The sequence below is a fragment of the Polymorphobacter sp. PAMC 29334 genome, from assembly GCF_019431245.1.
Taxonomy (GTDB): Bacteria; Pseudomonadota; Alphaproteobacteria; order Sphingomonadales; family Sphingomonadaceae; genus Polymorphobacter_B; species Polymorphobacter_B megasporae.
The window spans coordinates 1,068,093-1,293,906 of record NZ_CP080243.1 but is presented as its reverse complement, the minus strand read 5'-3'; the positions used below and the strand labels follow the sequence as shown (position 1 = coordinate 1,293,906).

Below are 225,814 nucleotides of genomic sequence, written 5' to 3'. Positions count from 1 at the left end.
CTGGGCACCCTGTCGGTCTGCAACCTCACCGCCCGCTCCAACCTGAAAGGAAGACTCGTCATGCTCAAGCAACGCCCCTCACCCAAAGGCCGTGTGATCCTCGGCGGGAGCGCGGTCGCCCTCCTCGCCGCAGCCGCGCTGACCGCGACGGTCTCGGCAACCGGCGCGCCCGCAACGGGCCGCCAGGCGGTGACGATCGGGGTCAAGCCCGACGGCGCGGGCGGCTATGCCTTGATCGTCGGCGGCAAACTTGTCGCGGCGGGCGCGCCTTTGCCCGGCGGCGCGACGCTGCCGTCCGACTTCGACCCGGCAGGCGGCTGCGACCTCAAGCCCGCCGCCAAGCCGCAGGCGATGGTGCTCAAGGGCGTCAACGGCAACACGACCTATTCGATCATGTGCGCGAACGCTGCGCCGGCGTCGGTCCGGACGACGCTCGGCGAGGGCCTCGCCAGCCTCAAGACGATGCGCGCCTCGATCGCGACGCAGCCGGCGTCGGCGGCGTTCCCCGAGACCGAGCGGACACTCGCGCTCGCCGCAGTCGACCGGTCGATCCACGAGGTCGAGGGCACGCTCGCCAAGGCGGGCTGATCATCCCGCTGTGTCGGTGCGGTCAGCCGTAACTGCTGACCGCGCCGAACATCGCCGTCAGCGCCGCGCGCTCGCCCGCCGTCAACTCGGGCCGCCACACCTCGAACAGCAGGATCGCGCGGGGCTCGTCGCTATCGTTCCACGCCTCATGCTCGATCGAGTCGTCGAAGATCAGCGGCACCCCCGCCTCGACGGTGCGGACCTCGTTGCCGACACGAAGGCGGCAGCCGGGGGGGACGATCAGCGGGATGTGGACGATCAGCCGGGTGTTGAGCATCCCGTTGTGCGCCGGGATGTGGGTGCCGCCCGCAAGGATCGAGAACAACGCCATCGGCCCGCGACCCGGGATGTGCGGGATCGGCGCGGTTTCGACCGCGGCGACGGTGCGTGGGCACGCGGCGTGGTGCGCGGCGACGGGCTCGCCGTTCTTCCACAGATGGTACGCGCTCCACCGTGCGTCGCCGAGCAGCGAATGCTCCTTCGACGGGCGGTTCTCGGGCGCTTCGACGTACGGCGCGAGACCCGACTGCGCGGCGATCACCGCCTCGACCTCGGCGCGCATCGCCGGGGCCTGCGCCGCGATCGCCGCCACCCAGGGGAAGTCCGCCGGATCGTGGAACGGGATCGCGGCAAGGCGCGGATAGTAAAAGCTCGTCGGGGCCTGCGGATACGGCGCCGCGACGCCGGTGGTGATCGCCATCGCCTCGGCAAAGCGCGGGTGGACCGTCGCCGCATCGACTCCCGATGCGGCGAGTTCGGACCGGAGGTGCGCGTCGAACTTCGCCGAGGCAGCGGCGCACGCGGCCTTCGCCCGGTCGAGCGCGGCGATCGTCACCGGGGCCAGCCCGGCGACACCGTCCGCCGTCCGCAGTGCCGCTTCGAACCATGATGTCGCGGCGCGGGTCTCGCCGTGGCGGTCGAGGAGTTCGCCGCGCATGACCATGCCGTCGAGGTTGGCGCGGTCGACCGCGAGGAGCTCGTCGAGCGCGGCGTGGGCCTGCTTGCGGTCGTCGAGCTGGAAGTTCGCCTGTGCGAGCAGCAGCCACAGTTGCGGCGTCGCGCGCCCGGCAGCGACGACGGTTTCGAAGGCGGTGCGGGCGGCCGTGGCGTCACCCCGGCTCAGCGCGGCGACCCCCTGCCCGGCGGCGGCGGCGAGGTCGGTCATTCGGCACCCCGCGGCGGCGGATTGAGCTGGCCGCGGCGGAACGCGCCTTGGTTGGCGGTCATCCAGCCGGGATATTCGGGCGGCAGCGCACTCGCCGTGCCGAGCGCGGCGAGATCATCGGGGGTCAGCACGATCGTGCACGCGCCAATGTTGTCGCTGAGCTGGTCGGGCCGTTTGGCGCCGACGATGACGCTCGTGACGACCGGCTGGTGGAGCAGCCACGCGATCGCGACCTGCGCCACGCTCGCCCCATGCGCCTCGGCGATCGGCCGCATCGCATCGATCACCGCATCTGCGCGCGCCTTCGGCACCGGCAGGCCCGGGCCGTCGCCCTTGAGCCGCCCGTCTTCCGGCGCGCCGTCGCGGTATTTGCCCGACAACAACCCCCCGGCGAGCGGCGACCAGACCATTAGCCCGACGCCCTCGGCCTTGAGCAGCGGCACGATCTCGCGTTCGAGATCGCGGGTCGCAAGCGTGTAGAACGCTTGGAGCGAGGCGAAGCGCGCAAGGCCGTGCCGCTCGCTCAGCCCCAACGCCTTCATCACCTGCCACGCCGCCCAGTTCGACACGCCGACATAGCGGACGCGGCCCGAGGCGACGATCGCGTCGAGGCCGCGAAGCTGTTCCTCGATCGGCGTCGCGGCGTCGAAGCCGTGGATCTGGTACAGGTCGATGTGATAGAGGCCGAGGCGCTTCAGGCTCGCGTCGACCGCATTCATCAGGTGATAGCGCGACGTCCCGCGCCCGTTCGGGTTGCCGGTCATCTGGCCGAACGCCTTGGTCGCGACGACGATCTCCTCGCGCCGGATGCCGAGGTTCTTGAGCGCCGCGCCGGTGATCTCCTCCGACTTGCCGTTCGCATAGACGTCGGCGGTGTCGATGAAGTTGATGCCCGAATCGATCGCGGTTTTGACCATCGCATCGGCATCGCTCTGGCCGAGCCCGCCCATGTTTTTCCACATCCCCTCGGTCCCGCCGAAGGTCATCGTCCCGAGCGCGAGTTCGGACACGAACAGGCCGGTCCGGCCAAGGGGATTATATCGCATGATCGGGAACTCCGCGCGCGCCGATGTGGCGTTGCGTGCGGTTTGCCCCTATCTGCGCTGCATGTCACCCCGCTTCGACCAGCTCACGAACCGGCGCGCGATCATCGATCGACGTGTCGTGGGCGACGCCCTTGCCGCCGCCGCCGAAGCCGGGCGGGCGAGCGAGGCGCGCCGCGACGCCGCCGCTGCGATCCTCAAGGCCGCGCTCGCCGAGGGCCGTGCCGAGATCCGCCGCCGCCTCCACGAACACCCTTCGCGCGGGCTCGACAGTGCGGCATCGGGGGCGTTCCTGACCGACCAGCTGCTGCGGCTGATCTTCGACTTCACCACGACCGCGCTTTATCCCAAGCCGAACCCGACCGCCGCCGAACGGCTGACGCTGATCGCGGTCGGCGGCTACGGGCGCGGCGAGATGGCGCCCTTCTCCGACGTCGACATCATGTTCCTGACGCCGTGGAAGCAGACCGGGTGGGGCGAGCAGGTGATCGAGACGATCCTCTACCTGCTGTGGGATCTCGGCATGAAGGTCGGCCACTCGACGCGGTCGCTCGACGACATGATCCGCATGGCCAAGTCCGACCTGACGATCCGCACCGCGCTGCTCGAGGCGCGCTACGTCTGGGGCGACCAGCCGCTGTACGACGAGGCGGCGGCGCGCTTCAAAAAAGAGATCGTCACCGGCACCGCGCGCGCCTTCATCGCCGACAAGCTCGCCGAGCGCGATGCGCGGCATCACCGCATGGGCGACAGCCGCTACGTCGTCGAGCCCAATTTGAAGGAGGGCAAGGGGGGCCTGCGCGATCTCCATACGCTCTTCTGGATCGGCAAATACGCGTATCAGGTCCAGTCGGTCGCCGAGCTCGTCGGCAAGGGGCTGCTGACCGCGACCGAGCTGCGCCAGTTCCTCAAGGCCGAGAATTTCCTGTGGGCGGTGCGGTGCAATCTCCACGACATCGCCGGTCGCGCCGAGGAGCGCCTGACTTTCGACGTCCAGCGCGAGCTGAGCACCCGGCTGCGCTATACCGAGCGCGCCGGCATGTCGTCGATCGAGCGCTTCATGCGCCACTATTTCCTCGTCGCGCGGCAGGTCGGCGACCTGACCGGGCTGTTCCTCGCACACCTCAACGACAGCTTCGGCAAGGGCGCGTGGTTCCCCAAGCTCGTCCGGCGGCCGCGCAAGCTGAACGGCTTCACCACGCGGTCGGGGCGGATCGGGGTGCCGAACGATACCTTCTTCCGCGACGACCCGGTCCGGTTGATCGAGATGTTCGCGCTGGCGAACAGCGCGGGTCTTGAAATCTACCCGCTGGCGATGCGCCAGGCCGGGCGCGACGCCGGGCTGATCACCGAGAAGATCCGCCGCGATCCGCGCGCCAACGCGCTGTTCATGGACGTGCTGACCAGCCACATCGACCCCGAGACGACGCTCCGCTGGATGAGCGAAGCGGGAGTCTTTGGGCGCTTCATTCCCGACTTCGGGCGTGTCGTCGCGCAGATGCAGTACGACATGTACCACCACTATACCGTCGACGAGCACACCATCCGCGCGATCGGGCTCGTCGCGAAGATCGAGAACGGCGAGCTCCAGGCCGACCATCCGCAGTCGGTCAAGGTCATCCGCCAGCTTGTCTCGCGCCGCGTCCTGTACGTCGCGGTCATGCTCCACGATATCGCCAAGGGGCGTGGCGGCGACCACAGCGAGCTCGGCGCCGACATCGCGTTGCATCTGTGCCCGCGGCTCGGACTGTCGCCCGCCGAGACAGAGACGGTGGCGTGGCTCGTCCGCTACCACCTGCTGATGTCGTCGACCGCGTTCAAGCGCGACCTGTCGGACTATAAGACGATCGTCGACTTTACCGACATCGTCGCCTCGCCCGAGCGCCTGAGGCTGCTGCTCATCCTGACCGTCGTCGATATTCGCGCGGTCGGGCCGAACGTCTGGAACAACTGGAAGGGCCAGCTCCTCCGCGACCTCTACGACGCCGCCGAGGAGGTCCTCCGCCTCGGCCACAAGCAGAACGGCCGCGCCGAACGCATCGCGGCAAAGCAGGCGGCGCTGGCGAAGGAGCTCGAATGGCCTGCCGCCGAGTTCGCCGCGTACGCCAAGCGCCATGCCGACCCGTACTGGGTCGCTGAATCGCCCGAAGTCCTGTTCCGCAACGCCTGCCTCGTCGAACGGTCAGACGCCGCCAAGGCCCCGCTGTCGATTGCGATGGAGGTCGACGCCGCGATGGGGACGACGCTCGTCACCGTCTATGCCGCCGACCATCCCGGGCTGTTCTACCGCATCGCCGGGGCAATTTCGCTCGGTGGGGCGAACATCCTCGACGCGCGGATCCACACCACCCGCGACGGCCAGGCACTCGACAACTTCGTCGTCGCCGACCCGTTGGGGCGGCCGTTCGCCGAGCCCGAGCAGCTTGCGCGGCTCAAGCGCTCGATCGAGGACGTGCTGCTCGGCAAGATCCGCCTCGCCGACCGCCTGGCCGCCCGCCCCCTCGCCCGCCGCCGCGCCGAGGCGTTCCGCGTCGAGCCGAACGTCTTGATCGATAATCGCGCGTCGAACCGCTACACCGTGCTCGAAGTCAACGCGCTCGACCGCCCGGCGCTTTTGTGGTCGCTGACGCATGCGCTGTTCTCGGCGCGGCTGGCAATCCAGTCGGCGCACATCGCGACCTACGGCGAACGCGCGGTCGACGTGTTCTATTTGACCGATCTGACCGGCGAGAAGATCGACAATGCAGCACGGCTCAAGACGCTGGAGAAGCGGTTGCTCGAACTGGCGTCGGGTGACACTGCGCCGGCGATGATCGCGGCGGAGTGAGGGGCTGACCAAGCCGTTCCAGATAGGGCGCTAGGCTGGCCATCGCCCAAGCGCTCCATCGACTGCCGCGCGTCAAGAGCCTGAAAAGATAGATAAAATGTCATCTCGGCGGGATGACACCGTGTTGGAATCGAGCTTATCACGCCAACCCCGGTCCCGCGGCAACCCGATGCTAAGTTCAAAATAAGTTCACACAAAAGCGTGTGTTTTTGCGCTCTCTTCCCGGCTGAATTTCCAAATCGCCTGACAATGAGAAAGAGTGCGCCCCACCGCCCGGTGGCGACTCGATAGCGGCGACGCTAGGCGCAATGCCCGAGTGTAGGACAGCGCGAAATTTGTCGGCGATGGGACTCGATCGAACCCGGGCTGTCGACCCGGCGCTATGGACTCTACGGCCCCGACGCCTCGTCGATGGCGGTCTCGCGTCAGGGTTTCGCTGCGAGCTTGGTTCCGAGCAGGACCAGCCGGTCGCCGGTGATGCCGAACCAGTGCGGGACGCCCGCCGGGATGAGAATGACGTCTCCGGGCGCGAGCGGACGCGTGGTGCCGCCGACGATCCGCGAACCCTCGATCAGGTCGGGCTTGACCGTGACCGGCTGCTCGAGCGTTCCGCCCGAGACGAGCGTGCCGGCACCGGCGATGACGGTCGCATACTCCGCCTGATCGGGATGGACCGCCGGTCGCCCTGGCTTTCGCCAGATCTCGATCGCCGCCACCGTCGCGCCGCTGCTCAGCAAAGGCTTCCAGGCAAACCCCTGCCCCGGCGTCATTGCCCGCGTCATTTCCGCGACCTGCGCGGTGACGTCGGCCGCGGCCGCAAATCCCGCCGGATCGGCGGGGGTTTGCGCCGACGCTTCTGGGGCCAGCGCGAACGCCGCGAGAAGGCCTGCACCGAGCCAGCGTATCATGCGCGACCGTCCAGCCGGATCGTCCGCCCCTCGCGTGCCGAGCGATAGATTGCCGCGATGATCCGCATGTCGCGCAGGCCTTCCTCTCCCGACACGATCGGTTCAGCGCCCGAGCGGACGCACTGCGCGAGATGATCGAGTTGACCGGCGAACTGGGTCTTTCCCGAACCCGGCGGCGGCATGATCTCGCGCTCGCGGCCATCCTTGCCGAGCCACATGTGGTTGCCGTCGTAGCGGGTCGCCGGCTCGAGCTCGATCCGTCCCTGGTCGCCCATCAACAGGACGTGGTTCTGGTTGGCGCTATACATCGACTGGCAACCGGCGATCGCGCCCGACGGGAATTCGAGCGTCCACTCGATGATGTCCTCGACCTCGGTGAAGCGCGGGTCGCGACGGTCGGTCGACTCGCGCGCCGTCACCGCGACCGGCTCCTCGCCGGTCATGTAGCGCGCCGCCTGCAGGCTGTAGATGCCCATGTCCATCAGCGAACCGCCCCCGGCGAGCGCGCGCTTGAGCCGCCACACCGACGGGTCGCGCTGGACGAAGCCGTGTTCGGAGCGAACGTAGCGGATCTTGCCGGCGGCACCGGTCCGCGCCAGCCGCATCGCCTCGAGGTTGAACGGCTCGAAGTGACAGCGGTAGCCGATCATCAGCTTGCGTCCTGCCGCCTTGCACGCCGCGATCATCGTCTCGCACTCGGCGACCGACACCGCCATCGGCTTCTCGCACATCACGTGCTTGCCCGCGCGCGCCGCCCGGACGGTGTATTCGACGTGCATCGAGTTCGGCAGGCAGACATAGACGATGTCGACGTCGGGGTTGTCGCGGATCGAATCGAAGGTCGCATACGAATAGACCGATCGGTCGGGCAGCCCGTGCTCGGCGGCCACGCGCTTGGCCTTGGCCGCATCGCCGCTGACGACGGCAGCCAGCCTCGAATGCGTGCAATTGGCGAACTGCGGAATGATCACGCCGAGGCCGTACGTCCCGAGCCCGACGATCGCGTAGCCCAATGGGCGGTCGGTTGCCGCACGCGCGACGGTGCTCGATCCGGCAACCACCGCCGCAGCCGACAGCAGCAGGTCGCGTCGTCCCAGATCCATGCCTTCCCCCCGATTTCGCTTTATGCGCCGACTATGCGCGCATTCCGCCGACGGTCAATCGGCGTCAATTCTCGCAATAATGTATGAATTCGGTCGACCGGAGCGCGAAGCTTAGTCGCGGAACCGCCCGAAATCGACGCAGCGGACCATCGCCACTTCGTCGAGCACAAAGGCATGATTCCATGCGCCGTACACCGTCGACGCCTCGGCCATCGGGCCGCGGACGCGGAGTTCGATAATGTCGGGAATGATCCAGCCGTTGCGCAGGTGGACGTCGACGCATTCGATCGTGCCGCGCAGCAGCCGTTCCCACCCGGTCATCAACAGCGCGCGCCCTGCGGCCATCTCGGGGGTGTCGACCAGCGGATGTGCGTCGTCGAGGTACGTTCGCAGCACCGGGTAGCGCAGCGCTCGCAGCGCCGGCTGCATCGTGTCGAGATCGCGAACTTCGCTCACACATACCCCTGTGACGTTATATCAGTCTGAACGCGTACCGAACGGATGGTCAAGCGATAACGCTTCGGTTTTCGCATAACCCTTGTGTAATGAGGCGTCGGAGGCACGGTATGACGGGTTCGATCGACGATTGGGCGAAGCTGGCGGCGAAGGAGGTCAAGGGGCGCGACCTCGACTGGCCGACGCCCGAGGGCATCACCGTCAAGCCGCTCTACACTGCCGACGACGTCGCCGGCATCGACCCCGGCCTGCCGGGGTTCGCGCCATACACCCGCGGGGTCAAGGCGACGATGTACGCCGGGCGGCCGTGGACGATCCGCCAATACGCGGGTTTCTCGACTGCCAAGGCGTCGAACGCGTTCTACCGCCGCAACCTCGCCGCCGGACAAAAGGGCCTGTCGGTCGCGTTCGATCTTGCGACGCACCGCGGCTACGACAGCGATCACCCGCGCGTGTCGGGCGACGTCGGCAAGGCCGGGGTCGCAATCGACAGCGTCGAGGACATGAAAATCCTGTTCGACGGCATCCCGCTCGACAAGATGAGCGTGTCGATGACGATGAACGGCGCGGTGATCCCGTGCCTCGCCTTCTTCATCGTCGCGGCGGAGGAGCAGGGCGTCGCGCCGGAACTGCTCGAGGGGACGATCCAGAACGACGTCCTCAAGGAGTTCATGGTCCGCAACACCTATGTCTACCCGCCCGCGCCGTCGATGCGGATCGTCGCCGACATCATCGCCTATACGGCGGCGACCATGCCGCGGTTCAATTCGATCTCGATCTCGGGCTATCACATGCAGGAAGCCGGGGCGACGCAGCTCCAGGAGCTCGCCTTCACCCTCGCCGACGGGATGGAATATGTCCGCGCGGCGCAGGCCCGCGGGCTCGACGTCGATGCCTTCGCCCCGCGGCTGAGCTTCTTCTTCGCCATCGGCATGAACTTCTTCATGGAGGTCGCGAAGCTGCGCGCTGCGCGGACCATGTGGTCGAAGATCATGACGAACTTCGGGGCGAAGGACCCGAAGTCGCTGATGCTGCGGACGCATTGCCAGACGAGCGGCGTCTCGCTGACCGAGCGCGATCCATACAACAACGTCATCCGCACCACCGTCGAGGCGATGGCGGCGGTGTTCGGCGGCACCCAGTCGCTCCACACCAATGCGCTCGACGAGGCAATCGCGCTGCCGACCGACTTCTCTGCCCGGATCGCGCGCAACACCCAGCTGGTGCTTGCCGAGGAGACCGGCATCACTCGCGTCGTCGACCCCCTCGGCGGGTCGTATTACGTCGAGGCGCTGACCGCCGAACTCGCCGACAAGGCGTGGGCGATGATCGAGGACATCGAGAAGATGGGCGGCATGACCGTTGCCGTCGCCAGCGGCTACCCCAAGCTCCAGATCGAGGAGGCCGCCGCCGCCGCCCAGTCGCGCGTCGATCGCGGCGAGACGGTGGTCGTCGGGGTCAATAAATATGCCCCCGCGACCGACGACGCGATCGACATTCTCGACGTCGATTCGGACAGCGTTCGCGAAGGCCAGATCGCGCTCCTCGCCCACGTCCGCGCGACCCGCGATCCCGTCCGTGCCGAGGCCGCGCTCGACGCGATCCGCGACGGCGCCGGCGGCGACGGCAACCTCCTCGCGCTCGCGGTCGAGGCGGCGCGGGCACGGTGTACGCTCGGCGAGATCAGCAGCGCGATGGAGGACGTCTTCGGGCGCCACGCCGCCGTCGTCCGCATGGTCAGCGGCGTCTATGGCGCGGCGTACGGCGGCGACCCCGGCTACCGTCGCGTCCAGGACGGCATCGCCGCGTTCGAACAGCGCAAGGGCCGCCGCCCGCGGGTGATGATCGCCAAGATGGGGCAGGACGGCCACGACCGCGGGGCGAAGGTCGTCGCGAGCGCCTTCGCCGACCTCGGCTTCGAAGTGACGATGGGGCCGTTGTTCCAGACCCCGACCGAAGCCGCCGCGCTCGCGGTCGCCGAGGATGTCGACATCGTCGGCGCATCGAGCCTCGCCGCCGGACACAAGAGCCTGATCCCCGAACTCATCGCCGCGTTGAAAGGCGCCGGCCGCGGCGACATCCGCGTCATCGCCGGGGGTGTCATCCCGGCGCAGGACTACGACTTCCTCCGCGCCGCCGGCACCGCCGCGATCTTCGGCCCGGGGACGAACATCGTCGCGAGCGCGGCGGAGCTGCTGCGCCTGCTCGGGCATAATTTGCCGCCGGAGGGGCTGGACGAGGCGGCGGAGTAGCGGCTCGCTTACGCACGGATCGCCCGTATGGTATTACTCTCAGGGAAACGGAGCGTAAGATGCCGGCACTCAAGATCATGGCGGTCGGCAACGCGGCGGCTGTGATCCTGCCCGAGGACGATCTCGCCGACTGGTTCCGCAACAACACGGTGTCCGCATGACCGTCACCCAAGTCCTCCACGGCAATACCCGCGATCTCGGCGGGTTCAGTGTCAGCCGCGTCCTGCCGCAGGCGGCTTTGCGCAACGTCGGGCCGTTCGTCTTCTTCGACCACCTCGGTCCGGCGGTCTTTGCCCCCGGCACCGGGATGGACGTCCGGCCGCATCCGCATATCGGGCTGGCGACGGTGACGTATCTGTTCGACGGCGCGATCGGCCACCGCGACAGCCTCGGCACCGTCGTCGACGTCGAGCCCGGCGCAGTCAACTGGATGACCGCCGGCTGCGGCATCACCCATAGCGAGCGGACCCCCGCCGCCGCACGCGCCAGCGGCCAGCGGATGCACGGCATCCAGTCGTGGGTCGCGCTGCCGAGCGACCATGCCGAGGACGCTCCCGCCTTCGCCCACCACCCGGCGGCGACGCTGCCGACGGTCGTCTTCGGCGGCGCGAAACGGACGCTGATCGCCGGAACCGCGTTCCACGCCGCCTCCCCCGTCGCCGCGCTTTCCCCAATGTTCTACATCGACATCGATGCCGAGGCCGGCGCGTCGGTCGCCCTTCCCGCCGAGCATGAAGAGCGCGCGGTCTATATTGTCTCGGGCGCGATCAACTTCGACGGCACCCGCTACGACGCCGGGGCGATGGTCGTCCTCGCGCCCGGCGGCGAGGTTGCGTGGACCGCGCTCGAACCGACCCGGGCGATGCTCCTCGGCGGCGCAAAGCTCGATGCCCCGCGCCACATCGAGTGGAACTTCGTCAGCGCCTCGCAGGACCGGATCGAGCAGGCGAAGGCCGACTGGCGCGCCGGCCGCTTCCCGACCGTCCCCGGCGACGACGAGTTCATCCCGCTGCCCGGCAGTCCCGCCGCGGTCGCCCAAGGCGGAGCAACCAGCTGATGATCGCACGAGTCTGGCACGGCTGGACGACCCCGGCGAACGCCGCCGCGTACCAGCACCTCCTGTTGACCGAGGTGATCCCCGGCATCGAGCACCGTTGCATCGCCGGCTTCCTCCAGATCGACGTCCTCCGCCGGGATGATGGTGACGCGGTCGAGTTCACCACCGTCATGGCATTCGACACGATCGAGGCGATCGAGCGCTTCATCGGCCCCGATACGACGCTCGCGCATATCCCGGCGGCGGCGCGCGCGCTGCTCCTCCACTGCGACGAACGCGCGGTCCATCACGACATGCTCGAACGCCGGATCCAGGTCGAACCATCGCGCGGACGGACATAGGCCGCGCGCCGACGACCCATAGCGCCGCCTTCGCCGGGGCGCTAAAAGACGTCTCATGTTCATCCGCCTCACCGAAGCTGTCTCCGTCGCCGGGCAGATCGCCCCCGACGACCTCGCCGCCGCTGCCGCCGCGGGGTTCACCCACGTCGTCAACAATCGCCCCGACGGCGAGGAGTACGGCCAGCCCGCATCGGCCGAGATGCACGCCGCGGCGACGGCGGCAGGGCTCGGCTACACCGCGATCCCGGTCGACCACCGCGGCTTCGACATGGGGCAGGTCGCGGCGATGGCGGCGGCGCTCGATGCCTCCGCCGGCCCGGTCCTCGCCTTCTGCCGCTCGGGAACGCGATCGGCGAACCTGTGGGCGCTCGCCGAGGCCAAGCGCGGCGGCAACCCCGACGCGATCATCGCCGCCGCAGCGAGCGGGCGTTACGACGTCTCGGGCCTCCGCGCGACGCTGGTCAGCCTGTCCGGCGCATGATCTTCGTCTCGATCCTCGGCATCCTGACGCTGGTCATGTTCGCCCGGGCGATCGGCTTCGCGCGCAACCCGCTGCTGACCGATGCCGCCGAGGCGCGCCGCATCGCCGAGGCGCAGATGCCCGGCTTCCGCGGAGTCGATGCCGCGATCGACGACAATGGCCGCAGCGCCCTCGTCCGCGGCAGCGACGGCCGGACCGCGCGGGTTCGCGGCCACGGCGACCGCTGGGTGGTCGAGGTCGAACGATGAGCCACTGGCCCGACCCGATCGAGATGGCGACCCCGGCATTCATCGTGCTGGTCCTGATCGAGATGCTCGCGATCCGTTTCGGCGCGCGCGGCGACTATGACTGGCGCGACACCTTCACATCGCTGACGATGGGGCTCGGCAGCACGATGGCGGCGGTCGTCTTCGGCGCGACGATCGTCGCGACCTACACCGCCGCAAGCCATTGGCACCTATTCGCGATTCCCGTGACATGGTGGGCGGGGGTGTTGTGCTTCGTCCTCGACGACCTGCTCTATTACGCCTTCCACCGCAGCGCGCACCGCGTCCGCTGGTTCTGGGCGAGCCACGTCATCCATCATTCGAGCCAGCATTATAACCTGACGACGGCGCTGCGGCAGACGTGGACCGGCTTCCTATCGCTCAGCTTCGCCTTCCGCCTGCCGCTGCTGCTGATCGGTTTCGACGTCCGGCTCGTCCTGTTCGTCGCCGCAATCAACCTGATCTACCAGTTCTGGGTCCATACCGAGTCGGTCCGACGGCTGCCGTTCGGGCTCGAGTACGTCCTCAACTCGCCGTCGCATCACCGCGTGCACCATGGCAGCAACCCGCGCTACCTCGACCGTAACTATGCCGGGGTGTTCATCGTCTGGGACCGGATGTTCGGCACCTTCGAGGCCGAGCACGACGACGAGCCGGTCCGCTACGGCCTCGTCCACAACATCGCCACCTTCAACCCGCTGCGGACGGCAACCCACGAATGGATCGCGATCGCCCGCGACCTGCGCGCGGCGAAGACGTGGCGCGGGCGGTGGATGACGGTCGCCGGGCCGCCGGGCTGGACCGAGACCGGCGAAGGCAGCACCGCCGATACGATCCGCGCCGCTTGGGAAGCACGGAGTGCGCCGGCGGAGTAAGCAGCGGGACGGGCCGCGGACTTAACCGGCTTGGCTCTTTCCGCGTCAAAGGTTACATAAGTCCACGCAACGACCGGGTTTTCGCGGTATTCGTCGCCGACCCCCGCGAGCCGAAATCCACGAAGTCCACACGATGGCGGCGCCTTTCGCAGGTCGACCAAGCGGAAGTTTACGCGCTCGAGAGCGAGGTCGTCATCCCCGCGAAGGCGGGGACCCATCACCACGAACAGTTGGGGTGATGGGTCCCCGCCTACGCGGGGATGACGAGTTGTAAATGCAGCCGTCTCGGGACGACCGACGCAACTCTCGCGGTTCGGAAGGTTACACAAGTCCACATAACGACCAGCTTTTTTGCGGAAACGTCCGCCCTTCCCGCGTGAATGTCCACGAAGTCCACACGTCGTGGGCATTACGGCGCGGCCAGTTTCTCGGCGAGTATCCAGCAATGAGAAAGAGCGTGTCGCGGCAAAATACACGCCGACTCGACGCCGCGATCATAGCCGATCCCCTGCCCTGTAGGACAGCCGGCCGTTCGGCGACCGAGACCGGGACGCTGGGTAACAGCACCCCGGTCGCTTCGCCCCTACGGCTTGCGGAAGCGCAGTGTGAACTGGTCGGTATGTCCACGGATCGACGGATCGAACACCGCCTTCATGTGATCGTCGGCCGGGTTGACCAGCGCCTTGCTCTCGCCGTCGAGGACGAAGCCGGCGGCAATGACCTCGGCCTTGACCACCGCGGGGTCGATCCGGTGGAGCGTCTTGGTCACGTCGGGGGCCGCCCCGGCAGCGGCGGCGTGGTCGATGATGACATAATAGCCGCCCGGCTTGAGCGCGGCGAACACCGCCTTGTTCGCCCCGGCGACGATCTCGGGCGGGGCGTTGTGGAGGTCGTGATAATTCTGTGCGGTCCAGACGACATCGGCGCCCTGCACCGCCGGGTCGAGCAAACCCGCGACCATCGTCACGTCGCCATAGGCGGGCTCGGCGACGATCGACTGCATGTTGGCGACGGTCGCGGGGTCACGGTCGGCGACCTGTTTCGGAATGATCGCGACGACGCTGCCGCCGGGCTTGACCGCAACCGCGAATAGCCGCGTGAAATAGCCCTTGCCCGCGATGAAATCGACGACCTTCTTGCCGTGGTCGACCTTCGCGAACTCGAGCATCTCGACCGGCTTGCGGTCGGCGTCGCGCGCGACGTCGGCGGCGGGACGGTGCGCGTCCTTGACCGCCATTTCGGGGTGCGCCGTCGCGGCAGTTGTGCCGAGCAACAAGGCGGCAATTAGGTACGTCGTCGCGCGCATGTCGAAACCTCCCAAGTTCTTCGCCTGTCGATACCCGATCGTAACGCCGCCGCGAAGGGCTCAACCGGATTTTGGCTTCGCCTCGGCGGCCGTTGCCTCGGGTTCGGGCTCGGCCGCGGGCTTGGGCAGCTGCGCCGCAAAGCGCGCGTCGACCGCCGCCTGGAGGTCGTCCCCGGCGCGCCGGACCAGCGACACGCCCTCGATCGCGACCGCGTCGGAGCGAAGCAGGCGTTCGTGGAGTGTATAGCCGATGTCGTAGACCGCGCGGTCGGTCCGCGTCGCGTCGCCGGCGACATAGCTCGTCTCGATCCCGACCGCGAGCCGGTGCCGCCCGGCGTGGAGCTTGGTCCCCTTGAGCGCGGCGCGAAGCCCGCTTTCGAACCACGCCGCCTCGATCCGCGCGTTGCCGGTGGTGTCGACCGCGTCGGCGCGGACGCTCGTGGGGAAGTGGATCGTCTGGGTCTGGATGACGTCGTCGGCCGACGCCGGGTGGAGGTCGATCCGGTCGTGGGCGTCGGACAGCGTACCGGTCATGACGAGCGGCTTTTCCTTCGCCGGCGCGGCGGTGGGCGGCTTCGGCGGCGCGACCCGCTCCTCATGCGCATCCCAATAGCTCAGCCCCGAGATCACCAGCGCGGCGATCCCGATAATCTCCCCCATCGTGATCCAGCGGCGACGGGTGCGGGCTTCGGGGGTCTCGGTCATGCGCGGTGTTGTAGCGGACCGACACGGGCCGGGGCCACAGGAAATGCGCGATCACAGCTTGGCATGCGCGCCGATCACGCGGGAAAAGCCAGATGCAGCTCGATCAGAGATCGGCGGCTGGGCGGCCAGCGACTTTTGCGGGGCGCGACAGCGTGGCACCGATGAGTTTCTCATAGGCCTCCTCCGGCGCGCCGTAGCTGTCCGACGCGAGGTCGCGCAGCCCGCCGAGGTCGCGCAACGTGACGAAGCCGCGTCGCGTCGCGATCAATCCGGCCCCCGACAGCGAGGCCAAGGCCTCGGTCACGCCCGAACGCCGGACGTTGAGCATCAACGACAGGAATTCGTGGGTCAGGGCGACCTCGTCGCCGTCGATCCGGTCGAAACACATCAGCAGCCACCGCGCGAGCCGCTCCTCGACGCTGTGTGCGGCGTTGGACAAGGCCGTGTGCGCGACCTGGACGATGAACGCCTGGACATAGCGCAACAGCAATTGGTTGAGCGTCGGGCTGGCCGCGATCGCCTGCTGCAGGACCAGTGTCGGGATCGAAAAGCCGGTTCCGGCAACCTGGATATAGCATTGAATCGTCGCGGCCGTGCTGCCGAGCAGGGTCGCAATGTCGACGAAGCCGCATCGCCCGATAAAGCCCGACTCACTCTGATGACCGTCGGGCGACATCGCCACGACCGACGCAATCGCGGTTTCGAAGAACCAGTTCGTGGCGATGTCCACGTTCGGCTCGCTCAACGGCTTCTTCGCCGGGAGGTCGACTATCGTCAGATGCGGCGCGAGCAACGCAAAGTCACCTGGCGACATCGTCCGCAGCAAAAGATTCCGCACGCGCGACTGGTCCGGTGGAATACTCACTGTCATCGCCCCTTGGGGCGAAGGTCGATCGTCGCCGATCGATTCGCCCGGTGCCAGGCGAGTGAACTCTCACGCGGTGGAGCCTCTATAACACTTCCGCAACAAACCAACGTACGGCAACGAACAGATCGGAATGCCGCCGTCAGACCTCATTAACCGCGGCAGCCTTCGCCGGCAGACACACGAGACTGCTTACCTTCACGCGGCGAGCAGGCGGCGGTTGCTGCGCAATGTCATGGATTGTCCGTGTGGCAACGCGCATCGGGCGCGTCGGGCGCGGGGTGATAGTCGCCGTTGCTGACGCGTGCGACGGCGGCAGGCACGCGCTGCTCGATCATCCGACGCCAGCCGCCCTTGAGGATCGTGCTCACCATCAACCCGCGCGGCCCGCGGAAGCCGGTCTGCTCCATGACCATCCGGGTGCTGCTGCCGTGCGGCGCGAGGTCGAACGTCACCACCGTGTCGATGCCGCCGCCGGCCCAGCTGAACGCCAGGCGGCGCGGCGGATCGAGTTCGAGCACCTCGCAGTCGACGATCCCGCTGAAACCGGGGGCGGGCTTCGTCCGAAACTGGAAACGATGGCCGATGACCGGTTCGAAGTCGTTCGGCATCAGCCATTCGCCGAGCGCGACCGGGTCGGTCAGGACCACCCAGACCTGCTCGGGCAGAAATGGATAGGTCGCCTCGAATCTAATCTTGCGTGCCATGTTTCCCCCTCAATACCGAGCCCAACCGGTCGAGCCGCTCCTCCCAGAAGCGTTCGTACGCCGCGATCCAGTCGCGCGCGGGCTGGAGCGTCTCCGGCCGCAGGCGGTAGACGCGGTGCCGCCCCGCGCGGCGCTCCTCGACCAGCGCCGCGCCGCGCAACACCCGCAGATGCTGCGAGACCGCGGACTGCGTCATCGTCGCGTCGGCCATCAGCTCGGTTACGGTCGCTTCGCCCTCGGCCAGATGATCGAGGATGCGGCGGCGCGTGCCATCGGCGAGCGCGCGGAACACCTGATCGTGCGACTCCTGATCCATGCGGATACATTAGAGTTTGCTTATGCGTTGAGTCAAGCACCGCGTTGGAGGCCGGCGCGCGATGATCCCGAGCCATGCACTCACCGCCAAAAAAAGGGCCGGATGGTTGCCCATCCGGCCCAGTCTGGTTTCCTTGGGGAGGAACTGGTCAATAATTGTAGGCGCGCTCTCCGTGCGAGGTGATGTCGAGGCCTTCGCGCTCGGCTTCCTCGGAGGGACGCAGCCCCATCGTCTTGTCGATGATGAAGTAGAGGATGGCGGAGCCGATGCCCGACCACAGCAGGGTCAGAACGACCGCCTTCACCTGGATGAACAGCTGCGACACGATGCTGTAGTCCTCGGGCTTGATCGCGGCGTAGGGGAACACAGTGTAGTCGATCGTGCCCTGCCCGCCGAGCATCGGCGCGGCGACGACCGCGGTTGCCAGTGCGCCGACGATCCCGCCGATGCAGTGGACCCCGAAGACGTCGAGCGTGTCGTCGTACTTGAACTTCGACTTCACGGTCGAGACGAAGAAGAAGCAGATCGGCGAGACGACGAAGCCGAGGACGATCGACGTCATCGGCGCGGCGAACCCGCTGGCAGGGGTGATCGCCACCAGTCCGGCGACGGCTCCCGAGGCAGCGCCGAGCATCGACGGCTTGCCATGGACGATCTGGTCGACGAGCGCCCAGCTGATCGCGGCGGCGGCGGTGGCGACGAAGGTGTTGATGAACGCCGTCGCGGTGACACCGTTCGCCTCGAGGTTCGACCCTGCGTTGAAGCCGAACCAGCCGACCCACAGCAGGCTGGCGCCGATCATTGTCATCGTCAGCGAATGCGGCGGGGTCGATTCCTTGCCATAGCCGAGGCGCTTGCCGATCATGATGCAGCCGACGAGGCCCGCGATACCGGCATTGATGTGGACGACGGTGCCACCGGCGAAGTCGAGCGCGCCCATGTTGAACAGGAAGCCCGCGTCGGTCTTGGCATCGGGCAGGAAGTCCGGTCCGGCGAAGTACCAGACCATATGCGCGATCGGGAAGTAGACGATCGTCATCCACAGCACGACGAAGACCATCAGCGAGGAGAACTTTACCCGCTCGGCGAACGCCCCGACGATCAGCGCCGGGGTGATGCACGCGAAGGTCATCTGGAAGACGACGTACGCATATTCAGGGATGTAGACGTTGTTCGAGAAGGTCGCGGCGTAGGTCGACGACGACACGCCCATCAGCATCGCCTTGGACAGGCCGCCGAAGAACTGCGTCGGCCCTGACGTAAAGGCCTCCGAATAGCCCCAGCAGCACCAGATCACCGCGACGATCGAGACGATCATGAACACCTGCATCAGCACGCTGAGCATGTTCTTGGTCCGCACGAGGCCGCCATAGAACAGCGCCAGGCCCGGCACCGACATCATCAGCACGAGCAGCGTCGAGACGAGCATCCACGACGTGTCGCCCTTGTTCGACATGTCGGCCTGCTGGAGCGCGGTCGGCGCCTTGATCAGCGCCGCGGCGGCCCAGGCGGGCGTCGCCAGCGTGATCGCCGTGACGGCGGCAACCCCCGGCGCGATAAGGTTCTTCAGACTGAGTTTCATGGTTGCCTGCACCCCCTTAAAGCGCGGTTTCGTTGGTTTCGCCGGTGCGGATCCGCACGGCGCTGGCGATATCGGCAACGAAGATCTTGCCATCGCCGATGCTGCCGGTGTGCGCGGTCTGCTGGATCGTCTCGACGACGCTGGCGACCTGCTCGTCGGTGACGACGACCTCGATCTTGATCTTGGGGACCATGTTCGTCGTGTATTCGGCGCCGCGGTAGATTTCGGTCTGCCCCTTCTGGCGGCCGAAGCCCTTGACCTCCGACACCGTCATGCCCTGCACCCCGGCGGCGGTCAGCGCCTCGCGAACCTCGTCGAGCTTGAACGGTTTGATGATCGCGATGACGAGTTTCACTGCTGCCCTCCCGGCCCCTTGAACCCGACGCGATGCAAGGGCCGTGCCAAAAGCGTTAACGCTGTTGCAACGCAGCAATGGCGAGCGGGAGCGGTAACAATGCGGTGATGAAAAATGTGGCAGCCGGGGCCGGATGCCCGATTATCAGGCGTCGAGCGCGACGATCTCCGGCCACGCTTCGGCAACAGCGGCGGCACCGATGTCGATCAACTCGTTCGCCTTGGTGAAGTTGCGGACGTGGAAATGCCCGACCGGCAGCGCGAGTTCGAGATCGGGCGGGTCGAGCAGCAGCGACTTCCGTGCGAGCTCGGCCAGCAGCAAACTGATCCCGGCGCGGCCGACGCGCATCGGCGTCAGGATGCGCAGTCGCGCGGGCAGCCCCTTCTCGGCGCGGCGCAAATAGTCGCCCTGGAGGTTGATTGCGATGACCGGTGCGGTGCTCAGCGCGCGGACGGCGCGGACCGGGACGGGCGTGACGACGCCGCCGTCGACGAGGACTTGCCCGCCGCGGCGGAGCGGCGGGAAGATACCGGGGATTGCGATCGATGCGCGGACCGCCTCGACGACCGAGCCACGCGTCATCACGACTTCGTGGCCGGTGATGAGATCGGCGGCGACAACGGCGCACGGGATGAACAGGTCCTGCAGCTCGGCGTGGCCGAAATGGCGGAGGAGTTCGCGTGCGACCGCGCGCCCGCCGAGCAGCGAGCCGCGGCGCAAATCGACGTCGATGTAGCGCATCACCTGCCGCCCGCCGGTCGACCGCGCTAGGTCCTCGAGGACGCCGAGGCGGTCGGCAGCGAGGCAGACCGCAGCGATCGCGCCGATCGAGGTTCCCGCGATCGCATCGATCGTCACGCCACGCGCAGTCAGTTCGCGCAGCACCCCGATATGCGCCCAGCCGAGCCCCGCTCCGCCGCCGAGCGCCAATGCGCGTTTCACGGTGCGGCGTCGTCCGCGACTGCGGCACCAGACGCCTCTGCAGCAGCTTCGAGGTCGTCGAGCAGGGCGCGGGCGGCGGGCTCGTCGGCCTCGTCGACCATCAGCCGGACCCCCGACAGCCCGCTGCCGATGACCGACGCGATGCCGCCGTCGAACAGCACGGCTTCGATCCCGGCGGTCTCGAGCCGGGCGCGGGCGATCTCGCCCGCCATCCGGTCGAACAGCGTTTCGACGATGACGAGCGCCATCAGGCGGGCACCTCCGACGGCGGGCGGGTCGGCAGGCCGTCGATGCTCCGCGTCCGCGTCTCCCACTTCGCGAGATTCTCGGCGGGGGTCGTCGTTGCATAATGTTTGCGCAGCGTTTGGCGTTCGCGGTCGAAGGTCATCAGCGGCACGGCGTACCCGCACGACGACTGGATCGAGTCGATAGTGATGTCGAATATCTGTCGGACCCCGGTCTCGATCGTGAACAGGCCGGCAAGCTCGGCCCAGTCGGCGTCCTGCGGCAGCACCGCCCGGCCCCGGCCGTACAACCGCACGATCAGCGCCGAACGGTCGAAGGCGCAGAACATTAGCGTGATCCGGCCGTCGTCGAGCAAATGCGCGTTGGTCTCGTTGCCCGATCCGCCCCAATCGAGATAGGCGACGCGGTTCGGCCCGAGCACGCGGAAGCTGTCCATCCCCTTAGGGCTGAGATTGATCCGCGCGTCCGGGGCGGCGGTCGCGACGAAGAACACCGGCTGCTTCTCGACAAAGGCGCGGAGCTTGGCGTCGAGCTGGTCGAAAAACTTCACCGCGCCGCTACGCCGCCGTGCCGCCGACCGTCAGGCCCTCGATCAGCAGCGTCGGCTGGCCGACCCCGGCGGGGACGCTCTGCCCGGCCTTGCCGCACGTGCCGACGCCCTCGTCGAGCATCAGGTCGTTGCCGATCGCCTTGACCCGCGTCAGCACGTCGGGGCCGTTGCCGATCAGCGTCGCGCCCTTGATCGGCGCGCCGATGCGGCCATTCTCGATGCGGTACGCTTCCGTACAACTAAACACGAACTTGCCGCTGGTGATGTCGACCTGCCCGCCGCCGAACGACTTGGCATAGATGCCCGATTTCGCGCGGCTGAGGATTTCGCCCGGATCGTCGCGCCCGCCGAGCATGAAGGTGTTGGTCATCCGCGGCATCGGCGCATGGGCATAGCTTTCGCGGCGGCCGTTGCCGGTCGGCGCGACCCCCATCAGCCGGGCGTTGAGCCGGTCCTGCATATATCCCTTGAGAATGCCGTCCTCGATCAGAACGGTCCGCTCGGTCGGCGTCCCCTCGTCGTCGATCGTCAGCGAGCCGCGGCGCATGTCCATCGCGCCGTCGTCGACGACGGTGACACCCGGAGCGGCGACGCGCTGGCCGATCAGCCCGGCGAACGCGCTGGTACCCTTGCGGTTGAAATCGCCCTCGAGGCCGTGGCCGATCGCCTCGTGGAGAAGGATGCCGGGCCAGCCGGGCCCAAGGACGACGGTCATCTCGCCCGCGGGGGCATCGACCGCGTCGAGGTTGACGAGCGCCTGATGCAGCGCGGAATCGATCGCCGCGTTCCATGTCTCGGGCTTCATCAAATCGTCGTAAAGATAGCGTCCGCCGAGGCCGTGGAAGCCGGTTTCGCGGCGGTCGCCGTTGGCGACGACGATCGAAACGTTGAGCCGCACGAGCGGCCGCACATCACGCGCTCGCAGCCCGTCCGCCCGAACGATCTCGACGACACTCCACGACCCGAGGAGCGAGGCGGAAACCTGGACGACGCGCGGGTCGCGGGCGCGCGCGGCGGCGTCGATCTGCTGGAGAAGCGCGACCTTTGCGGCGAACGGGATCGCCGACAGCGGATCGGAGTCGGTGTATAGCTGGCGGTTGGTCCGCGGCGGGCGGTCGAGGCTCGCGGTGCCGCCGAAGCCCGAACGGACGACCTTGACGGTGTCGGCGGCACGGCGGATCGCGGCGTCGGACAGCTCGTTGGCGTGGGCGAAGCCGGTTGTCTCGCCCGACACCCCGCGCAGGCCGAAGCCCTGCGTCGTGTCGAAGGTCGCCGCCTTCAGCCGTCCATCGTCGAAGCTGAACGACTCGCTGTTCGCATACTGAAGGTACAGCTCGCCATCGTCGCAGCCGTCGAGCGCCTGCGCGACAAGACGTTCGGTGCGGACCGGGTCGAGATCGGTGTCGCGGTAGAAGATCGTGGCGGGATCGGGCATGGTCATAGAGTGAGATATAGGGCGGCAACCGGGGGAGGGAAGCCATGAGTTTCATTGTCGAGGCGATCGGCCGCGTCGAAGGCGGGCGCATCGAGGCCGAGGACGATGCGTGGGATGCGGTCGCGGCGACGATCATCCTCGACCCGGCTATGGTCGGCAACGACGCGCTGACCGGGCTCGATGCCTTCAGCCACGTCGAGATCGTCTATTTGTTCGACCAGTTGCCCGAGAGCGCGATCGTAACCGGCGCGCGGCGGCCGCGCGGCAACCCCGACTGGCCGATGGTCGGCATCCTTGCGCAGCGCGGGCGTAACCGGCCCAACCGCATCGCGGTGTCGGTCTGCCGGATCGTCACGGTCGACGGCTTGCGGCTATCGGTCACCGGGCTCGATGCGATCGACGGCACCCCGGTGCTCGACGTCAAGCCGGTCCTGCGCGGCTTCATCCCGCGCGGCGACGTTCGCGAGCCCGCCTGGGCGCGCGAGATCATGGCCGATTACTGGTAACCCCGGCGAAGTTGCACGTTAGCGCCCAGCGCTCGCCCGGGCGGTCGAGCTCGATCCGGCTGCAGTGATCAAGGACGTCGCGGCCGATCAGAATCCACGGCGGCTGCTGCTTCTTCTTCGTCGCGGTGACGGTGATCGCGTCGTCGTCCTGGTCGGCGCTGCTCGTCCCCGCCTTGGCGCGCGCGTCGAGCTCCTTCGCGTGCGCCTCGGTGATCCGCGCGGCGGGAGCGACCAGCGGCAGGCCGAGCAATGTTGCGCCCGGCGTCGGGATGACGTGTTCGAACGGCAGCGCGCTGCCGGGGAACGGGTGCCACAGCCCGACCCGGCCGGTCCGCTTGAACATCCCCGCGCTCTCGAGCAGCTGCGCCGCGCGACCGTTGAACAACGTCTCGGGCGAGCGGACATCGAGGATGACGTGGACCTTCTCGCCGCCGATCGAGGCGATCATCGCCGCGTCGCCCTTGCCGGCGCGGCTGATGCCATACACCAGCCCGCCCTTCGGCGCGTTTGGCTGGATGATCGTGACATGCTCGGCGGGGAGCGCGAGGAGCGAGATCACCCCGTCGCTGTCGTCGGCGAGCTCCTTGTCGAACCAAATCGTCGGCACCGAGGTTTCGGGCAGGCCGTCGATCGCGATGTCGTAGAGATTGCCGCGGATCAGCGCGCTGCCGCCGGGCATCAGGTTCGACTTGAAGGTCTGCTTGCCGATCAGAGGAAACGCCTTGAGCCGCGCCTTCGTCGCCGCCGGCAGGTTGAGCAGCAGCGCCTTGTCGAAACCGAGCGCGACGCGGACGTTGAGGTCGGTGTGCTTGACCCGCAACCGCGCCATCGGCTGGACCCCGGAGACGATCTCGAAATGGTCGGCTTGGGCAGCCGCAACCGGAGCAGCCCCCAACGCCAAAGCTGTCATCCCGGCGAACGCGGGGAGCCAGTGTCGCAATGCGGTGACTTTGGGTCCCCGCGTTCGCGGGGATGACACTTTGTCAGTCACGTCAGCGTAAATCGGCTGGGCCTCCGGTGAGGATGAAGCGGCGGTCGCAATAGCCGCAGTCGGCGAACCCGCTCGGCCCCATCTGCAAATAGACCAATGGATGGCCGTTCGGGCCGCCCGCCTCGTCGCCGTCGCAGGCGACGCGGGTCGACGTCGTGTAAAACACCTCGGGCGGGGGGATCGTGTCCATGCTCCGCGCTTAGCAAGTCACCGGTTGCGGCGAAAGGGCGCGCTCGAAGCTGTCATCCGATTGTCACCGGCGCGTCACTTCGATGCTGCACCTGCACACGCAACAAGGGGTAACAATCATGAAGTATCATCTGCTCGCTACCGTCGCCATGCTCGCGGCACCGGTCCTGACCGCATCGGCCTTTGCCGCTGAAATACCCGCCGCATCGGTCGATACCGCAGCCAGCGCGAGCGCCGACGCCGCCGACATCGGCAGCGACATCGTCGTCACCGCGCAAAAGCGGGCGGAGAAGATCTCGAACGTGCCGATCACGATCACCGCCTATTCGGGCAGCAAGCTGCGCGAGATCGGCGTCACCCAGTTCGACCAGCTGTCGGCGTATGTCCCCGGATTGAACGTCCAGGAGCAGAGCCCGAACAACCCCGGCTTCGTCATCCGCGGCATCACCTCGGACTCGGGATCGTCGCAGGGCTCGCCCGCAGTTACGATCTATCTCAACGGCGTCGACGTCAGCCGCTCGCGCGGGTCGTACTTCGACCTGTACGACCTCGAGCGCGTCGAGGTGGTCAAGGGGCCGCAGGCGACCCTGTTCGGCACCGCCGCCGCGATCGGCGCGGTCAGCGTCATCACCAACAAGCCGACGAGCGAGTTCGGCGGCGAGCTTCGCGCGGCGTACGGCAACTATAACCAGCGCAAGGTCGACGGCTTCATCAACACCGGCGGCGACGTCCTCAGCGCGCGCCTCGCCTTCGCGGTCAAATTGCGCGACGGCATCGTCCCGAACATCGCCGGCAGCGCCAATTCGCAGACACCGAACGGCCCGAAGAAGGACGCGCTCAACGGCCAGGGCCAGTACGGCGCGCGCGCGTCGGTGCGCTATCACAAGGGCGACCTGCTCATCGATGCGGTCGCGACCTACGACGGCCAGCGCGCGCCCGGAACCGCGTTCAAGTCGGGCACCTATGCCCCGACCAACGGCACGACGTCGCCGTTCAGCTACGCCGAAGTCGCCGGTTCGCCGGTCAGCGCGGCGGTGCTCGGCTATGACGAGCCGCACCTGACGCGCAACGTCTACGACGGCAACATCACTGCGAAATACACCCCCGACGGCCCGTTCAGCTTCACCCAGATCGTCGGCTACCGGAAGTTCGATTCGAACGAAGTATTCGACGCCGACGGCAGCCAGGCCTGGTATCTCGAATTCGCCGAAGACGAGCACGGCGAGCAGGTCAGCAGCGAGAGCCGGATCAACTACGACACCGCGAAATTCCGCGGGTTCGCCGGCTTCACCTTCTTCCACGAGACCGTGTCGCAGCGCGTGCCCTTCTCGACCGAGGAAGGCACCTACCTCCAGTGCGCCGCGAACGTCATCAAGGGCCTCGGCTGCGTCAGCCCGACCGGCGTCGTCACCGCGAGCCAGGCCACCTCGATCCTGACCGGCGGCAAGGCGACGGTCATTCCGTACACCTCGACCTTCGAGAACTTCGGCAAAAGCGACACCTATTCGGCGTTCGCCGACGGGACCTATATCCCGATCCCGCAGATCGAACTGACGCTCGGCGCGCGGCTGCTGATCGAGCGGCGCGAGAGCGGCTTCACCGCGTCGGTGCCGAATTCGGTGCTGACCAAGGCGCCGCTGATCCCCGGCCAGGTCGATACCAAGGGGCAGACCTTCCACGCCGAGGGCGATTACGAGGCGTTCCTGCCGCGCGCCAACGTCCTGTACAAGGCAACCGACTGGGCGAACCTGTACCTGACCTATTCGCGCGGCCGCCGCTCGCCGGTGGTCAACCTCGATGCCGGCCCCGGCGGCGTCGCCCGGATCAACAACATCGACCAGGAAAAGGTGACGAACTACGAAGGCGGCATCAAGGTCGCCTACGGCAAGGTCAACGCCAGCATCGGCTATTATTACGAGAAGTATCGCAACTTCCAGGTCTCGGTCATCCAGACGAACGGAACATCGCTGACCCAGTCGGCCGGCTCGGCGACCAACCAGGGGGTCGAGGCCGAGATCGCGACGAGCTTCGGCCGCATGCTCTCGCTGTTCGCCAACGGCGCGTACATCAATGCCAAGGTCGACAATAATCCGCTGTACCCGACCTTCTCGGGCAACCAGTTCCGCCTCCAGCCGAAGGTCCAGGCATCGGGCGGCGGCACGCTGACGGTCCCGCTGACCGAGAGCTTCGAACTGTTCGCCACGCCGACGGTTACGTACCGGAGCCACATCTTCTTCGAGATCCCGAACAAGTCGAACATCGCGCAGGGGCCGGTGACGTTGGTCAACCTCCGCGCCGGGATCCAGAACCCGCGCGCGAAGTGGCAGCTCACTGCCTATGCGACCAACCTGCTCAACCGGAATTACCTGATCGACGCGGGCAACACCGGCGGCGCGTTCGGCGACCCGACCTTCATCCGCGCCCAGCCGCGGCTGTTCGGTATCGAGGGCGTGTATCGCTTCTAATAGGTCGCGTTTGATGCCGCAGCGGGGAGCGGCAGGCTTGCCGCTCCCCGCCCCCGGGCCTATCCCACGCCCATGACCAATTCCGCCATTTCGATCGTCGACCTCGAGAAGACCTATGCCGGGGGCAAGCGTGCGCTCGACAAGGTCAGCCTCGAAATTCCGCGCGGCAGCATCTTCGGGCTGCTCGGCCCGAATGGCGCGGGCAAGTCGACGATGATCAACATTCTCGCGGGCCTCGTCCGCAAGAGTGGCGGCAGCGCGAATATCTGGGGGTTCGACATCGATCAACACCCGCGCAACGCCAAGGCGTCGATCGGCATCGTCCCGCAGGAAATCCTGTTCGACGCCTTCTTCACCCCGTTCGAGACGCTCGAACTCCAGGCCGGGCTGTACGGCGTGCCCAAGTCGAAGCGCCGGACGATGGAACTGCTCCGCGCGGTCCGCCTCGACGACAAGGCGCACGCGTATTCGCGGACGCTGTCGGGGGGCATGAAGCGGCGGCTGCTGGTGGCGAAGGCGCTCGTCCACACCCCGCCGGTCCTCGTCCTCGACGAGCCGACCGCCGGGGTCGACATCGAACTCCGCGCGCAACTGTGGGAATATGTCCGCGAGCTCAACGCCGGGGGCACGACGGTGGTGCTGACGACGCATTACCTCGAAGAGGCCGAGGCGCTGTGCGACCGCATCGCGATCGTCAACGGCGGGCAGATCGTCGCCAACGACCTGACCTCGACCCTGCTCGCGACCGCGCAGGACAAGATCCTGATCGTCACTACCGACGCCGACCTCGGCCCGCTGCCCGCCGGACTCGGCGAGCGCGCGGTGGCGAAGAACGCACGGACGCTGTCGATCACCTACGACAAGCGCGAGGCGCAGGCGGGGGATATCCTCCATAAACTGACCGAGGCGGGCATCGGCATCGTCGACGTCTCGACCCGCGAGGCCGATCTGGAGGATGTATTCCTCAAGCTGACTCGGCAGGCGGCGTAACATGGCCAAGGGCGAATACGACGTCGTCATCGTCGGCTCCGGCGCGGCGGGGCTGACGACCGCGCTCAACCTCGCCGACCGTTTCCGCGTCGTCGTCTTGTCGAAGGGCGATGTGTCGAGCGGGTCGACGGCGTGGGCGCAGGGCGGAATCGCCGCGGTGCTCGAACCCGGCGACACGATCGAGAGCCACGTCGAGGACACGATGATCGCCGGCGGCGGGCTCAACGACCGCGCCACGGTGACCTATGTCGCCGAACACGCAGCGGTCGCGATCGACCGGCTCGCCGCGATCGGCGTCCCGTTCAACGTCGGCGAGAACGGGACCGAGCGCTTCCACCTCACTCGCGAGGGCGGGCATAGCCACCGCCGGATCGCGCACGTCGACGATGCCACCGGCTGGGCGGTGCAGGAGGCGTTGTCGAAGGCCGCCGCCGCGCACCCGAACATCACGCTGGCGACCAACCTCGCCGTCGTCGACCTGATCAGCGAGCGCCACGTCGAGACGCTGCGCTTCGTCAACCGCCATTGCTACGGCGTCTATGCATTCAACGACGCGACGAAGAAGGTCGAGCGGTTCACCGCGCGCGCAGTCGTGCTTGCAACCGGCGGCGCGAGCCGGGTCTATCAATATTCCACTAACCCCGACGGCTCGACCGGCGACGGCATCGCGATGGCGTGGCGCGCCGGGTGCCGCGTATCGAACATGGAATTCAATCAGTTCCACCCGACCTGCCTGTACCACCCCAAGGTCAAGAACTTCCTGATTACCGAGGCGGTGCGCGGCGAGGGCGGGCGGCTGCTGCTGCCCGACGGCACGCGCTTCATGGCGGACTATGACGAGCGGATGGAGCTCGCCCCGCGCGACGTCGTGGCGCGCGCGATCGATTCGGAGATCAAGCGCCTCGGGCTGAGCCACGTCCGGCTCGACATGACTCACCTCGGGGCGGCGTTCATCACCCACCACTTCCCGATGATCCATGCCCGGCTGCTCGAGCTCGGCATCGATTGCACGACGCAGTCGATCCCGGTGGTGCCGGCGGCGCACTACACCTGCGGCGGCGTCCTCGTCGACATCCACGGCCGCACCGACCTGCCGGGCCTGTACGCGGTTGGCGAGGTGTCGCAGTCGGGTCTCCACGGCGCGAACCGGCTGGCGTCGAACTCGATCCTCGAGTGTCTCGTTTTCGGGGTCGCGGTCGCCGACGATATCGCCGCGCACTGGGACACGCTGCCGACGCCGCCGGTCACTCGGCCGTGGGACGAAAGCCGCGTCACCGATTCGGACGAGGAGGTCGTCGTCAGCCACAATTGGGACGAGCTGCGCCGCTTCATGTGGGACTATGTCGGCATCGTCCGCTCGACCAAGCGCCTCGAGCGCGCTGCGCACCGGATCAAGAACCTGCGCAAGGAAGTGCATGATTATTACAGCGACTTCCGCGTCACCCCCGACCTGATCGAACTCCGCAACCTCGTCCAGGTCGCCGACCTGATCGTGCGCTCGGCGCGGCGGCGGCACGAGAGCCGCGGGCTGCATTACAGCCTCGACTATCCGCAGACCGATCCGGTGCCGCGCGACACGATTCTCGACCCTTGGTCGCGGGATTGAGGGTGGCCTTGACCGATCTGCGGCCCTAGGGTCCGGCGCTTCGTGAACGCGGGGCGCAAGACATGGCCGTCGTCGGCATCATCATGGGCAGCACGTCGGACTGGGCGACGATGCGCGCCGCCGCCGAGACGCTCGACGCGCTCGGCGTCGCGCACGAAACGCGTGTCGTGTCGGCCCACCGCACCCCCGACCGGATGTACAATTACGCCTCGACCGCCGTCGCGCGCGGCCTGCGCGCGATTATCGCCGGAGCCGGCGGCGCGGCGCACCTGCCGGGGATGGTCGCGTCGCTAACCCGGCTGCCGGTGTTCGGCGTTCCGGTCGAATCGAAAGCGCTGTCGGGGATGGATAGCCTGTTGTCGATCGTCCAGATGCCCGCCGGAATCCCGGTCGGCTGCCTCGCGATCGGACGCGCCGGCGCGGTCAACGCCGCGCTGATCGTCGCGGCGCAGCTCGCGACGACCGACGATGCGCTCGCGACCCGGCTCGATGCGTGGCGCGCAGCGCAGACCGCCCGCGTTGCCGAGACCCCCGAAGACGCGCCCGAGCACACGCCATCGTGACTCCTCCCGGTTCGACGATCGGCATTCTCGGCGGCGGCCAGCTCGGGCGGATGCTCGCGCTCGCGGCGGCGGGGATGGGCTACCGCGTCCACATCTTCGCCCCCGAGGACGAGCTGCCGGCGGGCGATGTCGCGGCGGAGGTGACCCGCGCCGCATACGACGATAATGCCGCGCTCGATGCCTTCGCCGGCGTGGTCGACGTCGTCACGTACGAGTTCGAAAATGTCCCCGTCGCCGCGATCGAACGGTTGGCGCGCCGCGTTCCCGTCCGCCCCGGCGGCAACGCGCTCGACATCGCGCAGGACCGGCTGAGCGAGAAACGCTTCATCGAAAGCCTCGGCGGGCACCCTGCCCCGTATCGCACCGTCGACACCCTCGCCGACCTGACCGCCGCGTTGGTTGAGATCGGCCCGCGCGCGGTGCTGAAGACCCGGCGGATGGGCTATGACGGCAAGGGCCAGGCGCGGATCGGACCCGGCGACGACCCGGCGGCGGCATGGGCGGCGATCGGCGAGCGCGCGGCGATCGTCGAGGGCCTCGTCGCGTTCGACGGCGAGTTTTCGGTCATCCTCGCGCGGAGCCACGACGGCGCGACTGTCGTCTACGACGTGCCGCACAATCGGCACGAGGGCGGCATCCTCGACGTCAGCGCGGTCCCGGCCCCCGATTTCATCGCGCGTCACGCAGCCGAAGCGGTCGCGCTCACCCGCACGGTGGCGCAAGCGCTCGACTATGTCGGGGTGCTGACGATAGAGTTCTTCGCGACCCCCGCCGGCCCGGTGTTCAACGAGATGGCGTCGCGGGTCCACAACAGCGGCCACTGGACGATCGAGGGGGCGCGCGTCAGCCAGTTCGAGAACCACATCCGTGCAGTCTGCGGCCTGCCGCTCGGCCCGACGACGCTGACTGCGCCCAAGGTCCGCATGCAGAACCTGCTTGGCGACGCGGTCCACGATTGGGCCGCAGTTCTCGCCGACCCGGGGGCGCATCTGCATCTTTACGGCAAGTCGGAGGTTAAGCCCGGACGCAAGATGGGCCACGTGACGTGGCTTTGAAAACGCAAACCACGAGGGCGTAATGGCGACCAACCGCGAGACGCTCGAACGCCAGATGCGCGAGGCGGCGGCGGCGGGAAAGTTCGAGCTTGCCGCGAAGCTGCGCGACGACCTCAAAGCGCTCGCCGACGTCGATACCGCGCGCGAGACCGGCGACCTGTACCGCCAGCAGCCCGGCGCGATGGGGCTCGGCAGCAGCCGCCAAGCGGTCGAGCCGCCCCCCGGCTGGGTCCCGCCGAAGCGCCCCGACCCGATGACAGCGAACCGGAGCAAGCGGCGACGGTAACGCTTCGGTAACGACTGTAAGAATTTCCGACACTTTTCCGTACCGTTCTGCGGAGGCTGATTACTGTCGAACTTCGGCAGACAATTAACTCTTTGTTTTCCATTGCCCCGCGTTGTGTCAACCATCTGGCACGGCTTTTGCTAATTGATTGTTAGCAATCGTCACAAAAGGGGAAGACCAATGCGCCTCAAATCTGTCGTCGCCGTCGCGGCTTTCGCGGCCGCTGCCGCTGCCTCCGCTGCCCCCAACCTCGTCACCAACGGCGGGTTCGAGACCGGCTATATCCACTCGGTCCAGTTCAACCCGGCATTCCACCCGACCGAAGGCCCGACCGGTTGGGCGACGACCTCGGGCGACCAGGCGTAAAACCTGTATGTCGATTCAGCGACGGTGACGACGCAGGAGACGATTACCCAGTCGAGCGAGGCCGGGCAGTATTTGCCGCCGACCTTCGTCGCGAGCCCCGATGGCGGCAAGTTCGTCATCCTCGACGGCGATCCGAGCTACTCGGGCCCGCTGAGCCAGACGCTCAACGGTCTCGTCGCCGGCAAGCGATACGCGGTCAACTTCTACTGGGGCGCCTCGGAACTGATGAGCCGCGCCGGGCCGACGACCGATTACCTCCAGGTCTCGCTCGGCAGCGCGTCGCAGAACACAGTGACGCTCAGCACGCCGACGCACGGCTTCGAGGGCTGGTTCGCGCAGAAGTTCGTCTACACCGCGACCGCGACGAGCGAGGCGCTGACCTTCCTGTCGCACGGCACCCCGGGCGGCCTGCCGCCGGTCGCCGTCCTCGACGGCGTATCGGTCACCGCGGTCCCCGAGCCCGCGATGTGGGGCCTGATGGTCGCGGGCTTCGGCCTCGTCGGCGTTGTCGCCCGCCGCCGTCGCCCGGTCGTCGTCGCAGCATAACTGTCTAAGCCGGGCGCGATCGAACGATCGGTCGCGCCCGCACACGACGATCAAGTGCTTTCGTCTTTTCCCGCGAACAGCAAGCCTTGTTAGACTTGCGGTGTTCGTGACGGGCAAGCAACCTGCCCGTAAGCGACTCGCTTGCGGGGGCCGGCATGAGATCAAGCACAAGACGAGGCGTATTCGCCGCCGCAATTCTCGGGGCGACCGCCGTTTTCGCCCAAGCCTTGCCGCCCAACCGCTGGGGCTATGACTTCGCATCGAGCTACGACGCCGAGGTCGCCGCACCCGCGGTTCATCGCGTCCACTATGCGGACGATCACATCATGCTGATGGAGGTCGGCAATCCGCCCGGCTACGCTATGCAGATGCATGGGCACCCGTACCCGTCGATCTTCGCGCGGTCGTCGGGCCGGACTAACCTCGGCGGCGGCGGCCCGGGCGACCAATATCTCGAACCCGCCGGCGGCCGCAACGGCGAACACTGGCACAGCGCGCTCGCACCGAAGGGGACGCCGTCACTCGAATGCACCGCCGCCGATCCGCAGGCACCGCACCGCCCGGTCAACCACGGCGTCGCGCCACAGCATTTCTACCGCATCGAATATAAGCGGATCGACGACGACGGACCGATGGCTCCGAAGGGCCGATCCGCCCCCGTCGACCGCAAAATATACGAAGACGACGCGATTCGTCTGTTCGAGGTCTCGGTGCCAGCGGGAGGCTCCGGCAACACGACCCCGACACTCTATCCCGCGGTCCTCGCGATCGATTCGGCACGCGCATTCGACGCCCTCGACGCGGTGGCAGGCGCGGGCGCGGGGCGCTCGTTGCCTCCCACCGGCCTGTCGATGCCGCGGTGCATGACGGTCGACGCCGGGACGCCGCTCGCGGTCCGCAACACCGGCGATCGCCCGATCCATTACTACCGGATCGAGTTCAAGCGGATCGAAGGCGACGCGCTCAAGGACCATTGGCGCGAATGGTATCCGGCAATGGCCGCGATGCAGTGACTGCGGCGACCCGCCTCACGCCGCGCGACTGAAGTCCGGGGCGCGCTTTTCGTAGAAAGCCGCAATCGCCTCGCGGCATTCGGCAGACTTGAGTTGCGCCGCGAAATGCACCCCCTCGGCGTCCATCCGCGCGAGGACCGGGGCGAGGTCGCCCTTGAGCAACGCCTTCGCCAGTCGCACCGCCGTCGGTGCCTTTGCCGCAAGCGTCGTCGCCATCGCGCGGGCGACGGTCTCGACCTCGCCATCGGGGACGACGCGGTTGACCAGCCCCGCTGCGAGCGCGGTCGCCGCATCGAGCGCTTCGCCGAGGAGCACCATCGCACTCGCCCGGGCATGCCCGACGACGCGCGGGAGGAGGAGCGAGCTCGCCGCCTCGGGGACCAGCCCGAGATTGACGAACGGCACCTGCAGCCGCGCGGTCTCGCTCGCGACGACGAGGTCGCAGTGGAGCAGCATCGTCGTGCCGACCCCAACGGCATTGCCGCGCACCGCGGCGATCAGCGGCTTCGGCGCGGTGGCGATCGCGCGGAGGAAGCCGGTCACCGCCTGTTCGCCCAAAGAACTATCCGGCCGGGGTGCCATGAAGTCGGCGAGGTCGTTGCCCGCAGTGAAGCTGTCGCCAGCGGCGGTGAACAGGATGACGCGGACGCTGTCCTCGACAGCGCAGCCGAGCAGGCCATCGCGCATCGCCGCGTACATCGCTGCAGTGATCGCGTTCTTCTTTTCGGGCCGCGCGAAGCGGATTTCGGCGATCCCGCCATCGATCGTCACGGCGATATGGTCGGTCATGGCGGCGCTCCCCCGATCGCCAGTCATGCGCCGGCGATGCCGTGACGGTGTCGTCGATCCCGCCGCTTTGTTCAATCCATCATGCCGCCAGAGGTTACCCGAGCATAGTTACGGATCGGCAACGTCAATTAACGATCAATTTTCTTTTCTTGAGATTTCGTTATCACTAAGTCATCAAGCGACGGTACTGCGGTGCCGAACGGGAGTTGGTTGCATATGCGTAATGTTCTTAAAGTGTTGGTTGCGACGGGCGTCGCCTTGGCGGCAACGCAGGTGTCCGCTGCAACAAACCTCGTGCAGAATGGCGACTTCGAGTCAGGCTACACTCACAACACCGAGTTCAACACTTGGTACAATCCTGAAAGTGGCCCGACCGGCTGGGTTTCGCAGACGTACGAGGCGTTCAATCTGTACTTCTCGCCGGCCACGGCGACGACCGTCAGCGCCGAGACGCAGTACGGGTCAGACCGTCAGATGCTCGCGCCGAGCTTCGTTGCCAGCCCGACCGGCGGCAACTTCGTCGCCCTCGACGGCGACCCGACCAATCACGGTTATCTCACCCAGCAGATTTCCGGCCTGACGCCCGGCAAGGAATATGTCGTCTCGTTCGACTGGGGCGCGTCGCAGCTGCAGAACCGCCAGGGGCCGACGACCGAGCAGCTTGCTGTCGGCTTCGGCAACGCGACGCAGACGACCGCGATCGTCGCGAACTCGTCGCAGGGCTTCTCCGGCTGGATGCACGAGAGCTTCACCTTCCACGCGAAGTCGACCAGCCAGGTCCTGTCGTTCCTGTCGAATGGCACGCCGGTCGGCCTGCCGCCGATCGCGGTTCTCGACGGCGTCTCGGTTGCCGCGGTGCCCGAGCCGGCGATGTGGGGGCTGATGCTCGTCGGGTTCGGCCTTGTCGGCACGGCGGTTCGCCGCCGCCGCCCGAGCGCCGTCCTCGCCTAAAACGCCGCTAGACGGACGACTGCGCTTCGGCGCGAAGGAAAATCGGCTCGGCGGGATCGAACGGGGTCCCGTCGGCGTTGAAGATGTCGTGGAACCAGGCCCCTGCCGGACGATCGACGTAGGGGCTGTCCCACGAGTCCCATGGCAGGTTGGTTTGAGTGTCGCCGCGCACCAACCCCCAGTTGAACGCCCCGACCCCGGCCGCCTTCGCGACCGGCAGGATCGCCTGGAACGTGCTGCCGCGCGGCCGCGCGAGATATTCGGTGCACAGGATCGGGCGCTCGAACGCTTCGAGATACGCAACGCGCCGCGCGAACTCCTCGGCCTTGTCGTAGTTGTGGAACGAGACGACGTCGGACGACGTGACCTGGAGCTGCTGGATCGGCGTCATCCGGTCGAGCTTCGACCAGTCGCCCGACCAGATCGCGCTCGTCAGCGGCTGTGACGGCCCCGCCGCGCGCGCCCAGTCGAATGCGTCGGCGAGCAGCGGCTTGACCAGCGCCGCCTTCGCCGCGAGCGTCGCCGCGTCGCGCTGCGCCACCTCGGGCCCGTTGTCGGGCTCATTCCAGATGTCCCAGGCAAGGACGCGCCGGTCGTTGGCGAAGCGCCCGACCACCCCGCGGACATAGGCTTCGAGCCGAGGCCGCGACGACGGATCTTCGAGCGCTGCCATGCCAGGCGACTGGACCCACGCCGAATTATGCACCCCCGGCCGCGGCAGCGGCTGCGGCCCGCTGACCGGCGCGGGGTTCCAGCACGAATCGAAGAACACCGGCATCGTCGCGATGCCGTGCTTGTCGGCGAGTCCGAGCACGGTCTCGATTCGGTCGAGCAGGCCGTCGGGGTCGTCGCGCCACAGCAGGTCGTGGAGGAAAATGCGCACCGCGTTCATGCCCACCCCGGCGGCAAAGCCGAGCTCGCGGTCGATCGTCGCCGGATCGAAGGTCTCCGCCTGCCACATCTCGAGCTGGTTGACCGCGGTCGAGGGAATGAAGTTGCACCCGAACGGCCACGCCCGCGCGGCGTACCACGTCTTCGCCGCCTCGACCGTCCAGCGGCTCATCCCGCCATCGCCGCGCCCATGCGGCGGATTGCGGCGACCTTTGCGGTGAACGCGCTCAAGTCGTCGGCGGCGGCGATGCGCTCCCAGATCGCCTCGATCTCGCCGATCGGCAGGCCGCATGGCGCGACGTCGGACCAATACGGGTGGTCGCGCGGCGCAGCGGGCGCGTAGTCGCCAACCCCTTTGACGAAAGCATCGAATTCAGGACCGTCGTATCCGGGTGCGCGTCGCTTGCCGCCGCGCCAGTCGAACCAGAACTTGTCGAGGCCGGTGCGGGTCGCTTCGAGCGTCGTCACCAGTGTCTCGGCGAGCGCGCGGTCGCTCGCCGGGTCGCGCGGCACGACGCCAAGCCGCTTGAGCAATGCCGCCGTCAGCGCGGTGGTGTAGCGCTCGCCATAGGTTTCGAGCGCAGGCTTGAGCGATTCGAGCGGCGCCACCACCCGCAACGCGCCCGCGAGCTGGAAGACATTCCACTGCAGCGCCTCCGGCTGGCGGCCGAAGCTGTAGAGGCCGTGATGGTCGAAATACGCCGCAGTGAAATCACGGTCCCACGTCTGCGCGAAGCGATACGGCCCGTAATCGAAGCTTTCGCCGGTGATGTTGATGTTGTCGGTGTTGAGGACGCCGTGGACGAACCCTGCCGCCATCATCGCCGCCGCCTGCCGCGCGGCATTGGTCACCGCATGATCGATCAGCGCGGCATACGGGTCGGGCGCGTCGACGGTGCCGAAGTAATTCGCCAGTACATAGGTAGTCAGCCGCGCCAGCCCGGCGCTGTCGCCGAGCGCCGCGAGCCGCTGGAAGCTGCCGTAGCGGACATGGCCGTGGCTGAGCCGGACGAGCACCGCGCTCCGCGTCGGAGACGGCTCGTCGCCGCGGTCGAGTTCCTCGCCGGTCTCGACCACCGACAGCGTCCGCGACGTATCGACCCCGAGCGCCTCGAGCATCTCGGTCGCAAGCACCTCGCGCATCGCGCCCTTCAGTGTCAGCCGGCCGTCACCCGCGCGGCTCCACGGCGTCGTCCCCGACCCCTTGGTGCCGAGGTCCATCAGCCGCCCGCGATCGTCGGCAAGTTGCGCGAACAGGAAGCCGCGCCCGTCACCGAGGTCAGGATTATACGCGCGGAACTGGTGCCCGTGATACCGCAGCGCGAGCGGCGTCTCGAGGCTTCCTTCGAGCGGTGCGAAGCGGCCGAAGTGAGCGACCCACTCCGCGTCGCTTAAGCCATCAAGGCCGATGCTTTCAGCAGCACGGTCGTTCCTGAAACGGAGGATCGTCTGCGGAAAATCGGCGGCGGCGACCGGATCGTAGAAGCTGGAGCCGAGGTCGAGGATCGTCCGTCGCGGGGCGAAATTCACGCGCTCTTGTAGCCGCAGGCGGCGCGAATGAAGCGCACCGTCTCATCCATTACCGCACGCCGCCGGTCGGGGTCATCGGTGCTCAGCACCGCCTCGATCGTCTCGCCGACGACCGCGTAGGTCAGCGACGCCGCGACCGGGATATTGACTCCGGTGATGCCCTGCTTCGCCATCCGCGCGGTCATCTGTTCGGCGACCCATGCGACAGTCACTTCACGCGAGGCGTGGTAGAATGGCTCGGCCTCGGCGGCCATCATCGTCTTGGGCTTGCCCTCGCAGCAGGATTCGCCGGTCAGCGCTTCCCATTCCTTGTGCTCGACGCAGAACTCGATGCACCGCGAGACCATCATTCCCGGATCGAGATCCTCGAGCGCATCGTCGCCCTGCATCACCGCGATCATCCGCTCGCCGTACATCTTGCCGATGTCGACCAGCAGGTTCTTCTTCGACCCGAAATGGTAGAAGATCGATCCTTCCGAGACATCCGCCGCACGGGCGATGTCGGCGGTCCCGGTGCAGGCATAACCCTTGGTCGAAAACAACAGGTTAGCCGCCTCGAGCACACGCTGGCGCGTTTCCGCCGGGTCGTAACGGCGGGCACGGGTGTCGAGGGCTCGGGTGGCCACGGTCATCCTCATCAGCAAGCCAGAGCAAAAACTATGGCGTCAATCTGAGCCATAGTCAAAAGCATATGACCGGTGGCTGAACGCGGCGGATACCGAGTTATACCGCCTTGGTCACGGCGTATTTCTTCATCGCTTTCTTGACGACGTAGCCACCAAGCGCCGCGACGATCATTCCCTGCGGACCCATCCGCCGCAACACCGTCGGTAGCAGGACACCGATCGCCGCGCCCGCCGGTCCCGACGCGGCACCCCCGATCGTCCGCGCAATGCTGCGCCCCGCGATCATCGACACTAACCGACCAAGCATGACTGATCTCCACTAACCGATGCGGAAATGCCTATCGCGGGGTGTTGGTTCAATAGTCGCGCTTGAGCCGCAGGTTGACGCTCGTCCCGCCGAGCGTCGCGACGTCCGACAGGATCGACAGCGACCGCGTCAGCGCGACCTCGATTGCGCTCGCCGAATAGCCCTGCGCGTCGGTCGACAGCTCGACGTACAGCCGCCGCCCGATGTACTCGCCCGCCGCGATCGACGTCTTGCGCCCGGTTGCAATGTCGGCGGGCAGCACCCGCAGCCGGTCGATCCGCAGCGTTTTGCGCACCGCATTGAACGGATCAAGCTTGCCGCCCTTGCCGCCACGCAACGACGCGAGCGCCCCCGCAAGCTGGACCGCCTCGGGGGCCGAGAGCGTCGTGATCGACGTCCCGAACAGCACCCGCGACAGCACCTCGTCCTCGGGCAGCGCCGGGGTCGAGCTGAACTTGATGTCGGGGTGAAGCGCGGTGCCGGTCAGGCTGAGCTGCGCGGTGAACCCCGAACTCGTGTTCTCGGCGGCGAGGTCGATCACCGGGTCGGGAGGATTCTTGCCGTCGAAGCGGACATCGCCGCGGGTCAGGTTGAAGCGCTTGCCGGCGAAGTCATAGTCGCCGCGCACCATCTTCACGACGCCGGAGAATTCGGGCGCGGTCGCGCGGCCCTTGAGCTTGAGGTCGCCGCGCCACGTCGAGGTCAGGCCGAGCCCGGCGACATCGACGTTGTCGCGCGCCGAGGCGGCGATATCGAGCGACCACAAGGTCGGCTTGACGACGCGCGGCGGGGCGCGGCCGAGGAGTTCGACGTTGCGTTCGGTGACCGCGACGACGGGGATATCGCTCGTCGTGCCGCCGCGCCCGAAGCGGTAGCGCGCGCGGACGATATCGAGCGACCCCGAAATCTTGCCGCCGCTCTCGTCGCTGTGGAGCCGCAGCGTTCCGCTCGCGGTCGCGCGCAAGTCGTCGCGATTGAGGATCTGGGCGTTGTCGAGCTTCGTCGTGACTTCGACCGGGAAGCCGCGTTCGGCCGACAGGTCGACCCCGCCGCTCCCCGAAATCCTGCCGTCCTTGCCGACCGTTCCCGAGAATGCGGCGAGGTCGAGCCGGGAGCCGGTGAAGCGCCCGTCGAGCTTGACGTTGTCGATCACCGTGCCGAGCGCGACGTTCTCGACCCGCCCGCCCGTTACCGCGATCGACCCCGTCAGCCGGGGATCGCCGAGCCGCCCGCCCGCGTCGACCGCCGCGGTGATCGGCCCGCGAACGTCGAGCGCCTCGACTCCGCTGAGTAGCCATACCGCCTCGGCCGGACCCGCGAAGCGCGCCTGCGCGAACAGCGGTGCGGCGAAGAGGCGGTCGCGCAGGTTTGGCTCATTGCCGAGGGTCAGTTCGGCCTGCGCGCGGCCGAGCGTCGCGCCGCTGCGGACGACGACCGCGCGCGCGCTAGCCGACGTTGCCGACAGCGCGGCGTTGACCGCGAGATCGACCGGTTGCGATGAGGATGCCAGTCCGGCGCGGCTTAACCCGGCGATGCGGAGCGCGAGCGACCCCGTCGGTGCAGCGGTGGCGGGCGCGGCGAAGGCGATCGTCCCCGAAGCGTGCCCGGCGAAGTTGTAGCCGGGGTCGAACAATGTCAGCAGCGATAGGCCAAGGTTGTCGAGGCGAACCGACCCGCTGACCCCGCCGCCGTAACTCCCGGCGAGTTCGACGCGGCCATCGGGAGTCTGGACGACGACCGGAGCGAGCCGCCACGCCGCTCCGGCGCGGTCGACCTGCGCGCGGTGGTCGAGCGTCAGCTTGCGCCCGTCGACCGTCGCCGCCGCGCCGATATCGAGGTGGTCGGCCGATCCTCGTGCGTCGATGGTGGCGTTGAACGGGACCCCGGCGACCCCGGCGAGCGCGAGCGTCGCAGTGCCGCGCCCGGTGGCGTCGGCGATCGTCCCGGACAGCGTCGCCAGCGTCGTGCCCGATGTGCGGACATCGCCGAGCGTGAACTTGGCGTCGATCGACGGGTCGCCCGCACCGGCGATGATCCGCGCGGTGAGGTTGCCACGCCCGATCGCGACGCTGCCGAGCCGAGCATTGGCGGCGGCGAGGACGACGTCGCCGCGCTGCGCCGATCCGGCGGGCGCGAGGACGACGCTCCCGTTCAACCCCGCGCCGCCGACCGCGAGCCGCCCGGCGACGAGCGCATCGGCATCGGGCACCAGCGTTCCGCGCAGGGTCACACCGGCAGCGGCGGCATCGACGTCGATCGCGGCTCCGCTGGTCCGGATCAATGCGTTCGCCGTCGCCGGACCGATCGCCGAGCCGCCGCGCGTCGCGATCCGCCAGCCGTCGGGGGCTTCGACCGCGTGCGCGGTAACAGCGGTGAGGCCGAAGCCCGGCGCGGCGAGGGCGACGTCGACCACCGGCGAGTCGAGTTGCCCCGCGAGGTCGATCGTCGTCGCGCCATAGGTCCGAGATACGCCGCGGGTGACGAGATGGACGCTGCCGTCGGTGGCGCGCGTGCCGCTGCCCGTCTGCTCGAACCCGGGCGCCACGAGATGCAGGCCGGTGAAGCGCATCGACAGGTCGGGGGCGACGTCGATGGCGGTCGTCACCACCGGCAGCCCGGCGAAGATGCTGCGGAAGAAGCCGCCGTCGATCTGGGTCGCGGCGGCGCGGACGGTCCCGGCGATGCGTGTCCCGCCGGTCGCATCGGGGGCGGCGCGGACCTGCGCGGCGATGTCGGCGACGCCGATCTCGCCGATCCGGAATCGCGGCAGCCGCCCGTCGAAGCCGACCGCATAGTCACCGTCGGCGAGGCCGAGCCGCAGCGTCATCGTCCCCGCGATCCGCGCGCTCTGCACCGCAAGTGCGGGCGACGTGACCTGCCCGTTCTCGACCACCAAGGCCCCTGTTATCCGTAGGTTAGCCAGCAGCGGTGCAACGTCCGGCCCCACGTTCTCGACCCGCGCGGCGGTCGCGACGATCGGGATACTGTGCCCGGTTGTACGCCCGGTCGCGCGGAAACCGACGAAGCCGGTCGGCCCCCACGCGAACGCCGGACTGGTCAGCACATAGGCGATCGCCGGGCTCGCGAAAGTCCCGCCGACGGTCGCGTTCAAGGCAATATCGCGCCCGCTGAGGCGCGGCAGGAACGCGGCCGGCTTGAGCAGGCGCGCCTCGACCCGGAGCCGGTCGAAGGTCTCGTTGCCGAAGTCGGCGCTGCCGCTCGCGGTCGCCGTGATGACCGGCGAGGCGGCGGCGAGGGTGCCGCTAAGCACGCGCTCGGACAGGCGCACATCGGCCCGCACACGCACGATCGGTGACGTTACACGGGCTAACCCACCGCCGAACATCGACGACGGCGCCGTCGTCCCCGTCACGACGAAACGTCCCGCGTTCGCTGACAGCACGAGGTCGGCGAGGCGCACCCGACCGAGCCGCGCGGTCGCACTGCCGTGCCAGTCTTGCCACGTCCCCTTCCCGCCGACCGTCAACTCAAACGGCGCAGCGAACCCCGCCAGCCGCGCGATCGTACCGTGCGCCGGGGCGGCGATCGTCGCGGCGAGGTCGAGCGCATCGCGGTCGGGGACGGCATCGAGATGGACGCGGACGGTATCGCCGCCAGTTGCGCTGGTCGCGGCGGCGTCGACCTGCGCGCGCCCCTTGCGAATGTCGGCCGAGCCGCCGAGCGCGATCGTCTCGGCGATGCCGGTAACCGGCGTGGCGAGGACCAGCCGGTCGATCCGCAGCCGGTCGACGACGATATCGATCCCGGGCAGCACGCGCTTGTCGGCGCTGGGGCGAAGCCTTGGCCGGCGCAGGACGATCGCCTCGCCCGCCACCGCCGACCGCACGCTGAGCCGGTTGTCGATCAGCGCGAGCGGCCGCCAGTCGAGGTCGAGCAGCGGAACTTGCGCGAACACGCCGTCCGGGTCGGCCAGCGTCAGGTCGTGGAGCCGCGCATGGCCGAAGATATCGCCCTCGATCCGCCCGACGCCGACGCGCAAGCCCGACTTGGGCGCGTACAGCCCGAGCATCCGCCCCACGGCGCCGCGCCCCGACTCGCTCGCAAGATACAGCCGCCCGCCCCAGACCAGCCCCGCCAGCGCGAGCGCGACGACCATGATCCAGGTGACGAGGCGGACGTGGCGCTTGACCCAGCCGGTCGGCTTGCGCGCCATCAGAACGCCTGCCCGATCGAGACGTAGAACTGGACGCGGGCGTCGCCCTTCTGCGGGTTGATCGGCGTCGCGACGTCGATCCGGACCGGGCCGAAGCTCGTATAATATCGTGCGCCGATACCCGCGCCGTAGCGGACGTCGCGGAAGCGCGGGATCGTCGCGGTGTCGATCTCGCCCGCGTCGAAGAACGGCACGATGCCGAAGTCGCCGAGGCGGAAGCGCGCCTCGACGCTCGCCTCGGCGATCGAGTCACCGCCACGTGGGCTCCCGTCGGCGTCCTTCGGCCCGACCGCCTGATAGCCGTAGCCACGGACCGACCCGCCGCCGCCGGCGTAGAAGCGCCGCGACGGCGCGATGTCACCTTTCGACGCCCCGGCGATCGTCCCGAAATGACCGCGCGCGGCGAAGGTGATGCGGTCGGTGAGCGGAACGTACTTGGTCGCCTCGACCTGGAGCTTGACGTAGGGGAACGTGCTGCTGGCGAACGACAGTTCGGGCGACGCGCGCCCGGTCAGGCGGAAGCCGCGCGTCGGATCGAGCAGGTTGTTCGACCCGTCGTAAGTCAGGCTCGCCGGGGTCGCGGCGATATAATAGGTCTTGAGCGGGTTGCCGGGCGCGCTCTTGTCGCGCTCGATCGAGATCAGTGCCTGCGTGCCGAGCGAATAATACCACTGCTTCTGCCAGATCAGGTTGGTCTCGCGCTCGATCGTCGCGCCGACCTGGATCGTCCGCGCATTGAACGCGTCCTGCGTCGCCGAATCGCCGAAGATGTCGAAGACCAATGTCGTGTCGCGCGACCGCCAGTTCTGGCGGCGCAGCTCGGCTCCGAGCAGCTGCTCGTGTTCGGCGGCGATCGCGCGGAAGGTCACCGCGCCGTTCGGCGGCAGCAGGTTGCGATGCTCCCAGCTCGCTTCGAGCCGTGCTCCCTGCGAGGTCGAATAGCCCCCCGTCGCGGCGACGGTGCGGAGCGGCGCGGTGTCGGTATGGACGACGACGTCGATCGTCTCGCCGCCGCCGGGCGCCGGCCCCGCGGCTATGGGCGCGAGCGTCACTCCGCCGACAAGGCCGGTCGCGATCAAGGCGCGGCGGAGATCGTCGAGATCGGTGGCGGTGTACGGGTCGCCGGGGTGCCAGCGCGCGAGACGCTCGATGCCGGCTTGGCCGACGACCGACTTACCGTCGACGCGGATCCGCCCGAAGCGCCCCGCGGCACCGGGATCGACGTGCTGCGTCAGCGTCGCGGTGCGGGTGGCGTGGTCGACCTCGATCTCGGGCGGATCGATCGTCGCGAACGGGTGGCCGCGGACGCTGAGATACGCCTTGAGCCCGTCCTGCCCCGCCGCGATCGCCGCCGCGCCGAGCGGATCGCCCGCCTTGACCCCGATCCCGCCCTCGACCAACCCGGCTGGGGTATTCGGCGGCAACGTCAGCCTGATCTCGGCGACATGATAGAGCGGGCCGGGATCGACCGTGAGCGTCACCGCAACCGGCGTTCCCGGCGCATTCCCCTGCACGATCGTCGTCACCGTCCGCCCGCCATAATAGCCGAGACTACGGAGGAGCAGGTCGATCAGGTCGCGGTCGTCGGCAGCGCGGCGGTTGATCTGAGCGAGGTTGGCCACCGCGCCGCGCCCCTTGAACAGCGCCGACTCGGTCCGGAAGCGCGGTGCGAGGCGATCGTCGAGCCCGGTCAGCGCGACGGTGTAGCGGACATCGCCGCTGGTCACGGCCTCGGGGGCGGCGGCTCCGGGTGCGGCGGCGGCGTCGGGCCACGGCACGGTGATCCCCGGGCGTGGCGCGAGCATGTCGGGTGGGCCGATCTGGGCCGCGGTCCCCTGCGTTACCGTGCCCTGCGCGACGGCCCCCTGCGCGACGACGACGCTCGCCCAGCCCAGTCCCGCCCAGCACCCTCCCACTGCAAGCGCAGCGCGGACGCCGGCGGAACAAACGATCATGCCGCAAGGTCTAACCCGCCGCGCCGGGGAGCGCAAAGCAGCGGTGGCGCGGGTGGCCGCCCTGACGGCACGAATGGCCGCATGGCTTGCGCTGGCGCGCGATCCCCGCGATGAGACCACCATGCAAAAAGGCGGCGGCATCATCCTTGCGATCTCCCTGCTCGTCGGAGCAGGCGTCGGGGTCAAGCTCGGCGAGGGATCGCTCGGCATCGTCATCGGGCTCGGCGTCGGCCTGCTCGCGGTCGTGGTCCTCGGCTGGTTGGACAGCCGCCGGAAGCGCTGAGCTTGGGCGGCGGACACCACGAGCTGCGTTTGAGCGGTGCGCGACCAGAGCTGTGGCTGATCGGCGGACCATCTAAGTCGTCATTCCCGCGAAGGCGGGAACCCATCACCCCAACCGTTCGTGGTGATGGGTTCCCGCCTTCGCGGGAATGACGGCGTTGCGCGCGCCCGCATGAACACCGAAACCGTCGCCGCCGACACCGCCGGGATCGCGCGCGCAGTCGCCCTTCTCGCTCTAGGACATGTCGTCGCGCTGCCGACCGAGACGGTCTACGGCCTAGCGGGGGATGCGACCAACTCTGCCGCCGTCGCGGCGATCTACACCGCGAAGGGCCGCCCGGGGTTCAACCCGCTGATCGTCCATGTCGCCGACCTCGCCGCCGTCGAGCGCGTGGTCGAGGTTGATGATATCGCACGGGCGCTAGCAGACCGCTTTTGGCCGGGGCCGCTGACGCTTGTCCTCCCGGCGCGGCCCGGCAACGGCATCGCGCCCGACGTCACGGCAGGGCTGGCGACGCTCGCGGTCCGTGTTCCGGCGCACCCGGTGATGCGTGCGGTCCTGACCGCGTTCGGCCGCCCGCTCGCAGCTCCGTCGGCGAACGCGAGCGGGACGATCAGCCCGACCACCGCCGCGCACGTCGCCGCGAGCCTTGGCGGGCGCATCCCGCTGATCGTCGACGGCGGGGCGACCCCGGGGGGCCTCGAAAGCGCGATCGTCCGGGTCGACGGCGGCCGCGTCTCGCTCCTCCGCCCGGGCGGAATCGACGCCGCGCTGCTCGGCATCACCGCCGCGGCCGGATTGGACATCGTCGCGCCGGGCCAACTCGCGAGCCACTATGCGCCGACCCAGCCGCTTCGCCTCGACGCCACCAGCGCCGAAGCGGGCGAGTTCCTGATAGGCTTCGGAGCCGTCGCGGGCGACATCACTCTGTCGGCGACTGGCAATATCGAGGAAGCTGCGGCGGCGCTGTTCGCGGGGCTCCACACTGCACAAGCCAGCGGCGCGGCGCGGATCGCCGTTGCTCCGATCCCCGACACCGGCGTCGGTGCCGCGATCAACGACCGGCTCCGGCGAGCAGCAGCCCCGCGCGGCTGACTTCAAAATCGTTCTTGCAATTCATTCTCAATAGCGGTCAGATGCGCTCGAGTGATGGAGCGCCGCACATGCTGATCGACCACGATGCCTTTCGCCGCGAGCCGAGCGTATGGACCGATCTTCCCGGTGACGAGGGGCTGATCCTGTGGTCGCTGCGGCGGATGGTCGTCGCATGGCCGCGCTGCCATACCGTCCAAGTCGCGCTCCACGTCCGCTACGGCGACGAGGGGCTGGCGATCGAGCATCTGCTGCGCTGCTGGCTGCTCGGGCTGTCGAACCACGCGCGCCGCCGCCTCGTCATCGGCGATCCGAATTGCGCGATGCTGCTCGCCGACGAGGGCGTGCTGCTGTTCGTCCTGCGCCCGGCGACCCCCGAGGGTGCAGCCGGTCAGGCGCTGATCGACCTGACCGGTAATCCGTGCGCCGCCTGCCTGCTGCCGCTGGCGCAGTCGCTCGCCTTCACCGCTCAGTTGTAGCCGAGCTGGCGTCCAGCGAGGTCGAGCATGATCTCCTCGCTGCCGCCGCCGATCGCGTTGACGCGGACCTCGCGGTAGATGCGCTCGACCTTGCTGCCCTTGAGGTAGCTCGCGCCGCCCAAGACCTGCGCCGCCTCGCGCGCGACGCTTTCGAGCATCCGCGTCGCCTGGACCTTGAGCATTGCGAAGTCGGCGGGGAGGCCCTTGCCGGTCTTGACCTGCCACGCGCAGAGGTCGACCCACGCCTGCGTCGCATTGATCTGCCGCGCCATGTCGGCGAGCTTGATCCTGATTGACTGGTGCTGCGCGAGGCGCTTGCCGAAGGTCTCGCGCGTCGTCGCCCACTCGACCGCTTCCTTGAGACACACCCGGGCGAAGGCGCAGCACGAATGCGCCATGCCGAGCCGCTCGCCGTTGAAGTTACGCATGATCCCGGCGAAACCGGCGTTTTCGGGCCCGATCATGTTTTCGGGTGGCACCTCGACATTGTCGAAATACAGCGCGGCGGTGTCAGAGCAGTGCCAACCCATTTTCTCGAGCGGGGTGCGGGTAAAACCCGGCATGCCGGCTTCGATCAGCATCAGCGAGATGCCGCCCATCCCGGGACCGCCGGTGCGGACCGCGACGGTGACATAGTCGGCGCGCATTCCGCTCGTGATGAACATCTTGCCGCCGTTGACGACGTATTTGTTGCCGACTTTCTCCGCGCGTGTCATCAGCGCGGCGACGTCGGACCCGCCGCCCGCCTCGGTGATGCCGAGCGCGATGATCTTGTCGCCGCTGAGCACCGCCGGGGCGATGCGCCGCTTCATCTCGTCCGACCCGAGCGCGAGGATCGGCGGGAGGCCGATGCCATGCGTCATCAGCGACGCGGTCAGCCCGCCCGCGCCGACGCTCGCGAGTTCCTCCGACTGCGTCAGCGAATGGAAGATATCGAAGCCGTCGCTGTGCCCGCCGAACTCCTCGGGATAGCCGAGCCCGAGAATGCCCGCCGCAGCGGCCTTGCGGTGGAGGTCGCGCGGCAGCGACCGCGCATCCTCCCACGCGTCGATGTTCGGCGCGACCTCGGCGGCGACGAAGCGGCGGACCGAGTCGGCGACGGCGGTGTGCGTCTCGTCGTAGAACGGCGAACGCGCCCGCCAGTCGTCGAACATCGTCATGGCGCGTCCCCCCAATCTCTCCCTGTCATCCCCGCGAAAGCGGGGAGCCAAGGTCACCACCCTCAGCGACCTTGGCTCCCCGCTTTCGCGGGGATGACATAATTAGGAGCGAGCCTACGCCGCCTTCAGCCGCGCCGCATAGCCCTTGCGGAACTTCGCCATCTTCGGCCCGACGACCGCGGCGCAGTAGCCTGCATTCGGATTGTTCGCGTAATATTGCTGATGGTATTGCTCGGCCTTGTACCACGGCGCGAGCGGCTCGATCGTGGTGACGATCGGCTGGTCCCAGTCGGCCTGGTTCCGCTCGATCGCCTCCTCGGCCTCGGCCCGCTGCTCGGGCGAATGCGGGAAGATCGCCGAGCGATACTGCGTCCCGGCGTCGGCACCCTGACGGTTGAGCGTCGTCGGGTCGTGGGTGTGGAAGAAGATGTCAAGCAGGTCGGCATAGCTGATCTGCGCCTCGTCGAAGGTGATCCGCACCGCCTCGGCGTGCCCGGTCCGGCCGGTGCAGACCGCCGCATACGACGGGTCGGTGACGTGGCCGCCGATATACCCCGACTCCACCGCCTGGACGCCGGTCAGCGAGTCGAATACCGCCTCGGTGCACCAGAAACAGCCCCCGGCGATCGTCGCAACTTCGGTCATCATCGTCTCCTCGATCTACCCCGCGAATGTGGGCATGAAACGTGACGGTGCAACTAGCGCGACTTTGCGAAATGCGCCTCGATCGCGCGGGCGATGCCTTCGCCGATCCGCTTCTGTCCCGCGACCGATTCAAGCAGCCGCGCGTCGCCATCGTTCGATAGATAGCCGGTCTCGAGGAGCACCGATGGCACGTCGGCGGCCTTGAGCACGCGAAACCCGGCGAAGTGGTGGAACTCGCCGCGAAAGCCGATGCGGTCGCCGAGGCTCGTTCCTAAGGTCTCGGCGAACCCGACCGAGACGTTCATCGTCGACCGCTGGACGAGGTCGATCATGATGTCGCCGACCTCGGGGGCGTCGGCGCGGAGGTCGACCCCGGCGATGACGTCGGCCTGGTTCTCGCGCGCCGCCAGCCGCGCCGCGACGACGTCGGACGCGGTTTCTGACAACGTGTAGACGCTCGCGCCGTGCGCCTCAGGGTTGGGCGCGCTGTCGGCATGGACCGAGACGAACAGGTCGGCCTTCTCGCGCCGGGCGATGGCGACGCGCTCGCCCAAGGGAATGAACGTGTCGTCGTCACGGGTCATCTTCACCCGGACCTGTCCGTCGCGTCGCAGTACGTCGGCAGCGGCGAGCGCGATGGCGAGGACGACGTTCTTTTCGTACCCGCCGAGACTGCTAATCGTCCCCGAATCCTTGCCCCCATGGCCCGGATCGATGACGACGAGCGCGCGCTTGCCGGGGCGTTTCGGCGGCGGCGGCGGCGCGGCGGCATCGCCCCCCATGACGTCGTCGCCGAGGTTGAAATCGACCGCGAGCATCGTCGTCGAGACCGGATGCCTGCCGCGCGCAACCTCCCGGGCGAACCCGGCGGCGTCGACCGGCGACAGGCGGAGGACGAGCGCATGCCCGTCGATCGCCGCCGCGCCGAGCCCCATCGGTCGCGGCAGGTCGATCACCAACCGCGCGGTGTCGGCATCGAATGGCCCGATCCGCGCCCGCGTCGATGTCGTCGACCCCGGAACCCCCGACGTCGCGATCCGCCGCGCGGCGTCGGCCCCGCCGATATCGACGACGAGCCGCGGCGGCGTGTCGAGCGCGAACAGCTTGACCGTTTCGACCGGCCCGTCGATCTCGACCGTCACCGTCGCCGGATCGCCCGTCACGCTCAGCCCGGTGACGCGCGCGGCGAAGGCTGGAGCCGCCAGCAAGGCAATCGACAGGACAGGGACGAGTGCTCGCATCGGCCGCAGGGATACCGGCGCCCCGTCGCCCCGGCAATCGCTCGCATTTTCCTTAACCTTACTCACCCGCCAACTGGCGAAGCCGGGTTCGAGCGGCGAGGCGGGGAAGCCAGCGGCAGTAAAGCCCGCAGTTGTAGCGCCGCCGTTCCGGTGCTACTCCTACCCAGACGGTTTGCGAGGCAGGGGTTTGTCCCGGTTCGCGCCGCCACGAATATGCCGCATCGATGCCCGGGCGACGTTCCGGGCGCGTATGCCGGTCAAAGTTAGGGTCGCATGACGTCGAAGCAGCAGCGTATAGCCGGAGCCGCCCTTTGGGTCGGCCCGGTGCTGCGCCCGACGCCCCCAATTACTATCCATCCCATCCCGGGCCGGTCGCCGCTGCGTCGCGCGACCGCCCTTTTTTCGCGTGCCGCCGGCCTGTCCGCATCATCTGCCGAAGGTCGCCCGCGCGCGCAGGAGCATCTGAATGTCCCAGCGCATGCTGATCGACGCCCGCCACCCGGAGGAGACCCGGGTCGCCGTCGTCAACGGGAATCGCATCGAGGAATTTGATTTCGAGGCCGCCGAGCGCAAGCAGCTCAAGGGCAACATCTATCTCGCCAAGGTCACCCGGGTCGAACCGTCGCTCCAGGCGGCGTTCATCGATTACGGCGGCAACCGCCACGGTTTCCTCGCCTTCAGCGAAATTCATCCCGACTATTACCAGATTCCCAAGGAGGACCGCGACGCGCTTCTCCGCGAGGAAGCCGAGCTAACGCTCGACGAGCATCACGACGAACCCCATGAGGGCGAGGACGGCGAGGAAGTCGCTGTTACCGGCGGGGCCGACGATGCGGGTTCCGACGTGCTGCGCCGCCAGCGCCAGGCGCTGCGCCGCCGCTACAAGATCCAGGAGGTCATCCGCCGCCGCCAGGTCCTGCTCGTCCAGGTCGTCAAGGAGGAGCGCGGCAACAAGGGCGCGGCGATGACGACGTACCTGTCGCTCGCCGGGCGCTTCTGCGTCCTGATGCCCAACACCGCGCACGGCGGCGGGATCAGCCGCAAGATTTCGAACCTCGGCGACCGCAAGCGGCTGAAGTCGATCATGGCCGACCTCCAGCTTCCCGCCGGAATGGGCGCGATCGTCCGTACCGCCGGGCTCAAGCGGACCAAGGTCGAGATCAAGCGCGACTTCGATTACCTGACGCGGCTGTGGGACGAAATCCGCGAGACGACGCTGAGCAGCGTCGCGCCGTGCCTCGTCCATCAGGACAGTGACCTGATCAAGCGCGCGATCCGCGACATCTACAGCCGCGAGATCGAGCAGGTTCTCGTCGACGGGCCCGATGGCTACGCCGCCGCATCGACTTTCATGCAGCTGTTGATGCCGAACCACGTCGCCAAGGTCGTCGAATATGCCGACCCGGTGCCGCTGTTCCAGCGCTTCGGGGTCGAGGCGAGCCTTGCCGGCATGTACCAGCCGGTCGTTCAGTTGAAATCGGGCGGCTATATCGTCATCAACCCGACCGAGGCGCTCGTCTCGATCGACGTCAACTCGGGCCGCTCGACGCGTGAGCACGGCATCGAGGAGACCGCGTACAAGACCAACCTCGAAGCCGCCGACGAGATCGGCCGCCAGCTTCGCCTGCGCGACATGGCCGGGCTCGTCGTCATCGACTTCATCGACATGGAGGTCGGCGGCAATAATCGCCGCGTCGAGCGCGCGATGAAGGAGGCGATGAAGAACGATCGCGCCCGCATCCAGATCGGCCGGATCAGCTCGTTCGGGCTGATGGAAATGAGCCGCCAGCGCCTTCGCACCGGCGTCCTCGAAGCATCGACCCACGTCTGCCCGATGTGCGACGGGTCGGGTTATGTCCGCTCGGTCGCGTCGGCTGCGCTTGCTGCACTCCGCGCGCTCGAGGCCGAAGCGATCAAGGGCCGGGCGACCGAGTTCTCGCTCCGCGCGGGCCTCGAAGTCGCGATGTACATCCTCAACCGCAAGCGCGCCGATGTCGTCGAGCTCGAGGAGCGCTACGGCATCGCCGTCGAGACCATCCCCGACGAGACGTTGATGGGCCCGAACTTCGTCCTCGACGCGGGCGGACCCGCGCCGCTCCACCCGGTTGTCATGTCGCTGCTGCCGCCGCCGGTGAAGATCGACGACGACGACGAGATTCCCGACACGGCGGAGGAGCATGGCTTCGACGACGAGGAAGACGAGGAAGCCGAGCGTCCCGCGCGCCGCGAAGGCCGTGGCCGCGGACGCGGACGCTCGGCTCCCGCCGATGACGCCGGTGAAGGCGACACCGCCGAAACCGCGAGCGACGCCGAGGGCGACGATGGCGAGGAGGGGGCTGAGCGCCCCGCCCGCGCCGAGGGTGCCGCCGATGGTGGCCGCGACAGCGAACGCGGTGGTCGTGGCCGCCGTCGCCGCCGCCGTGGTGGCGGCCGCGACCGCAAGCCCGAGGGCGATGCCGCCGAGGGCGTCGAGCCGGTCGCCGATATCGCGTCGAACGCCGACGTCTCGGTCACCGGCGAGGATGCCGCAGAGGTCGTGGCAGGCGACGGCGTCGCGCCGCTCGTTACCGCCGAAAGCGCGGGCGAAGGCGAAGCCCGTCGCCGCCGTCGCGGGCGTCGTGGCGGTCGCCGCCGCGAGGGCGGCCCGGCTGCGAGCGAGGTCGGCGTCGACAACGACACCGTGACCGAGAGCGCCGAGAGCCTCGACGATACCGGACTCTCCGGCGGGCCGATCAAGGCCGCGGTCGAAGCGCAGGTCGAGGTCGCTGCGGCGACCGCCGAAGCGATCGACCCGGTCGACGCTCCGGTCGAAGCCGTCCCGGCGAAGAAGCCGCGCCGGTCGCGCGCCAAGAAGCCGGTCGAGGCCGCCGAAGCTGCGGTCGAGGAGGCGCCGGCTCCCGAGCCGGTCGCCGAGCCCGCTGCCGAACTGGCTCTCGAACCCGCTGCCGAAGCTGTCGCCGCCGCCCCCAAGCCGCGCCGTTCGCGGCGCAAGGCGGTCGCCGCGGCTCCCGAAGCTGCGGAAGCCGCGCCCGAGCCCGCTGTCGTTGCCGAGCCCGACGCGTTTGTCGACAGTGCGAAGATTGTCGAGCCCGAGCCGGTTACGCCCCAAGCGAACGACGCTGCCCCCGAGGCGTCACCCGCAGGCGACGAACCCGCCGCCCCGCGCAAGGGCGGCTGGTGGCAGCGGACCTTCGGCAACTAACCTGCCCGACCCCGGGGCGGCGGCGATGCCTGTCGCCCCGGGATCTCGCACGGATGACGCGCTCAGCTTCGAGCGTACCCTAACGTAACATTGTCATCCCGGCGAAGGCCGGGACCCATGGTCAAGACCGGCAGTGATCATGAATCCCGGCCTTCGCCGGGATGACAATGACAGTTGTTATAGGCCTCCGGCGCGGAGGATCACGCGCCCCCCTCGCCTTAACCCCGGGTTCAGCGTATCCCCGCAAAATGCCCGGCATGCCCGCCCGCCTGATCGCCCGTGCCGCGCTGACTCTCGGCGCGGTGGCGATGCTGCTCGGCACCAGCGCCCCCGCCGCCGCGCAGTCGGTCCTCCGCGATGCCGAGACCGAGTCGTTATTCCGTGACGTCGCGCGCCCGCTGATCATCGCCGCGGGCCTCACCCCGGCGTCGGTCCAGATCGTCCTTGTCGGCGATCCCGAGATCAACGCCTTCGTCTCGGGCGGGCAGAACATCTTCGTCTTCTCGGGACTGATCGAGAACGCCGACAACGTTAACCAGCTCCAGGGCGTCCTCGCGCACGAACTCGGCCACATCGCCGGGGGGCATAATGTCCGCTCGAACGAGGGCATCGGCCCGGCGACGCACATCTCGATCCTGTCGCTCGTCGCCGCGGTCGCGCTGGTCGCAGTCGGCGCGGGCGATGCCGGGATCGCCGCGCTCGGGCTCGGCACCGCAACTGCGCAGAGCCAGTATCTCGCGTTCAGCCGCGACCAGGAGAGCCGCGCCGACCAGGCCGGCGCGGTCTTCCTTGGCAAGGCGGGGGAGTCGGGGCGCGGCAGCCTCGAATTCTTCAACAAGCTGCTCGGGCAGGAGTATCGGCTCGGGCTCAAGCAGGACAATGCGTATAACCGTACTCACCCGCTCGACGGTCAGCGGATCGCGTACCTCGAAGCGGTCTACAAAGCGTCCCCGGCCTGGAATACACCGCCCGACCCCAAGCTCGATGCGCGGTTCCAGCGGGTCAAGGCGAAACTCGCCGGCTTCATCGAGGAGCCGCAGCGCACCTTCCAGATGTACCCCGAGGGGCTCAAGACCGAGCCCGCGCGCTACGCCCACGCGTATGCCTATCACAAGTCGGCATATCCCGACGCCGCCGTTGCCGAGGTCGATGCACTGCTCGCGTTGCACCCGGCCGATCCATATTACCTCGAGCTCAAGGGGCAAATCCTGCTCGAATCAGGCAAGATCGCGGAGTCGCTGCCGATCCTTCGCGCTGCCGTCGCCGCCGCCCCGACTGAGCCGCTGATCGCGACGCTGCTCGGCCATGCACTCGTCAGCACCGAGAACGCCGCCGACTTCGCCGAGGCCAAGCCGCTGCTACGCAAGGCCGTCGTTCGCGACCGCGAGAACCCCGATGCGTGGTACCAGCTCGGCGTGATCTACGACCGCGAGGGCGATACCGCGCGCGCTGCGCTCGCTACTGCCGAGCGGTTCGACCTTCAGGGCGAACCCAGGCAGGCGGCGGCGAACGCCAAGATCGCGCTCAGGGGCCTATCGCCCGGCACGACCGACTGGCTTCGCGCCGACGATATCGCGCAAGTCGCGCAGAACGATTTAGTCAAGAAGAAGCACAGATGATCAACGGCTTACGGATTTCGACGGCGCTCGCTTTGGTGCTCGTCGCGAGTTGCGGCGCGGGCGACCCGGCCGAGCGGATTGACACCAAGGACCGCGCCGCAATCGAGGCGATCGTCCGCGACTACATCCTCAAGCATCCCGAGATCATCCCTGAGGCGATCAACGGGATGCAGGCCCGTGATGTGTCGAAGCTGCTTAGCAGCAACCGCAGCGAGATCGAGACCGCCTTTCCCGGCGCGGTCGCGGGCAACCCCAAGGGCGACGTCACCCTCGTCGAGTTCTTCGACTATGCCTGCCCGTATTGCCGCGCGGGCCACGCCGACGTCCGCAAGCTGATCGCCGACGACCCCAAGCTCCGCGTCGTCTACCGCGACTTCCCGGTCCTGTCCGAAGCCTCGGGCGAGGCGGCGATGGCGGCGTTGTCGGCGGCCAGCCAAGGCAAGTATCTCGCCTTCCACGACCGCATGTTCGAGACCCCGGGCAAGGTCGACCGCGAGCGGACGATCGCGGTCGTCCGCTCGGCCGGGCTCAACGAGGTGCGGACCGCGAAGGACCTGACCAGCCCGGCGCTCAAGGCGGAGATCGCCAAGAACCTCGACCTCGGCCGCGCGCTCGGGCTGACCGGCACCCCCACTTATATCGTCGGCGACCGCATCCTCAGTGGCGCGGTCGGTTATGCCAAGCTCGCCGAGGCGATCGCGGCGGCGCGAGCGGCCAAGGCTGCATGATGCTCCCCGCCGAGGCTACGCGCCTCGACGTCGCCCTCGCGTTCCAGCGGATCGGCACGGTGTTCTGGCATGACTTCGCCGCAATCATCGTCCTTGGCTTCGTCATGGTCACGCTGCCGGGGGTCGTCCTCGCGCTGGCGGGGACACATGCCGGGTCGACGATCGTCGCGACCTTCGGCGGCATGCTTCGCGTACTCTATGTCGTCATCGTCACCCACGGCGTGCTGGCGCGGCTCGACGGTCGTCCGCAGGGTCCGCGCGCGTTCGTGCGCGCCGGGATCGCCGCATCGCCGCGGGCATTGAATGTCGCTCTGCTGATCGGCGTCATGACGGTATTGGCGATGGTCGGCCTGCTGCTCGCCGGGCTGGCGGGGCCGTCGGCACTGGCGATCCGCGCCGCGATCGTCGCGGCGGGGTTTGCGGGGGCGGTGCTGCTGGTCGCGGCTGTGCCGGTGGCGCTGGTCGAGCGGCGTGCTCCCTTCGGCGCGCTGGGCCGGGCGACGGCGCTGACGCGTGGAAATCGCGGACGGGTCGCTGTGGTGCTCGCGGGGTTTGCTTTGACTGTGGTGCCGGCTCGGCTGGTCTTGGCGGCGACCGTCTATGGGACGGGAGCGAGTGCGCAGCACGTCGCGGCGGTCGATGCGGCGATGACGGTCTTGAGCCCCGGACTGTGGCTGATTGCGCTGTTCGACCTGCTCGCATGGGGGGTCGGGGCGGTAATTCCGGGAGCGATTTATGCGGGGCTTACCCGCGACTAAAGCCGCCGCCATCCCAATGCGGGATAGCGGCGGCGATAGGAATTAACGCGAATAGAATTCCACGACCAAGTTGGGCTCCATCCGCACCGCGTACGGCACTTCGTCGAGCGTCGGAACGCGGACGTAGGTCGCCTTGGCGCCGTCGACCTGGACGTACTCGGGAGTCTCGCGCTCGGCGAGGCCCATCGCTTCGAGGACCAGCGCCATTTCCTTGGCCTTGGTGCCGAGTTCGATCACGTCGCCCGGCTTGACCTTCGCCGAGGCGATGTTGCAGCGGCGGCCGTTGACGAGGATGTGGCCGTGGTTGACGATCTGGCGCGCGGCGAAGATCGTCGGGGCGAACTTGGCGCGGAAGATGACCATGTCGAGACGCTGCTCGAGCAGGCCGATCAGGTTCTGCGAGGTGTCGCCCTTCATGCGGACGGCCTCGGCGTAGGTCGCGCGGAACTGGCGCTCGGTGACGTCGCCGTAATAGCCCTTGAGCTTCTGCTTGGCGCGAAGCTGGATGCCGAAGTCCGAAACCTTGCCCTTGCGGCGCTGGCCGTGCTGGCCGGGACCGTATTCGCGCTTGTTGACCGGCGACTTCGGGCGGCCCCAGATATTCTCGCCCATCCGGCGATCGAGCTTGTATTTCGCGTTAGCGCGCTTCGACATAGTATCCCGTTCAATTTGCTGTTGGCACCGCTGTTTTCAGAGGCGACCCGGATTCGCACCACCCAGCCAAGTCTGCTGGACGCGGCCACCGCTTCACCGGGCGTGCGGGGCCAATTGCGAAGCGGGTCCGTTAGGGGAAACGTGGGCCGGGGTCAAGGTCGGGGCTAGGCCGGCCGAGCGGTCAAATCAGCTTAATGAAGCCGATGATGATGCCGGAGAAGGTCACGAGCATCCCGAACATCCAAATCAGCGTTTTGTTCTGGGTCGTGGCGATAAGTTCGCGGAGGACTGCATTCCCGGAATCGATTTTAGCCTCAAGCTTTGCTTCGAGCTTGGCCAGAGACGTTTCGACCTTGGCGAGATCAGTCCGAAGCGACGTTTCGACCTTGGCAAGATCAGTCCGTGTCGATGACCCAAGCTCGGTAAGGTCAGCCTTCGTCGCGAGATCGGCTCGATAAACCGCAGCAGAGTCGGCAATCGCCTTGCTGATTGCCCGTGCAGCTTTCGCATCGAGGCCCGACGCGGCGATGGCATCATACGTCGCGAGGGTGTCGATTGCGGTGGCCATATCTCGCTATAGCCTATCGGCCACCCAGCGCGAAGGGCTGGATGCGCCCGTCACGGACCGTCATTTCCTTGACCTCGAGCCCCCTCCCCTGCTAAGCGCTCGCGTTTACCGCATAACCTGAGAGTTTGCCCGATGGCGCGTGTCACAGTCGAAGATTGCGTCGACAAGATCCCCAACCGCTTCGAGCTCGTGCTGATGGCGGGAACCCGTGCGCGCCAGATTTCGAGCGGGGCGGAAATCCTGCTCGACCGCGACCGCGACAAGAACCCCGTCGTCGCCCTGCGCGAGATCGCCGAGCAGAAGGTCGTTCCCGCTGTGCTACAGGAGGCGCTGGTGTCGTCGATGCAGCGCGTCATCCAGGGCGAAGACGATGCCCCCGACGCAGTCGGTTCGCTGTCGGCATCGGCGGAGGCGCTGCGCCTGACCGCTGCCCAGCCGCCGCGGAACCAGAATTTGGGTCCGGATTACGAGTGAGCGCGGCCGGCGCATAGCGAAGCGAACGCTTCTTTGCGTTCGTCAGCAGTTCGCGGACTCGCGCTAACGATCGGCCGGCGGGTCGGGTGGCTATACCGCCCGAACCCGTCCGACGGCGCGGCTTTGCCGCGGCCCTCTTCCCTTTAGGGCGCACACCCCCCAATATCAGTTCATGTTGCGCCAGTACGAACTTGTCGATCGCGTCCTCGCGTACGATCCCGATGCCGACGAGGATCTGCTCAACCGGGCCTATGTCTTCTCGATCCAGGCGCACGGGTCGCAACTGCGCGCAAGCGGCGACCCGTACTTCAGCCATCCGATCGAAGTCGCAGGCATCCTGACCGAGTTGAAGCTCGATGCCGAGACGATCGCCACCGGCATCCTCCACGACACGATCGAGGATACCGTCGCCACCACTGAGCAGATCGAGCGGCTGTTCGGGGCGAACGTCGCGCGGCTGGTCGATGGCGTCACCAAGCTGTCGAAGATCGAGGCGCAGACCGAAAACGAGCGCGCTGCCGAGAACCTGCGCAAGTTCCTGCTGGCGATGTCCGACGACATCCGCGTCCTGTTGGTCAAGCTCGCCGACCGGCTCCACAACATGCGGACGCTCCATTTCATCAAGTCCGACGAGAAGCGCCGCCGGATCGCGCGCGAGACGATGGACATCTACGCGCCGCTCGCCGAGCGTATCGGCCTGTACGGCTTCATGGACGAACTCCAGGCGCTGAGCTTCAAGCATCTCGAGCCCGAGGGCTACGATTCGATCGTCAAGCGCCTCGAACTGTTACGGGCCGGCGGCGGCGACATGGTCGCGCGGATCACCAGCGGCATTAAACTGCTGCTCGGCCAGAGCGGGATCGAGGCCGACGTCCGCGGCCGCGAGAAGCGCCCGTTCTCGATCTGGAAGAAGATGCAGGACCGCCGCATGGCGTTTGAGAACCTGCCCGACGTCATGGCATTTCGCGTCGTCGTCCCCGACACTGCGGGGGCGTATCGCGCGCTCGGCATCATCCACCAGCGCTGGCCGGCGGTGCCGGGGCGGTTCAAGGACTTCATCTCGACCCCGAAGCGCAACGGCTATCGCTCGCTCCATACGACGGTGATGCACAGCGAGCGGGTGCGGATCGAGATTCAGATTCGCACCGCCGAAATGGACCGCGAGGCCGAATTCGGGCTGGCGGCGCACTGGGCGTACAAGCAGGGCGACGACGGCGCCCCGGCGCGGCACGCGTATCCGTGGCTGCGCGACCTGCTCGAAATCCTCGAACAGGCGGCGACGCCCGAGGAGCTGCTCGAACACACCCGCCTCGCGATGTTCCAAGACCAGGTCTTCGCCTTCACCCCGAAGGGCGAGCTGATCCAGCTGCCTGCGGGGGCGTGCCCGGTCGACTTTGCCTACGCCGTCCACACCGACCTCGGCGACACCTGCGTCGGGTCGAAGGTCAACGGCCGCGTCGTGCCGCTGCGGACGCCGCTGGCGAACGGCGACCAGGTCGAGATTTTGCGGTCGAAGGCGCAGCATCCTGACCCGCTGTGGGAGGGGTTCGTCGTCTCGGTCAAGGCGCGCTCGGCGGTCCGCCGCTTCGTCCGCCAGCAGCAGCGCAGCCAGCAGCTCAAGATGGGGCGGACGCTGTACGACGAGGTCGTTGCGCGGTTGAAGCTGCCGCTGTCCGACGACGCCGTTACCGCCGGCCTCGCGCGGCTCAAGCTCGCCGACCGCAATGCGCTGTATCTCGCGCTGGCGCGGGCGACGGTCAGCGACACCGCGGTGCTCGAGGCAGTGCTGCCGGGGTCGACCGCCAATCTCAAGACGAAGAAGCGCGGCAAGGCGGGGCCCCGCGCGCCGATCTCGATCCGCGGACTGACTCCCGGCGTGGCGTTCCAACTCGCCGATTGCTGCCACCCGATCCCCGGCGATCGCATCGTCGGCGTCGCTTGCCCGGGGACGGGCATCGAAGTCCACGGCATCGACTGCGCCAACCTCGCCGATCCCGGCGAGGGCGAGTGGCTCGACCTCCACTGGGGCGAAGAGACCGAAAGCGCGGTCGCCCGGCTGTTCGCCGTTGTCCACAACCAGCCCGGCAGCCTCGCCGCACTGACCGCGATCCTCGCGCATCACGGCGCGAACATCGTCAACCTGACGTTGAAGGAGCGCGACCGCGCGTTTCACGGCTTCGTCGTCGATATCGAGGTCGACGACCTTGCGCATTTGACCAACATCATCGCAGCGTTGCGTGCGACGCAGGCGGTGGTCAGCGTCGAGCGGGTCAAGGCGTAGAACCCCTCTCCCATTTTAGGAGAGGGGCGTCAGCCGGTGGTTTACCGCGCGACCTCGATCGCAGCCTCGGCGACCCAGCCCTTGGTGCCGAGTTCGTCTTCGACCTCCCAGAAGCCGTCCTGCTTGGTCCCGGTCGGATAGAGCAGCGCGCCCGGATCGAGCGACTTCAGTACCTTCGACTTGAGCGATGCCGCCGCGTACATCCGGCCGGGGCGCTTCATCGAGACGGCCTTCGCCGCCTGCTGCTGGCTCGCGAATTGCCCGAGCTGGCCGCCGAGTTCGCCGATCATCTTGGTGTAGGCGTCGAGATAGGCGAGCGCGATGACCTGCCCGATCTCGGTATTGTCGTAGCCCGACGCACCGCCCGCCGCGAGGCCGCCGCCGCCGAAGATGCCACCCGCTCCGCCCCAGCCGAGATCGGTCTTCTTCGACTGGCCCTCGGCGACGAATTCCTCCGACGACTTGTTGTTGACGATGTTGAGGACGACGTTCGCCGAGCGCTTCTTGACGTTGATCCCGCCGATCAGCCCGCCGACCGACCCGCCGAGCATACCGCCGATCAGGCCGCCGACGTTGAGGCCACCTTTGTTGCCATTGCCGGTGACGATGTCGGGAATGACGGTGAAGTCGGCTTCGACCATCTGGCCCTTGCCGATCGTCCCGCCGCGCCGCATCTCGCCGCCGGCATTGAGCGCGCGCTCGCGCTCCATCGCCGCCATGCCGGCCTGGCTGCGGTTGACCAGCCGGAAGCAGTGCGACTTCTGGATGTAGACACGGATCAGTGCTTCGGGCGAGCCGAGGCCGAGGCCGCCCCACCATTTCGTCTCGGGCTCCGACACCGCGATCGTGCCAAGCGGCTTGGCGCAGACGGGCAATTCGTTGGTCGCGCGGGCGCGCGTCGCCTCCGCCGTTTCGCTTTGCGTCGATTTGATCTGAGCAAGCGCCGGAGATGCCAGCGCGACGAGCAACGCCCCCGCCACCGCGCGCGCGGCTACCGTCGAAACCATGTGTATTTCCCCCTTTAACCCCGCGTCGGCATAGCGCAATCAAGCACCGCTTTCCACAACCTATCGACCGGTGTTAGCAGCAGGGCATGACCGACGCCGATATCATCGCCGAATTCCGCGCCGCCGACGCGCTCCTTGAGGGGCATTTCATCCTGTCGTCGGGGTTGCGCTCGGCGCGCTATCTCCAGTGCGCGCGGGTGCTGATGGACCCAGCGCGAGCGGCGCGGCTGTGCGCCGCGCTCGTCGCCAAGCTGCCGACGGCGGTGCGCGAAAGCGTCACTGCGGTGGTGTCGCCAGCGATGGGCGGGGTGATCGTCGGATATGAGGTCGCGCGCCAGCTCGGGGTCGCCTCGATGTTCGTCGAGCGGCCGACGGGAACGTTCGAACTGCGCCGCGGCTTTGCGCTGACGCCGGGAGAAAAGGTGCTGATGGTCGAGGACGTCGTGACGACCGGGCTGAGCTCGCGCGAGGCGATTGTCGCCATCACCGCGGCCGGGGGCGAGGTCGTCCACGCCGCGTGCCTCGTCGATCGCAGCGACGGGGCTGCCGACGTCGGCGTGCCGCTGACCGCGTTGCTCGGGCTCGCGGTGCCGAGCTACGCCGCCGACGCGCTGCCCCCCGAACTCGCCGCGATCCCAGCGGTCAAGCCGGGCAGCCGCGCGGCATGAGGCTGTTCCTTCTCGCCGCGCTCGTCGCCAGCGGCGCCGGAGCCAAGCCGCCGATTCCCGTCCCGCCCGGCGATGCGCTGCTCGACCGCTGCGCCGCGATCGAGTCGGTCGCAGGCGCGCTCAAGATCAGCGGGCAATATCTGCTCAGCGATACTATCGACGACTGCGGCAACCTCCTCGGACCGCAGGAATACCGCACGTCGGAGACCCCGTGGCGCTGGGCGTCGGTGACCAAGCAGATCGTCGCGGTCGCGGTGCTGCAGCAGGTCGAGCGCGGCAAGCTCGCCCTCGACACGCCGATCGCGGCGTATGTCCCGAAGCTCAAGGTCGCCAATGCCGACCGGATCACGCTGCGGATGCTGCTCCAGCACACCAGCGGGCTCCCGAATGTCGAGGAAGGCCCGGCCGATCCGCGCAAGGAAACCCTCGTCCAGTATCGCTACGACGCCCCCGCCCCGCCGCCGGGGATCAGCCCGATCTGCCTCGGCAAGGCAAAGGCCGAGCCCGGCGTGCGCTTCGACTATAATAATTGCGACACCGAAGTCGTCGGCGCGGTGCTCGAAGCCGTCACGGGGATGCCGCTCGCCAAGCTGCTCGACGCCGAGATTTTGGCCAAGGCTGGAATGACCGCGACAGTCCTCGTCGCACCCGGAGAGAAGCCGTCGGGACGCGTCGGCTATTTCCCCGACGGACGCGACGACGCATTCATCGACGTCGGCCGCTTCGGCGCGGCGGGCGCCGTCCGCGGGCCGCCGCGTGACCTCGCTAAATTCGATCGCGCGCTGATGACCGGCCAGCTCCTCAAGCCCGACAGCCGCGCCGAAATGGAGCGCGGCAATCCCAAGCTTGGTTACGCCGCGCTCGGCGTCTGGTCGTACACCGTCCCGCTCAAGGGCTGCGCGACGCCGCAAAAGCTCGTCGAGCGGCGCGGCGAGAACGGCGGCGTCCAGGTTCGCAACATCATCGCTCCCGAAAGGAACCTCGCCCTGATCGTCTTCACCGACCGCCCGTTCGACTTTGGCGAACCGTGGCAGGGCAAGGGCGGAACGTACGATTTGCTGTCAGCCGCGTTGTGCCCGGCATGACCGCTCGCGTCCGCCTCGGCGTCAATATCGACCATGTCGCGACCATCCGCAACGCGCGCGGCGGGCCGCACCCCGACCCGGTGCGGGCCGCGCAGCTCGCGGTCGCGGCGGGGGCGGATGGGATCACCGCGCACCTGCGCGAGGACCGGCGGCACATCTCCGACGACGATATCGTCCGCCTCGTGGCAGCGCTGACCGTCCCGCTCAACCTCGAGATGGCGGCGACCGCCGAGATGCTTCAGATCGCGCTCGCGCACGGCCCGCATGCGGTCTGCATCGTCCCCGAAAAGCGCGCCGAGCGGACCACCGAGGGCGGCCTCGACGTCCTCGGCAACCAGGCCGGCCTCCGCGCCTTCGTCGACCGGCTGACCGCGCGCGGCTCGCGCGTCAGCCTGTTCGTCGAGCCCGATCCCGACCAGATCGAAGCATCGGCGGCGATCGGCGCGGCGGTCGTCGAATTGCACACCGGGCGTTATTGCTACCTGACCGGCGACGACCAGACCGCCGAACTCGCGCGGCTGGCGAAGGCGGCGGCGTTGGCGACCGCGCGCGGACTCGAGGTCCACGCCGGCCACGGCCTGACCTTCGCCAACGTCGGCCCGGTCGCGGCGATCCCGCAAGTCGCCGAACTCAACATCGGCCACTTCCTGATGGGCGAGGCGGTGTTCGTCGGGCTCGACTTCGCGATCCGCGAGATGCGAACGGCGATCGACGATGCCCGCCCCCCCTCTCCTGCATGCTAGTCCTCGGTCTCGGCAACGACCTGACCAACATCGACCGGATCGCGGCGTCGATCGAGCGCTTCGGCGACCGCTTCATCAACCGCATCTTCACCCCCGTGGAAATCGCCAAGGCCGACCGCCGCCCGATGACCCGCGCGGGCACCTTTGCCAAGCGCTGGGCGGCGAAGGAGGCGTGCGCCAAGGCGTTAGGCACCGGGATTCGCGGCGGGGTATTCTTCAGCAACATGGGGGTCGTAAACCTGCCGAGCGGCGCACCGACTCTGGTGCTTACCGGGGGGGCGGCGGAAAGGCTGGCCAAATTGACCCCGGCGGGGCATAGCGCGGAAATTCATCTGACGATCACCGACGATCATCCCTGGGCGCAGGCGATCGTCCTGATCACCGCGAGGCCCGAATGAGCGAGACCCAAGTGACCGGCATCGGGACGGCGACTCAGCCGAAGAAGAAGGTCGATTGGGCGAGTGAAATCCGCCAGCTGATCGTCCTCGCCATCGCCGTCCTCGCGGTCCACAGCCTCATCGCCAAGCCGTTCTTCATCCCGTCGGAATCGATGCTGCCGACGCTGCTGACCGGCGACCGGCTGATCGTGTCGAAATACCCGTATGGCTATTCGTATCTGTCGCCGTCGCTGCCGATCCTGCCCGAAATGAAGGGCCGCCTGTTCGGCCGTTATCCCGAGCGCGGCGACATCGCCATCGTCAAGTCGCCGCGCGATCACGACGACTGGATCAAGCGCGTCATCGGCCTGCCCGGCGACACGGTGCAGATGAGGAACGGCGTGTTGTGGCTGAACGGCGTCGCGGTGCCCAAGGTGGCCGAGACCCCCGCCGACATCCGCGAATCTGCGAACACGACGTGTTCCGCGCCGCAGGTGATCCAGTATCGCTTCACCCGCCCGGACGGCGTCACCATCTGCCGCTACCCGCGCTTCCGCGAGACGCTGCCGAGCGGGCGCAGCTACGACGTCCTCGACCTTGGCGACACGCCGCAGGACAATACGCCGGCGATGATCGTTCCCGAAGGACATCTGTTCCTGATGGGCGACAACCGCGACAACAGCGAGGACAGCCGCTTCTCGAACCTCGTCGGCGGGCTCGACATGCTCCCGATCGAAAATCTCGTCGGGCGTGCCGAGTTCCTGACCTTCTCGCTCGACGGTTCGACGACACTTAACCCGCTGACATGGTTCGGCGCGTTCCGCCCCGGCCGCGCCTTCGTCTCGCTCCACCCGAAGGCCGGCCCGGTTCCCGTCGCCGCTCCCGCTCCGTGAGCGGCGGGATGAGGGGCCAAGTGAGTCTGGCCGTATGAGCGAAGACACCCAGGTTCCGCCGAGCCCGATCGAGCTGTCCGACCGCGGCCGCAGCGCACTGCGCGATGCCGCCATCTGGCTCGGCGTCGCCAGCGCGCTGTTCCTCGCGTGGCACCTCGCCTCGTCGCTGCTGTTGATCCTCGCCGGCTTCGTTTTCGCCGCCGGGCTGCAGGGCGGCGAGCACCTGCTTGGCCGCGTGATGCCGGGTCCTCGCGGGCTCCGTTTGGCGATCGTCGTCCTGGTCTTCGTCGCGGCCCTGTTCGGCTTCCTCTATTTTGCCGGCACCCAGCTCGCCGCGCAGTTTTCCGAGCTGCAGACGACGCTGATGCGCCAGAGCGACCGCCTGTCGACGCTCGCCAGCGAGTACGGCCTGAGCAGCGGCACCGGCGGCGATCCGATCGCGCAGCTGAAGGCACAGATCGGCGGCTCGATGGGGCGGATCATGACCTTCATCGGCGGCGCCGCGGGGGCGCTTGGCAGCCTCGTCCTGATCGTTACCTTCGGCATCTTCATCGCCATCGACCCGCGGCTGTACGAGCGTGGGGTCGAATGGCTCACCCCCGAAGCCAAGCGTCCGCAACTGCGGACTACAGTCGAGGCGATGGGCAAGATGTTGCGCCGCTGGGTTGCCGGACGGCTCGCACTCATGCTGTTCGAAGGCACGCTGATCTTTCTTGGCCTCTCGGTCGTCGGCGCGCCGCTGCCGTTGCTGCTCGGACTTGTCGCGGGCCTGTTCGCATTCATCCCGAACCTCGGTGCGATCGCGTCGGGGATCCTGATCGTGACGATCGGCTTTTCGGCGGGAACGACGATCGGGCTCGAGACCGTCGGCGTGTATCTCGTCGTCCAGGTTGCCGACAATTTCATCAACCCGCTGATCGAGAAGCGGGCGGTCGACCTCGCCCCCGCCGTCGTCCTCGGCGCGCAGCTGTTGTTCGGCGTCCTGTTCGGCATCCTCGGCGTGACGCTCGCCGACCCGATCATCGCGCTGATCAAGGTCGCCCTCGCCCAACGTCCAGTTGCCCCGGCGGAGCCCACGCGCTAGGTCGCCCCCGGGTCGCCAGGGGATCATCGATGCGCTTCATGACTGCCACTGTGCTGGCGGCGCTGGCCCTTGTGCCGAGCGTTGCGAACGCGCAGGCCGCTGGATCCGGGACCGCTCCGACGACCGAACCGGGTGCCGCCGACAAGCCCGCCGACGTTGCCGCCGACGCCGTGCCCGAACGCTTCGCGGTCCATGCCCAGTCGACCGTCGTCGGCCAGTACAACACCCCGTTCCGCTCGCCGTACGAAGGGCCGAACAGCTTGTCAGGCGGCGGCCAGTTCCGCGAGACCTTCGACCTGACGGGCTACGTCGGCGCTAGCCCATGGCACGGTGCCGAGATCTGGGCGAACGGCGAGGTCGACCAGGGCTTCGGGCTGCGCAACACGCTCGGTGCGGCGGGCTTTCCCTCAGCCGAAGCGTACAAAGTCGGTAAGGGAACGCCGTATTTCCGGCTGCAGCGCGCATTCGTCCGCCAGACGATCGACCTTGGCGGAGAAGCGGCGGCGACCACTCCCGACCTCAATGTCCTCGGGGCAACCCACACCGCCAACCGGCTGACGCTGACGATCGGCAAGTTCAGCGTCGCCGACGTCTTCGACCAGAATAAATACGCCCACGACCCGCGCGGCGACTTCCTCAACTGGACCACGGTCGACCTCGGCACGTTCGACTACGCCGCCGACGCGTGGGGCTATACCTACGGCGGAACGGCGGAACTCGCGGTCGGTAACTGGACCGGGCGCGCCGGGCTGTTCAACCTGTCGAAGATCCCGAACAGCGTCGATCTCGAGACAGACTTTCGCCAGTTCCAGGTGATCGGTGAAATCGAGCGGCGGGTGACGATCGGCGGCCATCCGGGCGCAGTCCGCCTCAACGGCTGGCTGAGCCACGGCAACTTTGCCAGCCTCGCCGACGCCATCGCTTACGGCGCAGCACACGGCACCGCCCCCGATCCGGTCCCAGTCCGCAAATTCCGCGACCGCACCGGCATCGGCATCAACGTCGAGCAGGAGGTCAGCGACACCGTTGGCGTCTTCCTCCGCGCCGGGCTTGGCGACGGCAGCAGCGAGGCGGTCGAGTTCACCGACATCGACCGCAGCGTGTCGGGCGGCGTGTCGATCAAGGGGTCGGGCTGGGGGCGCGACCACGACCGCGTCGGCGTGGCGCTGATCGCCAACGACATTTCGGGCGAGCGACGGCGGTATCTCGCGGCGGGGGGACTGGGGATTTTGATCGGTGACGGTAGGCTGGTGAATGCCGGGCCGGAGCTGATCGGCGAGACCTATTACGACGTCGCCGTGATCGGGCCGCTGCACTTTACGGCGGACGGGCAGCTGATCGTCAATCCGGCGTATAACCGCGACCGCGGGCCGGTGCCGGTGTTCGCGATGCGGGCGCACGCGCAGTTCTGAGGGCGCCGGGTTTCGGGTATCGCGGCAATCTACCCGCTAGTCGTCACCCCGGCGCAGGCCGGGGCCCAACTAACCGCACAACGCGAACTTCGGGGCTTGCACCACGATGGGCCCCGGCCTGCGCCGGGGTGACGGCCTACGCCAGTGACGGCCAAAGGTGCGGAGCGTCACGTCAGGGGGCAGCATCGCGCTAGCCGACCCAGAGAAGGATCGGCTTCCGCAAACCCCGCGCCCGACTACTTCCCCTGGACGCCCAGCAGTTCGATCCGGAACAACAGCACCGCGTTCGGGGGAATAACCCCGCCCGCACCCTGCGCGCCGTAGCCCAGCTCGGGCGGGATCGTGAAGTTGTAGACCGACCCGACCTTCATCAGCTGGACGCCTTCGGTCCAGCCGGGGATGACGCGGTTCAGCGGAAAAACCGCCGGCTGGCCGCGTGCGATCGACGAGTCGAACACGGTGCCGTCGAGCAATTTGCCCTCGTAATGGACCGCGACGGTGTCGGCGGCGGTCGGGGTCGGGCCGGTGCCCTCGGTTACGATTTCGTACTGGAGGCCGGATGCAGTGGTCTTCACGCCGGGTTTTCCCTTGTGTGCGCTGAGATAGGCGAGGTCGGCGGGACGCGCCGAATCGACCGCGCGCTGCGTCCCCGCCCAGACGAGGACGGCGACGACAAGCGCGAGAACGAGGGCGAAGCCGACCCACTTGCCGGCACCAGTGCCGGCAGCGGTCGCGGTCATTGTCTTACCGGACGCCGTCACGCTCGGCGCGCTTGCGCTCGAGCTTGCGGGCGCGACGGACGGCTGCGGCCTTTTCACGGGCGCGCTTTTCCGACGGCTTTTCGTAGTGGCGACGCAGCTTCATCTCGCGGTAGACGCCTTCGCGCTGCAGCTTCTTCTTGAGCGCGCGCAGCGCCTGGTCGACATTATTGTCGCGAACGATGATCTGCAAAGCCGGTCTCTCCATTCACGCCACAGACCTCAGCATGGCCCGGACTTGTCATAGGTTAGGGTTCGCCAGCGGACAGCCCACCGACGCGAGGCAGTGCGCTTAGCAGAAGCGCCGCCACCGGACAAGCGCGTACGGGCCGCATCGCCTTTCGCCGTGCCACGCGGTATCACGGTGCCATGACCGACGAAATCGCGCGCCCTGACGAAACCCTCGACGAGATCCGCCCGCGGCTGATCGCGGCGATGATCCCGCACGTCGCCTTCGACGGCTGGACCGCCGTTAGCGTCGCCGCTGGAGCAGCAGATGCGGGGATCGACCCTGACGTCGCGCACCTCGTCTTCCCGCGCGGCGCGGCGCAGATGGTCGACGCCTACACCGCGTATGCCAATACGCGGATGACCGCCGCGCTGACCGGCATCGGTAACATGAAGGTCCGCGAACGCATTGTCTTCGCCGTCCGCACCCGCTTCGAACAGGCCGAGGGCGAGCGCGAGACGGTCCGCCGCGCTGTCGCGATCTTCGCGCTTCATCCTGCCCTCAGCGCGAAGTCGACGTGGCGCACCGCCGACGCGATCTGGCACGCGTGCGGCGACACCGCGACCGACTTCAACCATTATTCGAAGCGCGCGATCCTCGGCGGCGTCTATGCCGCGACGTTGTTATACTGGCTCGCCGACGAGAGCGACGGTCGCGCCGACACGTGGGGCTTCCTCGACCGCCGCATCGCCGGGATCATGAGCTTCGAGAAGACCAAGGCGCGGCTAACGTCGGGGAGCGGCAACCGCCCAAGCATCGCGCAAATTCTCGGACGGCTGCGCTACCCCGCGGTCTAGCGCCTATTGCACCCCCGGCTCGCCGAGGTGCGCCGCCTTCCACTCCATCGACATGTGGATCCGCGTCCGCCCCGACGGGTGGTCGAAGAACACCGCCTCCTCGAACGGAGTCGGCTCGAGCTTGCGATACTGGCCAAGGCGGAGCGCCATCCGGGCGAAGCCGTCGGGCGCGCGTGACGCATTAATCCCGAAATAATCCGCCTGCGATTCGTGGAAGCGCGTCAGTGAATTGGTCACCGGGGTCAGGACGAGGAAGAACAATGCCAGCACGACGACGGCGACTGCGACCGCCGCCGGATCGGTGATCCCCCGCACGCCCCAGCCGGGATTGCGCGCAATCAGCGCCGGCACCACCGCCTGGACGGTGGCGAAGCCGATGACGATGATAACCCCGAAGCCGACCATCAGCGAGATCGAGTGGTTGAGGACATAGTGCCCGGTCTCGTGCCCCATCACCGACAGCGTCCCGGCGTCGTCGTGGAGGTTGAGCAGGTTGTCGTTGAGCGCGACCCGCGTCGTCGGGCCGAAGCCGGCGACGTTCGCCGACACCCGCTTAGTCTGTCGCGACGCATCGACGACGAGCACCTGCGTCACCGGCACACCGTTACCCTGAGCAAGCTTGAGGATCGACGTCCGCAGCGGCGAGTCGGCCATCGGCGTGTATTTGTTGAACAGCGGCTCGATGACGACCGGCAAGATCGTCAGCACGACCGCCATGACCACCAGCGTGAAGCCACCGGCATAAAGCCACCAGCGCTGCGGCGACCGGCGCACACCGGCCATGATCCCCATGACGATGAGCGCAGTGACCGGCACGCTGATCGCGAAATCCTTCGCCCAGTCGCCGAACCACTGGCCGAAATTCTGGTTCGACATGCCGTACTGATGTTCGCGCGCGAAGTCGGTGTAGATCGTCCACGGCAGTGTCGCCAGCGACGTCGCGGCGAGGAAGACAAGCGCCCAGACCAATGTCGCCAGCCAGCGCCGCCCGCCGGTGACGGTGCTGCTCCACCCCGACAGCCGCGCCGCCCAGCCGAGCCGGAGGAACGCCCACGCCACCCCCGCCCCGACGACCGCATTCCACAGGACCAGCCAGTAGCCGCCCTCGAAATACGCGTCGGACCGCGCCCGCGCCGCGCCGTTGAATGTCGCGAGATACGCGCGGGTAGCGGCGTCGGCGTCAAATGCCGGAGTGCCGACGGCGACGGCATCCAGAACAGCGGCGATCAGCATGCGTATTCCCCCGTAGTGTTCTGTGTTGCTAACACAGTCCATCTGCGGCGCAAACCCTACAGCCGGTAATGCGCGCCAACCGACAGCGTATAGCGTGGCGTCAGCTGGTAGCCGCCGACGCGCTGGTAAACCGGGACCTGGACGATCGTGTAGAGCGCCGCGCGCCGTCCGACCGCGACCGTCGCGCCGGGCGCGATCGAAACGAACTCGCCGCCGCTGTTCTCACGGTCGGAATTGACGCCGTGGTCGCGCTCGGCGAGGCGGGCGTTGACCTGGACCTGCGGCGTGATCCCGCGCCACCCGGTGAAGTGGAGCCCCGCCGACGCGGTCCCGGCGATCCCGGGCCGATACAGGTCGCGGTTGTCGAGCGGCAGCGTCGCCTGCGCCTGGAGGACGAAGTCGAACCCGCGCGCGAGCTGGCCGAAGTGATACGCACCGATCGTCGCGTCGATCGTGCCGGTACCCGGCTGGAGGCCGCGGTCGGTCGCCTCGCCGGTCGACGACCCGGCGATGAACTCCTCGCGGAAATTGCCGGTTGGAAGCTTGAGTCCGAACTGGATACCGGTGATGCCGGGGCCGCCGAATCCCTGCCACCGCCCGGTGACGCGGATGTCGCCGAGGCCGCCGGTGCGCGACGCGCTCGGCTCGGTGTCACCCGGCGAGACGGTCAGGTGGGGGCGGTAGACGAACGGAACCTGGACATCGACGCCCCAGACCGGGTCGAACTGGCGGTCGAGGATCGCGGTGACATAATGGTTGTAGGTGTAGCGCTCGATCTCGCGGTCGGCGGGCAGCGCGATCGTCTTGCCGTCGAGGACGCTGCGGCCGGCGCGGAGCTGCGTTTGCGGCACGTCGTCGTAGCGCAGGTCGAATGAGGTGCCGGGCTGGACGACGAGGCCCTGGCTCAACCATTCGGAGGTCAGGTTGCAGCCGCAACTCGAACAGGCGAGCGCGGGCGCGGCGGCGGCGAGACACAGCAGGGCGAGCCCGGCGGCGGGAGATTTGATCATAGGTCTGCTTTCGCTCACGGCGATGGCCCCGCGTGATCGCGGGCGGGCGCACCGTCGAATGTCGGGGGCACGGCCGGGGCCGCGCGGGGGTCTAGGCGGAAGCGAGCGCCGGGGGCCCGCGCGGCGGCGGACGGAGATGGTGGACGCGGAGGAGCGGCAGCGGCGCAAGCTCGATCGGCTCGACCGCCACGACCTGCTCCGGCGGCGCGACGAGCAAATGCGGCGCGGCAGCGTCGATCGCGACGGCAACGCCGCTGAAACCGCACGGTGCTTCGGACTTGCCCTCGGGCTTGGGCGCATGGCCGGGCGCGGCGACGCTGACCGCGCCGTGGCCGGTGCAGATGGTGAAGACGGTGCGGCCGCCGTCGCGGACCGGCATGAAGCCCGGCGGCACGAGGATCTGGACGCCGAGCGCGACCAGCGCGACCACGAGCGTCAGCCACGCCTGCGCGCGCAAGAGGGATCGGACCCGATTCACGCGGCGGGCGTATCGCCTGCGCCGCGCGGTGTCGAGCGTGACACTTGCGCCGAACGGCGGCGGCTGACCCTTCCCAAGCGTTGCGCTTACCGCTAATCATTCGCAATTGCGGATAGCGACGACAGGCGACGCCATGATCCAACGCCGAGCGACCCAGCGAACGACACGCTGCCAATGACTTCACGTCTTCACATCGAAGACCTTCGTCGCGGTGAGATCGCAACGATCGTCGCGATCGACCGCGACCGGGTCGACCCGGAAAATGCGCGCCAGCTCCACGAGATGGGCTTCGACGAAGGTGTCGATGTCGAGCTCCTCCACCGGGCCCCGTTCGGCGGCGACCCGATCGCCCTCCGCGTCGGCAATATGAGCGTCGCGCTGCGCAAGCGGCTCGCGCGGATGGTTGTCGTCGAACGCGCGATCGCCGCCGAGTGAACGCGCCCGTCCTCGACGCTTCCTTCGACACGCGCCCCGACGCGCCCCTCGCAGCGACGCGGACGCCGATGGTCGCGCTCGTCGGCAACCCAAACGCGGGCAAGACCAGCCTGTTCAACGCCTTGACCGGGTCGCGGCAGAAGGTCGGCAACTATCCGGGCGTCACCGTCGAGCGCAAGGCGGGCAAGCTCGCGCTCCCCGATGGGCGCAGCGTCGACCTGATCGACCTGCCCGGTACCTACAGCCTCAGCCCGCGTTCGCCCGACGAGGAAGTCACACGCAAGGTCGTGATGGGTGCGCAGGCGGGCGAGCGCCGCCCCGATGCGATCGTCGCGGTGATCGATGCGACCAACCTCCGCAACCACCTCCGCTTCGTTCTCGAACTCCGCCGCCTCGGCCTGCCGATGGTCGTCGCACTCAACATGGTCGACCTTGCCGAGCGCGACGGCACCGCGATCGACGTCGCGCAACTCAGCAAGATCCTCGGCATGCCGGTCGTCGCGACCGTCGCAGTCCGGCGGCGCGGCCTCGGCGATATCGCCGCCGCGCTCGCCCCGCTCCTTAACGGTACGACCCCGCCCGCCGCCGATACGCCGGGCGACCTCGTCCTGCTCCAGCGTGAAGCGCGCGCAATTGCTGGCACCGTGACCACCCAGCGCGGAACGGCGCGGCGCTGGTCGCAGCGGCTCGACGCGATCACCCTCCACCCGGTGTTCGGCCCGATCCTGCTCGCGGCGCTATTGTTCCTGATGTTCCAGGCGGTCTTCGCCTGGGCGCAGGCACCGATGGACATGCTGTCGAGCGGGGTCGACTGGCTCCAGAAGGCCGCCACCGCCGCGCTGCCGCCGGGTGACCTGCGGTCATTGCTCGTCGACGGCATCCTCCACGGGGTCGGCTCGGTCGTGGTGTTCCTCCCGCAGATCCTGATCCTGTTCTTCTTCATCATCGTCCTCGAACAGTCGGGCTACATGACCCGCGCGGCGTTCCTGATGGACCGGCTGATGGCGCGGGTCGGGTTGAACGGCCGCGCCTTCATCCCGCTGATCTCGAGCTTTGCCTGCGCGATCCCCGGCATCATGGCGGCCCGCACGATCGCCGAGCCACGCGACCGGCTGACGACGATCCTGATCGCGCCGCTGATGACGTGCTCGGCGCGGCTACCGGTCTATGCCGTCATCATCGCCGCGTTCATCCCCGACCGCCCGGTCCTCGGCATCCTCGGCCTGCAGGGGCTGGTGATGTTCGGCCTGTATGGCTTCGGCGTCGTCGGCGCGCTGGCGGCGGCGTGGGTGCTGCGCCGGACAGTGACGAAGGGGCCGACCCCGACGTTCCTGATGGAGATGCCGAAGTACCAATGGCCCGCGCCGCGCGACATCGGCATCGGGCTGTACCAGAAGGCGTGGGCGTTCCTCGCGCGCGCCGGCGGCATCATCCTCGTCTCGACGGTTGCGTTGTGGGCGCTGGCAACATGGCCGAAGCCCCCCGCGAATGCGACGCTGCCGGCGATCGACTATTCGGTCGCGGGGCACATCGGCGCGGCGCTCGAGCCGATCTTCCGCCCGATCGGCTTCAACCAGGAAATTGCGCTCGCGCTTGTCCCCGGCATGGCGGCGCGCGAGGTTGCGATCAGCGCGCTCGGCACGGTCTATTCGCTCGATGCCGACGCCGAGCATCCGCAGGGCCTCGTCCAACGCCTCCGTGGCGCGTGGACCCTGCCGACCGCGCTCGCCTTCCTCGCGTGGTACGTCTTCGCGCCGCAATGCCTGTCGACCCTCGCGGTGACACGGCGCGAGACCGGCGGGTGGAAGTGGCCCGGGTTCATGTTCGCCTACACGTTTGCAATGGCATACGTCGGCGCGGGGGCGACCTACTGGCTGGCGCGGGCTTTGCTCTAGTCCGCCAGCCCGATCACGACGATCAGCGCGGCGAACATCCCGAGCGTGATCATGGAGGCGACCGATAGCACGAACGTGCGCCACAACGCGCCGAACCAGCCGAGACGATACGCGCCCTTTAGCTGCACAAACATGTGGACGGGTGCGGCAAGAATGAGCGTGCCGGCGAGACCGCCCGAGAAGCCCTTATGCCCGTCGCTGTAATCCCCGCCGCTGGTCGGGTCGAACTTCGCCAGCAGCGCGATGACGATGAACAGCAGCGACATGAACGACAGTGAGTAAAGCGCGAAGACGACGTGGTCGTAGGTGTGGACGTCGCGGCGGAAGACGAACAGCAGCCACAGCGTCGGCAGCGACAGCGGAATCAGCAGGAAGCTAAGTTTGTACGCCTTCTGCTCGATCCGATAGAGCGCGAAGTCGGGGTTGAGCAGCGCCTCGCGGATTCGTGAATCGATCGTCGCGTTGCCGGTGTTGGGCTTGATCTTGCCCGACCGGACACCGTCGGCGAGCTGTTCTTGCCAGCTGCCAACCGCCTTGTCGGCCGGAGCCGGGATCGCCTGCACGGTCGCCAGTGCCCCCCGTGCCGTCGCCAGCGCCGCCTCGTTCGCCGCCAATGTTGCGCTCAGCGTCTTGATCTGCGCCGGCGTCGTGTCACTGTCGAACTTGGCATGACCGATCTCCCGCCGTGCATCGGCGACGTTGCGCTTGGCATCAGCGACATTGGTGCGGGCATCGGCGACGGGCTTGCCCCCCGCCGAGTTGATTGCGCCGTTGATGTCGGGGCCGCCGAGCATCCCAAAAACGAAGAACATCAGGAAGATCGAGAACAGGAATAACGCCAGCGGGGCGATGTAGCCCGCGCGCTTGCCGTAGACATAGTCGCGCGTCAGCCGCCCCGGCGCGAACACCAGCCGCGGCAGCGTCCGCCACGCCTTGCTGTCGAAATGCCAGATGCCGTGGAGAAATTCCTCGAAGATATGGCCGACGCTGCGATGGACGTGCGCCGATTGCCCGCAGGCCGCGCAGAAATTGCCGGTCAGCGTCGTGCCGCAATTGGCGCAAGCGCCGTGGGCGAGGTCGTGCTCGTCGCGGTGGAGCGGCGGTGGTGCGCCCCCGATCGGCCGGGCAGCGGCACCGCGCTCTGCCGGGTGTGACCCGGGGCCGTCGAGCGTCGACGCCGCCAGCCCCGCGGTCGCCATCGCCCCCACTGCCTCGATCTCGCCCGCCATCGATCCTCCGCTTGCGCTGCTGCTCGCCCCGCTGCCCGCGCCAACCGTCATGCTGGCGTAAGACAGTTGCATTTTCAAGCACGGATGGCCCTGGACCCGGGTGTTCAGCGTCTCCCTGCCTATGGCCAAGCGCGGAGGCCGGACGTATCCCGCGAGCATGGCATCTTCGATCACGATCCGCGCGGAGCGGCCGGGCGACGCCGCAACGATCACGGACATCGTCCGGCGTGCCTACGCCGACGTGCCCTACAGTGACCACCGCGAGCACCTCATGATCGACCGCCTGCGCGAGACCGATGCGTATCTGCCATCACTCTCGCTGCTCGCCGAAATCGGCGGCGAGCCAGTTGGTCACATCCTCCTGACAAAGGCCGCTGTCGTGGGCGACGGCAGGGTCGTGACGACGCTGGCACTGGCACCGCTGTCGGTCGTGCCTGAATTTCAGCGCCGGGGCGTCGGCACGCAGTTGGTCGGCGCGGTCCACGAACGCGCTGCGGCGCTCGGCTTCGAGAGCGTGCTGCTCGTCGGTATTCCCAATTATTATGCGCAATTCGGCTACGAGCCGCTGCGCTGTTACCCGATCGCCCTGCCGTTCGAGGCACCCGCCGAAAACTGCATGATCTTCGAGCTCTGGCCCGGCGCACTCGATGGCGTCGCGGGCAGGGTGCGGTACGCCGACGGGTGGCTCGACCATTGACCGGCCGCTTTGCAACGCTCGTCCCGGCCGTTCCCCAGCCGCAATATATCGACTAGATTTCGGACTCGACGAGTCGCAGCGGACGCATTAGTCGTTCGCTATACGTTCTATTGGATCGCAAGGAAAAGCATATGGCCGGTGTCAACAAAGTCATTCTCGTCGGACGCCTCGGCAAGGACCCCGAAACCAAGGAATTCGGCAACGGCGGGCGGGTCGTCAAGTTCAGCCTCGCGACGTCCGAGAACTGGCGTGACAAGGGGTCGGGCGAGCGCAAGGAAAAGACCGAGTGGCATAACATTGTGATCTTCAACGAGAATATTGGCAAGATCGCCAGCCAGTATCTGAAAAAGGGCAGCGAGGTGTATCTCGAAGGCTCGCTGCAGACGCGCAAATGGCAGGACCAGTCGGGGGTCGAGAAATACACCACCGAAGTCGTGCTGCAGAATTTCAACGGCAATCTTACCTTGCTCGGCGGGCGCGACAGCGGTGCCGGTGAGGGTGGCGGCGGCGCGCGTGAAGGCGGCGGCGGCGGCTACGGCGGCGGACGCGAGCAGGGCGGCGGTGGCTTTGGCGGCGGGGCTTCCCCGGCGGCGAAAAAGCCCGCTTATCCGGGCGGCGGCAGCTTCAGCGACGATCTCGACGACGACGTCCCGTTCTGATCGGAGCTGTGACCTCGGCAACGACGGTCTTCATCGCGCTCCTCCGTGCCGTCAACGTCGGCGGCACGGGCAAGCTCGCGATGAACGATCTTAAGGCGATCTGCGACGGACTCGGCTTCATCGGGGCGCGGACGTACATCGCCAGCGGCAATGTCGTCTTCCGTTCGGCAGCAGGTGAGGCCGAGGTCAAGGCGGCGCTCGAGGCGAAACTTCAGGCGCACACCGGCAAGCCGGTGGGGGTCGTGGTGAGGACTGGTATTGAGCTGGCAGCGGTGCTCGCGGCCACCCCGTTCGCGGATCTCGCCGCCAACCGGACGGTTGCGATCTTTCTCGATGCCGCACCACCCGCCGATGCCATCGATCGCGTCACCGGACGTGCAGGCGAGCAGATCGTCGCGGGCGCTCGCGAACTCTACGTCCATTACGGCGATGGCATGCCCTACACCAAGCTGGTTATCCCGGCGGCGCGGGCCGGGACCGCGCGCAACATGAATACGGTCGCGAAGCTCGTGGCGATGGCTGCTGCCGCCTGACGGAGCGGGCGACTGCGCGCGGGCCAAATGCTCCGAAAGTGCGTGGATTCAGTGATTTATTGGCCAGACGGGGATTTTCGTGGGCTCGAAAGGTCACACTAAGTTCAGGCGTTTGGACATTGATTTCGCGGCGCGCATTTGAACTTCAATCTCGCGAGACGCTGTTGCAGCCCGAGCCGTGCCCAATTGTGAAACGATGGAATATCCGGAGGACACTTCAGCGCGATCGTGTCGCCGGATTGCGCGAGCATTTTTGCGAAACGCTTGGCTAACGATGAGAAAGAGCGCGGCTTGCCGCCCGGTGGCGACTCCCGGCGACGCTACGCGCGCCGCGAGGGTGTAGGACAGCACTTTCTCACAGCGCCGCGCGTCATTTCACTGCCCCGCCGACTGTCAGTAGATCCCCTGTATCTCGAGCGGCAGGCGCGGCGCGGGCGGGTGGAGCAGGATGCTGCGGTCGGGGTCGCCGGCTTCCTGTGCGCGGAGGCGATCGTACTTGACCTTCGCCGCCGCCACCACGGACGCGCGGTCGCGCAGGATCGTCGGGCGCAGGAAGACGAACAGCGTCCGCTTGGTCTGGGTTTGCTGGCGCGACTTGAACAGATTGCCGAGCACCGGGATGTCGCCGAGGACCGGCACCTGGCTGCGGGTATTAGTCCGGTCGTCGGTGATCAGCCCGCCGAGGACGATCGTGTCGCCATTGTCGGCGAGCACCGTCGTCTGGATGCTGCGCCGGTTGGTGATCAGGTCGGCCGCCCCGGTGACGCTGCCGACGAGCGACGACACCTCCTGGCTGACCTCGAGGCGGATGCTGTCGCCCTCGTGGATGCGCGGGACGATGCGCAGCGTGATGCCGACGTCCTGCCGCTCGATCGTCGTGAAGGGCGTCAGCGTATTGCCCGTCGTGCTGAAGCTGCCGGTGCGGAACGGGACGTTCTGGCCAACGACGATCTCGGCGGGTTCGTTGTCGAGGGTCGTGATCGACGGCGTCGACAGCAGGTTCGACTTGGTCGAGGTGCCGAGCGCCTGGACGAGAATGTTGAAATTGCCCTTGCTGCCGCCCGCGAGCGACAGCCCGTCGCCGACCAATCCGAGCCCGCCCGGCACCAGCGCGGCGATCACCGAGCCGAGCGAGACGCCGGTGTTCGAGAACGATGTACCGCCGCTGACGCCGTTGATCACCGCTGCCCCGCCCGCCGCGAACTGCACGCCGAGCGCCTCGGCGGCATCGCCGGTGACCTCGGCGATCGCCGCCTCGATCAGCACCTGCGGACGCCGGATATCGAGCTCTTCGATCAGGACACCAATCGCGGCGATCGCCGCCGGGGTTCCGCGGACGACGATCGCGTTCAACTCGGGCGCGGGCTGGATCGACAGGTCGTCGGCCTGGACCCCCGCGACCGGGGTCGTGCCGCCGCCGCCCGATGCGGTGAGACCGCCCGTCAGCGCCGCGATCGTCGATCCCGTGGTTGCGCCGCCGCCGTTCAATCCGCCCTGGCCGCCGAGCGCGCCGAAACTGCCCTGGCCGCCGTTCGCCCCGGAACTGCCATTCGACGACGATGTGCTGAAGGTCGACCCCGCGCCGATGCTCGACCGCGATCGCGACAGGCTCCGCGCGACCGGGTTGGTCGCCGCGCGCTGCTGGCCGCCGCCGGTCAGGCCGCGCAGGACGTCGGTGATGCTCTCGGCGTCGGCGAAGTTGAGGCGGAACACCCGCGTCGTCGGGGCCGCGCCGCCGGGCTTGTCGAGCAGCACCGCCATCCGCCGCGCCTCCGACAGGCTGCGCGCATCACCACGGATAAGGATGACGTTGCTCCGCTCGTCGAGCGCGATCTTCGGCGACCCCGGCGCAGTACCGTCACCCATGATCCGCGCCAGCGCCGCGCCGACATCCTTGGCGCTCGCGTATTTGAGCGGCAGGCTTTCGAACGATGCGCCGCCGCCGGCATCGAGGTCCTGCGCCAGCCGCTCGATCCGGCGGACATTTTCGGCATAGTCGGTGACGACGATCGCGTTCGGGTTGGCCAGCGGCTCGATGCTGCCGAACGAGGCGACGAGCGGACGGAATACGCGCACCGCGGAGTCGGCGGGGAGGTTGCGGAGGGGCACGACGCGGGTGACGACGTCCTGCGAGCGGGCGACATTGCGCCCCGATGCCGCGGTCGCGCCGCCCTGGATCGCCGACGCCTGCGGCACGATCCGCCACGCCGCGCCCGACTTGACCGCGGCGAAGCCGTATACGCGCAGGACCGAGCGGAACAGGTCCCAGACGCCGTCGGCCGACAGCGGCTCGGCCGAGACGACATTGACGACGCCCTTGACGCTCGGGTCGAGGATCAGCGTCCGCCCGGTAATCCGCGACACCTGCTCGGCGACCTGCGCGATCTCGACATCGCGCATGTTGACGATGACGTCGTTCGCCTGGACCCGTGCAGGGACCTGTGGCGCGGCCTGTGCCGCCGCGACGCCTGGCAGCGCGACTAGCGCCCCGATCGCCGCCGACAGCGCGGCCCGATGCTTGTTCCGACCCACAGACTTGCCCCCTAGTGCAACGGAAACGACATGGCGATGTGCTTGCCGTCGCGGACGACATCGACGCGGACGCGCCCCGAAACCACCGCATCGTCGAACAAGGCGCGGTCGCGCTCGGGGTCGCCGACCGCCTGGCCGTTGACCTTTTCGACGATGTCGCCGGGCTGGAGCCCGGCGCGGCGCATGTCGTCGGACGGCGTCGAGCCGACGCGGTAGCCGTCGGGTGTCGCGGTCGCGCCGAGGCTGCCGAGCAAAGACTGCGGGTCGGCGGCGCGCGCGCGATATTGCTCGACCGGCGCGGCGTTGCCGATCCGCGGCTGCGGACCCATCGGCACCGCGACCTGCGCCGGTTGCCCCGCAGCGCCGGGCGCGCCGGGCTTAGCCGGGAACGCCAGCGTCTGGAGCTGGCCGTTGACGCGGAGGACGACGAGGTCGAACTCGACCGCATCGAGGATCGCGCCGCCGGGTAGCGTCTCGCCGACCGCATATGCCTTGGCCGGACCGTTCGCGGCGGCGATCAGCGCGCTCGACGCCGATTGCGGGCGCGCGAGCATGATGCCGCGGAGTTGCAGGCCGAGCGCGCTTGGATCGCCGGTTGCTCCCGCGACGGCGACGGCCTGCCCGAACGGAGCGAAGCGCGTGATCGGCGACAGGTCGAGCGCGACCGATACCGGGGCGGCGGCGCTGGCCGACGCAACATGCGCGCGCCCGTCGTCGGCTCCGCTCAGCCGCCACGTCAGCCCGGCCAGCGCGACCGCGACCGAGGCGATGACCCCTGCCGCGACGAGCGCGACGCTGCGATCGATGGTCCGTGGGGTCATGACGCGATGCTTCGCGCGTCGCGGAAGCCGCGGAGCGTCGCCATCGGCTGCGTCGCGCCCTGCGGGGTGACCGAGACGGTGATCGCCGCGAGATCGGGGTCGTCGCTCGGCTTGGCGGTCGTCGTCACCTGCCACGCGCGTCCGAGCATCGTCACCGTCGCGGGCAGAACGGCAGCGCCGGGAAGCGTTGCTTCGACCAGCCGGTTCTCGGCGACCCAGCCGGCGATCGTCCGCGCCTCGACGCCGCGGATCAGGTCGATATGCGCGCTCGTTGCCCGGATCAGCCCGGCCGACGCGACCGCGAGCACCGCCATCGCGACGAGCGCCTCGATCAGCGTGAAGCCCGTGTCGTGTTCGGTCATCGTGCTGCCGCTGCTCGCGCGGCGGTGGCGCGCAGTCCGTCGAAGCGGACGTTCCATGCCTCATCACCGCGAACCAGCGTGAGATCGACCACCGAATTATCGTCGAGCGTCACCGGCGCGGCGGGTGTGCCCTCGAGCCGGATGCCGTCGGGCAGGACGTGGCGGTTCGACCCGACCTGATACGCCGCGGCGTCGGCGCGCAGCGACAGCGGCGCGTTGCCGGTCATCGCCGCGTCGGCCCCCGCCTGAATCGTCCCTGCCAGTCGCCGCGCCTCGACCTCGGCCCCCGGACCGTGGCTGCCGAGCGACAGCACCGTCGCCCCCGACGCGACGCCGATGATGGCGAGGACGACGAGCATCTCGATAAGCGTCAGCCCGGCATCGCGCTCAAGCGACGTCAGGGCGACGCAGTGGCTCAACGGCCGGTGTCCTGAATGTCGGCGTCGACGCCATCCCCGCCCGGTTTGCCGTCGCGCCCGAGCGACAACAGGTCGAACCCCCCGCCGGTCGCGCCGGGGCTGCGGTAGATATACGGGTGGCCCCATGGGTCGGACGGAGCCTGCTGGAGGTAGCCGTCGGCGGCGTAATTTGTCGCGGCGGGCCCCGTCGATGGCTTCGTCACCAACGCCGCCAGCCCCTGCTCGGTCGTCGGGTAGCTGCCGTTGTCGAGGCGGTACATCTTGAGCGCCGCGCCGATCGACTTGAGGTCGGCCTGCGCTACCGTAACCCGCGCCTGGTCGGGGCGGCCGATCACGCTCGGCACGATCAGCGCGGCGACGAGCGCGATGATCGCCAGCACGACGATCATCTCGATCAGCGTTAGCCCCGCGTCCGGCCCGAGCGCATCTGCGCCCGCATCCGCCGCGGGCACAGCTGTGCTCTCCGCAGGCAGCATTAGCTCGGATTTGGCCGCTTCCACGCCGTCCTGAACCTTCGAGTAAATTGTGTGCACTGCCATACCGTCTTATAGAGGGGGCGAAGCCGAACGCTATCGGCCCGCCAATAGTAAACGACCGAAGTGGGCCGGAATGAACAGCGACGCCGCCGATTCCACCGCTCCAACCGGAGGCGTATATACGCTCTCGAGCGGCGTCGCGGTTGCGCTCGAGCGCTGGGATGTCGGACCGACGACGGTGCTCGTGCCGACCGAGGACGTTTTGCTGCTCGCGGTCGACCTGCCGATCGCCGGGCGCGCGCAGCGGTTCGCGGCATTGCCGTTCGCGATCGAGGACCGCATCGCCGACCCGCTCGACGCGGTCCATGTCGCGCTCGGGGTCGAAGTCGCGCCGCAGAGCTTCGTCGCCGGGGTCGTTCGCCACGACATCATGCTCGGCTGGATCGCGACGCTCGACGCCGCCGGCTTGGGCCACGCCGCGATCGTCCCCGATGCGCTGCTGCTTCCGGTCCCCGCTCCGGGATCGTGGAGCGTCGAGTCCGCGGCGGGGCGCGTCATCGTCCGCACCGATTCGGGGTCGGGGTTCGCGGTTCCGGTCGAGCGGTTCCTTATGGTCTGGGCGGCGGGGGGTTCGCTGCCGTGCGTGACCTATGGCGCGCCGCTGCCGTTCGACCTGCCGATGAGCAGCATCGGCGATGCCGGGATCGCGTCGCAACGCCTGCTCGCGCCGGGTCTCGATCTCCGCCAGGGCCGCTACGCCGCGCCGGCGCGCCCGATCCCCGCGGCGCTGCGGCGGCTGGGGATCGTCCTCGCCGCCGGGCTGCTCGCGCATACCGCGATCGCCGCCGCCGACACGCTCAAGCTGCGCGGCATCGCGGCCAACCGGCGGACGACCGCCGAGGTGCTTGTCCGCCAGATGCTGCCCGGCACGCCGCTGACCGCCGATCTCGACCGGCTGCTGCCGAGCGGAAGCGCCGGGCGCGGGCGCTTCCTGCCGTTGCTGACCCGCGCCGCCGTCGCGCTGACCCCCGTCGGCGGACTGACGTTGACCAAGCTGAGCTACACCGACGGTGACGGCGCGCTGACGCTCGGGGTCGAGGCGGCCGATATCGGCGGGCTCCAGCGCGCGCAGTCGGCGCTGGTGTCGGCGGGGCTGAGCCCCGTCAGCGGTGCGGCGACCGCGGCCCCGGGGCGCGCCGACGGCGACATCGTCATTCACGGGGCCGCGTTGTGAAGATGGAACTTCGCCCGATCCGCCTCCCCGGCTTCGATCCCCGCCGCGTCTGGCGCGCTGTGCCGCTGCCCGCGATCGCGCCGCTGCGGTCGGGCATGGCGCGCTGGCTCGATGCGCGCAGCCCACGCGAACGCTGGCTGTTCGCCGCCCTCGCGCTGGTCGCCGCCGCCGCACTGTATGCGACGCTCGTCTGGCGGCCGATCGCGGCCGCACACGCGGCGGCACTCGACGACATCGCCCGCTACGACCGGATCGCGGCACGCCTCCGCGTCGCCGGTCCCGACGTCGCGCGGATGGCGGCGGCGCGGTCGGGCAGCCCATCGACGACGATCACCGAGAGCGCGGCGAAGGCCGGGCTGACGATCCAGCGGATTGAGCCGCAGGGCGCGAACATCGGCGTGACGCTCGACGCGGCGGGGTTCGATGCGCTGGTCGGCTGGCTCGCCGCGCTCGAACGCGACGCCGGAATGCACGTCGTCGACCTCAAGCTCGAACGCCGTCCCGACCCCGGCATCGTCTCCGCCCAAGTCACGCTGGCAACGACATGATCGACGCCATCCCCGACGATATCGACCTGCCGCCGGTCGCCGCGGCGTCGCTGCCCTATGCCTTCGCCCGACGCCACGGCGTCGTCGTCGCGTCCGCCACCGGGGTCTGCAGCCACCGCCCCGGCGTCGCGATCGAGGCGCTGATGGAGGTCCAGCGGCGCTACGGCGACCTGACCTACGAAGCCGTCGACGAGGCCGGGTTCGAGGCGCGGCTGCGGAGCTTGTACCGCGACAATGCCAGCGACGCCGCCGACTTCGCCGCCGCCGACACCGACCTCGCCGCGCTCGCCGACACCGCCGCCAGCCTCGACGACCTGCTCGACAGCCGCGACGACTCGCCGGTCATCCGGCTGATCAACGCGCTCCTCCTCGAAGCCGTCCGGCAGGGCGCATCGGACATCCACTTCGAAACGCAGGAGAAGCGCTGTGTCGTCCGCTTCCGCGTCGACGGCGTCCTCCGCGACATGGTCGAGCCCGCCCGCGCGCTCGCCCCGCTGCTGACCAGCCGGATCAAGGTCATGGCGCGGCTCGACATCGCCGAGAAGCGCGTGCCGCAGGACGGGCGCGTGACGCTCCGCGTCGGCGGCCACGAGATCGACGTCCGCGTCTCGACCCTGCCCGCGCAGCACGGCGAGCGCGTCGTCCTCCGCCTGCTCGATCGCGACGCGACCGACCTCGACCTCACCCGCCTCGGCATGAGCGCTCGCGACCTGAGTGTCTTCGAACGCCTGCTCGCGCGCCCGAATGGCATGGTCCTCGTCACCGGGCCGACCGGATCGGGCAAGACGACGACGCTGTACGCCGCGCTCAACCGATTGAACGACCGCAAGCGCAACATCATGACGGTCGAGGATCCGATCGAATACGAGCTCGAAGGCATCGGCCAGATGCAGGTCAACCCACGGATCGACCTCGACTTCGCGCGCGGGCTGCGGGCGATCCTGCGGCAGGACCCCGACGTCATCATGGTCGGCGAAATCCGCGACCACGAGACCGCCGAGATGGCGGTGCGGTCGAGCATGACCGGGCATTTCGTCCTGTCGACGCTCCACACCAACACCGCCGTCGGCAGCATCACGCGGCTGGTCGACATGGGGGTCGAGCGCTATCTCCTCGCGCCGATGGTCGCCGGGCTGATCGCGCAGCGGCTGGTGCGGACGCTGTGCCCCGCCTGCCGCGCGCCGGGCGAGGCGACGGCGATCGAGAGCGCAATGCTCGGCGGGGCGATCGCAACCGGCGCGCCGATCCATCGCCCAGTCGGCTGCGCCGCGTGCAACAACGAGGGCTATCGCGGGCGCGGCGCGATCTACGAGATCATCGAGGTCGACGCGGCGATGCAGGGCTTGATCCACGACGGCGTGTCGGAGGCCGACCTCGTCGCCGCCGCGCGCCGCAGCGGCCCGGCGCTGATCGACGACGGCGCCGCCAAGATCGCCGCCGGGATGACCTCGGTCGAGGAAGTCGCCCGCGTCGTGCGCGACGATGCTTAGGGCCGCGGACTAATGGCGGCATTCGTCTATCGCGCGGTCGACGCGCTCGGCCAGACCCAGCGCGGCGTCGTCGAGGCGAGCAGCGCGACCGGCGCGCGCCGCCTGTTGCGCGATCGCAGCCTGCTGCCGGTCTCGGTCGAGGCGACGCGCGCCACGGCAGCAACCCCGCGCCCGGCGCTGTTCGGCCCGAAGATCGGGGCCAAGGCGCTGTCGACGCTGACCCGCCAGCTCGCGACGCTCGTCGGCACCGACATCCGCGTCGAGGAGGCGCTGCGGCTGGTGGCGGCGCAGGCGGCGGCGACGCCGGTCGCCGAGCTGCTGCTCAACGTCCGCGGGCGCATCCTCGACGGCGGCAGCTTCGCCACCGCATTGGCCGAACACCCGACGGTGTTTCCCGAATTCTTCCGCGCCTCGGTCGCGGCGGGCGAGCAGTCGGGCAAGCTGCCGCAGGTCCTCGCCCACCTCGCCGACTTCGTCGACAGCCGGTATCGCGCCGCGAACAAGCTCCAGCTCGCCTTGCTCTATCCGGCGCTGCTCGGCGTCGTCTCATTCGGTATGATGACGCTGCTGCTGATCTACGTCGTCCCCGACATCACCCGGGTGTTCATCTCGCGCGGGGCCGAGCTGCCGTTCCTGACGCGGGCGCTGATTGCGATCAGCTGGGCGGTGTCGCATTTCGGCCTCGTCGCGCTGGTCGTCATCGCCGGAGCCATTTTCGCCACGCGGCGCTGGCTCGCGGTCCCGGCCAACCGGCTGCGCTTCCACCAGTTCATCGCCACGACGCGACCGTTCTCGGGCTTCAGCCGCCAGCTCAACGCCGCACGCTTCGCCGGCAGCCTCGCGACCCTCGTCCAGAGCGACGTGCCCTTGGTCGACGCGATCGCCACCGCCGCCGCGGTTACCCCCAACATGTTCGTCCGCAAGCAGGCGCTCGAAGTGGCGACGCGGGTGCGCGAGGGCACGAGCCTCCATCGCGCGATGGAGGAGGCGCGGGTGTTCCCGCCGATGCTCGTCGCGATCGTCGCGAGCGGCGAGAGCAGCGGCAGGCTAGGCCCGGTCCTCGCCCGCGCCGGGGTCGATCTCGACCGCGATCTCGACGCGCTGGTGGCGACGCTGATGGGCCTGATCGAGCCGGCGGTGCTGCTGACGATGGGCGGGGTCGTGCTGCTGATGGTGCTGTCGATCCTGCTGCCGATCATCAACCTCAACAACCTGGCCGGGCAATGACCGCGTCAGAGCTCGATTTCGAGGTCGCTCGCGCCGGTCGAGCCGGGGATCAGCGCCGCCCCGGCCGCGGTCGTATGCAGCCGCAAGACGCCCTTCTCGAGGGTCAGGTCGGCGAGCGGCTGCGCGCGGTTGGCCCATGGCGTGAGCGTTCCGGTCGTGCGGTCGCCGCTGGTGACGAAGGTCGCGGCGATGCGCGGGACGGCGCGGGCGGCACCAGCGAAGCGCCCGCTGCACGACCCCGCCTCAGTGGAGATGTTGCCCGACGCGGCCTGATGCTTCGGCGCGAGGGCGACGCGGTCGAGCGCGACATGGACCCCGAAGTCGCAGGCGAACGGCAGCGACGGCACGGCGAGGGCGACCAGCGGCCAGCCGACGCGACCGTGCACAGCGGCGAGCTCGACCCCGGCGAAGGGACCCCAGCGCGCCGCGCCTTCGAGCGCGCTGCCAGGTCCATCGATCGTCCAGCGACCGGCGACCCCCGCCGACCCGAGCGAGTCGAGCAGCGACGCGTGCCACGCCGCGACATGGCCGCCGCCGAGCGCCGCCTCGCCGCGCCACACCGTCCCGGCGGCATCGACGCCGCGCGGCACGACCAGCCGCGCGGGCATCGTCGCGACCAGCGCCGCCGCATAGACTCCGACGCCCAGCGCGGCGAGCAGCCACCACGACAGGGGATTCGCCGATGATCGAGCGCCGGGTTCTGCTCCATACGGCGTGGCTGGCGACGCTGGCATCGGCGTGTTCCCCGGTTTGGGCGGCGGCGAAGGGCGACGACCGCCCGCTCGCCGCGCTGCTGCTGCCGCTGACCGGCCCCAGCGCCGATCTCGCACGGAGCATGCAGCATGCGGCCGCCCTCGCGCAACCGCCGGGGGCGACGAAGAACACGCTCGTTGTGTTCGACACCGGCAGCACCCCCGAGGGCGCGGCGACAGCAGCGGGACTCGCGGTCAAGCGCGGCGCGCCGCTGATCGTCGGGCCGTTGTTCGCGGCGCAAGTCACCCCGGTGGTCAAGGCGGCAGGCGGCATCCCCGTCGTCGCTTTGTCGAACGATGCCGGCGGGAGCGGCGGCTTTGCGCTCGGCGTGACCCCGGCGCAGACCGTCGGCGCGATCCTGAACTATGCCCGGTCGCGCGGCGTTCGCCGCGTCGCACTGAGCCCCGGGACGACCCGCTGGGACAGTCTCGCCGATGCGGTGGCGCGGCGGCAGGCGACCGAACTCGGCCTGACGCTGACGGATTTCGCCCCGGGAGCGACCCCCGACGCGGTCCTTGTTACGGGCGACGCCGATGCTTTCGCGGGCGTCGCGCGCGGGTTGCAGGGCAGCGGCGTCCAGTTGCTCGGCACCTACCAGGGAATGGCGCTGTCGGGCGCGGGGCTCGCGGCGATCGAGGGCGCGTGGCTCGCCGCCCCCGACCCCGACGGCTTCGCCGACTTCGCGCGCCGCTTCGAGACCGCGTTCGGCAATCCGCCGGGACAGATCGCCGGCCTCGCCTATGACGCCGTCGGCATCGCCCGGACGCTGCGGACCAGCGGGCATCTCGACCGCGACGGGCTGACCGGCTCGGCGGGGTTCGCCGGGGTCACCGGCGCGGTCCGCTTCGCCGCCGACGGCACCGCGACCCGCGAACTCGCGATCCTCGTCGCCGAGGGCGGGGCCTTCCGCACGGTCGCCCACAGCCAGTCGGCGTGAACTGTCCGGAGGAGCCCGACGCTGGCTTCACCCTGATCGAGGTCATCGTCGCGCTCGCCTTGTTCGCGATCATCGCGCTCGCCGGGGTCGCGCTCGTCGACACCGTCCTCGGCGCGCAGGCGCGGACGGCGGGGCGGCTCGACCGGCTCGGCGACCTCCAGCGGGCGATGGTCGTCGTCGCCCGCGACTTTACCGGGATCGCCGACGCGCCGCTGGCCGGGAGCGCGACCGGCGTCGGCTTCGACCGCCACGTCGACGGCGGCGCGATCGGGATCAGCTACCGGCTTGCGGGCGATGTTTTCGAGCGGATCGACGGCGGCCGGACGCAGGTCGTCCTCGACCATGTCGCCGCCGTCCGCTGGCAATATTACACGCTCCCCGGCGGCTGGCAGGAGCGCTGGCCGGCGAGCGATGCGCAAGCGCGGGCATGGCCGCTCGCGGTCGCGGTCGAGGTCGACCTCGCCGGCCCCGGGTTGAGCGGCACCCTCCGCCGGGTCATCGACCTGCCCGTCCGCCCGCTGCCGCCCGGCGCGGTGGCAGCCCAGCCGTGACACTTCTCCCATGATCCTCCTCAACGTCCTCGCGATCGTCGCGGTCGCGATCGCTGCGGTGATGCTGATGCTCGGCACCGAGGACCCCGCGCTCGACCGCGCGATCCGGCTCCGCGAGGCGGCACAGGCGCTCGCGGTGGCGCGCGGCGGCGAGCTGTCGGCGGTCGCCGCGCTCCGCCGCGACATGATCGCCGCCCCCGATACCGACAACCGCAACGAGGCGTGGGCGAAGGTCGCGCAGGCCCCGACCGCGATCGAGGGCGGGACCTTCGCGCTGGCGATCGCCGACGCGCAGGGCCGCTTCAACATCAACGCGGCGGGCGGCAGCGGCGAGCCGGTCCTCGCGGCGATCACCACCGCGTTGCGCCTCGACCCCGACATCGCCAGCCGCATCGCCAGGTCGATTGCCGAGCGCGGGCGCGTCGCCGACCTCGGCGAGCTGACCCGCGCCGAGATCGACCCGGCGACGATCGCCAAGCTGAGGCCGTATGTCACCGCACTCCCCGCCCGCGCCGACGTCAACGTCAACGCCGCCTCCCCCGAACTTCTCGGCATCATCGTCGGCGACCGCGTCGGCGGACGCATCCTCGCCGACCGCCGCGACCGCGCCGGGCTGCTGACTCCGACCGACTTCACCGCGACCGGGCTCAAGCTGCCGGCCGGGGCGGGGTTCACTTCCGACCACTTCGTCGTGACGACGATCGTCACGATCGGGGGGACGACACAGACCTTGACGAGCTTGCTCGAACGGCGGCCGGGACGAATCCCTTTGGTAGTGGCGATCACGCGCTGGCAAGGAGCCTTACCGGGCTAAGGTGACAGTATCATCACCAACAACATCTCTATTATTGCTATAAGCCAATGCTTGAAGGAATATTATTGCGATCGGCGTGGTTTCCGTCTGCACCCATATTGGCGACCGTCAGCCTCCTACGAACCGAGCAGACGGTCCTCCTTAAATACCGCAACCCGGGGAATGTAGGACAGCGCTTTGGTCAGCCCGCCCCCGCGATGACGACAATCCACGTCGCCACCGCGAGAAAAACCCCGAACGGCAATCGCGTCGTGGCGGTTATCCCCCGCCGCCATAGCAGCAACGCGACGACGAGCCCCGACAGTGCCGCCGCGAGCAGCACGATCGGCAGTGCCGCCCAGCCGAGCCACGCCCCGCTCGCAGCGAACAGCTTGGCGTCGCCGCCGCCAAGCCCGGCGCGCCCGCGGACCGCCTGATACGCCGCGGCGACCCCGGCGAGGCTGAGATAGCCCGCCGCCGCACCGATCACATGGCCCGGCAGGTCGTCGGGGGCGAGCCACGCCGTCACCCCCAATCCGGCGGCAACGAGCGGCAGCGTCACGCTCGACGGCAGCCAGAAATGTTCGGCATCGAGCAATGCGAGGAGCAGCAACGCCCAGCCGAGCACCGCAACCGCGACCGCCAGCCGCGGGTCGGTGACCCCGAGCGCCGCGACCGCACCGATCGCCGCCGCCGCCGCCTCGACCGCAGGATCGCGCCAGCCGATCGCCGCGCCGCAACGGCGGCACCGCCCGCGCTGGACCGCGAAGCTCAGCAGCGGCACGAGCTCGAGCGGCCCGAGCACGGCCCCGCACCTCGGGCACGCCGACCGCGCCAACGCGATCGGCCGCCCCGCCGGCAGCCGCACCGAGACCAATCCGACGAAGCTGCCGACGACCGCGCCGACGATCGCGAGGAGCACCGCGATGACGGCCGGAGCCAAGGCTAAAGCCGTTGGGGCATGCGCGGCGAAGGCGGGGAGCGGGAGCGGGGTCACCCGCCCTCCGTCGCACGCTTCGCCGCGCGTGTAACCATCGCCGCAGCGCGCGCGAACACGTGGATATGCCCGCACAATCAGCCCTGGGCGTGGGTGGCGCGTATCCGTACCGCCTGGCGCAAACTATGGTCGGCGGCGATCGGCGGGAGTCGCGTGTGGACAATGAGCAATGGGGGTCGCTGATGCTGGCGGCGCAGGCCGGCAACGGTGGCGCGTACCGGCGGCTGCTCGCCGAGGTCCGGCCGTGGCTACTGCGTTATTATTCGCGCCGCCTGCCGCCGGGATCGGTCGAGGACGCGGTGCAGGACACGATGATCGCGCTCCACACCAAGCGCCACACCTACGACCCCGCGCGCGCATTCGGCCCGTGGCTCGCGGCGATCGCGCGGTACAAATGGATCGACCGGCTGCGCGCGATGAAGCGCACCGCCGCCGACGAACTCCCCGACGACCTCGCGGTCGGCGATCACGAATCGGCGGTCACCAGCGCGACGGTGCTGCACGCCCTGCTCGCCGAATTGAAACCGGCGCAGGCGGAGGCGATCCGGCTGGTCAAGCTCGCCGGGCTCAGCGTCGACGACGCCGCGACGCGAACCGGCCAGTCGCCGAGCCTGATCAAGGTCAACATCCACCGCGGCCTCGCCCGCCTCGCAAAGCGGCTCGCGGTCGAGCCGGTCGAAGGACTTCAAGATGGCGAGTGAGCTGCGCGACCCCCTGATCGACCGCCTCGCCGCCGACCTTCAGCCGGTGCGGCCCCGGCTGCCGTGGCGCGACGCGGCGCTGCTGCTCACGCTGATCGTCGTCGAAGTCGCAGTCTATATCTGGATTCGCGGGATGCGCCCCGACATGCCGCTGGCGATGGGGCGGATGGCGTTCTGGTGGAAGGCGGCGAGCCTGTGCGTCCTCGCCGCGATCGGTGCCGCGACCGCGCTCGCCGCCTTCGACCCGACCCGCTCGCCGCGCCGTGGCCTGCGCGGCTTCGCGATCGCCGCGGCGGTCGCGATCGCGATCGGCTGGGGCATCGACGCGGCCAGTCACGGCAGCGCCGAGCTCATCGCGCGGCTCGACTGGCGCGAAGGCCTTCGCTGCGTCTTCGCGGTCGTCGTGCTCAGCCTTCCCGCGCTGCTCGCACTCGGCATCCTGATGCGCCGCGGCGCACCGACCGACCCTGGCGGCACCGCAGCAGCGGTCGGGCTGACCGCCGCGGCTTGGGGCGGCGCGGTGTTCGTCGTCGCCTGCCCGCACGACGATCCGCTGTACGTCGCTCTGTGGTTCTCGGTGGCAATCGCGATCGTCGCGTGGGCCGCACGGCTGATCCTGCCGCGGCTGACGCGGTGGTAGGAGGGGCGGGGTAGGAGGACGGCGCGCTTAGCGGGCCGAAGATCTTCTACACAACGGTAATCGCGCGGACTGTCATCACGCACCCAGCTGTCATTCCCGCGACCCGAAGGGCAACGCGCTTGCGTAACGCGGGGACCCATCACCACGAAATTTTGGGGTGATGGGTTCCCGCGTCCACGGGATGGCGTTGCAGATATACAACGTGGCGTGCTCAGTTACGCGGCGGGGCTGCGAGAACCTGTTCGACCAGCCGTTCGTGGAGCCCGACGTTCACCGGCTCGTCGGGCGCGAGCCGGGTGACCAGCCCCGCGTTCGCCGCCCGATACGCCGCAAGATTGGCGTCGTGCGAATGGAACGCCGCGAGCAGGACCTCGCCCCCGACATCGGCCGCAAAGTCGGGGTAATAATAGCCGTAATCACGCAGAAATTCGGAGTTGTGCACAAGCGGATAGCCGCCATGTAGAACTTCGTAATACAGATAATTGAGCCCGTTCTGCCAGTGATGCGTAACCACAGCGTCGCAATAATTAGCGAGGAAGTCGGCCGAGACGAAGCGCGGCTCGAAGCTCATCACCCCGGCCTTGGTCGCGCGCAAGGCACTCGCGAAGCTGAGAAAATGCGGCTGCTCGCGGTGCTTGGCGGTATTCGAGACATAGACTTCGCGGACCGCATCGGGCTCTCCCCGCCACGCCGCCTCGCACACCAGCATCGCCATGTGGCTGGTTTTCATGACCGTGATGTTCGGCTCCATGATGCCGATCCGCCACCCTGCCGCCGCGGGGCGGTAGCCGAAGCGGTCGCCGAGCTTGACCGCGCGATTGTCGATGAAGGTCGGTGCCCAGACCTGCGGCACCGGCTCGACCGGGACCCGGTAGAGCGTCCGGCACCAGCCCGCATAGGTGTGAAGATGCTGCGGCGTCATCCATAAGACGTCGTAGCAATCGATGTCGAAATAGCGTTCGGCGTCGCCGCGGACCGGGCTTGCGGTGATCGCCTCCAATGAGATCACCGCGCCGTTGCCGCCCTTGTAGCCGACGACGCGGATGCCGCGCGCGCGCAACGCCTTGAGTTCGTCGGCCTCGATACTCGCGCCGATGATGACGATGACGTCGAGGTCGTCGGCGACCGTCGCGGTGCGGACGACCGGGACCCCGTCCATGCCGAGGTCGGGGGGCCAGCCGACGAACTCGCCGTCGCCGTGGTTGAGCAGGTGAACCCGGCGGCACCCCGGCGCGGCGGCGAACAGCTGGTAGAGGAACACGACGTTCTGGCGCAGGCCGTTTTCGTACAGCCCGAGTTCGCCGTCCTTGTTGATGAAGATCGTGATGCCGATCGCGTAGCCGCCCGCCCGGGCGCTGATCGCTGCGTGCGTCCCGGCCTTGCGTCCCCCCGGACCGCTCACCCGATCAGTTCTTTCTTGACCGAAACACACCCCGGACCTGCGGCGGTCAGGTATAATTGGAGCCCTGGATTTGCCTCGCTCTGCATGACATGCGCGAGCAGTGGCTTTTCGGGACCGAAGGCGGCGAACACCCGCGCCTTCAACGCCGCGCACGCCTCGGGCCAGTAGATCACCTGGGTATAGATCCCCGAACACGTCCCGGCGGGGGCGATGACGAGGGTCGTCAGGCGGGTCTGCGGTGCTTTGCTCGTCGCGGTCGCGGGATGATTGCTCTCAATCGTCACCACCGTCGGCCAGCGGTTGGCGTCGGGACCGAGCGGCTGGACGGTAAAATTCGCCTCGCCGGTCTCGAAGATGAACGCCCCCGCTTGCGCAAACACCGGGGCGCACGTCGTCATGCGGATCTGCGCGAGCGCCGCCGCGAGCCGCTGCGTCGCGCTGGCATTGGTGCGGAAACCGCCCGCGACGCCCGCCGCGGGGGGCGCGCTTGCCGCGGATCCGGCGAGCGCGACCATTGCCAGCGCCGCCATCACGCGCCGCATGTGCTTCACGATCATGCCATCACTCCAGCGATCAGATTTTCATGCCGTGCGCGCACCACGGGCGAGTCAATGCTGAAGCGGTCGAGGAACTCGAGCGCCTCGGCACGTGCGGCGGCGGCGCGGCCGCGATGCGCTCGGGTCGCATCGACGAGCGCGCGACCGCCGTCGGCCGGGTCGAACGAGGCATAGGCGTAGCCGACGCCGTCGATCGACGGCGAGTTGTGGATCAGCGGGTGTCCGCTCCACAGCACGTCCCAGTAGAGATAATTGAGGTCGTTCTGCCATTGATGGACGACGACCGCGTCGACGTGGCGGTGGAGCACCTCGGCGATCGGCATCCGCCCTTCGGAGAACAGCTTGCCCGCGCGGAACAGGTCGAGCGAGCTCGTCAGTTCGAGGAAATGCGGGACGAGCTTGATGCCGCTGGTATTGAACAGCAGGACATGGTCGATCGCGTCCGGGTCGAGCCGGAACGCCTCCTCGCAGACGAGCAGCGGCAAATGGAAGGTCTTGAGGACGTTGACGTTGGGCTCGAGGATGCCGACGCGAAACGCATCGCTGTCGCGGTCGGCCTTGTAGAACGGGTTGAACCCCGCAGCCCGCGCGCGCGCCTCGACGAAGATCGGTTCCCAGATATGCGGAATCTGCTCGACCACCGCCGAGCGGGTCAACAGGCAGCTCGCGCGATTCATCGTCCAGTGCTGCGGCGTGATCCAGACCGCGTCGAACGGCACCGCCGAGACGGTTTCGCCATGCGGCATCGCGCTCGCCAGCGCTTCGAAGTTCATCGCCATCGAATTGCCCGCCATGTACGAGACGAGCCGCCCGCCACGATCGCGGAAACGATGCATCGCCTCGGCCGGCGCGCGCATGCCGCATTCGATAATCAGGTCGAGCCGGTCGGCGGCATCTTCGGCGGTCGCGGTCGGGACACCGCACCACGCGGCAAGCGGATGCGGGGCGGGTTTGCCCGAGCAATCGACGACGACGACCTCGGTCACCCCCGCAAGCCGCTGGAGCAGTAAAACGAGCAGGACGCTGTTCTGCCCGATCCCCGACGACCACAACAGGTCGGTCGGGTCATTGCTCGGTCGACTGAAGGTAACGCCGATCCGAAGGGTCATAACGTGTCTATAACGAACGACGAACGGCGCGTCATCATCGATGACGCGCCGCCGTGCGGGATCGCTAAGTCAGACTACCACTTGTAGCCGATGCCCGCCGCGGCGCCGACGTCGCCCGCGCGGGTATTCACGCCGACCGAGGCACCGACGATCCAGTTGGTACCCGGACGCGCCTGATACTTGAGGTTGAGCGAAGTCTCGCCGCGGAAGTAGCCGACGCCGCCGACAAGGCCCATCTCGCCCGGCTCGAGCGGGACGTTGACCGTCGCGGCCGCCAGCGCCATCGCCACACCACCGCGCGCGCGCCGCTCGTCGTTATGGACCGAGTTCAACTGGCCGATCGTTGCCGCATCGGTGGTCAGGATACCCGGTGCGATGTTGGTCAGGCGACGCTCGTTACCCGGCGAACCGAACGAGACGGTGTTCGGCGCGGTGGCAACCGAGCCCGAGCCAATCGCGACCGATCCGACCCCGGTCGAGGAGACCGAAGCGCTGCTGCCGAGCGCGACCGAGTTCGAACCAGCCGCGGTGGCGCCGTAGCCCCCGGCGAACGAGGCGGTGCCCGATGCATTGCTGTTGACACCGTAGGCGGTGGCGTTCGCGGCGGCGCTCGACCCGACCCCGAGTGCGATGCCGTTGCTGGCAAAGCCGGCACCGGTGACGCCAATCGAGGCGAAGCGCGTGTCGACGCTCGTCTGCAGCACATAGAACTGGCCGCCGTTGGTGGCGTCGGTCGACCCTGCCGCGACCGTACCCGGAGCGACATTGACGACGCGGCGTTGCGTGCCGGTGGCCGTGCCGCCGACCGCGAAGACATTGGCGGCACCGCCGTCGTTCGACCCCAAACCGATCGCCACCGAGCGTGCGCCGGTCGAGACGGCATTTTGCCCGATCGCAACCGATCCAGCGAGCGTCGCGCTCGAACTCTGGCCGATCGCGATTGCCCCTGCATTCGCCGCAACGGCAGTATCCCCGATCGCGACCGCACTCTGGCCGGTGGCGACGCTCGCGTTACCGAGGGCGACTGCGCCCTCGCCGATGGCGGTGTTGTTGGCACCGATGGCAACCGCACCGGTGCCGGTGGCGGTGTTCGGGTCACCGATCGCGACCGCGCCGTTGCCGGTGGCGACGTTACGCGAGCCGATCGAGACCGCTGAGCCGCCCTGGGCGACTGCGTTCCGACCGATCGCAGTCGATTCGAGCCCGGTTGCGGACGCACCCGTTCCCGCCGCGAACGACCCGTCGCCGCTGCCGACCGATCCATAGCCGATCGCCAACGCATTGGCGCCGGATGCGGTCGGGAAGGCAAGGCCACTCGTGTTGTTGGTTTCGACGACGCCGAGCGTCCCGTTGGTCAGCGCGGTGATGTTGGCGGTGTTGGTCACGACCGACGACGAAATGTTCGTCACCGACGTGCTGACATTGGCCACCGTGACTTCGCTTGTCGAAATCCGCGTCGTCAGCGAGTTCGAGGCTGCCGTCAGGTTGGTCTCATCGACGGTCGCGCGGCTCGACAGTGAGTCCGACACTGTCGTCAGGTTGGTCTCGTCGGCGGTCGCGCGGGTCGTCAGTGAGTTCGACGCGCTCGTCAGGTTCGTCTCGTCGACGAGGGCGCGGCCGGAGAGTGAGTTCGACGCATCCGAAAGGTTGGTTTCGGTGGTCGTTGCGCGGGCCGACAGCGAGTTCGACGAGATGGTCATCGACACGGCGTTGGCGGTAGTTACAGCCTCGCCGGCAGTCGCGCGGGTCGTCAGCGAGTTCGAAGCACTCCACAATGACGTGTAGTTGTCGGTCGTCGTCGTCTCACCGAGCGCCGCCCGGGTCGACAGCGAGTTCGACGAATTGGTCATCGACGTCGCATTTTGCGTCGCAATGGCTTCCGCGTCGGTCAACCGCTCCGAAAGCGAGGTCGAAGCTGCCGTCAGATTGGCGTCGGTCGAATTAGCCCGCGTATTGAGCGAGGTCGAGGCGGCGGCGAGGTTGTCGTCGGTCGCACTGATCCGCGTCGTCAGCGAGTTCGAGGCGTTGGTCAGCGACGTTGCATTGGCAGTGGTGACATCTTCTGCTGCAGTGACGCGCGAGTTGAGCGACGTCGTCGACACATTGGCCGCCGATTCATTGGCGTCGATCCGGCTACTCAGCGAATTCGACGCGGCGCTCAGCGCAGTCGACGTCGTTGCGATTGCCGTCTCCGTGCCGCTCACTCGCGCCGAAAGCGAATTCGAGGCGTTCGTCAGCGCCGCCGTGGTCGAGGCAGTCGCCGCTTCGCCGAGGGTCGCCCGGTTCGACAGCGAGGTCGAGGCCGCCGCGAGGTTGCTGTCGGTCGCATTGGCCCGCGCATTGAGCGAGGTCGAGGCAGTTGCGAGGTTGGCGTCGGTTGCGCTGATCCGCGTCGTCAGCGAGTTCGAGGCGTTCGTCAGCGACGTCGCGTTGTTGGCGATGTTCGTCTCATCGGCCGTGGCACGTGCCGACAGCGAGTTCGACGCGGCCGCCAACGATGTCGCGTTGTTCGTCGTTACGGTGTTGAGCGAGGTCGTCGCGGCATCGGCGGCGGTGGCACGGGTCGTCAGTGAAGTCGCCGAATTGGTCAGCGACGTCGCATTGTTTGCGGTCGTTGTCTCATCAGCTGTGGCGCGGGCCGACAGCGAGTTCGACGCGGTCGTCAACGACGTCGCATTGTTCGTCGTCACCGTATTGAGCGACGTCGTCGCGGCGTCGGCGGCGGTCGCACGCGTGGTCAGCGAAGACGCGTTGCTTGCGGTCGTTGCCTCATCGGCGGTGGCGCGGGCCGATAGCGAGTTCGACGCGGTCGTCAACGACGTCGCATTGTTCGTCGTCACCGTATTGAGCGACGTCGTCGCAGCGTCGGCGGCGGTCGCACGCGTCGTCAGCGAAGATGCCGAATTGGTCAGCGACGTCGCATTGTTCGTGGTCGTCGCCTCATCGGCGGTGGCGCGCGCCGACAGCGAGTTCGAGGCGTTACCGAGCGACGTTGCGTTGTTCGCGACGGTCGTCTCCGATGCCCCGATGCGCGACGATAGCGAGGTCGATGCGTTGCTCAACGAGGTCGCGTTGTTCGAGATATTCGTCTCGTCGGCGGTTGCGCGGGCAGACAGCGAGTTCGACGCGTTGCTCAACGACGTGGCATTGTTCGACACTGTCGTCTCGTTGGTCGTGGCGCGCGTCGACAGCGAGTTCGACGCATTGGTCAGCGACGTCGCATTGTTCGAGATGTTGGTCTCGTTAGCCGTCGCGCGGGCGGACAGCGAGTTCGACGAATTGGTCAGCGACGTCGCGTTGTTCGTGACCGTCGTGTCGTTGGCGGTGGCGCGCGTCGACAGCGAGTTCGAGGCGTTCGTCAGCGACGTCGCATTGTTGGTGATGTTGGTTTCGTCGGCCGTCGCGCGGGCCGATAGCGAGTTCGAGGCGAAGGTCAACGACGTGCCGGTGTTGGTGATCGACGTCTCGGTCGAACCGACCCGGGTCGACAGCGAGTTCGACACGGCCGTCGTCGTGCCCTCGTCGGCGACCGCGCGTTGCGTCAGCGAGGTCGATGCGAAGTTGAGTGCCGCGGTGTTGGCCGTGACCGTCCCGCCAAGCGTACCGATCGACGCCGCGTTAGTGTCGATGTTGGTCTGGAGCGCATTGCCGACGCTGAGGAGCTGGTCGCCGTTGACGGCGTCGGTCGAACCAACGTCGACACGACCAGCGGAGACACCCGTCAGACGGTTGGCGAAGACTGTACCGGTCGACGAGCCGATCGAGACGCCTGCGGTGGCTGTGTTGTTGGCGAACGCACCTACAGTCGTCGTACCGAATTTCAGGCCGAGGTTCGCAGCGGTGCTAAGATTGGCCACATCGGTCGCGCTGAACGTCGTATTTGCGCCGAGAGCGGTGTTGCCTGGGCTGCTGGGGAGCGCGCACGGTCCGGCACTGACGTTGGCATTGGTGCCGATCGCCGTGCTGTTGGCGACACCGGCGATGGCGGAAGAGCCGAACGCCGAAGTGCCGGTCGCGTTTCCATGGGCGTTGGCGCCGATCACAGTCGACGTGTTGAAGGCGGCTGAGGCGTTGGCTCCACCGGCGACGCTCGTTCCGGTACCGGTCGATGCACCGTTTGCGCTGCCGCTCACCCCGTCATAGAAAACTGTGCCCGACGCGACGGCGGTTGACGCCTGCATCGCAACAACCAGAGCGGATGTACCAAGAAGAAGCGCGTTGCGCACGCGCGTGGAATTGCCGACAGACATGATGTAGCCCCCAAAAAACCCCCGTCGCAACCGGACTGTAAAATCAGTTCGATTACATACTCGTTTGGGCAATGAACTGACCTGAGTGGCGAGTCAATGCAGGTGCGGCTCTCCAATGGATGGATTCGCTCCAAATCCGATCGAATATATTTTCAGACGCCCGCAGCATTTGCTTTTTGGGTCAACGCGACGAGCTCAACTTAAGTTTGCGGAGTTATCGTCCACTTGGTTCTTACCCGCAACGAATGTCGGTTCGTCTTGCTCGCGGGTCACTCCGGCGCTTCGGCCTTGGTCACGGCTTCCCTCGCCGAAAAGCTATCGGCAGACAGGTGCAGAGAGTGCAGGGGGACGAGCCAAGTGCTTAAACATCTTCGCGTGATGATCGGTTCCATAATCCTCGCACTGGGCATCTTTGTGAGCGTGTCCGCGACCGCCGCACCGGTGCAATGCGTGACCTTCGCCCGCGCGTTCTCGGGCATCGACCTGCACGGCAACGCCGCGACATGGTGGGGGCAGGCGAACGGCAAGTATGAGCAAGGCAGCGCTCCGCGAGTCGGCGGCGTACTCGTGTTCAAGGCGACCGGCGCGATGCGGGTCGGCCATGTCGCCACCGTCAGCGCGATCGTCTCGTCGCGCGAAATTCGCGTCACGCACGCCAACTGGTCGCCGGTCGACGGCCATCGCGGCCAGGTCGAGACCGATGTCGCCGTCGTCGACACCTCGGCGGCGGGCGACTGGAGCCAGGTGCGCGTCTGGTATGGCCCGATCGGCGATCTCGGACGACGCGACTATCCGGTTTATGGCTTCATCTACGGCGACCATGCACCGGCGGGCGTCACGGCTCCCGCGACCGCATTTGCGGTTGCTGCGGTCGATGCGATGCCGATCCAGCTGGCCGGGCTCTGAGCGGACCGAAGCGCGTCCATGTTGCGCCTGCCGGTTTCGGTGACGGCGAACGGCTGGCGGGTGGCGGGGTCAGGTTCGACTCGCTCCGGCTGACACTCGACAATACCGAGCGGCGGATCGCGCTCGATGATCTTTCCGCCGGGGTCGCTGACCTCCCCGAAGACATCCGCGCGCGGATCGTCTTGCTTCGCGACGCGCTCGTGACGCCGCGTTCGCCGATAGCCGGGCTGGTCTTCGATCGGCCGCACGTCATGGGGATCGTCAACGTTACCCCAGACAGCTTCAGCGACGGCGGCGCGGGCGGCGATCCGGTCGCGGCTGCCCTGGCGATGGCCGCCGCAGGCGCGAGCGTCGTCGACCTCGGCGGCGAATCGACCCGGCCGCGCGCGGCGGTCGTCGATACCCAAGAGGAGCTTGCCCGCGTCGGCCCCGTCCTCGCCGGGCTGCGAACTAGCGGGATCACCGTCTCGATCGATACGCGCAAGGCGCTGGTCATGGCAGCAGCGCTCGACGCCGGAGCAACACTGGTCAACGACGTCTCGGCACTGACCTACGACCCCGCCGCAATCGCGCTCGTCGCGGCGCGCGGCGCCCCGGTGGTGCTGATGCATTCGCAAGGAACGCCGGCGACGATGCAGGACGCTCCGGTCTATGCTGACCCGCTGCGCGACGTTTTCGACTGGCTCGAGGCGCGGATCGCGACCTGCGTCGCCGCTGGCATAAGGCGCGAACGGATCATCGCCGACCCCGGCATTGGATTCGGCAAGACCCTCGCGCACAATCTCGCGTTGCTCCGCGGTGTTGCACTGTTCCACGGACTCGGTGTGCCGATCACCCTCGGGGCCAGCCGCAAGGCAATTATCGGGACACTTGCGGGCGGCGCGCCGGTCGGCGAACGGCTCGGCGGCTCGGTCGCGCTGGCGCTCCACGCGGTCGCAAATGGCGTCCAGATCGTCCGGGTCCACGACGTTGCCGCGACGGTACAGGCGATCAAATTATGGCAGGCGGTTCACTGACCCCGCGTCCGCCCGGCCGCTTATCTTGCAGAGCGCTCGCCGTAGCGCTGTTCGGACCCGTAGCTAGCAGCAAGCGTCAGCGCCCCGCTCGCCTCGATGATCCCGGCGATGCGCGCCTCGAGCAGTGCGCGTTCGACCCGCGCTGCGGCAAGCTTGATTTCATGATCGAGCTCGCGTGCGCGAATAGCCTCAACCTCCGCCCCCCGCTGGCCGATCAGTGCGGCGATACGTTCCGCGAGACTGTCCTTCGGACCGGCGGCGTGATTGCCGTTGGTCGGGCCGTCGCCGGTCGCTTCCGACACGCTTTTGTCGAGCTCCTGCGCCCGCGCCTCGTATTCCTGCGCCAGATTGAGCGCCTCGTCGCGTGAGGATCCTGTCACCCCTGCAACGAGCCGGCGGATTTTATGCGCGTTTTCGCGGTACAAGGCTGCTTGAGTCACCATCACGCCCCTACTACTAACTAGCTATCGAAGTTAACACATTGTAAATAAAAACTATCACTCGCGCAACGAGTTTCATCGCAATAACTAAAATTCATTTGTTAACCTTGATTTGCGAATTCTTGGTGCGTCACAGTCATGCGGCGGGTATTCTGTGAAATTGGTAGAACGCGTCTTTGCTCGCCTTGCGTGCGATCGATCGGCGTTGGCGCTAAGACCCGCGGCCGCAGCGACACCTGCACCCCTCGCGTTCGGCACCCGCCACGCCTATCTCCGGCGCGATGGATGAAGCAAATACTCTCGGCGGCAGGCTCGCGCGCTATGCCAAGGTCGGTGGAACCGGAATCGGGCTCGCAGCACGTTTTGCCGGTGCAAGGCTGACCGGCGGCGGCGATGCCGCGACCACGGCGGCACAGCTGCGCGTCGCGCTCGGCGGCCTCAAGGGCCCGGTGATGAAGATCGCGCAGATCCTGTCGACAATCCCGGGCGCCGTTCCCGACGATTTCGCCAAGGAGCTCGGCCAGCTCCAGGCCGATGCCCCGGCGATGGGCTGGCCGTTCGTCCGGCGGCGGATGAAGGCCGAACTCGGCCCCGATTGGGAAGCTCGCTACGCCAGCTTCGAACACGAAGCCGCCGCCGCTGCATCGCTCGGCCAGGTTCATCGCGCGGTCGCGCACGACGGTCGTGCGCTCGCCGCCAAGCTGCAATATCCCGATATGGCGAGCGCGGTCGAGGCCGACCTCGGCCAGCTCGACGTGCTGTTCGGCATCTACCGCCAGTTCGACAAGTCGATCGACACCGGGCAGATTCGCGGCGAACTCGCCGACCGGCTGCGCGAGGAACTCGACTATGAGCGCGAGGCAAAGCACCTCGCACTGTACCGCGACATGCTGGGCGACCAGCCGGCGGTGCATCTGCCCGAGGTCCTGCCCGAGCTGTCGACCAAGCGTCTGCTGACGATGACGTGGCTGCCGGGGAAACCGCTGCTTGGCTTCAAGACCGACTCGCTCGAGGTCCGCAACCGCATCGCCGAGACGCTGTTCCGCGCGTGGTACTGGCCGCTCCACCACTATGGCGTGATCCACGGCGACCCGCATCTCGGCAACTACGCCGTCAGCGAAGAATCGAATGGCGAGCAGGGGATCAATCTCCTCGACTTCGGCTGCATCCGGGTGTTCCCGCCACGCTTCATCAAGGGCGTCGTCGACCTGTTCCACGCGATCGAATCGAACGACAAGGCGCTCGCGGTCGACGCGTTCGAGCGCTGGGGCTTCACCGGCCTGTCGATCGAGATCATCGACACGCTGCTGATCTGGGCGACGTTCTTGTACGGGCCGCTGCTCGACGACCGCGTCCGGCGGATCAACGACCAGGGTCGCCCCGCCGATTACGGGCGCGAGACCGCACAAAAAGTCCATCGCCGCCTGAAGGAACTCGGAACCGTTACCGTACCGTCGGAGTTCGTCTTTATGGACCGCGCCGCGATCGGCCTCGGTGGGGTCTTCATGCATCTCGCCGCCGAGCTCAATTGGCGGCGGCTGTTCGGCGAGATGATCGAAGGCTTCACCGAAGACGGACTCGCCGCGCGACAATCTGCGGCACTTGCACGGGCTGGTCTGGAACTACCTGTGGCGCCGACGCTTATCGCGTAACCGGCCTGCCCGGCTTGTCGCGCGCGGATCACGCGCGCTATGAGGACGCACCGCGTTAAGGGAGTGACGCAATGGCCGACGATCTGAATGCTGCTGTCCCGCAGGCGAACGTACCGAATACACGCTTCTACGGCAGTTTTGTCGACGTCCTGAAATGGGCTGTCGTGGCGCTTGCGTTGTTGTTGATCGCAATGGCACTGTTCCTCGTTCACTAGAGGCGGCACGCCTAGGCTTTGGGGGGAATAGTTGATGCGGATCGCGGTTTTGCGCGAGACGGCGGAGGCGGAACGTCGGGTCGCCGCGACCCCGGAAACCGTAAAGAAGCTGATTGCGCTTGGTGCTACAGTCGCCGTCGAGAGCGGCGCGGGCGATGGCGCGAATATCTCGGACAGCGCTTATAGCGACGCCGGCGCGACCGTTGACGGGCGCGATGCGACGATCGCGGGCAGCGAGCTGATCCTCGGGGTACAGGGTCCTGACGTCGGCGAGCTGCGTGGGATTAAATCCGGCGCGATGCTCGTCGCGATCCTGTCGCCTTTCGCTCGGCGCGAAGAAATTAATATCTATGCCGCGAGCGGGCTGACGACGATGGCGATGGAGTTGATGCCGCGCATCACCCGCGCCCAGTCGATGGACGTGCTGTCGTCGCAATCGAACCTGTCGGGCTATAAGGCCGTCATCGACGCAGCCGAGTCGTACGGTCGCGCCTTCCCGATGATGATGACTGCGGCGGGAACGATCAGCGCCGCCCGCGTCTTCGTGATGGGGGTCGGCGTCGCCGGGCTGCAGGCGATCGCGACCGCCCGGCGCTTGGGCGCGCTGGTCAGTGCGACCGACGTCCGCGCCGCGACCAAGGAACAGATCGAGAGCCTCGGTGCGAAGGCGATCTTCGTCGAGGCGGTCAAAGGCATCGAGGGCGAGGGCAGCGGCGGCTATGCCACCGAAATGTCCGACGAATACAAGGCGGCGCAGGCGGCTTTGGTGTCGAGCCACATCGCCAAGCAGGACATCGTCATCACCACCGCGCTGATCCCCGGCCGCCCTGCTCCGCGCCTCGTCAGTGACGCCCAGATCGCAACGATGCGCGCGGGCAGCGTGATCGTCGACCTCGCGGTCGAAAGCGGCGGCAATGTGGAGGGTTCGGTCGTCGGTGCCGCCCCGGTCGTCCACGGCGTGACGATCATCGGCCACCGCAACATACCGAGCCGCCTCGCCGCCGACGCGAGCGCTTTATACTCGCGCAACCTGTACAACTTCATCGCGGCGTTCTGGGACAAGGACGCGGCGACGGTGGTGTTCCCGGCGGACGACGATATCGTCAAGGGTGTGACGCTGACGCGCGATGGCGCGGTGGTGCACGAGCGGCTGGTGTGAGACCACGCCGCCACCTGCAAGGCGCGATCTTAAATCCTCCCCCATCTTCGGGGGAGGGGGACCATCGCCCTTGCGATGGTGGAGGGGGCCCACGGGCGATGTCGATCGCATGATCATCACCGGCCCCGCACCGACACTACGGAACGCACGTCGCCTCCGCGGCGAGATGAGCCTCCCAGAAGTCCTGCTCTGGGGTCGCCTCCGAAAATCTGACGGCCTGCGCTTTCGGCGCCAGCATCCCGCCGGCCCGTATGTCCTCGATTTTTTCTGCGCGAAAGCTAAGCTCGTGGTCGAGATCGACGGGATTGCGCACAAGATGGGCAATGCCGGCGTCCGTGATGCTCGGCGCGATGCTTGGCTGACAGATCAGGGTCTGCAAGTTCTTCGGATAAACGCCTCCGAGGTGCTCGCCGACGTCAACCGGGTTGCTGCCTCGATCGCTTCAATGGCGACCGCCAGCCCCCTCCACCATCGCAAGGGCGATGGTCCCCCTCCCCCGAAGACGGGGGAGGAATTTTTCAGCGAGGCCATATGGAACACCTGATCCCCCAGCTCTCGATCTTCGTCCTCGCCTGCTTCGTCGGCTATTATGTCGTCTGGAGCGTGACCCCCGCCCTGCACACCCCGCTGATGGCGGTGACCAACGCGATCTCGAGCGTCATCATCGTCGGCGCGCTCGTCGCCGCGAGCGCAGCGTCGGGCGGGTCGGAAATTTCGAAGTGGCTCGGGCTCGGCGCGGTGGTGCTGGCGTCGGTCAATATCTTCGGCGGCTTCGCGGTGACGCAGCGGATGCTCGGCATGTACAAGAAGAAAGAGCGCAAGGCCCCGGTCGCACCGGCGGCAAAGTAATGGCGCTCAGGGGGCACGCACAATGACCGAAGCCATCGCCCAGACTCCCGCGTGGGTCGCACTCGCCTATCTCGTCGCGGGGGTGCTGTTCATCCTTGCGCTCCGCGGCCTGTCGTCGCCCGAGACGTCGCAGCAGGGCAACCGCTTCGGCATGATCGGCATGCTGATCGCGGTCGTGACGACGCTGATCGTCCACGGCGTCGGGCTGCCGCTGATCGTCGCCGCGATCGCGATCGGCGGCGGAATCGGCTTCGTCATCGCCCGGCGGATCGCGATGACCGACATGCCGCAGCTCGTCGCGGGGTTCCACAGCCTCGTCGGCCTCGCCGCGGTGCTCGTCGCGATCGCCGCCTACCTCAATCCCGGCGCGTTCGGCATCTTGAACGCCGACGCGAGCGACATCGCGACGTCGAGCAAGATCGAGATGGGCCTTGGCGTCGCGATCGGCGCGATCACCTTCTCGGGGTCGATTATCGCGTTCCTCAAGCTCAACGGCAACATGGGCGGCGCGCCGATCCTGCTGCCCGCGCGACACGTCATCAACATCGCGCTGCTCGCTGCGGTCCTGATCCTCGTCGGGGTGTTCGGGCTGCACACGCCCGCGCTGTTCGCGGTGATCGTCGTCGCGGCGCTCGCACTTGGCTTTCTTCTCATCATCCCGATCGGCGGGGCCGACATGCCGGTCGTCGTTTCGATGCTCAACTCGTATTCGGGCTGGGCGGCGGCGGCGATGGGCTTTACCCTCCAGAACACCGCGATGATCGTCACCGGCGCGCTCGTCGGCTCGTCGGGCGCGATCCTGTCGTACATCATGTGCCGGGCGATGAACCGCAGCTTCATCAGCGTCATCGCCGGTGGTTTCGGCGGCGACGCGGCGGGTCCCGCCGGGGCCGCAGGCGAGGCCAAGCCGTACAAGCGCGGGTCGGCCGAGGACGCCGCGTTCGTCATGAAGAACGCCGAGAGCGTCATCATCGTCCCCGGCTACGGCATGGCGGTCAGCCAGGCGCAGCACGCGCTCCGCGAGATGGGCGACCTGCTCAAGAAGGAAGGCGTCAGCGTCAAATACGCGATCCACCCCGTCGCCGGGCGGATGCCGGGACACATGAACGTCCTGCTCGCCGAGGCGAACGTCCCCTACGACGAGGTCTTCGAGCTTGAGGACATCAACGGCGAATTCGCCCAGGCCGACGTCGCCTTCGTCATCGGCGCGAACGACGTCACCAATCCGCTCGCCAAGACCGACAAAACCTCGCCGATCTACGGGATGCCGGTGCTTGATGTCGAAAAAGCGAAGACCGTGCTGTTCGTCAAGCGCAGCATGGGCGGCGCGGGCTATGCCGGGGTCGACAATCCGGTCTTCTACATGGACAATACGATGATGCTGCTCGCCGACGCCAAGAAGATGGTCGAGGCGATCAACAAGGAGCTTGGCTGATGCGTCGCGCTTTTGCTGTCGGTGTTCCCCTCGCGTTGCTTGCCGGGTGTAGCCACTCGGGCACCTCGCTCGGCGCGACCCGCGCCGGGCCGCCGCCGATCGAGGCGACGACGCAGTTGCTCGGCCCGAACGGCGAGTTGCGCGGCACTGCGACGCTTAGCCAGCGCCCCGAGGGGACGCTCGTTCGTGCGCGGATCGAGGGGATGATCGCGGGCACGTATGCGATCCATCTGCACAGCGTCGGCAAGTGCGAGGGGCCGAAGTTCACAAGCGCCGGCGGGCATTTCAACCCGACGATGAAGATGCACGGCAAGGATAATCCCATGGGGCCGCACCTCGGCGACCTGCCGAACGTCGTCGTCGGCCCGGGCGGCACCGGGACGGTCGACTTCACCGTTCCCGGGCTGATGCTCGTCGGCGGCACCGCGCCGCTGCTCGATGCCGACGGCGCGGCGGTGGTGCTCCACGCCGGTCCCGACGACTATAAGACCGACCCGAGCGGGGCGAGCGGCGACCGGATCGCCTGCGGCGTCTTGGCGGCGCGGTAGTTTCCTTGACGAATCGCCGGTCGAGCCCCTAAGGCGTCTTTCGCCGTGCGCGCATGGCGACCATAGCTCAATTGGTTAGAGCGCCGGCTTGTGGTGCCGGAGGTTGCGGGTTCGATCCCCGTTGGTCGCCCCAGCGTCCTTAGTGCCAGCTGCCGTCGAGCATTTTCGTCACCGCCGAGAAGTCCTTGCCCGCGCCGCCGAGCCCGACGAACATCTGGTAGAGCGCCTCGGCCTGCGCGCCCATCGGCACCGACGCCCCGACCGACTGCGCCGCCTCGACCGCGAGCTTCAGGTCCTTGAGCATCAACGCGGAAGCGAAGCCGCCTTCGTAATCGCGGTTCGACGGGGAAGCGGGGACTGGGCCGGGGACGGGGCAATAGCTCGTCATCGACCAGCACTGGCCGCTCGCCTTCGAGCTGATGTCGAAGAAGGTCTGCGCGTCGAGGCCGAGCTTCTGCGCGAGGACGAACGCCTCGGCAGTCGCCACCATCGACGCACCCAACAGCATGTTATTGCAGATCTTTGCCGCCTGCCCTGCCCCGGCATCGCCGGCATGGATGACGACTTTGCCCATTGCCGACAGGATCGGTTGGGCGCGGGCGAAGGCGTCGTCGAGGCCGCCGACCATGAAGGTCAACGTCCCCGCGTTCGCCGCCGCGATCCCGCCGGAGACGGGGGCGTCGACCATTGCCAGTCCGCGTGTCGCAGCGGCGGAAGCGACTGATTTCGCTGTGGCAACGTCGATCGTCGAGCAGTCAAGCAGCAGCGCGTCGGGATGCGCGGCATTAAAGACCTCGTCCTCGTAGACGCTGCGGACGTGGGTCCCGGCGGGAAGCATCGTCACCACCGCATCGGCCCCCGACGCCGCTGCCGCCGCCGACTCGGCACGCGCACACCCAGCCGCGCACGCCCGATCCAAAGCGTCACTCGATAGGTCGTACGCGCTCACAACGTGCCCGGCCCGCGCGAGATTGGCGGCCATCCCGCCGCCCATGTTGCCGAGCCCGATAAAGCCGATTTTCACGCTGCTACTCCTACTCGCCGGTCCACGCGGCCGGACGCTTGGCGACGAACGCCGCCATGCCTTCCTTCTGGTCGGCGCTGCCGAACAGCCCGTGGAACAGCCGCCGTTCGAAGACGACACCCTGCGCCAGCGTCGTCTCGAACGCGGCGTTGACCTGCTCCTTGACCGCGAGCGCGGCGAGCGGAGCCATTGCCGCAATCGTCGCCGCGGTCGCCATCGCAGCCTCGACGAGCTCCGCCGCGGGCACGACACGAGCAACGAGGCCCGCCGCCTCGGCCTCGACCGCGCCCATCATCCGCCCGGTCAGGCACATCTCCATCGTCTTTGCCTTGCCGATCGCGCGCGCCATCCGCTGGCTGCCGCCCATGCCGGGGGTGACGCCGAGCTTGATCTCGGGTTGGCCGAACTTCGCGGTGTCGGCGGCGATGATGAAGTCGCACATCATCGCCAGCTCGCAGCCGCCGCCGAGCGCGAACCCCGCGACCGCCGCGATCACCGGTTTCCGCGTCGCGGTCACCCGGTCATAGCCCGCGAAGAAATTGCTGCCGTACATCGCGGCGAACGACTGGCCCGCCATCTCCTTGATGTCGGCCCCGGCGGCGAATGCTTTTTCGCTCCCGGTGATGACTGCGCACCCCTGCCCCGGATCGGCGTCGAACGCGGCGAGTGCGGCGGTCAGGTCAGCGAGAACTTGCCCGTTGAGCGCGTTAAGCGCCTGCGGCCGGTTGAGCCGGATCAGCGTGACGCGATCGGTGATTTCGACGAGCAGGGTGTCGTAGGTCATGGTCGCTTGGTTCCGATGCCGCTGTGGTCCGCCTCAACTTGTCATCCCCGCGAAAGCGGGGACCCAATGTCGCCGAGGGGTAGTGACCTTGGGTCCCCGCTTTCGCGGGGATGACAAGGAATTGCGAGACAATCGTGAGTGCCCGCTCAGTTTATCAGGGGGCTCACTTCATCGTCGGAATGACAAAGCTGCTATCGGTCACCGCCGCCCCCGCGTCGAGGCTCGGCCAGCGCTGCGTCACGGTCTTGAGCCGGGTGTAGAACCGCACCCCCTCCGTCCCGTGGATGCCGGTGTCGCCGAACGCCGAGCGCTTCCACCCGCCGAAGCTGTGGTACGCGACCGGGACCGGGATCGGCACGTTGATCCCGACCATGCCGACGTCGACAGTCGCGGCGAACTCGCGGGCGGCGGGGCCGTTCCTCGTGAAGATCGCGACGCCGTTGCCGTACTGGTGCTTCGACGGCAGGCTGATTGCCTCGGCGAGCGACTCGGCGCGGACCATCTGGAGGACCGGGCCGAAGATCTCGTCCTGGTACGACTGCATGTGCGGCTTGACGTAGTCGAACAGCGTCGGCCCGACGAAGAAGCCACCCTCGTGCCCCTGCAGGCTGAACCCGCGCCCGTCGACGACGAGCTCGGCGCCATCGTCGACCCCCATGCCGATATAGCTCTCGATCCGCTCGCGGTGCGCCGCGCTGACCACCGGGCCGTAATGCGCGTCGAGGTCGGTCGAGACGCCGAGGCGAAGCTTGGCGATCTCGGGGAGCAGGCGTTCGCGCAGCTCGTCGGCGGTCGCCTTGCCGACCGGCACGACCACCGGCAGCGCCATGCACCGCTCTCCCGCCGAGCCAAACGCCGCGCCGACGAGATCGGCGACCGTCTGGTCCATGTCGGCGTCGGGGAGGACGACACCATGGTTCTTCGCGCCGCCCATCGCCTGGACGCGCTTCCCCGCCGCGACGCCGCGCCGGTAGACGTAATGCGCGATGTCCGACGAGCCGACGAAGCTGACCGCCTTGACGTCGGGGTGGTCGAGGATCGCGTCGACCGCGACCTTGTCGCCGTGGACGACGTTGAGGATGCCCGCCGGCAACCCGGCCTCGAGCATCAGTTCGCCGAGCCGCAGCGGCAGCGACGGATCGCGCTCGCTCGGCTTCAAAATGAAGGCGTTGCCGCACGCGATGGCGACGCCGAACATCCACATCGGGATCATCGCTGGGAAGTTGAACGGCGTGATCCCCGCGACGACGCCCAATGGCTGGCGCATCGAATAGACGTCGATCCCCGGCCCCGCCCCCTGCGTGTATTCGCCCTTGAGCAGATGCGGGATGCCGCAAGCGAACTCGATCACCTCGAGCCCGCGCTGGATATCGCCCCGCGAGTCGGCGATGACCTTGCCGTGCTCGCTCGACAACATGTGCGCGAGGCTGTCCATCTCGGCCTCGACGAGCGCCTTGAACGCGAACATCACCCGCGCGCGCCGCTGCGGATTGGTCGCGCCCCACGCCGGCTGCGCCGCGACCGCGTTCGCCACCGCCGCGTCGAGATCGGCCGCGCTGGCGAGTGCGACCCGCGCCTGCACTTGGCCCGTGTTCGGGTCGAAGACGTCCGACGTGCGACCCGAGGTTCCGGCCGTGGCGCTGCCGCCGATCAGATGAACGATATCACGCATTGCGACTCTCCCGCGCCGGTCTCCGCCAGCGGACGCGGTCGCTTTTCCATGCCGGGGCGATGCCGACAAGGGGCGTATTAGTCGCGAGCTGGTAAACGGGAGTGTCTGCTATAGGGTAGGAAGCGAACGGGCAACTTTGTGGCGAACCCGACAAGCGTTGCGGCCGGCGATAGAGTGCGCAGTTAAACTTTTCTCCCTCTGGTGTTCATGATGCCGGTCAGCTGTTTGCTCTCTGGCCCGATGATCGCGAAGCCATGTCGGCTACGAGCGAACACAAGTGGAAGTGATGGACGCGTGGGAAAGTTGAACGAACGGCATCGCATAAAGTGGGCGGCGATTCGGCACCATTGTCATCTAGGAGCGTTACTATATCCGTTCACGGCTTGATGTTTGTCGGCGCGTGGGGGGCAAGGATGATCCATCTGGTCGAAGCGTCGAAGTGGGCGTTCAAGACGTCTGGAAGCGGCGGTTTCAGTATCGATATCGTTGCCGCAACTGGCGGTATCGTCGAGCTGTTCGACCCTACCGGCAAGGAACAGCATTTCTACTATGGCGGCGTTGGTGCCGGAATTTCCACACCAGGGCTCAAGGTGCCGAAACTTGGCAGCGTTGTGGGGCGGCTGCTGACCAGTCGAGCGCTTAACGGTAGCGGCGGGACCACCGGTATGTGGAACACTGGTACGGTCTATAAGACAGCCGTGGTCGGCAATCGCGAGTTGACGCGCGGTGATTTCACCGGAGGTGCGGTGCTTGCCGACCTCGGGGTTTCGACGCCGATCAAGGGACTGGTCGGCACAGTTATGCTGGTCGGCCTCGACCCCTTGATGATGATTTCGCTGCTGACAAATCCACTAATCGTTTTGGCGGAACTGCTGCTCGGCCGCGGCCCGGCACTAGCGCCTAAAGCTATGATCGATATTCTTGGCGACTCGCGCGGACTGGTCGCCGGGGGCAATGCCTATGTTGGATATATGAGGTAGTCTGATGCGCCTTTCGATCAGCCTGGTTTTGCTCGGCGTCATCGCGTGGCTGGTCGGCGGCGTCTTTGCATTTCAGCGGCATCAAAACGACGCGCAGCCGCATGAGATTGCTCGAGGGGTCGTGAGCCGGCTCGACCCGGCACCGTATCACGCGCATGTGACCGTGACGCCCGCGCGGGGTGCGCCGTTCACGTGGTTCACCGCGTCCCGCACGCCGCTCCAGGTCGGCCAGGTCGTCGATGTCCGCCTGTCGCCCGGTGCGCCCGAAACCGCAGAGTTGGTGGAAGGCTCCGGCTACGGAACCGCGATCGACCTCGGACTCATCGGCCTCGCCCTGCTCATCGGCGCGCTGATTGCTCCATGGCTGCTCGCGCGCTTTCCCGGGATTTTCGCTTCGCCCATCCGGTAAAAGAATGCGGCAAAGCGTTTGCTGCTCATCCTCATCGTGAGTGAGTGAGTGATCACGCCCGGAGCTGCGAGTATTGCTCGGGTCGCCTACTAGGGGGCAGCGCGACCATTGGGGAAGGGGGAAGAATGATAGCTGAAACTGGCGCGGCCTACGGCGGACTCTGGGGCGCTTGCCGACCTTCAAGCGGACGGACCTGCGCCCCAGCGCCGCGAAGTCAGCGCGGGCTCAGCGGCTGGATCAGTTGCTCGTGCATCCGGGCGGGGACCGGGTGGTCGGTGCCGTAGTCCTCGGGCCATTCGCGGGGCACGTAATAGCTGCCGAACAGCCGGTCGACGAAGGGCAGCATCGCCGAATAATTGCGGTCGATATGGTCGCGGCGGGTGTGGTGCCAGTGGTGGAACGCCGGGGTGGCGACGATGTGTTCGAGCCAGCCGAAGCGCCATCTGACGTTGGCGTGGATGAAGAAGCCCCAGAAGGTGCCGACGAAGACGACGATCAAGGGCACGATGTCGAGCTTGCCCGACAACGGGCTGGCGAGGCCGAGGATGTACAGCGGGACGAGCCCGACGAACTTGCCGAATACCATGTCGACCGGGTGGGCGCGGGTGTTGACCAGCCAGTCGAGATGCTCGGCGCTGTGGTGGAGCGCATGGAATTTCCACAGGAACGGGATCTCGTGGCTCCAGCGGTGGCCCCAGTAGAAGCCGATCTCGCCGACGACGAGCGACGCGACGATCCGCCAGCCGAGCGGCAGCCCCGCGCTGAATTCCTGGACCTGCGACGGCACGATGTGGTGGACGCCGAGCGCGACGATCGCCATCGGCACGCCGAGCAGAATGCCGGGCAACAGGCTCGAGATGAAGTACCAGACGAGGTCGGTGCCGATCCCGGCGCGGCGGACCTTCGCCTCACGCAGCGTGAACAGCCGCTCGAGCGGAACGAAGACGACCGCAAGAATGACGAGCCAGAGGCATAGCCGGAGGATATCGACGGCGAAGGTCTGGATCTGGTGCGGCATCGTTCCCGCCCCTTAGCCCAAAAATGCGCAATCGTCGACGGTGACCGGGCCAAGCATAGTGCTTAACCCGGTCATCGCCAGTGTCGCAGGCCTAGGCGGCAACCGTACCGCGGCGACGGGCGCGCATCGCGCCGCCGACGAGGCCGAGGCCGCCGATCATCATCGCCCATGTCGCGGGCTCGGGAACCGTCCCCGACACGCCGTCGAGCAGCGAGAAGGGCGGCTTGCCCTCGGGCGTGCCGAGCGCGAGGAACGACAGGACTTCGGTCGTGCCCGTCGCGGTGAAGGTGAAGCTCTCGTGCATCCAGCCGCTGAAGCTGTGGCTCGGATTCGAGTATTTCGCCGTCGAGATCGTCTGGTTGCCGAGGCTGACCAGCCATTTTTCGGTCGTGTCTCCAGAGAAGCCAGTCTGCTGCGCAGCGGCCCAGTCGAACGAAACGGTAAACGCCTTGCCGATCTTCAAGCCCGTAATCGTCTGCTGGATCGGCGCGGTCTCGTAAGCGCCGTCGGCGGCGACGAAGTTACCGCCGGTCGGGCTGTTCGCGAAAACGTCGTTGCCGCCGTTATGCGAGCCCCAGAGCGAAAGATTGCCCGACTCGCCCGACGAGCCGGTGGTGTCCGCCGTGCCCGCTCCGAAGACGAAGTTGTAGCCGTTCGACGACCAGCCGGTCGCGATCGTCTGATGGTCGAACTGGCCCGGGCCAGCCGTCGTTGCTTCGAAGTCGCCGTTGACGACGAGGTTGGTTCCGGCAGCAGCCGGAACGGCGACCGCGCCGAGCGCGAGCGCGGCGGCAAAAAGTGACAGGAAGCGCATTTAAGACCCTTTTGATGACGACCGTGGGTGCCACATGCGCGGCACTCGCCGAATATCCTGCAAAGTGCGTGCCAACGCCCCGGATCAAGGTCGTTTAGGCGCCTGCCTATCGTTATGAGTGCGTTACGACTTGATTAATGGCTCGTCCCCAAGCGCGAGAAATCATTTCTTAATTCTTGCTAACGCATAACTGTCGGCAGGCTTTACACTTTGCCAAATCGCCGCACGGAACTGCGATAGTCGGAGCGCTTTTTGTGCACGGCTGGGTTAGCGAATTTGGGAAGCAGCACGGATGGAGCACGTTGCCAATTGGGTCGCGCCGATCGCGACGACGCTTGCCGCACTATTGGTCGCGGCGAACCTCGGGGCGCGGATCACCGGCATCGGCTTCATCGCGTTTGCGGTCGGGTCGGTCGGCTGGATGGTGATCGGCGCGGCGACGGGGCAGGCGAGTTTGATCTGGCAAAACGCGGTGCTGTTGCTCGTCAACATTCTCGGCGTGTGGCGATGGCTTGGCCTTCGCGCTCGCTACGACAAGGGCGCCGCCGCCGCGACGCGGGCAACGCTGTGAGCATCGATCGCGCGCATGTCCCCGGGTGCGACGACGCCGCGTTGACGCCATTGAGCCTGTTCGTCGGGGCCAGCGTCGCCGGGCCCGACGGCAAGGCGGTCGGGACGATCGCCGACGTGATGATGGCCGCCGCCGAGGGCCGTATCGTCTATGTCGCGCTGAGCGTCGGCGGCATCGTCGGCATCGGCGAGCGGCTGTTTGCAGTCCCGTGGGGCGCGTTCGTCGTCGATCCCGCCAACGGCGCGCTTTCGGTCCGAGAAACTGCGGGGTTCGATGGCCCGGGCTTCGACAAGGACGAATGGCCGTGTGTTGCCGACACCAATTTCCTACCGCACCGACTCGTTTCGGCGTAGAGACTTCCCCGAGGCACGTGGTTCGTTTATTGCGCGCGCCTGTTCGATAATTACAGGCCCACCGCCATGCTGTTCGATGCCCCCGACTTCGACGCCCATGAAGGCGTCCATTTCTTCGACGATCCGGCGAGCGGGCTGAAGGCGATCATCGCGGTTCATTCGACGCATCGCGGCCCCGCGGCAGGCGGCTGCCGCTGGTGGACCTATGTCGACGACGAAGCGGCGCTGACCGACGCGCTGCGGCTGTCGCGGGGCATGAGCTACAAGAACGCAATGGCGGGCCTCGCGGTCGGCGGCGGCAAGGGTGTCATCCTCAAGGCGGGTTACGGGCCGAAGTCCGAGGCGCTGCTCGAAGCATTCGGCGCGGCAATCGACTCGCTCGGCGGCAAGTACGTCACCGCCGAAGACGTCGGCATGTCCGACGCCGACATGACGGTCATCTCGCGGAAGACGAAGTTCGTCTCGGGGCTGCCGGTCAGCGGCGGCGCGGCGGGGGGCAATCCCGGGCCATCGACCGCGCAAGGCATCTTCCTCGGCATCCGCGCCGCGGTCCGCCACAAGCTCGGCAAGAGCGACTTCGCGGGCGTGCATGTCGCGATCCAGGGGCTCGGCAGCGTCGGCGGCGGGGTCGCCGAGCGACTCGCGGCCGCGGGGGCCAGACTGACCGTCGCCGACATCGACGAGGCGCGCGCCGCCCGGATGGCGGCGTCGCTCGGCGCGACTCACGTGGCGGTGGAGGACATCACGCGGGTCAGCGCCGACGTGTTCAGCCCGAACGCGCTCGGCGCGGTGCTCGACGCCGACACGATCGCCAACCTCGACGTCGCGATCGTCGCCGGGGCGGCGAACAACCAGCTCGCGACCCCGGCCGACGGCGCGCGGGTCAAGGCGCGCGGCATCCTGTACGCGCCGGACTACGTCATCAACGCGGGCGGCATCATCAACGTCGTCGCGGAATATCTGGGCGACGGGGACGCCGATGCGGTCGCGTCGCGGATCGCCGAGATCGAGCCACGCCTCGCGGCGATCTTCGCCGAAGCCGATGCGAGCGGGCGGACGACCGATGCGGTGGCGGACGCGATGGCGCGGAAGCTGATCGGCCGGTAACCTCCGGCGAGGATTTTTGACGCGACCCGTGCCCCGCCACCCGCTAAAGTGGCGCGTCACGCCCGCGAGGAATCCCGCATGAAGTTCGGAATCGGCCAGTCCCCGAAGCGCGTCGAGGATTTCCGCCTGCTGACCGGCAACGGCCGCTTCACCGACGACATCCAGCTTGCGGGCGCACTGTTCGCCGCGACGGTCCGCTCACCGTACGGCCACGCGCGGATCGCCGCGATCGACACCAGCGACGCGAGAGCGGTCCCCGGGGTTGTCGCGGTCTATACCCACGCCGACATCGCGCATTATGGCGTTATCCCGTGCCTCGTCCCGTTCTCGGGCAAGGTCACGACACCGCACGCAATGCTGACGGGCGACAAGGCGCGCTTCGTCGGCGACGGCATCGCCTTCGTCGTCGCCGAGACCCGCGAGGCCGCGCGCGCGGGCGCCGACGCCGTCATCGTCGACTATGACGAACTCCCCGCCGTCACCACCATCGCCGACGCCATCGCCCCCGGCGCGACGAAGGTGTGGGACGACGCCCCGTCGAACGACCTGTTCGCCTTCCCGCTCGGCGACGGCGACGCGGCCACCGCGGCGATCGCCGCCGCCGCGCACGTCACGAGGCTCCGCGTGATCCAGAACCGCGTCGCGCCGACGTCGATGGAGGTCCGTGCCGCGGTCGGCGATTACAGCGAAGCCGGCGGCTTCACCCTCGATTTCGGCGGGCAGGGCGTCGCCTCGGCGCGCAAGATGGTCGCCGGGATCATGGGCGTCGACCCCGGCAAGGTCCGCATCCGCTGCGGCGATGTCGGCGGCGGCTTCGGCATGAAGGCGTTCCTCTACCCCGAATATCTCCTCGTCCTCCACGCCGCGCGCGACCTCGGCCGCCCGGTCAAGTGGACTGGCGAGCGCGGCGACGCCTTTCAGTCGGACACCCACGGCCGGGCGATGGTCAGCGACGCCGCGATCGGCTTCGACGCCGACGGGCTCATCACCGCACTCCAGGTCGAGACGTGGAGCGACCTCGGTGCGTACCAGTCGCAGTTCGGCCCGGCGATCCAGACCGTCGCCGGCGGGCGCATCCTCGGCGGCGTCTATCGCATCCCGGTGATCCACAACCTCGTCCACGGCATCATGACCAACACCACGCCGGTCGACGCGTATCGCGGCGCGGGGCGGCCCGAGGCGGCGTACATCGTCGAGCGGCTGGTCGAGGCCGCCGCGCGTGAACTCGGTGTTGGGGTCGACGAGATTCGCCGCAAGAACCTGCTCCGCCCCGATGAATTGCCGCACGCCAACGGGCTCGGCCTGACCTTCGACATCGGCAACTTTCCGGCGGTGCTCGACAAGGCGTTGTCGAACGCCGACTGGGCGGGCTTCCCCGAGCGCAAGGCGGCGGCGGCGCGCAAAGGCCTCCGCTACGGGCGCGGCATCGCGTATTACGTCGAGATCGCCGGCGGCGGGTCGACCGAGGAATTCGCCGACATCCGCGTCGGCAGCGACGGCATCGTCGAGGCGGCGGTCGGCACCCAGTCGAACGGCCAGGGCCATGAAACCGCGTACGCGCAGGTCCTCGCCGACCGGCTCGGCCTGCCGATGGAGTCGATCCGCATCGTCCAGGGCGACACCGACCGGCTCGACGACGGCAACGGCACCGGCGGGTCGCGCAGCCTTGCCTGGGGCGGCGGCGCAGTAATTGAGGCGGGCGACGACATGGTCAAGCGCGGGATCGAGCTGGCGAAGGCCGATCTCGACGTCGCCGACGTCGACTATGCCGAGGGCGTGTTCGGTGCGCGCGGCACCAACCGCACCGTCAGCCTCGCCGAACTCGCGGCGAAGCACCCCGGCGGGCTCGACGGTCGCGCCACGTACAAGCCCGAGACCCCGCGCCCGACCTTTCCAAACGGCTGCCACGTCGCCGAGGTCGAGATCGACCCCGCGACCGGCACGACCAAGGTCGTCCGCTACAGCCTCGTCGACGATTTCGGCGTGCTGATGAACCCGATGCTCGTCGAGGGGCAGATCCACGGCGGCGTCGCGCAGGGACTCGGCCAGGTTCTGCTCGAGGACATCGTCTACGGCGACGGCGCGCAGCTTTTGACCGGATCGTTCATGGACTACGGCGTTCCGCGTGCCGACGACATGCCGCCGGTGATCGGCTTCGCCACGCTCGGCACGCCGTCGCCGACCAACCCGCTGGGGGTCAAGGGCTGCGGCGAGGCAGGAACGATCGGCGCGATGCCGTCGATCATGAACGCGATCATCGACGCGCTCGACGGCACCCAGCTCGAGATGCCCGCGACGATCGAGAAGGTCTGGCGCATCTGCCGCAGCCTCGATGTCGCGGAGGCCGCCGAATGAGCCTCGCACAGCTTTGGGCGATCTTCCGCGCAGCGTGGATGTCGATCGCGGCGATGGTCGTCGTCGCCAGCCTGACCGCTTATCTGTTCTCGTCGTCGCTGCCGAAGGCGTATTCGGCAAAGGCGCGTGTCATGCTCAATATCGGCAATAGCGACCCGACCCAATATTCGGCGCTCGGCGCGAAAACCGAGGACACCTATATCGCCACGCAGATCAAGCTGGTCAGCGACGATGCCGTGATGCGCGATGTCGTCACCAAGCTCGGCTGGCCAACCGATCCCGCCGTGATCAGCGCGTGGGAACAGTCGACCGGCGGCATGGGTGACGTCACGAACTGGGCCGCCGCGCGGATCAGGGGCAATGTCGCGGCGGTCCCGTTCGAGGACAGCTCGATCATCGAAATCTATTACTCCGCCGAATCGGTGGATACGGCCAAGGCGATCGTCGCGCTGATCCGCACGGCGTATATCGACAACGACTTGCGGCTGCGCGCCGAGGCCGCGCGCAAGGCGTCGTCGTGGAACCGGACCGTCGCGGCCCAGGCGCTGATTGCGCTGCAAAAGTCCGAGGCCGAGCGCGCCGCTTTCCTCAAGGCCAACGACATCCCGATCGATACGAGCAACGGCAGCCTCGAGACGCGTGAGCTGACCGCGTTGCGGGCCCAGACGATCCCGGCCGAGATGGGCTCGATCAATCCGCCGACCACGCCGTTGATGGGCAAGCTCAAGAATAATATCGCGGCGCTCGATGCGCAGATCGCCGTCATGACCGCCGATCGCGGCCTGAGCGATCCGGTGATGCAGAGCGCAATGGCACAGCGCGATGTGCTCCGCACTCAGCTCGCGCACGAAACCGATTTCGCCAACGCGGGGAACAACGCCACCGACGCGCAGATCGCCGCCAACCGCGTCCTGCGCGACCGCCAGTATCTCGAAGCGCGGCTGCGGATTCTCGACCGCGGGCCGGTGTACGACAAGCTGGCGGCGATCGACCGCGATCTTGCGCTGCGTGAAAAGCTCTACAAGAACGCCGCACAGCGCGTGCAGGATTTCGAGGCGGTCGCCGCGGCGCCGAGCGGGCTTCAGGTCATCGGCGACGTCATCGCCAACGACGACATGATCTACCCCAACATCCCGCTGACGGTCGGCCTCGCGGCGGGGATCAGCCTCGGGCTCGGGCTGGCGATCGCGCTGTTCAGCGAGATGCTGCGACGCATGGTCCGCGGTGCCGACGACCTCGAATTCTACAGCGGGGTGCCAGTGATGGCGGTGATCGCATCGACGCCGCCCGCCAAAAGCTGGTTCCGGCGGTTCGGCAGGCTGCGCCCGGCGCTCTAGCGTCGCGGGCGCGAGGGACCGCCTACTGCGGCGACGCGGGCCGGCAGGCGGCCACGCCCGGCGTCGAACAATGCATTGCGCGCATCGTCGCGACAGCCGCAAGGTCGAGCCTGCGCTCGACGATCGCGGCGTCGAGCACCACGCCGAGCGCGGCATCATCGCCGCCGAGGCATCGCCAGAACAGGTCGTAGACATCGGGCCGGGGTGGCAGCCGCGTCAGGACGAGCAACGCGCGAATCCGGTCGAAGCGCATCAGCGGCGCTTCCTCGATCTCGGCGTCGATCTCGGCGGGCCGAACCGCCGTCGACATTTCGGTGTGATACACTGCCCGCTCCCGTTGCCGCCCACCGCTTAACGGCGGTGGGCGGCACGGGTGTAGCTGGAGGCGTACTAAGCGAGCTGGCCCATCAGATGCTCGGCCGACGACACCTGAAATGCGCCGGGCTCCTCGATGTTGAGCTGCTCGACGACGCCGTTGCGAACGAGCATCGAGAAACGCTGGCCGCGCATGCCCATGCCGAACTTGCTGCCGTCCATCGTCAGGCCGAGCGCCTTGACGAAATCGCCATTGCCGTCAGCGAGCATCGTGACCTTTCCCGCCGCGCCGGCGCTCTGGCCCCATGCGCCCATGACGAAGGCGTCGTTGACCGATACGCAGACGATCTCGTCGACGCCGGCCGCCTTGATCGTGTCGGCGTTCGAGATGTAGCCCGGCAAATGCTTCGCCGAGCAGGTCGGGGTGAAGGCGCCCGGAACTGAAAACAGCGCGACGGTCCGCCCGGCAAACAGCGCCTCGGTCGACAGCGGCTGCGGGCCGGCTTCGGTGGCCTTGATCAGCGTCGCTGATGGCACGGCATCGCCTACCTTGATCGTCATGCTTAATCTCCCATTGGCTTGGTGCGCCCTGCGATAGCGACGCGCATTGCACGCGTCCAGCGCCCCGGTTTATGACGGTTCGGATGAGTGATCCGCGCTTCCTGACCGGTCAATATCTCCTGTCGATGCCCGGCATCGGCGACGAGCGCTTCAACCGGACAGTCATCGCGATGTGCGTCCACGACGACGACGGCGCGCTCGGGATGATCGTCAATCGCCCGCATGCATCGATGACGGTGCGCGAATTGATGGCGCAACTCGACATCGACCCCGGCGTCACGCCACTCGACGCGCGCGTGATGAGCGGCGGCCCAGTCGAGCCAGGGCGCGGCTTCGTCGTTCATTCACCCGACTATAGCGGACAAGGGACGATCCACGTCGGCAGCCTCGGCGGGATTCGCTGGGGACTGACCTCGACGGTCGACGTGCTGCGCGACATCGCGGTCGGCCGCGGGCCGAAGCGCTGGCTGGCGGCGCTCGGCTATACCGGCTGGAGCGCGGGGCAGCTCGATAACGAGCTATCCCGCCACGGCTGGCACAGCATCGAGGGCAGCGACGACTTGATGTTCGACACCGCCGTCGACCGCCGGTGGCCGCGTGCATTCGCCTCGCTCGGCATCGATGTCGGACATCTGTCTGCCGCGTCGGGCACGGCGTAACTACTTCTTTTTCTTGATCTTCGGATCGGGGGTTGCCGAGTCGACGACCGCCGCGGTTTTTGCGCCTTCGACCGCCGCACAATTCGAATTCTTCGCGGTGCCGAGGTCGACGAACGGCAGGATCGCCGCGATCGGAGTTCCGACGATGCCGAGCAACACGCTGGCACCGCCGCGCGTGAGCAATTCCTTCGAGATCGGGTTGATCTTCGGCGCGGCGAACCAGCCACCCACTCCGATCGGCGACTGGCCCGAGAACAGGCTGAGTTCCTTCGACCGCCCGCGGAGCGACAGGTCGATCGCTTCGTCCTTGAAGCTGAATTGCCCGTTCATCCGGTAGACGGCGCGGCCGGTGTCGAAGATCACCGGGTCGGCGCGCGAGATGCCGTTGGTGACGGTAAACGCCGCGAGGCCGCAGCGAATATCGCGCGGCTTCTTCAGGTCCTTGCCGAAGAACGCGAGCAGAAAATTCTGCACGTCGAGCTTCGCGAGCTCGATATTACGCACCCACAATGTGCCCTGGCTGACGATGATCGCAATCCGGCCGGTCGAAGCGCCCAGCGACGTTCGCACCGAATCGCCCGCCCCGCGCAGCTTGATGCGCCCGCCGACGTTCGCAGTGGTGCCGTTATCCTCGACCTTGAACGACGTCAGCAGCCGCCCGATCGGGACTTGGGTCATGCGGATGTCGTAGTCGGCGACAACCGGCTCCTTGTGCGCATCGAGCTCGATATCTGCAGTCACCCGACCGCCGATGACGTCGAAGGCCACCGGCTTCAACTTGAGGTCGCGGTCGTCGAGGTCGAGCGTCAATGTCAGATTCGCGATCGGCACGTTGCCGGTCCGAATATGCGCCGCGGTATAATGGACGTCGGCGTCGAAACCTTTGAGCGACGTGATATCGAGTGATGCGTCGGGCAGGACACGCGGATGTCCGTTGACGATCGTGATCGCACCCTTGCCGCCCTGCGCGTCGAGCTTATCGGGCGAATATCCGATCCACGGGCCGACATCGAGAATATCGAGCGTTTGGGTGTGGAGGTCGCCGACGATCTTCGAACGTGCCCCGCCAGTCGTCACGGAGAGCCGCCCGGCGAGGTCGGAATCGCCGAAACGTCCGGCGAGATTGGTGAATTTATAGGTGTCGCCGGACTTGGTGAAGTTCGCCGCCAACTTGTACGGCCGGCTCGGCGGAGCGTTCGCCCCCGCCAGCTTGAACAGCGTCTGAAGGTTCTTGCCCGCGAGTGTCACGCGAAGGTCAGCCCCCTCGATCCGCGTCGCGCCGGGAAGCGTGCCCGACACGTCGATCTGCGTCGCTGCGACATAAGCGTGGAGGTCGAGCCCGGTCTTGCCACCAACGATCGTGGAGTTCGGCGTGGTCAGGCTGCCGTGAAGCTTGAACGGCGCGGCGAGCGCAGTTCCGCCACCAGCGAAGGTGAGCGGCCCCGTCACGGTGCCGCTGTCGCGTTTCCCGACCGACCCGTTGAGGTCGCCGAAAGTCAGGCGGACATCGGCCTTGTGCTTCGCGTCGATATAATGCGCGATCGTCCCGGTCACCGCCGCGCGGTCGATCGGCGGCATCTTGAACGGCGTGTTGCCGGCGAAAGTCCAGGTGTTGCGCCCCGCCGCGTCGATCTCCAACCCGGCGCTGCCGCCATCGAGGTTGAGAAACAGGATGTGCTGGCGCCCGAAGATCAGGTCGAACGTGCTGATCTCGGCATCGATCAGCTTCGCACTGAACAATTGCGGGTCGTGTGCCCATGACGGGTTGGCAAGCGTCAGCCCCTCGGCGAGAAACTTAAGGTGGAACGGATTGAAATAGAACTGGAAATCGCCCGCAACCGCGACTTGCCGGTCGGCGTATCGGCTGGCGTATCGCTCGAAGGTCGGCTTGAGGAAACGCCCTTTGGTAACAAACAGGATCAGCCACGCGAGCACGATCAGGCCGATGATCGTCATCAGCACCCCGAGCACCGCACTTACCGCCCCGTGGAACGGCTCGCGGCGGCGCATGGTCTTAGGGTCCGCGGTGAGTGTATCCATCGCGACCCAACGGCGACGGCGCGATGTCGTTCCGGCGCATCATCGGTTGCGTCAAGTGGGGCATGCGGCTATACGCCCGCCTCCACGTCTGAATCGCCCGGCTGAATGGGCTGCCGAGGCGATTCTGTTTGCGTGTTCACAGGAGACGAAATGCCCAAGCTCAAGACCAAGAGCGGTGTCAAGAAGCGATTCAAGATCACCGCGTCGGGTAAGGTGAAGCACGGTGCCGTCGGCAAGCGCCACCGCCTGACTCACCACAATGCCAAATACATCCGCCAGAACCGCGGCACAGACACGATTTCCGACGCCGATGCGCGGACTATCAAGCTCTGGGCCCCGTACGGCCTGAAGCGCTAGGAGTCCCGATATGGCACGTGTCAAACGCGGGACAACCTCGCACGCCCGTCACAAGCGGGTCCTCGAATTGGCGAAGGGCTATTATGGCCGTCGCAAGAACACCATCCGCGTCGCGCGGCAGGCCGTCGAAAAGGCTGGCCAGTATGCGTACCGCGACCGCAAGGCGAAGAAGCGCAACTTCCGCGCTTTGTGGATCCAGCGGATCAACGCCGCCGTTCGCGAAGTCGGCCTGACCTACGGCGTCTTCATGCACGGCCTCAAGCTGGCGAATGTCGAACTGGACCGGAAGATCCTCGCCGACATCGCGATGCACGAGCCCGAGGCGTTCCGCGCGATCGCCGCGCAGGCGCAGGCCGCGCTCGACGCTAAGCCGGCGATGGCCGCTTAAGCACGGCTCGACGACGTTCAGGGGCGCGGGTGGCGACAAGCCGCCCGCGCCCCTTTCGTTTTGGGACCCGTCCAGCTAAGCCCCTCCCTGTCATCCCCGCGAAAGCGGGGACCCAATGTCACTGCCCTCGGTGACCTTGGGTCCCCGCTTTCGCGGGGATGACGGTTTGAGAAATGGACCGATGACCGAACCCGACCAGCTCATCGCGGCGATCGACGCCGCTGCCTCCCTCGACGCGCTCGAGGCGATCCGCATCGCCGCGCTTGGCAAGGCGGGCAGCGTCACCGCGCTGATGAAGACGCTCGGCCAGATGGCCCCCGACCTGCGCCTGACCGAGGGGCCGCGCCTCAACGCAATGCGTGATGCGGTCGGTGCCGCGATCGCCGCGCGCAAGGCCGCGCTCGAAGCCGCCGCACTCGACGCGCGTCTGGCGAGCGAACGCCTCGACATGACGCTGCCGGTCGCCGCCGCGCCCGCCGGCAGCATCCACCCGATCAGCCAGGTGATGGACGAACTCGCCGAGATTTTCGCCGATCTCGGCTTCGCGGTCGCCACCGGGCCCGAAATCGAGGACGACTGGCACAATTTCACCGCGCTCAACATGGACGAGAACCACCCGGCGCGGGCGATGCACGACACCTTCTACTTCCCCGACACGCCGGGCAGCGACAAGCGCATGGTACTGCGGACGCACACCTCGCCGGTCCAGATCCGGACGATGCTGACGCAGAAGCCGCCAATCCGGATCATTGCGCCGGGGCGGACGTACCGCTCCGATTCCGACGCGACCCACACCCCGATGTTTCACCAGGTCGAGGGGCTGGTGATCGACCGCGGCATCACGATGGGGCATCTCAAGTGGACGCTCGAAACCTTCGTCAAGGCGTTCTTCGAGGTCGACGAGATCGAACTCCGGCTGCGCCCGAGCTATTTCCCCTTCACCGAGCCATCGGCCGAAGTCGACGTCGGCTGTTCGTGGGCGGGCGGCACGCTGTCGATCGGCGGCAGCGAGTCGTGGCTCGAAATCCTCGGCAGCGGCATGGTCCATCCGCGCGTCATCGAAGCCTGCGGCCTCGACCCCGAGGAGTATCAGGGCTTTGCCTTCGGCTGCGGCATCGACCGGCTGGCGATGCTCAAATACGGCATGACCGACCTCCGCGCCTTCTTCGACGGCGACGCCCGCTGGCTCCGCCACTACGGCTTCCGCGGCATCGACGTGCCGACGCTGAGCGGGGGAGTGGGCGCGTGAAATTCACTCTGTCGTGGCTCCGCGACCATCTCGACACCGATGCCTCGCTCGATCGCATCCTCACCGCGCTGACCGATTGCGGGCTCGAGGTCGAGGGAGTGACTGATCCGGCGAAGGCGCTTGCGCCGTTCGTCATTGCAGAGGTGCTCACCGCCGCGCCGCACCCGCAGGCCGACAAGCTCCAGGTGCTGACCGTCACCACCGGCAGCGGCGACCCGCTCCAGGTCGTCTGCGGCGCGACCAACGCACGCGCGGGAATGAAGGGCGTATTCGGCGCGGTCGGGACGTACGTTCCCGGGAGCGACCTGACGCTCAAGGTCGCGAGCATCCGCGGCGTCGAATCGCGCGGGATGATGTGCTCGATGCGCGAGCTCGAACTGTCCGACGAGCATGACGGGATCATCGACCTCCCCGCCGACGCCCCCGTCGGCACCGCCTACGCCGCATGGGCCGCGCTCGACGACCCGGTGATCGAGGTCGGGATCACGCCGAACCGGCAAGATTGCATGGGGGTCGCCGGGATCGCGCGCGACCTCGCCGCCGCCGGCATCGGCACGCTGCGCACCCCGCCGGTCGCGCCGGTCGCGGGCTGCTTCCCCTGCCCGATCGAGATCCGCACCGACGACGACGGCTGCCCGGCGTTCCTCGGGCGGGCGGTCCGCGGCGTCTCCAACAGACCGTCGCCCGAGTGGCTCCAGCGGCGGCTGCGTGCGATCGGGCAGAAGCCGATCTCGGCGCTCGTCGACATCACCAATTTCATCACCTTCGACCGCGGCCGCCCGCTCCACGTCTACGACCTTGCGCATGTCGCGGGCGGGCTGACCGCCAGGCGCGCGGTGCCGGGTGAAAGTGTCGTCGCGCTCAACGGCAAGACCTATGCGCTCGACGCGACGATGACCGTCATCGCCGACGACGCGCAAGTCCACGACATCGGCGGCATCATGGGCGGGGCGGCGTCGGGCGTGTCGGCGGCAACGACCGACGTGCTGATCGAGTGCGCCTACTTCACCCCCGAACGGATCGGCGCGACCGGACGCAAGCTCGGGCTGAGCAGCGACGCGCGTGCGCGCTTCGAGCGCGGCGTCGACCCGGGTTTCCTCGCCGGCGGCCTCGACCTCGCGACCGCGATGGTCCTCGACCTGTGCGGCGGCGAAGCGTCCGACGCGGTCGTCGCGGGCAGCATCCCCGTCCCCGACAAGACCGTGATGTACCGCCCCGAACGGACACGGACGCTGACCGGGGTCGCGGTCGCCGCCGACGAACAAGCGGCGATCCTGACGCGGCTCGGCTTCAGCGTCACGCGCGGCGAGCGCTGGCGCATCGCCGTGCCGTCGTGGCGGCGCGACATCGACGGCGAGGCCGACATCGTCGAGGAAGTCGTCCGGATCAACGGCTTCGCGCATATCCCATCGACCCCGCTGCCCCGCGCCGAGGGCGTCGCCCGCCCGACCGCGACCCCGGCGCAATTGATGGAGCGCCGCCTTCGCCGCGCACTCGCCGCGCGCGGGCTCGACGAGGCGGTGACATGGAGCTTCGTCTCCCCGGCGCAGGCCGAGCCGTTCGGCGGCGCGGCGTGGACGCTCGACAATCCGATCTCGTCCGAGCTGTCGGCAATGCGCCCGTCTCTTATCCCCGGGCTGCTCGCGGCGGCGAAGCGCAACCTCGACCGCGGCGAGGCGGGCGTTCGGCTGTTCGAGGTCGGGCGGCGCTATCTGGCCGAAGGCGAGCACGCCACCGCCGCGATCCTGATGGCCGGCGCGGCACGCGCGCGCGATTGGCAGACTGGAGCCGCGACAAGCTATTCGGCGTTTGATGCCAAGGCCGAGGCGGTCGCCGCGCTCGCCGCCGCCGGGGTTCCGGTCGACCGGTTGAGCGTCCTGCCCCCCGCAGATCCGTGGTTTCATCCCGGGCGCTCGGGACGCCTCGCGCTCGGAGCGAAGATGGTGCTGGCAAGCTTTGGCGAGTTGCACCCGCGCGTCGGAGCGACGCGTGACCCCGTCGCGGTTGCCGAGATCTATCTCGATGCGATCCCGCAAGCGCGCTCGGCGAAGCGTACGCGCCCGGTGTTCACCCCGCCGCCGTTACAGGCCGTGACGCGCGACTTCGCCTTTGTCGTTGCCGCCGACCTGCCCGCCGAGACGCTGCTGCGGGCCGTTCGCATGGCCGACAAGGTCGCGATCACCAATGTCGCGCTGTTCGACCGCTTCCCGCTCGACGACAAGGTCAGTCTTGCGGTGACGGTAACGCTCCAGCCGGTCGAGCGCAGCTTCACCGATGCCGATATCGACGCGATCTCGGCGAAGATCGTTGCCGCCGCGGCGAAGGCCGGTGGCGTGTTGCGGGGCTAGGCTTTATCACTGTCATCCCCGCGAAAGCGGGGAGCCAAAGTCCCTGACGATGGTGACCTTCGGTCCCCGCCTTCGCGGGGATGACAATCGGTAATTAAGCGGGACTTTCCTGCGCCAGGAACGCGGCGATCGCAGCGCCGAGGTTGGGCATCGTGACCGAACTCATGTGCGTCCCCGGAATCTCTACATAGTGTGCGTTAGGCAGCGCCGCCGCTAGATCGGGGGCCGAGCCATTGTCCTGATCGGCGGCACCGCACACCACCAACGACGGGGTCGCCAGCGCGCGGATCGCCTCGATCGTCGTTTCCGCCTGCGCGCGGAGCAGGTGCGAGACCGCCTCGCCGTCGATCTTGTTGGTCTTCATGAACTGGACCGCGAGCCAGCCGGGGGTGCCGCGCGCGAAGCTGTCGGGCTCGGCGATGACGTTTAGAAACCAGCCGGTCCGCCGGTTCGACTCGATCAACCCGGCGAGGCCCATCCCGGCGAGGACCACGCGGCGCGGCCGCATCCCGCGAACCAGCAGCCGCACCGCGGTCCGGCTGCCGAGCGAATAGCCGCCAAGGTCGAAGTCGGTCAGCCCGAGGTGCGCCACGAGCGCCTCGACATCGCGCGACAGGACATCGACCGGGTACGCTGCGGCGTCGTGCGGCTTGGCACTCAGCCCGTGCGCGCGGAAGTCGGGCATGATCACGCGAAACCCGGCAGCGGCGATCGTCGCGGCGGTGCCGAACCTGATCCAGTTGGTCACCGCGTCGCTGAACAGGCCGTGGAGCAGGACCACGGGCCGCCCTTCCCCGACCTCGCGCCATACGATCGCCTGCCCGTCGGACGAAGCGAAGGTCTGCGCCGGCACGGCGGTCTTGGTCGGGTCATTGCTCATGCGCGTTCGATACGCTCCGGCTTGGACACCGGCAATCGAAGCGTGCCGGGGCAGGATGTCCCCGCCCCGGTGTCGTCGACTAGAAGTGGAAGTTCAGCCCTGCCGTCACCGCGTTGCGGCGGTAATTGCTGGTGACGTTGCCCTCGTTGGCGAACGAGGCGTCATACAGGTTGCGCGTGCCGTATTCCGAGTAGTTATACTCGACCCGGGCCGTCACCGCGCGGGCGATCGCCTGCTCGTAGCCGACGCCGACGGTGTAGCCGTCACGGTTCTCGACATCGTACCCGGTGCCATTGCCGGTGTCGAAGCGCGCGTTTGAATAGCCGCCGCGGACGTAGACCAGCCCGCCGGTATTGACGAGATAACCGAGGCGGCCGGTGCCGTTGAAGGTCCGTCCGACGCGCAGGTCGTAGATGTTGTTATAGCCGTCGTACGACCGGCCATCGCCGGTCCGCCCGGTGGCGCTCGCCTCGACGCCGAGGACGAAATGCGGGCTCAGCCGGTAATCGTAGCCGATCTGTCCGCCATAGGCGAAGCCCGACGTCCGGTCGCGCGCGCGGTAGAACGAGCCGTCGGCGGTCGCGAGCCCGAGCCGCTGCTCATCCTGCTGCCAGCCGCCTTGGATACCGATGTACGGCCCGTTGAACGCCTGCGTCGGCTCGCTGACGACCGAACCAACCTGCGCCGATGCCGACGCGGCGGCCAACGCCGCAGATGCGGCGAAAATGAATTTCATCATAAGGAGGGGACCTCTTAAGCTAATTACCGGTGAAAACGCGCCGGTACCCGGAGCAGCCTCGCACGGCGCAATTGCAGCCGATTGGCGAGGCCGTCACCAAAACGTCCTACGCGATAAAAGGGGCCAAACCCTTGGCGAGATTGTCGTTCCGCCCGCGATTCAAGCGGGCGGAATCGTCAAGCGGCGGCAAGCGGCTGCCTCGCCCCAGGCCCGAACGGGCGAAACGAACGCTGCGGGGCGGGTCTAAGCCGCCTTCTTCAGGTGCCGCCGCCCGAGCAGCTCGGCGATCTGGACCGCGTTGAGCGCCGCGCCCTTGCGGAGATTATCCGCGACGCACCACAGCTGCAGGCCGTATTCGACCGTCGGGTCCTTGCGGACGCGGCTGACGTAGGTCGCGTATTCGCCGACGCATTCGAGCGGGGTGATGTAGCCGCCGTCCTCGCGCTTATCGACGAGCATGATGCCGGGGGCCTCGCGCAGGATCGCCTGCGCCTGTGCCGCCGACAACGGCCGCTCGAATTCGATCGAGATCGCTTCGGAATGGCCGACGAAAACCGGCACGCGGACGCACGTCGCGGCGACCTTGATGTCCTGCCCCATGATCTTCGCGGTTTCGGCGACCATCTTCCATTCTTCCTTGGTCTGGCCGTCGGGCATGAAGACGTCGATGTGCGGGATGACGTTGAAGGCGATCTGCTTGGTGAACTTCGAATGCGTCTTGGGGTCGCCGACGAAGACCGCGCGGGTCTGTTCGAACAGCTCGTCCATCCCCGCCTTGCCCGCGCCCGAAACCGACTGGTAGGTCGCGACGACGACGCGCTTGATCGTCGCCGCCTCGTGGAGCGGCTGGAGCGCGACGACCATCTGTGCGGTCGAGCAGTTCGGGTTCGCGATGATATTGCGCTTGGTGTAGCCGTCGATCGCGGTCGGGTTGACCTCCGGCACGATCAGCGGGACGTCGCGCTCCATGCGGAACAGCGACGAATTGTCGATGACCACGCACCCGGCGGCGGCGGCGATCGGGGCGTATTGCGCCGCCGGGCCCGACCCTGCCGCGAACAGCGCGATGTCGTAGCCGGAGAAGTCGAAATGCTCGAGGTTCTGAACCTTGAGCGTGCGCCCGTCCTCGCCGAAATCGATGATGTCGCCCTGGCTGCGCCCGCTCGCGAGCGCAGCGATTTCCTTGATCGGAAACTGCCGCTCGGCAAGGATGTTGAGCATCTCGCGCCCGACGCTCCCGGTCGCGCCGACGACGGCGACGTTGTAGGCCATTCGTGTTCTCCTGTGGGTGCGCGACTTAGCGACGCGCAGGCAGATCGGCAAGTCGAGCGCGGCGGCCGGAAAGCGCCAGACCGCAGCGCCCAGCCGTGCGATACGCCTCTGGGGGAGACTTTGATGACCGATCAGACGATGACGATCCGCGCGCTCGACGCTGCCGCCACCGCGGCCGAGGCTTATATCACCGGACTCGATGCCGCTCCCGTCGCGGCAACGGTGAGCCTCGCCGACCTCCGCGCCCGGCTCGACATCGGGCTGGGCGATACCGGAACCGCTGCGGACGAGGTGATCACGGACCTTGTTGCCGCCGTCGAGGGCGGGATCACCGGCAGCGCTGGCGGCCGCTTTTTCGCCTGGGTCATCGGCGGCACCCTGCCGTCGGCGCTCGCCGCCGACTGGCTCGCCGCGACATGGGACCAGAATGCCGGGCTGACCGCGTGCAGCCCGGCCGCGTCGGCGGTCGAGGAGATCGCGGGCAAGTGGCTCAAGGACCTGCTCGGCCTCCCGGCAGTGGCGTCGTTCGCGCTGACCAGCGGTTGCCAGATGGCGCATGCGACCTGCCTAGCGGCGGCGCGCCACCGGCTGCTCGCCGACCGCGGCTGGGACGTCGAGGCCGACGGTCTCGCCGGGGGGCCGCCGATCATGGTGATCGCGAACGACCAGCGGCATTTGTCGATCGATCGCGCGCTGAGGCTGCTCGGGATCGGCACGAAGGCGCTCTTGCCTGTCGCAACCGGCGACGACGGGCGGATCCTGCTGACCGCATTCGACGCCGCTCTCGCCGCCGCGGGCGACCGCCCGGTGATCGTCGCGCTCAATGCCGCCGACCTTAACATCGGGTCGTGCGACGACTTCGCCACGCTGATCCCCCGCGCCAAGGCGGCCGGCGCGTGGGTCCATATCGACGGCGCGTTCGGCTTGTGGGCGAAGGCGTCGCCACGGCACCGCGCGGTCGTCGACGGGGTCGAACGCGCCGACAGCTGGGCGACCGACGCGCACAAATGGCTCAACACCCCGTACGACTGCGGAATCGCCGTCGTTGCCGACGCCGCCGCGCACCGCGCCGCGATGACGGTATCGGCGAGCTACATGCCGGTCGATGGCTATGCACGCGAGGCGGTCGACTGGAACCCCGAATGGAGCCGCCGGGCACGCGGTTTTGCCGTCTATGCGGCAATGCGTGAGTTGGGGCGCGACGGCATCGCGGCGCTCGTCGACCGCTGCTGCGCGCATGCCGCGACGCTGGCGCACGGCATTGCGGCGCTCCCCGGCACGCGGCTGATCGGCGGCCCCGGGCTCAACCAGGCGTTGATCTCGTTCGGCGACGCGACCGATGCCGTCATCGCCCGGATCAACGCGAGCGGCGAGGCGATGTTCGGGGCGACGACGTGGCGCGGCCAGCGCGCGATGCGGGTTTGCGTGATCAACTGGCGAACGACCGACGCCGATATCGCACGCGCGATTGCCGCGGTCGCGGCGGCGCTCGACTAGAGGTGCGCGAGGACCGCGTCGGCCATCGCGGCGGTTGCCAGCATCCCGCCGATGTCGCGCGTTCGCGCACCGCCATCGAGCGCCGCCGCGACCGCGCTCTCGACCGCATCGGCTAGGTCGGGCCGCCCGAGCGAGTAGCGCAAGCCCATCGCGAGGCTGAGGATCGACGCGCACGGGTTCGCTACCCCCTGCCCGGCGATGTCGGGAGCCGAGCCGTGGATCGGCTCGTACAGCCCCGGCGTCCCCGCCTCCCCCAGCGCCGCCGACGGCAGCATGCCGAGCGAGCCGGTCAGCATCGCCGCCGCGTCGGACAGGATATCGCCGAACAGATTGTCGGTGAGGATGATATCGAACTGGCGCGGGGCCTTGACCAGCTGCATCGCGGCGTTGTCGGCGAGGATATGCGTCAGCTCGATGTGCGGATAATCGGCGTCGCGGAGCGCCTGCACCTCCTCGCGCCACAACAGCCCAGCCTCCATCACGTTCGCCTTTTCGGCCGAAGCGACCCGGCCACTCCGGTGCTTGGCGAGGTCGAACGCGACCCGCGCGACGCGGCGGATTTCAGACGACGTATAGACGTGGGTGTTGACCCCGCGGCGCTCGCCATTGCCGAGATCCTCGATCCCGCGCGGCTCGCCGAAATAGACCCCGCCGGTGAGTTCGCGGACGAACAGGATGTCGAGCCCGTCGACGATCTCGCGCTTGAGGCTCGATGCGTCGGCGAGCGCGGCGAAGCATTTTGCCGGGCGCAGGTTGGCGAAGACGTTCATCCCCGCGCGCAGTGCCAGCAGCCCTGCCTCGGGACGCTTGTCGTACGCCTGCTTTGCCCATTGCGGCCCGCCGACCGCGCCCATCAGCACCGCGTCGGACGCCTTTGCCTGCGCGAGCGTCTCTGCGGTCAGCGGCACGCCGTCGGCATCGATCGCCGCGCCGCCGAAGCGCGCAGTCGCCGTCGTCACGTCGAGGCCGTGATGCGTGTTGAGCCGGTCGACGACGCGCGCGGCCTGCGCGGTGACTTCGGGGCCGATCCCGTCGCCGGGGAGGAGGAGCAGGGTCTTGGTCATCGTGCCCCCGTAGCCGAGGCGACGGCGCTTCGCCAAGCCGGACGCGCGCCGTCCGGACTTAATTGCGCCTTAGCCGATACATTTCGCGAGGCCCCCGATCGCCGTGCGATACGCGTCCGACGACGGATCGCATTCGGCGAGCAGGTTCATGATCGTCCCAGCGCTGGTGCCGCCCCCGACGAATGCCATCGACCACGCCCCGAACGACCGCGCGCCGACCGACTGGCGCGACATGATATGGATGCCGGAGTGGCGCCGATCGGTCGTGATTGTGGCAAGCATCGGATCGACGTCGCTCGCGGCGCCCTCCAGGATTTGCACGAATCGCCCGGAATTAAAGGCCAGGACGCCGGTAATCTTCCGCTTTGCGTTGTTAATCAGCGATTTCTCGAAGATTTCGGCGAGCGTAATGAAAAAAGTCGACGAGCCGTCGTCGACGATGCTGGTACTGCGATAGGCGAGCTGAATCATGCCATGATGACTCCATCAGCGTCGTTCGCAAGTCAACTACATATGTTACTTACACGTAATGAAAATTATTCAGAATAGGATTTTGAGGACTTGTCGATCTGTTAACGCGTTGCTGCCCCCGCGAGCCACGGGCGCTCGCTCGCCAGCAGCGCCTCGTAGCGCGCGATCGCCGGGGCCATCGTCAGCGTCAGGCCGATCTCGTCCTGCCCCGACAGCAGGGCGGCCTTGCGGAACGGGTCGACGGCGAAGGTGAAGCGGTCCTGATAGCCGGTCGTGACGACCTGGTTTTCGAGGTCGACAGTGATGTCGGCATCGGCCGCGACGACCATCAGCCGGTCGATCTGCTCCTGCGGCAGTTCGACGAGCACCAGCCCGTTCTTGTACGAATTCCCGCTGAAGATATCGGCGAAGCTCGGCGCGATGACGACGCGGAAGCCCATGTCGGCGAGCGCCCAAGGCGCGTGTTCGCGACTCGACCCGCAGCCGAAGTTATCGCCCGCGATCAGGATCGGCGCGCCCTTGTTGCGGGCTGAGTCGAAGATATTGCCGGGATCGCTGCGGATGACGTCGAACGCCCCCTCGCCGAGCCCCGACCGCGTCACGGTCTTGAGGAAGCGCGACGGGATGATGACGTCGGTATCGACATTCTCCGCGCCGAACGGGACGGCGATGCCGGTGACGGTGTGGAACGGTTGCATCAGCCCATCAGCTCCCGGACATCGGTGAGGTGGCCGGTGACCGCCGCCGCTGCCGCCATTGCGGGCGACAGCAAGTGCGTCCGTGCCCCGGGACCCTGGCGGCCGACGAAGTTGCGGTTGCTCGTCGAGGCGCAGCGCTCACCCGCCGGGACCTTGTCGGGGTTCATGCCGAGGCACATCGAACATCCGGGAGCGCGCCAGTCGAACCCCGCCTCGATAAAGATGCGGTCGAGCCCCTCGGCCTCGGCCTGGAGCTTGACCAGCCCCGACCCCGGCACGACGAGCGCCTGTCGGATGCCGCTGGCAACGCGACGGCCCTTGGCGACCGCGGCGGCGGCGCGAAGGTCCTCGATCCGGCTGTTGGTGCAGCTGCCGATGAAGATGTTCTCGACGACGACATCCTCGAGCCGCGTCCCCGCCGCAAGGCCCATGTAATCGAGCGACTTCGCCGCGGCGAGGCGCTTGCCGGCGTCGGCGAAGCTGTCGGGCGACGGCACCATCCCGGTGATCGCGACGACGTCCTCGGGGCTCGTCCCCCATGTCACCAGCGGCGCGATCGCACTGCCGTCGATCGTCACGACGCGGTCGTACCGCGCACCCGCGTCGCTCGGCAGCATCCGCCAATAGGCGACGGCGGCGTCCCACGCCGCCCCGGTCGGCGAACGCGGACGGCCGCGCAGATACTCGAACACCTTGGCGTCGGGAGCGACGAGCCCGGCACGCGCGCCCGCCTCGATCGCCATGTTGCACACCGTCATCCGGCCCTCGATGCTCAGCGCGTCGATGACCTCGCCGGTGTATTCGATGACCGACCCGGTCCCCCCGGCGGTCCCGAGCGCGCCGACGATCGCGAGTGCGACGTCCTTCGCCGAGATCGAGAAGCCGAGCGTGCCGGTGACGCGGACCTCCATAGAACTCGACTGCTTGAGCAGCAGCGTCTGGGTGGCGAAGACGTGCTCGACCTCGCTGGTGCCGATGCCGAATGCCAGCGCACCGAGCGCGCCGTGCGTCGCGGTGTGGCTGTCGCCGCAGACGAGCGTCGTGCCGGGCAAGGTGAACCCCTGCTCGGGCCCGATGACGTGGACGATGCCCTGCGCGGCGGCATTCAATTCGATCAGCTCGACCCCGAACTCGGCGCAATTGGCGGTCAGCGTTTCGACCTGCAGCGCCGATTGCGGGTCGGCGATCGGCTCGAAGCGGTGGTCGGTCGGGACATTATGGTCGGGCACCGCAAGCGTCAGGTCGGGGCGGTGGACCGCGCGACCCGCGAGCCGCAGACCCTCGAATGCCTGCGGGGTCGTGACCTCGTGGATCAGATGGCGGTCGATCCAGATCAGCGCGGTGCCGTCGTCGCGCTGTTCGACGACATGGTCGTCCCAGATCTTGGCGTAGAGGGTGCGGGGGGTGGTCATGGCTGAGGGGTACGAAGGCGCGGCGCGGGGGTCAACTCCACGCGCCGTCATCGCTTCAATCAACCTGTCATCCCCGCGAAAGCGGGGACCCAAGGTCACCGCCGGTCGTGACTTTGGGTCCCCGCTTTCGCGGGGATGACAGTATTGTGTAGGAGCGTGTGATGCTCGATGCGGTCATCATCGGCGGCGGCCACAACGGCCTCGTCGCCGCCTTCTACCTCGCCCGCGCCGGGCTCAGGGTCCGCGTTGTCGAGGCGCGCGGGGTCGTCGGCGGCGCGGCGGTGACCGAGGAGTTCGCCCCCGGCTTCCACAATTCGGTCGCGAGCTACACCGTCAGCCTGCTCCGCCCGAAGATCGTCGCCGACATGGACCTCGCGGCGCACGGCTACCGCGTCGTCTCACGCGACCTCGCCAACTTCCTGCCGTTGCCCGGCGGCGACCATCTCAAGGTCGGCGGCGGGCTGGCGCGGACGCAGGCCGAGTTCGCGCGCTTCTCCGCCGCCGACGCCGCCGCCCTCCCCGCTTATTACGCCGCGCTCGAAGCCGTCGCCGACGTCCTTCGCGACCTCGCGCTGACCACCCCGCCGAACGCGGGCGGCGGCTTGCGCGCGCTGTTGGCAATGGCAGCACAAGGGCGCGGCGCAGCGCGGCTGGGAATCGAGGCGCAGCGCGATGTCCTCGCACTGTTTACCCAGAGTGCGCGGCAATTCCTCGACGGCTGGTTCGAGAGCGCCCCGGTCAAGGCGGCCTTCGGCTTCGACGCGGTCGTCGGCAACTACGCCAGCCCCGACACGCCCGGATCGGCGTACGTCCTGCTCCACCACGTCTTCGGCGAGGTCAACGGCGTCAAGGGCGCGTGGGGCCACGCGGTCGGCGGGATGGGGGCGATCACCCAGGCGATGGCCGCGGCGTGCACGGACGCCGGGGTCGAGATCGTCCTCGACGCTCCGGTCGCGCGGGTGCTGACGAGCGGCGGCCGTGCGACCGGGGTCCGCCTGGTGTCGGGCGAGGAGATCGCGGCGAAGATCGTCGTCGCCAACGTCACGCCGAGATTGCTGTTCGAAAAGCTCGTCGACCCCGCCGACCTGACCCTCGCCTTCCGCCGCCGCATTGCCGGAACGCGCTACGGCTCGGGCAGCTTCCGGATGAACGTCGCGCTGCGCGAACTGCCCGACTTCACCACGCTCCCCGGCCCCGGCGAGCACCACCGCAGCGGCATCATCATCGCGCCGAGCCTCGACTATATGGACCGCGCCTTCACCGACGCCCGCGAGTATGGCTGGTCGCGCGAACCGATCGTCGAGATGACGATCCCATCGACGGTCGATCCCGGCCTCGCGCCGCCGGGGATGCACGTCGCCAGCCTGTTCGCACAGCAGTTCGCCCCGGTCCTGCCCGATGGCCGCAGCTGGGACGACGAGCGCGCCGCCGCCGCCGACGCGATCATCGACACCGTGACCAAGGCCGCGCCGAACTTTCGCGCCAGCATCATCGCGTCGATCGCGCTGTCGCCACTCGACCTCGAGCGCAAGTTCGGGCTGACCGGCGGCGACATCTTCCATGGCAGCATGGGGCTCGACCAGCTCTGGTCGGCGCGCCCGGTCCTCGGCAACGCGAGCTACCGCGCGCCGGTCCGCGGGCTGTACCTGTGCGGCGCGGGCAGCCACCCCGGCGGTGGCGTCACCGGCGGCCCGGGGCACAATGCCGCGCACGAGATCCTTGCCGACCGGCGCTGGTGGCGCGCGCGCTGGCCGTCTTGAAACTGCAACAGCGCGGGTGCAACGGGAGCGGCATGCGTATCTTGCTTGCCGCTGCCATCGCCCTTCTCCCCACGCCCGCGTTCGCGTGGGGAAAGACCGGGCACCGCGTCATCGGCGCGATCGCCGAGCGGATGATCGGCCATCGCGCGCGCAACGGCGTCCGTACGATCCTCGGCACCGAGAGCATCGCCGAAGCGTCGGCGTGGCCCGACTTCGAACGCTCGAACCCCGACGCCTTCTGGCAGAAGGAGGCGGGGCCGTTTCATTATGTCACTGTGCCTACCGGCAAGACCTATGCCGAGGTCGGGGCACCTCCCGAGGGCGACGCCGTCACCGCGCTCAAGCGCTTCGCCGCGACGGTCCGCGACCGCAACGCGCCGCTCGCCGACCGGCAGCTCGCGCTGCGCTTCATCATCCACATCGTCGGCGACCTCCACCAGCCGCTCCACGCGGGCAACGGCACCGACAAGGGCGGCAACGACGTCAAGGTCATCTTCCAGCGCGAGCCGACCAACCTCCACGCGGTGTGGGATTCGGGGCTGATCGACCAGGAGCAGCTGTCGTACACCGAGATGGCCACCTGGCTGAACGCGCGCATCACCCGCGCCGACCGCGTAAAATGGCGCGATCCGCACCCGCTGACATGGATCGGCGAGTCCGCCGCGATCCGCGACCGCATCTATCCTGAAGCACCCAAGTCGGACGCCGGAAAGCCCGGCGAGCCGATCAAGCTCGGCTTCGACTATATCTATGCTTGGACCCCGACCCGCGACCTCCGCCTCGAACAAGGCGGGGTGCGGCTGGCGGCGTATCTCGACTGGGTCTTCGCCCGGCATCCGGCGCAACTGTAACCCGCACGCAGTCGAGCACGAAGAACTCCGGTCCACCGGAGGGTTACCCATGCGCATGCTCACGCCGATCACCGCGATCGTTGCCGTCCTCGCCGCGATGCCGGCAATCGCGGGCATCGACATCGGCCCTGCGGTTGGAGCCATGGCGCCGTCGCTGGCAGCAACGGTCGTCGATTCCGCGGGTAAGCCGGAGTCGCTCGCGTCGGTCCGCGGCAAGCGTGGCACTGTCCTGATGTTTTTCCGTTCGGCGAAGTGGTGCCCGTATTGCCAGCACCAGTTGATCGAGTTCAAGGCCGCCGCCGCACCGCTCGCGCAACGCGGCTACACGCTCGTCGCGATCAGCTACGACGCGCCCGACACGCTGACCGGCTTCGCCGCGAAGCAGGACATCGGCTTCACCCTTTTGTCCGATCCGGGATCGAAGACGATCGACGCGTGGAAGTTGCGCGACCCGCAATACGCCGCCGACAGCTTTGCCTTCGGCGTCCCGCGCCCCGCGATCTTCGTCATCGACACCAAGGGCGTGATTCGCGCCAAGCTTGCTGAGGACGGCTACAAAATTCGCCCATCGGTCGAAGCGGTTCTCGCCGCGGTCGACACGGTCAAATAGGGTCGACCCCCTCCATCACCTGCCGTCCTTGCGGGGTGACTACCCCACCAAGCACCACCGCTCACGCATGCGACGATAAGTCGCGATAGTCGCCATTCGGTATTACTGTGTTGCTAATATAACGCACATATTAAGGTTATCAAGGCGAAACCACCTTTCGATTGTACGGTATAACGTTTCATTACAGTGTCGTGACAGTCGCGATCACGGGCAACCCGCGGCTAAACAGGGGTCACTGAACATGAAGATACACCGACAAACTCTGCTTGCGGCTGCCATTCTCGGCAGCTTGGCGGCGACGAGCGCGTCCGCCTTGACGATCAATCTGATCAATACCGGCGGCGTCGAAGACGGCACCGCAGCCTACACCGGCTTTCGCGCCGCCGCGAATTACTGGGAGTCGATGTTCAGCGACAACGTCACGCTGACCTTCAACGTCGGCTTCACCTCGGTCGGGTTCGCGTCGACCACGCTCGGTTCGACGTCGAGCGCATCGAGCAGCAAGACGACTGCCGCATGGAAGACCGCGCTGACCGCCGACGCGACCACCGCGCTCGATGCCAGTGTCGTCGCGAACCTGCCGAATTTCTCGAGCACGACCGTCGTCCTCAACAACACCGTCGAGAAGGCGCTCGGCCTCTACACCGGGTTGCCCACGACGATCGACGCGACGATCAAGTTCAACAGCGCGCGGCCGTTCGATTTCGATACGCGCAATGGCTTCGCCACGGTGTCGTCGGACTTCGTCGCCGTCGCGGTCCACGAGATGGGTCACGCGCTCGGCTTCACCAGCGCGGTCGGCACCAACACCACGCTCAACTCGCGTCCGACCAACATCGATATGTTCCGCTACAAGGACGGCGCCTGGAACAACACCTATGGCGGCAAGCCGTACTTCTCGATCGACGGCGGCGCGACCGAGTTCGAAGGCAATGCCGGTTTCTCGGCCGGGCCGGACGGCTATCAGACGTCGCATTGGCGTGAAGGTGCGCGAATCCATGACGGCGTCCATTGCACCGTACTGCTGGAACCGCAGGTCGGCATCCTCGATCCGACCGGCGGCCTGTGCCAGGAAGGCATCGTTACCAGCCAGGACCTTGCGATCTTCGACGCGATGGGCTGGAACCTGACGACGAATATTCTGGCCAATCCCAATTACCAGATGAAGAGTTCGCAGATCCTGCAGAACTATCTCAACACCGTTCCCGAGCCGTCGACGTGGGCGCTGTTGATCGCCGGCTTCGGCTTTGTCGGTGCCGCGATGCGTCGCCGCGTAGCCACGGCAGTTACAGCCTGAACTTGTCGCCGCCGGTCCTCGGGCCGGCGGCGTCTTTTCGCGAAAACGGGGAAGATCAATGCTGACGGTAACGACCGCGCTCGTTCTTGCCGCACTGACGCTGCCGCAGCAGCGCAGCCTCGACCGGACGTTCGTCTGCCCCGAAAAACTGGCCGACGACGCGGCGCGGCTGACCACGATCACGCGCTACATGGACGACTATGCGCGGCTCGACCCGGCGGCGACGGTCAACGACCGGCTTGCATACCGCGACAAACTGCTGGCGAAGCACCATTGCGCACCCGACGGCGACAAGGCGCAATACACCTTCCCGCAGACCTGAGCGGCGTCAGGCCAGTTCGACCGCGACCGCCGTCGCCTCGCCCCCGCCGATGCACAGCGCGGCGACGCCCTTGCGCCCGCCCGTCCGCTGCAACGCCGCGATCAGCGTCGCGATGATCCGCGCGCCGCTTGCGCCGATCGGGTGGCCGAGCGCGGTCGCCCCGCCGTGGATGTTGAGCTTGTCGCGCGGGATACCGAGGTCGCGCATCGCGATCATGGCGACGACAGCGAACGCCTCGTTGACCTCGAACAGGTCGACGTCGGAGACACTCCAGCCAGCCTTGTCGAGCACCTTCTGCACCGCGGGCACTGGCGCGGTGGTAAACTTGCCGGGTTCGTGCGCGTGCGCGGCGTGGGCGACCAGCCGTGCGATCGGGGTCATGCCGTGCGCCAGCGCGACGCTCTCGCGGGTCAGAACCAGCGCCGCCGCGCCGTCGGAGATCGACGAAGCGTTCGCCGCTGTGATCGTCCCGTCCTTGGCAAAGGCGGGCTTGAGCGCCGGGATCTTTGCCGGTTGCGCCTTGCCGGGCTGTTCGTCGGTGTCGACCGTCACCGGGCCGGCGCGCGACGGCACGACAACCGCGACGATCTCGCCTGCAAACGCGCCTTCGGCAATCGCGGCGGTGGCGCGACGCAACGATTCGAGGGCGTAGTCGTCCTGCTCGACGCGGGTGAACTGATAGTCGCGGGCGCTGTCCTCGGCGAACGATCCCATCAGCTTGCCGGGATCATAGGCGTCCTCGAGCCCGTCGAGGTACATCGAGTCCTTGATCGCGTCGTGGCCGATCCGCGCTCCCGCGCGGTGCTTGGTCAGCAGGTACGGCGCGTTCGACATGCTCTCCATGCCGCCCGCGACGACAATGTCGGCCGAGCCGCTGGCGAGCGCGTCGTGCGCCATGATCGCCGCCTGCATGCCGCTGCCGCACATCTTGTTGACCGTCGTCGCGGTGACCCCGAGCGGCAACCCCGCACCGATCGCCGCCTGCCGCGCGGGGGCCTGGCCGAGCCCGGCGGGGAGGACGCAGCCCATGATGATCTGGTCGACCGTCGCGCCGTCGATGCCCGACCGTTCGACCGCGGCGCGGACCGCGGTGCTGCCGAGCACGGTCGCGCTGACCCCGCTCAACGCGCCCTGGAAGCCGCCCATCGGCGTGCGGGCATACGACAGGATGACGACGGGATCGGACATGCGGCAAATTCCAGCGGACGGTGACAAGCGTCATGTCGGCACGCTATGGCGGCGCGTCAATCACTCAGCCAGGGAACACACGTGGATATCTCAAAGATCCCGACCGGCCGCGCGCCGCCGTACGACATCAACGCGATCATCGAGGTGCCGATGGGCGGCGAGCCGGTCAAGTACGAGATGGACAAGGCGAGCGGCGCGCTGTTCGTCGACCGCTTCCTCCACACCGCGATGTTCTACCCGGGCAATTACGGCTTCATCCCGCACACGCTGTCGGCGGACGGCGACCCGATCGACGTCCTCGTCGTCGGGCAGACCCCGCTCGTCCCCGGAGCGGTCTGCCGCGTCCGCCCGATCGGCGCGCTGGTGATGGAGGACGAAGGCGGCGGCGATGAGAAACTGATCGCGGTGCCGGTCGACGCGCTCCACCCGTTCTACGCCAACATCAAGAGCCCGCAGGACCTGCCGCCGACGCTGATGGAGCAGATCGCGCACTTCTTCGAGCATTATAAGGATCTCGAAAAGGGCAAGTGGGTGACGATCGGCGAGTGGAAGGATGCCGACGGCGCCGTTGCGCTGCTCAACGAGGCAATTGCACGGGCGGAGGAAGCCGGCGTTAAGTCGGCCGTCTAAGCCGCCCCTGACCCGTCGCCTGCGCAGGCGACGGGTCAGATCATCGCCTATTGCGGCGCGGCTTCGCCGGTCTCTTTCGGCTTTCGGTATAGCGCCCACAGCGTCGCGACGACATCGACCGCGAGGAAACCGCTCAGCGTATAGATCAGATAGCGGTAGCGCAGGATCGGCTGCACCAGCAGATACGGCAAAACGAGGACCGCCAACGCCGCGAGCAGATAGATGTACCGCCGGTTGCGCGCGATCTGCATCGGCAACCCGCACAGCGCGAGCCATACCGCGACCGCGAGATAGGCGCCGCGCAGCGCCGCGGAGCGCGAGTTGACCGTTCCGAACGGGTTGAAGAACCACTCCGGCGGGAGGAAATATTCCCTGACATGGCGCGCCAGCAGGATTGCGGTGCCTTCGGGATGCCCAGTAATCCACGCCATCGTCTGCTTGCCGAGCACGGCATTATAGGCGACCTCGCCACCGGCTGCCTGCATCGCGTCATAACCCTTCGGCGTGATCGGATGGATATCGCGGAGGCGAGCGGTCATCGCGGCGCGCTCGTCGGTCGCGTGGAGCATCGTGTCGTTGAGCCCGACCGCCAGTTCGAGTCCCGGATCGCTCCGCGTCAGGATTGGCCGGCCCAGCGCCGCGCGGTTGTGCAGCGCCCATGGCGCGATGAAACACGCGGTGACGAGCAGGGTCAGCGCCACGACGGCAGGCCATTGCTTGAAGGCGATGCGCCGGATCACGAGGATCGCGATGACGACGAACCCCGCAAGCCCCGCCGGCGGCGAGAGCAGCATGAGAAACGCGGCGATGCCGAGCGCGGGCACCAGGCCGGCCGCCCCGCCGATGCCGCGGCTGTCGAGGCGGACGACCAGCGCCAGCAGCCCGGTGATTCCGGCGACAGCGAGCGGGGCCTCCCAAACCTTGAGCTCGCGCATCTCCATGGAAAACTGGATCGGCAACAGCGACACCAGCGCGACCGCCGCGATACGCGGACGCAACGACATCCCCAGCGCGCGCATCAGGAGGTAGGCGAAGCCGATCGAGACGCCGATCAGCCCCGCCGAGATCAGCGACAGCACCCACTCGGCCGCGGGCGTCGAGATGCCGAAGATCCGGTACACCCCGGCAATAAGCAGCGGCATGACCGGCGCGACATGCGCGGTCGGGCCGCTCCCCGGTCGAAACGTGTCGGCAAAATGCCCGGTCGTCGCCAGCGACACGGCGACGTGCCACGTCTCCGATGTCCGCGGGATCAGGCTAATCCACCACATCCGCAGGGCAATTCCGGCAAGGATCAGACCGATGACGATGAGCGCTTCGCGGCTGCGCACCCACCTGTCGTCGCTCACCGGAAAGCTCCTCAACGTTGGATAGTGGTCCTCCCGCCGATCAGCCGCCACAGCAGCCCCGCCGCAAGGAAAGTTAGCAGCTCAGTAAAGGCGTACCGGTACCGCAACGTCGGCTGTACAATAATATATATTAAGGTTGGGAAAATTATTGTTAATAAGACAAAGACGAAGTGCCGCGGCTGTTCACGCAAGCCGATGACGATCGCGGCGAGCGCGAGCCCGGTCGTCGCCCAGACGATCGCCAGCTTGACGAGCAGGTTGTTCTTGCCGATCCCGTATTGATCGAACAGCCAGAGCGGCGGAAAATAGAGTTCGCGCAGATGGCGGAGTGTGATCCCAGCCGCCTCGCCCTTATGCGCCGCGATCCACTGCTTCGCCTCGACGCCGAGCATGGCGAAATACGTCGCGTCGTCGGGAAAGGTCTTGAACCGCGCATAAGCGGCATCGCTGAAGAACGGATGGATTTCCTCTGATCGGGCGACGAAGACCGCGCGCGGATCGACCGGATCGACCGCAGCGGCGTGGTAGGCAGTATCGAGCTCCATCCCGAAATTGCCGCGCGACGGCATGAAGCGGTCGTAGACAATGGCATTGCGCGCGATCCACGGCCCGTTGACGACGACGAAGCCGACGGCGAGCAGCACCGCAGCAGGAAGCCAGCGTTGCCAGCGCAGGTGCCGCAACGCGACGAGGCCAAGCCCGGCATAGGCCCCGAGCGCGATTCCGGGATTGATCAGGAACGCGAACGCTGCGGCAAGCCCAAATCCGGCGACCGCGCGCAGTGTCAAAGGGCCACGCGCATCGAGGTGCAGCGTCCAGAGCAGCAACCCCGCGCCGAGCATCGCGGCGAGGCCGCCCTCGCGGATGCGGAAGTCGACGGCTTCGACATAGAAATTGAGCGGGACGAGCGCGAGGAACGCCAGCGCCACGAGCCGGGGCACCGGGGCCACGCCGAGGCGGGCGGCGACGCGGTACAAAAACCAGAACAACGCGGCGATGATCACGCCGGCGATCACCGCGAGCGCCATCTCCGCCGCCGGTGTCCCGACGCCCAGCACGCGATAGACCAGCCCGCCCACGATGGGGTTGAACGGCCCGACATGGCTGCTCGGGCCGCTACCGGGCCGATACGCGTCGCCGAGTACGCCGGTCTCGGCGAAGGTCGCCGCGACATGCCACATCTCCGATCGGTGCGGTCCCATCCGGGTCGCGGGATCGAGCAACAGCCAGACGAGGCGCGCGACAAAGCCGAGGGCGATCATGATCGCCACCAGTCGCCGTTCCACCTCAGGGCGCGCAACTATTCGGTCGAGCCGGTTCAGCATGCGTTCCCTGTCGTAACGGACAGCCACACTTGCCACGCCTTGTTGCCGCGCGCACCCTTTATTGCATTGCAGCATCGCCTGTGGCACCGGATCGCCGGGGTGCGGTGGAGAGACGCAGTGGCAAGCGACATCATGGTCGAAACGCGGCCGCACGCGGTTGCCGCGAACGACATCGAGCTATCGATCGTGATGCCGTGCCTCAACGAGGCCGAGACGCTCGCGATCTGCATCGAGAAGGCGAACCGGTTTTTGGCGACGAGCGGCGTCGCGGGCGAGGTCGTCATCGCCGACAACGGCTCAACCGACGGCAGCCAGGACATCGCGCGGAGCCTCGGCGCACGCGTCGTCGATGTCCCCGCGCGCGGGTACGGCGCAGCCCTGCAAGCGGGCATCATCGCCAGCCACGGGCGCTACGTCGCGATGGGGGATTCGGACGACAGCTATGATTTCGAGGGGCTGATGCCGTTCGTGCTCAAGCTCCGCGAGGGCTATGAGCTCGTCATGGGCAATCGCTTCCAGGGCGGGATCAAACCCGGTGCGATGCCGCCGCTCCACCGCTACCTCGGCAACCCAGTGCTGAGCTTTGCCGGGCGGCTGTTCTACGACGCGCCAATCGGCGACTTCCACTGCGGCCTGCGCGCGTTCCGCCGCGACAGCATCATGGCGCTCGGGCTGCGGACGACGGGCATGGAGTTCGCCTCCGAGATGGTCGTCAAGGCGACGCTCGCGCACATCCGCATGGCCGAGGTGCCGACGACGCTGTCGCCCGACGGCCGCTCGCGGCCGCCGCACCTGCGCAGCTGGCGCGACGGCTGGCGGCACCTCAAGTTCCTGCTGACCTTCGCGCCGAAGTGGCTGTTCTTCTACCCCGGCGCAGCGCTCGCCGGAATCGGGCTCGTCCTGCTGATCGCACTGCTGCCCGGCAGCCTGCGCCTCGGCAGCGTTACGCTCGGCGTCCACACCCTGTTGTTCGCGGCGGCGGGCGTCATCATCGGCGCGCAGCTGATGAGCTTCGCGGTCGTCGCCCGGCTGTTCGGGGTGCGCGAGCGGCTGTGGCCGACGTCGCCGCGGATCGAGCTCGCACGCACATGGTTCTCGATCGACCGGACGTGCGTCGCGGGCGCGATCATGCTTCTTGCGGGCATCGTCATCGCTGCGGTCGCGCTCGGCGGCTGGGCCGGGACCGGGTTCCGCAACATGAACGTCGAAGGCACGATGCGCCTCGCGATCCCGTCGGTCCTGCTGTGCGCGCTCGGTGTCCAGGCGCTCGTCACGGGGTTCTTCACCGCGCTGCTGACAAGCGACTAGCCGTCCCACGCGATCCGGTCGGGGTGGCTGAACACCTCGAACCCGTCGGAACGCGCGACCGCGACAAGCGTCAGCCCCGCCGCCTCCGCAGTCTCGACCGCGAGGCGCGTCGGAGCCGATACCGCGACGACGACCGTCACGCCCATCATCGCCGCCTTCTGGACCATTTCGAGCGAAACCCGGCTCGTCAGCAGCAGCATCGCCTCGCTTGTCCCGGTCCCCGCGCGGACCACCGCTCCGGCAAGCTTGTCGAGCGCATTGTGCCGCCCGACGTCCTCGCGTACGAGCAGCGGCGCGCCCCGCCGCCACAGCGCCGCGCCGTGGACCGCACGCGTCGCTTGCCCCAGGGGCTGCGCCGCGCTCAGCCCCGCCATCGCCGCAACGATCTCGCCGGGAGTCGGCCGCGGCCCCGCTCCGCTCACCCGCCGCGGCGCCCGGGATGCCGCGTCGAGGCTCTCGATCCCGCACAGCCCGCACCCGGTCGGCCCGGTCATCGCCCGCCGCCGGTCGGCCAACCGCGCCGCACGCTCGTCGTCGAGCCACAGCCGCGCCTCAATCCCGCTGGCGTGCGCGACGATCTCGACCTCTCCTGCCGCCGTGTCGACGATGCCCTCGGTGATGAGGAAGCCGGTGGCGAAGTCGGCGAGGTCGGCAGGGGTAGCGAGCATCACCGCCAGCGTCGAGCCGTTGACGACGATCGCAACCGGGCACTCAGCGGCGAGTGTCCGCATTCCGTCGCTCCGCACGCCGTCGCGCCACTGCACCCGCGACACCGCGTCTGCCGCCATGCTTTGCCCATTGTCCATCGAACCGGCATAGTCCGCCCGCGTTGCACGTCCAGCCTTCCGATCGGACCACACATGACCAGCAAGCCCGACTTCACCCCCTACGCCGGTCCCGCCGGCGGCTGGGGATCGCTCCGCTCGGTTGCCGAAATCCTCCCGCGCGAAGGCAATGTCGTCAATGTTTCGCGTGAGTTGCTCCGCCAGAACAAGACCGACGGCTTCGCCTGCGTCTCGTGCGCGTGGGCGAAACCGGCGAACGCCCACCCCGCCGAATTCTGCGAGAACGGCGCCAAGGCGACCGCGTGGGAGCTGACCAGCCACCGCGCCGACGGCAAGTTCTTCACCGGGCACAAGGTTGCCGACCTGCTCGGCTGGCGCGACTACGACCTCGAACAGCAGGGCCGCCTGACCGAGCCGCTGCGCTATCACGCCGCGAGCGACCGCTATTTGCCGATCCCCTGGGCGACCGCATTCGCCGAGATCGGGGCCGAATTGAACATGCTCGACCCGCAGTCAGTGGTGTTTTACGCGAGCGGCCGCGCCAGTCTCGAGACGTCGTACATGTACGGCCTGCTCGCGCGGATGTACGGCAACAACAACCTCCCCGACAGTTCGAACATGTGCCACGAGACGACGTCGGTCGCCTTGAAGACGCGGATCGGCGTGCCCGTCGGCACGACCAAGCTCGAGGATTTCGAGCATTGCGACGCGATCTTCTTCTTCGGCCAGAACGTCGGGTCGAACGCACCGCGTCTGCTCCATCCGCTGCGCAGCGCGGTCAAGCGCGGCTGCACGATCGTCACCTTCAACCCGCTCGTCGAGCGCGGCCTCGAACGCTTCACTGACCCGCAGAACCCATTCGAGATGGCGACGCGCGGCGAGACGCGGATTTCGGCGCAATATCATCAAGTTCGCGCCGGCGGCGACATCGCCGTCCTGATGGGCATGTGCAAATACACGATCGAGGCCGACGACCGCACCGGCGATGTCCTCGACCACGAATTCATCGCCGAGCATTGCCACGGCTTCGACGACTTCGCCGCCGCCGCGCGGGCAACGACATGGGAGTCGATCGAGGCGGCATCGGGCCTCCCGGCCGACGATATTCGCGCCGCCGCCGAAGTCTATGCCAGCGCCAAGCGTGTCATCGGCATCTACGGCATGGGGCTGACCCAGCACGTCCACGGCATCGAGAATGTCGAGATGATCGTCAACCTGCTGTTGTTGCGCGGCAACATCGGCCGCGAGGGCGCGGGCGTCTGCCCGGTCCGCGGCCACAGCAACGTCCAGGGCCAGCGCACCGTCGGCATCAGCGAGAAGCCCGAGCTCGTGCCCCTCGACAAGCTCAAGACGCAGTTCGGCTTCGAGCCGCCGCGGACGAAGGGGCTCAACACCGTCGAGGCGTGCGAGGGCGTGCTCGACGGCTCGGTCAAGGCGTTCATCGGACTCGGAGGCAATTTCCTCCGCGCGGTCCCCGACAGCGGGCAGGTCGAGCCGGCCTGGCGCAAGCAGCGGCTGACGGTCCATGTCGCGACCAAGCTCAACCGCGGGCACCTCGTCCCCGGCGAGGTCAGCTACATCCTGCCGTGCCTCGGGCGGACCGAAAAGGACGTCCAGGCGACCGGGCCGCAGTCGGTCTCGGTCGAGGATTCGACGAGTTGCATCCACGGCTCGGTCGGCGAGCGCGAACCGGCGTCGCCGCACCTGCTGTCCGAAGCCGCGATCGTCGCCGGGATCGCCGAGGCGACGCTGACGCCGAACCCCAAGCTGCCGTGGGCCGAATGGGTCGGCGACTATAGCAAAGTCCGCGACGCGATCGCCGAGACCTACCCGCATTTCTTCGCCGATTTCAACGCGAAGCTGTTCACCCCCGGCGGCTTCTACAAGGGCAACAAGGCGCGCGACCGGCACTTCGAAACCGCCAGCGGCAAGGCCGAGTTCGCCGTCCCGAAGATGCTCGACGCCGCCGGTTTTGCCGACGCGCCGGGGCTGATGCGGTTGATCACGCTCCGCTCGAACGACCAGTTCAACACCACAGTCTACGGCTATTACGACCGCTTCCGCGGCGTGAAAGGGACCCGCGACGTCCTGTTCATCTCCCCCGCCGACATGGCGGTCCACGGGCTGAAAGAAGGCGACATCGTCAGCCTCCGCACCGAGTACGGCGACGGCGTCGAACGACGATTGGGCGGCCTGCGCGTCACGCCATATTCGCTGCCGACGGGGTGTATTGGGACGTATTACCCCGAGGCGAACGTGTTGATCCCGTTGGCGCACCATGCCGAGCAGAGCTTCGTGCTTGCGGCGAAGTCGGTGCCGGTGCGGATCGAGCGGGAGTAGGGATAGCACGGAAGTTCGAGCCGAGCCGTATGGCTCCTCAATTTTGACTCGGTTGGGAGCTAATAGCGCCTGATGACTGAGATTTACACCATCGGCTACGAAGGTTCCTCGCTTGCGGACTTTCTGCTAACTTTGAAGGCCGCTGACATCCAGCGTGTCGTAGATGTTCGCGAGTTGCCTCAGTCCAGACGACCAGGCTTTTCGAAAAAGGCGCTGTCAGAAGCGCTTGAGAGTCGAAACATCTCGTACGAACATCGTAAGAAACTTGGCGATCCTAAGGCTGGTCGCGATGCCGCCCGGGCTGGTCGGCATCATGAGTTCAGACAAATCTTCGCCGCTCATATGGAAACTTTGGCGGCAAAAGATGAGCTAATGGATCTGTCCGTTACCTTGTCCACCGAACGCTGCGTGCTACTTTGTTATGAACGCGACTACCGACTATGCCATAGTAAGCTTTTGTGTGATGATCTTCAGAAGTTGGGAGCGTTCGAGATTAAGCACATTGGCGTTAGGCCACTACCACTGACCGGGGGGAAAGTCGTAAATGGAGCCGAGTGGCACGTTTGAGCATGCTATAGGAGAAGCCTTTGTAATCATTAAGGCTGCGCCTCGAGTAAGCCAGCAATATGGGGCAACGGTATGCTGCGCGGCTATTGATCGAAACGGATGTTGGGTTCGGCTTTACCCCGTTTCGTTTCGCTACCTCGAAGCACGCCAAAAGTTTAGCCGTTGGGACCTCATACATTACCGCTGGCGGCTACCACGCGCCGCAGCGGACCGTCGCAGCGAGAGCCGACGAGTCGATGATCGTTCGATCGAGATCGCTGGAAGTCTGCCGATTGCCGAGCGAGGGCCGCTAATTCATCGAACTTCTGTCACTAGTGGATTGATCGGGACGGACGAGTCCTGTTGGGGATTCCCGGCGACGGTCGAACGTGCGACGTTGGGGGATGCGCACTGGTATCAGGATCGAGGTCACGGCCTCGGACAAGGCTCGGCTTGAAGCGATTGTCGCGGCGCGCGGCTCCCCGCAAAAGCACGTGTGGCGGGCCAGGATCATTCTCCTGACAGCGGGCGGCCTGGGCACTGTTGCGATCATGGCGGCGACGGGCAAGTCGAAGACCTGCGTGTGGCGCTGGCAGGAGCGCTTCATGGCCGAAGGCGTCGATGGCTTGCTGCGCGACAAGACCCGACCTCCGGGCATCGCGCCGCTCGAGACTGCGCTGGTCGACAAGATCGTGGCGTTGACCCTCGCACCACCCGACCATGAAGCGACGCACTGGACAGTCCGCGCGATGGCCAAGGCGGTCGGCATCGCTGCGTCCTCGGTCGTCAAGATCTGGCACGACCATGGCCTGGCACCGCACCGCTGGCGGAGCTTCAAGCTGTCCAACGACAAGGCTTTTGCCGAGAAGCTGCACGACGTGGTCGGCCTCTACGTCTCGCCGCCGGCGCACGCGATCGTGCTGTCCGTGGACGAGAAGAGCCAGATCCAGGCGCTCGATCGCACCCAGCCGGGGCTGCCGCTCAAGCGCGGCCGGGGTGCGACCATGACCCACGACTACAAGCGCAACGGCACGACGACCTTGTTCGCGGCGTTGAACGTGCTCGACGGCTCGGTGATCGGGCGCAACATGCAGCGCCATCGGCACCAGGAGTTTATCCGCTTCCTGAACACCGTCGAGGCCGAGTTGCCGCCCGACAAGGCCGTCCACGTCATCCTCGACAATTACGCTACCCACAAACAGCCCAAAGTCCGCGCCTGGCTGGCCCGGCATCCGCGCTGGACGTTCCACTTCGTGCCGACGTCGTGTTCGTGGCTCAACGCCGTCGAGGGCTTCTTCGCCAAGCTCACCCGCCGGCGCCTGAAAAACGGCGTCTTCTGCTCCGTTGTCGACCTCCAGGCCGCTATCAACCGCTTCATCAAGGAGCACAATCAGCAGCCCCGACCCTTCGTCTGGCGCGCCGATCCAGACGAAATCATCGCCGCCGTCAGGCGAGGGCACCAAACGTTAGAATCAATCCACTAGCTTGAAGGCGGAATCACAAGCTGGACGTAGTCTTGCTCTCTTGAAAATGGACGTCATCGACTTTCGAATTGAACGGCGTACGAGCGAAGAGATTGGTCGAGAAGCCGCCAATCGAAAGGCGATCCGCGAACAAGGTGACATGTTTCAGCTTTCGGAAAGCGTAGCACCGGAGGGGTCACCATTCTCGTTCAAATATACTTATCGTGACGACGACGGCGTTCACACTGGAACTTGTCAAGACTGGGAGACCGAGGCGACCTTTTTGCGTCGTCGTGCAGAGTTCCAGTCAGAGGCTCAGGCGCTTGATTGGATGCAACACAAGTTTGGAACGGAGTTGCCGGCCAAGGGCATCGTGTTGGCGATGGGAACTCACAAGCGGCGTTTAGATCAATGGCTCATCAACGGCGTCATCCAAGTGCGGCCCGAACTCCCTCAACTCAATTTGTTATAGCTCTACTGTCGGCGGTTATGCAGCCGGCCGGGACCTGACAGCTCCCAACATTTTTCGCTGTCCTACACCATCGTCAACGGCATAGGCTCGCTCTCGATGGCCACGAACCGCCCTTTGTCCTCGCGCCCGCTACTCACGGCGACCGCGTGGGGGAGGTGTTTCGGTTCGACGTGGCGTCAGGTTCGTCAACTTCCGACCCGATTGCACCAGATTGGCACGCGAATCATCGCGGCCCGACTAACCAGCCCAAGGGGACACCGATGCTCGACCGCCGCGCCTTCCTGCTGACCTCCGCTGCTGCGGGGGCGGCGACCGCGCTTCCCCTTCGCGCCGCGCTTGCCGCCCCGGCCGCAGCGAGCGCCGCGCCGTCGGCTGAACTCGCGACGCTGTTCGATGCATTCTTCCAGGAGAACCTCCGCGAGCGGCCCGAGAGCGCGACGCAGCTTAGGCTCGACAAGGGGGCGAATGCCGATCTCAAGGGCAAGCTGTCCGACGCATCGGATGCCGGGCGGGCGGCCGACAAGGCGGCGACGCGCGACCAGTTGCGCCGCCTCGCGATGATCGACCGCAACCGGTTGAACCCCGACGACCGGCTCAACTACGACGTCGTCAAATACACCCGCGACTCGGGCGCGGCGGTGCAGGCGTTCGACTTCGGCGGCGGCGGCTACGGGCCGTCCCCCTACGTCGTCAGCCAGCAGACCGGGGCGTATCAGTCGGTCCCGGACTTCCTCGACACCAAGCATCGGATCGACACCGCGGGCGACGCCGACGCGTATCTGTCGCGGCTGTCGGCGTTCGCGACCCAACTCGATGACCAGACCATGCGGATGAAGCACGATGCCGGTGTCGGCGTGTCGCCGCCCGATTTCCTGCTCGATACGACGCTGACGCAGATGGAGAAACTGCGCGTTCCGGCGAGCGAGGCGCTTGTCGTTACATCGATCGCGAAGCGCGCGGCGGCGAAGGGACTCGGTGATCGCTACGCCGCCGACGCCGCGAAAATCTACACTGACAAGGTGCTCCCCGCGCTCGACCGGCAAATTGCCGAGGCGAAGGCGCTCCGGGTGCACGCGAAGCACGACGCCGGAGTGTGGCAGTTCCCGCAGGGTGCCGAGTTCTATGCCGTCGCGCTCCACAACACGACGACGACCAAATATTCGCCGCAGGAGGTCCACGACATCGGGCTGGCGCAGGCGCGCGAGATCAGCGCGCGGCTCGACGGGCTACTGGCGAAGCAGGGGATGACCAAGGGCACGATCGGCGAGCGGATGGCGGCGCTGTATGCCGATCCGTCGCAGCTGTACCCGAACACCGACGCGGGCAAGGCCGAGGAAATCGCCTATTGCAACAAGCGGTTGGACGAAATCCGCCCGAGGCTGCCGACGGTGTTCAGCCGCATCCCGCAGTATAAGTTCGAGGTCCGCCGCGTGCCCCCCGCGACCGAGGCCGGGGCGGCATCGGCGTTCAGCCAGTCGCCGCCGCTCGACGGCTCGCGTCCCGGGCTGGTCTATTTCAACCTCCATGACAGCGCCGAATGGCCGAAGTTCTGCCTGTCGACGACGGTGTTCCACGAAGGCCTGCCGGGGCACCAGTTCGAGGGCGGACTTGCGCTCGGCAACGACAAGCTGCCGCTGATCCGCAAGACGGGCGGGTTCTCAGGGTACGGCGAAGGATGGGCCTTGTACGCCGAGCAGCTCGCCGACGAGATCGGGATGTACGACGACGACCCGCTCGGACGCCTCGGCTACCTCAAGTTCCAGCTGTTCCGCGCCAACCGTTGCGTCGTCGACACCGGCATCCACCATCTCAAGTGGAGCCGCGAGAAGGCGATCGACTATTTCGTCGCGCAGGAAGGCGAGGCGCGCGGCTTCGCCACCCGCGAGGTCGAGCGCTACTGCACCAACCCGGGGCAGGCGTGCAGCTACAAGCTCGGCCACACCGTCTTCACCGGCATCCGCGCCAAAGCGAAGGCGGCGATGGGGGCGAAATTCGACATCAAGGCGTTCCACGACGCGGTGCTCGGCTGCGGGCGGGTGCCGCTCGATATCCTGCAGCGGGTTGGCGACGAGTGGATCGCGGGGGTGCGGACTTAAGGGACAACGTGCGGCGTAGGGGGGTCACACTACCGAGCCGTCACCCCGGCGAAGGCCGGGGTCCACGGTCGTGCAAGCACCGAACTGCGCGTTGCGGGGCGAGTTGGGCCCCGGCCTTCGCCGGGGTGACGGACTAAAAGGGGGGGGGCATCAATGTCCGGAACGGAGAAAGGCGGTGACGTCTACATGCTCGCCTCCAGCCGCAACGGTACGTTGTATATCGGCGTAACCTCCGACCTGATCCGACGGATTTGGGAGCATCGCAACGCGGTCCACGACGGATTTACCAAGCAGTACTCCGTCCATTCACTCGTCTGGTTTGAGACGCATTCGAACATCGTTGCGGCGATCGCGCGGGAGAAAGCGATGAAGGAGTGGCGGCGGGCGTGGAAGGTTCGGGTGATCGAGGAGCTCAACCCGCGGTGGGAAGATTTGGCGGTCGGGTTGGGATTCAAGTCATTATCTAATGCTTAGTCCCGTCACCCCGGCGAAGGCCGGGGCCCATGGTCGTGCAAGCACCGAACTGCGCGTTGCGGGGCGAGTTGGGCCCCGGCCTGCGCCGGGGTGACGGAATGGAGCGGGCGGCGGCCCCTAATCGTTGAGCGCCGCCGCGATCAGCTCCGCCAACCCGAACTTGCCGTTCCGCATCAGCGCCGCGTCGGGGGTCCAGCGCGGATTCTGGGCGAGGTACGAGCTCGAGTCGGTGAGCAGCAGTCCGACCATCGTCTCGGCGACAATGCGGCCGCCGACTTCGCCGAGCTGGCGCGTCTTGATCGCCTGGTCGCCCTGCGTCGTCGCGACGGTCATCGTCGTCTCGACCGTTTCGGCCAGGATGTACGTCCACAGCGGGCAGTTGCCGGCAAACGCCGACACGCCGTCGACGATGCCGAACTGGGTGATCGGCCCGACGGTGTCGGCGGGGTCGCCGGTGAACTTGCCGATGATGATCTCGGCGTCGGTCAGCGGCACGACCCCCATCGCGCGGGCAACCGCCTGCCCGCTCGGCAGCCGCATCCGCCAGCCGCGCTCGAGGTTGCGCAGCGCGAGGATATGCGGGTGGGCGGCGATGTCGCTCGGCAGATGCCCGAGCGGATTAACCAGCGAGGTGTCGATCTTGTACGCCAGCTGCAGGCGCTTTTTATTGCGCGGGTCGGGCAGGTTGTCGGCGTCGCCATAGTCCATCGGCTCGAGGTCGACGAAAAAGCGCCAGTCGATCGCCCATTGCGCCGGGAATTCGTGGAAGCCGCGCAGGTTGGGATGGTTTGAATCGCCGGCGAAGATCGAATGCGACTTCGGCAGCGTCTCGTTGAGCTGGTATTCGGGGCGCACCATCGAATGCCCGAAGCGGTACGCCGCTGCCGAGAATTCGAGCGGCATGAACGCCTCGTCGCGGGCGTGATAGAATTTGAGCTTCGGCGGATCGGTGACCGGATCGGTCCCCACGGCGAGATGCGGCAGCACCTCGGCGAGGACCGCAGGGGCGATGATCGCCGGCAGGAAGTCGTTGAGCACGACCCATTGGTAATGCCAGCGGACCGCGCGCTGCGTCTCGGCGAAGTCGCCGATCAGCCCCGCCATCCGGTTGTGGAAGCGGAGCATCAGCCCCTGCAGCTGCGAGACGATCACGTTCTCGTCGTTGCGCGGATCGCCGATGATCGCCCGCTTGTTCGGGTGCGGGTTGCTCGCGGTCGGCGACGGGGTGCTTCGCGGCAGGTCCTGCGCCCGGGGGTTATGCGCGGCGCCGGTCAGCGGGCGGCCGAGATTGAAGCGCAGCCCGTCGGCATAGAGATACGGCTGGTCGTCGGGACCGCGCCCGTAAAGATTGTCGAGGTCGAATCGCGGCGTGCGATAATCGACCAAAGCGTCGGGATCGTTCTGCTTTTGCAGGCTGCTCGCCGGATCGAAGGTCAGGTCGTGGTCGATGAACTGGCCGAAATAAGTATAGGCGGCGGGGATGCCCCCCTCCTCGGGATCGGGGCCGTCGAACGGGGCTTCGTGCTTGGCAAGCATCCCGGCGGCGAGCTTGGTCAGAGCATGGATACTGGTCTGGTCGTCGGGGCCGTAATCGGCGGCGGGAAGTGCGCGGAACATGCGCCCGAACGGTCCACCGAACAGCACCGAGCTTCGCGACAGATTAGCGCCGCGAACGCCGCCATGCGGACGCGGAATAGGTGCATTTGCCATCGACAGTCTCCCCCGAAACCGGCCGCTAGTGGCCGCACCCAAGTCATTGGCGTGATGGAAAGGCTGACAGACTGTCTCTTGACTGTATAGTGACGAAAGTTCGTAAAAATCGGCGCTTCAAATACTGCGAGGAATCGCAATGACTTGCTTTGCCGGTCGGGACGAGCGCGACCGGCAGTTATTAACAATTTCTTCACCAAATTTGACGGATTCAAGCCGCCGACCCACGCGACTCGCGCTCGCAGACGTCTGAATTCAGTCGAGCTGGTTGATCAGCCGCTCGCCTTTCGCGAACCGCCCGAGATTGTCGGCGAACAGCGCGAAGATGCGCCGCGGCGTCCCCGCCGAACTCCACGAAATATGGTCGGTGATGCGGACGTTCGGCGCGGTCCACAGCGGATCGCCGGGGGGCAGCGGCTCGGGGTCGGTGACGTCGAGCGTCGCGCCGCCGACCTGGCCGCGGTCGAGCGCGGCGGCGAGCGCAGCCTGGTCTATCAGCCCGCCGCGCGCGATGTTGACGATGTGAACGCCGTGCTTGACCTTCGCCAGCGCCGCCGCGCCGATCACCCCGGCGGTCTCGGGCGTCATCGGTGCGGCGAGGACGAGATGGTCTGCACGCGCGAGGAGTTCGTCGAGCGAAACCAGCGTCATCGCCGGGTTGGGCGCGGCGGCGGTCGACCGGCGATGTGCGATGATCTTCATGCCGAAAACCTGTGCCAGCCGTGCGACCTCGGTACCGATATGCCCGACGCCAAGCAGGCCAAGCGTCTTCGCTTCGAGGCTGCCGAGCGGGTTGGCCATCATGCCGGTCTGGGTGACCGGGGCGTCGCCGGGCCGCGCGAACATTGCGGGCAGGCGCTTCTCATGCATCAGCATCGCGGTGAGGACATATTCGGCGATCGGCGGGGCGGCGGTCCCGGCGGACGTCGCGACGACCGGCCCGTCGAACATCCAGCGCGGATACCCGTCGGTTCCCGAGGAAGCGATCTGGACGAACTTGATCGATCCCGGCCAGCCTATCGGGCGTGGGGCATTGTGTTCACCGAGGTCGCCGAAATCGGGCGGAGCGAAGATCACGTCGACATCGGTCGGCAGGTTCCAGCGCTGCGCCGGCTCGATCGCCTGTACCGAGGCGACCCCGGGGATCGTCGCGAGGAGCTTGCCGGTCGTTGCCGGGAAGTAATAAGCGACGCGAAAGCCGCTCATATCGTCGGCTCGAAGGCGCTGTCGCCCTCGCGCCGCCGGATCACCAGGTTCCTGATCTCGCTCATGTCTTCCATCGCAAACCTCACCCCTTCGCGCCCCAGCCCCGAGTCCTTGACCCCGCCGTACGGCATGTTGTCGACGCGGTAGCTCGGCACGTCGTTGATCACGACGCCGCCGACTTCAAGGACATCCCACGCCTTCATCATGTTGAACAGGTCGCGGGTGAAGACGCCAGCCTGGAGCCCGAACTTCGAGTCGTTGACCTCGGCCAATGCGTCGTCGAAGCGGGTGAACGACGACAGCATCGCGACCGGTCCGAAGGCCTCCTCGCGGTACAGGTCGGTGCCGCGCCCGACGCCTTCGAGCAGGGTCGCCGCGAGCATCGTGCCGTCGCGCCCGCCGCCGCACAGCAAGGTCGCGCCGCGCACCACCGCGTCGGCGATCCAGCCGTCGAGGCGTTCGGCCTCGCCGACGTCGATCATTGGGCCGATGAAAGTGTCTTCATCGAGCGGGTTGCCCGCAACAAGCGCCTTCGTCAGCCCGACGAGCTTGTCACGGAATGCGGTGTAGACGTCGGCGTGGACGATGATCCGCTGGACGCCGATGCACGACTGACCCGACTGGTAGAATGCTCCGAAGACGATGCGCGCGGCAGCGTCGTCGAGATCGGCGTCGCGGTCGACGATCACCGCCGCGTTGCCGCCGAGTTCGAGGACGACCTTCTTCTTCCCCGCGCGCGCCTTAAGGTCCCAGCCGACCCCGGGCGAGCCGGTGAACGACAGCAATTTGAGCCGGTCGTCGGTGGTGAACAGGTCGGCGCCGTCGCGCTTTGCCGGAAGGATCGAGAAGGCACCGGGAGGCAGGTCGGTCTCGGCGAGCACTTCGCCGATGATGATCGCGCCGAGCGGGGTTCGCGATGCCGGCTTGAGGACGAACGGGCAGCCGACTGCGAGCGCGGGAGCAACCTTGTGTGCGGCGAGGTTCAAGGGAAAGTTGAACGGCGAGATGAACGAACACGCCCCGATCGGCACGCGCTTCCAGATGCCGAGATAGCCCTTCGCCCGCGCCGAGATGTCGAGCGGCTGGACCTCGCCGGTGATGCGGACCGATTCCTCGGCGGCGATGCGGAAGGTGTCGACCAGCCGCCCGACCTCGCCGCGCGAATCGCGCATCGGCTTCCCCGCCTCGATGCACAAAGCGTAGGCGAGTTCGTCGGCGCGCTCGGTGAAGCGCTTGACGCAGTGCATCAGCACCGCCTGCCGCTCGTATGCCGCCATTCCGCGCATCGGCGCTTCGGCGGCGTGCGCGGCAGCGATGCCGGCGTCGATCGTCGCCGCGTCGGCGAGCGCGACGCGGGTAGCGATCCTGCCGGTGAACTTGTCGGTCACCGGCAGGTCGGTGTTAGACTGCACCGCCTTGTTGGCGAGGTAGAGCGGATATTCTGGGCGCAAGCTGGTCATGCGCGCCTCAATGCCTTGCCGCGCGTAAACCATCAACAGGGGGTGCGGCACCGGAACTGTCCCGGTACCGTATCGTTTAGAGGAGTGGATGTTTACGAAGGAGGCAGTAATGCGCCACTTTGGTCTTGTTATTACCTTGGCAATACTTGCCGCTCCGGCTGTCGTGAATGCCGATGTTCGCGGGCCCGAGGGAGATCGCGGTTTCCGCTACGTCTATCCCGCAAGCGCTTCGCCACTGCAGGCGGCACGGCTGTACCACGCCGACCTCAAGGCGTTGGCGAACGAAGCTTCATCGCTGGCAGCGGGCGATGGCGGAACGTTGAGCGACGACCATCGCACCTATGTCGACACCCGCCGCACGGTGCTCGACCAGCGATATGCCGAGGCGATCGGCCAGAGCGCGTCGAGCGACCGCTAAGCGCGGTTAAACGACCGGCTCGACGCCAAGGCGGGCGAGTTCGATCTTGATGCAGCGGTCCATCACGACCTGAAGGCCGGCGGCCTCGGCGCGAGCGGCAGCCGCTTCGTCGATCACGCCGAGTTGCAGCCACACCGCTTTTGCGCCGGCCGCGATCGCCGCATCGACCGCAGCACCGGCCTCGGACGACTTGCGGAAGATATCGACGATGTCGATCGGGTCGCCGAGCTGGCTCAACTCGCGCCAGACATATTCGCCGTGGATATGTTCGCCGGTGATCATCGGGTTGACCGGGATGACACGGTAGCCATGGTCCTGCATCACCTTCATCACCTGGTTCGACGCGCGGTCGGGCCGGTCGGAAATGCCGACGAGTGCGACTGTCCGTGCGGCGGTCAGCAGGTCGCGAATTTGGGCGTCGGTGGTCAGCATGTTCGGTTCCTTCGCGTTTACAAACCAAGCCCGGCGGCAACCTGTTCCGCCAACGCCGCAAACGCCTCGGCGAGCGCCCCTTCCCCCGCCGCCGGGGGCTGACCCGCATCCGACGCGGTGCGGATCGCGATGTCGAGCGGGATGCCGCCGAGGAAGGCGATCCCCGCTGCTTCCGCCGCCACTCCCGCGCCGCCATGCCCAAAGATGTCGGTCCGCACGCCGCACGCCGGGCAGACGAAGCTGCTCATGTTTTCGACCAGCCCGATCACCGGCACCTTGACCTCGCCGAACATCGCGATCGCCCGCCGCGCGTCGATTAGCGCGAGGTCCTGCGGAGTCGAGACGATCACCGCGCCGGTCGGCTTGAGCTTCTGCGCCATCGTCAGCTGGATATCGCCGGTGCCGGGGGGCAGGTCGATGACGAGCGTGTCGAGCACGCCCCAGTCGGTCTGCTCGACCATCTGCATCATCGCCGACGCCGCCATCGGCCCCCGCCAGATGATCGCCTTGGTCGGATCGGTCATCATTCCCATCGACAGCGCGGTGATGCCATGCGCCGCCGCCGGCTGGAGGCGCTTGCCCTCCAGCTTGCCGCGCCCTGTCAGCCCGAGCAGCGTCGGCACCGACGGACCGTAGATATCGGCGTCGAGCAGCCCGACCGATAGACCGCGCCGCGCCAGCGCCACGGCAAGGTTCGCCGCGACGGTCGACTTGCCCACGCCGCCCTTGCCGCTCGCGACCGCGACGATCGTGCGGATGCCGGGGACCGGGCCGGTGCGGACGTCCGCCGCCGCTGCGGGAGCGGTGTCGCGCTCGGCAGTCAGGATGATCCGCGCCGCTGTCACTCCCGGCACCCGGCGCACCGCGAGTTCGACCGCGGCATTGAGCCGCTCGGCGACGTCGCGCGCTAAGGCCTCGACCGACAACACCAGTCCGGCGCTGCCGTCGGCTTTGACGACGACCCCGCTCACCCGACCGCTTGCGACGATGTCGCCGCCCCCGCTCGGGTCGGCAATTGCGGCGAGGGCGGTAACAACGGCTTCGCGGTCGGTCACGGCGGGTCCTTCATGGGTCGAATAGGCGCGGTGGTGGATCGGATGCGACCATCTCGCAATCCCGGCGGGGGCTTCGTATATAGGTGCGCAACGATCGTGCAATTTTCGGCGGATACTACATGCCCCTCGCAAGTAATAACGACAGTTCGGGCGGCGGCGGCCCATGGGGCAGCAGCGGCGGAAGCGGCTCGGGCGGCGGCGGCGGCAATAACGGCGGCGGCCCGAAGAGCCCGTGGGGCGAAGGCCCGCCACGGCGCCCGACCCCCGGGCGCGGGCCGACCGGACGCGGCGACTTCGACGACTTCATCCGCCGCAGCCAGGATAAGTTGCGCGGGTCGATCCCCGGTGGCGGGCGTCAGATCGGCAATATCCCGTGGCTGCTGATCGCCGCGGTCATCCTCGGCATCTGGCTGTTCACCACCGCGACCTATCGCATCCAGGCGCAGGAGCGCGGCGTCGTCATGCGCTTCGGTCGCTACGTCGAGACGACCGGGCCGGGCTTCCACTTCAAGCTTCCCGCGCCGATCGACGTCGTCATCAAGCCCAAGGTCGAGCAGGTCAATTCGGTCGATATTGGCGGTAGCGACGGCGCATCCGAAAACCTGATGCTGACCGGCGACCAGAACATCATCGACATCGCTTATGCGGTGCGCTGGAAGATCAAGAATCCCGAACTGTTCCTGTTCGAGCTCGCCGAGCCCGAACAGACGATCCGCGAGGTCGCCGAGGCGGCGATGCGCGCCGAAGTCGGCAGCACGACGCTCAACAATGCGATCGGTCCGCAGCGCGCGCAGATCGCCGAGCAGGTCCGCGAGCGGATGCAGGAGCTGCTCGACAGCTATCGCGCCGGGATCGACGTTCGCGGCGTCGACATCAAGCAGGCCGATCCGCCCGCCGCGGTCGACGAGGCGTTCAAGGACGTGTCGGCGGCGCAGCAGGACGCGCAACAGGCGATCAACCAGTCGAAGGGATATGCCCAGCAGCTCCTCGCGGTCGCGCAGGGGTCGGCGGCGCAGTTCGACGCGGTTTACGCCCAGTATCGCCTCGCGCCCGAAGTGACGCGCAAGCGCATCTACCTCGAGACAATGGAGAGCGTGCTGTCGAAGATCGACAAGACCGTCGTCGAACCGGGTAATTTCCAGACGTACCTGCCGCTCGCCGAGATCCAGCGCCGGGCGCGTACGACTGTTGCCCCGGCCGCCCTCCCCGCTCCCACCGCGCAGGCGAAGTAAGATGGCCCTGACCCGCAATCCCATCACGTGGCTCGTGCTGCTGTTCGCGCTGCTGATCCTGGCCAGCGCGACGCTTTACACCGTTCCGGAGACCAAGCAGGCGATCGTCCTGCGCCTCGGCAAGCCCGAGCGGATCGTCAACGCCTACGACCCGAAGGCGAAGTTCGGCGACACCGATGCCGGGCTCGTCGCGAAGGTGCCGTTCATCGAGAACGTCGTTTACATCGACAAGCGCGTCCTCGACCTCGACATGCCGCAGCAGACGGTGCTGTCGACCGACCAACTGCGGCTGGTGGTCGATGCCTTCGCACGCTTCCGCATCGTCAACCCGCAGCGGATGTACCAGACCGTCGGCACCGAGGATAACGTCAAGGAAGCGCTCGCGCGCATCCTCGCCTCGCGCCTCCGCAACGAGCTCGGCCGCCAGCGCTTCGACGCGCTGCTGTCGCCCGAACGGACGACGCTGATGGAGGATATCCGCAACAGCGTGAACCGCCAGGCGGCGCAGTATGGCGCCGAGATCCTCGACGTCCGGATCAAGCGCGCCGACCTGCCGACGGGCGCACCGCTCGAGTCGGCGTTTACCCGGATGCGGTCGGCTCGCGCGCAGGAAGCGCTGACGATCCGCGCGCAGGGCAACAAGCAGGCGCAGCTCGTTCGCGCCGATGCCGATGCCAACGCCGCGCGAATTTACGCCGAAAGCTTCGGCAAGGATCCGGATTTCTACGCGTTTTACCGGTCGATGCAGGCGTATCGTGAAACCTTTAAGGACGGCTCGTCGAATGTCATCCTGTCGCCCAACAATGAATTCCTCCGCGAATTCGAAGGACGCCAGAAAAAGTGACGCGACGAAAATGAACGCCAGATAACAATCGTTCGACCTATTGTTTTTTGCTTGCGTGTTGCCGAAATGCATCTATCCCGCTGTTAGCCCGCCGTGACGGGTCATAGGAGAAACCGCCCCGTGCGTATCGTTCGCAGTGTCATTCCCGCGCTTGTTCTCGTTGGCGGTGCCGTCGCGGTGCTGATGCCCGCCGGTGCGCAAATCGCCACGCCTCCCGCCGCAGCGCCTCCCGCGCAGAATGCGGTTCCCGCGAACGTCGCCGGTCCGATGGATGCGCCGCGCAGCTTCGCCGACCTCACCGCGCGGCTCGCCCCCGCCGTCGTCAACGTCTCGACGACGCAGAAGGTCGAAGTCGGCAAGTTCTCGCGCGGCGGCCAGGGCGGCAGCGCGCCGAACAGCCTCGAGGACCTGTTCAAGCGCTTTCAGGAGCAGCAGGGCAATGATGGCGAGCCGGTAACGCGCGAGGCGACCTCGCTCGGCTCGGGCTTCCTCGTCGATCCGACTGGCTACATCGTGACCAACAATCACGTCATTTCGGGCGGCGGCACCGACGGCAAGCTGCCGGTCGAGACGATCACCGTGACGCTCGCCGACCGTACCGAATACAAGGCGCGCGTTGTTGGCCGTGACACGCTGTCGGACCTCGCGTTGCTCAAGATCGACGGCAAGAACCTGCCGTACGTCAAGTTCGGCAACAGCCAGACGGTCCGCGTCGGCGACTGGGCGATCGCGATCGGCAACCCGTTCGGGCTTGGCGGCACCGTCACCCACGGAATCATCTCGGCGCTTCACCGCAATATCCAGTCGGGCCAGTACGACCGTTATCTCCAGACCGATGCCCCGATCAACCAGGGCAATTCGGGCGGACCGCTGTTCGACATCCAAGGCAATGTCATCGGCATCAACACCGCGATCTTCTCGACCAGCGGCGGTAACGTCGGCCTCGGCTTCGCGATTCCCGCCGAGCAGGCACGTCCGGTCATCGAGCAGTTGATGGCGGGCAAGGGCGTCAAGCGCGGCTATCTCGGCGTCCAGATCCAGCCGGTCGATGCCGGCATCGCCGCCGGGCTCGGTTTGCCGAAGGATCATGGCGAGATCGTCGCCTCGGTCGAGCCGGCCGGTCCCGCGGCCAAGGCCGGGATCAAGCAGGGCGACGTCGTCGTCAAGGTCGCCGGGCAGGACGTCACTTTCGACAACACGCTGAGCTACATCGTCGCGAACACGACGCCGGGCAGCACCGTGCCGGTCGGTATCATTCGGGGCGGAAAGCAGATCGTGCTTCAGGCGACCGTGATCCAGCGCCCGGTCGAATCGGTTCTCCGTGGCACGACCGACACGCCCGACGACAGCGACAACCCGGCGACCCCGCCGCAGGCCCCCGGCGCCGAGGCCGCGCGCCAGAGCCTCGGCATCACGCTGACGCCGCTTACCCCGCAGGTCCGCAGCGAACTCAAGCTCGGCGCCGCCGTGTCGGGCGTGGTCATCGCCGCGATCGATCCAAACAGCGATGCCGCGTCGAACGGTCTCCAGCGCGGCGACGTCATCTTGTCGATCAACCAGATGCCGACCCCGACTCCGTCGGCAGCGGCGACGGCAGTCGGCGAGGCCCGAAAGGCCGGCCGCGACACCGTGCTGATGTTCGTCCAGCGCGGCACCACCCCGCCGCGCTACATCGGCATCAAGCTCGAAACGCCGAAGGGCAAGTAGCCCCCGTCTTCGCTGTCCTACAGGGCAGCGAATGAAGTAAGATGCGGGTGTCGCCGGAGTGCCGGTGACGCCCGCTCTTTCTCATCGTTGGCTCATCCTGCTCGTCGCCGCCGCGAGGGTGTTTCCGCATGCGGCGCAATTGCGCGAAACCTGGTCGTTGTGTGGATTTGTGTAACCTTCCGTGCGACGTCAGCGTGAAAAAGCTGGTCGTTCCGTGGACTTGTGTAACCTTCCCTCGGTGCGCGAGAGGCCTAGTCCTTCTGTGCCTCCCGTCACCCCGGCGAAGGCCGGGGCCCAACTATCCCCGCAACGCGAAGTTCGGTGCTTGCGTGACAATGGGCCCCGGCCTTCGCCGGGGTGACGGCATGGAGCGCAGTGTTTCGCGTCGGAAGTCCACGGAGAAACCCGATCGCGTCGAACTGTGTGACCTTGGCCTAACGCGCCTGCGAAACCCCGGTCGTTCCGTGGACTTGTGTAACCTTCCGCGCGACGCGATTCCGACCCCCGCCCTACTTCGCCGCGATGTTCGCCCCCTTCGGCAGGCAGAAGCGCTCCTCGCTGTCGATCGTCGCGTTTGCCTTGTACTTGGCGACATAGGCGTCCCACGCGGCGTCGTGCTTGGGGTCCTGCTGGCCGCCATAGACGTGGAACGTCACGTACTTGCGCGATGACGGCTGCATTGCCCCGCGGATGCCGACGATCGCCGGGGAGGTCACAAAGCTGTCGTTCTTGAACCCGTGGCTGGCATACCACGCCTTGTGATCCTTGACCGCGTCGAGAAACCCCGCAGGCGTCCCCGTCGCGCTGAGCACCGACGTCCGCATCGCCACCAACGTGTCGGCCCCGCACGGCCCGGCGGCGTTCGCTGCGGACGCGATCATCCCTGCAGCCAGCACCATCGTCGTCAAAAACAGCTTCACCGTCGTATCCCCCAAGTCGTTACGGCGGCAGCTTACCCGGCTTTCGCGCCGCAGCAAGCACCGCTAGGGTCCGTCGACCAAAGAGGGAGCATACATGGCCGACGGAATCTTCATCGGTAAGGGCGAGGAGCATCCGCAATGGCTCGTCCTTCGCCGCGCCAACCGCCACGGGCTGATCGCCGGCGCGACCGGGACCGGCAAGACGGTGACGCTGCAGGGGCTCGCCGAAGGCTTCAGCCGCGACGGCGTGCCGGTGTTCCTTGCCGATGTGAAGGGTGACATCGCCGGGATGGCGATGACCGGAAGCGCCGATGCCGCATGGACCGTCGCGCGGGCGAAGGAGGTCGGCCTCGACGACTATAGGTTCGAGGCGAACCCGGTCGTGTTCTGGGACCTGTTCGGGACGCAGGGCCATCCGGTGCGGACGACCATCACCGAGATGGGGCCGCTGCTCCTCGCGCGGCTGATGAATCTCAACGACACGCAGGAGGGCGTCCTCGCGATCTGCTTCAAATACGCCGACGACAACGGGTTGGCGCTGTTGGACCTCAAGGACTTGCAGGCGATGCTCGCGCACTGCGCCGACAACGCGCAGGAACTTGCGACGAAATACGGCAACGTCACCCGCGCGTCGGTCGGGGCGATCCAGCGCCAGTTGCTCCAGCTCGACAGCCAGGGCGGAAGCAATTTCTTCGGCGAACCCGCGCTCGACATCCACGACATGATCGCGGTCGACGATAATGGCCGTGGGCAGGTCAACATCCTCGCCGCCGACAAGTTGATGCAGTCGCCGCAGCTCTATGCGACGTTTTTACTATGGCTTCTCAGTGAGTTGTTTACGACGCTGCCCGAAGTCGGCGACCCCGCAAAGCCGACCCTCGTGTTCTTTTTCGACGAGGCGCATTTGCTGTTCGACGATGCCCCCAAGGCGCTGCTCGACAAGATCGAACAGGTCGTCCGGCTGATCCGGTCGAAGGGCTGCGGGGTGTATTTCATCACCCAGAATCCGATCGACGTCCCCGACACCGTCGCCGGCCAGCTCGGCAACCGGGTCCAGCACGCGCTGCGCGCCTTCACCCCACGCGACCAGGCGGCGGTCAAGGCGGCCGCGACGACCTTCCGGTCGAACCCCAATGTCGATGTCGCCACCGTCATCACCCAGCTCAAGGTCGGCGAGGCGTTGGTGTCGACTCTCGGCGACGACGGCGCGCCGTCACCCGTCGAACGGACGATGATCGCCCCGCCCCGCTCGCGCGTCGGGCCAATCACCCCTGCAGAACGCAAGGTCATGATCGACACGTCGGTCGTCGTCGGCAAGTACGAGACACTGGTCGACCGCGAGAGCGCCTACGAGATCCTCAACGCCAAGTCGGCGGCGGCCCAGGCGGCTGCCGATGCGACGGCGGCGCAGACGGCGCAGGAAAAGGCCGCGGCGATTGCCGCCAAGGCGCAGGCCAAGGCCGATGCCGACCTCGCCCGCGCCAATGCGGTGCAGGCGCGAGTCGCGGCACGCCCGCAGCCGAAATCATTGGGCGAGAAGATGCTCGAGTCGGCGGCACGGTCGGCGGCGACGTCGATCAGCCGTCAGGTGGCGGGCAAGCTCGGCGGGCAGCTGCTCCGCGGCATCCTTGGCGGCCTGTTCAAATAGCCGGCCGGCTGATCAGATAGCGTTTAGCCGGTGACCTTGACCTCGGCGACCTTGGCGTTGGCGGTTCCGACCGGGGCCGCCATCAGCTCACGCAGGAACGCGCCCTTGTTGACCGTCGGGGTCTTGGGGTCACCCGCGTTCGAGCGGACGTTGGGATCGACCTTCGCCGCCCCGGCCTTTTCGAGCAGGTTGATCTCGGCGGGTGATTTCGGCGTGATCTTGACCCCCGGCCCAAACAGCGCCTCGGCGGCGTTGACCTGGGCATCGTCGGCGAGAGCGCGCGGCGCACCTGGCTTCGGCGGCGCCATGCTGAAGTCGGGCGGCACGATCAACGGGGCAGCGCGGCTGATGGCGAACTCGTCGGGCGCATTGCGGTTCGACATCCGGTTCTTGTGGTGCGCGCACCCGGCGAGGGCGACGGCTAGCGTGACGGCGATGATCGGCCAAGACTTCACAGATGATACTCCTAAACCGGTTTCGCCGGCTGCGGCACGAGCGCAGCGCGCACCAACAGCAGGATGACGCCGACGGTTATAGCCGCATCGGCGACGTTGAAGACGTAAAAATGATGGTCGTGCCAATAGGCGTGGAAGAAGTCGACGACATAGCCGTAGTGGACCCGATCGACGATGTTCCCCAGCGCCCCGCCGAGGACAAGCCCGAGCGCGATCGTGTCGGGGCGACTGGCTTCGCGCGCGATCCATACCGCGACCCCGGCGGCGATCGCCAGCGTCACCCCGACGAGCAGCCACCGCCCGAGATCGCCATCAGCCCGGAACAGCCCCATCGACACGCCGGTGTTCTCGACCCACGTCAGGTCGAAGCCGCGGACAAGCGGAACCACGCCCCTGTCGCGCAGGTCGAGGACCGCGGTCACCCAATATTTGGCGAGCTGGTCGAGGACGAAAACCAGCACCGCGATCGCATAGCCGAGCCGCCTCATCCCACAACCTCGGTGCAGCGGCCGCAGAGCGCGGTCTCGGGAACAACGTCGGGCAGGTAACGGCGGCAACGATCGCACTTGGGCAGGTCAGTCCGCGATGTTGTCACCGCGGCTCCAACGGTCAAATGCGGATCGACTTCGACGGTGACGCCCGCGACGATGCACAGTTCGGGGAAGTCGACCGAGGCGATCAAGGCGGCTTCATCGGGCGAAGCGCGAACGGCGAGGTCGGCCTCGAGGCTGGAACCCAGGGTCTTAGCCTTGCGCTCGGGCTCGATCGCCAGCGTCGCCAGCCCTCGCAGCGCGCGCAGCTGGTCCCATTTCGCACCGAGCGCGTCGTCGCGCCACGCCGAATAATCACCCCATTCCTCGAGATGCACCGACCCGGCGTCCGGAAACCGCGTCCGCCAGACCTCCTCGGCGGTGAACGCCAGCACCGGCGCGAGCCAGCGGACGAGGGCATGGAACAGCGTGTCGAGCACCGTCCGGCACGCACGACGTTTGAGGCTGGCGGGAGCATCGCAGTACAGGCTGTCCTTGCGGACGTCGAAGTAGAACGCCGACAGGTCCTGGTTGGCGAAGGCGTTGAGCGCGGTCATCAGCGGGTTGAAGTCGAAATTGGCGACATGGCGTCGGAGCTCGGTGTCGAGCTCGGCGACGCGGTGGAGGACCCAGCGTTCGAGCTCGGGCATATCGGCGACCGGCACCCGCTCGGCCTCGTCCCAGCCGTCGAGCGCACCAAGCAGGTAGCGAAACGTGTTCCGCAGCTTGCGGTAGACGTCGGTCTGGCCCGACAGGACCTCCTTGCCGATCTTGACGTCGTCGAAATAGGCGGTCGACGCGACCCACAGGCGGAGGATGTCAGCCCCCTGCGCACCGACGATCTTAAGCGGATCGACGGTGTTGCCGAGCGACTTCGACATCTTCTTGCCGTTCGAATCGAGCGCGAAGCCGTGGGTCAGCACGGCAGCATACGGTGCCCGGCCGCGTGTGCCGGCGCTTTCGAGCAGCGACGACTGGAACCAGCCGCGATGCTGGTCCGAGCCTTCGACGTACAGGTCGGCACGCACGCCCTCGCCGTAGCGCGCTTCGATGACGAAGGCGTGGGTCGAGCCGCTGTCGAACCAGACGTCGAGGATGTCGTCGATCCGCTCGTAGTGGGCCGGGTCGCGGTCGGGGCCGAGGAACGCGGCGGGGTCGGTCGCCCACCAAGCATCGGCTCCGGCGGCTTCGACGGCTTGGACGATGCGCGTATTGACCGCGGCGTCGCGGAGATACTCGCCGGTCCGCCGGTCGACGAACAATGTGATCGGGACCCCCCAGGCGCGCTGGCGGCTGATCACCCAATCGGGACGTCCCGCGACCATCGCGGTGATACGATTCTGCGCCCGCTCGGGCACCCAGCGGGTCCGCTCGATCGCATCGAGGGCGACTTCGCGGAGAGTTGGCGAGTTGCCCCCGGCACCGCCGCTGCTGCCGGCCTCGACCGTCATGCGATGCGGCTCGTCCATCGGGATGAACCATTGCGGGGTGGCGCGGAAGATCAGTTTGGCATGGCTGCGCCACGAATGCGGGTAGCTGTGCGCGTAATCCGCGCTCGCTGCGACCAGCGCATGCGCCGCGCGGAGGTCGGTGCAGATCGGGCCGTCGGGGGCGTTGAACTTGGCGTTGATGACGCTGCCCTGCCCCGGCAGCCAGCCCCAGTCGGCGCGATACCGCCCGTCGCCCTCGACCGCGAAGACCGGGTCGATGCCGTTCGCCTTGCACAGGTCGAAGTCGTCCTCGCCGTGGTCGGGGGCCATGTGAACGAGCCCAGTCCCGGCGTCGGCGGTGACGAACTCGCCAGCGAGAAACGGGCGCGGACGGGCGAAGAAACCGCCGAGCGCGTGCATTGGGTGGCGGCCGATGGTGCCGGCGAGCCCCGCCCCGTCGACGGTTGCGACGATGACCGGCGCGTCGGTCCCGAGCAAGGCGCCGAGCCCCGACGGCATCAGCCCCGACCGCGCCCAGAAGTCGTCGAGGAGGCGCGTGGCGACGAGATAGCGGCGGTCGTCCTTGCCCCGGACCAGCGTGTATTCGAGCGTCGGACCGTAGGCGATCGCCTGGTTGACCGGGATCGTCCACGGCGTCGTCGTCCAGATCACCGCATAGGCGCCGACCAGCTCGGGCAACGCTGACTCGACGATTTCGAACGCCACGTCGATCTGTGTGCTGACGATGTCGGCGTATTCGACCTCGGCCTCGGCGAGCGCAGTCTTTTCGACCGGCGACCACATCACCGGCTTGGCCCCGCGATACAGCTGCCCGCTGGCGGCGAATTTGAGCAGTTCAGCGACGATCGTCGCCTCGCTCGCATAGTTCATCGTCAGATACGGGTCGGCCCAGTCGCCCATCACGCCGAGACGCTCGAACTGGCCGCGCTGCGTCGCTACCCAGCCGCTAGCATACGCGCGGCATTCGGCGCGAAATTCTGCAACCGGGACTGCATCCTTGTCGAGTTTCTTCGCGCGATACGCTTCCTCGACCTTCCACTCGATCGGCAGGCCGTGGCAGTCCCAGCCGGGGATATATGGCGCATCCTTGCCGAGCATCGACTGGCTGCGGACGATCAGGTCCTTGAGGACCTTGTTCATCGCATGGCCCATGTGGATGTCGCCGTTGGCGTACGGCGGGCCGTCGTGGAGGATGAAGCGTGTCCGTCCCGCGCGTTGCGCGCGGAGCTGGCCGTACACGTCCTCGGCCGCCCAGCGAGCGAGCCACGCGGGCTCGGCGGCGCTTAGGCCGGCCTTCATCGGGAAGTCGGTTCGCGGCAGGAAGACCGTGTCGCGATAATCTCTAGCGGGGGAGTCGGACATTGGACCGACCGTTTAACCGTCGCGGTGTCTCGGCGCAATTGCTCGTGCGCGGCGGGGTGTCCGAGGCGAATCCTCGGCGAAGGGAAAGGTCAGCCAAAACGCCTTGTAGTTTGACCTTCACTTTTGCAGCGGGAGAAAAAAGCGCTCCACCGATAAGCAAGAACAAGCGGCGACCGGGGAGAGGCTAAAGCAAGTAGCGCTCTGTAGGACAAAATATCCTGTGGCAGCTTGCGTACCGGTCGCGGTCACAAGCACGAGCCATGTTCGTCCTGAAAGCGGATAGACTTATGACCGCGCTCTCTTAAAGTCTTCGTGGGGAAAAGAGGGGAACTTCCATGCGATACATCGCGACGGCGCTAGCCTTGCTGTTGGCAACCACTGCTGGTGCCGACGATGGAACGTCGTTCAAGGCATTGGCCGCTTCCGCGGCCCTTGCCAGCAAGCCGAATTTTTCGGGTCCGTATGGCTCGGGCGATTTCAGGCACGGCGACCTGCGATTGCCCGCCGGCAGGGGCCGGTTTCCGGTTGCGATCCTTATCCACGGCGGCTGCTGGAACGCCAACACCGGCGACCCATCCGACGTGGCCGCCCTCGCCGCGGCTCTGGCAAAGCGCGGGATCGCGACATGGAGCATCGAGTATCGCCGGGTCGGCAATCCGGGCGGCGGCTGGCCGGGAACGTTCGAGGACGTTGGCGACGGCGTCGATTACCTCCGCGTCCTCGCTGGCAAGTTTCCGCTCAATCTCGGCAATGTCATCGTCGTCGGACATTCGTCAGGCGCTCATCTCGCGCTCTGGGCGGCTTCGCGGCGGCAGCTTCACGACCCGGTCGGCGGGACCGATCCGATCAAGCTCGCTGGCGTCGTTGCCATTGATGGGCCGGCATCGCTCGCGCCGTTCATCGGGGTCGACAGCGAGGTCTGCGGCCACCCGGCGATCATCCCCTTGATGGGTGGCACCCCGGCCGAAAAACCCGACGCATATCGGCTGGCGCAACCAGCCGACCATCTGCCGTTGGGCGTGCGCCAGTATGTCGTGAAAGGCGAACTTGGGGCCTTGATGGAGCCGTACGTCACCGCCGCACGCGCTGCCGGAGACAAAGTCGAACTGCTTGCTCCAACCGGCGCCGATCACTTCGACATCCTCGATCCCGGCACCGCCAACGGTGCCGCCGTCGTTGATTTTATCGTGAAGGCCGTAGACGGCAGGGAGACCGCGTCGCGATAGACGGTGCGGGGGAACGGGTGATCGTGTCCAGACGCGCGCCAGCAGCTGGCAAGCATGCTCCGACGTGGCTCGACAAGCTGGTGCCGTATGGATTGCACCGTGCCGATCCCGGGTCATCACGGCCGTCGGAAGTCAGGATTAGCTCGGGCACCCAGAGATCGCCCGAACCGATGATCCATCGGGCAGGAAAGCGCTTCTTGTCGGCTTAACCGATGCCAGCGCCGCGCGCGCGGCAACGCAATCCGCCGCGATCTGCCGGGTCAGCGCGTCGAGCCCGTCAAGTTTCCATTCGGGGCGGAGAAAGACGTCGAGCTCGACCTCGATCGTGCGCCCGTACAGGTCGCCCGACCAGTCGAACAAATTGACCTCGAGCACCTCGAGCGGCGGATCGATCATCGGGCGGATGCCGAGGTTGGCGACGCCGTCGATCACGCTGCCGTCGTCGAGGCGGACGCGGACGGCATAGACCCCGTACGCCGGGCGGAGATACCCACCGAGCGCAAGGTTCGCGGTCGGAAAGCCGAGGGTGCGGCCGAGCTTGGCTCCGTGCTCGACGACGCCGCGAATCGTAAACGGGCGGGTCAACAATGCGGCGGCGGCGGCCGGATCGGCGGCGCGGAGGTGGTCGCGGATGCGGCTCGACGAGACGATGCCGCCCGCGTCGCCCACCGCGGCAACGACGTCCGCAGCGATGCCGTGCCCGGCACCGATCCGGGCGAGCGCGGCGGTGTCCCCCGACCGCCGCACGCCGAAGGTGAAGTCCGCACCGCTGACGACGACGCCGGCGCCGATCTGCGCCGCGAGCTGGTCGCCGACGAACGCTTCGGCGCTGTGTGCGGCGAGCGCGCGATCGAAGGCGATCACCACTGCGGCGTCGATGCCGAACGCTTCGAACAGGTCGAGCTTCTGCGGTGTCGTCGTTAGCGCGAAGGGCGGCAGGTCGGGGCGGAACAGCGCCGCCGGATGCGGGTCGAAGGTTGCGACGAGCGCCGGTCGACCCTCGGCGCGCGCGCGGTCGAGCGCGTGTCCGACGACCGCTTGATGGCCGCGGTGGAAGCCATCGAAATTACCGAGCGCGACGACGCCGCCGCGCAGATGGCGAGGCACCGCGCCGCTGAAAATCCGCTCCATCGCGTTTCTGTAGCGAGCAAGATTGAGGCCGTCATCCCTGCAAGCACCGCAGTCGCTGATCCTGGGCGCGGTCAACTGCACCACGCGCGAGACCGCACGCTAGCGGACGAGGCCGACGCCGATCCGCAGCCGGTTTGCGTGTCGGTTGTAATCGAGCAAATTCTCGCCGTAGCCGCTGAAACCCTGGCCGAAGACATACAGGTTGAGCGACTTGATCCAGCGATTGATCGGATACGACACCTCAGCCTCGACTGCGCCCTTGCCGCTGGCGAAGTTGAGCCGGGTATTGGTCGAGACCCGCAGCCCGTTGTCTTGGCCGATCTCGGCGAACAGCCCGGTATTACCGCGGAAGTGGGCGATGTCGGGATTGTCGCTGAGGTTGCCGACATAGGTCCACAACCGTGGCCCAACCGACAGCTTGTAATCGCCGATCGGCAGTGTCGCCATCGGCTGGACATAGACATAGTTCGTGCTGCGCGAGGCGGTGCCGTCGCGGCCGTTCGATTCATGCGCAATGCCGCCGCGGCCGCCGAATGCGACGCCGGTGAGGCGAACCGGGGCGGGGACGATGTAGATCAGTTCGGGATTGTAATCGACGTTGCGGAACGGTGCCGATTTCGCGCCGAGGTCCCAGTAGAGCCGCTGGCTATAGGCAAAGGTCAAACCGTCGATCCACGACCGATCGGCCCCCGTCGCGCCGGCGGTGCCGAACAGCTGGTATTTGAAGCTGATCTGGATTTTGGCAGCGGTGCTCGTTCCGGGGCCATAGGCCGCATAGATCGGCAGATACGCCGATAGATTGCCGAGGAAAGCGTTGCCAGTGTCGGCGCGCGCCGAGTTGAAGCTCTGCTGGACAACGACGGGTGCAGAGGGGTCGTGCGCGGGGATCAACGGCGCCGCCGGCTTGCCGACGGCGAGTTGCGCATCTCTCCCCGCCTTCGGCAGCGACAGCGCGAAGGCCGCACCGCTGGCGAGCGACAGCGTCGCGCGGTCGGCTCCGTTGGGAAGCGAGGCGGAATAGTCCGCACGCACGAAACTCCCCGCTGCGAGCGTTTGCGGGGTGGCACTCCCGATGCGCTCGAGCGTCACCGCCGTGTGCCGGTCCCCGACCGCAAGGTCTGCCACCAATCGTGGCGGCAGCTCGAAATGCTGAACCGCGTCGCCAACGTTGAGGAAGTTGAGCGCGATCGTCGCGCGGCCGCTCGCATCGGCGACGCCGACAGTGCTGATCAACGTTTGGACTGCAGCGACTGCAGGCATCGTGGCGGACGCCGCAATCGCGCCGACCCCGAGGTAGATACTCATTCGTGGCATGGCGGCTCCAAAACCTCGTGCGATGGCCAACGCACGCCCGGTCAGGCGATCCGACCGGGTCGTATGACTGCTAAATGTTCGAGCGTGACGAAGCTATATGCCGGTCGGTCGCCTTCGGCTGGATACGCCTCGCGCGCGGTCTCGTGCCACACCGCGGGATCGAACGGCGGCAGGACAGTGTCGCCGTCGGGCGCGGCATGAACTTCGGTCAGGTAGATGCGCCGCGCCGATGGCAGCGCCTCGGCATAGATCGTCGCGCCCCCGATAATCATGATCTCGTCGGGGCGCGCGCCCTGCTGGAGCCCTGCGGCGGCGACCGCCTCGGCAAGATTGGGCACGACCGTCACGCCCTCGGTGGTCCAGTCGTGCGACCGGGTCATGACGATATTGTGCCGGCCCGGCAGCGGCCTGCCGATCGACTCGAACGTTCGCCGCCCCATCACAACCGGCTTGCCGACCGTCAGCCGCTTGAAGTGGCGTAGATCGGCGGGGAGGTGCCACGGCATGCCCCCGTCGCGCCCGATCACGCCGTTATCAGCGCGCGCGACGACCAAGCTCAGGATCACGGCGCGATCGGCTCGTTGAACATCAACGCGCGGACGTAGCGCGCCGGGGGCGAGCCGTAGCTGAGCACCGCGTCGTGGTATTTCTTGACGGCAAAGCCCGGGCGCTTCTCGGCCGCAGCCCGCAGATCGGTGTGCTCGCTATAGCCGACGAAATAGCTCGGCAGCTGGGTCGAGCCGAGACGGGCGCGAGTCCATTTGCCGGCGGCCTCGCGCTCTTGCTGGAACGCCTGGTCCATCATCAGCGACATCGCGGCTTTCTCGGTCATGCCCTCGGTATGGATGCCGATGTCGAGCAGCGCGTTCGAGATCGACCGCAGCCGCATCTTGAGCACGGTAAGCTTGTACAACGGATCGCCTTTCATGAAGCCGTCGTCGGCCATCTGTCCCTCGGCATAGACCGCCCAGCCCTCGACGAACGACCCCGACCCGAGCACTGCGCGCAGCGTCGACGGATAGGCGTTCTGGTGCGCCAGCTGGACGTAATGCCCCGGCATCGCCTCGTGGACTGCGAGGTCGCGGATCATGTACTCATTGTATTCGCTGAGAAACGACGTCGCCTGCGCCTCGCTCCACTGGTCGGGGATCGGCGACACCGCAAAGAAGGTGCCGAGGTTCTTCTCGAGCGGCCCCGGCGAATCGCAATACGCCACCGCAACGCCCTGCTGGAACTTGGGCATGGTGATGATCTGGACCGGACTGTCGGGCAGCGTGATCAGGTCCTTCGCGCGGACGAACGCGGTCGCCTCGGCCAGCGCCTTCGTCGCCTCGGCGATCACCCCGTCGCGCGGCGCCCGCTTGGCGTAGGTCAACTTGAGCGCGGCGGCGATGACGTCGTGGTCTGACATCGCTGCATTGTCCTTAATCACGCCGCGCGCGAGGACCGCCATCTCGGTTGTCGTCGCCGCCAGCGCCTTGGTCGCACGCGCCTTGATCTCGGCCCGCGTCAGCGGCGAGTCGAGCGCGAAGGCGAGCTTGGCGTCGTACAGCTTTGCGCCGAGGCGGAAATCACCCTTGGCGTTCGGCACGAGCACGGTATCGAGCCAGCGCTGGTGGAGCGCGACCGCCCGCTTCAACCGCTCGCGCGCTTCGTCGAAGGCGACCCGGTCGGCAGGCGCAAGTTCGCCCTCATGCGGCACGAGCATGTCGTTGACGATGTCGAGGATGCCGCTGTTTTGCTTGGCGACGGTCTGGGCATGAATCAGCGGCACCCGCGCGGGAACGAGCGTTTCGCGCTCGACGGCAAGCATGCCGGGCAGCAGGTTCATCCGCGATGTCGCCGCCTTGAGCCGCACCGGCCACGGTGCGAAATCGCGCGCGGCAAGGCTGTAGAGCGACCCGCCCGCAGCATCGTTGTAAATCTGCGGGTCCCACGCCCAGCTCTGCAGCGTGGCGTCGGTCCACAGGCTGTAGCGCAGGGCATTGCGCAGCATCGCCGCATCGACCTGATTCGCGCGGGTCAGCTTCTTCGCATCGATCCGATCGAGTTCCGCGAGCCAGCCGCGCTCGGCGGTGGCGCTGGCATGGCGTCCGGCAGCGGAGCGGTCGCCGATCAGATTGTCGTACTTGTGGACTCCGATGCCAGTCGCGCTTTCGGGAGCAAAGCGCATTTCGCCGTCGAGCCAACGCGCTTCGAGCGAGGCGAGTTTGTCGTCGGCAGAGCTGGCGGCAGCGGACGTCGCGGCAAGCGCGAGCCCGACAAACAATGCGCGAATCACGGCGAACTCCCCCTTTAGACCGCAACCGGCGCAGCGATATGCGGTTGCGGGGCGTAATCGTACACCGCGAAATCATCGATCGTATAGTCGAAGATCGTCGGCGGACGCCGGAGCAGCTGCAGCTTCGGCACACCCGATGGCGTCCGGCCGAGCTGCTCGGCCACCAGCGCCTCGTGGTTGAGATAGAGGTGGCAGTCACCCCCCGACCACACCAGTTCCCCCGGCTCGAGATCGCACTGCTGCGCGAGCATGCGGATCAGCAGCGCCGCCGCGAAGACGTTGAAGGCGAAGCCCAACCCGAGGTCGCAAGACCGCTGCCACAGCATCCCCGACAGCCGGCCGTTGGCGACATGAAACTGATACGTCATATGGCACGGCGGCAACGCCATGCGGTCGAGCTCGGCGACATTCCAGCCAGTGAAGATGTGCCGCCGTGACGCCGGGTTGTGCCGCAGCCCGTCGACCAGCGCCACAATCTGGTTGATCCCGGGACCGCGCTCGAAGCGACCGTCGCCGACGGGCTCGAACGTCGGCCAGTCGACCCATTGCTTCCCATACACCGGGCCTAGGTTGCCCCAGTTTTCGGCAAAGCCGTCGTCGCCCAGCAGCCGCGCCTCGAAATCGTCACGCGACAGCTCGACCCCAGTCTCGCGGTTGTGCCGCGCCAGCGGCCAATCGGTCCAGATGTGGACGCCTTGCTCGACCAGCGGCCGGATGTTGGTCACGCCGCTGAGGAACCACAGCATCTCGCGCGCCGCCGTTTTCCAGAACACCCGTTTCGTCGTCAGCAGCGGCACCGCGTCACCCGACAGGTCGAAGCGCATCGTCTCGCCGAACAGTGACCGCGTCCCGACTCCCGTCCGGTCGATGCGAAGGTCACCCTCGGACCAGACCCGGGCCATCAGGCTGAGATATTGCTGCTCGGGATGGGGGCTTGGCATGGCTCTCAATCGCGAATATCGTTACGGTAATGCAAGGATCGATCGAAGCAGATCGCCGAGCGTGGGGGATCGAATACTGGATAACATGAAGGCGGGCCACCTCGGCCCTCCCGACTGATCGCATGGCCGGGGGGCTCGTGCTTTTTGCCGCCGCATTGCACGTCGCGACCCGCGAGGTGCTGGTGCTTGCCGCCGTCGGGATTGCCGCGTCGACCATCGACGACGGCGTGATCGACCTGATCTACCTGTCGATCTGGCTGCGTCGCCGCGCTCTACGGATGCGTTCGGTGCCCGCCGCCAACCTTCCCCCCGGCAGCAGCTGGATGGCGATCATGGTGCCTGCATGGGACGAAGCCGCAGTCATCGCGCCGATGCTCCGCAGCCTGACGACACGGCTCGATTACCCGAAGTACCGGGTGTTCGTCGGTGTCTATCCGAACGATCCGGCGACGCTCGCGGCAGTCAGGTCGGTTGTCGATTATCGCATCTCGCCGGTGATTTGCACACGCCCCGGCTCGACGACCAAGGCCGATTGCCTCAACCACATCTGGCGCGCGGTGATCGCCCACGAGGCCGAGGCGTCAATCCGCTTCAAGGCGATCGTCTTCCACGATGCCGAGGACGTCGTCGACCGCCACGAACTCCGCGTCTTCGATAATCTCATTCCCGGCCTCGCGATGGTGCAACTCCCGGTCATCCCGCTGGTCGATCCCGGCTCACGTTGGATAAGCGGGCACTACCTTGACGAGTTCGCCGAGTCGCACGGCAAGGACATCATCGTCCGCGGCGCGATCGGCGCAGCAGTGCCGAGCGCTGGCGTCGCCTGCGCGATCGACCGCGACGTCCTCGCGATGATTGCCGGTGTCACGGGCACCCCGTTCGATCCCGCCTGCATGACCGAGGATTACGAGCTCGGCATGAAGGTCGCCGCCCTCGGGCACCGCGGCGCGCTGGTCCGCATTCCTGGTTTCGCCGGTGGGCGAACGGTTGCGACACACGAGCATTTCCCGGCAACCTTCGAAACCGCAGTCAAGCAAAAGACCCGCTGGCTGCTCGGCATTGCGCTGAGCGGCTGGGACCGGATCGGCTGGCAGGGTGGCCTTGCCGATCGCTACATGCTGCTGCGCGACCGCAAGTCGATCGTCACGCCGCTGCTGACAATCTTCGGCTACGTTGCGGTGGCGATCGTCCTTGTCGACGCCGAGGTGAGCATGGTCGTCCCGGCCGCGTTGCGCTTCGACCCCTTAGTCGCAGCGCAATCGCCCCTCGCCGCGTTATTGTGGCTGAACACCATCGCACTCGGCTGGCGCCTCGGTCTGCGCGCCTCATTCACCGCTGCGACCCACGGTTGGCGAGAGGGGTTGCGCGCTGTTCCCGAACAATCGTCGGCAATGCGATCAATGCGGTTGCCGCGACGAGCGCGCTGCGGCGCTACGCACGCATCCGCGCTGGGCACGAAAGTCCGGCGTGGGACAAGACGACACATAAGTTCACCGTGCCCGCCGAGTGACGCGAACCACGACGGGGCACCCGACGCGAGCCTTGCGCGGATGCGCGTTGCTGCTGCTGTTGTGGGTGACGTACCGCGTCCCGGCGATGCAGTCCGGCTTCGACGCGGCGGTCGTGGCGGCGGAAGACGGCGCAAGCATGGCGACCGTGTGGACATGGATGCTTCCGCCATGGACCGCGGTGGCAAAGCGGATCGCGGTAGCACCTCCGCCAGAATCGACGCATCCGCTTCCTCATCGCTCTCCAAGATCCGTCGGGAACGAGAGGATGCGGCCTGCAGCCGGCAGTGAGCGAGCGGGCGGCGACATCGTCGTCCTCATGTCGGCGAACATGCCCGCATCAGGGTCTCCGCAACAGCCGCAGCCAACTGCTGATACCGACGGCGCAACTCCAAGCGAGCTGGCGACCGTGGCCTATGCCCGCCTCGCCGCGGGAGACCGGCGCGGAGCCGCCCGCTTATTTGACGAGGCGCTGGCTGGTGGCGACGATCCCCGGTCCGCAGCATGGCGGGCGCAGCGCGATGCGTTGACACGGGGCTGGTCGGGCAGCGCCTACAGCATCGTCCGCTCGGGCGGGAGTTCCAGTATTGCCGTAGCGCCGGTCCTCGGCGGTGGCCAGAGCGGCGCGGCACTGGCGTGGACGCCCGACCCGCTCGCCGTCCGCCCGCTGGCGCTGACGTTGCGCGAGACGATCGCGCATGACGACCGCGGCCGCAGCGCGCTCGCCGCGGCCGGCATCGCGTGGCACCCGTTTACCGGTGTTACCCTTGCTGCCGAGCGCCTGCTGCCCGTCGGTCCGGCAGCGCGCGGCGACTGGGCGTTGCGGGTCGCCGGAGGGCTTAGCCGGAGCGTAGGAGCACTCGATGCCTCGGCATACGGGGAAGCCGGTGCCGTCGGGTCGGTCGTTTATGCCGCCGCGCAGGCGCGTCTCGGGGCTAGCATCCACCGCCGTAATATCGCGCTTGGCACCGAAGTCGGATCTTGGGCGAGCGTCCAGCATGGACACAGCAGCACGACCGGCTCGACATCGGACCCGGCGTCTCGGCTCGCACCGGGCGGCTCAGCCTGTCAGCCGACTACCGCTTCCACATCGCGGGGAACGCCGCCCCCGGCTCGGGGCCGGTGGTGACGCTCGCCGCCGCCTTCTAGCGGTCGTTCGCCACCCGCCGCCGCCGTTCGAGCTTGGCAAGCAGCGCGCGCGTTCGCATCAGCGCGAGCAGGTCGTTGACCGCGCCGATGCCGAGTTCGGCCATGTCGGCTGCCTTGGGCTCGTCGACTTGCCCGGCGGTGTGCTCGAAGAAAAAGCGCATCTCCTGCGTCGTCACATAGTCGATGAAGTCGTGGTACATCCGGATCATGCCCGGGGTGAAGCCGTGCTCCCGGCTGAAGCCGATCCGGTCGAGGTCGCCGAGCGTCCGCAGGATCGCGGCATCGCGCGCGGTCATCGTTCCCGCCGCGTCGACGGTGACGATTGCGTTCGCCACCGCTTCGTCGATCATCTCGGCGTCGAGGCCCGAGGCGGCGAGCGCGACGGCTGCGGGCACGCGCGGCGCATCAAGGTCGATCCGCGACCGCAGCACCGCGTCAAGCCCCGGGAAAGCTTCGGGTTCGAGCCAGCGTTCGGCGTCGCTTCCCCCTTCGGCATCGTCGCGGTCGAGCAGCCCGCGGATCACCGCGAGCGGCAGGAAGCGCTCCTCCTGCAGCCGCTTGATCGCGACCAGCCGGGTGACGTGCGCCTCCGAATACGACGCCGAATTGCGCGCCGCGCGGGCGGGTTCGGGGAGCAGGCCTTCACGGATATAGAAGCGGATCGTCTCGCGTCCGACCCCGCTCCGCGCCTCGAGTTCACGCATACGCATGCAGCTTCATGCCAAACTTGCCGCCGGAGCGCCACGCCCTACGTTAAGCCCTCGATGCAAGCTTTTGCCGCCCTTCTCGACCGGCTCGTCTACACGCGGTCGCGCAACGCCAAGCTGCGCCTGATTGCCGACTATCTTCTGGCGACCCCCGACCCCGATCGCGGCTGGGCGCTCGCCGCGCTGACCGGCGGGCTCGATTTGAAGGCGGTCCAGCCCAAGTTGATCCGGACTTTACTCGAGGAGCGGATCGACCCGGTCCTGCTGGCGATGAGCTACGACTATGTCGGCGACATGGCCGAGACCGCGTCTCTGCTGTGGCCTGATCCGCTGACGCCGCCCCCTCCTCCGCCGAGCCTCAACGAGGTCGTCGAACGATTGCAGCATCTTGGCCGCGCCGACGCTCCCGCGGCAATGCGCGAGTTGATGGACCGGCTCGACAGCAGCGGGCGCTATGCGCTGCTCAAGCTGGCGACCGGCGCGATGCGGATCGGAGTGTCGGCGCGGCTCGCCAAGACCGCGTTCGCGTTGGCGTTTTCGGTCGACGTCGATGCGGTCGAGGAGGTCTGGCACGGCCTCAAGCCACCTTACCCCGAGTTGTTCGACTGGGGCACCGGTGGCGCGCAGCCGACCCCGGGGACGGTGCCAGTGTTCCGCCCGTTCATGCTCGCGCACCCGTTGGAGGGCCTCAAGCTCGACCTGAAGGACTATGCCGCCGAGTGGAAATGGGACGGGATCCGCATCCAGATCGTCCATGTCGCAGGGGTCACCCGCCTGTTCAGCCGCGCCGGGGACGACATCACCGGCAGCTTTCCCGAGGTTGCGGCGGCGTTCGCTCACCCGGCGGTCCTCGACGGCGAACTGCTCGTCCGCGGCGACTTCCAGGGGGGTGAGGCGGCGAGCTTCAACGCGCTCCAGCAACGCCTCGGACGTAAGGCCCCGACCGCCAAGGCGCAGGCCGAGTTCCCTGCGTTCGTAAGGCTTTACGACGTCCTATTCGACGGCGACGAGGACCTCCGCGCGCTGCCGTGGACAGAACGGCGGGTGCGTCTCGAGGCACTAATGCCGCGCCTCGCCCCGACGCGCTTTGACCTGTCGGCGGTGATCGCGGCGACCGATTTCGAAGACCTCGCGCGGATCAGGGACGGCGCGCGCGACGCTGCGATCGAGGGGGTGATGCTCAAGCAGCGCACCTCCCCCTACGTCGCCGGACGCCGCACCGGGCTGTGGTACAAGTGGAAGCGCGACCCGCTCGTGGCCGACTGTGTGATGATGTACGCGCAGCGCGGCCACGGCAAAAGATCGAGCTTTTACAGCGACTACACCTTCGGCTGCTGGACCGCCGACCCCGCCGAAGGGGGCGAACTGCTCCCGGTGGGCAAGGCGTATTCGGGCTTCACCGACGCCGAACTGGCGATGCTCGACAAGTTCGTCCGGACCAACACCGTCGCCCGCTTCGGCCCGGTCCGCGAAGTCGCCAAGACGATGGTCCTCGAGGTCGCGTTCGACTCGCTCCACAAGTCGACCCGGCACAAGTCGGGGGTGTCGATGCGCTTTCCCCGGGTTGCCCGGATCCGCACCGACAAGCCTGCTATCGAGGCCGATCGGATAGAGACTTTGGTGCGAATGATCACCTGAGGCCGGTTTAAGCCGGTCGGGCCGCGAGAATGGCGATGTTTGGATCGAGGCGGCCAGGTAATCGCCGGATCGGCCGGGTTTTTTGCGATTCCGGCCACGCGCATACACACCGCACATCGCCGCACGCAGTCGTCACTTCGCCTCACCCCGGGCGTACATTTCGCCCGAGCGGCCGGGCAACTCCTTTCCTTGGCGGGAGATGAAAGTCCCTTGTGTTGCCTGATTACCACACCATATCGTCGGGACAGGAGATGGCATGAACATCGAAAAATTTACCGACCGCGCCAAGGGCTTCCTCCAGGCGGCGCAGACGATCGCGATCCGCGAGGAGCACCAGCGCGTCGCCCCCGAACATCTGTTGAAGGCGCTGCTCGACGACGACGAGGGGCTGGCGGCGAACCTGATCCGCGCCGCCGGGGGCCGTCCTGAGACCGCGATGCAGGCGACCGACCTCGCGCTCGCCAAGATCGCCAAGGTCTCGGGCAGCGGAGCGCAGCAGCTCGCGTGGGACAACGACACCGTCCGCATCCTCGATTCGGCCGAGGCGGTCGCGACCAAGGCGAAGGACTCGTTCGTCCCGGTCGAGCGCATCCTGATGGCGATCGCGCTGGCGACGACGACAGCCGCGGGCAAGGCACTCGCCTCCGCCGGGGTCAGCGCGTCGAGCCTCAACGCCGCGATCGACACCGCGCGAAAGGGCCGGACCGCCGACAGCGCCAACGCCGAGGCGGGCTTCGACGCGCTCAAGAAATATGCGCGCGACCTGACGCAGGCGGCGCGCGACGGCAAGCTCGACCCGGTCATCGGCCGCGACGAGGAAATCCGCCGGACGATCCAGGTCCTCGCCCGCCGGACCAAGAACAACCCCGTCCTGATCGGCGAGCCGGGCGTCGGCAAGACCGCGATCGTCGAGGGCCTCGCGCTGCGCATCGCCAACGGCGACGTCCCCGATGGGATCAAGGACAAAAGGCTGATGTCGCTCGACATGGGCGCGCTGATCGCCGGCGCGAAGTATCGCGGCGAGTTCGAGGAGCGGCTGAAGGCGGTGCTCGACGAGGTCCGTGCCGAGAACTCCGATGTGCTGATGTTCATCGACGAGGTCCACCAGCTCGTCGGCGCGGGCAAGGGCGAGGGCGCGATGGACGCGTCGAACCTGCTCAAGCCGGCGCTGGCACGCGGCGAACTCCATTGCATCGGCGCGACGACGCTCGACGAATATCGCAAATATATCGAGAAGGACGCCGCGCTCGAACGCCGCTTCCAGCCGGTCGTGGTCGGCGAACCGACCGTCGCCGACACGATCTCGATCCTGCGCGGGCTCAAGGAGAAATACGAACTCCACCACGGCGTCCGCATCACCGACGGCGCGATCGTCGCCGCCGCCACGCTGTCGAACCGCTACATCGCCGACCGCTTCCTCCCCGACAAGGCGATCGACCTGATGGACGAGGCGGCGTCGCGGCTGCGGATGGAGGTCGAATCGAAGCCCGAGGAGATCGAGAACCTCGACCGGCGGACGATGCGGCTCAAGATCGAGCGCGAGGCACTGAAGCGCGAAACCGACGCCGCGTCGAAGGACCGGCTGACGACGCTCGAGTCCGAACTCGCCGGGCTCGAGGAACAGTCGTCGACGCTGACCGCGCGGTGGCAGGCCGACAAGGAAAAGCTCGCGAGCGCAACCAAGATCAAGGAGGCGCTCGACGCCGCGCGCTTGGAAGTCGAGCAGGCGCAGCGCAGCGGCAATTACGCCCGCGCCGGCGAGCTGACCTACGGCACCGTTCCCGATTTGGAGCGGCAACTCGTCGAGGCCGAAGCGGTGACCGCGTCGGCGATGCTCAAGGAGGAAGTCACCTCGGAGGACATTGCCGGGGTCGTGTCGCGCTGGACCGGCATCCCGGTCGACCGGATGATGGAGGGCGAGCGCGAGAAATTGCTCGGCATGGAGGACGCGCTGCGCCACTCGGTCATCGGGCAGGACGACGCGATTCACGCGGTCTCGTCGGCGGTTCGCCGCGCCCGCGCCGGGCTGCAGGACCCCAACCGTCCGCTCGGCTCGTTCCTGTTCCTCGGGCCGACCGGCGTCGGAAAGACCGAACTGACCAAGTCGCTCGCGAACTTCCTGTTCGACGACCCCGCCGCGATGGTCCGCCTCGACATGAGCGAATTCATGGAGAAGCACTCGGTCAGCCGCCTGATCGGTGCGCCGCCGGGCTATGTCGGCTACGACGAGGGCGGTGTGCTGACCGAGGCGGTCCGCCGACGCCCCTATCAAGTGATCCTGTTCGACGAGGTCGAGAAGGCGCACGCCGACGTGTTCAACGTCCTGCTCCAGGTGCTCGACGACGGGCGGCTGACCGACGGCCAGGGGCGGACGGTCGACTTCACCAACACGCTGATCATCCTGACGTCGAACCTCGGCTCGCAATATATCGCGGCGCTTCGCGACGACCAGAAAGTCGCCGACGTCGAGGAGCCGGTGATGGAGATGGTCCGCGCCCATTTCCGCCCCGAATTCCTCAACCGTCTCGACGAGATCATCCTGTTCAACCGGCTCGGAATCGAACACATGAGCCGGATCGTCGATCTCCAGGTCGACCGCGTCCAGTCGATGCTCACCGAGCGCAAGATCCACCTCGACCTAACCGACGCCGCCCGCCGCTGGCTGGCCCGCGTCGGCTACGATCCGGTGTACGGTGCCCGGCCGTTGCGGCGGACGGTGCAGAAGCATTTGCAGGACCCGCTTGCCGACCTGATTCTGCGCGGGAGCGTGCCCGATGGGAGCACGGTTGCGGTCGATGAGGGGGATGGGAAGTTGAGCCTTACGGCGTAATCATTGCGGGCGGAATCCACCGGGATTGTTTTCGATCATTTTCCGCGCGGACGAGCCGTTCTCGCGATCGAGGTAGGTCCACTGGTGCCGCGTCATGCAGACTTTATGTTTCTTGATCAGCGACCCAGTATCGATCGTCGAGCGGCACACGACCTGATTGGCGAGGTCGGTCGCTGACACCGGTTTGAATGACGGCAACGCTGCAGGTGTGGCGGGCTGTACCGGCGCCGCGGAGACCACCGGCGCGGCGGGCGTTACCGGCGCAGCGAGCGAAGGTGCCGGCTGACCCGCTGGCGGCTCGATGGCCTGCGCCGCCGCGATAAGTCCGAGTGCGAAGGCAACAAACATCATCGGCGTCCTTTTGCAGTGCAGCAAGGCGACTAGTTTACCGATTATTGCAGACTATGCTTTGCGCCAACAAAAAAGGGGCGGCCGGTGATCGGCCGCCCCTTTCCTTGGGTCTCGTGCTTAGTAGCGGACGCGAACGCTGATTGCGTAGCGACGACCAAGTGCGTCGTAGGTCGACGGATAGGTGTTGCCGCTGTTGAAGGCGGTGGCACCGATGTTCTGCCCGACGAGCGGCGGCTGGCGATTACCAAGGTTCTGGACGGTGAACGTCAGGTCGAGGTTCTCCATGACGCTGACCCGGCCCGTCAGGTCGAAATAGTCGTAAGACTTGATCGACGAGTAAGGGGCGTAGAAGCCAACCGCAGTTCCGGTCAGCTGCGCCGGGGTTGCGCTGGCGGGATCATCACCCTCGACGGTCGAACCCGACAGGTGACGCCACAGCAGCGACACATCGAAGCTCGAGAAGCTGAGGGTCGACCGAGCGTTGACCGAGAACTTCGGCTGAATCGAGGTGCACGACGTGCTGTAGTGGCTGACGCAATCCCGGTCGAGGCTGGTCGGGCTCTGCTTGAAGCGCGAGTGGAACGTGTAGTTCGCGTTCACGCTCAGGCCCAGCTTGGCGAAGCCGACATCGTGCGAGTAGTTGCCGACGACATCGATACCGTCGGTCGCAAGGCGGCCAAGGTTCGAGAGCGTCAGCGGCAGGCCCGGGGGGTTGTTCGGCGAACCATCGAGCTGGCCGTTGAGCGCGTTCCGCTTGATCGAGGTGCACGGCCCGGTGACGGTCAGCCCCGGATTCTGGCCGGTGCTGAAGCACGACGCGATGACGTCGCCTTCGCTCGGGGTCGTGATCGCACCACGGACGAGGATGTGGTAATAATCGGCCGAGATCGAGAAGTTACGCAGGAACGTCGGCTGGAACACACCGCCGATCGTGTAGGTGTCGGCCGTCTCGGGCTTGAGTCCGAGATTGCCGCCGGTCGTGATGTTCGGCTGCTGCGCCGACGGATCCTGGATCAGGTTCACGTTCGCCGCAGTTGCGCCCTGCGCGATGCAGACCGCGCGAAGGTTGGCGTTGGTCGCCGGATTGCCGAGCGCCTGCCCAGTCTTGAGCGCTCCACCCGAGGTGAAGGTCGCGCACGGATCGGTCGCCAAGCTGCCGAGGCCGCCAGTGACCGGAGCGAACAGCTCGTTGATGTTCGGGGCACGGACGGCACGGTTGTACGTCCCGCGGAACTTGATGCCGGAGACCGGCGCGTACTGGAAGCCGCCCTTGTACGTCGACGTATTGCCCTGAAGCGAATAGTGCGAATACCGATAGCCACCCTCGAGCTGAAGCAGTTCGAAGCCGGGCTTGCCCTGGACTAACGGCACGATGACCTCGGTGAAGGCCTCCTGGACGTTGTAGCGACCCGCGACATCGATCGCCGCGCCGCCCGACCCGAGAATTTCGCCCGGCGTCTGCGACGCATTGTCGGAAGACGTCGACGCGTAATAGCTGCGGTATTCGCCGCCCACAGCGAAGCTGATCGGGTCGGTGGCAAACGGCGAGGTGTAGCCGATGTCACCCGAGATCTGGCCGTGCAACTGCGCCAGCGTGCTGCGCGTCGTGATCAGAGTCGAACCGGGCGTGACGAACGCGAGCGATGCGGGCGAAATCGAGCCGGCGGGGCCGAATAGGTTGATTGGGACGCAGCCGTTGGTGTTGGTCAGGCAGGTCGTGGTGTTGGTCGACAGCAACGACTGCTGAAGCCGCGATAGCAAGCCCTGGTTCGACGAACGGGCAGCATTCTCGCTCTCGCCATACGCACCATAGACGTCGAAATCGATCGCGTCGGTGATCTTGCCGCGCACGCCGCCCTTGGCGTTGAAGATCGTCGTCGTGAAGTCGTCGAGGCGGTTGCCCTGTTCGACGAAGCGACGGCGGATCTGGGTGTTGATCAGCTTGTAGGCCGGATCGTTCGGGTTCTTTGCCGCCGCTGCCGCGGTGCACTGCGCAGCCGTCAGGCCCGCTCCGGCGCAGAGCGACGAAAGCACGCCCGCCGGGATATAGGGGTTGCTGAGCGGCAGGGAGTAGGTGTTCGTGAAGCTGCCTGACGGCGCGATGATCTGCGACACGGTGTTCTTCGAGAACAGCGCTTCGGAATAGACCTGGATGTCGGGCGCGATCTCATAGTGCGCCTGACCGAAGATGTTGTACCGCTTGAACGGCGTCTGGAAGATATTGTAGGGATTGAAGTTGAACGTCTGGATCGCAGCCGTCGACAACGTCCCGGTGACGGGGTCGACCTGGCGCGTCGGGCCGCCGTAGCCCGAGAGAACCGCCGGAACCGCCGTCGACGATCCCGCACCCGTCAGCGATCCATCGACCGGATTTCGGGCCTGAACGCTGAAGGGGCGGTTGCCCTGGAACACGGCTTCCGAATTCTGATAGCCAAGCGAGACGACCGCGTTGCCCTTGCCGTCGGCGAAGTTGCCGCCGATCGTTAGGTCGGCGCGGCGATAATTGCCATCGCCCTTCTCGGTGATCTGGTCGCTGACGTTAAGCTCGGCGCCAGCGAAGTCCTGCTTGGTGACGAAGTTGACGACACCGGCGACTGCGTCGGCACCGTAGGTCGTCGACGCGCCGCCGGTCAGGACCTCGACGCGGTCGACGAGGGCGAGCGGGATGTTGTTGAGGTCGACCTGGCCGGCAAGACCCGACGGAGCGATCCGGGTGCCGTTCAACAGGACGATGTTGCGGTTGGGACCGAGACCGCGAAGGTCAACGAAGAACGAACCGCCAGTGCCGTTATTGACCGCTGAGCCGACGTTGGCGACTGCGCCGGGCAGTTCGCGAAGCAGCTCTTCCGCGACGTTCGACTGGCGGAGATGGATTTCTTCCGACGTCGTCACGTTGATCGGGGCCGACTGCGTCAGGTTCGCGTTCTTGATGAGCGTGCCGGTGACAGTGATGTCCTTCTCGGCGCTGTCCTCGGGCGTCTGGTCGGGCGTCGTCTGCCCGGCACTGGTCGCCGCCGGGGTGCCCGGGCCACTCGCCGTCTGCGCAAGCGCCGGGAAGGCGAAAGCGGTTGCACCGACGAGCATCGTCGAGCGCAGAAGAACTGTCTTGAGCGAAAGATTTACCATTGGAGTCCCCTTAAAGTCCGCGCCGGGCGACCCAGCCCTGTCGCGGGCCGATGTCGCACTGCATGAACCGTGTATGAAAGGACCGTCATTGCACTGCAACGGGAGATGCACGCAATCGCAACACTTAGGCAAAGCTCTGTTGCAAATCCGACACATGCCCGATACGCCTTCGTACATCGCGCCGGCTCCGCTCGCCGGTCGGGGAGATCTATGCGCAGCACAATATTCACCACAGGCCTGCTGCTCGCTGGCGCGGCATTCGCGTCCGCCTCCGTTATGGCCAGGCCAGCCGCCAGGACGACCGCGGAGACGACCGGCGTCATCGCCGAATTGACCGGGTGCAAGACACTGACCGACAATGCCGCCCGGCTGGCATGCTACGATCAGGCAGCAGCGAAGCTTGCTGCGGCGACGGCGAGCGGCGACGTCAAGGTGCTCGATCGCGAGGATATCCGCGCGACAAGACGATCGCTATTCGGCTTTGACCTGCCCAAACTGCCCTTCTTCAAGGGCGACGATAGCGCGAAGGACACCCCCGAGGAGCTCGATGCGGTCATCCGCAGCATTAAGGCTGTACCTTACGGCAATTTTGTCCTGACGATGGAGGACGGTGCGGTCTGGGCCTCGGCCGAGCCACTTCCGCGCGATCCCAAGGTCGGGGTCAAAGTGCATCTCAAAAAGGGCGCGATGGGCGGTTATTTCATGACAGTCGGTGCGATGCGCGCGGTGAGGGCGACCCGCGTTCGATGAGCGAGTCGCCGCAAGCTTTGAATGCGGCGGGAATGCAGCGGCTAGCGACCGGTGATCCGGTCGGCGCGGCGGCGCTGTTCGCGCGCGCGGCGGCGCTCGATCCGGGAGCTGGCACGTTGTGGCTGAATCTCGCCAATGCCCAGCGACAAAGCGGTGATGAGGCCGGAGAGGCAGCGAGCCTGGCGCGCGTGCTGGCAATCGACGCGCGCGATCTCGCCGGGCTAATTAGGTCCGCCGAACTTCACGAACGATGCGGTAATCTGGCTAAGGCTGTGATTGCTTGGTCCGGGGTTCTCGCAGTCGCGCCGCCGATTGCGGAAACTGCGCCGCCGCTGAGCGACGTCCTGACCCACGCCGCCGCGTTCGTCACCGCGCGAAACGCAGATTTCGCCGCGACGATCGATGCGGCGCTCGCCCCGGCGGTCGCAGCGGTCGCGCCGGCGGCGCGGCGGCGATTCGACGAGGCGGTCGCTGTCGCGACCGGCCGGCGGCGGATCTATCTCAACGACTGCGCCGGGCTGCACTTCCCGTTTCTTCCCGCCGACGGGTATTTCGTGCGAGAGCATTTCCCGTGGCTGGCGGCGTTCGAAGCCCAGACCCCGGCAATTCGCGCGGAGGTCGAAGCGCTGCTCGGGACTGGCGGCGGGGACGGCATCGAGCCGTACGTCGTGATGGACGCAGGCGCTCCGCCGAACAAATGGACTGCGCTCGACAAGTCGTTCGACTGGAGCTGCTATTATCTGTGGCAATACGGCAAGCCGATCGATGCGGCGCTGGCGAGGTGCCCCGCAACCGCCGCCGCCATTGCCGCGGTCCCGCGCGTCGAACTGCCTTCGCGCGCGCCGACCGCATTCTTTTCGATCCTCAAGCCGCATACGCGAATCCCTGCGCACACCGGCGTCAGCAATACGCGGACAACGGTCCATCTGCCGCTGATCGTGCCGCCGGGGTGCGGCTTCCGCGTCGGCAACGAGACGCGGCCATGGGTCGTGGGGCAGGCGTTCGCCTTCGACGACACGATCGAGCACGAAGCGTGGAACGACAGCGATGAGGTCAGGGTCATCCTGATCATCGACGTATGGAACCCGTACCTCACCGCCGAGGAGAAGGGGCTGCTCCAGGAATTCTATCGCGCGACCGACGCGAGCGGGCACAACCCCGAGCCACGGGATTAAAGGTTCCCGCCCTCCGGTACGAACAGCCCCGGATCGAGTCGCGCGGTGCGCCAGCTCAAGGCCCAATGAAGGTGCGGTCCGGTTGCGCGCCCGGTCATGCCGACACGGCCAAGCTCCTCGCCTCGCACGACATGCTGGCCTTCCTTCACGTCGATCCAGCTGAGATGGAGGAATGCCGACACGAGCCCGTGGCCGTGGTCGAGCATGACAAGATTGCCCTCGAGCAGGAATGGACCATGCGCGAGGCGAACGGTGCCGTCGGCGGGAGCAAGCACCGGCGTTCCCGGCGGCGCGGCGACGTCGAGACCGAGATGCGGCGATTTCGGCACCCCGCCAAGGATGCGCTGCGACCCGTAGACGCCGCTGATGCGGCCGTGCGCGGGCCACGCGAAGGCCTGCTCCCAGCCCGAATCGTCGCTGTCGCCGGCACGCGCGGCGGAGATCTCGGCGAGCTCGACCGCGCGGCGGGCATCATAGACCGGGTCGGGCGGCGCATCGGGCGGCGGCTGCCTGAGCGACGGGATCGACTCGATCTGCCACGTGCGCTTCGCCACCGGCACGGTCCGCAGGCTGGTCGTTCCATCAGCGAAGTGCGCGACGATCGTGGTCGTCGGCGCGGCGTCGCGTCCGAACCCTGCGATGAAGCGCCGATCGCCGGTCAGCCGCACCGCCGCACCATCGACGGTGACGCTCGTCGTGCCGAGCGGCGCGGTGCCGAGGACAATGCCACCCTGTTCGAGCCGTCCGGCGATCTGCCACTCGCGCGGTGCCGGGGTCGGTGCGGCACTGACGGCAACGAGCAGCACCACCGCCGCGGCAGCGAGCTTCATCACGCCAGCCGTCCGCTCGCCCGCATCTCATTATACCGCCCGACCGCGACCTCGGCGTTGGCATATGCTTCCTGCAGCTCGGACGACCAATAACGGAGCGACGCAACCGGCAGCCGCGCCCCCGTCACTGCGCAGAGCACGTAATCGCCCGGCGCAACGACCTGATAAGATCCTGACAGATAACGAAGTTTCGCCGGGCGTCCGCCGCTTCGATCGAGCATCATAACAACCTTTCCTGTACCGGCCCGCCAACGGCCGGCCGGGCCGCCGGTCGCGCAACCGACGGTTGCACCGGCCTGTCTTCGGGCGGTGACGCCGCGCCAGTCGTCACGTCGACCGTCCCGTCGTCGAATGTCAGCCGCAGCGCCACCTTCGCCCGCGCCGCGCCGGCGCTGGTGATGACATGGCCGTCGCGGGTCGTGACATACGCATAACCGCGCTTGAGCACGTTATTCGGACCGAGCGTTTCGAGCAACCGCGCCGCCGAACCCAGCGCCGCCACCGCCCGGTCGCGCCGTACGCCGAGCAGCGCCGGTCGCAGCCCCGCCCCCGCCCGGCCGAGCTTCGCCGCGTCGTTTGCCAGCAGCGCACGGCCCCCCGCACGGAGCCGCTCGGCGGTCCGCTCGACGCGCGTCCGCTCGAGCAGGACGCGCCGGTCGAGGAGCGGGCGCTGCAGCGCCCCGCCCGCCCGATCATATCGCGCGCGCCACCCCGCCGCCGCCGCCCGCAGCGCGCGCGGCAGGCGGTCCGCGAGTTCGTCGGCACGCTGTTGGCGCAGGCCGAGCAATGCCGAAGGCGTGGGGAGCCGCCGCGCCAGCGCAGTCGCGCGTTCGGCGCGAAGCTCGACCCCGCGCGCTGCCGCCCGGTCGAGCCGCAGCCCGAGGCCGCCAAGCGTCAGCCGCAGGTCGGCGAGCACCGGTACCGCGCGTTCGGCGGCGGCGGTCGGGGTCGGGGCGCGGTGGTCCCCGGCGAAGTCGACCAGCGTCGTGTCGGTCTCGTGGCCGACCGCGGTAATCACCGGGATCGTGCTCGCGGCGACCGCGCGGACGACGATCTCCTCGTTGAACGCCCACAGGTCCTCGACCGAGCCGCCGCCACGCGCGACGATCAGCAGGTCCGGGCGGGGGATTTGTCCGCCACGGACCAAGGCGTTGAATCCGGCGACCGCCGCCGCGACCTGCCCCGCCGCCGCCTCGCCCTGCACGACGACCGGCCACACCAGCACGCGGCGCGGGAAGCGATCGCTCAGGCGGTGGAGGATGTCGCGGATCACCGCGCCGGTCGGCGAGGTGATGACCCCAATCACCCGCGGGATGTACGGCAACGCGCGCTTGCGGGCCGGATCGAACAGCCCTTCGGCGGCGAGCTTCGCCTTGCGTGCCTCGAGCAGCGCCATCAGCGCTCCCGCCCCTGCCGGCTCCATCCGTTCGATGACGATCTGGTACTTCGACCGCCCGGGGTACGTCGTCAGCTTGCCCGTCGCGATGACTTCGAGCCCGTCCTCGGGCCGGAACGGCAGCGCCGCCGCCCCGCCCTTCCACATCACCCCGTCGATCACCGCGCCAGCGTCCTTGAGGCACAGGTACAAATGCCCCGACGTCGCGCGCTTGAAACCGCTGATTTCGCCGCGCACCCGGACATAGCCGTACGCATTCTCGACCGTCCGCTTGAGCGCGAGGCCGAGTTCGGAGACGGTATATTCGGGGGTGTTGAGGAGGGTGGCGTTCACGATGCCCTTGTAGGCACGCAGCGCGCCCGGTTCAAACCGCGATCGGCGAAGCGGTCGCGGCTCAGCCGATGACGGCTGGACGACTCCTGCAACCGGGTTATTATATTCCGCAGGAGGGGCTTCCGATGGACAAAGGCGGGTGGGTCGCGGTCATGGTCGCGCTGATTACGGCGCTCGGCGTTGTAGCGAGCAAGTATCTCGAGGTCGAAAAGCCAGGCGTAGCGGCGGCAAGTGCAACGCCTGCACCCGCGCCGACGCCCGCAGCGGTTGTGACGCCAGCCCCGGTCGCCGCGCAAACGGTAGCCCCCGCAGCGGCGCCGGTTGCCTCTCCCGTTGCCGCCGCCGCCGCGCCAGTCGCTCCGGCCCCGGTCGAGGTCGCGACCGCCAAGCCCTCGCTCGATGGGATCTGGACCGAAACCACGTCCGGTGCCGCGTACCGCATGGACGACAACGGGAATGGCAGCGTCACGATTTGTGGCGACTTCGGTCCGGTGGTGGTGATCGGGCAGGGACGCTATACCGCTGGGGTGATTGGCTGGACTTACAGCATGAACACCGGGGAAATGGGCCGGTGCCAGGGCACGCTGCCGACCCCCAGCCAGATTCAGGCCACCTGCGAAAATAACCGGTCAGGCACCTCGGTCGTCATGTTCCGCAAGACCTGAACGCAGCTTGGCCATAATACTGCGCCGGGTTAGGGCAGGCGCATGAACATCCTCGTCATCGGCGGCGGCGGGCGCGAGCATGCGCTGTGCTGGAAATCGCGGCAGTCGGCGAAGGTCGATCGCCTGTTCTGCGCACCGGGCAATGCCGGGATCGCACAGGTCGCCGAGTGCGTGTCGCTTAATCCCGGCAATTCGGCAGTCGTCGAGTTCGCGCAGACCAACGACATTGGCCTCGTCGTCATCGGCCCCGAGCAACCCCTCGTCGACGGGCTCGCCGACGCCCTTCGTGCCGCAGGCATCCGGGCGTTTGGACCGTCGGCGGCGGCGGCGCGGCTCGAGGGGTCGAAGGGGTTCACCAAGTCGCTGTGCGCGCGGGCGAATATCCCGACCGCCGCCTTTGCCCGCTTCGACTCGGCAGATGCCGCGCGCGAGTACGTCGCCGCGCACGACTTGCCGGTGGTGATCAAGGCCGACGGCCTCGCCGCAGGCAAGGGCGTCGTTATCGCGACAACCGCCGCCGAAGCCGGTGCCGCGCTCGACAGCATGGCGGGCCCCGTCGTGATCGAGGCATTTTTGACCGGCCCCGAGGCGAGCCTGTTCGTCCTGTGCGACGGCACCGACCTGCTCAGCCTTGGCAGCGCGCAGGACTATAAGCGCGTTGGCGATGGCGACACTGGGCCAAATACCGGCGGCATGGGCGCGGTTGCCCCTGCCCCAGCGCTGACCGCAGTGCTTGAATCGCGCGCGTTGACCGAGATCGTCGCGCCGACCGTCGCGGCGATGGCGGCGATGGGGACGCCGTTCATCGGGGTACTGTTCGCCGGGTTGATGCTGACGCCCACTGGGCCGCAGTTGATCGAGTACAACGTCCGCTTCGGCGATCCCGAGTGCGAGGTGTTGATGCTCCGGCTCGAGAGCGACCTGCTCGACCTGCTCGTCGCGACCTGCGACGGCATGCTAGCCGCGGCGCGCCCGGTATGGCGCGACGATACTGCGGTGACGGTGGTGATGGCGGCGGAGAACTACCCCGGGCTGCCGGTCACCGGCACCGTTATCGCGGGGATCGACGACGCCGAGGCTACCGGCGCGGTCGTATTCCACGCGGGAACCGCGCGTCGCGACGACGGCGCAGTGATCGCCACCGGCGGCCGCGTCCTCGCGGTCACCGCAATCGGCGCCGATGTTGGCGAAGCGCGGGCGGCTGCTTATGCTGGCGTCGACAAGATCGATTGGCCGGGCGGCTTCTGCCGTCGCGATATCGGCGGGGAGTGAGCATGGCGAGCAGGCAGGAACTCAATTCGGGCGTCGGCGAGGTGCGTGTCGGGCTCGGCTTCGACGAGGCGCGGCTCGCCGAATGGATGGCAGCGAACGTCGACGGCTTCGCTGGGCCGCTGACGGTTCGCCAGTTTAATGGCGGCCAGTCGAACCCGACGTACAAGCTGACGACGCCGGGACAGAATTACGTCCTCCGCCGCAAACCGCCGGGAACGCTGCTCAAGTCGGCGCACGCGGTCGACCGCGAATATCGCGTCATCACCGCGCTCCACGCCGCAGGTTTCCCCGCACCGCGAACCTTCGGCCTGTGTACCGACGACGATGTCATCGGGACGTGGTTCTACGTGATGGATTGCGTCGAGGGGCGCGTGATCTGGGACACGACCTTCCCCGACGTGCCGCGCGGCGACCGCCCGGCATATTTCGACGCGATGAACGCGACGATCGCGCAGCTCCACATGCTCGACCCGGTCGCGATCGGACTCGGCGACTTCGGCAAGCCAGGCAATTATTTCGCGCGGCAGATCGGCCGCTGGTCGCGCCAATATCTCGAGGACACCGACGCAGGGCGGTTCGAAGCAATGGACCGGCTCGTCGAATGGCTGCCGAACAACATCCCGCCGGGCGAGGAGACCAGCGTCGTCCACGGCGACTATCGCTGCGATAACATGATCTTCCACCCGACCGAGCCGAAGGTGCTCGCGGTACTCGACTGGGAGTTGTCGACGCTCGGCCACCCGCTCGCCGATTTCAGCTACCACTTGATGATGTACCGGATGCCGCCATCGATGACCGCCGGACTCACCGGGGTCGACCTCGCCGCGCTCAACATCCCCGACGAAGCCGCGTACACTGCCGCCTATTGCCGACGGACGGGGCGCGACGGCATCGCCAACATGGATTTCTACGTCGCGTACAACATGTTCCGGCTGGCCGCGATCTTGCACGGCATCCAGGGGCGCGTCGTGCGCGGAACGGCGGCGAGCGCGCATGCGAAGGCGAGCGGAGCAGGGGTGGCCCCGCTGGCCGAATTGGCGTGGGAGCAGGCGCTGAAAGCGGGGGCGTGAGCGACGCGGTTATCGTTGCAGCCTGACCGCTAAGCTTCCGCTTTCGCGATGCACGTCGCGATGACCTTGTCGATCTTGCGGCCGTCCATGTCGACGACCTCGAAGCGCCAGCCGTCGGCGTCGAACACCTCGCCGGTGTCGGGCAAATGGCGGATCTGCGCGAGGATATAGCCCGCGACGGTCTGGTAATCGCGGCTGACGGGAAGGTCGAGGCCGAGCCGATCGGCCATCTCGTCGGCGGGAAGCGACCCAGACAACAGCCACGAACCGTCGTGGCGCTCGACCGCAGGCGGGTCGTTGGCGTCGTCGACGTCCGAGCGGAACTCGCCCGCGATTGCCGCGAGCAGGTCGGCCGGGGTCACGATTCCCTCGAAATGGCCGTACTCGTCGTGGACCAGCGCAATCGGAATATCGGCGTCGCGCAGGCTGGCGAGCGCGTCCATCGCGTCGAGCATGTCGGGCAGCACCGGCGCGGGCCGCGCCAGCGCGCGCAGGTCGAGCGGACGTCCCTCGATCAGCGCGGCGACGACGTCGCGCGCCTGGAGCACGCCTAGGATATCATCGATCGATCCCGCCGCGACGGGCAGCCGCGTGTGCGGGGTCTTCGCGAGCGCGTCGCGGGTCTCCTGGTCGCTCGCATCGGCGTCGAGCCAGTCGATCCGGTTGCGCGGCGTCATCACTCCGCGCACCGGGCGGTCGGCGAGGCGCATGATCCCCGAGATCATCTGGCGCTCGCTTTCCTCGATCACCCCGGCGGTCTCGGCCTCGGCGACGACAGAGCGCAGTTCCTCCTCGGTGACGACGTGGTTGGCGTCGCGGCGCTGGCCGAGCAGGCGGAAGACGAGTGCGCTGCTCTTGTCGAGCAACCACGCGAACGGCGAGGCGAGCCGGGTCAGCCACAGCATCGCCGGGGCGACCGCACACGCGATCGGCTCGGGCGAGCGCAGCGCGAACTGCTTGGGCACGAGTTCGCCGACGATCAGCGAGACGTACGTCGTCAGCACGATGACGATGCCGAAGCCGATGTCCTGCGCGTGCGCCGGGGACATGCCGAACCACGCGCTTAACCGCTCGCCGACCGGCCCCGACAGGCTCGATCCCGAAAAGGCGCCGTTGAGGATCGAGACGAGGGTGATTCCCGCCTGCGCCGACGACAGGAAGCGCGCCGAATCCTCGGCAAGTGCGAGCGCGGTCGCGGCGCCGCTTTTGCCTGCGGCGGCGAGGCCACGGAGGCGCGGGCGCCGCGACGCGACGATCGCCAGCTCGGACATGCTGAGGAAGCCGTTGAGGACGATCAGCGCGAGGACGATGACCGCGTCGATCCAGGGAAATGCGTGCACTCGCCTCCAAGAAGGTGACGCGGCGAACCGCGATTGATGTCTAGATGAACCGGCGGCGCCCCCGACCGCAAGCGTCTCGTTCCGCCCTTGGCACCCCGGGCGCTTGAACGATTGATTTGTTCCCGGCCAATCTGCTAATTGTTACGGTATCGTGTTAAGCTCGCCTCGTGTTATAAATGGAGCGGCCCGTGGGCGGTATTTATGCGCGGGGGGCGGGTAATTAATCGTAAGTCATAGTGTCGGGGCAGGCGCTTGAACACGCGTCTCGGGAAAGGTTCGCAAGGATGATCCGGTCGGAATTAGTGACGGCGGTGGCCACCGCCAATCCGCATCTTACGCAGCGCGACGTCGAGCGCGTCGTCGCGACGATCTTCGATACGATCAGCGAAGCCCTTGCCATCGGCCGGCGCGTTGAACTTCGCGGCTTCGGCGCATTTTCAACCCGCGCCCGCGAAGCCCGCACCGGCCGCAACCCGCGCACCGGCACCGCGGTCGAGGTCGATGCCAAGCGCGTGCCGTATTTCAAGCCCGGCAAGCACTTACGCGAGCGCCTCAACGTCGGCTAAAGACGGGTTTGCGCCGGCCCACGTGGCGGAACCGGTAGACGCAAGGGACTTAAAATCCCTCGGCCGCAAGGCCGTGCCGGTTCGATTCCGGCCGTGGGCACCAGCGCAGCATCTCCGTCCTTGCGCGGACGGCTTACTCCGCCGCGATCGCGGCAGGCGGCGGCAGGAGTTCGGGCGCGGCCGCGATCCTTGGGGTGCCGTCAATCGGCGCAAGCGGCGCAATCCCCTTCTTGCCGGGATCGACGCCGAGATCGGTGAAGCGCCGCGCCTTGGGCAGGACATTCGCCTCGAGCGACCCGACGAAACCGTTGTACGCATTGACCGCCTGCGTCAGATTCTTGCCGACCGAACTCAGATGCTCGGTCATCGTCGCAACGGCTGCGTGAAGCTGGGCCCCGAGCGCGCCGATCTCACGCCACTGTTCGGCCTGAGTCTCCTGCCGCCAGACGAGCGCGACGGTCTTGGCGATCGCGAGCAGGTTGATCGGCCCTGCCAACAGAATGCGCTGGTCGAACGCCCATCCGAGCAGCGGCAGGTCATGTTCGAGCGCCGCCGACAGGAAGTTTTCCCCCGGCAGGAACATGACGACGAAATCGGCCGACGCGCCGAAATCTTTCCAGTAATTCTTGTCGCCGAGGCCGCGGGCATGCGTCCGAACCGCTGCGGCATGACGCTTGTACGCGGCACGGCGTCCGTCCTCGCTGTCGGCCTCGCCCGCCGAGAGATAATCGTTGAGCGAGCATTTCGAATCGACGATCAACTGACGCCCGCCCGGCAAGTTGATGATCGCGTCGGGTCGCTTGTTGCCGTCGCCGCGGTCGGTGCTCGTCTGTAGGGTGAAGTCGATCCCCTCGCGCAATCCCGCCATGTCGAGGACGTTGCGTAGCTGCTGCTCGCCCCAGCTGCCGCTCGTCTTGCCGCTCGACCGCAATGCCGAGACGAGCTTCGACGCCTCGTCGCTGACGCGGGCATTGCCGAGCGCGAGCGCGGTAACCTGTTCGCGCAGGCCGCCATACGCCTCGGCGCGGGCAACCTCGACCTTCTTCAATTCACCTTCATAGCGCGTCAGTGTCTCGGCGACCGGGGCAAGCAGCGCGGCCATGCCGGTCTCGGACAAGGTCTTGTGTTCCGCAAAGCGGGCTTCGGCGCGTTCGAGGAAAGCCGTTTGCGCACCGTCGAGCGCCTTTGCTGCCAGTGCCGCGAACGACGTCTGGAGATCGGCAAGCTGCCGGGCGTGACCGACATCGCGTTCGGCCTGTCCGGCCCGAAGCCCGGCGAGGTCGGCAGCGAGCCGATTGCGCTCGGCTTCGACCCCGGAGAGTTCGGCGAGCCGCACCTGCTGCGCCTCGACCTCGACCGCGTGACGCCCGATCGCGATGCGGTGGTCGACGACCTGCGCGCGGGCGGCGGCGAGGTTGCGGCCCCACGCGAACCACGCCGCCGCAAGCACGACGAGCGCGACAACCAGCACCGCAACAGCAACTTCCACGACCACCCTCCCATGCGAACGTAACGTGAATCGACCCTAGCCGATCGCGGTGCCCAGGGGAATCATTCTCGGGTTCTGCCGGTGCGCGATCGATGATTTCCTCTTGATCGGCGGGCGGGGAGGCGCATCCTCCGTGCTCGTAAATTGCCGTCGCAGAACGGCGTAGGGGAGAATTGCCATGCATCCGCACACTATCGTCGCCGAAAACCTCGCCTTTCCCGAGGGACCGGTGTGGTTCGAGGATGGCTCGGTCGTCGTCGTCGAAATCAAGGCGGGGCGGATCACCCGCGTCCGCCCCGATGGCCGGACCGAAACCATCGCGACCCCGGGCGGCGGCCCGAACGGCCTCGCACTCGGCCCCGACGGCGCGCTGTACCTGTGCAACAACGGCGGCTTCACGTGGAGCGGCGACGGCGAGGGCATGATGCTCCCCGGCGGCGCGCCCGACGATTACGAGACTGGGCGGATCGAGCGCATCGACCTCGGCACCGGCAAGGTCGAACGGCTTTACGACGCGTGCGACGGGCACCCGCTGTCGGGGCCGAACGATATCGTCTTCGATGCACACGGCGGATTCTGGTTCACCGACCTCGGCAAACACCATGCGCGCAGCACCGATAACGGCGGTTTATTCTACGCGCACCCCGACGGCTCGAAAATCGTCTGCGCGGTCCACGGGCCGAACATGAACGGCGCCGGCCTGTCGCCCGATGGCAAGACGGTCTACGCCGCGTGCACGCAGGCGCGGCTGCTCCTCGCGTTCGACATCATCGGGCCGGGCACCGTCGCACCGTCGGCGATCCCGGCGCTGCCGGGGCGCGTCGTCACGAGCTTTCCCGGCTATACCTACCTCGATAGTCTCGCGGTCGAGGCCGACGGGCGGATCGCGGTGGCGACGCTGGTCGAACGCCCCGGCATCTGCTCGGTCGACCCGGCGACGGGAGCGCAGGAGGATTTCGCCTTCCCCGACCTGCTGACGACGAACATCGTGTTTGGCGGCGACGATATGATGGATGCGTGGGTCTGCCTGTCGACGACGGGCAAGCTCGCGAGGTGCCGCTGGCCGCGACCCGGGCTCCGCCTCGCGCATTACGGCTGACCGCCCTGCCCCAGATCGTGGTGTCCTTACCGGCGAGCGGTGAAGAAATCGGTCAGCATCGCCGCTGCCTCGACCTCGGCGATCCCGCCGTAGACCTCGGGGGCGTGATGGCAGGTCGGGTGGCTGAACACCCGCGCGCCGTGATCGATCCCGCCGCCCTTGGGATCGGAGGCGCCGTAATACAGCCGCATGATCCTAGCGAAACCGATCGCCGCCGCGCACATCGCGCATGGTTCGAGCGTAACGTAAAGGGCGTGACCGGGGAGGCGTTCGGAGCCAGCCGCCGCACACGCCGCGCGAATGGCGAGGATTTCAGCGTGTGCGGTCGGGTCGGATAACTCGCGGGTTCGATTACCCGCAACGGCGACGATCGCCCCGGACGCGTCGGTGATGACCGCGCCCACGGGCACCTCGCCACGCATGGCCGCCGCTCGTGCCTCGGCGAGCGCGGCGGCCATGGCTGTCGAAGGTGGAGACGGCATTGCGCCGCTTAGGCTAGGAACGCCCCTGCAGCACCACCCAAAGCGCGTGCACGACGCCCGGGATATAGCCGAGCAAGGTCAGCAGACAGTTGAGCCAGAAAGCGCCCCCGATGCCGCGCGCAAGGAATACTCCAAGTGGCGGCAGCAGGACCGCGGCGACGATGTTGAGGATCGTCATTACTTCTTGTCGGCGTCGGCCTTCTCGACGCTGATCGTCGGCACATCAACGCCGGTTGTCTTGGTGCCGACGCTGACCGTCGGGGTCGTCACATCGGTCGTCTTGGTGCCGATATCGACCTTGGCGGTGTCGACGTTAAACTTCGGCAGCGACCCTCCGGCGGTGTCGACCTTGACCGTCGGCAGCGAGCCGGACTGCGTCTGGTCGATGTTGATCAGCTTGAACGCGAAGGCGGCGACGACGAGCGCGACGATGATCAGCAGCGCGATCAGCCAACCCATGTTATTCGAGCGTTCACGCACGACGGTGCGTTCGACCACAACCGGGTTGCCGGCGGCATCGACGGAGCGGGTTTCGTATTCGGCCATGTTGTATCATCCCTCTTCGGTTCGCCCGGCCTCAACGCCGCGCCTGACCGAAAGGTTGCCGAAACGATTCAGCGTTAACTGCGCCGGAGCTGGTTACGCAACGATGCTACCAACAAAGCGAAACCGCTGATCAGGATGACTGCCGCGCTGCCAAACCCACCGCTGTTCGCGATGATGTAGACCATGAACACAGCCAGCAAAGCGACGAGGATCCACGGCGTCCGGGCCTGCGCCGACCGCCGCCGGACCGGCCCGCTCAGTATCCGCAATGCACGCAACTTCAGTCTCCTGTCGGACCCACACCAAAGATACGGTCTTCGGGCCCGACAGTTGCGCTTTTACGTCCCGCTAACTTCGATTGCAGCAACGGCGCATCAGCCGTTGGCGACCTGGCGGCTTGCGCGCTTGCGGGCGTTGGGGTCGAGGTGGACCTTGCGCAGGCGGATGAAGTTCGGCGTCACTTCGACCAGCTCGGTGTCGTCGATGTAGGCGATCGCCTGCTCGAGGGTCAGCCGCTTCGGCGGGCTAAGGACGATCGCATCGTCCTTGCCGCTCGCACGGAAGTTGGTCAGCGCCTTCGACTTCAGCGGGTTGACCTCGAGATCGTCATCGCGCGCGTTTTCGCCGATGACCATGCCCTGATAGACGGCCTCGCCGGGCTCGATCATCAGCACGCCGCGCGGCTGGAGATAGCCGAGCGCATAGCCGACCGCTTCGCCGGTCTCGGTCGAGATCAGCACGCCATTGCCGCGCCCCGAAATCGGACCCTTGTACGGGCCATAGCTGTCGAACAGGCGGTTCATGATGCCGGTGCCGCGCGTGTCCGACAGGAACTCACCGTGGTAGCCGATCAAGCCGCGCGCCGGGGCGCGAAAGGTCAGCCGGGTCTTGCCGCCGCCGCTGGGGCGCATGTCGGTCATCTCGGCCTTGCGGCTCGCCATCTTCTCGACGACGGTTCCCGAATATTGCTCGTCGACGTCGATCATGACGGTCTCGTACGGCTCGGTCCGCTTGCCGGCTTCGTCGGTCGCGAACAGGACGCGCGGGCGGCTGATCGACAGCTCGAAACCTTCGCGGCGCATTGTTTCGATCAGCACGCCGAGCTGGAGCTCGCCGCGCCCGGCGACTTCGAAGCTATCCTTTTCAGCCGATTCGGTGACGCGAACTGCGACGTTGCCCTCGGCTTCGCGCTTCAACCGGTCGGCGATCATCCGGCTCGTCACCTTGCTGCCGTCGCGGCCAGCATACGGCGAATCGTTGACGCTGAACGTCATTGCGAGTGTCGGCGGGTCGATCGGCTGGGCGTGGAGCGGTTCGGTGACGCTGATGTCGGCGATCGTGTCGGCAACGGTCGCCTTGGTCAGCCCGGCGATGGCGATGATGTCGCCGGCATGGGCTTCCTCGACCGGAACGCGCTCGAGGCCCTGGAAAGCGAAGATCTTCGCGGCGCGACCTTCCTCGGCAACCGAGCCGTCGGGGTTGAGCGCGCGGATGGGCATGTTGAGCTTGAGCGTCCCCGACAGGATACGCCCGGTCAGGATGCGGCCGACGAACGAATCGCGGTCGAGCAGCGACACGAGCATCTTGAACGGGCCGTCGACATCGGCAGCGGGGGGCGGGACGTGCCGGACGACAGTCTCGAACAGCGGCGTCAGATCGCCCGAGCGGACATCGCTATTATAGCCGACGTAGCCGTTGCGCCCCGACGCGAACAGGACTGGGAATTCGAGCTGCTCGTCGGATGCTTCGAGCGTGACGAACAGGTCGAACACCTCGTCGAGGACTTCCTGCGCGCGGGCGTCCTGGCGGTCGATCTTGTTGACGACGACGATCGGCTTCAACCCAAGCGCCAGCGCTTTGCCGGTGACGAACTTGGTCTGCGGCATCGGTCCTTCGGCAGCGTCGACGAGCAGGATGACACCGTCGACCATCGACAGGATGCGCTCGACCTCACCGCCGAAGTCGGCGTGGCCCGGCGTGTCGACGATGTTGATGTGCGTCGTCTCATGCGTCGTCGGATCGGTCCACTCGACGCTCGTGCACTTGGCAAGGATCGTGATGCCGCGCTCTTTCTCGAGCTCATTCGAATCCATCGCGCGCTCGGCGACACGCTGGTTGTCCCGGAACGTCCCGGACTGGCGGAACATCTGGTCGACGAGGGTCGTCTTGCCATGGTCGACGTGCGCGATGATCGCGACATTGCGCAAGCGCATGTGGTAAATCCTGAATATCGGGGTCGGAGGGTCGAGCGCGCCCTTACGCTAACTGCTGCGTCGCAACAAGGGCGGACCGGCGAGACCGTTACCACGCCATGACCCGCGCACCGCCAGCGATTGACTTCGCGGCGTCCCCAAGCGAGTTTGCCCCCCGCTGAGCCAAGGGCTGCCGAACCCTGGCCTGCCGGGTTAAGGGCTTGCCGAGTCAAGGAAACGCCGTGGACACCGAAGTCACTGCCGCAGGCGACGATTTTGCTCATGGCCGCCGCGTCGGCGCAATTCTCGGCGATGCGCGAACTGCTGCCGGGCTGGAACTGATCGACATTGCCCGCGATACGCGCGTCCCCGTCCGCCACCTCGCGGCGATCGAGGCCGACGCCCACGACTCCTTACCCGCGCTGCCGTATGCGATCGGCTTCGTCAAAGCCTTTGCTCGCGCGGTCGGCGTCGATCCGGAAGCCGCCGGTGCCCAGTTTCGCGCCGAGACGAGCAAGGTCGCGCACGTCCCCGCGCCGCCGCCGATGTCGCCGCTCGACGAACGCCGCCTGCCCCCGCGCGGACTGGTGACCGTGAGCATCGTCGCGGTGCTCGCCGTCATTGCCGCCGTCGTCGCGTGGAGCGCAGGCGCGTTCGATGGCGCCTCGCGCCCGACCTCTGCGCCGGTCGTCGCAGCGGCGCCGCCCGTGGTGTCGCCCGCCGAGACCGCAGCCGCCAGCCCGGCCACACCCCCTGCAGCCGATTCGACGGCAATCGCCGGCACGCCCGCTGCAGCGGTGCCCACCTCACCTGCAGTCACTCCGGCCGTTGCCCCCGTTGCCATGTCGCCCGCCGCGCCGGGAAGCGGCCACATCGTCATCACTGCGAGCGACGATGCGTGGTTCCGCATCTCGGCATACGATGCCACCGCGCGGAAGGTCGTCACCGTCAAGACCGGCGTCCTGGCGAAGGGCGAGCATTACGAGGTGACGCCGGTGCCGGGGCAGCGGCTGTGGACCGGGCGCGCAGGCGCGCTCCAGATCAGCGTCGACGGTCGCGCGTTGCCGCCGCTCGGCGGGCCGGTCGAAACGGTCAAGAACGTCAGCCTCGACGCCGCCGACCTCCGTGCGCGCCTCGCCGCCCCGGCCACGCCGCGATGAAGGCCATCGTTCTCGCCATGCTGCTGCTCGCCACACCTGCGTTCGCGCAGGACGAGCGCCTCGATAAGCGCGTCGGCACGCTTGAAACCCAGATGCGCGCAGTCCAGCGCAAAGTCTTTCCCGGCGGCGATCCGCGTTTTTTCACGCCCGAGATCGCGCCCGCGACGAGCGCGCCCGCCGAACCGATCGGCACGCCGGCAAGTTCTGCGCTCGCCGACCTGACCGCGCGCGTCGATGCGCTCGAACGCCAGCAACGGACGCTGACGGGCCAGGTCGAGGAAGCGCAGTTCAAGCTGCGCCAGCTCGACGAGACGCTGACCAAGTTCCGCGGCGACACCGAATCCCGGCTGACCGCGATCGAGGGACCCAAGACAACAGCTCCAGCCGCCGACGCCGCGCCGGTTGCCGCGCCCGACGCCGCAGTCGCTCCCCCGATCCGTACTCCGGCCAAGCCCCCCGCCAAGCCAGAGGTCGCGGCGACCCCGGCTTCGATCGAGGACACGTGGCGCGCCGCCTACGCGCTTTATGTCGCCAAGGATTATTCGCGCGCCGAGACGGCGATGCAGGACTTCCTGACCAACAATCCCAAGTCGGCACGCGCCAGCAACGCGCAATATTGGCTGGGGCGCAGTTACATGGCGCAGGACAGCTTTGCCCAGGCGGCGAAGGCATTCCTCGACGGCTACCAGAAGTATCCGAAGGGCGACCGCGCGCCCGACAGCCTGTTGTGGCTCGGCAACGCGCTCGCCGCGCTCAAGAAGCCCGACCAGGCGTGCCGATCGCTGAATGAGCTCGAGTCGGTGTACGGCGAGACATTGACACCGGCGCTCAAGTCGGCGGCCGCGAAGTCGCGCAAGGATGCAAAGTGCGACGCCTGACCCGACGGTGACGCCCGACCTCGCCGCCACCGTCGCGGCGTTGATCGGACGGCGCTTGCACGATGACGAGGCGATCGCCGTGGCGGTCTCGGGTGGTCCCGACAGCCTTGCGCTGATGCTACTGGCTCATCGCGCGTTCGGCAGCCGGCTTCGCGTCTTGACCGTCGATCACGGCCTTCGCCCCGAGTCCGCTGGCGAAGCGGCGATGGTCGCGACCTACGCCGCTTCGCTTGGCATCCTTCACACGACGCTCCGCTGGGATGAGCCCCGTCCCGGGTCCAACCTCCAGGCCGCGGCACGGGCTTCGCGCTACCGCCTGATGACCGACCATTGCCTCGCGCATGGCATCGGCTGGCTGGCGACCGCGCACCATCAGGGCGACCACGCCGAGACCCTGTTGTTGCGACTGGCGCGCGGCAGCGGGAGCAGCGGCCTCGCCGGAATTCGCGCGCGGCGCCCGCTTTCCCCCGGAGTCGCCTTGCTCCGCCCGCTCCTTGGAGCAACCAAAACCGACCTTGCCGACGTCGTCGCCGCTGCGGGATGGGTCGCGGTCGACGACCCCTCGAATCAGTCTCCGCGCTACGACCGGACGCAGGCGCGGGCCGTTCTTGCTGCCGCCTCGTGGCTCGCGCCCGAACGCCTTGCCGCAAGCGCGGCGCATCTCGCCGAGGTCGAAGCCGCGCTGGTCTGGACCGCCGACATCGCTTGGCGCGGGCGGGTCACGGTAAGCGCGGCGGATATTACCATCGATGCTGCCGGCTTGCCGCGCGAGCTGGCGCGACGCCTCCTCGTCCGCGCTGTCGCTGTCCTCGCGCCCGCTGCCACGCCGCGCGGGCCCGCTGTCGATCGGCTGCTCGGACGCCTCAATGCTGGACTCGGCGGCACGATCGCCGGAGTCGCAGTGACCGCTCGCGCGACCGCCAGCGACGCAATTTGGGCTGCCAAGGTCGCCGCGCCGCGCCGTTAATCGGGGGAAGATGCGACCGGACGACGCTTCTTTACCATCAAAACCCGCGAAACGATTGCGCGGGCGCGTAACATGCCTATCTTCGTCGTTCAGCCGCCGAACCGAAAGTGCCGTATTATGGCCGAAAAGCGCCCGCCGAATCCGTGGATCAAGAGCCTTGGCTTGTGGGTCGTCATCCTGCTCGTCCTCGCCGTTGTCGTGACTCTGGTCCAAGGGCCGTCGACCGCGACGGCGACGGGCAAGCTCGGCTATTCGGATTTCCTGACGAAGATCGACGATGGCGCGATCAAATCGGTCGAGATTCGCGGCTCCGAGATCGTCGGCAAGCTGACGACCGACGAAGAATTCACCACGTACAACCCTGGTGACACCCAGCTCGTCCAGCATCTGCGCGAGAAGGGCGTCCGCTTCGACGCGAAGCCCGAGGAAGGCCGCTCGCTGCTCGGTCAGCTGGTCGTCACGATGCTGCCCTTCATCATCATGATCGGCATCTGGATGCTCGTCATGCGCCAGATGCAGAACGGTGCAGGCAAGGGCGCGATGGGCTTCGGCAAGTCGCGCGCCAAACTGCTCCAGCAGAAGGAAGGCCGCGTCACCTTCGACGACGTCGCCGGTATCGACGAGGCGCGCGAGGAGCTCCAGGAGATCGTCGAGTTCCTCAAGGACCCGTCGAAGTTCAACCGCCTCGGCGGCAAGATCCCAAAGGGCGCATTGCTCGTCGGCCCCCCGGGTACCGGCAAGACGCTGCTTGCCCGCGCGATTGCCGGCGAAGCCAACGTTCCGTTCTTCAACATCTCTGGGTCGGACTTCGTCGAAATGTTCGTCGGCGTCGGCGCGAGCCGCGTTCGCGACATGTTCGAGCAAGGCAAGAAGTCGGCACCGTGCATCATCTTCATCGACGAGATCGATGCCGTCGGCCGTAGCCGTGGCGCGGGTCTGGGCGGTGGTAACGACGAGCGCGAGCAGACGCTCAACCAGCTCCTCGTCGAGATGGACGGCTTCGACGGCAACGAAGGGATCATCATCGTCGCGGCGACCAACCGCCCCGACGTCCTCGACCCCGCGCTGCTGCGTCCGGGCCGTTTCGACCGCCAGGTCATCGTGGGTCGTCCCGACATCGAGGGGCGCGAGAAGATCCTCGCGGTCCACATGAAGAAGGTCCCGCTCGCCCCCGACGTCAACGGCCGGGTCATCGCGCGCGGCACCCCGGGTTTTTCGGGTGCCGATCTCGCCAACCTCGTCAACGAGGCGGCGCTGCTGGCAGCCCGTCGGGGCAAGCGGCTCGTCGCGATGCAGGAGTTCGAGGATGCCAAGGACAAGGTCATGATGGGTGCCGAGCGCCGGTCGATGGTCATGACTGACGAAGAAAAGAAGATGACGGCGTATCACGAGGCTGGCCACGCGGTCGTGTCGTGTCACGAGGCCGCGTCGGACCCGATTCACAAGGCGACGATCATCCCGCGCGGCCGTGCCCTCGGCATGGTCATGCGGCTGCCCGAGCGCGACAGCTATTCGTACCATCGCGACAAGATGTACGCCAACCTGTCGGTGTCGATGGGCGGGCGCGTCGCCGAAGAACTGATCTTCGGCCACGATAAGGTGTCGAGCGGCGCGTCGTCAGATATCAGCTATGCGACCGACCTCGCCAAGAACATGGTCACCCAGTGGGGCATGTCCGACAAGCTCGGGCCGCTCAAGTACGGCGACAACCAGGAGGAAGTGTTCCTTGGGCACAGCGTCACCCGGACCCAGAATGTGTCCGAGGAGACCGCAAGGATGATCGATTCCGAGGTCAAGTCGATCGTCACGCACGGCTATGAGCGCGCGAAGCAGGTGCTGAGCGATAACATCGACCAACTTCACGCGCTGGCCGGAGCATTGATCGAGCTCGAGACGCTGTCGGGTGACGAGATCAAGCGCGTGCTGGCGGGTGAGCGGGTCGACCGCAACGACATTCGCTCGACGACCCCGGTGGCGCTCGGTGCCGGGCTGTCGGCGATCCCTAAGACCGGTCGTCGCGGCGGCTTCGGCGAGCCCGCACCGCAGGTCTGATCCGGCGCGCGCGGAGGGTGGTATAGCCACCCTCCACGGCCCGTCTCGCTCGGTGGCGCTCACGTGGCATCGGTGAAAGGTCACACGAAGTTCACACTTTTGGACGTCGTTTTCTGCATCGAGTTAAGTCGCCGGACGAGCCAGCTGTCAAAGCGGGGTTCGGTGGAGCGAATTTCCAGCCGGCTGTTGCCGACGGTCCGCGCGGACCCATAATTCTCGTCGTTCAGCAGCGCCGTCAGGTCACGACCTGCCGTGCTCGTCGAGTCGATTTCGGCCCAGCGTGCCGCAAAATCTGCGGCGCGCGGATTGCGGCGCAGGCGCGAAGCGCTCTCGCGCGACATACCGGCGGCGGTCGCCGCGGTGGCAATACCCGCGCCATTGTTGAGTGCAGCGAGAAAAACTGCTTGCCGAGCTTCGGTCCAGCCATCGTGACGTGCACGCAATGTCGGCATCACAGACAATATCCATTGGGCGACGAGCGCGGATCAGTACCGGATATCGATGATCGGGAAGAAGGGCTCGATTGGATTGCTCCTTCGCAAGCAGGGTCGGGCCTTTCAGCCGCGAGCGTGGTGGCGTCGTGCTGTGGGGCGAATCGGTTCATCCGATGACGCTAGGGGGTCAATGGTCCTGTAGGACAGCGTTTTTTGACCGCAAGGATTCCGCGAACTGAGGGCGGCTGCCGTGGGCGATCGGGCACTCCCCAACTTATCGGCGCATCGCACACGGATGAACCGTTTGGATGAAAGTTGCACAGAGAGGGTGTATTGCAGCCCGAACTATAATCATTCGCTCCGACGCTCGTCTGCGCGAATTCGAGCTTGCATCGGCCGTGCCATCCCCAGCCAAGGGCGCCAGCCAAGCCACAAACCACAAAAAAAACGCGCACCGGAGTGCGCGTTTTCTCGAAGAACCCGCGCCATGCGGCGCGGTTGAAGGCTATTTACGCCGTCACGCTCGTCGCGCGGTGACGGCGGCGGGTCTGGAAACCGACCATGCCGAAGCCAACGACGAGGAGACCCCACATGGCGGGCTCAGGTACGAGCGCGACGAGCGGCGTCGGGTCTGAAGCGAACTGGGTCGACCCCGACGACGTGAAGCTCTTGAGCGAGCTCTTCGAGTTCGAAACGCCGACCCCGCCCCCGATTGCATTCATGTTGAACGTGGCATCGGTGTGCACGACATTGGTGAAGTTGAGGAACGCGCTGTCGTTGAAGGTCACGCTGTTCCCCGCAGCCGACGATGCGAGGATGCTCGCCGTCGACCCGTTGAGCAACGCACCGATGCCGGCACCGCTGAAGCTACCGCTCAGGAAAACGTCACCGACGCTGACATGATAGTTGCCGATGTTGAAGGCGGTTGCCGACAGGAACTGGAATGTTCCTGTCAGGAGCGGCTGGGTCAGGAACGTGCCGAAGCCGGGGATCGTGGTTGAGGTCGCCTGGGTCGACGACGTCGCGGTCAGCGTGAAGTAAGAGGCCTTGCTGTTAACCGAACTCGCCAGCGCGTTGTTCAAGAAGCTGAAGTTCGTGAGGGTCGACCCGGCATAGGTTCCGGTCGAAACGTTCGAGATGTTCGAAAGCACACCGGCGTTTCCGCTTAGCTTATGAACGACGGACGCCCCCGCCGTGGTCGCGACATACGCCGGAACAGTCTTGGTTGCGGTCCCGGTGCCGGCCGTACCCGCGGCGGTAACCTTGTAGGAATAGCCCGCAGTCGTCGTCGAGGTGTAGGCCGACGTCGTCGTCGTGCCGTCGGGGTTATTCGTCGTCACCGCAGGATGGACAACAGTCACCGCCTTGACGGTGATCGTCTTGCCGACCTGTGCAGCGGTATAGGTGCCGTGGATCGTAGCCGGAGCTACAGCGGAGTGTGACACCGTCGTCGCGGCATTGCTGGTGTCGGTGTAGGTGTCCTGGTTGGTGTAGCCGATGCTGTTCGTCGTCGCATCGGACGCGGCGAAGATCGTCAGCGCGGCCGAGGCCGGCGTCGTGATCGCGAGCGCTGCAGCGAGCGCGGCAAGTGAGGCGGCGGTGGTGCGGTTCATCAAAATTCTCCGGGAACTGATCTTTGGTGCTCTCCCGGAGAATATGAGCAAGGACCGTGCCAACACGTTACGATAACGTAACGTGTTGATTTAGTACGATTGCGTAACGACGTGTCCCGCTATCCGTTTCGGTGGTGTAAAGAATCCCGACAGTTTTCGAAGAGCCATTTGAATGGCTCTATCAAACGTCGAGGTTTGCCACCGACAGGGCGTTGTCCTGGATGAAGGCGCGACGCGGTTCGACGACCTCCCCCATGAGCGTTTCGAAGGTCAGATTTGCCCCTTCGAGGTCGTCGGCGGTGACACGCAACAGTGCGCGCGCCTGCGGGTCGAGCGTCGTTTCCCACAGCTGTTCAGCGTTCATCTCGCCGAGCCCCTTGTAGCGCTGAATGCTCAGCCCCTTGCGCCCGGCGTCGAGGACCGCGTCGAGCAATTCGGACGGGCGGCGGACGATACGCTCGCCGAGCTTTGCCGGGGCGGCGTAGGTTGCCGCCTCCTCCGACCCCAGGGCGTGGAGCTTGCGCGCCTCCGCCGAGGCGAGCAGCGCGGGATCGACGATATAATGGTCGGTGACGCCGCGGAGCGCCCGGCTGAGATGATAACCGCCGTCGACTGCGGGTTCGGCAACCCAGCCCTGGACGTCGTCGGTCAGGTCGAGCCATGCCGCGGTCCGCGATGCGGCGGCGGCGAGCCCGGCGCGGTCGAGATCGGGAGCGAGGCCGCCGGTCAACGCCAAGGCCTCGATAACGCGCGGGTCGTAGCGCTGCGGGACATAGGTCATCAACGTCTTGAGGCGGCGCGCGTGTTCGGTCAGCGCGCGCAGGTCGTCACCGCCGCGCCGTTCGCCGCTCGATGTTTCGAGGAGCAGTCCGTTGAGGCCGCTGTCGACGAGATAGTCGTCGAGCGCGGGATTGTCCTTGAGATAGACCTCCGACCGGCCGCGGCTGACCTTATAGAGCGGCGGCTGGGCGATGTAGAGATAACCGCCATGGATCAGCTCGGGCATCTGGCGGTAGAAGAACGTCAGCAGCAGCGTCCGGATATGCGCGCCGTCGACGTCGGCGTCGGTCATGATGACGACCTTGTGATAGCGCAGTTTCTCGATCTTGAACTCATCGCGGCCGATGCCGCAGCCGAGCGCCTGGATCATCGTCCCGATCTCGCGGCTCGACAGCATCCGGTCGAAGCGCGCGCGCTCGACGTTGAGGATCTTGCCGCGCAACGGCAGAATCGCCTGATACGCACGGTTGCGCCCCTGCTTCGCCGAGCCGCCCGCCGAGTCACCCTCGACGAGGAACAGCTCGGACTTGGCGGGGTCGCGCTCCTGGCAGTCGGCGAGCTTGCCGGGCAGTGAGGCGATGTCGAGCGCGCCCTTGCGCCGAGTCAAGTCGCGCGCCTTCTTCGCGGCTTCGCGCGCGGCGGCGGCGTCGATGATCTTCGAGATGATCGTCTTGGCGTGGTTGGGGTTTTCCTCGAGCCACTCGGCAAGCTTGTCGGCGATCAGCGCTTCGAGCGGCTGGCGGACTTCGGAGCTGACGAGCTTGTCCTTAGTCTGGCTGCTGAACTTGGGGTCGGGCAGCTTGACCGAGATGATCGCGGTCAGCCCTTCGCGCATGTCGTCGCCGGTCAGCGTCACCTTCTCCTTCTTCAACACGCCCGACTTCTCGGCGTACGTGTTGAGGGTGCGGGTCAGCGCCGCGCGGAACGCCGCGAGATGGGTACCGCCATCACGCTGCGGGATGTTGTTGGTGAAGCAAAGGACCTGCTCGTAATACGAGTCGTTCCATTCGAGCGCGACGTCAATCGAAATGTCGTCGCGCTCGCCGTGAATCGCGACCGGCGCGGGGATCAGCGAGGTCTTCGACTTGTCGAGATAGGCGACGAACGCGGCGATCCCACCCTCGTAATACAGCTCGGTGGTGACGTGTTCGGCGTGGCGCGCGTCGGTCAGGAACAGCCGGACGCCCGAGTTGAGGAAGGCGAGTTCGCGGAAGCGGTGCTCTAGCTTGGCGAAGTCGAACTCGACGATCTTGAAGGTGACGGGCGACGGCAGGAAGGTCACCTCGGTGCCGCGGCGGTCGCCTTGCGGCCCGACGATTGCGAGCGGCGCCTGCGGGTCGCCGTTCTTGAACGTCATGCTGTGCTCGTGGCCCTCGCGCCAGATGCGGAGGATGAGATATTCGGACAAGGCATTGACGACGCTGACGCCGACGCCGTGAAGGCCGCCCGAAACCTTGTACGCGTTCTCGTCCGAATTGTTGAACTTGCCGCCCGCGTGGAGCTGGGTCATCACGAGTTCGGCGGCGCTGACGCCTTCTTCGGAGTGGATGCCGGTCGGGATGCCACGGCCGTTGTCGGCGACGGTGACGCTGCCGTCGGCGTTGAGGCGAATGTCGATCCGGTCGCAATAGCCGGCGAGGGCTTCGTCGATCGCATTGTCGCTGACTTCGAAGACCATATGGTGGAGGCCCGAGCCGTCGTCGGTATCGCCGATGTACATGCCGGGTCGCTTGCGGACTGCGTCGAGACCGCGGAGGACCTGGATCGAATCCGCGCCGTAATCGGCCTCGGCCATGTTGGTTTCGTCGGACAAATGTGAACCCTTAACGCTGCGAGAACCGCGCGGAACTGTCACATCCATATAGGGACTCCCGCGCGCGTACGCGAGGCCAAAGCACAGGCCTACTGAGCGACGATCCCGTGCGCGATGACGAGGCGCTGGGCGTCCAGCCCGGCGAACAATTCCGCCTCGGTGCCGGTCAGCCAGACCTGCCCGCCGCCCGCCGCGAGCCGGTCGAACAATGCGCCGCGGCGCGCGGGATCCAAGTGCGCGGCAACCTCGTCGAGGAGGAGGATCGGCGGGCGTCCGGTCCGGCTCGCAACAAGCCCGGCATGGGCGAGGACGAGGCCGAGGAGGAGTGCCTTCTGCTCGCCGGTCGAACTGCGCGCGGCGGGCTGCGCCTTGGCGGCGTTGGTCACGATCAGGTCGGCGCGGTGCGGCCCGGCGGTTGCGCGCCCGGCGGCGGCATCGACGGCGCGGTTGCGCGCGAGCGTGGCGGCGAGATCGGGGCTCGCTTGCATGTCGAGGGTCACGGTCGCGCGGGGAAAGTCCCCAGGGGCGACAGCGAGCGCGTCACCGAGCGCGGCGACTGTCGCCTCGCGGGCGCGGGCGACCGCTGCACCATGCTCGGCCATCGCCCGCTCGAGCCCCGCGAGCCACACCGGGTCGGCGGAGAGTTCGCCGGTCAGCAATCGGGTCCGGGCGCGCATCGCCGCGTCGTAGCGCGTGACCTCGCCGCCGTGGCCCGGTTCGAGCGCGAGGACGAGGCGGTCGAGAAAACGGCGGCGCGCGCTCGCGGTATCGACGAACAGCCGATCCATCGCCGGGGTCAGCCACAGCACGCCGAGCCACTCGCCCAGCCGCGCAATCGGCGCCGCCGCGCCGTTGATCCGCACCACTCGCCGGTCAGGAGCAGCGGCATCGGTGCCCGTGCCGATCTGGACCGCGCCGCCGGGTGCCGCGACTTCGGCGGCAATGGTCCAACCGCCCGGGCCGTCGGAGCGCGCGGCGTCCGATAACGCGACGCCGCGAAGGCCGCGCCCAGGCGACAGCAATGAAACCGCGTCGAGCAGATTGGTCTTGCCCTGCCCATTGTCGCCGGTGATGACGATCGCGCGGGGTTTGAGCGCAATGTCCGCCGCCACATGCGAGCGAAAGTCGGTCAGCGTCAGGCGGGCGATCGTCGACATTGCCAAAGACCTAGGGCCGCGACCCTAGCAAGTCACTCCGCCACCGCCCATCCCCGCGCCGCCGGCGGGAGCGTCGCCATGAACGCTGCCGCGCTCGCGCGGGTCGCCGCCTGCCGCTCAGGGCCGAGCCGGTCCCAGCCGTCGTACATCCGCCACAGCCGCGAATTGCCTTTAAGCAGCTCGCGGTGGCGCGCGAGGAAATCCCAGTAGAGTGCGTTGAACGGGCAGGCGTCGGGGCCGGTCTTCTGCTTGACGTCGTAGCGGCACCGTCCGCAATGGTCGCTCATCCGGTCGATGTACGCGCCGCCGCCGGCGTAAGGCTTAGACCCGAGCAAGCCGCCGTCGGCAAACTGGCTCATGCCGTGGACGTTAGGCAGCTCGACCCATTCGTACGCATCGGCATAAACGACGAGGAACCAGTCCTCGATCTGCGCCGGCTCGACCCCGATCAGCATCGCGAAATTGCCGAGAACCATCAGCCGCTGGATGTGGTGGTTGTAGGCGTGCGCGCGGACCTGTGCGACCGATTGAGCGATGCAGCGCAGGTCGGTGTCGCCGGTCCAGTAGAATTCGGGAAGGTCGCGGGTCGCACCGAGGGCGTTGGAGTCTTTATACTCCGGGCCGGCGTGCCAGTAGATGCCGCGGACATATTCGCGCCAGCCGATGACCTGGCGGACGAAGCCCTCCACCGCGTTGAGCGGCGCGTCGCCACGCGCGAAGGCATCGGCGGCGGCATGGGCGACTTCGTGCGCGGTCAGCAGTCCGCAGTTGAGGTAAGGCGATAGGATGGCGTGGTAGAGAAACGCCTGCCCCTCGACGATCGCATCCTGATAATCACCGAAGCGGGGCAGCGCGACGGTAATGAAATGGTCGAGCGCGACGAGCGCCTGCGCGCGGGTGACGGCGAAGCCGAAGGGGTCGAGATCGCCGAAGTGATCGCCGAAGCGCCGCCCGACGAGGTCGAGCACCTCGCGCGTGATCGCATCGGGTTCGAACTCGGGCGGGGCCGGGTAGTTGAGCCCGCGCGGCGGCACCTTGCGATTGTCGGCGTCGAAGTTCCAGCGCGTGCCGATTGGCTTGCCGAACGCCATCAGCAGCCCCGTCCGCTTGCGCATCTCGCGGTAGAAATCTTCCATGATCAACCGCTTGCGCGCTGCGGCCCATTCGGCGAAGTCGGCGCGGCTGCACAGGAAGCGGTCATCAGGCAGGACCTCGACCGGCACGCCGAAGCGCGCCGCCCAGCCGTCGATCATCGCCGCGACCCGCCATTCGCCCGATTCGACGATGCGGATGCTGGTTGCGTGGTGCCGCTCGATCGCCCGCCCAACCTCGCCGGTGAAGCTGCCGGTGTTGCCATCGTCGTCGAGCTTCACATAGTCGACCGTCCAGCCGGCTGCGCGCAACTCGTCGGCAAAGTGCCGCATCGCCGACAGGATCAGCGCGATCTTCTTCTTGTGGTGGCGAACGTACGCCGCCTCGTCGGCGACCTCGACCATCAGCACGACCGCCTCAGCTGGGCCGTCACGAACCGATACGAGGCCGTGGCTAAGCTGGTCTCCGAGGACCGGAATGAGCGTCGTCATCGCCGCTTTACACGGGAGCCCGCTGCACCGGTCAACGCGGGCGAACGTCGCGGATGAGGTTCAGCTTAGATCAAAGATGTCAGCATGCGCGAGAGTCAGCTGCGGCTTTTTGAGAATGAGATCGATCCCGGCGGCGGGGAGCCGGTGCAGCCAGTTTTCGCCATCGAGCCGCTCGTGCACCTCGATCGTCTTGGCCACCGGATCGACCAGCACGATCGCCTCGACGGTCGCGATCGACTTGTATTCGAGTATTTTTACGGCGCGATCCTCGACCACGATCTCCGGTGAAAGAACCTCCAGCACAATACTGGGATAGCGGAATGACTGCGTCACATCAGGATCGAGCTCAAGATCGCGCGGGTCGCCATACACCGTGACGTCTGGATAGCGCAGCGTAGTGTCGCTCAGCCACAAGCCGACACCGAAGTTAAATGTTCGATGAGGCGTCCCGCGAAACAGCTGCATAAGCAATATCAGAATGTTGCCCGACACGATCGCATGGGCCGCCGATAAGCCAGTTACCGAACGAACGTGCCCGTCGACCAATTCGTAACGACCGCCGACGCCCTCATAGGCGTTGAGGAACTGGTCGACCGTCATCGTTGCGTCGGACGAGTGCGCAAGCATCGATCGCCTCCGTCAGCCTATCCCAGTGTCCGCACTCGTCGCCCGCGACCGCCGCAGCTTCGCGCTCGCCAACCCGCCCCACGCGCGTTCGACCAGCCCGGCGATCTGTTCGGGATCGGCCTCGGCCAGCCGGACGAGCAGGACCGGATACCCATCATAGTGCGGCGTCGTGTGGAACACGTCGGACTGGGTCTCGATTAGCGCGTCGCGCACGCCGTCTTCGACCTTGAGCACCATATCGCCGTCCTCGCGCAGCCGCGCGAGCAGCTTGCCCGCGACCTTGAGCGCCGGGGTGCCGTACGATGTGCCGAGCGCGACGCCGGGAAGCGGCAGCGCGATCGCGGCGATGTCGTCGAACGTCATCGCCGCGCAACCGTGCGCGGAATCAAACCCGCATCGGCATTAGGACGTACAGCGCCTCGCTGGCGTCATTGACCCGGATCAGCGTCGGCGCGGCGGCGTCGGCGAGGTGGACTTCGACAAGATCGCTGTCGACCTGGTCGAGAATGTCGAGGAGGTAACGGTAGTTGAAGCCGACCTCGAATTCGGGCGCGCTGTAGTCGGCGGGAATTTCCTCCGATGCGGTGCCGTTCTCGGGACTGGTGACCGACAGCGTGACCTTGTCGTGGCCGAGCGCGATCTTCACCGCGCGGGTCTTCTCGGTCGTCGCGATCGCGGCGACACGGTCGACGCCCTGCGACAAGCTTTTGCGATCGATCCGCAGCAGCCGGTCGTTTGCGGTCGGAATGACGCGGCTGTAATCGGGGAAGGTGCCGTCGATCAGTTTCGAAGTCAGCACCGCGCCCGCCAGCTTGAAGCGGATCTTCGACGCCGACAACGACACCTCGACCTCGCCGTCGACCTCGTCGAGCAGCTTGCGGATTTCGGCAACGCACTTCCGCGGGACGATGACGTCGGGCATCCCCTTTGCGCCTTCGGGCATATCGAACTCGATCCGCGCGAGGCGGTGGCCGTCGGTCGCGACTGCGCGCAGCTTGGGCTCGGCGCCGTCGATGACGTGGAGGAAGATGCCGTTGAGATAATAGCGCGTTTCCTCGGTCGAGATCGCGAAGCGCGTGCCGTCGATGATCGTCCGCAATGTCTCGGCGGGCAATGTGAACACCGTCGGCAGGTCGGTTTCGGCGATCACCGGGAAGTCGTCGCGCGGCAGCGTCGCGAGGTTCGAGCGATAGCGGTCGGCGGTGACCGTCATCTTGTCGCCGACAACGGTCAGTTCGACCTGCGCGCCTTCGGGCAGCTTGCGCGCGATGTCGAACAGCGTGTGCGCGCTGACCGTCGTCGCCCCCGGCGAGGCGACATGCGCGGCGATCGTCTCGACGACCTGGAGATCGAGGTCGGTCGCCATCAGGCGCAACCCGTCGTCCTTGGCTTCGATCAGCACATTCGACAGGATCGGAATCGTGTTGCGCCGCTCGACCACCGATTGGACGTGCGCGAGGCATTTTAGCAGTGTCGCGCGTTCAACCGTCGCCTTCATTCAAATGCCCTTGTGATTGCAGTCCGCCCCGTCAGTGCGCGCGACTATAGCGGTTGGCGCGGTATCGGGTAGCGGGAAAGTCACCATCGCGGCGGCGCTCGTCGTCGAGGTTACACCGCAGGGCCGGCGCTGCTAGGATGTCTTGCCGGTGTCCTGCCCGTCCGGCCACGGAGCCAATCATGTCATTGCTTACGCTGTCCATACCAAAGCCGTTCGATTTCCTGCGGCCCGCGCTCGCGGCGGCCGCAATCGCGCTGTCGGCATGCGGCGGTCATGCGGCGACGACGACGGCGACTCCCGAGACTGCAAAAGCCGTGATCGACGCCGCCAAGGGCGGCGACACGATCACGCTCGCCCCCGGCGACTACGCGCCGATGCGGATCGACAAGCATGTTTGGGCGCCGCCGCTGACGATCGAAGCGAGTGCGGCCCGGCTTGCGCAGGTCGCATTCAACGACGTTTCCGGGGTCGTCTGGCACGGCGGCACATTCGATGGAAAGGATACGACCCACACCGGCTGGAGCGCCGGGACTAGCGATCATGTTACGATTGACGGAGCGACATTCCGCCATTTCACCCGCAACGGGATCATCATCGGCAAGGTCAGTGACGCCCGGATCACGAACAACACCATCACCGATTCAGGGTCCGACGGCATCGACATCGCCGAGTCACGCCGCGTTTTGATCGATCACAACGAGTGCCGCGATACCCTGCCGACCCCCGGCGCGCACCCGGACTGCATCCAATTATGGTCGCGCCCGACGTCGCCCCCGGTGGCCGACATCACGATCACCAACAACAAGGCCAGCGGCGATACCCAGGGCATCACGATGTTCAACCACATCCGCGGCGGCGTCGACGACGGCGGGTTCGACCGGGTCCGCGTCGAGAATAATACGATCGCGATCAAGGAGTGGCACGGCATCGCGATGTACAGTTGCCGTGAATGCGTCATCCGCAACAACCGCGTCGATACGATCCCGAACGGCAGGATCAAGGCGTGGATCAAGAGCGCCGATAGCGACGGTGTCAAAGCCTGCGGCAACGTCGCGACCGCATGGTCGAGAAGCGTGGACAAGCGCTGTTCGGAGTGATCCGCCGACGGGCGTAATCAGTCGAGCGCGTCGAGCAGACCCCCGATTCGGCTGAACATCTCGTCGATCTGCTCCTCGCTGGCGATCAGCGGCGGCGACAACGCGATGATATCGCCGGTGACGCGCACCAGCAGCCCCGAATCGAAGGCGCGGTGGAACAGCTCCATCGCCCGCGCTCCCGGTGCGCCGTCGCGCGGGCGCAATTCGATCCCAGCGACGAGGCCTAGGCTGCGGATGTCGATGACATGGGGCTTGTCGCGCAGGGCGTGCACCGCGGCAGCAAAATACGGCGCAAGCCCTGCGGCGCGCGCGAACAGATCGTCGCTAACATACAGGTCGAGCGTCGCGATGGCGGCGGCGCAGGCGAGCGGATGCGCCGAATAGGTGTAGCCGTGGAACAGTTCGATCCCTGCCGGGCCATCTTCGACGAGCGCGCGGTGGATGAATTCGGCAGCGACCACCGCTCCCATCGGCACCGTCGCATTGGTCAGCCCCTTGGCGCAGGCGATCAGGTCCGGGGTGACACCGAAGTAATCCGCCGCCGTCGCTGCGCCGAGGCGGCCGAACGCGGTAATAACTTCGTCGAAGATCAGCAGGATGCCATGCTTCGTCGCAATTGCGCGCAGGCGTTCGAGGTAGCCGGCGGGCGGCACCAGCACCCCGGTCGATCCGGCGAGCGGCTCGACGATGACCGCAGCAATCGTCTCCGCGCCGTGGAGCCCGAGCATCCGTTCGAGGTCGTCGGCAAGATCGGCACCGTGCGGCGGCTGGCCGATGCTGAACGCGTTCTCCGGAATATGCGTGTGGCGAAGATGATCGACCCCACCGAGCGAGCCGAATACGCGGCGGTTGTTGACGATCCCGCCGACCGAAATGCCGCCGAAGCCGACGCCGTGATAGCCGCGTTCGCGCCCGATCAGCCGGGTCCGCGTGCCCTGCCCGATCGACCGCTGGTACGCGAGCGCGATCTTGAGCGCGGTATCGACCGCTTCCGACCCCGAATTGCAGAAGAAGACATGGTCGAGCTTCGCCGGGAACATCAGCGCGAGCTTCGACGCGGCGGTGAACGCCAGCGGGTGGCCGAGCTGGAACACCGGCGCGAAGTCCATCACCCCGGCCTGCTCGCGAATCGCCGCGGTGATCTCGGCGCGCCCATGCCCGGCGTTGACGCACCACAGCCCAGCGGTCCCGTCGAGCAACCGCTCGCCACGATCGGTCCAGTAATACATGCCCTCGGCACGCGCGAGCAGTCGCGGCTGCGCCTTGAACGCCTTGTTCGATGTAAACGGCATCCAGAACGCGTCGAGCGCATTCGGCGCGACCGCGGAGGACGCGCCGGTCGAATCAAGCAATGAAATGCGCCCCCGTCCGCGCGCGGACCTCGTCGGCGGTCACCCCGGCCGCACATTCGACCAGCCGGAATGGCGCGCCCTTGCGGTCGGCACGCTCGAACACCGCGAGGTCGGTGATCAGCACGTCGACGACGTTCGACCCCGTCAGCGGCAGGGTGCACGCCTCGCAGAACTTGAAGCCGCCGGTCTTGTCGTTGTGCTCCATCATCACGACGATCCGCCGCGCCCCGGCGACGAGATCCATCGCCCCGCCCATTCCCTTGACCATCTTGCCCGGAATCATCCAGTTGGCGAGGTCGCCGTTGGCCGCGACTTCCATCGCGCCAAGAATCGACAGGTCCATGTGCCCGCCGCGAATCATCGCGAACGAATCGGCCGAGCTGAAATAGCTCGTCCGCCGCAGCTCGGTGATCGTCTGCTTGCCGGCGTTGATGAGATCGGCGTCTTCCTCGCCCGAGATCGGAAACGGCCCCATCCCCAGCATGCCGTTTTCCGACTGGAGGGTGATGTCGATTCCCGGCTCGATATGGTTCGCCACCAGCGTCGGCATGCCGATGCCGAGATTGACGTAAAAGCCGTCCTGCAATTCCCTCGCGGCTCGCGCCGCCATCTCATCCCGCGTCCACGCCATCAGACCGGCTCCCTTTGGCGCACGGTTCGCTGCTCGATCCGCTTCTCGAAATCATGCCCGAGAACGACGCGCTGGACATAGACCGATGGTGTGTGGATGCCGTCGGGGTCGAGGCTGCCCGCGTCGACAAGCTCCTCGACCTCGGCAACCGTCACGCGCCCTGCGGTCGCGGCATTCGGGTTAAAGTTGCGCGCGGTCTTGCGGTAGACGAGATTGCCGTAGGGATCACTGCGCCACGCATGGACAATCGCGAGGTCGGCGACGATGCCGGTTTCGAGGATGTACGTCTCCCCGGCGAAATCCTTGTGTTCCTTACCCTCGGCGATCTTCGTGCCGACCCCGGTCCTGGTGTAGAATCCCGGGATCCCCGCCCCTCCCGCACGAATGCGTTCGGCAAGCGTCCCCTGCGGGCTGAATTCGAGCTCGAGCTCGCCAGCGAGATATTGCCGCTCGAACTCCTTATTCTCACCGACGTACGACGAGATCATCTTCTTCACCTGCCGCGAATGGAGCAGCACCCCGAGGCCAAAGCCGTCGACGCCGGCGTTGTTCGAGACGATGGTGAGGTCCTTGACCCCGCTGACGCGGATCGCCTCGATCAGTTTCTCGGGGATACCGCACAAGCCGAAGCCGCCTGCGACGATGGTCATTCCGTCGAACAGCAGCCCATCGAGCGCGGTCGCGGTGCTTTCGTAGATCTTACCCATGGCCGATGCCGCTAGCCCGCCGCGCGCGCTTTGGCTAGAGCATCAACCATGCTGCTGTACCTCGCCCGCCACGCCGAGACCGTCTATAATGCAGGCGCCCGCATGCAGGGTCACATGGCGCACACGCCGCTGACCCGCGCCGGCATCGCCCAGGCCGAGGCAATGGGCGCCGCGCTCGCCAGCCACTTCGGCCCGGGCGCCGACATCGATATCTGGGCCTCACCCGCAGGCCGCACGCTCCAGACCGTCGCGATCGTCGCCGAGCATCTCGGCCGCGACTTCTTCGGTATCCGCTCCGACCCGCGCCTGCTCGAGATCGACGTCGGCCGCTGGGAAGGCCGCCGTTACGCCGACATCATCGCCGAGCAAGGCCCGATCGTCTGCCCCGACGTCAGGGCGTTCAACGTTGAACCACCGGGCGGCGAGTATTATCCCGCAATTGCGACGCGGCTGAAGGACTGGCTCGGCGAACTCGCTCCGGCGCGGGTCGCGCTGGTCATCAGCCACGGCATCACGCTGAGGGTATTGCGCGGGCTGCTGGCCGGCGGAACCGCTTTCGAGGGCGTAATGCTTGCTGATGATGCGCCGCAGGGGACGGTGTTTCGAATCGAGGACGGGGTGCAGACCGCGCTCCATGTCGGCGCGGGTGTGAGCGGCGCGCGCGGGGTCTGAGAGCCTGCTCGCGCAATCGATCTCGAACGTCTCAGAATCGCTCGCGTAGGCCGACTTCGACCTGCGCCCGCCCTGCCCGCCGCCCCGGGGTCCCCGGCGAATCGGTCTGGTAGCGTGTTTCGACCCTGACATCGCCGAAGCGGGTCGGCCATTCGACGCCCGCCGTCCCGATCGCGAACTTCTCCGAATCCGGCGAGATGCGGTTGCCGACGGTGCCCGAGTACAGCCCATACGGCCCGGTCGAGACCCCCGAAATTCCGGTGATATTGAGGTGGACGACGTTGACCGATCCGTACCAGCGCCGATTTCGCCGATCGGTGACCGACAGTGACGCGACGAGATTGCGGCTATCGCCGTCGGTCCAGTAGCCGATCGGGCGGCCCTTATAAGTAAAGCCGTCGAGGTAGAGCGTATTATTGTAGAATGATCCCGGATACGTTGTCCCGCCCGGCTGGAGCGGCGTACCGCTCAGGATTTGCGCGGCAAGCGTGTCGGCATATTCGACGCTCGCCTGCCAATTCGCGCCGCGATGACCCCACGGTCCGGACCATGTCGTCCCGATCTGGCGACCGAACTGCTTGAGGACGACGTTGTTGAAGTTTTCGGCTTCAGTCTCGACGTAGATCTTTCCGGCGATGGCGCCGAACCGGCGGGTGTAGCTGATGTCAAAACCGGCAAGTTGATTGCCCGGCTGACGGATATAATCGCTTCGGCTATTCCCGTCGCTGCCCGCACCGATGAACGAGTTGGCGATCTGGTGAAATCCGCATGGCCGCCCCTCGCCACACAGCTGCTGGGCTCGATTGAGCCCGACCTCGACGCCCTTCGCCGGTTGGAAGCTGACGCGCGTGCCGATGTTGACGCTGTTGCGAAAGTCTCGTTTGCCGTCGAGTACGCCGACGAAGAAATCGAATCGGAATGGGCCGAACCAGCGAAGGATTGGCGCGTCGAACGCGCTCGGCATCAACTTCTTGATGCCGATTTTCGGAAACGGACGCGCGTCATTCGAATATAAAAGTGCTCCGTCGTGTCCGGGGCCGAACCAGACCGGCGTATAACCACCATAGATTGCGACGTTGCCGACCGTCACTGCAACCTGGTTCGGCTCGAAATTATATCGCTGCCCCGAGCGCGCGGACCGCGCGCCAATGCCGGCATCGATGCTGAGCGCTCCGAAGTTCAGTTCACCGCGAACCGCGGCGTCGACGTTGCCGCGGGCAGCATCACCGAAAGCGCGATGAATTTCTGTGCCGCTCGTCACGTCGATCCGCGCATCCACCGATGTGCGTTGGGCGGCGAGATCGCTGAGCCGCTCGAGCCGCGCGACCGCGGCGGCAAGATAGGGATCGAGCGTGCGCCCGTCCCGCGCGGCATCGAGGCCGCCGTCGATCTGAACCCATGGCAACGGCCATGAATCGACGGGGCCCCGGATGATGCCTGCCGCCTTGAGCAGATCGACATCTTGTCGCAGCTGGACATCGCCCGCATCGGCGAACGGCCCCGCGCTAGCCGCTGCCGGATACAGAGCGGTCGCGAGCGCGGTAGCAATCAAACCGACACGTAACTTCACGAAAGCCCCCGCCAACCGACGATTGATATCGACCGGCGGCCGCTTTCGCAGGGACAGGCTGTTTCGTCGAGGCCACAGGTAGCAAAAGAATTTCAAGGCGCACCAAAGCGATGAACTTTGTGCTTGAGCGCGTGTTTCAATAGGCTAGAAGCGCAATCACGCTTTGTCGGCATCGGATATGGAGAGAATGATGAACTTATTGTTAAAGGCTGCAGTTGGTTCGCTCCTGCTGGTGCAGACTGCTGGTGCTTTCGCTCAGACCGGCACCGCTGCTGGTGCTGAGGTCGCTTCGGATCACTCGCAGCGCAACCTGTACGGCGGCATCCTCGTCGGTGGCATTCTCGTCGCGGTTGCCGCAGTCGCCGCGACCGGTGGCAATGACGGCCTCGCCGACACCAGCACCCCGGTCGTGCCCCCGGTAACGACCACGCCTGTATCGACCGCTACGACCACGACGGCTACGAGCACCCGTTAATCTCTAGAGCTTCCGAAGCCGCGGCACCAATCGGTGCCGCGGCTTCTCTGTACCTGCGCTACGTCTGCGCAGGGTATTTCAGGATTTCGATGTTGACTGACTGGACGGTTGGCAGGGCCTCCTGCCGGCTCTTGAAGCAGGCACCGTCGGCATCGATCCAATAGCTATTGATAAAGCGCGTCCTGCTGTTGGCAATCACCGCCTCGTCGATCCGGTGAAGTTGCATTGCGGTGCCCAGGATTTTGACCTGTGCCAGTCCGGCATCGTGGAATGTCGAGCGAAGGTGGACGGTCGCATCCGCCCGGCGCGATACGACGGTGGTGCGGTCCAGCGTCATGCCGATGAGGCTTCGGGGATCCGTCGCCCAGCCGGGGCCGAAATCAGTCCGTACAAGGTCAACCTCGGTCCCGACGGTCGCCACGATGAACGGACCGTATGTCGTGATCGATTGCTTGTCAGCGGTGTACCACGTCAGGCGGTTATCCGGGTCGAACGAGCCAAGAACGACGAGATCCCGCGAATGACCATCGATCCAGAACAGCATCGATGCGTACGGCAGGCTATTGGCATAGGCTCGCGTATCGCTGTCGCCGCCACCGGGGTGATAGCCGGTGATCGTCCCGTAGAATGCGGACCCCTTCCGAAGACCCGCGCACGACGCGAGCAAGCCGGCACCCACACCGGCGACGATATGCCGGCGATTTAAACGTTCGACCATCAGCGGCTCCACTCGCGCCCAACAAACCTGCTCGCCAAAACCACCACGTGATAGTAGCGCGCTCGTGCGCCGGGCTATATGGGTTCGGCGAAGCGTTGGAAAGCGGGCGGGAGTTTTAGCGATTGTGATCGATGCCCGTTTAACGTCGCCGCGCCGGTTATCGTTGAGACATAAGAGAATTCGGCTTCGCAGCGCGATGTTGGGCGGCGCCGCTTCGATGATCGCAACGGTGTCGCCCGCCACAGCAGCCATGTTCGACCCTTATCCCGTTCCCGCGTTGACCGATGATTTCGGCGGGGTCGGTCTGATCCAGACCCCGACCGCACGGTTTTCTCCCGATGGCCAGCTGAGCGCCGGATATAACGAGGTCGCGCCGTACGACCGCTACTTCGTGACGTTGCAGGCGAC

218 protein-coding genes and 2 tRNA genes (2 of these 220 only partly in view) are annotated in these 225,814 nt (G+C 67.3%); 112 read left to right on the top strand and 108 right to left on the bottom strand.

The window, feature by feature from the left end; genetic code table 11:
- On the top strand, positions 1-588 hold the final stretch of the coding sequence (locus KZX46_RS10070; protein WP_219776466.1) for a M56 family metallopeptidase. 738 nt of this gene lie to the left of the window's left edge; only the last 588 of its 1,326 coding nucleotides appear in the window; the start codon falls outside the window, past its left edge; the stop codon is at positions 586-588.
- Between the two features lie 22 nt (positions 589-610).
- On the opposite strand, the gene KZX46_RS10065 is transcribed toward KZX46_RS10070, so the two are convergent.
- Positions 611-1,753 (bottom strand): aspartyl/asparaginyl beta-hydroxylase domain-containing protein, encoded by a 1,143-nt coding sequence (locus KZX46_RS10065; RefSeq protein WP_219776465.1) that lies wholly within the window; start codon positions 1,751-1,753, stop codon positions 611-613.
- Positions 1,750-2,799 (bottom strand): aldo/keto reductase, encoded by a 1,050-nt coding sequence (locus KZX46_RS10060; protein WP_219776464.1) that lies wholly within the window; start codon positions 2,797-2,799, stop codon positions 1,750-1,752. Before KZX46_RS10060 ends, KZX46_RS10065 begins: the two co-directional genes overlap by 4 nt.
- Positions 2,800-2,860: 61 nt before the next feature.
- Between KZX46_RS10060 and KZX46_RS10055 the strand changes: the two genes are divergently transcribed.
- Positions 2,861-5,623: a [protein-PII] uridylyltransferase gene (locus tag KZX46_RS10055; RefSeq protein ID WP_219776941.1), complete on the top strand. Its 2,763-nt coding sequence runs from the start codon at positions 2,861-2,863 to the stop codon at positions 5,621-5,623.
- A gap of 425 nt (positions 5,624-6,048) precedes the next feature.
- On the opposite strand, the gene KZX46_RS10050 is transcribed toward KZX46_RS10055, so the two are convergent.
- The 3 genes from KZX46_RS10050 to KZX46_RS10040 all read right to left on the bottom strand — a co-directional run bounded on the left by KZX46_RS10050 (position 6,049) and on the right by KZX46_RS10040 (position 8,090).
- Positions 6,049-6,531, bottom strand: coding sequence for a cupin domain-containing protein (locus tag KZX46_RS10050; protein WP_219776463.1), 483 nt, complete (start codon positions 6,529-6,531; stop codon positions 6,049-6,051).
- Entirely contained in the window at positions 6,528-7,634 is a 1,107-nt protein-coding gene (locus KZX46_RS10045; RefSeq protein WP_219776462.1) for a Gfo/Idh/MocA family protein, read from the bottom strand. Before KZX46_RS10045 ends, KZX46_RS10050 begins: the two co-directional genes overlap by 4 nt.
- A 111-nt stretch (positions 7,635-7,745) precedes the next feature.
- The gene (locus tag KZX46_RS10040) at positions 7,746-8,090 is read right to left on the bottom strand and encodes a hypothetical protein (RefSeq protein WP_216709061.1); all 345 of its coding nucleotides are present in this window, start codon (positions 8,088-8,090) and stop codon (positions 7,746-7,748) included.
- A gap of 110 nt (positions 8,091-8,200) precedes the next feature.
- Here KZX46_RS10040 and scpA point away from each other — a divergent pair, with 110 nt between their 5' ends.
- The 6 genes from scpA to KZX46_RS10010 all read left to right on the top strand — a co-directional run bounded on the left by scpA (position 8,201) and on the right by KZX46_RS10010 (position 13,362).
- Entirely contained in the window at positions 8,201-10,342 is a 2,142-nt protein-coding gene (scpA, locus tag KZX46_RS10035; protein WP_219776461.1) for a methylmalonyl-CoA mutase, read from the top strand.
- 157 nt (positions 10,343-10,499) lie between these two features.
- Positions 10,500-11,399: a pirin family protein gene (locus tag KZX46_RS10030; RefSeq protein ID WP_219776460.1), complete on the top strand. Its 900-nt coding sequence runs from the start codon at positions 10,500-10,502 to the stop codon at positions 11,397-11,399.
- Positions 11,399-11,740: a hypothetical protein gene (locus KZX46_RS10025; RefSeq protein ID WP_216709056.1), complete on the top strand. Its 342-nt coding sequence runs from the start codon at positions 11,399-11,401 to the stop codon at positions 11,738-11,740. Before KZX46_RS10030 ends, KZX46_RS10025 begins: the two co-directional genes overlap by 1 nt.
- A gap of 55 nt (positions 11,741-11,795) precedes the next feature.
- Positions 11,796-12,221, top strand: coding sequence for a TIGR01244 family sulfur transferase (locus KZX46_RS10020; RefSeq protein WP_219776459.1), 426 nt, complete (start codon positions 11,796-11,798; stop codon positions 12,219-12,221).
- Positions 12,218-12,469 (top strand): hypothetical protein, encoded by a 252-nt coding sequence (locus tag KZX46_RS10015; protein WP_219776458.1) that lies wholly within the window; start codon positions 12,218-12,220, stop codon positions 12,467-12,469. Before KZX46_RS10020 ends, KZX46_RS10015 begins: the two co-directional genes overlap by 4 nt.
- Positions 12,466-13,362: a sterol desaturase family protein gene (locus KZX46_RS10010; RefSeq protein ID WP_219776457.1), complete on the top strand. Its 897-nt coding sequence runs from the start codon at positions 12,466-12,468 to the stop codon at positions 13,360-13,362. The genes KZX46_RS10015 and KZX46_RS10010 overlap by 4 nt, the downstream gene beginning before the upstream one ends.
- A gap of 583 nt (positions 13,363-13,945) precedes the next feature.
- On the opposite strand, the gene KZX46_RS10005 is transcribed toward KZX46_RS10010, so the two are convergent.
- The 11 genes from KZX46_RS10005 to tldD form a co-directional block, all read right to left on the bottom strand.
- Positions 13,946-14,668 (bottom strand): class I SAM-dependent methyltransferase, encoded by a 723-nt coding sequence (locus KZX46_RS10005; protein ID WP_219776456.1) that lies wholly within the window; start codon positions 14,666-14,668, stop codon positions 13,946-13,948.
- Between the two features lie 60 nt (positions 14,669-14,728).
- The gene (locus KZX46_RS10000; RefSeq protein ID WP_219776455.1) at positions 14,729-15,373 is read right to left on the bottom strand and encodes a hypothetical protein; all 645 of its coding nucleotides are present in this window, start codon (positions 15,371-15,373) and stop codon (positions 14,729-14,731) included.
- 103 nt (positions 15,374-15,476) lie between these two features.
- Positions 15,477-16,238 (bottom strand): Crp/Fnr family transcriptional regulator, encoded by a 762-nt coding sequence (locus tag KZX46_RS09995; protein WP_219776454.1) that lies wholly within the window; start codon positions 16,236-16,238, stop codon positions 15,477-15,479.
- 233 nt (positions 16,239-16,471) lie between these two features.
- Positions 16,472-16,945, bottom strand: a complete 474-nt coding sequence (locus tag KZX46_RS09990; protein WP_219776453.1) for an SRPBCC domain-containing protein — start codon at positions 16,943-16,945, stop codon at positions 16,472-16,474.
- Positions 16,929-17,261, bottom strand: coding sequence for a helix-turn-helix transcriptional regulator (locus KZX46_RS09985; RefSeq protein ID WP_219776452.1), 333 nt, complete (start codon positions 17,259-17,261; stop codon positions 16,929-16,931). Before KZX46_RS09985 ends, KZX46_RS09990 begins: the two co-directional genes overlap by 17 nt.
- 148 nt (positions 17,262-17,409) lie before the next feature.
- Positions 17,410-18,843 (bottom strand): ammonium transporter, encoded by a 1,434-nt coding sequence (locus KZX46_RS09980; RefSeq protein ID WP_219776451.1) that lies wholly within the window; start codon positions 18,841-18,843, stop codon positions 17,410-17,412.
- Positions 18,844-18,859: 16 nt separating this feature from the next.
- A complete protein-coding gene (locus KZX46_RS09975) occupies positions 18,860-19,198 on the bottom strand; it encodes a P-II family nitrogen regulator (RefSeq protein WP_216709047.1) in 339 nt (112 codons plus the stop codon).
- A 144-nt stretch (positions 19,199-19,342) separates the two neighbouring features.
- Positions 19,343-20,140: a patatin-like phospholipase family protein gene (locus KZX46_RS09970; protein ID WP_219776450.1), complete on the bottom strand. Its 798-nt coding sequence runs from the start codon at positions 20,138-20,140 to the stop codon at positions 19,343-19,345.
- Positions 20,137-20,388: a DUF2007 domain-containing protein gene (locus KZX46_RS09965; RefSeq protein WP_219776449.1), complete on the bottom strand. Its 252-nt coding sequence runs from the start codon at positions 20,386-20,388 to the stop codon at positions 20,137-20,139. The genes KZX46_RS09970 and KZX46_RS09965 overlap by 4 nt, the downstream gene beginning before the upstream one ends.
- Positions 20,388-20,936: a pyridoxamine 5'-phosphate oxidase family protein gene (locus tag KZX46_RS09960; protein WP_219776448.1), complete on the bottom strand. Its 549-nt coding sequence runs from the start codon at positions 20,934-20,936 to the stop codon at positions 20,388-20,390. Before KZX46_RS09960 ends, KZX46_RS09965 begins: the two co-directional genes overlap by 1 nt.
- Positions 20,937-20,943: 7 nt before the next feature.
- Entirely contained in the window at positions 20,944-22,377 is a 1,434-nt protein-coding gene (gene tldD / locus KZX46_RS09955) for a metalloprotease TldD (RefSeq protein ID WP_216709043.1), read from the bottom strand.
- 38 nt (positions 22,378-22,415) lie between these two features.
- Between tldD and KZX46_RS09950 the strand changes: the two genes are divergently transcribed.
- On the top strand, positions 22,416-22,877 hold the full coding sequence (locus KZX46_RS09950) for an SAM-dependent methyltransferase (protein WP_219776447.1): 462 nt from the start codon (positions 22,416-22,418) through the stop codon (positions 22,875-22,877).
- Here KZX46_RS09950 and KZX46_RS09945 read toward each other — a convergent pair.
- Positions 22,858-23,817, bottom strand: a complete 960-nt coding sequence (locus KZX46_RS09945) for a hypothetical protein (protein ID WP_219776446.1) — start codon at positions 23,815-23,817, stop codon at positions 22,858-22,860. The two genes, KZX46_RS09950 and KZX46_RS09945, sit on opposite strands and share 20 nt — an antisense overlap.
- A 52-nt stretch (positions 23,818-23,869) precedes the next feature.
- Positions 23,870-24,058: a zinc-finger domain-containing protein gene (locus KZX46_RS09940; RefSeq protein WP_219776445.1), complete on the bottom strand. Its 189-nt coding sequence runs from the start codon at positions 24,056-24,058 to the stop codon at positions 23,870-23,872.
- A 118-nt stretch (positions 24,059-24,176) separates the two neighbouring features.
- Between KZX46_RS09940 and KZX46_RS09935 the strand changes: the two genes are divergently transcribed.
- The 9 genes from KZX46_RS09935 (at position 24,177) to KZX46_RS09895 (ending at position 32,947) form a co-directional block, all read left to right on the top strand.
- Positions 24,177-26,522: a TonB-dependent receptor gene (locus KZX46_RS09935; RefSeq protein WP_226896210.1), complete on the top strand. Its 2,346-nt coding sequence runs from the start codon at positions 24,177-24,179 to the stop codon at positions 26,520-26,522.
- A gap of 72 nt (positions 26,523-26,594) precedes the next feature.
- On the top strand, positions 26,595-27,512 hold the full coding sequence (locus KZX46_RS09930) for an ABC transporter ATP-binding protein (RefSeq protein WP_219776444.1): 918 nt from the start codon (positions 26,595-26,597) through the stop codon (positions 27,510-27,512).
- 1 nt (position 27,513) lies between these two features.
- Complete coding sequence (gene nadB, locus KZX46_RS09925) at positions 27,514-29,118, top strand: L-aspartate oxidase (protein ID WP_219776443.1); 1,605 nt, start codon at positions 27,514-27,516, stop codon at positions 29,116-29,118.
- A 62-nt stretch (positions 29,119-29,180) separates the two neighbouring features.
- The gene (gene purE / locus KZX46_RS09920; protein ID WP_219776442.1) at positions 29,181-29,681 is read left to right on the top strand and encodes a 5-(carboxyamino)imidazole ribonucleotide mutase; all 501 of its coding nucleotides are present in this window, start codon (positions 29,181-29,183) and stop codon (positions 29,679-29,681) included.
- Positions 29,682-29,731: 50 nt separating this feature from the next.
- On the top strand, positions 29,732-30,736 hold the full coding sequence (locus tag KZX46_RS09915; RefSeq protein WP_255615545.1) for a 5-(carboxyamino)imidazole ribonucleotide synthase: 1,005 nt from the start codon (positions 29,732-29,734) through the stop codon (positions 30,734-30,736).
- Between the two features lie 22 nt (positions 30,737-30,758).
- Positions 30,759-31,022 (top strand): UvrB/UvrC motif-containing protein, encoded by a 264-nt coding sequence (locus KZX46_RS09910; protein ID WP_216709034.1) that lies wholly within the window; start codon positions 30,759-30,761, stop codon positions 31,020-31,022.
- Between the two features lie 180 nt (positions 31,023-31,202).
- Positions 31,203-31,388: a hypothetical protein gene (locus KZX46_RS09905; protein WP_219776441.1), complete on the top strand. Its 186-nt coding sequence runs from the start codon at positions 31,203-31,205 to the stop codon at positions 31,386-31,388.
- A gap of 24 nt (positions 31,389-31,412) precedes the next feature.
- The gene (locus KZX46_RS09900) at positions 31,413-31,934 is read left to right on the top strand and encodes a PEPxxWA-CTERM sorting domain-containing protein (protein ID WP_219776440.1); all 522 of its coding nucleotides are present in this window, start codon (positions 31,413-31,415) and stop codon (positions 31,932-31,934) included.
- Between the two features lie 155 nt (positions 31,935-32,089).
- Positions 32,090-32,947 carry a hypothetical protein gene (locus tag KZX46_RS09895; RefSeq protein ID WP_219776439.1) on the top strand — a complete coding sequence of 286 codons (858 nt, stop codon included), beginning with the start codon at positions 32,090-32,092 and terminating at the stop codon, positions 32,945-32,947.
- Positions 32,948-32,962: 15 nt separating this feature from the next.
- On the opposite strand, the gene KZX46_RS09890 is transcribed toward KZX46_RS09895, so the two are convergent.
- Positions 32,963-33,736 (bottom strand): enoyl-CoA hydratase, encoded by a 774-nt coding sequence (locus KZX46_RS09890; RefSeq protein ID WP_219776438.1) that lies wholly within the window; start codon positions 33,734-33,736, stop codon positions 32,963-32,965.
- Between the two features lie 216 nt (positions 33,737-33,952).
- Here KZX46_RS09890 and KZX46_RS22845 point away from each other — a divergent pair, with 216 nt between their 5' ends.
- Positions 33,953-34,687 carry a PEPxxWA-CTERM sorting domain-containing protein gene (locus KZX46_RS22845; protein ID WP_226896209.1) on the top strand — a complete coding sequence of 245 codons (735 nt, stop codon included), beginning with the start codon at positions 33,953-33,955 and terminating at the stop codon, positions 34,685-34,687.
- A 7-nt stretch (positions 34,688-34,694) separates the two neighbouring features.
- On the opposite strand, the gene KZX46_RS09880 is transcribed toward KZX46_RS22845, so the two are convergent.
- The 6 genes from KZX46_RS09880 to KZX46_RS09855 form a co-directional block, all read right to left on the bottom strand.
- Positions 34,695-35,750: a cellulase family glycosylhydrolase gene (locus KZX46_RS09880; RefSeq protein WP_219776437.1), complete on the bottom strand. Its 1,056-nt coding sequence runs from the start codon at positions 35,748-35,750 to the stop codon at positions 34,695-34,697.
- Entirely contained in the window at positions 35,747-37,108 is a 1,362-nt protein-coding gene (locus KZX46_RS09875; RefSeq protein WP_219776436.1) for a protein adenylyltransferase SelO family protein, read from the bottom strand. Before KZX46_RS09875 ends, KZX46_RS09880 begins: the two co-directional genes overlap by 4 nt.
- Positions 37,105-37,734 (bottom strand): TetR/AcrR family transcriptional regulator, encoded by a 630-nt coding sequence (locus KZX46_RS09870; protein ID WP_219776435.1) that lies wholly within the window; start codon positions 37,732-37,734, stop codon positions 37,105-37,107. The genes KZX46_RS09875 and KZX46_RS09870 overlap by 4 nt, the downstream gene beginning before the upstream one ends.
- Before the next feature lie 97 nt (positions 37,735-37,831).
- On the bottom strand, positions 37,832-38,041 hold the full coding sequence (locus KZX46_RS09865; RefSeq protein ID WP_216709027.1) for a hypothetical protein: 210 nt from the start codon (positions 38,039-38,041) through the stop codon (positions 37,832-37,834).
- 49 nt (positions 38,042-38,090) lie between these two features.
- Positions 38,091-42,215: a translocation/assembly module TamB domain-containing protein gene (locus KZX46_RS09860; protein WP_219776434.1), complete on the bottom strand. Its 4,125-nt coding sequence runs from the start codon at positions 42,213-42,215 to the stop codon at positions 38,091-38,093.
- The gene (locus tag KZX46_RS09855; protein ID WP_219776433.1) at positions 42,215-44,170 is read right to left on the bottom strand and encodes an autotransporter assembly complex family protein; all 1,956 of its coding nucleotides are present in this window, start codon (positions 44,168-44,170) and stop codon (positions 42,215-42,217) included. The genes KZX46_RS09860 and KZX46_RS09855 overlap by 1 nt, the downstream gene beginning before the upstream one ends.
- On the opposite strand from KZX46_RS09855, the gene KZX46_RS09850 reads away from it, so the two are divergent.
- The 3 genes from KZX46_RS09850 to KZX46_RS09840 all read left to right on the top strand — a co-directional run bounded on the left by KZX46_RS09850 (position 44,169) and on the right by KZX46_RS09840 (position 46,024).
- Positions 44,169-44,453, top strand: coding sequence for a hypothetical protein (locus tag KZX46_RS09850; protein WP_216709024.1), 285 nt, complete (start codon positions 44,169-44,171; stop codon positions 44,451-44,453). The genes KZX46_RS09855 and KZX46_RS09850 overlap by 2 nt on opposite strands.
- 171 nt (positions 44,454-44,624) lie before the next feature.
- Positions 44,625-45,548, top strand: a complete 924-nt coding sequence (locus tag KZX46_RS09845) for an L-threonylcarbamoyladenylate synthase (RefSeq protein ID WP_219776432.1) — start codon at positions 44,625-44,627, stop codon at positions 45,546-45,548.
- A gap of 68 nt (positions 45,549-45,616) precedes the next feature.
- Positions 45,617-46,024, top strand: a complete 408-nt coding sequence (locus tag KZX46_RS09840; protein WP_219776431.1) for a hypothetical protein — start codon at positions 45,617-45,619, stop codon at positions 46,022-46,024.
- On the opposite strand, the gene KZX46_RS09835 is transcribed toward KZX46_RS09840, so the two are convergent.
- From KZX46_RS09835 to KZX46_RS09825, 3 genes are all read right to left on the bottom strand, one after another.
- On the bottom strand, positions 46,015-47,184 hold the full coding sequence (locus KZX46_RS09835) for an acyl-CoA dehydrogenase family protein (protein WP_219776430.1): 1,170 nt from the start codon (positions 47,182-47,184) through the stop codon (positions 46,015-46,017). The two genes, KZX46_RS09840 and KZX46_RS09835, sit on opposite strands and share 10 nt — an antisense overlap.
- 114 nt (positions 47,185-47,298) lie before the next feature.
- Positions 47,299-47,832 carry a peptide-methionine (S)-S-oxide reductase MsrA gene (gene msrA, locus KZX46_RS09830; RefSeq protein WP_219776429.1) on the bottom strand — a complete coding sequence of 178 codons (534 nt, stop codon included), beginning with the start codon at positions 47,830-47,832 and terminating at the stop codon, positions 47,299-47,301.
- 50 nt (positions 47,833-47,882) lie between these two features.
- Positions 47,883-49,070: an N-acetylmuramoyl-L-alanine amidase gene (locus tag KZX46_RS09825; protein WP_219776428.1), complete on the bottom strand. Its 1,188-nt coding sequence runs from the start codon at positions 49,068-49,070 to the stop codon at positions 47,883-47,885.
- Between the two features lie 466 nt (positions 49,071-49,536).
- On the opposite strand from KZX46_RS09825, the gene KZX46_RS09820 reads away from it, so the two are divergent.
- The 4 genes from KZX46_RS09820 (at position 49,537) to KZX46_RS09805 (ending at position 55,377) form a co-directional block, all read left to right on the top strand.
- Complete coding sequence (locus KZX46_RS09820; RefSeq protein WP_219776427.1) at positions 49,537-52,272, top strand: Rne/Rng family ribonuclease; 2,736 nt, start codon at positions 49,537-49,539, stop codon at positions 52,270-52,272.
- Between the two features lie 257 nt (positions 52,273-52,529).
- Positions 52,530-53,891, top strand: coding sequence for a M48 family metalloprotease (locus tag KZX46_RS09815; RefSeq protein WP_370647525.1), 1,362 nt, complete (start codon positions 52,530-52,532; stop codon positions 53,889-53,891).
- Positions 53,888-54,619 (top strand): DsbA family protein, encoded by a 732-nt coding sequence (locus KZX46_RS09810; RefSeq protein ID WP_219776425.1) that lies wholly within the window; start codon positions 53,888-53,890, stop codon positions 54,617-54,619. The genes KZX46_RS09815 and KZX46_RS09810 overlap by 4 nt, the downstream gene beginning before the upstream one ends.
- Positions 54,616-55,377: a hypothetical protein gene (locus tag KZX46_RS09805; protein WP_219776424.1), complete on the top strand. Its 762-nt coding sequence runs from the start codon at positions 54,616-54,618 to the stop codon at positions 55,375-55,377. Before KZX46_RS09810 ends, KZX46_RS09805 begins: the two co-directional genes overlap by 4 nt.
- Positions 55,378-55,419: 42 nt before the next feature.
- Here the strand turns inward: KZX46_RS09805 and rpsD are convergent, their stop codons facing one another.
- The gene (gene rpsD, locus KZX46_RS09800) at positions 55,420-56,031 is read right to left on the bottom strand and encodes a 30S ribosomal protein S4 (protein WP_216709015.1); all 612 of its coding nucleotides are present in this window, start codon (positions 56,029-56,031) and stop codon (positions 55,420-55,422) included.
- Positions 56,032-56,212: 181 nt separating this feature from the next.
- The gene (locus KZX46_RS09795) at positions 56,213-56,599 is read right to left on the bottom strand and encodes a hypothetical protein (protein WP_219776423.1); all 387 of its coding nucleotides are present in this window, start codon (positions 56,597-56,599) and stop codon (positions 56,213-56,215) included.
- A gap of 132 nt (positions 56,600-56,731) precedes the next feature.
- Between KZX46_RS09795 and rpoZ the strand changes: the two genes are divergently transcribed.
- Entirely contained in the window at positions 56,732-57,073 is a 342-nt protein-coding gene (gene rpoZ, locus KZX46_RS09790; RefSeq protein WP_216709013.1) for a DNA-directed RNA polymerase subunit omega, read from the top strand.
- 172 nt (positions 57,074-57,245) lie between these two features.
- Positions 57,246-59,354 (top strand): bifunctional (p)ppGpp synthetase/guanosine-3',5'-bis(diphosphate) 3'-pyrophosphohydrolase, encoded by a 2,109-nt coding sequence (locus tag KZX46_RS09785; protein ID WP_219776422.1) that lies wholly within the window; start codon positions 57,246-57,248, stop codon positions 59,352-59,354.
- A gap of 41 nt (positions 59,355-59,395) precedes the next feature.
- Here KZX46_RS09785 and KZX46_RS09780 read toward each other — a convergent pair whose 3' ends face one another.
- Positions 59,396-60,361 carry a CsgG/HfaB family protein gene (locus KZX46_RS09780; protein ID WP_219776421.1) on the bottom strand — a complete coding sequence of 322 codons (966 nt, stop codon included), beginning with the start codon at positions 60,359-60,361 and terminating at the stop codon, positions 59,396-59,398.
- Between the two features lie 86 nt (positions 60,362-60,447).
- Between KZX46_RS09780 and pyrE the strand changes: the two genes are divergently transcribed.
- From pyrE to KZX46_RS09745, 7 genes are read left to right on the top strand one after another with little or no spacing between them, the layout of a single operon-like run.
- Positions 60,448-61,029: an orotate phosphoribosyltransferase gene (gene pyrE / locus KZX46_RS09775; RefSeq protein ID WP_219776420.1), complete on the top strand. Its 582-nt coding sequence runs from the start codon at positions 60,448-60,450 to the stop codon at positions 61,027-61,029.
- Positions 61,026-62,114, top strand: a complete 1,089-nt coding sequence (locus KZX46_RS09770; RefSeq protein WP_219776419.1) for a serine hydrolase domain-containing protein — start codon at positions 61,026-61,028, stop codon at positions 62,112-62,114. The genes pyrE and KZX46_RS09770 overlap by 4 nt, the downstream gene beginning before the upstream one ends.
- Positions 62,111-62,857: a pyridoxine 5'-phosphate synthase gene (locus tag KZX46_RS09765; RefSeq protein ID WP_219776418.1), complete on the top strand. Its 747-nt coding sequence runs from the start codon at positions 62,111-62,113 to the stop codon at positions 62,855-62,857. Before KZX46_RS09770 ends, KZX46_RS09765 begins: the two co-directional genes overlap by 4 nt.
- A complete protein-coding gene (acpS, locus tag KZX46_RS09760) occupies positions 62,851-63,255 on the top strand; it encodes a holo-ACP synthase (RefSeq protein ID WP_219776417.1) in 405 nt (134 codons plus the stop codon). The genes KZX46_RS09765 and acpS overlap by 7 nt, the downstream gene beginning before the upstream one ends.
- Positions 63,252-64,127, top strand: coding sequence for a signal peptidase I (lepB, locus tag KZX46_RS09755; protein WP_219776416.1), 876 nt, complete (start codon positions 63,252-63,254; stop codon positions 64,125-64,127). The genes acpS and lepB overlap by 4 nt, the downstream gene beginning before the upstream one ends.
- 34 nt (positions 64,128-64,161) lie before the next feature.
- Positions 64,162-65,211 (top strand): AI-2E family transporter, encoded by a 1,050-nt coding sequence (locus tag KZX46_RS09750; RefSeq protein WP_216709005.1) that lies wholly within the window; start codon positions 64,162-64,164, stop codon positions 65,209-65,211.
- 29 nt (positions 65,212-65,240) lie between these two features.
- Positions 65,241-66,623, top strand: a complete 1,383-nt coding sequence (locus KZX46_RS09745; protein WP_226896208.1) for a carbohydrate porin — start codon at positions 65,241-65,243, stop codon at positions 66,621-66,623.
- Between the two features lie 236 nt (positions 66,624-66,859).
- Here KZX46_RS09745 and KZX46_RS09740 read toward each other — a convergent pair whose 3' ends face one another.
- Together KZX46_RS09740 and rpsU are read right to left on the bottom strand one after the other, a co-directional pair.
- A complete protein-coding gene (locus KZX46_RS09740) occupies positions 66,860-67,363 on the bottom strand; it encodes an FKBP-type peptidyl-prolyl cis-trans isomerase (protein WP_219776415.1) in 504 nt (167 codons plus the stop codon).
- 4 nt (positions 67,364-67,367) lie between these two features.
- Positions 67,368-67,574, bottom strand: coding sequence for a 30S ribosomal protein S21 (gene rpsU, locus KZX46_RS09735; protein WP_004208618.1), 207 nt, complete (start codon positions 67,572-67,574; stop codon positions 67,368-67,370).
- Positions 67,575-67,750: 176 nt separating this feature from the next.
- On the opposite strand from rpsU, the gene KZX46_RS09730 reads away from it, so the two are divergent.
- Positions 67,751-68,407 (top strand): COQ9 family protein, encoded by a 657-nt coding sequence (locus KZX46_RS09730; RefSeq protein ID WP_219776414.1) that lies wholly within the window; start codon positions 67,751-67,753, stop codon positions 68,405-68,407.
- 3 nt (positions 68,408-68,410) lie between these two features.
- On the opposite strand, the gene KZX46_RS09725 is transcribed toward KZX46_RS09730, so the two are convergent.
- From KZX46_RS09725 to KZX46_RS09715, 3 genes are all read right to left on the bottom strand, one after another.
- On the bottom strand, positions 68,411-69,640 hold the full coding sequence (locus tag KZX46_RS09725) for a M48 family metallopeptidase (RefSeq protein ID WP_219776413.1): 1,230 nt from the start codon (positions 69,638-69,640) through the stop codon (positions 68,411-68,413).
- Positions 69,641-69,696: 56 nt separating this feature from the next.
- Positions 69,697-70,650, bottom strand: a complete 954-nt coding sequence (locus KZX46_RS09720) for a transporter (protein ID WP_219776412.1) — start codon at positions 70,648-70,650, stop codon at positions 69,697-69,699.
- 91 nt (positions 70,651-70,741) lie between these two features.
- Positions 70,742-71,128: a hypothetical protein gene (locus KZX46_RS09715; protein ID WP_219776411.1), complete on the bottom strand. Its 387-nt coding sequence runs from the start codon at positions 71,126-71,128 to the stop codon at positions 70,742-70,744.
- Between the two features lie 174 nt (positions 71,129-71,302).
- Here KZX46_RS09715 and KZX46_RS09710 point away from each other — a divergent pair, with 174 nt between their 5' ends.
- A complete protein-coding gene (locus KZX46_RS09710) occupies positions 71,303-71,563 on the top strand; it encodes a FeoA family protein (RefSeq protein ID WP_219776410.1) in 261 nt (86 codons plus the stop codon).
- A gap of 68 nt (positions 71,564-71,631) precedes the next feature.
- Complete coding sequence (locus KZX46_RS09705) at positions 71,632-73,458, top strand: ferrous iron transporter B (protein ID WP_219776937.1); 1,827 nt, start codon at positions 71,632-71,634, stop codon at positions 73,456-73,458.
- Here the strand turns inward: KZX46_RS09705 and KZX46_RS09700 are convergent.
- Positions 73,455-74,759: a DUF3667 domain-containing protein gene (locus KZX46_RS09700; RefSeq protein ID WP_219776409.1), complete on the bottom strand. Its 1,305-nt coding sequence runs from the start codon at positions 74,757-74,759 to the stop codon at positions 73,455-73,457. The two genes, KZX46_RS09705 and KZX46_RS09700, sit on opposite strands and share 4 nt — an antisense overlap.
- An 85-nt stretch (positions 74,760-74,844) precedes the next feature.
- Here KZX46_RS09700 and KZX46_RS09695 point away from each other — a divergent pair, with 85 nt between their 5' ends.
- The 3 genes from KZX46_RS09695 (at position 74,845) to KZX46_RS09685 (ending at position 76,576) form a co-directional block, all read left to right on the top strand.
- Positions 74,845-75,384 (top strand): GNAT family N-acetyltransferase, encoded by a 540-nt coding sequence (locus KZX46_RS09695; RefSeq protein WP_219776408.1) that lies wholly within the window; start codon positions 74,845-74,847, stop codon positions 75,382-75,384.
- A 131-nt stretch (positions 75,385-75,515) separates the two neighbouring features.
- Complete coding sequence (gene ssb, locus KZX46_RS09690) at positions 75,516-76,043, top strand: single-stranded DNA-binding protein (RefSeq protein ID WP_219776407.1); 528 nt, start codon at positions 75,516-75,518, stop codon at positions 76,041-76,043.
- An 8-nt stretch (positions 76,044-76,051) separates the two neighbouring features.
- The gene (locus tag KZX46_RS09685) at positions 76,052-76,576 is read left to right on the top strand and encodes a DUF1697 domain-containing protein (RefSeq protein ID WP_219776406.1); all 525 of its coding nucleotides are present in this window, start codon (positions 76,052-76,054) and stop codon (positions 76,574-76,576) included.
- Positions 76,577-76,969: 393 nt separating this feature from the next.
- On the opposite strand, the gene gspD is transcribed toward KZX46_RS09685, so the two are convergent.
- The 5 genes from gspD to gspG are packed head-to-tail and all read right to left on the bottom strand — an operon-like array spanning position 76,970 to position 81,162.
- Positions 76,970-79,108 carry a type II secretion system secretin GspD gene (gene gspD, locus KZX46_RS09680; RefSeq protein ID WP_226896207.1) on the bottom strand — a complete coding sequence of 713 codons (2,139 nt, stop codon included), beginning with the start codon at positions 79,106-79,108 and terminating at the stop codon, positions 76,970-76,972.
- Positions 79,109-79,119: 11 nt separating this feature from the next.
- Positions 79,120-79,929, bottom strand: a complete 810-nt coding sequence (locus KZX46_RS09675; RefSeq protein ID WP_219776405.1) for a type II secretion system protein N — start codon at positions 79,927-79,929, stop codon at positions 79,120-79,122.
- A complete protein-coding gene (gene gspI, locus KZX46_RS09670; RefSeq protein WP_219776404.1) occupies positions 79,926-80,291 on the bottom strand; it encodes a type II secretion system minor pseudopilin GspI in 366 nt (121 codons plus the stop codon). The genes KZX46_RS09675 and gspI overlap by 4 nt, the downstream gene beginning before the upstream one ends.
- Positions 80,288-80,710 carry a prepilin-type N-terminal cleavage/methylation domain-containing protein gene (locus KZX46_RS09665; protein ID WP_226896206.1) on the bottom strand — a complete coding sequence of 141 codons (423 nt, stop codon included), beginning with the start codon at positions 80,708-80,710 and terminating at the stop codon, positions 80,288-80,290. Before KZX46_RS09665 ends, gspI begins: the two co-directional genes overlap by 4 nt.
- A complete protein-coding gene (gspG, locus tag KZX46_RS09660; RefSeq protein ID WP_226896205.1) occupies positions 80,707-81,162 on the bottom strand; it encodes a type II secretion system major pseudopilin GspG in 456 nt (151 codons plus the stop codon). The genes KZX46_RS09665 and gspG overlap by 4 nt, the downstream gene beginning before the upstream one ends.
- 157 nt (positions 81,163-81,319) lie before the next feature.
- Here gspG and gspL point away from each other — a divergent pair, with 157 nt between their 5' ends.
- Genes gspL through KZX46_RS09640 form a run of 4 tightly spaced genes read left to right on the top strand, consistent with a single transcriptional unit; the run spans position 81,320 to position 85,685 of the window.
- Positions 81,320-82,420, top strand: a complete 1,101-nt coding sequence (gene gspL, locus KZX46_RS09655; RefSeq protein WP_219776403.1) for a type II secretion system protein GspL — start codon at positions 81,320-81,322, stop codon at positions 82,418-82,420.
- A 2-nt stretch (positions 82,421-82,422) separates the two neighbouring features.
- Positions 82,423-82,968, top strand: coding sequence for a type II secretion system protein GspM (gene gspM, locus KZX46_RS09650; RefSeq protein ID WP_226896272.1), 546 nt, complete (start codon positions 82,423-82,425; stop codon positions 82,966-82,968).
- Positions 82,965-84,458: a GspE/PulE family protein gene (locus tag KZX46_RS09645; RefSeq protein ID WP_219776401.1), complete on the top strand. Its 1,494-nt coding sequence runs from the start codon at positions 82,965-82,967 to the stop codon at positions 84,456-84,458. The genes gspM and KZX46_RS09645 overlap by 4 nt, the downstream gene beginning before the upstream one ends.
- 12 nt (positions 84,459-84,470) lie before the next feature.
- Complete coding sequence (locus tag KZX46_RS09640; protein WP_219776400.1) at positions 84,471-85,685, top strand: type II secretion system F family protein; 1,215 nt, start codon at positions 84,471-84,473, stop codon at positions 85,683-85,685.
- A 5-nt stretch (positions 85,686-85,690) separates the two neighbouring features.
- Here KZX46_RS09640 and KZX46_RS09635 read toward each other — a convergent pair whose 3' ends face one another.
- The gene (locus KZX46_RS09635; protein ID WP_219776399.1) at positions 85,691-86,419 is read right to left on the bottom strand and encodes a hypothetical protein; all 729 of its coding nucleotides are present in this window, start codon (positions 86,417-86,419) and stop codon (positions 85,691-85,693) included.
- On the opposite strand from KZX46_RS09635, the gene KZX46_RS09630 reads away from it, so the two are divergent.
- Genes KZX46_RS09630 through KZX46_RS09620 form a run of 3 tightly spaced genes read left to right on the top strand, consistent with a single transcriptional unit; the run spans position 86,368 to position 88,740 of the window.
- Positions 86,368-87,375 (top strand): penicillin-binding protein activator, encoded by a 1,008-nt coding sequence (locus KZX46_RS09630; RefSeq protein ID WP_219776398.1) that lies wholly within the window; start codon positions 86,368-86,370, stop codon positions 87,373-87,375. The two genes, KZX46_RS09635 and KZX46_RS09630, sit on opposite strands and share 52 nt — an antisense overlap.
- A complete protein-coding gene (locus tag KZX46_RS09625) occupies positions 87,372-87,926 on the top strand; it encodes a prepilin-type N-terminal cleavage/methylation domain-containing protein (protein WP_219776397.1) in 555 nt (184 codons plus the stop codon). The genes KZX46_RS09630 and KZX46_RS09625 overlap by 4 nt, the downstream gene beginning before the upstream one ends.
- A 10-nt stretch (positions 87,927-87,936) precedes the next feature.
- Positions 87,937-88,740, top strand: coding sequence for a type II secretion system protein GspK (locus KZX46_RS09620; RefSeq protein ID WP_219776396.1), 804 nt, complete (start codon positions 87,937-87,939; stop codon positions 88,738-88,740).
- Between the two features lie 181 nt (positions 88,741-88,921).
- On the opposite strand, the gene KZX46_RS09615 is transcribed toward KZX46_RS09620, so the two are convergent.
- Positions 88,922-89,716, bottom strand: a complete 795-nt coding sequence (locus KZX46_RS09615; RefSeq protein ID WP_370647513.1) for an A24 family peptidase — start codon at positions 89,714-89,716, stop codon at positions 88,922-88,924.
- A 182-nt stretch (positions 89,717-89,898) separates the two neighbouring features.
- Between KZX46_RS09615 and KZX46_RS09610 the strand changes: the two genes are divergently transcribed.
- Both KZX46_RS09610 and KZX46_RS09605 read left to right on the top strand, forming a co-directional pair.
- Entirely contained in the window at positions 89,899-90,417 is a 519-nt protein-coding gene (locus tag KZX46_RS09610) for a sigma-70 family RNA polymerase sigma factor (protein ID WP_219776932.1), read from the top strand.
- Entirely contained in the window at positions 90,407-91,057 is a 651-nt protein-coding gene (locus tag KZX46_RS09605; protein ID WP_219776395.1) for an NrsF family protein, read from the top strand. The genes KZX46_RS09610 and KZX46_RS09605 overlap by 11 nt, the downstream gene beginning before the upstream one ends.
- 211 nt (positions 91,058-91,268) lie before the next feature.
- Here KZX46_RS09605 and KZX46_RS09600 read toward each other — a convergent pair whose 3' ends face one another.
- The 4 genes from KZX46_RS09600 to KZX46_RS09585 all read right to left on the bottom strand — a co-directional run bounded on the left by KZX46_RS09600 (position 91,269) and on the right by KZX46_RS09585 (position 98,306).
- On the bottom strand, positions 91,269-92,459 hold the full coding sequence (locus tag KZX46_RS09600) for a DUF2827 family protein (RefSeq protein WP_219776394.1): 1,191 nt from the start codon (positions 92,457-92,459) through the stop codon (positions 91,269-91,271).
- The gene (locus KZX46_RS09595; RefSeq protein ID WP_219776393.1) at positions 92,456-93,016 is read right to left on the bottom strand and encodes a hypothetical protein; all 561 of its coding nucleotides are present in this window, start codon (positions 93,014-93,016) and stop codon (positions 92,456-92,458) included. The genes KZX46_RS09600 and KZX46_RS09595 overlap by 4 nt, the downstream gene beginning before the upstream one ends.
- Entirely contained in the window at positions 93,013-94,125 is a 1,113-nt protein-coding gene (locus tag KZX46_RS09590; RefSeq protein ID WP_219776392.1) for a DUF2827 family protein, read from the bottom strand. Before KZX46_RS09590 ends, KZX46_RS09595 begins: the two co-directional genes overlap by 4 nt.
- Before the next feature lie 74 nt (positions 94,126-94,199).
- On the bottom strand, positions 94,200-98,306 hold the full coding sequence (locus KZX46_RS09585) for a YadA-like family protein (RefSeq protein ID WP_219776391.1): 4,107 nt from the start codon (positions 98,304-98,306) through the stop codon (positions 94,200-94,202).
- A 447-nt stretch (positions 98,307-98,753) separates the two neighbouring features.
- Here KZX46_RS09585 and KZX46_RS09580 point away from each other — a divergent pair, with 447 nt between their 5' ends.
- On the top strand, positions 98,754-99,281 hold the full coding sequence (locus KZX46_RS09580; RefSeq protein WP_216709337.1) for a CHAP domain-containing protein: 528 nt from the start codon (positions 98,754-98,756) through the stop codon (positions 99,279-99,281).
- A 182-nt stretch (positions 99,282-99,463) separates the two neighbouring features.
- On the top strand, positions 99,464-100,297 hold the full coding sequence (folP, locus tag KZX46_RS09575; protein ID WP_370647512.1) for a dihydropteroate synthase: 834 nt from the start codon (positions 99,464-99,466) through the stop codon (positions 100,295-100,297).
- A gap of 20 nt (positions 100,298-100,317) precedes the next feature.
- Here the strand turns inward: folP and KZX46_RS09570 are convergent, their stop codons facing one another.
- Complete coding sequence (locus tag KZX46_RS09570) at positions 100,318-100,737, bottom strand: hypothetical protein (protein WP_219776390.1); 420 nt, start codon at positions 100,735-100,737, stop codon at positions 100,318-100,320.
- A 281-nt stretch (positions 100,738-101,018) separates the two neighbouring features.
- On the opposite strand from KZX46_RS09570, the gene KZX46_RS09565 reads away from it, so the two are divergent.
- The 8 genes from KZX46_RS09565 to KZX46_RS09530 all read left to right on the top strand — a co-directional run bounded on the left by KZX46_RS09565 (position 101,019) and on the right by KZX46_RS09530 (position 106,728).
- A complete protein-coding gene (locus KZX46_RS09565) occupies positions 101,019-102,389 on the top strand; it encodes an AarF/ABC1/UbiB kinase family protein (RefSeq protein ID WP_219776389.1) in 1,371 nt (456 codons plus the stop codon).
- A 71-nt stretch (positions 102,390-102,460) separates the two neighbouring features.
- Entirely contained in the window at positions 102,461-102,604 is a 144-nt protein-coding gene (locus KZX46_RS09560; RefSeq protein WP_219776388.1) for an aa3-type cytochrome c oxidase subunit IV, read from the top strand.
- A gap of 34 nt (positions 102,605-102,638) precedes the next feature.
- On the top strand, positions 102,639-103,763 hold the full coding sequence (locus tag KZX46_RS09555) for a Re/Si-specific NAD(P)(+) transhydrogenase subunit alpha (RefSeq protein ID WP_219776387.1): 1,125 nt from the start codon (positions 102,639-102,641) through the stop codon (positions 103,761-103,763).
- 109 nt (positions 103,764-103,872) lie between these two features.
- Positions 103,873-104,307: an endonuclease domain-containing protein gene (locus tag KZX46_RS09550; RefSeq protein WP_219776386.1), complete on the top strand. Its 435-nt coding sequence runs from the start codon at positions 103,873-103,875 to the stop codon at positions 104,305-104,307.
- Positions 104,295-104,612, top strand: coding sequence for an NAD(P) transhydrogenase subunit alpha (locus KZX46_RS09545; protein WP_216708970.1), 318 nt, complete (start codon positions 104,295-104,297; stop codon positions 104,610-104,612). Before KZX46_RS09550 ends, KZX46_RS09545 begins: the two co-directional genes overlap by 13 nt.
- 22 nt (positions 104,613-104,634) lie before the next feature.
- Complete coding sequence (locus KZX46_RS09540) at positions 104,635-106,047, top strand: NAD(P)(+) transhydrogenase (Re/Si-specific) subunit beta (RefSeq protein WP_219776385.1); 1,413 nt, start codon at positions 104,635-104,637, stop codon at positions 106,045-106,047.
- Positions 106,047-106,595: a superoxide dismutase family protein gene (locus tag KZX46_RS09535; RefSeq protein WP_219776384.1), complete on the top strand. Its 549-nt coding sequence runs from the start codon at positions 106,047-106,049 to the stop codon at positions 106,593-106,595. The genes KZX46_RS09540 and KZX46_RS09535 overlap by 1 nt, the downstream gene beginning before the upstream one ends.
- Before the next feature lie 56 nt (positions 106,596-106,651).
- A tRNA-His gene (locus KZX46_RS09530) sits at positions 106,652-106,728 on the top strand.
- Between the two features lie 6 nt (positions 106,729-106,734).
- Here KZX46_RS09530 and mmsB read toward each other — a convergent pair.
- From mmsB to KZX46_RS09515, 3 genes are all read right to left on the bottom strand, one after another.
- The gene (gene mmsB, locus KZX46_RS09525) at positions 106,735-107,739 is read right to left on the bottom strand and encodes a 3-hydroxyisobutyrate dehydrogenase (protein WP_226896203.1); all 1,005 of its coding nucleotides are present in this window, start codon (positions 107,737-107,739) and stop codon (positions 106,735-106,737) included.
- Positions 107,630-108,403 carry an enoyl-CoA hydratase gene (locus KZX46_RS09520; protein WP_219776382.1) on the bottom strand — a complete coding sequence of 258 codons (774 nt, stop codon included), beginning with the start codon at positions 108,401-108,403 and terminating at the stop codon, positions 107,630-107,632. The genes mmsB and KZX46_RS09520 overlap by 110 nt, the downstream gene beginning before the upstream one ends.
- 163 nt (positions 108,404-108,566) lie before the next feature.
- Positions 108,567-110,075: a CoA-acylating methylmalonate-semialdehyde dehydrogenase gene (locus KZX46_RS09515; RefSeq protein ID WP_219776381.1), complete on the bottom strand. Its 1,509-nt coding sequence runs from the start codon at positions 110,073-110,075 to the stop codon at positions 108,567-108,569.
- A gap of 413 nt (positions 110,076-110,488) precedes the next feature.
- Here KZX46_RS09515 and KZX46_RS09510 point away from each other — a divergent pair, with 413 nt between their 5' ends.
- Together KZX46_RS09510 and KZX46_RS09505 are read left to right on the top strand one after the other, a co-directional pair.
- Positions 110,489-111,055 carry a hypothetical protein gene (locus tag KZX46_RS09510; protein WP_219776380.1) on the top strand — a complete coding sequence of 189 codons (567 nt, stop codon included), beginning with the start codon at positions 110,489-110,491 and terminating at the stop codon, positions 111,053-111,055.
- Positions 111,056-111,059: 4 nt separating this feature from the next.
- Entirely contained in the window at positions 111,060-111,464 is a 405-nt protein-coding gene (locus KZX46_RS09505; RefSeq protein ID WP_219776379.1) for a hypothetical protein, read from the top strand.
- Positions 111,465-111,678: 214 nt separating this feature from the next.
- On the opposite strand, the gene KZX46_RS09500 is transcribed toward KZX46_RS09505, so the two are convergent.
- Both KZX46_RS09500 and KZX46_RS22840 read right to left on the bottom strand, forming a co-directional pair.
- Positions 111,679-112,482, bottom strand: a complete 804-nt coding sequence (locus KZX46_RS09500; protein ID WP_219776378.1) for a sterol desaturase family protein — start codon at positions 112,480-112,482, stop codon at positions 111,679-111,681.
- Positions 112,483-112,573: 91 nt separating this feature from the next.
- On the bottom strand, positions 112,574-113,296 hold the full coding sequence (locus KZX46_RS22840; RefSeq protein ID WP_226896202.1) for a PEPxxWA-CTERM sorting domain-containing protein: 723 nt from the start codon (positions 113,294-113,296) through the stop codon (positions 112,574-112,576).
- Positions 113,297-113,588: 292 nt separating this feature from the next.
- On the opposite strand from KZX46_RS22840, the gene KZX46_RS09490 reads away from it, so the two are divergent.
- The 5 genes from KZX46_RS09490 (at position 113,589) to KZX46_RS09470 (ending at position 119,019) form a co-directional block, all read left to right on the top strand.
- Positions 113,589-113,867 (top strand): hypothetical protein, encoded by a 279-nt coding sequence (locus KZX46_RS09490; RefSeq protein WP_219776377.1) that lies wholly within the window; start codon positions 113,589-113,591, stop codon positions 113,865-113,867.
- The gene (locus KZX46_RS09485; RefSeq protein ID WP_219776376.1) at positions 113,864-114,220 is read left to right on the top strand and encodes a PRC-barrel domain-containing protein; all 357 of its coding nucleotides are present in this window, start codon (positions 113,864-113,866) and stop codon (positions 114,218-114,220) included. Before KZX46_RS09490 ends, KZX46_RS09485 begins: the two co-directional genes overlap by 4 nt.
- A 66-nt stretch (positions 114,221-114,286) precedes the next feature.
- Positions 114,287-115,327 carry an amino acid dehydrogenase gene (locus tag KZX46_RS09480; RefSeq protein ID WP_219776375.1) on the top strand — a complete coding sequence of 347 codons (1,041 nt, stop codon included), beginning with the start codon at positions 114,287-114,289 and terminating at the stop codon, positions 115,325-115,327.
- Between the two features lie 78 nt (positions 115,328-115,405).
- Positions 115,406-117,682 (top strand): xanthine dehydrogenase family protein molybdopterin-binding subunit, encoded by a 2,277-nt coding sequence (locus KZX46_RS09475; protein ID WP_219776374.1) that lies wholly within the window; start codon positions 115,406-115,408, stop codon positions 117,680-117,682.
- Positions 117,679-119,019 carry a Wzz/FepE/Etk N-terminal domain-containing protein gene (locus KZX46_RS09470; RefSeq protein ID WP_219776373.1) on the top strand — a complete coding sequence of 447 codons (1,341 nt, stop codon included), beginning with the start codon at positions 117,679-117,681 and terminating at the stop codon, positions 119,017-119,019. Before KZX46_RS09475 ends, KZX46_RS09470 begins: the two co-directional genes overlap by 4 nt.
- 22 nt (positions 119,020-119,041) lie before the next feature.
- Here KZX46_RS09470 and KZX46_RS09465 read toward each other — a convergent pair whose 3' ends face one another.
- Together KZX46_RS09465 and KZX46_RS09460 are read right to left on the bottom strand one after the other, a co-directional pair.
- Positions 119,042-119,344, bottom strand: coding sequence for a hypothetical protein (locus KZX46_RS09465; RefSeq protein ID WP_219776372.1), 303 nt, complete (start codon positions 119,342-119,344; stop codon positions 119,042-119,044).
- A gap of 65 nt (positions 119,345-119,409) precedes the next feature.
- Complete coding sequence (locus tag KZX46_RS09460) at positions 119,410-119,895, bottom strand: peroxiredoxin (RefSeq protein ID WP_216708956.1); 486 nt, start codon at positions 119,893-119,895, stop codon at positions 119,410-119,412.
- An 83-nt stretch (positions 119,896-119,978) separates the two neighbouring features.
- Here KZX46_RS09460 and KZX46_RS09455 point away from each other — a divergent pair, with 83 nt between their 5' ends.
- Positions 119,979-120,554: a YqgE/AlgH family protein gene (locus tag KZX46_RS09455; protein ID WP_216708955.1), complete on the top strand. Its 576-nt coding sequence runs from the start codon at positions 119,979-119,981 to the stop codon at positions 120,552-120,554.
- Here the strand turns inward: KZX46_RS09455 and KZX46_RS09450 are convergent, their stop codons facing one another.
- On the bottom strand, positions 120,555-122,594 hold the full coding sequence (locus KZX46_RS09450) for an AsmA family protein (RefSeq protein WP_219776371.1): 2,040 nt from the start codon (positions 122,592-122,594) through the stop codon (positions 120,555-120,557).
- Positions 122,595-122,744: 150 nt separating this feature from the next.
- Between KZX46_RS09450 and rpmI the strand changes: the two genes are divergently transcribed.
- From rpmI to pheT, 4 genes are all read left to right on the top strand, one after another.
- Positions 122,745-122,951: a 50S ribosomal protein L35 gene (gene rpmI / locus KZX46_RS09445; protein ID WP_216708953.1), complete on the top strand. Its 207-nt coding sequence runs from the start codon at positions 122,745-122,747 to the stop codon at positions 122,949-122,951.
- A 10-nt stretch (positions 122,952-122,961) separates the two neighbouring features.
- Positions 122,962-123,339, top strand: a complete 378-nt coding sequence (rplT, locus tag KZX46_RS09440) for a 50S ribosomal protein L20 (protein ID WP_219776370.1) — start codon at positions 122,962-122,964, stop codon at positions 123,337-123,339.
- Positions 123,340-123,520: 181 nt separating this feature from the next.
- Positions 123,521-124,588, top strand: coding sequence for a phenylalanine--tRNA ligase subunit alpha (gene pheS / locus KZX46_RS09435; RefSeq protein WP_219776369.1), 1,068 nt, complete (start codon positions 123,521-123,523; stop codon positions 124,586-124,588).
- Positions 124,585-126,936: a phenylalanine--tRNA ligase subunit beta gene (gene pheT / locus KZX46_RS09430; protein WP_219776368.1), complete on the top strand. Its 2,352-nt coding sequence runs from the start codon at positions 124,585-124,587 to the stop codon at positions 126,934-126,936. Before pheS ends, pheT begins: the two co-directional genes overlap by 4 nt.
- Before the next feature lie 94 nt (positions 126,937-127,030).
- Here pheT and KZX46_RS09425 read toward each other — a convergent pair whose 3' ends face one another.
- The 3 genes from KZX46_RS09425 to KZX46_RS09415 all read right to left on the bottom strand — a co-directional run bounded on the left by KZX46_RS09425 (position 127,031) and on the right by KZX46_RS09415 (position 129,827).
- Positions 127,031-127,816 (bottom strand): alpha/beta fold hydrolase, encoded by a 786-nt coding sequence (locus tag KZX46_RS09425; RefSeq protein WP_219776367.1) that lies wholly within the window; start codon positions 127,814-127,816, stop codon positions 127,031-127,033.
- Positions 127,817-127,895: 79 nt separating this feature from the next.
- Positions 127,896-128,555, bottom strand: a complete 660-nt coding sequence (locus KZX46_RS09420; protein ID WP_219776366.1) for an outer membrane protein — start codon at positions 128,553-128,555, stop codon at positions 127,896-127,898.
- Positions 128,556-128,798: 243 nt separating this feature from the next.
- A complete protein-coding gene (locus tag KZX46_RS09415) occupies positions 128,799-129,827 on the bottom strand; it encodes an aspartate-semialdehyde dehydrogenase (protein ID WP_219776365.1) in 1,029 nt (342 codons plus the stop codon).
- 123 nt (positions 129,828-129,950) lie between these two features.
- Here KZX46_RS09415 and KZX46_RS09410 point away from each other — a divergent pair, with 123 nt between their 5' ends.
- Positions 129,951-131,324 (top strand): pyridoxal-dependent decarboxylase, encoded by a 1,374-nt coding sequence (locus KZX46_RS09410; protein WP_219776364.1) that lies wholly within the window; start codon positions 129,951-129,953, stop codon positions 131,322-131,324.
- On the opposite strand, the gene leuB is transcribed toward KZX46_RS09410, so the two are convergent.
- From leuB to leuC, 4 genes are all read right to left on the bottom strand, one after another.
- On the bottom strand, positions 131,321-132,388 hold the full coding sequence (leuB, locus tag KZX46_RS09405; RefSeq protein ID WP_219776363.1) for a 3-isopropylmalate dehydrogenase: 1,068 nt from the start codon (positions 132,386-132,388) through the stop codon (positions 131,321-131,323). The two genes, KZX46_RS09410 and leuB, sit on opposite strands and share 4 nt — an antisense overlap.
- Positions 132,389-132,457: 69 nt before the next feature.
- Positions 132,458-132,859, bottom strand: a complete 402-nt coding sequence (locus KZX46_RS09400) for a BLUF domain-containing protein (protein WP_219776362.1) — start codon at positions 132,857-132,859, stop codon at positions 132,458-132,460.
- 101 nt (positions 132,860-132,960) lie between these two features.
- Positions 132,961-133,557 carry a 3-isopropylmalate dehydratase small subunit gene (gene leuD, locus KZX46_RS09395; RefSeq protein WP_219776361.1) on the bottom strand — a complete coding sequence of 199 codons (597 nt, stop codon included), beginning with the start codon at positions 133,555-133,557 and terminating at the stop codon, positions 132,961-132,963.
- Positions 133,557-134,969, bottom strand: a complete 1,413-nt coding sequence (gene leuC, locus KZX46_RS09390) for a 3-isopropylmalate dehydratase large subunit (protein WP_219776360.1) — start codon at positions 134,967-134,969, stop codon at positions 133,557-133,559. Before leuC ends, leuD begins: the two co-directional genes overlap by 1 nt.
- 161 nt (positions 134,970-135,130) lie before the next feature.
- On the opposite strand from leuC, the gene KZX46_RS09385 reads away from it, so the two are divergent.
- From KZX46_RS09385 to KZX46_RS09365, 5 genes are all read left to right on the top strand, one after another.
- The gene (locus KZX46_RS09385) at positions 135,131-136,729 is read left to right on the top strand and encodes an NAD(P)/FAD-dependent oxidoreductase (RefSeq protein ID WP_219776359.1); all 1,599 of its coding nucleotides are present in this window, start codon (positions 135,131-135,133) and stop codon (positions 136,727-136,729) included.
- Positions 136,730-136,761: 32 nt separating this feature from the next.
- Complete coding sequence (locus KZX46_RS09380; RefSeq protein ID WP_219776358.1) at positions 136,762-137,580, top strand: S1/P1 nuclease; 819 nt, start codon at positions 136,762-136,764, stop codon at positions 137,578-137,580.
- A 49-nt stretch (positions 137,581-137,629) separates the two neighbouring features.
- Positions 137,630-138,190 (top strand): peroxiredoxin family protein, encoded by a 561-nt coding sequence (locus tag KZX46_RS09375; RefSeq protein WP_219776357.1) that lies wholly within the window; start codon positions 137,630-137,632, stop codon positions 138,188-138,190.
- A gap of 241 nt (positions 138,191-138,431) precedes the next feature.
- Positions 138,432-139,487, top strand: a complete 1,056-nt coding sequence (locus tag KZX46_RS09370) for an NF038122 family metalloprotease (protein ID WP_219776356.1) — start codon at positions 138,432-138,434, stop codon at positions 139,485-139,487.
- Positions 139,488-139,545: 58 nt separating this feature from the next.
- Positions 139,546-139,809, top strand: a complete 264-nt coding sequence (locus tag KZX46_RS09365) for a hypothetical protein (RefSeq protein WP_219776355.1) — start codon at positions 139,546-139,548, stop codon at positions 139,807-139,809.
- A 6-nt stretch (positions 139,810-139,815) separates the two neighbouring features.
- Here KZX46_RS09365 and KZX46_RS09360 read toward each other — a convergent pair whose 3' ends face one another.
- The gene (locus KZX46_RS09360; RefSeq protein WP_219776354.1) at positions 139,816-140,997 is read right to left on the bottom strand and encodes an acetyl-CoA C-acyltransferase; all 1,182 of its coding nucleotides are present in this window, start codon (positions 140,995-140,997) and stop codon (positions 139,816-139,818) included.
- A gap of 81 nt (positions 140,998-141,078) precedes the next feature.
- Here KZX46_RS09360 and ppa point away from each other — a divergent pair, with 81 nt between their 5' ends.
- Positions 141,079-141,627 (top strand): inorganic diphosphatase, encoded by a 549-nt coding sequence (ppa, locus tag KZX46_RS09355; RefSeq protein WP_219776353.1) that lies wholly within the window; start codon positions 141,079-141,081, stop codon positions 141,625-141,627.
- Between the two features lie 47 nt (positions 141,628-141,674).
- Here ppa and KZX46_RS09350 read toward each other — a convergent pair whose 3' ends face one another.
- Positions 141,675-142,976 carry a hypothetical protein gene (locus KZX46_RS09350; RefSeq protein WP_219776352.1) on the bottom strand — a complete coding sequence of 434 codons (1,302 nt, stop codon included), beginning with the start codon at positions 142,974-142,976 and terminating at the stop codon, positions 141,675-141,677.
- Positions 142,977-142,987: 11 nt separating this feature from the next.
- A complete protein-coding gene (locus KZX46_RS09345; RefSeq protein ID WP_219776351.1) occupies positions 142,988-144,247 on the bottom strand; it encodes a hypothetical protein in 1,260 nt (419 codons plus the stop codon).
- 171 nt (positions 144,248-144,418) lie between these two features.
- Between KZX46_RS09345 and KZX46_RS09340 the strand changes: the two genes are divergently transcribed.
- Complete coding sequence (locus KZX46_RS09340) at positions 144,419-145,609, top strand: glycosyltransferase family 2 protein (protein ID WP_226896201.1); 1,191 nt, start codon at positions 144,419-144,421, stop codon at positions 145,607-145,609.
- Here KZX46_RS09340 and fdhD read toward each other — a convergent pair.
- On the bottom strand, positions 145,606-146,397 hold the full coding sequence (fdhD, locus tag KZX46_RS09335; protein ID WP_219776350.1) for a formate dehydrogenase accessory sulfurtransferase FdhD: 792 nt from the start codon (positions 146,395-146,397) through the stop codon (positions 145,606-145,608). The genes KZX46_RS09340 and fdhD overlap by 4 nt on opposite strands.
- A gap of 72 nt (positions 146,398-146,469) precedes the next feature.
- Here fdhD and KZX46_RS09330 point away from each other — a divergent pair, with 72 nt between their 5' ends.
- The 6 genes from KZX46_RS09330 to KZX46_RS09305 all read left to right on the top strand — a co-directional run bounded on the left by KZX46_RS09330 (position 146,470) and on the right by KZX46_RS09305 (position 153,785).
- Positions 146,470-148,734, top strand: coding sequence for an FdhF/YdeP family oxidoreductase (locus KZX46_RS09330; protein ID WP_219776349.1), 2,265 nt, complete (start codon positions 146,470-146,472; stop codon positions 148,732-148,734).
- Between the two features lie 72 nt (positions 148,735-148,806).
- Positions 148,807-149,301: a DUF488 family protein gene (locus KZX46_RS09325; RefSeq protein ID WP_219776348.1), complete on the top strand. Its 495-nt coding sequence runs from the start codon at positions 148,807-148,809 to the stop codon at positions 149,299-149,301.
- Positions 149,302-149,684: 383 nt separating this feature from the next.
- Positions 149,685-150,764, top strand: coding sequence for an IS630 family transposase (locus KZX46_RS09320; RefSeq protein ID WP_219774168.1), 1,080 nt, complete (start codon positions 149,685-149,687; stop codon positions 150,762-150,764).
- Between the two features lie 46 nt (positions 150,765-150,810).
- Positions 150,811-151,215: a hypothetical protein gene (locus tag KZX46_RS09315; RefSeq protein ID WP_219776347.1), complete on the top strand. Its 405-nt coding sequence runs from the start codon at positions 150,811-150,813 to the stop codon at positions 151,213-151,215.
- A gap of 260 nt (positions 151,216-151,475) precedes the next feature.
- On the top strand, positions 151,476-153,311 hold the full coding sequence (locus tag KZX46_RS09310) for a DUF885 family protein (RefSeq protein WP_219776346.1): 1,836 nt from the start codon (positions 151,476-151,478) through the stop codon (positions 153,309-153,311).
- Positions 153,312-153,464: 153 nt separating this feature from the next.
- Entirely contained in the window at positions 153,465-153,785 is a 321-nt protein-coding gene (locus tag KZX46_RS09305) for a GIY-YIG nuclease family protein (RefSeq protein ID WP_219776345.1), read from the top strand.
- A gap of 117 nt (positions 153,786-153,902) precedes the next feature.
- On the opposite strand, the gene KZX46_RS09300 is transcribed toward KZX46_RS09305, so the two are convergent.
- The 3 genes from KZX46_RS09300 to KZX46_RS09290 form a co-directional block, all read right to left on the bottom strand.
- A complete protein-coding gene (locus KZX46_RS09300; protein WP_219776344.1) occupies positions 153,903-155,495 on the bottom strand; it encodes a heme peroxidase family protein in 1,593 nt (530 codons plus the stop codon).
- Positions 155,496-155,750: 255 nt separating this feature from the next.
- Positions 155,751-156,701 carry an NAD(P)-dependent oxidoreductase gene (locus KZX46_RS09295; protein ID WP_219776343.1) on the bottom strand — a complete coding sequence of 317 codons (951 nt, stop codon included), beginning with the start codon at positions 156,699-156,701 and terminating at the stop codon, positions 155,751-155,753.
- Complete coding sequence (locus tag KZX46_RS09290) at positions 156,698-158,161, bottom strand: aldehyde dehydrogenase family protein (RefSeq protein WP_219776342.1); 1,464 nt, start codon at positions 158,159-158,161, stop codon at positions 156,698-156,700. The genes KZX46_RS09295 and KZX46_RS09290 overlap by 4 nt, the downstream gene beginning before the upstream one ends.
- A gap of 109 nt (positions 158,162-158,270) precedes the next feature.
- Between KZX46_RS09290 and KZX46_RS09285 the strand changes: the two genes are divergently transcribed.
- Positions 158,271-158,579, top strand: coding sequence for a hypothetical protein (locus KZX46_RS09285; RefSeq protein ID WP_219776341.1), 309 nt, complete (start codon positions 158,271-158,273; stop codon positions 158,577-158,579).
- A 6-nt stretch (positions 158,580-158,585) separates the two neighbouring features.
- Here KZX46_RS09285 and KZX46_RS09280 read toward each other — a convergent pair whose 3' ends face one another.
- Together KZX46_RS09280 and KZX46_RS09275 are read right to left on the bottom strand one after the other, a co-directional pair.
- Positions 158,586-159,011 (bottom strand): CoA-binding protein, encoded by a 426-nt coding sequence (locus KZX46_RS09280; RefSeq protein WP_219776340.1) that lies wholly within the window; start codon positions 159,009-159,011, stop codon positions 158,586-158,588.
- A gap of 17 nt (positions 159,012-159,028) precedes the next feature.
- Positions 159,029-160,066 carry an Mrp/NBP35 family ATP-binding protein gene (locus KZX46_RS09275; RefSeq protein ID WP_226896200.1) on the bottom strand — a complete coding sequence of 346 codons (1,038 nt, stop codon included), beginning with the start codon at positions 160,064-160,066 and terminating at the stop codon, positions 159,029-159,031.
- Positions 160,067-160,185: 119 nt separating this feature from the next.
- Between KZX46_RS09275 and hflK the strand changes: the two genes are divergently transcribed.
- The 3 genes from hflK to KZX46_RS09260 all read left to right on the top strand — a co-directional run bounded on the left by hflK (position 160,186) and on the right by KZX46_RS09260 (position 163,849).
- A complete protein-coding gene (hflK, locus tag KZX46_RS09270; protein WP_216708921.1) occupies positions 160,186-161,298 on the top strand; it encodes an FtsH protease activity modulator HflK in 1,113 nt (370 codons plus the stop codon).
- A gap of 1 nt (position 161,299) precedes the next feature.
- Positions 161,300-162,142: a protease modulator HflC gene (gene hflC / locus KZX46_RS09265; RefSeq protein ID WP_216708920.1), complete on the top strand. Its 843-nt coding sequence runs from the start codon at positions 161,300-161,302 to the stop codon at positions 162,140-162,142.
- 183 nt (positions 162,143-162,325) lie between these two features.
- Entirely contained in the window at positions 162,326-163,849 is a 1,524-nt protein-coding gene (locus KZX46_RS09260) for a Do family serine endopeptidase (RefSeq protein ID WP_370647551.1), read from the top strand.
- A 509-nt stretch (positions 163,850-164,358) separates the two neighbouring features.
- On the opposite strand, the gene KZX46_RS09255 is transcribed toward KZX46_RS09260, so the two are convergent.
- Positions 164,359-164,769, bottom strand: coding sequence for a hypothetical protein (locus KZX46_RS09255; protein WP_219776338.1), 411 nt, complete (start codon positions 164,767-164,769; stop codon positions 164,359-164,361).
- A 94-nt stretch (positions 164,770-164,863) separates the two neighbouring features.
- On the opposite strand from KZX46_RS09255, the gene KZX46_RS09250 reads away from it, so the two are divergent.
- Complete coding sequence (locus tag KZX46_RS09250) at positions 164,864-166,417, top strand: helicase HerA-like domain-containing protein (protein ID WP_219776337.1); 1,554 nt, start codon at positions 164,864-164,866, stop codon at positions 166,415-166,417.
- A 23-nt stretch (positions 166,418-166,440) separates the two neighbouring features.
- Here KZX46_RS09250 and KZX46_RS09245 read toward each other — a convergent pair whose 3' ends face one another.
- Genes KZX46_RS09245 through ileS form a run of 3 tightly spaced genes read right to left on the bottom strand, consistent with a single transcriptional unit; the run spans position 166,441 to position 170,215 of the window.
- The gene (locus KZX46_RS09245) at positions 166,441-166,872 is read right to left on the bottom strand and encodes a DUF3035 domain-containing protein (RefSeq protein ID WP_226896199.1); all 432 of its coding nucleotides are present in this window, start codon (positions 166,870-166,872) and stop codon (positions 166,441-166,443) included.
- Between the two features lie 11 nt (positions 166,873-166,883).
- A complete protein-coding gene (gene lspA, locus KZX46_RS09240) occupies positions 166,884-167,360 on the bottom strand; it encodes a signal peptidase II (RefSeq protein WP_219776336.1) in 477 nt (158 codons plus the stop codon).
- A complete protein-coding gene (gene ileS, locus KZX46_RS09235; protein WP_219776335.1) occupies positions 167,357-170,215 on the bottom strand; it encodes an isoleucine--tRNA ligase in 2,859 nt (952 codons plus the stop codon). The genes lspA and ileS overlap by 4 nt, the downstream gene beginning before the upstream one ends.
- 335 nt (positions 170,216-170,550) lie before the next feature.
- Between ileS and KZX46_RS09230 the strand changes: the two genes are divergently transcribed.
- Positions 170,551-171,441: an alpha/beta hydrolase gene (locus KZX46_RS09230; protein ID WP_219776334.1), complete on the top strand. Its 891-nt coding sequence runs from the start codon at positions 170,551-170,553 to the stop codon at positions 171,439-171,441.
- Between the two features lie 138 nt (positions 171,442-171,579).
- Here KZX46_RS09230 and KZX46_RS09225 read toward each other — a convergent pair whose 3' ends face one another.
- The 5 genes from KZX46_RS09225 to thyA all read right to left on the bottom strand — a co-directional run bounded on the left by KZX46_RS09225 (position 171,580) and on the right by thyA (position 177,108).
- Positions 171,580-172,572, bottom strand: a complete 993-nt coding sequence (locus KZX46_RS09225) for a bifunctional riboflavin kinase/FAD synthetase (protein WP_219776333.1) — start codon at positions 172,570-172,572, stop codon at positions 171,580-171,582.
- 99 nt (positions 172,573-172,671) lie between these two features.
- Entirely contained in the window at positions 172,672-173,886 is a 1,215-nt protein-coding gene (locus KZX46_RS09220; RefSeq protein ID WP_219776332.1) for a phospholipase A, read from the bottom strand.
- A gap of 41 nt (positions 173,887-173,927) precedes the next feature.
- Positions 173,928-174,449 carry a dihydrofolate reductase gene (locus KZX46_RS09215; RefSeq protein ID WP_219776928.1) on the bottom strand — a complete coding sequence of 174 codons (522 nt, stop codon included), beginning with the start codon at positions 174,447-174,449 and terminating at the stop codon, positions 173,928-173,930.
- On the bottom strand, positions 174,449-176,167 hold the full coding sequence (locus KZX46_RS09210) for a DUF885 domain-containing protein (RefSeq protein ID WP_219776331.1): 1,719 nt from the start codon (positions 176,165-176,167) through the stop codon (positions 174,449-174,451). Before KZX46_RS09210 ends, KZX46_RS09215 begins: the two co-directional genes overlap by 1 nt.
- 14 nt (positions 176,168-176,181) lie before the next feature.
- A complete protein-coding gene (gene thyA / locus KZX46_RS09205) occupies positions 176,182-177,108 on the bottom strand; it encodes a thymidylate synthase (protein ID WP_219776330.1) in 927 nt (308 codons plus the stop codon).
- 122 nt (positions 177,109-177,230) lie between these two features.
- On the opposite strand from thyA, the gene KZX46_RS09200 reads away from it, so the two are divergent.
- Positions 177,231-178,907 carry a glycosyltransferase gene (locus tag KZX46_RS09200; RefSeq protein ID WP_219776329.1) on the top strand — a complete coding sequence of 559 codons (1,677 nt, stop codon included), beginning with the start codon at positions 177,231-177,233 and terminating at the stop codon, positions 178,905-178,907.
- The gene (locus KZX46_RS09195) at positions 178,885-179,745 is read left to right on the top strand and encodes a hypothetical protein (protein WP_219776328.1); all 861 of its coding nucleotides are present in this window, start codon (positions 178,885-178,887) and stop codon (positions 179,743-179,745) included. Before KZX46_RS09200 ends, KZX46_RS09195 begins: the two co-directional genes overlap by 23 nt.
- Before the next feature lie 16 nt (positions 179,746-179,761).
- Here the strand turns inward: KZX46_RS09195 and KZX46_RS09190 are convergent, their stop codons facing one another.
- Complete coding sequence (locus KZX46_RS09190; protein WP_216708907.1) at positions 179,762-180,475, bottom strand: MerR family transcriptional regulator; 714 nt, start codon at positions 180,473-180,475, stop codon at positions 179,762-179,764.
- Between the two features lie 54 nt (positions 180,476-180,529).
- Here KZX46_RS09190 and KZX46_RS09185 point away from each other — a divergent pair, with 54 nt between their 5' ends.
- Both KZX46_RS09185 and clpB read left to right on the top strand, forming a co-directional pair.
- On the top strand, positions 180,530-182,110 hold the full coding sequence (locus KZX46_RS09185) for a cisplatin damage response ATP-dependent DNA ligase (protein ID WP_219776327.1): 1,581 nt from the start codon (positions 180,530-180,532) through the stop codon (positions 182,108-182,110).
- A gap of 256 nt (positions 182,111-182,366) precedes the next feature.
- A complete protein-coding gene (clpB, locus tag KZX46_RS09180) occupies positions 182,367-184,940 on the top strand; it encodes an ATP-dependent chaperone ClpB (RefSeq protein WP_219776326.1) in 2,574 nt (857 codons plus the stop codon).
- Here the strand turns inward: clpB and KZX46_RS09175 are convergent, their stop codons facing one another.
- Complete coding sequence (locus KZX46_RS09175) at positions 184,941-185,291, bottom strand: hypothetical protein (RefSeq protein ID WP_219776325.1); 351 nt, start codon at positions 185,289-185,291, stop codon at positions 184,941-184,943.
- 117 nt (positions 185,292-185,408) lie between these two features.
- Positions 185,409-188,417, bottom strand: coding sequence for a TonB-dependent receptor domain-containing protein (locus KZX46_RS09170; RefSeq protein ID WP_219776324.1), 3,009 nt, complete (start codon positions 188,415-188,417; stop codon positions 185,409-185,411).
- A 210-nt stretch (positions 188,418-188,627) separates the two neighbouring features.
- Here KZX46_RS09170 and KZX46_RS22835 point away from each other — a divergent pair, with 210 nt between their 5' ends.
- Both KZX46_RS22835 and KZX46_RS09165 read left to right on the top strand, forming a co-directional pair.
- On the top strand, positions 188,628-189,167 hold the full coding sequence (locus KZX46_RS22835; protein WP_226896198.1) for a hypothetical protein: 540 nt from the start codon (positions 188,628-188,630) through the stop codon (positions 189,165-189,167).
- A gap of 32 nt (positions 189,168-189,199) precedes the next feature.
- Positions 189,200-190,342 (top strand): aspartyl/asparaginyl beta-hydroxylase domain-containing protein, encoded by a 1,143-nt coding sequence (locus tag KZX46_RS09165; RefSeq protein ID WP_226896197.1) that lies wholly within the window; start codon positions 189,200-189,202, stop codon positions 190,340-190,342.
- On the opposite strand, the gene KZX46_RS09160 is transcribed toward KZX46_RS09165, so the two are convergent.
- Genes KZX46_RS09160 through xseA form a run of 3 tightly spaced genes read right to left on the bottom strand, consistent with a single transcriptional unit; the run spans position 190,339 to position 192,901 of the window.
- Entirely contained in the window at positions 190,339-191,172 is an 834-nt protein-coding gene (locus KZX46_RS09160) for a M23 family metallopeptidase (protein WP_219776323.1), read from the bottom strand. The genes KZX46_RS09165 and KZX46_RS09160 overlap by 4 nt on opposite strands.
- On the bottom strand, positions 191,172-191,396 hold the full coding sequence (locus tag KZX46_RS09155) for a DUF2093 domain-containing protein (RefSeq protein WP_370647511.1): 225 nt from the start codon (positions 191,394-191,396) through the stop codon (positions 191,172-191,174). The genes KZX46_RS09160 and KZX46_RS09155 overlap by 1 nt, the downstream gene beginning before the upstream one ends.
- The gene (xseA, locus tag KZX46_RS09150; RefSeq protein WP_219776322.1) at positions 191,393-192,901 is read right to left on the bottom strand and encodes an exodeoxyribonuclease VII large subunit; all 1,509 of its coding nucleotides are present in this window, start codon (positions 192,899-192,901) and stop codon (positions 191,393-191,395) included. The genes KZX46_RS09155 and xseA overlap by 4 nt, the downstream gene beginning before the upstream one ends.
- A gap of 125 nt (positions 192,902-193,026) precedes the next feature.
- Here xseA and KZX46_RS09145 point away from each other — a divergent pair, with 125 nt between their 5' ends.
- Genes KZX46_RS09145 through KZX46_RS09135 form a run of 3 tightly spaced genes read left to right on the top strand, consistent with a single transcriptional unit; the run spans position 193,027 to position 195,908 of the window.
- A complete protein-coding gene (locus KZX46_RS09145) occupies positions 193,027-193,566 on the top strand; it encodes a hypothetical protein (RefSeq protein WP_219776321.1) in 540 nt (179 codons plus the stop codon).
- Between the two features lie 42 nt (positions 193,567-193,608).
- Positions 193,609-194,838, top strand: coding sequence for a phosphoribosylamine--glycine ligase (gene purD / locus KZX46_RS09140; protein ID WP_219776320.1), 1,230 nt, complete (start codon positions 193,609-193,611; stop codon positions 194,836-194,838).
- A 2-nt stretch (positions 194,839-194,840) separates the two neighbouring features.
- Positions 194,841-195,908 carry a phosphotransferase gene (locus KZX46_RS09135; RefSeq protein ID WP_219776319.1) on the top strand — a complete coding sequence of 356 codons (1,068 nt, stop codon included), beginning with the start codon at positions 194,841-194,843 and terminating at the stop codon, positions 195,906-195,908.
- 29 nt (positions 195,909-195,937) lie between these two features.
- Here the strand turns inward: KZX46_RS09135 and KZX46_RS09130 are convergent, their stop codons facing one another.
- Positions 195,938-197,248, bottom strand: coding sequence for a hemolysin family protein (locus KZX46_RS09130; RefSeq protein WP_219776318.1), 1,311 nt, complete (start codon positions 197,246-197,248; stop codon positions 195,938-195,940).
- A 284-nt stretch (positions 197,249-197,532) separates the two neighbouring features.
- Between KZX46_RS09130 and ihfB the strand changes: the two genes are divergently transcribed.
- Both ihfB and KZX46_RS09120 read left to right on the top strand, forming a co-directional pair.
- Positions 197,533-197,814, top strand: a complete 282-nt coding sequence (gene ihfB, locus KZX46_RS09125; protein WP_216711021.1) for an integration host factor subunit beta — start codon at positions 197,533-197,535, stop codon at positions 197,812-197,814.
- Between the two features lie 16 nt (positions 197,815-197,830).
- Positions 197,831-197,917, top strand: a tRNA-Leu gene (locus tag KZX46_RS09120).
- A gap of 30 nt (positions 197,918-197,947) precedes the next feature.
- On the opposite strand, the gene KZX46_RS09115 is transcribed toward KZX46_RS09120, so the two are convergent.
- A complete protein-coding gene (locus tag KZX46_RS09115) occupies positions 197,948-199,303 on the bottom strand; it encodes a DNA recombination protein RmuC (protein WP_219776317.1) in 1,356 nt (451 codons plus the stop codon).
- A gap of 178 nt (positions 199,304-199,481) precedes the next feature.
- On the opposite strand from KZX46_RS09115, the gene KZX46_RS09110 reads away from it, so the two are divergent.
- Complete coding sequence (locus KZX46_RS09110; protein ID WP_219776316.1) at positions 199,482-200,402, top strand: SMP-30/gluconolactonase/LRE family protein; 921 nt, start codon at positions 199,482-199,484, stop codon at positions 200,400-200,402.
- A 26-nt stretch (positions 200,403-200,428) separates the two neighbouring features.
- Here the strand turns inward: KZX46_RS09110 and KZX46_RS09105 are convergent, their stop codons facing one another.
- The 5 genes from KZX46_RS09105 to typA all read right to left on the bottom strand — a co-directional run bounded on the left by KZX46_RS09105 (position 200,429) and on the right by typA (position 203,643).
- A complete protein-coding gene (locus KZX46_RS09105; RefSeq protein ID WP_219776315.1) occupies positions 200,429-200,860 on the bottom strand; it encodes a nucleoside deaminase in 432 nt (143 codons plus the stop codon).
- A 37-nt stretch (positions 200,861-200,897) separates the two neighbouring features.
- Positions 200,898-201,062 (bottom strand): YqaE/Pmp3 family membrane protein, encoded by a 165-nt coding sequence (locus KZX46_RS09100; RefSeq protein WP_219776314.1) that lies wholly within the window; start codon positions 201,060-201,062, stop codon positions 200,898-200,900.
- Complete coding sequence (locus KZX46_RS09095) at positions 201,062-201,430, bottom strand: hypothetical protein (RefSeq protein ID WP_226896196.1); 369 nt, start codon at positions 201,428-201,430, stop codon at positions 201,062-201,064. The genes KZX46_RS09100 and KZX46_RS09095 overlap by 1 nt, the downstream gene beginning before the upstream one ends.
- Positions 201,431-201,504: 74 nt before the next feature.
- Positions 201,505-201,708 (bottom strand): hypothetical protein, encoded by a 204-nt coding sequence (locus KZX46_RS09090; protein ID WP_216711017.1) that lies wholly within the window; start codon positions 201,706-201,708, stop codon positions 201,505-201,507.
- A 96-nt stretch (positions 201,709-201,804) separates the two neighbouring features.
- Positions 201,805-203,643 (bottom strand): translational GTPase TypA, encoded by a 1,839-nt coding sequence (typA, locus tag KZX46_RS09085; protein ID WP_216711016.1) that lies wholly within the window; start codon positions 203,641-203,643, stop codon positions 201,805-201,807.
- A gap of 221 nt (positions 203,644-203,864) precedes the next feature.
- Between typA and KZX46_RS09080 the strand changes: the two genes are divergently transcribed.
- The 4 genes from KZX46_RS09080 (at position 203,865) to ftsH (ending at position 208,679) form a co-directional block, all read left to right on the top strand.
- The gene (locus tag KZX46_RS09080; RefSeq protein ID WP_219776313.1) at positions 203,865-204,782 is read left to right on the top strand and encodes a helix-turn-helix domain-containing protein; all 918 of its coding nucleotides are present in this window, start codon (positions 203,865-203,867) and stop codon (positions 204,780-204,782) included.
- Positions 204,779-205,660 carry a tol-pal system protein YbgF gene (gene ybgF, locus KZX46_RS09075; protein ID WP_219776312.1) on the top strand — a complete coding sequence of 294 codons (882 nt, stop codon included), beginning with the start codon at positions 204,779-204,781 and terminating at the stop codon, positions 205,658-205,660. The genes KZX46_RS09080 and ybgF overlap by 4 nt, the downstream gene beginning before the upstream one ends.
- Complete coding sequence (gene tilS, locus KZX46_RS09070; protein WP_219776311.1) at positions 205,641-206,627, top strand: tRNA lysidine(34) synthetase TilS; 987 nt, start codon at positions 205,641-205,643, stop codon at positions 206,625-206,627. Before ybgF ends, tilS begins: the two co-directional genes overlap by 20 nt.
- A 117-nt stretch (positions 206,628-206,744) precedes the next feature.
- Positions 206,745-208,679 (top strand): ATP-dependent zinc metalloprotease FtsH, encoded by a 1,935-nt coding sequence (ftsH, locus tag KZX46_RS09065; RefSeq protein WP_216711012.1) that lies wholly within the window; start codon positions 206,745-206,747, stop codon positions 208,677-208,679.
- A gap of 80 nt (positions 208,680-208,759) precedes the next feature.
- Here the strand turns inward: ftsH and KZX46_RS09060 are convergent, their stop codons facing one another.
- The 8 genes from KZX46_RS09060 to dnaN form a co-directional block, all read right to left on the bottom strand.
- The gene (locus KZX46_RS09060; RefSeq protein WP_219776310.1) at positions 208,760-209,131 is read right to left on the bottom strand and encodes a hypothetical protein; all 372 of its coding nucleotides are present in this window, start codon (positions 209,129-209,131) and stop codon (positions 208,760-208,762) included.
- Between the two features lie 491 nt (positions 209,132-209,622).
- The gene (locus KZX46_RS09055; RefSeq protein ID WP_219776309.1) at positions 209,623-210,726 is read right to left on the bottom strand and encodes a PEP-CTERM sorting domain-containing protein; all 1,104 of its coding nucleotides are present in this window, start codon (positions 210,724-210,726) and stop codon (positions 209,623-209,625) included.
- Positions 210,727-210,907: 181 nt separating this feature from the next.
- On the bottom strand, positions 210,908-213,301 hold the full coding sequence (gyrB, locus tag KZX46_RS09050) for a DNA topoisomerase (ATP-hydrolyzing) subunit B (RefSeq protein WP_216711033.1): 2,394 nt from the start codon (positions 213,299-213,301) through the stop codon (positions 210,908-210,910).
- Between the two features lie 107 nt (positions 213,302-213,408).
- Positions 213,409-214,476, bottom strand: coding sequence for a DNA replication/repair protein RecF (gene recF, locus KZX46_RS09045; RefSeq protein WP_219776308.1), 1,068 nt, complete (start codon positions 214,474-214,476; stop codon positions 213,409-213,411).
- A gap of 32 nt (positions 214,477-214,508) precedes the next feature.
- Positions 214,509-216,059, bottom strand: coding sequence for a cryptochrome/photolyase family protein (locus KZX46_RS09040; protein WP_219776307.1), 1,551 nt, complete (start codon positions 216,057-216,059; stop codon positions 214,509-214,511).
- 60 nt (positions 216,060-216,119) lie between these two features.
- Entirely contained in the window at positions 216,120-216,686 is a 567-nt protein-coding gene (locus KZX46_RS09035) for a Uma2 family endonuclease (RefSeq protein ID WP_219776306.1), read from the bottom strand.
- Between the two features lie 12 nt (positions 216,687-216,698).
- Positions 216,699-217,049 (bottom strand): MmcQ/YjbR family DNA-binding protein, encoded by a 351-nt coding sequence (locus tag KZX46_RS09030; RefSeq protein ID WP_216711005.1) that lies wholly within the window; start codon positions 217,047-217,049, stop codon positions 216,699-216,701.
- A 22-nt stretch (positions 217,050-217,071) separates the two neighbouring features.
- Positions 217,072-218,184, bottom strand: a complete 1,113-nt coding sequence (gene dnaN, locus KZX46_RS09025) for a DNA polymerase III subunit beta (protein WP_219776305.1) — start codon at positions 218,182-218,184, stop codon at positions 217,072-217,074.
- Between the two features lie 179 nt (positions 218,185-218,363).
- Here dnaN and KZX46_RS09020 point away from each other — a divergent pair, with 179 nt between their 5' ends.
- Positions 218,364-219,281, top strand: a complete 918-nt coding sequence (locus KZX46_RS09020; protein ID WP_219776304.1) for a right-handed parallel beta-helix repeat-containing protein — start codon at positions 218,364-218,366, stop codon at positions 219,279-219,281.
- Between the two features lie 17 nt (positions 219,282-219,298).
- Here the strand turns inward: KZX46_RS09020 and KZX46_RS09015 are convergent, their stop codons facing one another.
- Genes KZX46_RS09015 through KZX46_RS09005 form a run of 3 tightly spaced genes read right to left on the bottom strand, consistent with a single transcriptional unit; the run spans position 219,299 to position 221,971 of the window.
- Positions 219,299-220,633, bottom strand: a complete 1,335-nt coding sequence (locus KZX46_RS09015) for an aspartate aminotransferase family protein (RefSeq protein ID WP_226896195.1) — start codon at positions 220,631-220,633, stop codon at positions 219,299-219,301.
- A complete protein-coding gene (locus tag KZX46_RS09010) occupies positions 220,626-221,264 on the bottom strand; it encodes a 3-oxoacid CoA-transferase subunit B (protein ID WP_219776303.1) in 639 nt (212 codons plus the stop codon). The genes KZX46_RS09015 and KZX46_RS09010 overlap by 8 nt, the downstream gene beginning before the upstream one ends.
- Entirely contained in the window at positions 221,264-221,971 is a 708-nt protein-coding gene (locus KZX46_RS09005) for a CoA transferase subunit A (RefSeq protein ID WP_216711001.1), read from the bottom strand. Before KZX46_RS09005 ends, KZX46_RS09010 begins: the two co-directional genes overlap by 1 nt.
- 48 nt (positions 221,972-222,019) lie before the next feature.
- Here KZX46_RS09005 and KZX46_RS09000 point away from each other — a divergent pair, with 48 nt between their 5' ends.
- Positions 222,020-222,643: a histidine phosphatase family protein gene (locus KZX46_RS09000; RefSeq protein WP_219776302.1), complete on the top strand. Its 624-nt coding sequence runs from the start codon at positions 222,020-222,022 to the stop codon at positions 222,641-222,643.
- 31 nt (positions 222,644-222,674) lie between these two features.
- Here the strand turns inward: KZX46_RS09000 and KZX46_RS08995 are convergent, their stop codons facing one another.
- Positions 222,675-224,213, bottom strand: coding sequence for a capsule assembly Wzi family protein (locus tag KZX46_RS08995; protein WP_219776301.1), 1,539 nt, complete (start codon positions 224,211-224,213; stop codon positions 222,675-222,677).
- A gap of 190 nt (positions 224,214-224,403) precedes the next feature.
- Between KZX46_RS08995 and KZX46_RS08990 the strand changes: the two genes are divergently transcribed.
- Positions 224,404-224,688, top strand: a complete 285-nt coding sequence (locus KZX46_RS08990) for a hypothetical protein (protein WP_219776300.1) — start codon at positions 224,404-224,406, stop codon at positions 224,686-224,688.
- A 58-nt stretch (positions 224,689-224,746) separates the two neighbouring features.
- Here the strand turns inward: KZX46_RS08990 and KZX46_RS08985 are convergent, their stop codons facing one another.
- Positions 224,747-225,658, bottom strand: a complete 912-nt coding sequence (locus KZX46_RS08985) for a YjbF family lipoprotein (protein ID WP_219776299.1) — start codon at positions 225,656-225,658, stop codon at positions 224,747-224,749.
- Between KZX46_RS08985 and KZX46_RS08980 the strand changes: the two genes are divergently transcribed.
- Positions 225,657-225,814, top strand: partial view of a YjbH domain-containing protein gene (locus KZX46_RS08980; protein WP_219776298.1) — the 5' end (the start) only. 2,008 nt of this gene lie beyond the right edge of the window; the window shows 158 of its 2,166 coding nt (coding positions 1-158); it begins with the start codon at positions 225,657-225,659; the stop codon falls past the right edge of the window. The two genes, KZX46_RS08985 and KZX46_RS08980, sit on opposite strands and share 2 nt — an antisense overlap.

Excerpts from the sequence above, each read along its gene's own strand:
- KZX46_RS10065 (WP_219776465.1), bottom strand. The coding sequence starts at position 1,753 with ATGACCGACCTCGCCGCCGCCGCCGGGCAGGGGGTCGCCGCGCTGAGC.
- KZX46_RS10060 (WP_219776464.1), bottom strand. The coding sequence starts at position 2,799 with ATGCGATATAATCCCCTTGGCCGGACCGGCCTGTTCGTGTCCGAACTC.
- KZX46_RS10055 (WP_219776941.1), top strand. The coding sequence starts at position 2,861 with ATGTCACCCCGCTTCGACCAGCTCACGAACCGGCGCGCGATCATCGAT.
- KZX46_RS10050 (WP_219776463.1), bottom strand. The coding sequence starts at position 6,531 with ATGATACGCTGGCTCGGTGCAGGCCTTCTCGCGGCGTTCGCGCTGGCC.
- KZX46_RS10045 (WP_219776462.1), bottom strand. The coding sequence starts at position 7,634 with ATGGATCTGGGACGACGCGACCTGCTGCTGTCGGCTGCGGCGGTGGTT.
- scpA (WP_219776461.1), top strand. The coding sequence starts at position 8,201 with ATGACGGGTTCGATCGACGATTGGGCGAAGCTGGCGGCGAAGGAGGTC.
- KZX46_RS10030 (WP_219776460.1), top strand. The coding sequence starts at position 10,500 with ATGACCGTCACCCAAGTCCTCCACGGCAATACCCGCGATCTCGGCGGG.
- KZX46_RS10025 (WP_216709056.1), top strand. The coding sequence starts at position 11,399 with ATGATCGCACGAGTCTGGCACGGCTGGACGACCCCGGCGAACGCCGCC.
- KZX46_RS10020 (WP_219776459.1), top strand. The coding sequence starts at position 11,796 with ATGTTCATCCGCCTCACCGAAGCTGTCTCCGTCGCCGGGCAGATCGCC.
- KZX46_RS10015 (WP_219776458.1), top strand. The coding sequence starts at position 12,218 with ATGATCTTCGTCTCGATCCTCGGCATCCTGACGCTGGTCATGTTCGCC.
- KZX46_RS10010 (WP_219776457.1), top strand. The coding sequence starts at position 12,466 with ATGAGCCACTGGCCCGACCCGATCGAGATGGCGACCCCGGCATTCATC.
- KZX46_RS10005 (WP_219776456.1), bottom strand. The coding sequence starts at position 14,668 with ATGCGCGCGACGACGTACCTAATTGCCGCCTTGTTGCTCGGCACAACT.
- KZX46_RS10000 (WP_219776455.1), bottom strand. The coding sequence starts at position 15,373 with ATGACCGAGACCCCCGAAGCCCGCACCCGTCGCCGCTGGATCACGATG.
- KZX46_RS09990 (WP_219776453.1), bottom strand. The coding sequence starts at position 16,945 with ATGGCACGCAAGATTAGATTCGAGGCGACCTATCCATTTCTGCCCGAG.
- KZX46_RS09985 (WP_219776452.1), bottom strand. The coding sequence starts at position 17,261 with ATGGATCAGGAGTCGCACGATCAGGTGTTCCGCGCGCTCGCCGATGGC.
- KZX46_RS09980 (WP_219776451.1), bottom strand. The coding sequence starts at position 18,843 with ATGAAACTCAGTCTGAAGAACCTTATCGCGCCGGGGGTTGCCGCCGTC.
- KZX46_RS09965 (WP_219776449.1), bottom strand. The coding sequence starts at position 20,388 with ATGGCGCTCGTCATCGTCGAAACGCTGTTCGACCGGATGGCGGGCGAG.
- tldD (WP_216709043.1), bottom strand. The coding sequence starts at position 22,377 with ATGACCATGCCCGATCCCGCCACGATCTTCTACCGCGACACCGATCTC.
- KZX46_RS09950 (WP_219776447.1), top strand. The coding sequence starts at position 22,416 with ATGAGTTTCATTGTCGAGGCGATCGGCCGCGTCGAAGGCGGGCGCATC.
- KZX46_RS09940 (WP_219776445.1), bottom strand. The coding sequence starts at position 24,058 with ATGGACACGATCCCCCCGCCCGAGGTGTTTTACACGACGTCGACCCGC.
- KZX46_RS09935 (WP_226896210.1), top strand. The coding sequence starts at position 24,177 with ATGAAGTATCATCTGCTCGCTACCGTCGCCATGCTCGCGGCACCGGTC.
- KZX46_RS09930 (WP_219776444.1), top strand. The coding sequence starts at position 26,595 with ATGACCAATTCCGCCATTTCGATCGTCGACCTCGAGAAGACCTATGCC.
- nadB (WP_219776443.1), top strand. The coding sequence starts at position 27,514 with ATGGCCAAGGGCGAATACGACGTCGTCATCGTCGGCTCCGGCGCGGCG.
- purE (WP_219776442.1), top strand. The coding sequence starts at position 29,181 with ATGGCCGTCGTCGGCATCATCATGGGCAGCACGTCGGACTGGGCGACG.
- KZX46_RS09915 (WP_255615545.1), top strand. The coding sequence starts at position 29,732 with ATGCTCGCGCTCGCGGCGGCGGGGATGGGCTACCGCGTCCACATCTTC.
- KZX46_RS09910 (WP_216709034.1), top strand. The coding sequence starts at position 30,759 with ATGGCGACCAACCGCGAGACGCTCGAACGCCAGATGCGCGAGGCGGCG.
- KZX46_RS09905 (WP_219776441.1), top strand. The coding sequence starts at position 31,203 with ATGCGCCTCAAATCTGTCGTCGCCGTCGCGGCTTTCGCGGCCGCTGCC.
- KZX46_RS09895 (WP_219776439.1), top strand. The coding sequence starts at position 32,090 with ATGAGATCAAGCACAAGACGAGGCGTATTCGCCGCCGCAATTCTCGGG.
- KZX46_RS09890 (WP_219776438.1), bottom strand. The coding sequence starts at position 33,736 with ATGACCGACCATATCGCCGTGACGATCGATGGCGGGATCGCCGAAATC.
- KZX46_RS22845 (WP_226896209.1), top strand. The coding sequence starts at position 33,953 with ATGCGTAATGTTCTTAAAGTGTTGGTTGCGACGGGCGTCGCCTTGGCG.
- KZX46_RS09880 (WP_219776437.1), bottom strand. The coding sequence starts at position 35,750 with ATGAGCCGCTGGACGGTCGAGGCGGCGAAGACGTGGTACGCCGCGCGG.
- KZX46_RS09865 (WP_216709027.1), bottom strand. The coding sequence starts at position 38,041 with ATGCTTGGTCGGTTAGTGTCGATGATCGCGGGGCGCAGCATTGCGCGG.
- KZX46_RS09860 (WP_219776434.1), bottom strand. The coding sequence starts at position 42,215 with ATGGCGCGCAAGCCGACCGGCTGGGTCAAGCGCCACGTCCGCCTCGTC.
- KZX46_RS09850 (WP_216709024.1), top strand. The coding sequence starts at position 44,169 with ATGCCGCAAGGTCTAACCCGCCGCGCCGGGGAGCGCAAAGCAGCGGTG.
- KZX46_RS09855 (WP_219776433.1), bottom strand. The coding sequence starts at position 44,170 with ATGATCGTTTGTTCCGCCGGCGTCCGCGCTGCGCTTGCAGTGGGAGGG.
- KZX46_RS09845 (WP_219776432.1), top strand. The coding sequence starts at position 44,625 with ATGAACACCGAAACCGTCGCCGCCGACACCGCCGGGATCGCGCGCGCA.
- KZX46_RS09840 (WP_219776431.1), top strand. The coding sequence starts at position 45,617 with ATGCTGATCGACCACGATGCCTTTCGCCGCGAGCCGAGCGTATGGACC.
- KZX46_RS09835 (WP_219776430.1), bottom strand. The coding sequence starts at position 47,184 with ATGACGATGTTCGACGACTGGCGGGCGCGTTCGCCGTTCTACGACGAG.
- msrA (WP_219776429.1), bottom strand. The coding sequence starts at position 47,832 with ATGATGACCGAAGTTGCGACGATCGCCGGGGGCTGTTTCTGGTGCACC.
- KZX46_RS09825 (WP_219776428.1), bottom strand. The coding sequence starts at position 49,070 with ATGCGAGCACTCGTCCCTGTCCTGTCGATTGCCTTGCTGGCGGCTCCA.
- KZX46_RS09820 (WP_219776427.1), top strand. The coding sequence starts at position 49,537 with ATGTCCCAGCGCATGCTGATCGACGCCCGCCACCCGGAGGAGACCCGG.
- KZX46_RS09815 (WP_370647525.1), top strand. The coding sequence starts at position 52,530 with ATGCCCGCCCGCCTGATCGCCCGTGCCGCGCTGACTCTCGGCGCGGTG.
- KZX46_RS09810 (WP_219776425.1), top strand. The coding sequence starts at position 53,888 with ATGATCAACGGCTTACGGATTTCGACGGCGCTCGCTTTGGTGCTCGTC.
- KZX46_RS09805 (WP_219776424.1), top strand. The coding sequence starts at position 54,616 with ATGATGCTCCCCGCCGAGGCTACGCGCCTCGACGTCGCCCTCGCGTTC.
- rpsD (WP_216709015.1), bottom strand. The coding sequence starts at position 56,031 with ATGTCGAAGCGCGCTAACGCGAAATACAAGCTCGATCGCCGGATGGGC.
- KZX46_RS09795 (WP_219776423.1), bottom strand. The coding sequence starts at position 56,599 with ATGGCCACCGCAATCGACACCCTCGCGACGTATGATGCCATCGCCGCG.
- rpoZ (WP_216709013.1), top strand. The coding sequence starts at position 56,732 with ATGGCGCGTGTCACAGTCGAAGATTGCGTCGACAAGATCCCCAACCGC.
- KZX46_RS09785 (WP_219776422.1), top strand. The coding sequence starts at position 57,246 with ATGTTGCGCCAGTACGAACTTGTCGATCGCGTCCTCGCGTACGATCCC.
- KZX46_RS09780 (WP_219776421.1), bottom strand. The coding sequence starts at position 60,361 with ATGGTTTCGACGGTAGCCGCGCGCGCGGTGGCGGGGGCGTTGCTCGTC.
- pyrE (WP_219776420.1), top strand. The coding sequence starts at position 60,448 with ATGACCGACGCCGATATCATCGCCGAATTCCGCGCCGCCGACGCGCTC.
- KZX46_RS09770 (WP_219776419.1), top strand. The coding sequence starts at position 61,026 with ATGAGGCTGTTCCTTCTCGCCGCGCTCGTCGCCAGCGGCGCCGGAGCC.
- KZX46_RS09765 (WP_219776418.1), top strand. The coding sequence starts at position 62,111 with ATGACCGCTCGCGTCCGCCTCGGCGTCAATATCGACCATGTCGCGACC.
- acpS (WP_219776417.1), top strand. The coding sequence starts at position 62,851 with ATGCTAGTCCTCGGTCTCGGCAACGACCTGACCAACATCGACCGGATC.
- lepB (WP_219776416.1), top strand. The coding sequence starts at position 63,252 with ATGAGCGAGACCCAAGTGACCGGCATCGGGACGGCGACTCAGCCGAAG.
- KZX46_RS09750 (WP_216709005.1), top strand. The coding sequence starts at position 64,162 with ATGAGCGAAGACACCCAGGTTCCGCCGAGCCCGATCGAGCTGTCCGAC.
- KZX46_RS09745 (WP_226896208.1), top strand. The coding sequence starts at position 65,241 with ATGCGCTTCATGACTGCCACTGTGCTGGCGGCGCTGGCCCTTGTGCCG.
- KZX46_RS09740 (WP_219776415.1), bottom strand. The coding sequence starts at position 67,363 with ATGACCGCGACCGCTGCCGGCACTGGTGCCGGCAAGTGGGTCGGCTTC.
- KZX46_RS09730 (WP_219776414.1), top strand. The coding sequence starts at position 67,751 with ATGACCGACGAAATCGCGCGCCCTGACGAAACCCTCGACGAGATCCGC.
- KZX46_RS09725 (WP_219776413.1), bottom strand. The coding sequence starts at position 69,640 with ATGCTGATCGCCGCTGTTCTGGATGCCGTCGCCGTCGGCACTCCGGCA.
- KZX46_RS09720 (WP_219776412.1), bottom strand. The coding sequence starts at position 70,650 with ATGATCAAATCTCCCGCCGCCGGGCTCGCCCTGCTGTGTCTCGCCGCC.
- KZX46_RS09710 (WP_219776410.1), top strand. The coding sequence starts at position 71,303 with ATGACTTCACGTCTTCACATCGAAGACCTTCGTCGCGGTGAGATCGCA.
- KZX46_RS09705 (WP_219776937.1), top strand. The coding sequence starts at position 71,632 with ATGGTCGCGCTCGTCGGCAACCCAAACGCGGGCAAGACCAGCCTGTTC.
- KZX46_RS09700 (WP_219776409.1), bottom strand. The coding sequence starts at position 74,759 with ATGCAACTGTCTTACGCCAGCATGACGGTTGGCGCGGGCAGCGGGGCG.
- KZX46_RS09695 (WP_219776408.1), top strand. The coding sequence starts at position 74,845 with ATGGCATCTTCGATCACGATCCGCGCGGAGCGGCCGGGCGACGCCGCA.
- ssb (WP_219776407.1), top strand. The coding sequence starts at position 75,516 with ATGGCCGGTGTCAACAAAGTCATTCTCGTCGGACGCCTCGGCAAGGAC.
- KZX46_RS09675 (WP_219776405.1), bottom strand. The coding sequence starts at position 79,929 with ATGACCCCACGGACCATCGATCGCAGCGTCGCGCTCGTCGCGGCAGGG.
- gspI (WP_219776404.1), bottom strand. The coding sequence starts at position 80,291 with ATGACCGAACACGACACGGGCTTCACGCTGATCGAGGCGCTCGTCGCG.
- gspL (WP_219776403.1), top strand. The coding sequence starts at position 81,320 with ATGAACAGCGACGCCGCCGATTCCACCGCTCCAACCGGAGGCGTATAT.
- gspM (WP_226896272.1), top strand. The coding sequence starts at position 82,423 with ATGGAACTTCGCCCGATCCGCCTCCCCGGCTTCGATCCCCGCCGCGTC.
- KZX46_RS09645 (WP_219776401.1), top strand. The coding sequence starts at position 82,965 with ATGATCGACGCCATCCCCGACGATATCGACCTGCCGCCGGTCGCCGCG.
- KZX46_RS09640 (WP_219776400.1), top strand. The coding sequence starts at position 84,471 with ATGGCGGCATTCGTCTATCGCGCGGTCGACGCGCTCGGCCAGACCCAG.
- KZX46_RS09630 (WP_219776398.1), top strand. The coding sequence starts at position 86,368 with ATGATCGAGCGCCGGGTTCTGCTCCATACGGCGTGGCTGGCGACGCTG.
- KZX46_RS09635 (WP_219776399.1), bottom strand. The coding sequence starts at position 86,419 with ATGCCAGCGTCGCCAGCCACGCCGTATGGAGCAGAACCCGGCGCTCGA.
- KZX46_RS09620 (WP_219776396.1), top strand. The coding sequence starts at position 87,937 with ATGATCCTCCTCAACGTCCTCGCGATCGTCGCGGTCGCGATCGCTGCG.
- KZX46_RS09610 (WP_219776932.1), top strand. The coding sequence starts at position 89,899 with ATGCTGGCGGCGCAGGCCGGCAACGGTGGCGCGTACCGGCGGCTGCTC.
- KZX46_RS09605 (WP_219776395.1), top strand. The coding sequence starts at position 90,407 with ATGGCGAGTGAGCTGCGCGACCCCCTGATCGACCGCCTCGCCGCCGAC.
- KZX46_RS09595 (WP_219776393.1), bottom strand. The coding sequence starts at position 93,016 with ATGATCGTGAAGCACATGCGGCGCGTGATGGCGGCGCTGGCAATGGTC.
- KZX46_RS09590 (WP_219776392.1), bottom strand. The coding sequence starts at position 94,125 with ATGACCCTTCGGATCGGCGTTACCTTCAGTCGACCGAGCAATGACCCG.
- KZX46_RS09585 (WP_219776391.1), bottom strand. The coding sequence starts at position 98,306 with ATGCAGGCGTCAACCGCCGTCGCGTCGGGCACAGTTTTCTATGACGGG.
- KZX46_RS09580 (WP_216709337.1), top strand. The coding sequence starts at position 98,754 with ATGATCGGTTCCATAATCCTCGCACTGGGCATCTTTGTGAGCGTGTCC.
- KZX46_RS09565 (WP_219776389.1), top strand. The coding sequence starts at position 101,019 with ATGGATGAAGCAAATACTCTCGGCGGCAGGCTCGCGCGCTATGCCAAG.
- KZX46_RS09560 (WP_219776388.1), top strand. The coding sequence starts at position 102,461 with ATGGCCGACGATCTGAATGCTGCTGTCCCGCAGGCGAACGTACCGAAT.
- KZX46_RS09555 (WP_219776387.1), top strand. The coding sequence starts at position 102,639 with ATGCGGATCGCGGTTTTGCGCGAGACGGCGGAGGCGGAACGTCGGGTC.
- KZX46_RS09550 (WP_219776386.1), top strand. The coding sequence starts at position 103,873 with ATGATCATCACCGGCCCCGCACCGACACTACGGAACGCACGTCGCCTC.
- KZX46_RS09545 (WP_216708970.1), top strand. The coding sequence starts at position 104,295 with ATGGAACACCTGATCCCCCAGCTCTCGATCTTCGTCCTCGCCTGCTTC.
- KZX46_RS09540 (WP_219776385.1), top strand. The coding sequence starts at position 104,635 with ATGACCGAAGCCATCGCCCAGACTCCCGCGTGGGTCGCACTCGCCTAT.
- KZX46_RS09535 (WP_219776384.1), top strand. The coding sequence starts at position 106,047 with ATGCGTCGCGCTTTTGCTGTCGGTGTTCCCCTCGCGTTGCTTGCCGGG.
- KZX46_RS09520 (WP_219776382.1), bottom strand. The coding sequence starts at position 108,403 with ATGACCTACGACACCCTGCTCGTCGAAATCACCGATCGCGTCACGCTG.
- KZX46_RS09515 (WP_219776381.1), bottom strand. The coding sequence starts at position 110,075 with ATGCGTGATATCGTTCATCTGATCGGCGGCAGCGCCACGGCCGGAACC.
- KZX46_RS09510 (WP_219776380.1), top strand. The coding sequence starts at position 110,489 with ATGATCCATCTGGTCGAAGCGTCGAAGTGGGCGTTCAAGACGTCTGGA.
- KZX46_RS09505 (WP_219776379.1), top strand. The coding sequence starts at position 111,060 with ATGCGCCTTTCGATCAGCCTGGTTTTGCTCGGCGTCATCGCGTGGCTG.
- KZX46_RS09500 (WP_219776378.1), bottom strand. The coding sequence starts at position 112,482 with ATGCCGCACCAGATCCAGACCTTCGCCGTCGATATCCTCCGGCTATGC.
- KZX46_RS22840 (WP_226896202.1), bottom strand. The coding sequence starts at position 113,296 with ATGCGCTTCCTGTCACTTTTTGCCGCCGCGCTCGCGCTCGGCGCGGTC.
- KZX46_RS09490 (WP_219776377.1), top strand. The coding sequence starts at position 113,589 with ATGGAGCACGTTGCCAATTGGGTCGCGCCGATCGCGACGACGCTTGCC.
- KZX46_RS09480 (WP_219776375.1), top strand. The coding sequence starts at position 114,287 with ATGCTGTTCGATGCCCCCGACTTCGACGCCCATGAAGGCGTCCATTTC.
- KZX46_RS09475 (WP_219776374.1), top strand. The coding sequence starts at position 115,406 with ATGAAGTTCGGAATCGGCCAGTCCCCGAAGCGCGTCGAGGATTTCCGC.
- KZX46_RS09470 (WP_219776373.1), top strand. The coding sequence starts at position 117,679 with ATGAGCCTCGCACAGCTTTGGGCGATCTTCCGCGCAGCGTGGATGTCG.
- KZX46_RS09460 (WP_216708956.1), bottom strand. The coding sequence starts at position 119,895 with ATGACGATCAAGGTAGGCGATGCCGTGCCATCAGCGACGCTGATCAAG.
- KZX46_RS09455 (WP_216708955.1), top strand. The coding sequence starts at position 119,979 with ATGAGTGATCCGCGCTTCCTGACCGGTCAATATCTCCTGTCGATGCCC.
- KZX46_RS09450 (WP_219776371.1), bottom strand. The coding sequence starts at position 122,594 with ATGGATACACTCACCGCGGACCCTAAGACCATGCGCCGCCGCGAGCCG.
- rpmI (WP_216708953.1), top strand. The coding sequence starts at position 122,745 with ATGCCCAAGCTCAAGACCAAGAGCGGTGTCAAGAAGCGATTCAAGATC.
- rplT (WP_219776370.1), top strand. The coding sequence starts at position 122,962 with ATGGCACGTGTCAAACGCGGGACAACCTCGCACGCCCGTCACAAGCGG.
- pheS (WP_219776369.1), top strand. The coding sequence starts at position 123,521 with ATGACCGAACCCGACCAGCTCATCGCGGCGATCGACGCCGCTGCCTCC.
- KZX46_RS09425 (WP_219776367.1), bottom strand. The coding sequence starts at position 127,816 with ATGAGCAATGACCCGACCAAGACCGCCGTGCCGGCGCAGACCTTCGCT.
- KZX46_RS09420 (WP_219776366.1), bottom strand. The coding sequence starts at position 128,555 with ATGATGAAATTCATTTTCGCCGCATCTGCGGCGTTGGCCGCCGCGTCG.
- KZX46_RS09415 (WP_219776365.1), bottom strand. The coding sequence starts at position 129,827 with ATGGCCTACAACGTCGCCGTCGTCGGCGCGACCGGGAGCGTCGGGCGC.
- KZX46_RS09410 (WP_219776364.1), top strand. The coding sequence starts at position 129,951 with ATGACCGATCAGACGATGACGATCCGCGCGCTCGACGCTGCCGCCACC.
- leuB (WP_219776363.1), bottom strand. The coding sequence starts at position 132,388 with ATGACCAAGACCCTGCTCCTCCTCCCCGGCGACGGGATCGGCCCCGAA.
- KZX46_RS09400 (WP_219776362.1), bottom strand. The coding sequence starts at position 132,859 with ATGATTCAGCTCGCCTATCGCAGTACCAGCATCGTCGACGACGGCTCG.
- leuD (WP_219776361.1), bottom strand. The coding sequence starts at position 133,557 with ATGCAACCGTTCCACACCGTCACCGGCATCGCCGTCCCGTTCGGCGCG.
- leuC (WP_219776360.1), bottom strand. The coding sequence starts at position 134,969 with ATGACCACCCCCCGCACCCTCTACGCCAAGATCTGGGACGACCATGTC.
- KZX46_RS09385 (WP_219776359.1), top strand. The coding sequence starts at position 135,131 with ATGCTCGATGCGGTCATCATCGGCGGCGGCCACAACGGCCTCGTCGCC.
- KZX46_RS09380 (WP_219776358.1), top strand. The coding sequence starts at position 136,762 with ATGCGTATCTTGCTTGCCGCTGCCATCGCCCTTCTCCCCACGCCCGCG.
- KZX46_RS09375 (WP_219776357.1), top strand. The coding sequence starts at position 137,630 with ATGCGCATGCTCACGCCGATCACCGCGATCGTTGCCGTCCTCGCCGCG.
- KZX46_RS09370 (WP_219776356.1), top strand. The coding sequence starts at position 138,432 with ATGAAGATACACCGACAAACTCTGCTTGCGGCTGCCATTCTCGGCAGC.
- KZX46_RS09365 (WP_219776355.1), top strand. The coding sequence starts at position 139,546 with ATGCTGACGGTAACGACCGCGCTCGTTCTTGCCGCACTGACGCTGCCG.
- KZX46_RS09360 (WP_219776354.1), bottom strand. The coding sequence starts at position 140,997 with ATGTCCGATCCCGTCGTCATCCTGTCGTATGCCCGCACGCCGATGGGC.
- fdhD (WP_219776350.1), bottom strand. The coding sequence starts at position 146,397 with ATGGCGGCAGACGCGGTGTCGCGGGTGCAGTGGCGCGACGGCGTGCGG.
- KZX46_RS09330 (WP_219776349.1), top strand. The coding sequence starts at position 146,470 with ATGACCAGCAAGCCCGACTTCACCCCCTACGCCGGTCCCGCCGGCGGC.
- KZX46_RS09325 (WP_219776348.1), top strand. The coding sequence starts at position 148,807 with ATGACTGAGATTTACACCATCGGCTACGAAGGTTCCTCGCTTGCGGAC.
- KZX46_RS09320 (WP_219774168.1), top strand. The coding sequence starts at position 149,685 with ATGCGCACTGGTATCAGGATCGAGGTCACGGCCTCGGACAAGGCTCGG.
- KZX46_RS09315 (WP_219776347.1), top strand. The coding sequence starts at position 150,811 with ATGGACGTCATCGACTTTCGAATTGAACGGCGTACGAGCGAAGAGATT.
- KZX46_RS09310 (WP_219776346.1), top strand. The coding sequence starts at position 151,476 with ATGCTCGACCGCCGCGCCTTCCTGCTGACCTCCGCTGCTGCGGGGGCG.
- KZX46_RS09305 (WP_219776345.1), top strand. The coding sequence starts at position 153,465 with ATGTCCGGAACGGAGAAAGGCGGTGACGTCTACATGCTCGCCTCCAGC.
- KZX46_RS09300 (WP_219776344.1), bottom strand. The coding sequence starts at position 155,495 with ATGGCAAATGCACCTATTCCGCGTCCGCATGGCGGCGTTCGCGGCGCT.
- KZX46_RS09295 (WP_219776343.1), bottom strand. The coding sequence starts at position 156,701 with ATGAGCGGCTTTCGCGTCGCTTATTACTTCCCGGCAACGACCGGCAAG.
- KZX46_RS09290 (WP_219776342.1), bottom strand. The coding sequence starts at position 158,161 with ATGACCAGCTTGCGCCCAGAATATCCGCTCTACCTCGCCAACAAGGCG.
- KZX46_RS09285 (WP_219776341.1), top strand. The coding sequence starts at position 158,271 with ATGCGCCACTTTGGTCTTGTTATTACCTTGGCAATACTTGCCGCTCCG.
- KZX46_RS09280 (WP_219776340.1), bottom strand. The coding sequence starts at position 159,011 with ATGCTGACCACCGACGCCCAAATTCGCGACCTGCTGACCGCCGCACGG.
- hflK (WP_216708921.1), top strand. The coding sequence starts at position 160,186 with ATGCCCCTCGCAAGTAATAACGACAGTTCGGGCGGCGGCGGCCCATGG.
- hflC (WP_216708920.1), top strand. The coding sequence starts at position 161,300 with ATGGCCCTGACCCGCAATCCCATCACGTGGCTCGTGCTGCTGTTCGCG.
- KZX46_RS09260 (WP_370647551.1), top strand. The coding sequence starts at position 162,326 with ATGCCCGCCGGTGCGCAAATCGCCACGCCTCCCGCCGCAGCGCCTCCC.
- KZX46_RS09250 (WP_219776337.1), top strand. The coding sequence starts at position 164,864 with ATGGCCGACGGAATCTTCATCGGTAAGGGCGAGGAGCATCCGCAATGG.
- lspA (WP_219776336.1), bottom strand. The coding sequence starts at position 167,360 with ATGAGGCGGCTCGGCTATGCGATCGCGGTGCTGGTTTTCGTCCTCGAC.
- ileS (WP_219776335.1), bottom strand. The coding sequence starts at position 170,215 with ATGTCCGACTCCCCCGCTAGAGATTATCGCGACACGGTCTTCCTGCCG.
- KZX46_RS09230 (WP_219776334.1), top strand. The coding sequence starts at position 170,551 with ATGCGATACATCGCGACGGCGCTAGCCTTGCTGTTGGCAACCACTGCT.
- KZX46_RS09225 (WP_219776333.1), bottom strand. The coding sequence starts at position 172,572 with ATGGAGCGGATTTTCAGCGGCGCGGTGCCTCGCCATCTGCGCGGCGGC.
- KZX46_RS09220 (WP_219776332.1), bottom strand. The coding sequence starts at position 173,886 with ATGCCACGAATGAGTATCTACCTCGGGGTCGGCGCGATTGCGGCGTCC.
- thyA (WP_219776330.1), bottom strand. The coding sequence starts at position 177,108 with ATGCCAAGCCCCCATCCCGAGCAGCAATATCTCAGCCTGATGGCCCGG.
- KZX46_RS09200 (WP_219776329.1), top strand. The coding sequence starts at position 177,231 with ATGGCCGGGGGGCTCGTGCTTTTTGCCGCCGCATTGCACGTCGCGACC.
- KZX46_RS09195 (WP_219776328.1), top strand. The coding sequence starts at position 178,885 with ATGCGGCCTGCAGCCGGCAGTGAGCGAGCGGGCGGCGACATCGTCGTC.
- KZX46_RS09190 (WP_216708907.1), bottom strand. The coding sequence starts at position 180,475 with ATGCGTATGCGTGAACTCGAGGCGCGGAGCGGGGTCGGACGCGAGACG.
- KZX46_RS09185 (WP_219776327.1), top strand. The coding sequence starts at position 180,530 with ATGCAAGCTTTTGCCGCCCTTCTCGACCGGCTCGTCTACACGCGGTCG.
- clpB (WP_219776326.1), top strand. The coding sequence starts at position 182,367 with ATGAACATCGAAAAATTTACCGACCGCGCCAAGGGCTTCCTCCAGGCG.
- KZX46_RS09175 (WP_219776325.1), bottom strand. The coding sequence starts at position 185,291 with ATGATGTTTGTTGCCTTCGCACTCGGACTTATCGCGGCGGCGCAGGCC.
- KZX46_RS09170 (WP_219776324.1), bottom strand. The coding sequence starts at position 188,417 with ATGGTAAATCTTTCGCTCAAGACAGTTCTTCTGCGCTCGACGATGCTC.
- KZX46_RS22835 (WP_226896198.1), top strand. The coding sequence starts at position 188,628 with ATGCGCAGCACAATATTCACCACAGGCCTGCTGCTCGCTGGCGCGGCA.
- KZX46_RS09165 (WP_226896197.1), top strand. The coding sequence starts at position 189,200 with ATGCAGCGGCTAGCGACCGGTGATCCGGTCGGCGCGGCGGCGCTGTTC.
- KZX46_RS09160 (WP_219776323.1), bottom strand. The coding sequence starts at position 191,172 with ATGAAGCTCGCTGCCGCGGCGGTGGTGCTGCTCGTTGCCGTCAGTGCC.
- KZX46_RS09155 (WP_370647511.1), bottom strand. The coding sequence starts at position 191,396 with ATGATGCTCGATCGAAGCGGCGGACGCCCGGCGAAACTTCGTTATCTG.
- KZX46_RS09145 (WP_219776321.1), top strand. The coding sequence starts at position 193,027 with ATGGACAAAGGCGGGTGGGTCGCGGTCATGGTCGCGCTGATTACGGCG.
- purD (WP_219776320.1), top strand. The coding sequence starts at position 193,609 with ATGAACATCCTCGTCATCGGCGGCGGCGGGCGCGAGCATGCGCTGTGC.
- KZX46_RS09135 (WP_219776319.1), top strand. The coding sequence starts at position 194,841 with ATGGCGAGCAGGCAGGAACTCAATTCGGGCGTCGGCGAGGTGCGTGTC.
- ihfB (WP_216711021.1), top strand. The coding sequence starts at position 197,533 with ATGATCCGGTCGGAATTAGTGACGGCGGTGGCCACCGCCAATCCGCAT.
- KZX46_RS09110 (WP_219776316.1), top strand. The coding sequence starts at position 199,482 with ATGCATCCGCACACTATCGTCGCCGAAAACCTCGCCTTTCCCGAGGGA.
- KZX46_RS09105 (WP_219776315.1), bottom strand. The coding sequence starts at position 200,860 with ATGGCCGCCGCGCTCGCCGAGGCACGAGCGGCGGCCATGCGTGGCGAG.
- KZX46_RS09100 (WP_219776314.1), bottom strand. The coding sequence starts at position 201,062 with ATGACGATCCTCAACATCGTCGCCGCGGTCCTGCTGCCGCCACTTGGA.
- KZX46_RS09095 (WP_226896196.1), bottom strand. The coding sequence starts at position 201,430 with ATGGCCGAATACGAAACCCGCTCCGTCGATGCCGCCGGCAACCCGGTT.
- typA (WP_216711016.1), bottom strand. The coding sequence starts at position 203,643 with ATGCGCTTGCGCAATGTCGCGATCATCGCGCACGTCGACCATGGCAAG.
- ybgF (WP_219776312.1), top strand. The coding sequence starts at position 204,779 with ATGAAGGCCATCGTTCTCGCCATGCTGCTGCTCGCCACACCTGCGTTC.
- tilS (WP_219776311.1), top strand. The coding sequence starts at position 205,641 with ATGCAAAGTGCGACGCCTGACCCGACGGTGACGCCCGACCTCGCCGCC.
- ftsH (WP_216711012.1), top strand. The coding sequence starts at position 206,745 with ATGGCCGAAAAGCGCCCGCCGAATCCGTGGATCAAGAGCCTTGGCTTG.
- KZX46_RS09060 (WP_219776310.1), bottom strand. The coding sequence starts at position 209,131 with ATGCCGACATTGCGTGCACGTCACGATGGCTGGACCGAAGCTCGGCAA.
- KZX46_RS09055 (WP_219776309.1), bottom strand. The coding sequence starts at position 210,726 with ATGAACCGCACCACCGCCGCCTCACTTGCCGCGCTCGCTGCAGCGCTC.
- gyrB (WP_216711033.1), bottom strand. The coding sequence starts at position 213,301 with ATGGCCGAGGCCGATTACGGCGCGGATTCGATCCAGGTCCTCCGCGGT.
- recF (WP_219776308.1), bottom strand. The coding sequence starts at position 214,476 with ATGTCGACGATCGCCCGCCTGACGCTGACCGACTTTCGCTCGCATGTG.
- KZX46_RS09040 (WP_219776307.1), bottom strand. The coding sequence starts at position 216,059 with ATGACGACGCTCATTCCGGTCCTCGGAGACCAGCTTAGCCACGGCCTC.
- KZX46_RS09035 (WP_219776306.1), bottom strand. The coding sequence starts at position 216,686 with ATGCTTGCGCACTCGTCCGACGCAACGATGACGGTCGACCAGTTCCTC.
- KZX46_RS09030 (WP_216711005.1), bottom strand. The coding sequence starts at position 217,049 with ATGACGTTCGACGACATCGCCGCGATCGCGCTGCCGCTTCCCGGCGTC.
- dnaN (WP_219776305.1), bottom strand. The coding sequence starts at position 218,184 with ATGAAGGCGACGGTTGAACGCGCGACACTGCTAAAATGCCTCGCGCAC.
- KZX46_RS09020 (WP_219776304.1), top strand. The coding sequence starts at position 218,364 with ATGTCATTGCTTACGCTGTCCATACCAAAGCCGTTCGATTTCCTGCGG.
- KZX46_RS09010 (WP_219776303.1), bottom strand. The coding sequence starts at position 221,264 with ATGGCGTGGACGCGGGATGAGATGGCGGCGCGAGCCGCGAGGGAATTG.
- KZX46_RS09005 (WP_216711001.1), bottom strand. The coding sequence starts at position 221,971 with ATGGGTAAGATCTACGAAAGCACCGCGACCGCGCTCGATGGGCTGCTG.
- KZX46_RS09000 (WP_219776302.1), top strand. The coding sequence starts at position 222,020 with ATGCTGCTGTACCTCGCCCGCCACGCCGAGACCGTCTATAATGCAGGC.
- KZX46_RS08990 (WP_219776300.1), top strand. The coding sequence starts at position 224,404 with ATGAACTTATTGTTAAAGGCTGCAGTTGGTTCGCTCCTGCTGGTGCAG.
- KZX46_RS08985 (WP_219776299.1), bottom strand. The coding sequence starts at position 225,658 with ATGGCTGCTGTGGCGGGCGACACCGTTGCGATCATCGAAGCGGCGCCG.